The 230686-nt window shown below is 42.8% G+C and carries 215 protein-coding genes, 15 tRNA genes, 2 rRNA genes, 3 pseudogenes and 3 riboswitches (1 of these 238 cut by a window edge); of the genes and pseudogenes, 72 read left to right on the top strand and 163 right to left on the bottom strand.

Annotation, left to right across the window (positions count from 1 at the left end; genetic code table 11):
• Positions 1–4, bottom strand: the beginning of a protein-coding gene (locus tag M3204_RS01165; protein WP_251477332.1) for a prolyl oligopeptidase family serine peptidase. It extends 764 nt beyond the left edge of the window; only the first 4 of its 768 coding nucleotides appear in the window; its start codon is at positions 2–4; its stop codon lies beyond the left edge, outside the window.
• Positions 5–213: 209 nt separating this feature from the next.
• Between M3204_RS01165 and M3204_RS01160 the strand changes: the two genes are divergently transcribed.
• The 3 genes from M3204_RS01160 to M3204_RS01150 all read left to right on the top strand — a co-directional run bounded on the left by M3204_RS01160 (position 214) and on the right by M3204_RS01150 (position 1947).
• Complete coding sequence (locus M3204_RS01160; protein ID WP_251477330.1) at positions 214–1032, top strand: Cof-type HAD-IIB family hydrolase; 819 nt, start codon at positions 214–216, stop codon at positions 1030–1032.
• Positions 1033–1601: 569 nt separating this feature from the next.
• Positions 1602–1754 carry a hypothetical protein gene (locus M3204_RS01155; protein WP_251477327.1) on the top strand — a complete coding sequence of 51 codons (153 nt, stop codon included), beginning with the start codon at positions 1602–1604 and terminating at the stop codon, positions 1752–1754.
• A gap of 1 nt (position 1755) precedes the next feature.
• Entirely contained in the window at positions 1756–1947 is a 192-nt protein-coding gene (locus M3204_RS01150; RefSeq protein WP_251477325.1) for a DUF3813 domain-containing protein, read from the top strand.
• A 60-nt stretch (positions 1948–2007) separates the two neighbouring features.
• Here M3204_RS01150 and M3204_RS01145 read toward each other — a convergent pair whose 3' ends face one another.
• Both M3204_RS01145 and M3204_RS01140 read right to left on the bottom strand, forming a co-directional pair.
• Positions 2008–2793 carry a BsuPI-related putative proteinase inhibitor gene (locus M3204_RS01145; RefSeq protein WP_251477323.1) on the bottom strand — a complete coding sequence of 262 codons (786 nt, stop codon included), beginning with the start codon at positions 2791–2793 and terminating at the stop codon, positions 2008–2010.
• Positions 2794–2816: 23 nt separating this feature from the next.
• Positions 2817–3659, bottom strand: a complete 843-nt coding sequence (locus M3204_RS01140; RefSeq protein ID WP_251477320.1) for a YitT family protein — start codon at positions 3657–3659, stop codon at positions 2817–2819.
• 129 nt (positions 3660–3788) lie between these two features.
• Between M3204_RS01140 and M3204_RS01135 the strand changes: the two genes are divergently transcribed.
• Both M3204_RS01135 and M3204_RS01130 read left to right on the top strand, forming a co-directional pair.
• Positions 3789–4649 (top strand): DegV family protein, encoded by an 861-nt coding sequence (locus M3204_RS01135; protein WP_251477317.1) that lies wholly within the window; start codon positions 3789–3791, stop codon positions 4647–4649.
• A 67-nt stretch (positions 4650–4716) separates the two neighbouring features.
• Positions 4717–4848: a DUF3941 domain-containing protein gene (locus tag M3204_RS01130; RefSeq protein ID WP_207498922.1), complete on the top strand. Its 132-nt coding sequence runs from the start codon at positions 4717–4719 to the stop codon at positions 4846–4848.
• Positions 4849–4879: 31 nt separating this feature from the next.
• Here the strand turns inward: M3204_RS01130 and M3204_RS01125 are convergent, their stop codons facing one another.
• Positions 4880–5743, bottom strand: a complete 864-nt coding sequence (locus M3204_RS01125; protein ID WP_251477314.1) for a CvfB family protein — start codon at positions 5741–5743, stop codon at positions 4880–4882.
• A gap of 229 nt (positions 5744–5972) precedes the next feature.
• On the opposite strand from M3204_RS01125, the gene M3204_RS01120 reads away from it, so the two are divergent.
• From M3204_RS01120 to M3204_RS01110, 3 genes are all read left to right on the top strand, one after another.
• Positions 5973–6464, top strand: a complete 492-nt coding sequence (locus M3204_RS01120) for a YajQ family cyclic di-GMP-binding protein (RefSeq protein ID WP_251477311.1) — start codon at positions 5973–5975, stop codon at positions 6462–6464.
• Positions 6465–6757: 293 nt separating this feature from the next.
• Complete coding sequence (locus M3204_RS01115) at positions 6758–8410, top strand: CoA-disulfide reductase (RefSeq protein ID WP_251477308.1); 1653 nt, start codon at positions 6758–6760, stop codon at positions 8408–8410.
• A gap of 473 nt (positions 8411–8883) precedes the next feature.
• Positions 8884–9750 carry an SDR family oxidoreductase gene (locus tag M3204_RS01110; RefSeq protein WP_251477305.1) on the top strand — a complete coding sequence of 289 codons (867 nt, stop codon included), beginning with the start codon at positions 8884–8886 and terminating at the stop codon, positions 9748–9750.
• A gap of 46 nt (positions 9751–9796) precedes the next feature.
• Here the strand turns inward: M3204_RS01110 and M3204_RS01105 are convergent, their stop codons facing one another.
• The 6 genes from M3204_RS01105 to M3204_RS01080 form a co-directional block, all read right to left on the bottom strand.
• Complete coding sequence (locus M3204_RS01105) at positions 9797–10840, bottom strand: LacI family DNA-binding transcriptional regulator (RefSeq protein ID WP_251477301.1); 1044 nt, start codon at positions 10838–10840, stop codon at positions 9797–9799.
• Between the two features lie 41 nt (positions 10841–10881).
• The gene (locus tag M3204_RS01100) at positions 10882–13242 is read right to left on the bottom strand and encodes a glycoside hydrolase family 31 protein (RefSeq protein ID WP_251477298.1); all 2361 of its coding nucleotides are present in this window, start codon (positions 13240–13242) and stop codon (positions 10882–10884) included.
• Positions 13243–13262: 20 nt separating this feature from the next.
• Complete coding sequence (locus M3204_RS01095) at positions 13263–14798, bottom strand: alpha-amylase family glycosyl hydrolase (protein WP_251477295.1); 1536 nt, start codon at positions 14796–14798, stop codon at positions 13263–13265.
• Between the two features lie 69 nt (positions 14799–14867).
• Positions 14868–15710 (bottom strand): sugar ABC transporter permease, encoded by an 843-nt coding sequence (locus M3204_RS01090; RefSeq protein ID WP_251477292.1) that lies wholly within the window; start codon positions 15708–15710, stop codon positions 14868–14870.
• Between the two features lies 1 nt (position 15711).
• On the bottom strand, positions 15712–16995 hold the full coding sequence (locus tag M3204_RS01085; protein WP_251477289.1) for a carbohydrate ABC transporter permease: 1284 nt from the start codon (positions 16993–16995) through the stop codon (positions 15712–15714).
• Between the two features lie 324 nt (positions 16996–17319).
• Positions 17320–18597 (bottom strand): sugar ABC transporter substrate-binding protein, encoded by a 1278-nt coding sequence (locus M3204_RS01080; protein ID WP_251477286.1) that lies wholly within the window; start codon positions 18595–18597, stop codon positions 17320–17322.
• A gap of 288 nt (positions 18598–18885) precedes the next feature.
• Between M3204_RS01080 and M3204_RS01075 the strand changes: the two genes are divergently transcribed.
• A complete protein-coding gene (locus M3204_RS01075) occupies positions 18886–20646 on the top strand; it encodes an alpha-glycosidase (RefSeq protein ID WP_251477284.1) in 1761 nt (586 codons plus the stop codon).
• Positions 20647–21021: 375 nt separating this feature from the next.
• Positions 21022–22380: an MATE family efflux transporter gene (locus M3204_RS01070; RefSeq protein WP_251477281.1), complete on the top strand. Its 1359-nt coding sequence runs from the start codon at positions 21022–21024 to the stop codon at positions 22378–22380.
• A 143-nt stretch (positions 22381–22523) separates the two neighbouring features.
• Here the strand turns inward: M3204_RS01070 and asnB are convergent, their stop codons facing one another.
• Positions 22524–24371: an asparagine synthase (glutamine-hydrolyzing) gene (gene asnB / locus M3204_RS01065; protein ID WP_251477278.1), complete on the bottom strand. Its 1848-nt coding sequence runs from the start codon at positions 24369–24371 to the stop codon at positions 22524–22526.
• A 192-nt stretch (positions 24372–24563) separates the two neighbouring features.
• Between asnB and M3204_RS01060 the strand changes: the two genes are divergently transcribed.
• Entirely contained in the window at positions 24564–25124 is a 561-nt protein-coding gene (locus tag M3204_RS01060; protein WP_251477274.1) for a DUF2777 domain-containing protein, read from the top strand.
• Positions 25125–25200: 76 nt separating this feature from the next.
• Here the strand turns inward: M3204_RS01060 and M3204_RS01055 are convergent, their stop codons facing one another.
• The 6 genes from M3204_RS01055 to M3204_RS01030 all read right to left on the bottom strand — a co-directional run bounded on the left by M3204_RS01055 (position 25201) and on the right by M3204_RS01030 (position 32471).
• Positions 25201–27240 (bottom strand): sensor domain-containing protein, encoded by a 2040-nt coding sequence (locus tag M3204_RS01055; protein ID WP_251477271.1) that lies wholly within the window; start codon positions 27238–27240, stop codon positions 25201–25203.
• 132 nt (positions 27241–27372) lie between these two features.
• Positions 27373–27729: a YisL family protein gene (locus M3204_RS01050; RefSeq protein ID WP_251477268.1), complete on the bottom strand. Its 357-nt coding sequence runs from the start codon at positions 27727–27729 to the stop codon at positions 27373–27375.
• Positions 27730–27822: 93 nt separating this feature from the next.
• A complete protein-coding gene (locus M3204_RS01045) occupies positions 27823–28731 on the bottom strand; it encodes a fumarylacetoacetate hydrolase family protein (protein ID WP_251477265.1) in 909 nt (302 codons plus the stop codon).
• Positions 28732–29054: 323 nt separating this feature from the next.
• A complete protein-coding gene (locus tag M3204_RS01040; protein ID WP_251477262.1) occupies positions 29055–29579 on the bottom strand; it encodes a DNA topology modulation protein in 525 nt (174 codons plus the stop codon).
• Positions 29576–30760 (bottom strand): DUF418 domain-containing protein, encoded by a 1185-nt coding sequence (locus M3204_RS01035; protein WP_251477259.1) that lies wholly within the window; start codon positions 30758–30760, stop codon positions 29576–29578. The genes M3204_RS01040 and M3204_RS01035 overlap by 4 nt, the downstream gene beginning before the upstream one ends.
• Positions 30761–30878: 118 nt before the next feature.
• Complete coding sequence (locus M3204_RS01030; RefSeq protein WP_251477256.1) at positions 30879–32471, bottom strand: long-chain-fatty-acid--CoA ligase; 1593 nt, start codon at positions 32469–32471, stop codon at positions 30879–30881.
• Positions 32472–32651: 180 nt separating this feature from the next.
• Between M3204_RS01030 and M3204_RS01025 the strand changes: the two genes are divergently transcribed.
• The 6 genes from M3204_RS01025 to M3204_RS01000 all read left to right on the top strand — a co-directional run bounded on the left by M3204_RS01025 (position 32652) and on the right by M3204_RS01000 (position 34672).
• On the top strand, positions 32652–32873 hold the full coding sequence (locus tag M3204_RS01025; protein WP_251477253.1) for a spore germination protein: 222 nt from the start codon (positions 32652–32654) through the stop codon (positions 32871–32873).
• A gap of 15 nt (positions 32874–32888) precedes the next feature.
• Positions 32889–33134: a spore germination protein GerPB gene (locus M3204_RS01020; protein WP_251477250.1), complete on the top strand. Its 246-nt coding sequence runs from the start codon at positions 32889–32891 to the stop codon at positions 33132–33134.
• Between the two features lie 45 nt (positions 33135–33179).
• Positions 33180–33797 carry a spore germination protein GerPC gene (gene gerPC, locus M3204_RS01015; protein WP_251477247.1) on the top strand — a complete coding sequence of 206 codons (618 nt, stop codon included), beginning with the start codon at positions 33180–33182 and terminating at the stop codon, positions 33795–33797.
• Positions 33794–33973: a spore gernimation protein GerPD gene (locus M3204_RS01010; RefSeq protein ID WP_251477243.1), complete on the top strand. Its 180-nt coding sequence runs from the start codon at positions 33794–33796 to the stop codon at positions 33971–33973. Before gerPC ends, M3204_RS01010 begins: the two co-directional genes overlap by 4 nt.
• 5 nt (positions 33974–33978) lie before the next feature.
• Complete coding sequence (locus M3204_RS01005) at positions 33979–34362, top strand: spore germination protein GerPE (RefSeq protein WP_251477241.1); 384 nt, start codon at positions 33979–33981, stop codon at positions 34360–34362.
• A gap of 91 nt (positions 34363–34453) precedes the next feature.
• Complete coding sequence (locus tag M3204_RS01000) at positions 34454–34672, top strand: spore germination protein (protein ID WP_251477238.1); 219 nt, start codon at positions 34454–34456, stop codon at positions 34670–34672.
• On the opposite strand, the gene M3204_RS00995 is transcribed toward M3204_RS01000, so the two are convergent.
• From M3204_RS00995 to addB, 3 genes are all read right to left on the bottom strand, one after another.
• Positions 34669–34905 (bottom strand): HNH endonuclease, encoded by a 237-nt coding sequence (locus tag M3204_RS00995; RefSeq protein ID WP_251478097.1) that lies wholly within the window; start codon positions 34903–34905, stop codon positions 34669–34671. The genes M3204_RS01000 and M3204_RS00995 overlap by 4 nt on opposite strands.
• Positions 34906–35095: 190 nt before the next feature.
• Positions 35096–38887, bottom strand: a complete 3792-nt coding sequence (gene addA, locus M3204_RS00990) for a helicase-exonuclease AddAB subunit AddA (RefSeq protein ID WP_251478094.1) — start codon at positions 38885–38887, stop codon at positions 35096–35098.
• A 1-nt stretch (position 38888) separates the two neighbouring features.
• Complete coding sequence (gene addB, locus M3204_RS00985) at positions 38889–42464, bottom strand: helicase-exonuclease AddAB subunit AddB (RefSeq protein ID WP_251477235.1); 3576 nt, start codon at positions 42462–42464, stop codon at positions 38889–38891.
• 254 nt (positions 42465–42718) lie between these two features.
• Here addB and M3204_RS00980 point away from each other — a divergent pair, with 254 nt between their 5' ends.
• Positions 42719–43879, top strand: a complete 1161-nt coding sequence (locus M3204_RS00980) for an MFS transporter (protein WP_435367713.1) — start codon at positions 42719–42721, stop codon at positions 43877–43879.
• Between the two features lie 106 nt (positions 43880–43985).
• On the opposite strand, the gene M3204_RS00975 is transcribed toward M3204_RS00980, so the two are convergent.
• From M3204_RS00975 to M3204_RS00925, 11 genes are all read right to left on the bottom strand, one after another.
• Positions 43986–45506, bottom strand: coding sequence for a class I adenylate-forming enzyme family protein (locus M3204_RS00975; protein ID WP_251477232.1), 1521 nt, complete (start codon positions 45504–45506; stop codon positions 43986–43988).
• Between the two features lie 150 nt (positions 45507–45656).
• Positions 45657–45986 carry a hydrolase gene (locus M3204_RS00970; RefSeq protein WP_251477229.1) on the bottom strand — a complete coding sequence of 110 codons (330 nt, stop codon included), beginning with the start codon at positions 45984–45986 and terminating at the stop codon, positions 45657–45659.
• Between the two features lie 273 nt (positions 45987–46259).
• Complete coding sequence (gene fabG, locus M3204_RS00965; protein ID WP_251477227.1) at positions 46260–47000, bottom strand: 3-oxoacyl-ACP reductase FabG; 741 nt, start codon at positions 46998–47000, stop codon at positions 46260–46262.
• Between the two features lie 12 nt (positions 47001–47012).
• Positions 47013–47915 carry an intracellular short-chain-length polyhydroxyalkanoate depolymerase gene (gene phaZ / locus M3204_RS00960; RefSeq protein ID WP_251477224.1) on the bottom strand — a complete coding sequence of 301 codons (903 nt, stop codon included), beginning with the start codon at positions 47913–47915 and terminating at the stop codon, positions 47013–47015.
• On the bottom strand, positions 47915–48931 hold the full coding sequence (locus M3204_RS00955; RefSeq protein WP_251477221.1) for a 3-oxoacyl-ACP synthase: 1017 nt from the start codon (positions 48929–48931) through the stop codon (positions 47915–47917). The genes phaZ and M3204_RS00955 overlap by 1 nt, the downstream gene beginning before the upstream one ends.
• An 82-nt stretch (positions 48932–49013) precedes the next feature.
• The gene (locus M3204_RS00950) at positions 49014–49196 is read right to left on the bottom strand and encodes a hypothetical protein (protein WP_251477219.1); all 183 of its coding nucleotides are present in this window, start codon (positions 49194–49196) and stop codon (positions 49014–49016) included.
• The gene (locus M3204_RS00945; protein WP_251477217.1) at positions 49193–50206 is read right to left on the bottom strand and encodes a branched-chain amino acid ABC transporter permease; all 1014 of its coding nucleotides are present in this window, start codon (positions 50204–50206) and stop codon (positions 49193–49195) included. The genes M3204_RS00950 and M3204_RS00945 overlap by 4 nt, the downstream gene beginning before the upstream one ends.
• A 7-nt stretch (positions 50207–50213) precedes the next feature.
• Positions 50214–51074 (bottom strand): branched-chain amino acid ABC transporter permease, encoded by an 861-nt coding sequence (locus M3204_RS00940; protein WP_251477215.1) that lies wholly within the window; start codon positions 51072–51074, stop codon positions 50214–50216.
• Positions 51075–51091: 17 nt separating this feature from the next.
• Positions 51092–51799: an ABC transporter ATP-binding protein gene (locus M3204_RS00935; RefSeq protein ID WP_251477213.1), complete on the bottom strand. Its 708-nt coding sequence runs from the start codon at positions 51797–51799 to the stop codon at positions 51092–51094.
• Positions 51777–52550 carry an ABC transporter ATP-binding protein gene (locus tag M3204_RS00930; protein WP_251477211.1) on the bottom strand — a complete coding sequence of 258 codons (774 nt, stop codon included), beginning with the start codon at positions 52548–52550 and terminating at the stop codon, positions 51777–51779. Before M3204_RS00930 ends, M3204_RS00935 begins: the two co-directional genes overlap by 23 nt.
• 115 nt (positions 52551–52665) lie before the next feature.
• Positions 52666–53910 carry a substrate-binding domain-containing protein gene (locus M3204_RS00925; protein ID WP_251477210.1) on the bottom strand — a complete coding sequence of 415 codons (1245 nt, stop codon included), beginning with the start codon at positions 53908–53910 and terminating at the stop codon, positions 52666–52668.
• A gap of 259 nt (positions 53911–54169) precedes the next feature.
• Here M3204_RS00925 and M3204_RS00920 point away from each other — a divergent pair, with 259 nt between their 5' ends.
• Together M3204_RS00920 and M3204_RS00915 are read left to right on the top strand one after the other, a co-directional pair.
• Positions 54170–54427 (top strand): DUF3949 domain-containing protein, encoded by a 258-nt coding sequence (locus M3204_RS00920; RefSeq protein ID WP_251477209.1) that lies wholly within the window; start codon positions 54170–54172, stop codon positions 54425–54427.
• Positions 54428–54966: 539 nt separating this feature from the next.
• Positions 54967–55284 (top strand): hypothetical protein, encoded by a 318-nt coding sequence (locus tag M3204_RS00915; RefSeq protein ID WP_251477208.1) that lies wholly within the window; start codon positions 54967–54969, stop codon positions 55282–55284.
• Positions 55285–55301: 17 nt separating this feature from the next.
• Here the strand turns inward: M3204_RS00915 and M3204_RS00910 are convergent, their stop codons facing one another.
• The 6 genes from M3204_RS00910 to M3204_RS00885 all read right to left on the bottom strand — a co-directional run bounded on the left by M3204_RS00910 (position 55302) and on the right by M3204_RS00885 (position 63630).
• Complete coding sequence (locus tag M3204_RS00910) at positions 55302–55703, bottom strand: VOC family protein (protein WP_251477207.1); 402 nt, start codon at positions 55701–55703, stop codon at positions 55302–55304.
• Positions 55704–55741: 38 nt separating this feature from the next.
• A complete protein-coding gene (locus tag M3204_RS00905; protein WP_251477206.1) occupies positions 55742–58984 on the bottom strand; it encodes a BTAD domain-containing putative transcriptional regulator in 3243 nt (1080 codons plus the stop codon).
• A 103-nt stretch (positions 58985–59087) separates the two neighbouring features.
• Positions 59088–59642 (bottom strand): signal peptidase I, encoded by a 555-nt coding sequence (gene lepB / locus M3204_RS00900; protein WP_251477205.1) that lies wholly within the window; start codon positions 59640–59642, stop codon positions 59088–59090.
• A gap of 27 nt (positions 59643–59669) precedes the next feature.
• The gene (locus M3204_RS00895; RefSeq protein ID WP_251477203.1) at positions 59670–60287 is read right to left on the bottom strand and encodes a TVP38/TMEM64 family protein; all 618 of its coding nucleotides are present in this window, start codon (positions 60285–60287) and stop codon (positions 59670–59672) included.
• A gap of 164 nt (positions 60288–60451) precedes the next feature.
• Positions 60452–61387, bottom strand: a complete 936-nt coding sequence (locus tag M3204_RS00890; RefSeq protein ID WP_251477201.1) for an LCP family protein — start codon at positions 61385–61387, stop codon at positions 60452–60454.
• A 257-nt stretch (positions 61388–61644) separates the two neighbouring features.
• On the bottom strand, positions 61645–63630 hold the full coding sequence (locus M3204_RS00885) for a S9 family peptidase (protein ID WP_251477200.1): 1986 nt from the start codon (positions 63628–63630) through the stop codon (positions 61645–61647).
• Between the two features lie 239 nt (positions 63631–63869).
• Between M3204_RS00885 and M3204_RS00880 the strand changes: the two genes are divergently transcribed.
• The gene (locus M3204_RS00880; RefSeq protein ID WP_251477198.1) at positions 63870–64271 is read left to right on the top strand and encodes a hypothetical protein; all 402 of its coding nucleotides are present in this window, start codon (positions 63870–63872) and stop codon (positions 64269–64271) included.
• Positions 64272–64335: 64 nt separating this feature from the next.
• Here M3204_RS00880 and M3204_RS00875 read toward each other — a convergent pair whose 3' ends face one another.
• On the bottom strand, positions 64336–64914 hold the full coding sequence (locus tag M3204_RS00875) for a competence protein ComK (RefSeq protein ID WP_251477196.1): 579 nt from the start codon (positions 64912–64914) through the stop codon (positions 64336–64338).
• A gap of 190 nt (positions 64915–65104) precedes the next feature.
• Between M3204_RS00875 and M3204_RS00870 the strand changes: the two genes are divergently transcribed.
• A complete protein-coding gene (locus tag M3204_RS00870) occupies positions 65105–65341 on the top strand; it encodes an IDEAL domain-containing protein (RefSeq protein ID WP_251477194.1) in 237 nt (78 codons plus the stop codon).
• Positions 65342–66130: 789 nt separating this feature from the next.
• Here the strand turns inward: M3204_RS00870 and M3204_RS00865 are convergent.
• The 10 genes from M3204_RS00865 to M3204_RS00820 form a co-directional block, all read right to left on the bottom strand.
• Entirely contained in the window at positions 66131–67408 is a 1278-nt protein-coding gene (locus M3204_RS00865) for a M48 family metallopeptidase (RefSeq protein ID WP_251477191.1), read from the bottom strand.
• A gap of 146 nt (positions 67409–67554) precedes the next feature.
• Positions 67555–68553, bottom strand: a complete 999-nt coding sequence (locus tag M3204_RS00860; RefSeq protein ID WP_251477189.1) for an aliphatic sulfonate ABC transporter substrate-binding protein — start codon at positions 68551–68553, stop codon at positions 67555–67557.
• 19 nt (positions 68554–68572) lie between these two features.
• Positions 68573–69328, bottom strand: coding sequence for an ABC transporter permease (locus M3204_RS00855; protein ID WP_251477187.1), 756 nt, complete (start codon positions 69326–69328; stop codon positions 68573–68575).
• Positions 69312–70100: an ABC transporter ATP-binding protein gene (locus M3204_RS00850; RefSeq protein WP_251477185.1), complete on the bottom strand. Its 789-nt coding sequence runs from the start codon at positions 70098–70100 to the stop codon at positions 69312–69314. Before M3204_RS00850 ends, M3204_RS00855 begins: the two co-directional genes overlap by 17 nt.
• Before the next feature lie 367 nt (positions 70101–70467).
• On the bottom strand, positions 70468–70773 hold the full coding sequence (locus tag M3204_RS00845) for an AzlD domain-containing protein (protein WP_251477184.1): 306 nt from the start codon (positions 70771–70773) through the stop codon (positions 70468–70470).
• On the bottom strand, positions 70766–71494 hold the full coding sequence (locus tag M3204_RS00840) for an AzlC family ABC transporter permease (protein WP_251477183.1): 729 nt from the start codon (positions 71492–71494) through the stop codon (positions 70766–70768). Before M3204_RS00840 ends, M3204_RS00845 begins: the two co-directional genes overlap by 8 nt.
• A 317-nt stretch (positions 71495–71811) precedes the next feature.
• The gene (locus M3204_RS00835; protein ID WP_251477181.1) at positions 71812–72588 is read right to left on the bottom strand and encodes an enoyl-CoA hydratase-related protein; all 777 of its coding nucleotides are present in this window, start codon (positions 72586–72588) and stop codon (positions 71812–71814) included.
• Positions 72589–72694: 106 nt separating this feature from the next.
• Positions 72695–74254 (bottom strand): fatty acid--CoA ligase family protein, encoded by a 1560-nt coding sequence (locus M3204_RS00830; RefSeq protein WP_251477178.1) that lies wholly within the window; start codon positions 74252–74254, stop codon positions 72695–72697.
• Positions 74255–74424: 170 nt separating this feature from the next.
• Positions 74425–75414, bottom strand: a complete 990-nt coding sequence (locus M3204_RS00825) for a lipoate--protein ligase (RefSeq protein WP_251477176.1) — start codon at positions 75412–75414, stop codon at positions 74425–74427.
• A 16-nt stretch (positions 75415–75430) separates the two neighbouring features.
• Positions 75431–76165 (bottom strand): MBL fold metallo-hydrolase, encoded by a 735-nt coding sequence (locus tag M3204_RS00820; RefSeq protein ID WP_251477173.1) that lies wholly within the window; start codon positions 76163–76165, stop codon positions 75431–75433.
• Between the two features lie 170 nt (positions 76166–76335).
• On the opposite strand from M3204_RS00820, the gene yhfH reads away from it, so the two are divergent.
• Positions 76336–76470: a protein YhfH gene (gene yhfH, locus M3204_RS00815; protein WP_251477169.1), complete on the top strand. Its 135-nt coding sequence runs from the start codon at positions 76336–76338 to the stop codon at positions 76468–76470.
• Between the two features lie 121 nt (positions 76471–76591).
• On the opposite strand, the gene M3204_RS00810 is transcribed toward yhfH, so the two are convergent.
• The 5 genes from M3204_RS00810 to hemE form a co-directional block, all read right to left on the bottom strand.
• Positions 76592–78793, bottom strand: coding sequence for a YhgE/Pip domain-containing protein (locus tag M3204_RS00810; protein WP_251477166.1), 2202 nt, complete (start codon positions 78791–78793; stop codon positions 76592–76594).
• 74 nt (positions 78794–78867) lie between these two features.
• Positions 78868–79440, bottom strand: a complete 573-nt coding sequence (locus M3204_RS00805) for a TetR/AcrR family transcriptional regulator (RefSeq protein WP_251477163.1) — start codon at positions 79438–79440, stop codon at positions 78868–78870.
• A gap of 173 nt (positions 79441–79613) precedes the next feature.
• Positions 79614–81041, bottom strand: coding sequence for a protoporphyrinogen oxidase (gene hemY, locus M3204_RS00800; RefSeq protein WP_251477160.1), 1428 nt, complete (start codon positions 81039–81041; stop codon positions 79614–79616).
• A 25-nt stretch (positions 81042–81066) separates the two neighbouring features.
• Entirely contained in the window at positions 81067–82005 is a 939-nt protein-coding gene (gene hemH, locus M3204_RS00795; protein ID WP_251477157.1) for a ferrochelatase, read from the bottom strand.
• Between the two features lie 91 nt (positions 82006–82096).
• On the bottom strand, positions 82097–83143 hold the full coding sequence (gene hemE, locus M3204_RS00790; RefSeq protein WP_251477154.1) for a uroporphyrinogen decarboxylase: 1047 nt from the start codon (positions 83141–83143) through the stop codon (positions 82097–82099).
• Positions 83144–83402: 259 nt separating this feature from the next.
• Between hemE and M3204_RS00785 the strand changes: the two genes are divergently transcribed.
• A complete protein-coding gene (locus M3204_RS00785) occupies positions 83403–83909 on the top strand; it encodes an antibiotic biosynthesis monooxygenase family protein (protein ID WP_251477150.1) in 507 nt (168 codons plus the stop codon).
• A gap of 79 nt (positions 83910–83988) precedes the next feature.
• Here the strand turns inward: M3204_RS00785 and M3204_RS00780 are convergent, their stop codons facing one another.
• Genes M3204_RS00780 through liaF form a run of 3 tightly spaced genes read right to left on the bottom strand, consistent with a single transcriptional unit; the run spans position 83989 to position 86454 of the window.
• Positions 83989–84630: a response regulator transcription factor gene (locus tag M3204_RS00780; RefSeq protein WP_353056020.1), complete on the bottom strand. Its 642-nt coding sequence runs from the start codon at positions 84628–84630 to the stop codon at positions 83989–83991.
• A complete protein-coding gene (locus tag M3204_RS00775; protein WP_251477148.1) occupies positions 84630–85673 on the bottom strand; it encodes a sensor histidine kinase in 1044 nt (347 codons plus the stop codon). The genes M3204_RS00780 and M3204_RS00775 overlap by 1 nt, the downstream gene beginning before the upstream one ends.
• 10 nt (positions 85674–85683) lie before the next feature.
• Positions 85684–86454: a cell wall-active antibiotics response protein LiaF gene (liaF, locus tag M3204_RS00770; protein ID WP_251477145.1), complete on the bottom strand. Its 771-nt coding sequence runs from the start codon at positions 86452–86454 to the stop codon at positions 85684–85686.
• A 265-nt stretch (positions 86455–86719) separates the two neighbouring features.
• Between liaF and M3204_RS00765 the strand changes: the two genes are divergently transcribed.
• Both M3204_RS00765 and M3204_RS00760 read left to right on the top strand, forming a co-directional pair.
• On the top strand, positions 86720–88111 hold the full coding sequence (locus M3204_RS00765) for a hypothetical protein (RefSeq protein WP_251477142.1): 1392 nt from the start codon (positions 86720–86722) through the stop codon (positions 88109–88111).
• A 336-nt stretch (positions 88112–88447) separates the two neighbouring features.
• Positions 88448–89656 (top strand): M20 family metallopeptidase, encoded by a 1209-nt coding sequence (locus M3204_RS00760; RefSeq protein ID WP_285856864.1) that lies wholly within the window; start codon positions 88448–88450, stop codon positions 89654–89656.
• 377 nt (positions 89657–90033) lie between these two features.
• Here M3204_RS00760 and M3204_RS00755 read toward each other — a convergent pair whose 3' ends face one another.
• From M3204_RS00755 to M3204_RS00745, 3 genes are all read right to left on the bottom strand, one after another.
• On the bottom strand, positions 90034–90756 hold the full coding sequence (locus tag M3204_RS00755; protein WP_251477137.1) for an EcsC family protein: 723 nt from the start codon (positions 90754–90756) through the stop codon (positions 90034–90036).
• 103 nt (positions 90757–90859) lie between these two features.
• The gene (locus tag M3204_RS00750) at positions 90860–92071 is read right to left on the bottom strand and encodes an ABC transporter permease (protein ID WP_251477134.1); all 1212 of its coding nucleotides are present in this window, start codon (positions 92069–92071) and stop codon (positions 90860–90862) included.
• The gene (locus tag M3204_RS00745) at positions 92064–92804 is read right to left on the bottom strand and encodes an ABC transporter ATP-binding protein (RefSeq protein WP_251477131.1); all 741 of its coding nucleotides are present in this window, start codon (positions 92802–92804) and stop codon (positions 92064–92066) included. Before M3204_RS00745 ends, M3204_RS00750 begins: the two co-directional genes overlap by 8 nt.
• A 578-nt stretch (positions 92805–93382) precedes the next feature.
• Here M3204_RS00745 and M3204_RS00740 point away from each other — a divergent pair.
• The 5 genes from M3204_RS00740 to M3204_RS00720 all read left to right on the top strand — a co-directional run bounded on the left by M3204_RS00740 (position 93383) and on the right by M3204_RS00720 (position 97971).
• On the top strand, positions 93383–93802 hold the full coding sequence (locus M3204_RS00740) for an HIT family protein (RefSeq protein ID WP_251477128.1): 420 nt from the start codon (positions 93383–93385) through the stop codon (positions 93800–93802).
• A gap of 528 nt (positions 93803–94330) precedes the next feature.
• Positions 94331–95413, top strand: a complete 1083-nt coding sequence (serC, locus tag M3204_RS00735; protein ID WP_251477123.1) for a 3-phosphoserine/phosphohydroxythreonine transaminase — start codon at positions 94331–94333, stop codon at positions 95411–95413.
• Between the two features lie 123 nt (positions 95414–95536).
• Positions 95537–96055 (top strand): tryptophan transporter, encoded by a 519-nt coding sequence (locus M3204_RS00730; RefSeq protein ID WP_251477119.1) that lies wholly within the window; start codon positions 95537–95539, stop codon positions 96053–96055.
• Positions 96056–96647: 592 nt separating this feature from the next.
• Positions 96648–97013, top strand: coding sequence for a YtxH domain-containing protein (locus M3204_RS00725; protein WP_251477116.1), 366 nt, complete (start codon positions 96648–96650; stop codon positions 97011–97013).
• A 382-nt stretch (positions 97014–97395) separates the two neighbouring features.
• Positions 97396–97971 carry an HTH-type transcriptional regulator Hpr gene (locus M3204_RS00720; RefSeq protein WP_251477113.1) on the top strand — a complete coding sequence of 192 codons (576 nt, stop codon included), beginning with the start codon at positions 97396–97398 and terminating at the stop codon, positions 97969–97971.
• Here M3204_RS00720 and M3204_RS23835 read toward each other — a convergent pair.
• Positions 97934–98110: pseudogene (locus M3204_RS23835) on the bottom strand (DUF1878 family protein); the annotation flags it as partial. The gene M3204_RS00720 and the pseudogene M3204_RS23835 overlap by 38 nt on opposite strands.
• A gap of 345 nt (positions 98111–98455) precedes the next feature.
• Between M3204_RS23835 and M3204_RS00715 the strand changes: the two are divergent.
• Positions 98456–98644 carry a hypothetical protein gene (locus tag M3204_RS00715; protein WP_285856865.1) on the top strand — a complete coding sequence of 63 codons (189 nt, stop codon included), beginning with the start codon at positions 98456–98458 and terminating at the stop codon, positions 98642–98644.
• Between the two features lie 121 nt (positions 98645–98765).
• On the opposite strand, the gene M3204_RS00710 is transcribed toward M3204_RS00715, so the two are convergent.
• From M3204_RS00710 to M3204_RS00700, 3 genes are all read right to left on the bottom strand, one after another.
• Positions 98766–98858 (bottom strand): YjcZ family sporulation protein, encoded by a 93-nt coding sequence (locus M3204_RS00710; RefSeq protein ID WP_251477109.1) that lies wholly within the window; start codon positions 98856–98858, stop codon positions 98766–98768.
• 90 nt (positions 98859–98948) lie between these two features.
• Positions 98949–99032, bottom strand: coding sequence for a YjcZ family sporulation protein (locus M3204_RS00705; protein ID WP_064503397.1), 84 nt, complete (start codon positions 99030–99032; stop codon positions 98949–98951).
• A 92-nt stretch (positions 99033–99124) separates the two neighbouring features.
• Positions 99125–99205 (bottom strand): YjcZ family sporulation protein, encoded by an 81-nt coding sequence (locus M3204_RS00700; RefSeq protein WP_251478083.1) that lies wholly within the window; start codon positions 99203–99205, stop codon positions 99125–99127.
• A gap of 192 nt (positions 99206–99397) precedes the next feature.
• Here M3204_RS00700 and M3204_RS00695 point away from each other — a divergent pair, with 192 nt between their 5' ends.
• The gene (locus M3204_RS00695; RefSeq protein ID WP_251477106.1) at positions 99398–100279 is read left to right on the top strand and encodes a peptidylprolyl isomerase; all 882 of its coding nucleotides are present in this window, start codon (positions 99398–99400) and stop codon (positions 100277–100279) included.
• A 91-nt stretch (positions 100280–100370) separates the two neighbouring features.
• Here the strand turns inward: M3204_RS00695 and M3204_RS00690 are convergent, their stop codons facing one another.
• The 7 genes from M3204_RS00690 to M3204_RS00660 all read right to left on the bottom strand — a co-directional run bounded on the left by M3204_RS00690 (position 100371) and on the right by M3204_RS00660 (position 109022).
• Positions 100371–100553, bottom strand: a complete 183-nt coding sequence (locus M3204_RS00690; protein ID WP_251477103.1) for a sporulation YhaL family protein — start codon at positions 100551–100553, stop codon at positions 100371–100373.
• 142 nt (positions 100554–100695) lie between these two features.
• Positions 100696–101640 (bottom strand): 3'-5' exoribonuclease YhaM, encoded by a 945-nt coding sequence (gene yhaM / locus M3204_RS00685; RefSeq protein ID WP_251477100.1) that lies wholly within the window; start codon positions 101638–101640, stop codon positions 100696–100698.
• 76 nt (positions 101641–101716) lie between these two features.
• Complete coding sequence (locus M3204_RS00680; protein ID WP_251477097.1) at positions 101717–104716, bottom strand: ATP-binding protein; 3000 nt, start codon at positions 104714–104716, stop codon at positions 101717–101719.
• Between the two features lie 18 nt (positions 104717–104734).
• Entirely contained in the window at positions 104735–105958 is a 1224-nt protein-coding gene (locus tag M3204_RS00675; RefSeq protein WP_251477095.1) for a metallophosphoesterase family protein, read from the bottom strand.
• A 117-nt stretch (positions 105959–106075) separates the two neighbouring features.
• Positions 106076–106771, bottom strand: a complete 696-nt coding sequence (locus M3204_RS00670; protein WP_251477091.1) for a Type 1 glutamine amidotransferase-like domain-containing protein — start codon at positions 106769–106771, stop codon at positions 106076–106078.
• A 105-nt stretch (positions 106772–106876) separates the two neighbouring features.
• Positions 106877–108130, bottom strand: a complete 1254-nt coding sequence (locus M3204_RS00665; RefSeq protein ID WP_251477088.1) for an ABC transporter permease — start codon at positions 108128–108130, stop codon at positions 106877–106879.
• Entirely contained in the window at positions 108123–109022 is a 900-nt protein-coding gene (locus M3204_RS00660) for an ABC transporter ATP-binding protein (RefSeq protein ID WP_251477086.1), read from the bottom strand. Before M3204_RS00660 ends, M3204_RS00665 begins: the two co-directional genes overlap by 8 nt.
• Positions 109023–109170: 148 nt before the next feature.
• Here M3204_RS00660 and M3204_RS00655 point away from each other — a divergent pair, with 148 nt between their 5' ends.
• Positions 109171–109356, top strand: a complete 186-nt coding sequence (locus M3204_RS00655; protein WP_251477083.1) for a YhzD family protein — start codon at positions 109171–109173, stop codon at positions 109354–109356.
• Positions 109357–109395: 39 nt separating this feature from the next.
• Here M3204_RS00655 and M3204_RS00650 read toward each other — a convergent pair whose 3' ends face one another.
• The 4 genes from M3204_RS00650 to M3204_RS00635 all read right to left on the bottom strand — a co-directional run bounded on the left by M3204_RS00650 (position 109396) and on the right by M3204_RS00635 (position 113629).
• A complete protein-coding gene (locus M3204_RS00650) occupies positions 109396–110187 on the bottom strand; it encodes an enoyl-CoA hydratase (RefSeq protein WP_251477080.1) in 792 nt (263 codons plus the stop codon).
• 310 nt (positions 110188–110497) lie between these two features.
• Positions 110498–112006, bottom strand: coding sequence for a coproporphyrinogen III oxidase (locus tag M3204_RS00645; protein ID WP_251477077.1), 1509 nt, complete (start codon positions 112004–112006; stop codon positions 110498–110500).
• Positions 112007–112245: 239 nt separating this feature from the next.
• The gene (locus M3204_RS00640; protein WP_251477074.1) at positions 112246–113118 is read right to left on the bottom strand and encodes a Cof-type HAD-IIB family hydrolase; all 873 of its coding nucleotides are present in this window, start codon (positions 113116–113118) and stop codon (positions 112246–112248) included.
• A gap of 151 nt (positions 113119–113269) precedes the next feature.
• Entirely contained in the window at positions 113270–113629 is a 360-nt protein-coding gene (locus M3204_RS00635; protein ID WP_251477071.1) for a YlbF family regulator, read from the bottom strand.
• A 246-nt stretch (positions 113630–113875) separates the two neighbouring features.
• Between M3204_RS00635 and M3204_RS00630 the strand changes: the two genes are divergently transcribed.
• The 6 genes from M3204_RS00630 (at position 113876) to M3204_RS00605 (ending at position 119381) form a co-directional block, all read left to right on the top strand.
• Positions 113876–114973: a YheC/YheD family protein gene (locus M3204_RS00630; protein WP_251477068.1), complete on the top strand. Its 1098-nt coding sequence runs from the start codon at positions 113876–113878 to the stop codon at positions 114971–114973.
• A 20-nt stretch (positions 114974–114993) separates the two neighbouring features.
• On the top strand, positions 114994–116079 hold the full coding sequence (locus M3204_RS00625) for a YheC/YheD family protein (RefSeq protein WP_251477065.1): 1086 nt from the start codon (positions 114994–114996) through the stop codon (positions 116077–116079).
• A complete protein-coding gene (locus M3204_RS00620) occupies positions 116076–117443 on the top strand; it encodes a YheC/YheD family protein (RefSeq protein ID WP_251477062.1) in 1368 nt (455 codons plus the stop codon). The genes M3204_RS00625 and M3204_RS00620 overlap by 4 nt, the downstream gene beginning before the upstream one ends.
• A complete protein-coding gene (locus M3204_RS00615; protein WP_251477059.1) occupies positions 117440–118627 on the top strand; it encodes a YheC/YheD family protein in 1188 nt (395 codons plus the stop codon). The genes M3204_RS00620 and M3204_RS00615 overlap by 4 nt, the downstream gene beginning before the upstream one ends.
• A 281-nt stretch (positions 118628–118908) precedes the next feature.
• On the top strand, positions 118909–119121 hold the full coding sequence (locus M3204_RS00610; RefSeq protein ID WP_251477057.1) for a YheE family protein: 213 nt from the start codon (positions 118909–118911) through the stop codon (positions 119119–119121).
• Between the two features lie 74 nt (positions 119122–119195).
• Entirely contained in the window at positions 119196–119381 is a 186-nt protein-coding gene (locus M3204_RS00605) for a hypothetical protein (protein WP_251477054.1), read from the top strand.
• Positions 119382–119420: 39 nt separating this feature from the next.
• Here the strand turns inward: M3204_RS00605 and M3204_RS00600 are convergent, their stop codons facing one another.
• A complete protein-coding gene (locus M3204_RS00600; protein ID WP_251477052.1) occupies positions 119421–119681 on the bottom strand; it encodes a metal-sensitive transcriptional regulator in 261 nt (86 codons plus the stop codon).
• A gap of 168 nt (positions 119682–119849) precedes the next feature.
• Between M3204_RS00600 and M3204_RS00595 the strand changes: the two genes are divergently transcribed.
• Positions 119850–120749: a PucR family transcriptional regulator gene (locus M3204_RS00595; protein WP_251477049.1), complete on the top strand. Its 900-nt coding sequence runs from the start codon at positions 119850–119852 to the stop codon at positions 120747–120749.
• Positions 120750–120950: 201 nt separating this feature from the next.
• Positions 120951–122051 carry an ABC transporter ATP-binding protein gene (locus M3204_RS00590; protein WP_251477046.1) on the top strand — a complete coding sequence of 367 codons (1101 nt, stop codon included), beginning with the start codon at positions 120951–120953 and terminating at the stop codon, positions 122049–122051.
• 102 nt (positions 122052–122153) lie between these two features.
• Here the strand turns inward: M3204_RS00590 and M3204_RS00585 are convergent, their stop codons facing one another.
• Positions 122154–122396, bottom strand: coding sequence for a hypothetical protein (locus tag M3204_RS00585; protein ID WP_251477043.1), 243 nt, complete (start codon positions 122394–122396; stop codon positions 122154–122156).
• 362 nt (positions 122397–122758) lie between these two features.
• Between M3204_RS00585 and M3204_RS00580 the strand changes: the two genes are divergently transcribed.
• Complete coding sequence (locus M3204_RS00580) at positions 122759–122962, top strand: alpha/beta-type small acid-soluble spore protein (protein WP_251477040.1); 204 nt, start codon at positions 122759–122761, stop codon at positions 122960–122962.
• Between the two features lie 71 nt (positions 122963–123033).
• On the opposite strand, the gene fumC is transcribed toward M3204_RS00580, so the two are convergent.
• The 9 genes from fumC to iadA form a co-directional block, all read right to left on the bottom strand.
• Complete coding sequence (gene fumC, locus M3204_RS00575) at positions 123034–124413, bottom strand: class II fumarate hydratase (protein ID WP_251477037.1); 1380 nt, start codon at positions 124411–124413, stop codon at positions 123034–123036.
• Between the two features lie 210 nt (positions 124414–124623).
• Entirely contained in the window at positions 124624–124728 is a 105-nt protein-coding gene (locus M3204_RS23830) for a prepilin-type N-terminal cleavage/methylation domain-containing protein (protein WP_353056022.1), read from the bottom strand.
• Between the two features lie 162 nt (positions 124729–124890).
• Positions 124891–126894 (bottom strand): ABC transporter ATP-binding protein, encoded by a 2004-nt coding sequence (locus tag M3204_RS00570; protein ID WP_251477034.1) that lies wholly within the window; start codon positions 126892–126894, stop codon positions 124891–124893.
• Positions 126891–128648, bottom strand: coding sequence for an ABC transporter ATP-binding protein (locus tag M3204_RS00565; RefSeq protein WP_251477031.1), 1758 nt, complete (start codon positions 128646–128648; stop codon positions 126891–126893). Before M3204_RS00565 ends, M3204_RS00570 begins: the two co-directional genes overlap by 4 nt.
• Before the next feature lie 459 nt (positions 128649–129107).
• On the bottom strand, positions 129108–129305 hold the full coding sequence (locus tag M3204_RS00560; protein WP_251477027.1) for a sigma-Y antisigma factor component: 198 nt from the start codon (positions 129303–129305) through the stop codon (positions 129108–129110).
• Complete coding sequence (locus M3204_RS00555) at positions 129302–129649, bottom strand: YxlC family protein (protein ID WP_251477024.1); 348 nt, start codon at positions 129647–129649, stop codon at positions 129302–129304. Before M3204_RS00555 ends, M3204_RS00560 begins: the two co-directional genes overlap by 4 nt.
• Positions 129615–130166 (bottom strand): RNA polymerase sigma factor SigY, encoded by a 552-nt coding sequence (sigY, locus tag M3204_RS00550; protein WP_251477021.1) that lies wholly within the window; start codon positions 130164–130166, stop codon positions 129615–129617. The genes M3204_RS00555 and sigY overlap by 35 nt, the downstream gene beginning before the upstream one ends.
• 130 nt (positions 130167–130296) lie before the next feature.
• The gene (locus M3204_RS00545; RefSeq protein ID WP_251477018.1) at positions 130297–131577 is read right to left on the bottom strand and encodes an MFS transporter; all 1281 of its coding nucleotides are present in this window, start codon (positions 131575–131577) and stop codon (positions 130297–130299) included.
• Positions 131578–131702: 125 nt separating this feature from the next.
• Positions 131703–132878, bottom strand: coding sequence for a beta-aspartyl-peptidase (iadA, locus tag M3204_RS00540; RefSeq protein ID WP_251477014.1), 1176 nt, complete (start codon positions 132876–132878; stop codon positions 131703–131705).
• A gap of 205 nt (positions 132879–133083) precedes the next feature.
• Here iadA and M3204_RS00535 point away from each other — a divergent pair, with 205 nt between their 5' ends.
• Complete coding sequence (locus M3204_RS00535) at positions 133084–133407, top strand: HPr family phosphocarrier protein (RefSeq protein WP_251477011.1); 324 nt, start codon at positions 133084–133086, stop codon at positions 133405–133407.
• A gap of 262 nt (positions 133408–133669) precedes the next feature.
• Here M3204_RS00535 and M3204_RS00530 read toward each other — a convergent pair whose 3' ends face one another.
• On the bottom strand, positions 133670–136006 hold the full coding sequence (locus M3204_RS00530; protein ID WP_285856878.1) for a transglycosylase domain-containing protein: 2337 nt from the start codon (positions 136004–136006) through the stop codon (positions 133670–133672).
• 1043 nt (positions 136007–137049) lie between these two features.
• Between M3204_RS00530 and M3204_RS00525 the strand changes: the two genes are divergently transcribed.
• Complete coding sequence (locus M3204_RS00525; protein ID WP_251477005.1) at positions 137050–137568, top strand: universal stress protein; 519 nt, start codon at positions 137050–137052, stop codon at positions 137566–137568.
• A 37-nt stretch (positions 137569–137605) separates the two neighbouring features.
• On the opposite strand, the gene M3204_RS00520 is transcribed toward M3204_RS00525, so the two are convergent.
• The 5 genes from M3204_RS00520 to thiT form a co-directional block, all read right to left on the bottom strand.
• Complete coding sequence (locus M3204_RS00520; protein WP_251477003.1) at positions 137606–138076, bottom strand: helix-turn-helix transcriptional regulator; 471 nt, start codon at positions 138074–138076, stop codon at positions 137606–137608.
• Positions 138077–138237: 161 nt separating this feature from the next.
• Entirely contained in the window at positions 138238–138399 is a 162-nt protein-coding gene (locus M3204_RS00515; protein ID WP_251477000.1) for a FeoB-associated Cys-rich membrane protein, read from the bottom strand.
• 22 nt (positions 138400–138421) lie between these two features.
• Positions 138422–140431, bottom strand: a complete 2010-nt coding sequence (gene feoB, locus M3204_RS00510; RefSeq protein ID WP_251478080.1) for a ferrous iron transport protein B — start codon at positions 140429–140431, stop codon at positions 138422–138424.
• Positions 140431–140655 carry a FeoA family protein gene (locus M3204_RS00505; RefSeq protein ID WP_251476997.1) on the bottom strand — a complete coding sequence of 75 codons (225 nt, stop codon included), beginning with the start codon at positions 140653–140655 and terminating at the stop codon, positions 140431–140433. The genes feoB and M3204_RS00505 overlap by 1 nt, the downstream gene beginning before the upstream one ends.
• A 304-nt stretch (positions 140656–140959) precedes the next feature.
• The gene (gene thiT, locus M3204_RS00500) at positions 140960–141559 is read right to left on the bottom strand and encodes an energy-coupled thiamine transporter ThiT (RefSeq protein WP_251476995.1); all 600 of its coding nucleotides are present in this window, start codon (positions 141557–141559) and stop codon (positions 140960–140962) included.
• Between the two features lie 106 nt (positions 141560–141665).
• A riboswitch (TPP riboswitch) is annotated at positions 141666–141773 on the bottom strand.
• A gap of 458 nt (positions 141774–142231) precedes the next feature.
• Between thiT and M3204_RS00495 the strand changes: the two genes are divergently transcribed.
• Entirely contained in the window at positions 142232–143362 is a 1131-nt protein-coding gene (locus M3204_RS00495) for a histidine kinase N-terminal domain-containing protein (RefSeq protein ID WP_251476992.1), read from the top strand.
• Positions 143363–143534: 172 nt separating this feature from the next.
• Here M3204_RS00495 and M3204_RS00490 read toward each other — a convergent pair whose 3' ends face one another.
• Positions 143535–144809 (bottom strand): dicarboxylate/amino acid:cation symporter, encoded by a 1275-nt coding sequence (locus M3204_RS00490; RefSeq protein ID WP_251476990.1) that lies wholly within the window; start codon positions 144807–144809, stop codon positions 143535–143537.
• A gap of 121 nt (positions 144810–144930) precedes the next feature.
• On the opposite strand from M3204_RS00490, the gene M3204_RS00485 reads away from it, so the two are divergent.
• Complete coding sequence (locus M3204_RS00485; protein WP_251476988.1) at positions 144931–145494, top strand: GNAT family N-acetyltransferase; 564 nt, start codon at positions 144931–144933, stop codon at positions 145492–145494.
• A 20-nt stretch (positions 145495–145514) separates the two neighbouring features.
• On the opposite strand, the gene M3204_RS00480 is transcribed toward M3204_RS00485, so the two are convergent.
• Positions 145515–146582, bottom strand: a complete 1068-nt coding sequence (locus tag M3204_RS00480) for an ATP-binding protein (RefSeq protein ID WP_251476986.1) — start codon at positions 146580–146582, stop codon at positions 145515–145517.
• 502 nt (positions 146583–147084) lie between these two features.
• On the opposite strand from M3204_RS00480, the gene M3204_RS00475 reads away from it, so the two are divergent.
• Positions 147085–148434 carry a hemolysin family protein gene (locus tag M3204_RS00475; protein ID WP_251476984.1) on the top strand — a complete coding sequence of 450 codons (1350 nt, stop codon included), beginning with the start codon at positions 147085–147087 and terminating at the stop codon, positions 148432–148434.
• A gap of 54 nt (positions 148435–148488) precedes the next feature.
• Here the strand turns inward: M3204_RS00475 and M3204_RS00470 are convergent, their stop codons facing one another.
• The 8 genes from M3204_RS00470 to M3204_RS00435 form a co-directional block, all read right to left on the bottom strand.
• A complete protein-coding gene (locus M3204_RS00470; RefSeq protein ID WP_251476981.1) occupies positions 148489–149451 on the bottom strand; it encodes a cation diffusion facilitator family transporter in 963 nt (320 codons plus the stop codon).
• A gap of 137 nt (positions 149452–149588) precedes the next feature.
• Positions 149589–151385 (bottom strand): TIGR04190 family B12-binding domain/radical SAM domain protein, encoded by a 1797-nt coding sequence (locus M3204_RS00465; protein WP_251476979.1) that lies wholly within the window; start codon positions 151383–151385, stop codon positions 149589–149591.
• A gap of 805 nt (positions 151386–152190) precedes the next feature.
• Entirely contained in the window at positions 152191–152553 is a 363-nt protein-coding gene (locus M3204_RS00460; protein WP_251476976.1) for a hypothetical protein, read from the bottom strand.
• Between the two features lie 118 nt (positions 152554–152671).
• On the bottom strand, positions 152672–153943 hold the full coding sequence (locus M3204_RS00455; protein ID WP_251476973.1) for a DUF4153 domain-containing protein: 1272 nt from the start codon (positions 153941–153943) through the stop codon (positions 152672–152674).
• 323 nt (positions 153944–154266) lie between these two features.
• Positions 154267–154908 carry a DUF1700 domain-containing protein gene (locus M3204_RS00450; RefSeq protein ID WP_251476971.1) on the bottom strand — a complete coding sequence of 214 codons (642 nt, stop codon included), beginning with the start codon at positions 154906–154908 and terminating at the stop codon, positions 154267–154269.
• The gene (locus M3204_RS00445) at positions 154895–155236 is read right to left on the bottom strand and encodes a PadR family transcriptional regulator (protein WP_251476969.1); all 342 of its coding nucleotides are present in this window, start codon (positions 155234–155236) and stop codon (positions 154895–154897) included. Before M3204_RS00445 ends, M3204_RS00450 begins: the two co-directional genes overlap by 14 nt.
• Positions 155237–155410: 174 nt before the next feature.
• Positions 155411–155734: a quaternary ammonium compound efflux SMR transporter SugE gene (sugE, locus tag M3204_RS00440; RefSeq protein WP_251476967.1), complete on the bottom strand. Its 324-nt coding sequence runs from the start codon at positions 155732–155734 to the stop codon at positions 155411–155413.
• 49 nt (positions 155735–155783) lie between these two features.
• Positions 155784–155879, bottom strand: a riboswitch (guanidine-I (ykkC/yxkD leader).
• A gap of 45 nt (positions 155880–155924) precedes the next feature.
• The gene (locus M3204_RS00435) at positions 155925–158285 is read right to left on the bottom strand and encodes an EAL domain-containing protein (RefSeq protein ID WP_251476965.1); all 2361 of its coding nucleotides are present in this window, start codon (positions 158283–158285) and stop codon (positions 155925–155927) included.
• 405 nt (positions 158286–158690) lie between these two features.
• On the opposite strand from M3204_RS00435, the gene M3204_RS00430 reads away from it, so the two are divergent.
• A complete protein-coding gene (locus M3204_RS00430) occupies positions 158691–159398 on the top strand; it encodes a DUF3939 domain-containing protein (RefSeq protein WP_251476963.1) in 708 nt (235 codons plus the stop codon).
• A 104-nt stretch (positions 159399–159502) separates the two neighbouring features.
• On the opposite strand, the gene M3204_RS00425 is transcribed toward M3204_RS00430, so the two are convergent.
• Positions 159503–159871, bottom strand: coding sequence for a YidH family protein (locus M3204_RS00425; protein WP_251476961.1), 369 nt, complete (start codon positions 159869–159871; stop codon positions 159503–159505).
• A gap of 415 nt (positions 159872–160286) precedes the next feature.
• On the opposite strand from M3204_RS00425, the gene M3204_RS00420 reads away from it, so the two are divergent.
• Complete coding sequence (locus tag M3204_RS00420) at positions 160287–160550, top strand: ArsR/SmtB family transcription factor (protein ID WP_251478077.1); 264 nt, start codon at positions 160287–160289, stop codon at positions 160548–160550.
• Between the two features lie 20 nt (positions 160551–160570).
• Here M3204_RS00420 and M3204_RS00415 read toward each other — a convergent pair whose 3' ends face one another.
• The 3 genes from M3204_RS00415 to M3204_RS00405 all read right to left on the bottom strand — a co-directional run bounded on the left by M3204_RS00415 (position 160571) and on the right by M3204_RS00405 (position 163609).
• Positions 160571–161506: a cation diffusion facilitator family transporter gene (locus M3204_RS00415; protein WP_251476958.1), complete on the bottom strand. Its 936-nt coding sequence runs from the start codon at positions 161504–161506 to the stop codon at positions 160571–160573.
• A 289-nt stretch (positions 161507–161795) separates the two neighbouring features.
• Positions 161796–163205, bottom strand: coding sequence for a SpoVR family protein (locus M3204_RS00410; RefSeq protein ID WP_251476955.1), 1410 nt, complete (start codon positions 163203–163205; stop codon positions 161796–161798).
• Positions 163206–163285: 80 nt separating this feature from the next.
• A complete protein-coding gene (locus M3204_RS00405) occupies positions 163286–163609 on the bottom strand; it encodes a DUF3889 domain-containing protein (RefSeq protein WP_251476952.1) in 324 nt (107 codons plus the stop codon).
• 226 nt (positions 163610–163835) lie between these two features.
• Here M3204_RS00405 and M3204_RS00400 point away from each other — a divergent pair, with 226 nt between their 5' ends.
• On the top strand, positions 163836–164090 hold the full coding sequence (locus M3204_RS00400; RefSeq protein ID WP_251476949.1) for a YhdB family protein: 255 nt from the start codon (positions 163836–163838) through the stop codon (positions 164088–164090).
• Between the two features lie 254 nt (positions 164091–164344).
• Here the strand turns inward: M3204_RS00400 and M3204_RS00395 are convergent, their stop codons facing one another.
• A complete protein-coding gene (locus tag M3204_RS00395; protein WP_251476945.1) occupies positions 164345–165004 on the bottom strand; it encodes a response regulator in 660 nt (219 codons plus the stop codon).
• Between the two features lie 20 nt (positions 165005–165024).
• Entirely contained in the window at positions 165025–166143 is a 1119-nt protein-coding gene (locus M3204_RS00390; protein WP_251476941.1) for a GAF domain-containing sensor histidine kinase, read from the bottom strand.
• A gap of 140 nt (positions 166144–166283) precedes the next feature.
• Here M3204_RS00390 and M3204_RS00385 point away from each other — a divergent pair, with 140 nt between their 5' ends.
• Positions 166284–166463 carry a hypothetical protein gene (locus M3204_RS00385; protein WP_251476937.1) on the top strand — a complete coding sequence of 60 codons (180 nt, stop codon included), beginning with the start codon at positions 166284–166286 and terminating at the stop codon, positions 166461–166463.
• 86 nt (positions 166464–166549) lie between these two features.
• On the opposite strand, the gene M3204_RS00380 is transcribed toward M3204_RS00385, so the two are convergent.
• From M3204_RS00380 to M3204_RS00370, 3 genes are all read right to left on the bottom strand, one after another.
• Positions 166550–167272: an SDR family oxidoreductase gene (locus M3204_RS00380; RefSeq protein WP_251476935.1), complete on the bottom strand. Its 723-nt coding sequence runs from the start codon at positions 167270–167272 to the stop codon at positions 166550–166552.
• A gap of 39 nt (positions 167273–167311) precedes the next feature.
• Positions 167312–169057, bottom strand: a complete 1746-nt coding sequence (locus M3204_RS00375) for a phospho-sugar mutase (protein WP_251476932.1) — start codon at positions 169055–169057, stop codon at positions 167312–167314.
• Positions 169058–169233: 176 nt separating this feature from the next.
• Positions 169234–170772 (bottom strand): bifunctional GNAT family N-acetyltransferase/carbon-nitrogen hydrolase family protein, encoded by a 1539-nt coding sequence (locus tag M3204_RS00370; protein WP_251476930.1) that lies wholly within the window; start codon positions 170770–170772, stop codon positions 169234–169236.
• A gap of 265 nt (positions 170773–171037) precedes the next feature.
• On the opposite strand from M3204_RS00370, the gene M3204_RS00365 reads away from it, so the two are divergent.
• Complete coding sequence (locus tag M3204_RS00365) at positions 171038–171475, top strand: disulfide oxidoreductase (protein ID WP_251476927.1); 438 nt, start codon at positions 171038–171040, stop codon at positions 171473–171475.
• 1 nt (position 171476) lies between these two features.
• Positions 171477–171947: a thioredoxin family protein gene (locus M3204_RS00360; protein ID WP_251476924.1), complete on the top strand. Its 471-nt coding sequence runs from the start codon at positions 171477–171479 to the stop codon at positions 171945–171947.
• 78 nt (positions 171948–172025) lie between these two features.
• On the opposite strand, the gene M3204_RS00355 is transcribed toward M3204_RS00360, so the two are convergent.
• Entirely contained in the window at positions 172026–172424 is a 399-nt protein-coding gene (locus tag M3204_RS00355; protein WP_251476923.1) for a YhcU family protein, read from the bottom strand.
• 180 nt (positions 172425–172604) lie between these two features.
• Between M3204_RS00355 and M3204_RS00350 the strand changes: the two genes are divergently transcribed.
• A complete protein-coding gene (locus M3204_RS00350; protein ID WP_251476921.1) occupies positions 172605–173525 on the top strand; it encodes an RluA family pseudouridine synthase in 921 nt (306 codons plus the stop codon).
• Positions 173526–173941: 416 nt separating this feature from the next.
• Here the strand turns inward: M3204_RS00350 and M3204_RS00345 are convergent, their stop codons facing one another.
• Positions 173942–174202, bottom strand: a complete 261-nt coding sequence (locus tag M3204_RS00345; RefSeq protein WP_251476919.1) for a GlsB/YeaQ/YmgE family stress response membrane protein — start codon at positions 174200–174202, stop codon at positions 173942–173944.
• Positions 174203–174769: 567 nt separating this feature from the next.
• Positions 174770–175597, bottom strand: a complete 828-nt coding sequence (locus M3204_RS00340; RefSeq protein ID WP_251476917.1) for an aldo/keto reductase — start codon at positions 175595–175597, stop codon at positions 174770–174772.
• Between the two features lie 505 nt (positions 175598–176102).
• Between M3204_RS00340 and M3204_RS00335 the strand changes: the two genes are divergently transcribed.
• Together M3204_RS00335 and M3204_RS00330 are read left to right on the top strand one after the other, a co-directional pair.
• Entirely contained in the window at positions 176103–176720 is a 618-nt protein-coding gene (locus M3204_RS00335) for a DUF47 domain-containing protein (RefSeq protein ID WP_251476915.1), read from the top strand.
• Positions 176721–176732: 12 nt separating this feature from the next.
• A complete protein-coding gene (locus M3204_RS00330) occupies positions 176733–177731 on the top strand; it encodes an inorganic phosphate transporter (RefSeq protein WP_251476913.1) in 999 nt (332 codons plus the stop codon).
• Positions 177732–177783: 52 nt separating this feature from the next.
• Here the strand turns inward: M3204_RS00330 and M3204_RS00325 are convergent, their stop codons facing one another.
• Both M3204_RS00325 and M3204_RS00320 read right to left on the bottom strand, forming a co-directional pair.
• Positions 177784–178167 (bottom strand): DUF302 domain-containing protein, encoded by a 384-nt coding sequence (locus tag M3204_RS00325; RefSeq protein ID WP_251476911.1) that lies wholly within the window; start codon positions 178165–178167, stop codon positions 177784–177786.
• Between the two features lie 139 nt (positions 178168–178306).
• Positions 178307–178486, bottom strand: coding sequence for an H-type small acid-soluble spore protein (locus M3204_RS00320; protein WP_251476909.1), 180 nt, complete (start codon positions 178484–178486; stop codon positions 178307–178309).
• 205 nt (positions 178487–178691) lie between these two features.
• On the opposite strand from M3204_RS00320, the gene M3204_RS00315 reads away from it, so the two are divergent.
• The 3 genes from M3204_RS00315 to M3204_RS00305 all read left to right on the top strand — a co-directional run bounded on the left by M3204_RS00315 (position 178692) and on the right by M3204_RS00305 (position 182748).
• Positions 178692–180524 (top strand): dihydroorotate dehydrogenase, encoded by a 1833-nt coding sequence (locus M3204_RS00315; RefSeq protein WP_251476906.1) that lies wholly within the window; start codon positions 178692–178694, stop codon positions 180522–180524.
• 193 nt (positions 180525–180717) lie between these two features.
• Positions 180718–182019, top strand: coding sequence for an NCS2 family permease (locus tag M3204_RS00310; protein WP_251476904.1), 1302 nt, complete (start codon positions 180718–180720; stop codon positions 182017–182019).
• Positions 182020–182172: 153 nt separating this feature from the next.
• Entirely contained in the window at positions 182173–182748 is a 576-nt protein-coding gene (locus M3204_RS00305) for a YitT family protein (RefSeq protein ID WP_251478074.1), read from the top strand.
• Between the two features lie 107 nt (positions 182749–182855).
• Here M3204_RS00305 and M3204_RS00300 read toward each other — a convergent pair whose 3' ends face one another.
• Positions 182856–184208, bottom strand: coding sequence for an L-cystine transporter (locus M3204_RS00300; RefSeq protein ID WP_285856879.1), 1353 nt, complete (start codon positions 184206–184208; stop codon positions 182856–182858).
• Between the two features lie 289 nt (positions 184209–184497).
• Between M3204_RS00300 and M3204_RS00295 the strand changes: the two genes are divergently transcribed.
• A complete protein-coding gene (locus M3204_RS00295) occupies positions 184498–185676 on the top strand; it encodes a polysaccharide deacetylase family protein (RefSeq protein ID WP_251476898.1) in 1179 nt (392 codons plus the stop codon).
• A gap of 36 nt (positions 185677–185712) precedes the next feature.
• On the opposite strand, the pseudogene M3204_RS00290 reads toward M3204_RS00295, so the two are convergent.
• The 8 genes and pseudogenes from M3204_RS00290 to M3204_RS00255 form a co-directional block, all read right to left on the bottom strand.
• Positions 185713–185859, bottom strand: a pseudogene (locus M3204_RS00290) (IS5/IS1182 family transposase); the annotation flags it as partial.
• A 364-nt stretch (positions 185860–186223) separates the two neighbouring features.
• Positions 186224–186448 (bottom strand): annotated as a pseudogene (locus tag M3204_RS23615) (glutaredoxin family protein); the annotation flags it as partial.
• Positions 186449–186690: 242 nt separating this feature from the next.
• Positions 186691–189144, bottom strand: coding sequence for an ATP-binding protein (locus tag M3204_RS00280; RefSeq protein WP_251476894.1), 2454 nt, complete (start codon positions 189142–189144; stop codon positions 186691–186693).
• Positions 189122–189502 (bottom strand): response regulator transcription factor, encoded by a 381-nt coding sequence (locus M3204_RS00275; protein ID WP_251476892.1) that lies wholly within the window; start codon positions 189500–189502, stop codon positions 189122–189124. Before M3204_RS00275 ends, M3204_RS00280 begins: the two co-directional genes overlap by 23 nt.
• A 214-nt stretch (positions 189503–189716) precedes the next feature.
• The gene (locus M3204_RS00270; RefSeq protein WP_251476890.1) at positions 189717–190832 is read right to left on the bottom strand and encodes a hypothetical protein; all 1116 of its coding nucleotides are present in this window, start codon (positions 190830–190832) and stop codon (positions 189717–189719) included.
• The gene (locus M3204_RS00265) at positions 190829–192232 is read right to left on the bottom strand and encodes a glycosyltransferase family 2 protein (protein ID WP_251476888.1); all 1404 of its coding nucleotides are present in this window, start codon (positions 192230–192232) and stop codon (positions 190829–190831) included. Before M3204_RS00265 ends, M3204_RS00270 begins: the two co-directional genes overlap by 4 nt.
• On the bottom strand, positions 192229–193275 hold the full coding sequence (locus M3204_RS00260) for a HEAT repeat domain-containing protein (protein WP_251476886.1): 1047 nt from the start codon (positions 193273–193275) through the stop codon (positions 192229–192231). Before M3204_RS00260 ends, M3204_RS00265 begins: the two co-directional genes overlap by 4 nt.
• The gene (locus M3204_RS00255) at positions 193276–194892 is read right to left on the bottom strand and encodes a GGDEF domain-containing response regulator (RefSeq protein ID WP_251476884.1); all 1617 of its coding nucleotides are present in this window, start codon (positions 194890–194892) and stop codon (positions 193276–193278) included.
• Positions 194893–195263: 371 nt separating this feature from the next.
• Between M3204_RS00255 and M3204_RS00250 the strand changes: the two genes are divergently transcribed.
• Positions 195264–196523, top strand: coding sequence for an ATP-binding protein (locus M3204_RS00250; protein WP_251476882.1), 1260 nt, complete (start codon positions 195264–195266; stop codon positions 196521–196523).
• Positions 196524–196561: 38 nt separating this feature from the next.
• Here M3204_RS00250 and M3204_RS00245 read toward each other — a convergent pair whose 3' ends face one another.
• The gene (locus tag M3204_RS00245; RefSeq protein WP_251476879.1) at positions 196562–196741 is read right to left on the bottom strand and encodes an H-type small acid-soluble spore protein; all 180 of its coding nucleotides are present in this window, start codon (positions 196739–196741) and stop codon (positions 196562–196564) included.
• A gap of 77 nt (positions 196742–196818) precedes the next feature.
• The gene (gene ytvI, locus M3204_RS00240) at positions 196819–197850 is read right to left on the bottom strand and encodes a sporulation integral membrane protein YtvI (protein ID WP_251476876.1); all 1032 of its coding nucleotides are present in this window, start codon (positions 197848–197850) and stop codon (positions 196819–196821) included.
• Between the two features lie 189 nt (positions 197851–198039).
• Here ytvI and M3204_RS00235 point away from each other — a divergent pair, with 189 nt between their 5' ends.
• Positions 198040–198678, top strand: coding sequence for a DNA-3-methyladenine glycosylase (locus tag M3204_RS00235; RefSeq protein WP_251476873.1), 639 nt, complete (start codon positions 198040–198042; stop codon positions 198676–198678).
• Between the two features lie 15 nt (positions 198679–198693).
• Positions 198694–199221: a D-glycero-alpha-D-manno-heptose-1,7-bisphosphate 7-phosphatase gene (locus tag M3204_RS00230; RefSeq protein WP_251476871.1), complete on the top strand. Its 528-nt coding sequence runs from the start codon at positions 198694–198696 to the stop codon at positions 199219–199221.
• A 74-nt stretch (positions 199222–199295) separates the two neighbouring features.
• Here the strand turns inward: M3204_RS00230 and M3204_RS00225 are convergent, their stop codons facing one another.
• The 6 genes from M3204_RS00225 to M3204_RS00200 form a co-directional block, all read right to left on the bottom strand.
• Positions 199296–199838: a 2-oxoacid:acceptor oxidoreductase family protein gene (locus M3204_RS00225; RefSeq protein ID WP_251478071.1), complete on the bottom strand. Its 543-nt coding sequence runs from the start codon at positions 199836–199838 to the stop codon at positions 199296–199298.
• Complete coding sequence (locus M3204_RS00220) at positions 199838–200590, bottom strand: thiamine pyrophosphate-dependent enzyme (RefSeq protein WP_251476868.1); 753 nt, start codon at positions 200588–200590, stop codon at positions 199838–199840. The genes M3204_RS00225 and M3204_RS00220 overlap by 1 nt, the downstream gene beginning before the upstream one ends.
• A 2-nt stretch (positions 200591–200592) precedes the next feature.
• Complete coding sequence (locus M3204_RS00215) at positions 200593–201657, bottom strand: 3-methyl-2-oxobutanoate dehydrogenase subunit VorB (protein WP_251476865.1); 1065 nt, start codon at positions 201655–201657, stop codon at positions 200593–200595.
• A gap of 16 nt (positions 201658–201673) precedes the next feature.
• Positions 201674–201904: a 4Fe-4S binding protein gene (locus M3204_RS00210; protein WP_251476862.1), complete on the bottom strand. Its 231-nt coding sequence runs from the start codon at positions 201902–201904 to the stop codon at positions 201674–201676.
• 13 nt (positions 201905–201917) lie between these two features.
• Positions 201918–202595 carry a hypothetical protein gene (locus M3204_RS00205; RefSeq protein ID WP_251476860.1) on the bottom strand — a complete coding sequence of 226 codons (678 nt, stop codon included), beginning with the start codon at positions 202593–202595 and terminating at the stop codon, positions 201918–201920.
• A 154-nt stretch (positions 202596–202749) separates the two neighbouring features.
• Entirely contained in the window at positions 202750–203070 is a 321-nt protein-coding gene (locus tag M3204_RS00200; RefSeq protein ID WP_251476858.1) for a hypothetical protein, read from the bottom strand.
• A 354-nt stretch (positions 203071–203424) separates the two neighbouring features.
• A riboswitch (purine riboswitch) is annotated at positions 203425–203526 on the top strand.
• Between the two features lie 103 nt (positions 203527–203629).
• On the opposite strand from M3204_RS00200, the gene M3204_RS00195 reads away from it, so the two are divergent.
• Complete coding sequence (locus M3204_RS00195) at positions 203630–204922, top strand: NCS2 family permease (protein WP_251476856.1); 1293 nt, start codon at positions 203630–203632, stop codon at positions 204920–204922.
• A gap of 44 nt (positions 204923–204966) precedes the next feature.
• Here M3204_RS00195 and M3204_RS00190 read toward each other — a convergent pair whose 3' ends face one another.
• Positions 204967–205875, bottom strand: coding sequence for a Gfo/Idh/MocA family protein (locus M3204_RS00190; protein ID WP_251476854.1), 909 nt, complete (start codon positions 205873–205875; stop codon positions 204967–204969).
• Positions 205876–206004: 129 nt separating this feature from the next.
• The gene (locus M3204_RS00185; protein WP_251476852.1) at positions 206005–206850 is read right to left on the bottom strand and encodes a DegV family protein; all 846 of its coding nucleotides are present in this window, start codon (positions 206848–206850) and stop codon (positions 206005–206007) included.
• 409 nt (positions 206851–207259) lie between these two features.
• Between M3204_RS00185 and M3204_RS00180 the strand changes: the two genes are divergently transcribed.
• The 3 genes from M3204_RS00180 to M3204_RS00170 all read left to right on the top strand — a co-directional run bounded on the left by M3204_RS00180 (position 207260) and on the right by M3204_RS00170 (position 210004).
• Positions 207260–207730: a hypothetical protein gene (locus tag M3204_RS00180; RefSeq protein ID WP_251476850.1), complete on the top strand. Its 471-nt coding sequence runs from the start codon at positions 207260–207262 to the stop codon at positions 207728–207730.
• 309 nt (positions 207731–208039) lie between these two features.
• Positions 208040–208870 carry an aldo/keto reductase gene (locus tag M3204_RS00175; protein ID WP_251476848.1) on the top strand — a complete coding sequence of 277 codons (831 nt, stop codon included), beginning with the start codon at positions 208040–208042 and terminating at the stop codon, positions 208868–208870.
• 165 nt (positions 208871–209035) lie between these two features.
• Positions 209036–210004, top strand: coding sequence for an NAD(P)H-dependent flavin oxidoreductase (locus M3204_RS00170; RefSeq protein ID WP_251476846.1), 969 nt, complete (start codon positions 209036–209038; stop codon positions 210002–210004).
• Between the two features lie 42 nt (positions 210005–210046).
• Here M3204_RS00170 and M3204_RS00165 read toward each other — a convergent pair whose 3' ends face one another.
• The 5 genes from M3204_RS00165 to M3204_RS00145 all read right to left on the bottom strand — a co-directional run bounded on the left by M3204_RS00165 (position 210047) and on the right by M3204_RS00145 (position 217166).
• Positions 210047–210802 (bottom strand): NRDE family protein, encoded by a 756-nt coding sequence (locus M3204_RS00165; protein ID WP_251478067.1) that lies wholly within the window; start codon positions 210800–210802, stop codon positions 210047–210049.
• 203 nt (positions 210803–211005) lie between these two features.
• Positions 211006–212181, bottom strand: coding sequence for a glucose-1-phosphate adenylyltransferase (locus M3204_RS00160; RefSeq protein WP_251476844.1), 1176 nt, complete (start codon positions 212179–212181; stop codon positions 211006–211008).
• A 519-nt stretch (positions 212182–212700) separates the two neighbouring features.
• Positions 212701–213915, bottom strand: coding sequence for a NupC/NupG family nucleoside CNT transporter (locus M3204_RS00155; protein WP_251476843.1), 1215 nt, complete (start codon positions 213913–213915; stop codon positions 212701–212703).
• A 254-nt stretch (positions 213916–214169) separates the two neighbouring features.
• Positions 214170–215108, bottom strand: a complete 939-nt coding sequence (locus M3204_RS00150; protein WP_251476842.1) for a sugar-binding transcriptional regulator — start codon at positions 215106–215108, stop codon at positions 214170–214172.
• Positions 215109–215648: 540 nt separating this feature from the next.
• Positions 215649–217166 carry a glycine betaine uptake BCCT transporter gene (locus tag M3204_RS00145; protein ID WP_251476840.1) on the bottom strand — a complete coding sequence of 506 codons (1518 nt, stop codon included), beginning with the start codon at positions 217164–217166 and terminating at the stop codon, positions 215649–215651.
• A gap of 322 nt (positions 217167–217488) precedes the next feature.
• Here M3204_RS00145 and M3204_RS00140 point away from each other — a divergent pair, with 322 nt between their 5' ends.
• The 3 genes from M3204_RS00140 (at position 217489) to M3204_RS00130 (ending at position 219872) form a co-directional block, all read left to right on the top strand.
• Entirely contained in the window at positions 217489–218316 is an 828-nt protein-coding gene (locus M3204_RS00140; RefSeq protein WP_435367714.1) for a C39 family peptidase, read from the top strand.
• Between the two features lie 285 nt (positions 218317–218601).
• Complete coding sequence (locus tag M3204_RS00135) at positions 218602–218811, top strand: YgaP family membrane protein (RefSeq protein WP_353056021.1); 210 nt, start codon at positions 218602–218604, stop codon at positions 218809–218811.
• Positions 218812–218954: 143 nt separating this feature from the next.
• Complete coding sequence (locus tag M3204_RS00130; RefSeq protein WP_251476838.1) at positions 218955–219872, top strand: diacylglycerol/lipid kinase family protein; 918 nt, start codon at positions 218955–218957, stop codon at positions 219870–219872.
• Between the two features lie 58 nt (positions 219873–219930).
• Here M3204_RS00130 and yhbH read toward each other — a convergent pair whose 3' ends face one another.
• From yhbH to queG, 7 genes are all read right to left on the bottom strand, one after another.
• Positions 219931–221097, bottom strand: a complete 1167-nt coding sequence (gene yhbH / locus M3204_RS00125; RefSeq protein WP_251476835.1) for a sporulation protein YhbH — start codon at positions 221095–221097, stop codon at positions 219931–219933.
• A 271-nt stretch (positions 221098–221368) separates the two neighbouring features.
• The gene (locus M3204_RS00120; RefSeq protein ID WP_251476833.1) at positions 221369–221545 is read right to left on the bottom strand and encodes a hypothetical protein; all 177 of its coding nucleotides are present in this window, start codon (positions 221543–221545) and stop codon (positions 221369–221371) included.
• An 87-nt stretch (positions 221546–221632) separates the two neighbouring features.
• Entirely contained in the window at positions 221633–223528 is a 1896-nt protein-coding gene (locus M3204_RS00115; RefSeq protein WP_251476830.1) for a PrkA family serine protein kinase, read from the bottom strand.
• 336 nt (positions 223529–223864) lie between these two features.
• Positions 223865–224614, bottom strand: a complete 750-nt coding sequence (gene nfsA / locus M3204_RS00110; protein WP_251476827.1) for an oxygen-insensitive NADPH nitroreductase — start codon at positions 224612–224614, stop codon at positions 223865–223867.
• 244 nt (positions 224615–224858) lie between these two features.
• On the bottom strand, positions 224859–225338 hold the full coding sequence (gene trmL / locus M3204_RS00105; RefSeq protein WP_251476825.1) for a tRNA (uridine(34)/cytosine(34)/5-carboxymethylaminomethyluridine(34)-2'-O)-methyltransferase TrmL: 480 nt from the start codon (positions 225336–225338) through the stop codon (positions 224859–224861).
• A gap of 141 nt (positions 225339–225479) precedes the next feature.
• Complete coding sequence (locus M3204_RS00100) at positions 225480–226367, bottom strand: amidase domain-containing protein (protein ID WP_251476822.1); 888 nt, start codon at positions 226365–226367, stop codon at positions 225480–225482.
• Between the two features lie 90 nt (positions 226368–226457).
• Positions 226458–227615, bottom strand: coding sequence for a tRNA epoxyqueuosine(34) reductase QueG (queG, locus tag M3204_RS00095; RefSeq protein WP_251476819.1), 1158 nt, complete (start codon positions 227613–227615; stop codon positions 226458–226460).
• 100 nt (positions 227616–227715) lie between these two features.
• Between queG and M3204_RS00090 the strand changes: the two genes are divergently transcribed.
• A complete protein-coding gene (locus M3204_RS00090) occupies positions 227716–228384 on the top strand; it encodes a B3/B4 domain-containing protein (RefSeq protein WP_251476816.1) in 669 nt (222 codons plus the stop codon).
• Positions 228385–228585: 201 nt separating this feature from the next.
• Here the strand turns inward: M3204_RS00090 and M3204_RS00085 are convergent.
• The 17 genes from M3204_RS00085 to M3204_RS00005 all read right to left on the bottom strand — a co-directional run.
• A tRNA-Gly gene (locus tag M3204_RS00085) sits at positions 228586–228659 on the bottom strand.
• A gap of 52 nt (positions 228660–228711) precedes the next feature.
• Positions 228712–228796: transfer RNA gene (locus M3204_RS00080), tRNA-Leu, on the bottom strand.
• A 43-nt stretch (positions 228797–228839) separates the two neighbouring features.
• Positions 228840–228914: transfer RNA gene (locus M3204_RS00075), tRNA-Cys, on the bottom strand.
• A gap of 9 nt (positions 228915–228923) precedes the next feature.
• Positions 228924–228998: transfer RNA gene (locus tag M3204_RS00070), tRNA-Gly, on the bottom strand.
• Positions 228999–229004: 6 nt separating this feature from the next.
• Positions 229005–229079 (bottom strand) — tRNA-Gln (locus M3204_RS00065).
• Positions 229080–229118: 39 nt separating this feature from the next.
• Positions 229119–229194 (bottom strand) — tRNA-His (locus M3204_RS00060).
• An 11-nt stretch (positions 229195–229205) separates the two neighbouring features.
• Positions 229206–229279 (bottom strand) — tRNA-Trp (locus tag M3204_RS00055).
• Positions 229280–229287: 8 nt separating this feature from the next.
• Positions 229288–229372, bottom strand: a tRNA-Tyr gene (locus M3204_RS00050).
• Positions 229373–229443: 71 nt separating this feature from the next.
• A tRNA-Phe gene (locus M3204_RS00045) sits at positions 229444–229519 on the bottom strand.
• A 6-nt stretch (positions 229520–229525) separates the two neighbouring features.
• Positions 229526–229601, bottom strand: a tRNA-Asp gene (locus tag M3204_RS00040).
• Between the two features lie 38 nt (positions 229602–229639).
• Positions 229640–229713 (bottom strand) — tRNA-Met (locus M3204_RS00035).
• 170 nt (positions 229714–229883) lie between these two features.
• Positions 229884–229959, bottom strand: a tRNA-Val gene (locus M3204_RS00030).
• 23 nt (positions 229960–229982) lie between these two features.
• Positions 229983–230057: transfer RNA gene (locus M3204_RS00025), tRNA-Glu, on the bottom strand.
• Positions 230058–230073: 16 nt separating this feature from the next.
• Positions 230074–230165: transfer RNA gene (locus M3204_RS00020), tRNA-Ser, on the bottom strand.
• A gap of 3 nt (positions 230166–230168) precedes the next feature.
• Positions 230169–230243: transfer RNA gene (locus tag M3204_RS00015), tRNA-Asn, on the bottom strand.
• A 75-nt stretch (positions 230244–230318) separates the two neighbouring features.
• Positions 230319–230434: ribosomal RNA gene (rrf, locus tag M3204_RS00010) — 5S ribosomal RNA — on the bottom strand.
• 143 nt (positions 230435–230577) lie between these two features.
• Positions 230578–230686: ribosomal RNA gene (locus tag M3204_RS00005) — 23S ribosomal RNA — on the bottom strand; the annotation flags it as partial.

The raw sequence follows: 230686 nt of genomic DNA, 5'->3' as shown, positions 1-230686 counted from the left end.
TCAACTTTTTACCTCCTGAATCATTGCGCAGATGAAAAATTAACCCACCTTTAAGTTAGAAAAATGATTTTTTTACATTTTATATGTAAAATGGTTACCATAGTGGTTATGAGACCTATTAACCAGCATCTAATATATGTATTGTAGAACTCTTATAAAAAAAGAGCCAATCATACGCATATCATTCAAAAAAATTGTTTAAAAGGAGTATTTATGGCTGAAAAACATTTAATCGCATTAGACCTTGATGGAACCTTACTTACAGATGATAAAAGAATATCCGAAAATAATAAGCGCGTGATCCAGAAAGCTCGTGAAGAGGGCCATGTTGTGATGATTGCTACAGGGAGACCATTCCGTTCAAGCGAAATGTACTATCATGAGCTAAAGTTGGACACTCCGATTGTGAATTTTAACGGCGCGTTCGTCCATCATCCTCTGGACACAAGCTGGGGAGTCCATCATTCTCCTCTTTCGATCGATGTTGCGAAGGATATTGTCGAGGCACTCGATGATTTCAAATACCATAACATTATCGCCGAAGTAATTGACGATGTGTATGTACACTATCATGACGAGAAATTGATGGATATCTTCAACCTGGGCAACCCCAACATCACGACCGGAGACCTTAGAAGATACCTGAAGACGTCACCAACGAGCATGCTTATCCATTCTGATGAGGAGGATGTAAAAAAAATACGTGCCCACCTGTCAGAAGTCCATGCAGAAGTTATCGACCACAGAAGCTGGGCGGCTCCATTCCATGTCGTTGAAATTGTAAAATATGGGTTAAACAAAGCTGTCGGCTTAAAGAAGGCATCTGACTATTTCCAGATCCCGCCTGAAAGAATCATTGCCTTCGGCGACGAAGACAATGATTTGGATATGCTTGAGTACGCAGGACGCGGCATCGCAATGGGCAATGCCATTGAAGTTGTAAAGAACATCGCTAATGATATCACCTTGTCCAATGAAGAAGATGGAATCGGCGTTTACTTGAATGATTTGCTGAATTTAAAGGCCCTTTAAATTGAATACTGTTTGATGACCGAGTTTAAAACGTCCGAAAGCTCAAGCTCTATCGGACGTTTTTGCGGTATTTCTTGCCGAAAATGTCCTTCTTGTATATTTCATTGCTTCTTCATCTTCAAAATGTCATTTAACTTGGCTTTCTTAGACATTTCATTGCTTCTTCAACTTTAAAATGTCCTTTAACATGGCTTTCTTGGACATTTTATTGCTTCTTCATCTTCAAAATGTCCTTTAACATGGCTTTCTTGGACATTTCATTGTTTCTTCATCTTTAAAATGTCCTTTAACATGACTTTCTTGGACATTTCATTGTTTCTTCATCATCAAAATGTCCTTTAACATGGCTTTCTTAGACATTTCATTGTTTCTTCATCATCAAAATGTCCTTTAACATGGCTTTCTTGGACATTTCCTTGCTTCTTCTTCATCCAAATGTCCATTAATCTTCATTATCTTGCCAAATACAACCTGTTCCTGTACCGGTTGATTTTACACCGAAAGAGCATACTATCAGTGAAGCGGCTTTTAGCCTGTTTCAAATTCGCTCGCAGATGGAGGGGTAAACGATGGGTAAAAGCAATAAATCCAAGCGTTTTGTACAGCAAGGTGTAGATACTGTCGCCAAGCATAGTCAACGAATCCCTTACCACACCACATATGCCGAAGCTGAAGCTCAGAAGATGGCCAATGTCAGAGAATCCTCTTTAGGAGGAATTTAAAATGGGAAACAGGCTTTTTCAGGAAGCAAGGAAAGCTGTACAATTAGCTAAGACTGCGGAGCCTGCGGAACAGACTGCAGCCATGTATACTGCTAAAAATGCTCTGTCATCAGCGTACGCGAATACGACAATGGCTGAAAAAGAGCAGCTTCGGTCATTTCAAGACGAGCTGAATTCAATTGAAAACAAGTAAAAGCAAAAAGCTGGCGGTTCGTCCGTCAGCTTTTGCTTTTACTTTTACTTTTACTTTTACTTAGTTGTTATTGAACCTTTCAAGCAACACAGGATAAGTATGAATAATTTCTCCATCCTTGCTTCGCTCATACAGATTCAGGATGACGGACCCGTTTTGCGGAAGCTTGTTTTCAGGTATGGCGATATTGAGAGTAAACGGCTTCCATTGCGGGTACTTTGAATCTAAAACAACTTCTGTTTCGTTGACCAGCTGATTATGGCCATCCTCGACCGAATAAAAAAACTTTCCATTGAGGGGCCTTACTTGCCCAATCACTTTATATTTACCTTTGCTGCCTTCTGTCTTTATTCCCATAAAGACTGGATTCTGCCCGGGAACATACATTGTCTTCGCATCTGTCAGCAAACTTTGGTCTGCAATGGGTTTTCCATTCACATTAATGGCTTTTAGCTTTGCAGTTACCTGGTACTCGCCTTCTTTAACCCTCTCACCCGCTGCTGTGACATAATTCCAGCTTTCCTTCCATTTAACACTTTCCTGCGGTTTTATTGTGAGAGTTTCAAACGCCTGGGCAAATGCCTTTCCCTCAGAGTATTGGTACACTTTTTTCTTTTTTGAATCGAGCACGGTTATGTCATATTTCTGTGATGTCGGAAACTCGAACGAAAGTGGCATATCACTGTTGTTCCGGAGGACAAGTTCAAATTCTGCTAGTTCCGGTCCTGCAACAGGGTCAACAAAAAAACTAAAATCCATTTGCCTTGATGGTTTTTCCTCTCCAATGGCCAGTACAGGCGCCACGGCCATCAACAGTAAAATAATTAATAAGCTGACTTTCTTCACTTTCTTACCTCCATTCTTGAACTTTACTCCCTTCTGAAGAACCCGAATATTCCTGCCGTCTCAACAATATTCGTGAAGGCGTGTGGATCGACTTCCTTTATGATTCTTTCCAGGTCATACAATTCATACCTCGTAATGACAATGACCAGCATTTCCTTTGGTTCGCCGGAGAAGGCTCCCTTGGCAGGCAGAAGCGTGATCCCTCGTACCAATTTATCGTGAATGGCATTCTTTAATTCATCTGATTTTTTGGTCACGATCATGGCAGTCAATTTTTCATGACGTGTATGGATGGCATCAATTACCCTTGTTGATACATATAAAGACACTAAGGTATAAAGGGCATTTTCCCAGCCGAAAATATAACCCGCTGTCAATATAATGATGCCATTTAACGTGAAGAAATATGTACCAACCGGCCGATCGTTCATCCGCGAAAGCACCATCGCGATGATATCCATACCTCCAGTGGACGCCCCCCATTTCAATGTCAGTCCTACTCCGAGTGCAGCGATGACTCCACCAAACACAGCATTCAGCAATATGTCAGTCGATACTTCTTTTACCGGCAGGATTTCAAGGAAAAGAGATGAAAGCGCAACAGAGATAAAACTATAAAGAGTGAATGATTTTCCTACCTTCATCCAGCCGAGGATCGTCACCGGGATATTCAAAAGCAAAAGCAGGATCCCTGTAGAAATATTAAACGGCGCAAATTCGCCAAGTATGCTTGACACGAGCTGCGCTATACCTGTAAACCCGCTGGCGTAGACATTTGCAGGAATTAAAAAGAAGTTTAATGACATCGCATTTAAAAATGCACCAATCACCACGATGATGATTTTTTTCGTTTCCAACCAGACCATGTAAATCCCCCTTACTTTTTCTATTCTTCCTCTACCCCTATTTTGCCGAAAATCACTACATTTAATTGTCTTTTTGCGATATTACCGATAAACTATTCTTATATAAGGTTGAAAGCAGGTGAAAGTTCTATGTCAGTAAAAATCATGGCTGACAGTGCATGTGATTTGCCATTGAGTTTTTATGAAGAAAATGATGCAATACTATTCCCGTTGAAGGTCCATATTAATGACACTGAATACGAGGATTTACGAACAATCCAGCCAAAACAAGTGTACGATCAAATCCGCGCTGGCAACCTTCCAAAAACCTCACAGGCTTCTCCTGCTGGTTTTAAAGAAGTTTTTACGGAATTGGCCGAGAATAAGCAGGATGGAATATACATAGCTTTCTCTTCACAATTATCAGGAACATATCAGACAGCCGTCATGATTGCCGGGCAAGTTAAGGAGGAATATCCTGACTTCAACTTGTCGATCATTGATACAAAATGTGCATCCCTTGGATACGGCCTAGTTGTTTTGGAAGCAGCACAGAAGGCGAAAGAGAATTTTTCAAAAGAAGAAATCGTTGAAGCTGTCCAGTTCCACAGCCAGCATATGGAGCATTTATTCACTGTAGATGACCTGGACCATCTTGCCAAAGGTGGACGCGTGTCAAAAGCTTCTGCATTCGTAGGCGGCCTGTTGAATATTAAGCCGCTGCTTAATGTAGAGGATGGGAAGTTGGTGCCGCTTGAAAAAATCCGCGGAAAGAAAAAGCTTCTTCGCAGGATTGTAGAAGTAATGAAAGAACGCGGTGAATCATTTGAAAACCAGGTTGTCGGCATCAGCCATGCAGATGATTTTGAGACAGCCACAGAGATGAAGAATATGATCATGGAGGAGCTCCATGCAAAGGATGTTTTCATCACTTCTATTGGTGCCGCGGTCGGCTCCCATACCGGACCTGGTACGATTGCAATTTTCTTCTTAAATAAACTGCCATCATAATTTACATACTCCTCTCAGGTTTTAGGGAAAATAAAATGTATCCTATCCTGAAAGGAGTTTTTATATTATGCCGCATACTTCTGATAACGATAAAAAAGCGAAGGACAACAATGCCCTCCGCCACGAAAAAAACATGATGCGCGAGAAAAACCGTAAAGCAGGCAAGAATGAATATTCAAAGAAGACCGACCATATCTAAGAAGACCATAAAAAATAGAGCCAAAACGGCTCTATTTTTCTTTTTTATATGTCCAGTTATTTTCTTGATAAATCTTGCCATCCTTCATAAGCCTGCCTAATGCCCGTTTGAAAGAGCCTTTGCTCATGTCGAAGCGTTCCTGGATGTCCTCTGCCATGCTCTTGTCATGGTAAGGCATCGCGCCATTCCTCAACTCTAAATAGCTCATGATTTTTTCTGCGTCTTCATCAAGTGCTTCCTGTTTACGCGGCATTAATGAAATATTCACTGATCCATCTTCTTTTACATCGATGATACGTCCTTCTACCTTTTCACCAATTCGGGGCTCTGTCCTGCGCTGTGATTCGTGGATGAAGCCTTTGAAACCCTCCGCAGTGATGATCCAGCTGCCAACCCTTGCCGTCCGGTAAATATAGCCATGAACGTTTTTGTTGAAATCGCTCCTTGTAGCCTTTATAGAAATTTCCTGGATGACTGGGTCTGTTGCCATACGCGCATAGATCATGTTATTGCGATTCACACGGAGAGTGATATAAAGCAAGTCCCCTTTTTGAGGCCAAACCGATTTAACAACCGGTAAATCTTCCTCACCTAGCAAAATATCCTTGCTGATGCCGATATCAAGAAAAACACCGATTCCATCCTTCACATCTGCAACTGGTACCCAATCATATATTCCAACTGAGACTTTGGGTATTACCGTAGTCGCTGTCAGCCTGCCCCGTGAGTCAACAAATAGAAAGACTTCTACCGTATCGCCTTCTTCAAATGTCTGGTCAGTATCATTGGAGTGAAGAAGAACATCCTCCTCCCCGTCAGTTAAAAAGTAACCATAATCCGCAATTCTCGCGACGGTCAGCTCCACTGTCTGGCCTGTATATTCGTTCAAGGACATAATATCCCTCCTGCCTATATTTTTGACAATGATCATTTTTTTAATCTAAACTCATGATCACTGCTGTTTTACTTTAACGTCGAAGAAATAAACTTCGTATAAGGTTTATAAATCCCAAAAAATACACCTATAAAAAGAGCATGGTATCCTAAATTACGTAAAGTTGTTTGAACTGCTATATTTTACTATAATAAAGCCATAAATAAAATGTTTTTCTGGAGGTAGCCTTATGTCTAAAGAGAGTTCATTTGATATTGTATCCAAAGTTGAAATGACGGAAGTCACAAATGCGATCAGCATTGCAATGAAAGAAATCCAGACCCGCTATGATTTTAAAGGCAGCAAAAGTGAAATTTCGCTTGATAAGGAAGAGCTTGTTCTTGTTTCGGATGATGAATTTAAGCTTGACCAGTTGAAGGATGTTCTATTCAGCAAAATGATCAAGCGTGGAATACCCGTGAAAAATCTTGATTATGGTAAGGTCGAGCGCGCTTCTGGGGGAACAGTTCGCCAGAGAGCAAAGCTGGTTCAGGGTATCGATAAAGAAAATGCAAAGAAAATCAATACAATCATTAAAAACAGCGGCGTGAAGGTGAAGAGCCAGGTACAGGATGACCAGGTACGTGTAACTGGGAAAAACCGCGACGACTTGCAGAAAATCATTGCCGCGGTAAGAGAAGCGGATCTGACTGTTGATGTGCAATTTGTGAATTATCGTTAATAGAAGTGATAAAACTATATATGAAGGACAAAAGCGGACTATGGAATCATTGTCCGCTTTTGTTATATAAACATAAATGTTCATGAATGATTCACAAACCACCCAAGGTATTCTTCAATTTACAAGTTAAAATTATTGTATTGAACCAGTGTGATATTTGTCCCTGTTGAAGAGAATTTAGATTAAAACATTCACAAATCCTTCACAAAGCTCTATTGGTTTCCCCCTATTTTCGCGTTAATATACCAGTAGGGGTATAAAAAATAATCTTTAACCGAAAGGATGACTATAAAATGGGTAAAAAAATCGTAATCGTCGGCGGCGTAGCAGGCGGAGCAACTACAGCAACTAAACTTAGAAGATTAGATGAGAAGGCTGAAATCGTATTGTTCGAAAGAGGAGAATTCATTTCTTTTGCAAACTGCGGTCTGCCATATCACATCAGCGGTGTAATCGAAGACAGAAATAAATTGCTTCTCCAGACAGTTGAAGGTATGAACGCACGTTACAATCTGGATATCCGTAATTTTTCTGAAGTAACGGCTATCAACCGGGAAGAAAAAACAGTGTCCGTGAAGCATGTACAATCTGGTGAAGAGTATACAGAAAGCTATGACGTCCTGGTATTATCCCCAGGTGCAAAACCAATCGTTCCTCCAATCGAAGGTTTAAAGAGTGCAAATGTATTCACGCTGAGAAATATTCCTGATATGGATAAAATCAAAGCATACCTAGAAGACAATAAGCCAAATAACGCAGTCGTTATTGGCGGCGGCTTCATCGGCTTGGAGATGGCAGAGAACCTTGTCCACGCTGGCGTGAATGTTACTCTTGTTGAAAAATTGCCTCAGGTAATGGGACCAGTCGATCCAGAAATGGCTGCGATTGTCGAGGATGAATTAAGAAAGAACGGCGTTGAATTGATTCTTGGCGATGGAATCACGGATGTACAAGAAAACGGCACGAAGGTTGTCCTTGAAAGCGGCAAAGTGCTTGATGCTGAATTAATCATCCTTTCAATCGGTGTACGTCCGGAGAACAAGCTTGCAATTGATGCTGGCCTCGAGCTTGGCGAACGCGGCGGCATCAAGGTCAACGAATATCTTCAGACTTCTGATGAGGCAATTTACGGTATGGGCGACGCAATCGAAGTCACTGACTATATCAACGGACAGCCAACAATGATCCCGCTTGCTTGGCCAGCAAACCGCCAGGCTCACATTGTAGGACACCATATCAATGGCCGTAAAATTGCATATCCAGGTACTCTTGGTACTTCCATTGTTAAAGTATTCGAGTTAACTGCGGCAACTACAGGAAACAGTGAAAAATTGCTGAGAAGACTTGGGATTCCATATGAAGTAGTTCACATCCACCCTATGTCACATGCAGGCTACTACCCTGGCGCTGAGCAAATGTCTCTAAAAGTTATTTTTGATAAAGAGACAGGCAAGATTTATGGTGCTCAGGCAGTAGGTAAAGACGGTGTCGACAAACGCATCGATGTAATCGCAACAGCTATTAAAGGCCGATTGAGCGTCTATGACCTTCAAGAGCTTGAGCTTGCTTACGCACCGCCGTTCTCATCTGCCAAGGACCCAGTGAACATGGCTGGTTATGTAGCTTCGAATATCGTTGACGGAACGATCGAAACAGTGCAGCACTATGAAGTAGACCATTTAATCAAGGAAGGCGCGTACATGATTGACGTACGTACTGAGAAAGAACATGATCAGGGCAAAATTGAAGGCTCAAAGAACATTCCGCTGGATGACCTTCGCAGCCGTCTCGAAGAACTTCCAAAGGACGAAACAATCCTGATCACTTGCCAGGTCGGTTTGCGAGGCTACCTTGCATCTCGAATCCTCCAGCAAAATGGTTTCAAAGTCAAGAACCTGACAGGTGGTTACAAAACTTACTCCATCTTCAAAAATAAATTGAATTAACACATCAGCGGCTTCCATATGGAGGCCGCTTTTTTCTATGGATTATAAAAGGATTTCATCGAATGCATTTCGGGTTGCAGGATACTTCCTTTTACCGTTTCGCGGCTCTCGAATGCATTTCGGGCAATGCAGGCCCTTTCCTTTTACCGTTTCGCGGCTTTCGAACACATTTCGGGCAATGCAGACCTTTTCCTTTTACCGTTTCGCGGCTTTCGAACACATTTCGGGCAATGCAGACCTTTTCCTTTTACCGTTTCGCGGCTCTCGATCGCATTTCGGGCAATGCAGGCCCTTTCCTTTTACCGTTTCGCGGCTCTCGATCGCATTTCGGGCAATGCAATGCTCATTACCGTTTCTATTTTTCACTTGATAAATAGCCTTTTTAATCAAATGAAGGATTTTCCATGTTTTTTCTATGGTTTTTAAAGGAATTTAATAAATGTCGAATCAAAATATCAGGAGTGAATTAAAACATGCCAAATGAAAATAAAAAACAGGGCTTTCCGCCCCAGCATCAGGACCACCAGCCAGGAACTGAACCAGAAATGAAACCTGAACCTAAATCGGTTGATGAAAACTATAAAGGGTCTGGAAAATTAGACGGAAAAGTTGCTTTAATTACCGGTGGCGACAGCGGTATCGGGAAGTCTGCCGCAATTTATTTCGCAAAAGAAGGCGCTGACGTAGCCATCGTATATCTCGAAGAGAACAGCGATGCTCAAACGACAAAAGAGCTGATTGAAGCGGAAGGCCGGAAATGTCTTTTGATTGCCGGAGATGTTGGCAGTGAAGAATTCTGCGCGGAGGCTGCAAAGAAAACGCTAGATGAATTTGGGAAGATTGATATCCTGGTCAATAATGCTGCAGAGCAGCATCCTCAGAAGAGCTTGCTCGACATTTCTGCAGACCAGCTTGAGAAAACATTCCGCACAAATATTTTCTCGATGTTCCATTTAACGAAGGCAGTCCTTCCATATCTTAAGAAAGGAAGCTCGATCATCAATACGTCCTCCATTACGGCATATAAGGGCCATGAGACATTGATTGACTACTCGGCTACCAAAGGAGCAATTGTCACGTTTACGCGTTCCCTTGCCATGTCACTGGCATCACAGGGCATTCGAGTGAATAGCGTCGCTCCGGGGCCTATCTGGACACCGCTCATTCCTTCCACCTTCTCTGCTGAGGAGGTAGCGAAGTTTGGTACGAACGCGCCAATGGGACGTGCAGGGCAACCTTTCGAACTTGCACCTGCATATGTCTATCTCGCAAGTGACGATTCAACCTACGTCAGCGGTCAGACAATCCATGTCAACGGCGGCACAATCGTTAATGGGTAAATTCCAATCAAAAAAGCAAAGCATCGCTGCTTTGCTTTTTTCGTATTTATACTAGAGCGTGTTTATGGTCCTTCGGTTCACCGCACGAAAATCTTGGAACGATCTTGAATGGAACGATGATTCTTTTGATCGGTTCCTCAGGATTTTCGATCTTTTGAATCAGGCTTTTGGCAGCCTGGAATCCAAGCTCAAAGATATTGATATCAACTGATGTCAGCGGCGGCCTTGCCATCTCAGCGATTAAGACATTATTGAAACTGACAATGGAAATATCGTCAGGAACAGAGATTCCCATTTCATCTAGTTTATTCAAAACACCGAGAGCCATAAGGTCATCGGCAACTACCATCGCGGTCGGAGGCCTCTCAAGAGAGAGCAATTCCTTTACTGCATCCTGCCCGCTCTCACGGAGGAATTCGTCATTGACAATATAATCATCCACAAGCTTGATTCCTGAATTCCGCAATGCTTTTTCATAACCAAGCAGACGTTCTACTGTCACGACCAAATCCAGGTTTCCACCAATGAATCCGATTCTATCATGGCCCAGCTGAATTAGATGCTCAGTTACTTCTTTACCAGCCTTAAAATTGTCGTTATCGACATAGCTTGTATTTTCATCATCTTTGAAAGGCTTGCCAATTACCACAAATGGAAAATCTCTTTCCTTCAGGTAGGCAATGACCCTGTCTTCTACCTTTGAATACAAAAGGATCACGCCATCCACTCTTCCGCCCTGGACCATTGCGACAACGCCGTCGAAGATTTCATCTTCGGTCTTGCCGGTTGTCATATGGAGTGCATACTGCTTAGCATGGGCTCCTTCGCTCAAGCCCGTCAATACTGTTGGAAAGAACGGGTTTTGGAAAACTACATCGGTGGAACTTGGCATAACAAGCCCAATTGCCCGTGTAGATTGGCTTGCAAGGCTTCTGGCAATAAAGTTTGGGTGATACCCAAGCTGGTCCATAACCTCCCTGACTCTTTCTTTCGTTTTTTCGCTGATTCTAGGACTGTTGGCGATTACACGCGAGACAGTTGAAGGCGCGACATTTGCTACCTTTGCAACATCTTTGATTGTGACAGCCATAAGTTCCCCTCCCTCTTGCCAGAAAAAATTCCTTATCTATATTATAAATGAATTGTACAGGTTTTTTCCGTATTTTTTTCTGCCTTCTTTATTTCCCCATTGACAACAACGTTGGTAAGTTCTGGTGCTCCATGAATGACGACATCGATTTCCCGCCAGGCTGGTTTGAAGTCCCCCTCAACAGTAACTGCTATTGAAACTTCGCCGTTGGCAACTTCAATATCGAAGCTTTTCTGGCAGTATTCCCCGATTTCATAACCAAACGTTTTTCCATCATCATCATACATTTTAAAGTTCGTTTTGCTGTTTTCTTTGTAGTAAACATGCAAATACCGCTTGTTGTCTGCTGCTTCAGAAGAATGTCTAACTTCAGAAAGTGAAACCGCTGTGCCTTGTTTTATAAAAACAGGCAAAACTTCAAGCGGAGCTTTTACCAGATGGTGCATGCCGCCAGCAAAGACCTCATCTGTCCAGTAATCGACCCAGTCGCCTTCCGGAAGGTAAACCACGCGGTGTTCAACTGAAGGCTGCATAATAGGTGCGACAATAACATTATCACCGATCATGAACTGGTCATTAAGGTTTTGCGTGTTTTTATCATTCGGATACTCAAGCATCAACGGCCTCAATACAGGCGTTCCGGATTGATATGCTTCTGCAAATAAAGTATATAACTGTGGCAGCCACTGGTAACGCAGCTCAATATACTTTTTAATAATTTCTTCATATTTTTTGCCGAATGACCATGGCTCCTGTCGTAAAGTGCCAATTGCACTGTGGTTTCGGAAATATGGAGTGAAAGCACCCACCTGAGTCCATCTAGCCAGCAGCTCGCCGTTCGCATCGTGGGCAAAGCCTCCAACATCAGGGCCGGCAAAAGGAATACCTGACAAACCAAGATTCATCACCATTGGCAGCGATAATTGAAGGTGTTCCCAGAAACTGCGATTATCTCCAGTCCAAACTGCAGCATACTTCTGTACACCTGCAAAACCGGACCTTGTCAGCAAAAATGGCCTTTTTCCGTTAAGCTGCTTTTTCATGCCATTATAAGTGGCATCCCCCATCAGCAAGCCGTACACGTTGTGGAGCTCCCGATGGGTTTTGGGTTGTCCGTCATTCCGATGCATGACCTTCAAGTCCATCGTTTTCGACTCATTAAAAACAGCCGGTTCATTCATGTCATTCCAAATACCTTCAATTCCAAGGTCAGAATAATATTGGTGTTTTTCTCCCCACCACTCACGGACCTTTTTATCAGTAAAGTCAGGAAATGCACTATTTCCTGGCCAGACATCCCCAAAGTAAATATTCCCTTCAATGTATTTACAGAAATGATCACCTTGGATGCCTTCCTGATAAATTGAATAATCGGGATCCTCTTTCACACCTGGATCGACAATTGGAATGAGACGAATGCCCTGTTCCTTCAAATCTCTGACCAATTTTTCCGGATCGGGAAATCCATCACGATCGAAGGTGAAAACCCTGTACTCGTCCATATAATGAATATCCAGGTAAATGGCATCAAGCGGGATATTCTTTTCTTTGAATATCGCTGCCAACTCTCTGACTTCTTGTTCAGATTCATAGCTGTAGCGCGACTGATGGTAACCAATTGCCCACTTTGGCGGAATAGGAGCCCTTCCCGTCAACGCTGTGTACTGTTCAAGCACTTCTTTAGGCCCAGGTCCCGCCATTACGTAAAAATCAACCTGACCGCCTTCAGCACCAAATGAATAAGTATCTGGTTCCGTCCGGAAGTCAAAGCTCGATTTAAAGGTATTATCGAAATAGACTCCGTGCGCTTCCCCATTCCTCAATACCATAAAATAGGGAACCGATTGATAGAGGGCATCCGTTTCAGGATTATGGGGAGCATAAACGTCCGTATTCCACATCGTCATTTTTTCGCCGCGCTTATCCAGATAGCCTGTTTTTTCGCCAAAGCCATAAAAGTGGTCATCTGTTTCCATAGTGTTATGACAAATCACTTCACCATTATACTTAAACCCGATACCCTTGACTCCTTGATTTAGCAGCTCACGGCCATGAGCATCGGCAACTGAAATCCTGATTGGTGTTTTAGCAATCTTAATAGATAAAGCGTGAGTCTCAGCCAGGATCGAATCGCCATCTTCACTAACCTTCATTTCTACTTTTTCCGGAGTCAACTCCAGGGCCGGACTGCTGCCAATGCTTACCTTTTTAAATGGATTATAAACAAAGCGAACAATATCTTTTCGGTAAAATCGCACTGCGAGCTCCCCAGAATCGGTGGAAACAAAGATTTCATTATCCGTATGCCTTATAGTATGGGCATTGCCGATATCATGGAACTCGTCATTTCGATCATCCTTTTTTTGCCCAGGGTGGATCGCAAAGCTAGTATCTTCCAACATAATACATGAACCTCCTTGCTCTAGGAGTTCTTTCTCTTTTTCGCTTTTCTTACAAGAATAAAGATGAAACCAAAGAAAGCAGCATATACAGCAGTCATTGCGAGTAGGTACGGAATATTCAATCCAGTCTTATCTGCAAGGACATAGATCTCCGATTCCTCACGATCAATCGCAAGGTTGTATTCGCCATTGCTGCTTCTGACAAGGTCATTGGCAAGCAAGCCTCTTAATTCTTTATCCTCTTCAAGCTGCTCTGAAGTTAATGTGATATTTTGTGTGTTGGATGTATTATTGATTGCAATGACCGCTGTTTCATCCTTATAAGTTCGTTTGAACACGGCCATGCCTTCCTTTTCGTAAAGGACTTCCAGGTCTCCACGAGTCAAAGACGGCAGGTCATTGCGAAGCTCGCCAATTTTCGTGATATAATCGATCAATTCTTTGTCTGCCCGGAAACTCATCTGCCTGCGATTATCGGGGTCCTCCCCGCCATCCATGGCAATTTCGCTGCCATAATATACGATTGGAATCCCAGGTGCAGTATATAAATAAGTCAGGGCAAGCTTCCATCTCGTTCCCGGGTGCTGACGATTCTGGACCGCATCCCTTGTGAAACGGACAGTATCATGATTGTCCATGAAGTTCCCCATCAGTTCAGGATCTTCATAGATCGCTTCGTTTCTTTTAGCTGTCGTAAAAAGCCAGTCCAAAGTCTGGTCAGGCTTGGCAAAAGCTGTGCGTAAATGGTCATTCAGCGGATAGTCGACGAAACCGTCTATTCCAGCCTTGTCATACTCCGCGATATAATTCGGATCATTTGACCACACCTCGCCGATCAAATAAAAATCCTTTTTGACGGTTTTCACTTCTTTGGAAAACTCCGACCAAAAATCAACAGGTACATGCCGGACTGTATCGAGCCTGTAGCCGTCAATATCTGTCTCTTCTATCCACCATTTAGCATTATCAAGAAGATATTTTCTCGTTTCAGGATTTTCCTGGGCGAGATCTGGCAAGCCATACAGCCAGTTGTTCTCAAGCTGATCCTGATTATTCCAGTCGATAATGTCCTGCTTCTCATGGAACCAATCCTTTTTAGCAGGATCATTAACCCATTCATTTTCTGGGGCAACATGGTTGACGACAAAATCCAGGATAATCTTGATGTCACGCTTATGTGCTTCCTTCACAAGCTCTTTGAATTTGTCAACGCTTCCAAAATGCTCTTCGGTATTATAGAAATCATTGATCCAATAGCCATGATAGCCTTTCTCTACATTATCAAAAATAGGAGTAAGCCAGATTGCGGTAAACCCCATATCCTTAATATAGTCCAGTTCATCGATGATCCCCTGGAAATCTCCGCCATGGTAAGCCTTCGGATCATTCACATCCACCTTGAAATCATTGCTATTATCACCGTTGTTAAAACGGTCCACCATTAAAAAATAGATTGTTTCATCCTGCCAATTGCGTCCTTCTTTTTCAACAGCTCCTACAGGGAGGGCGTAAAAAAGAAGAAACGGAATCAAGATGAAGATGAGTCTTTTTTTCATCTCCGCTCCTCCTCATAATTTAAGCAAAGGCCAATATGGCCTTTGCTTAAAAGTGTTTGCCCTAATAGATTATCCTTTTGTTCCACCAGCCGTCAAACCAGATACAAAGTATTTTTGGAATGACAGGAACAAGATCGCGATAGGAACTGCAATGAGAACAGCACCTGCAGCGAATGTTGTAAATTCTGCTCCAAATTGTTTTGCTACCATATCATATAATCCAACCGCTAAAGTATATTTACTTTCAGTCCTTAACAGCACAGTTGCCAAGATAAAGTCTCCAAATGGAGCAATGAAAGAGAACAATGCGATTACGGCAATGATTGGTGTCGCAAGCGGCATAACGATTTGGAAGAAGATCCTCAGGTGCCCCGCACCGTCCATTTTAGCTGATTCATCAAGCTCTTTCGGAATTGTATCCAGATATCCCTTCATCAGCCAGGTATTCATCGGTATAGCTCCTCCAACATATACAAGGATCAAACCAAAATGAGAATCCAATAAACCTGTAAGCAAGGCAAGAATGAATATTGCAATCAATGCTGCAAAGTTTGGAATCATCTGCAGGATCAAGAAAGTCATCAAGCTATTTTTTCGTCCAACAAAACGGTAGCGGGAAAATGAGTAAGCAGTCAAGCTGACAAGGATGACTGTGAAGATCATTGTCAGCACACTTACCTTAAGTGAGTTCCAGTACCAGTATAAATAGTTGCTTCTATCTAAATCGAAGAGCTCCTTATAGTGTGCCAGAGTCGCATTTTTAGGGATGATGTTCGACCCGGAAAGACTCTGCCCTGGATTGAAAGAAGAACCAACAATCCATAGGAGCGGATAGATAATGATCGCAAACATTGCCAAAATCACAAGATAAGTCAGTGTCAGTCTGATATACTTCTGTCTTTTTATACTCATATCACATCATATCCTCTTCTTGGAATGATTTCGTTCTCTTGAACTGCCATAAAGCTACACCAATTACGATCAGTGATAACAGCATTGTGATAGCAGCAGCTTTAGAATATTGTGCAGATGTCATGGTGAGGCTGTAAATCCAGGAAATCAGGATATCTGTTCCACCAGCGTTAGCACCTGGAACTGCAGGTCCTCCGCCATTAAATAGATAAATGATATTAAAGTTGTTGAAGTTGAAAGTATATTGCGTAATCAAAATTGGCGCTGTTGCAAAAAGCACGAGCGGCAAAGTGATATTCTTGAACTTTTGGAAATTAGTTGCGCCGTCCACAGTGGCTGCTTCATACAATTCTTCCGGAATGGATTGCAGGACACCAGTAGTCATCGCGAAAATGAATGGGAATCCAAGCCAAGTCTGAATTAAAATCAACGCAATTTTCGTATACATAGCTTCTGTCATCCAAGGAATCGGATCAATGCCGAAAAAGCCAAGGATGTCACGATTGATCGCACCAAATGATTCATTGAACATACCAGCGAAAACCAGGATTGAAACGAATGCCGGGACAGCCCAAGGAAGAATGAACACTGTACGGATGAGTGCTTTTCCTTTTACATCCTTCTGGTTCACGAGGATTGCCAGGAACATTCCAAGCGCAACCTGGAAAGTAGTAGCAACGAAAGTCCAGATAATTGTCCATGATAAGACCGAGAAGAATGTTTGACGCCAAGATTCCAATTGGAACAGGTCGAAGAAGTTTTTAAGGCCCACCCAGTCTACCAGCTTCGCAGGAGGAGAATGGTAAAGGTCGTAGTTCGTAAATGCGAGCAAGACTACAAATATGATTGGAAACACTACAACGAAAATAAGCAAGAGGAAACCCGGTGACATGATCAAATATGGGAATCCATTGTCGATCAGGTTATTGTATTGCTCCTTAACGGTGCTGATGCGTTCTCCTGAATCTCTCTTTAAGCCGTTCTTGTATGCATCATTTAGGTTGAAGAGATAGAAACCGATTCCAAAAATCAAGACGATGACTGCAAGGATTCCTTCAACCAGCAAGAAGATCGAGTGGTCTCTGGGTGTTTGTTCTCCCAAAGTGAACAGACCCCATAATCCCATGTTTAGCAAGTCGGCAAACACACCGAAAAATGCACCTGTTAAAATGAGAAAAGCGATTCCTTTTAAATATTGTTTGTTGTATAGCTGTCCAAGCCCTGGAATGATCGAAAGGGCTGTTGCTATTCTGCGGTGGTTGGTTTGATAGGATTTCTCTTTCATCCTATATTCCCCTTTCTCTTTCTATGATTGATAAAACCAAAAGCATCAGATGCTTTATGAGAACGAATACATTAAATCTCTACCAGAGGTAAGCTCCTGGCAGCATCCTGCAATATTAACAAACTCTTGTTTTCACTCTCATGAAGCATCTGATCGTCATAAGTCTATTCTAGCGCAAACGTTTGCCCAATGAAAGACTTTTTTACTCCACTTTTTATAAACTTTATGACTTTCCGCTTACTAGTATGGCAGGAAACATATATTGGGATTTTCTCTTGTAAAATACAGCAGTACCCCCCGTGGGAGGTACTGCTGCATCTGATATTATTTAGAGTGGTTTTGCTTAATGTTTTGCTCGATTTGCTTAACAGCTCCATCAAGAGCTTCTTTAGGTTGAGCTTTACCAGTTACAACAGTTTGCAATGCGCTTGCCATTGGTCCCCAAACTTCACCCATTTCTGGGATGTTTGGCATTGGAACAGCGTCTTGAGTTTGAAGAGCTACAGCTTTAGCGCCTTGATCTTCAGCGATTGCTGGGTCATCAACCAATGCTACGTTAGTAGGAACTTCTTTTGTTTGTTCGAAACGGTATTTCGCATTTTCGTCGTTCGTGATGTACTCAAGGAATTTAGTAGCCCATTCTTGGTTCTTAGAGTAAGAAGAAACGTGCCATCCTTTAACACCCATGAAAGTTTTCATAGGAGTTCCATCTGCGAATTTAGGGAATGGAGCAACACCGAAATCAATGCCAGCATCTTTCATGCCGCCGAATGCCCATGGTCCATTCATTACAGATGCAACATTACCTTCGTTGAATAGTCCGTCCATAGCAGAACCGCCGCTTTCGCCAACGATACCGTTAGGGAATAACTTTTCAGCATACCACTTCTGGATGTACTCAGTACCTTTTACAGCACCTTCGTTGTTCAAGCCAAGATCTTGTGGGTTAAGAGCTCCGTCTTTTTCTCCGAATACATAACCGCCGTTGCCGCCGATTGGAGCGTGTGCGAAGTAGAAGTTATCCCAAAGTGCAAGGAAACCGTACTTGCCATCTTTAGTGTTAGCTTTAGCAAATTCGTATAAATCTTCCATTGTAGCAGGAACTTCAGTCATAAGAGCTTTGTTGTAGATGAATACTGGAGTTTCAGCAGACTTTGGAAGTCCGTATAATTTTCCATCGAAAGATTGTGCAGAGATTGAAGACTCAGAGAAAGTCTTCTTAACATCGTCGCTTACATTAAGTTCAGCAATGTGGCCTTGAACTGCAAGCTCACCGATTTGATCATGTGGAAGAGTGATGATGTCTGGGCCAGTTCCCGCAGGACCGTCTAGACGTAATTGCTCTTTCATTTTTGTAGCCATTTCTACTTCTTTGAACTCGATTTTGATACCGTTTTCTTTTTCGAAGTCAGCTGCTACTTTTTTAAGCCAGACAGACTTTTCTTTATCTTCCCAAACTACTAGCTTCTCTGGTTTTGAAGCATCTTCTGTTTTCTCGCCGTTGTCTTTTGAACCTGTGTTTTCTTCTTCTTTAGGTCCACAAGCAGCAAGAGCGCCAATCATCAAGATCAGCATCATGAAAATCGACAATGCCTTTTTCATGTGTATACCCCTCCTAAAAATGTGTTTATACTTTTTTATTGCGCAGAACGCTTACTGCCTGTGCAAACGTTTGTAATGTTGTTTGCAAGTCTATGAAAACGATTGCACAACCTACTTCTTATTATAAACCCTTAAATCAGTTTGACAACTAGTTTTTTAAAAAATTTTTTACTATCAGATATATTTCGTTAAATTTCTGTGAAGCAGCTTTTTTATAATTGACAATTTAAAATCAGTGGTCTACCCTTGTTTTAACCTTGATTTATTAATGAAAGGAATGGTTCCCTCTTGTTAAAAGAAGCGATTTATCACCGTCCCAAAGACAATTATGCATACGCTTGCACGAATGAAGAGCTACATATTCGCATCCGCACCAAAAAGGATGATATAAAAGAGGTTTCTCTGTTAAATGGCGATCCTTATGATTGGACCGATGGCAAATGGAATATAAATACTGTTCCAATGATCAAAAGCGGCACAGACCAGTTATACGATTATTGGTTTGTTTCTATTAAGCCGCCGTACAGAAGGATGCGCTATGGCTTTATCCTGAATGATGGCACTGAATCAGCATGTTTGACAGAAAAGGGTTTCTATCAAGAACCTCCAACGGATGACACTGGCTATTATTTTGCCTTCCCATATCTTAATAACATTGATGTATTCCGTGCACCTTCCTGGGTAAAAAACACGGTTTGGTATCAAATCTTTCCTGAGCGCTTCGGAAATGGTAATCCTTCCATTGATCCCGAAGGAGCTTTGCCCTGGGGCAGTGCACCGCCCGAAAAGGACAATTTCTTCGGCGGTGACCTTGAAGGTGTAATCCAAAATATCGACTATCTGGCCAATCTGGGCATCACCGGTATTTATTTTACGCCGATTTTCAAAGCTTATTCAAATCATAAATACGATACGATTGATTATATGGAAATCGACCCGCAATTCGGCGACAAAGAAACATTGAAACGGCTCATCCAGGTTTGCCACGAACACGGTATCAAGGTTATGCTCGATGCAGTTTTCAACCATAGTGGTTTCTACTTCCCTCAGTTCCAGGATGTACTTGAAAAGGGCGGAGAATCCCGATATAAGGATTGGTTCCATACTCGTGAATTCCCGTTAGTGACTGAGCCAAGGCCGAATTATGATACATTCGCTTTTGAGAAAGCAATGCCGAAGCTTAATACTGAAAACCCTGAAGTCATTGAATATTTACTGGAAGTAGGCCGCTATTGGGTGCGTGAATTCGATATCGATGGCTGGAGGCTAGACGTGGCGAATGAAGTCGACCACTCATTCTGGAGGAAATTCCGCTCCGAAGTGAAGGCCATCAAACCTGAGCTTTATATTCTCGGCGAAATCTGGCATGACTCGATGCCATGGCTTCGCGGCGACCAATTCGATGCAGTCATGAATTACCCATTCACAACTAATATTTTGAACCTGTTTGCCCGCAAAACAATCACCGTTAAAGAATTTATTGAAAACATGACGACCGTAAACCATATGTATCCGAAAAATGTCAATGAAGTTGCTTTCAACCTGATTGACAGCCATGATACTCCAAGGATTTTGACGGAATGTGGCGGAGACCTAGATAAGGTTAAACAGATCTTTACAGTTTTGCTGTCTTACATCGGTACTCCATGTATCTATTATGGCGATGAAATTGGAATGAGCGGTGAACAGGATCCAGGCTGCCGCGAGTGCATGAAGTGGAATGAAGAGGAACAGAACAAGGACATGTTCAGCCACGTCCAGAAGATGATCCAGCTGCGCAAGGAATATCCGCTATTGGCAAATGAAGGCGAACTGCATTTTATCCCTTCCGATTACCATGAAAGCTGTTTCGCATACACGAAATCAAACGGAACAACAACAATCCTGGTTGTCGTTAACATGAGCAGTGAAGAAGCAAGCTACCCTCTTCCTTTTAACTTAAAAGGCAAGAAAATAACTAACATCTATACAGGTGAAGAATACGCAGCCGAGGCTGATGACTTAACAGCGAAGATTACCGCAAACGGATTTGCGCTGTTCAAATTTTAAATTTTAATCACCCCTTTCACAAATTTTCGAGAAAGGGGTTTTTTTATTGGATGGAAACTTTCCTGAATAGCATTTGTCGTGAGAATTGCAGTAGTCTTGCCCTGATTTTCTCATAAAGCTGTTTTCGCAGTGAATTTTAGTTTTTCGTACAAAGTTTTCAACCCGTATTTCTCTTGATATTAGAGCACTTTTCGCTAAGATTTCTGAACAAGGAATGGAGTTTGACCCGTAAAATTCCAAAAGCCGATTTTTACTTTTGGTTGGAGAAGCAACAAAGTTTACGAAAGAGCCACTCATAAAAAAATATCATTTCACTTCAAATTCCTCGTTTAGTCTGTATAATTAAGGAATTACAACTTGGAGATGCATATCATTATGAAAAAAACTGCTAAATTATCATTATTTGCTATAACATGGCCTCTATTTATTGAAATCCTGCTTTATATGCTTATGGGGAATGCCGATACACTAATGCTTTCCCAGTATTCAGATAATTCGGTTGCTGCTGTCGGGGTCTCCAACCAGATTCTTTCGATGGTCATCGTCATGTTTGGTTTTATCGCTACGGGTACTGCCATTTTGGTTGCACAGAACCTTGGTGCCAAAAGAGATGACCAAGCCCGCGAAGTATCTGTTGTCTCGATTGGGGCGAACCTTGTGTTCGGATTGATTCTTAGTGCTGGTGTTTTTATCTTCAGCGAGCAATTGCTTGGAGTGATGGACCTTCCGCCTGAATTATTTGATGAAGCGAATGCCTACTTGAAAATTGTCGGTGGATTTTCATTTATCCAATCCCTGATCATGACGGTCGGCAGCATTGTCCGCAGCTATGGTTTTACAAGAGATATTATGTATGTCACGATTGGCATGAACGTGCTCAATGTGATTGGAAACTATTTATTCATTTTCGGGCCATTCGGGATTCCTGTCCTCGGTGTTGAAGGTGTGGCGATTTCCACTTCGGTCAGCAGGATTCTTGGTTTACTTGCGGCCTTATATGTCATGATGAAACGTATACCGGGTTCACTGCCTATGTCCATGCTCTTCCGGTTCCCGAAAAACCATCTTAAAAACTTGCTCAATATCGGAATTCCTTCTGCTGGGGAACACCTTAGCTATAATGGCTCACAGATGCTGATTACGTATTTTATTGCAACGCTTGGCACCCAGGCTTTGACCGCAAAGGTGTATACACAAAATGTGATGATGTTCGTATTCCTCTTCAGCATCGCCATCAGCCAGGGAACCCAGATCATTATTGGCCATATGGTTGGTGCCAAAGAAATCGACAATGCCTATAAACGTGCTTTGAAAAGCTTGAAACTGGCGATCATCATTTCAATTGCCGCCGCTGCGTTTGTTTCATTCTTTGCCAAGGACCTGCTCGGAATTTTCACGGACAATTTGAGCATCATAGAGCTCGGCAGCACTCTCATTCTATTAACAATTATTTTAGAACCAGGCAGATCCTTCAATCTCGTGCTCATCAGCTCACTCCGTGCCGCCGGGGATGTGAAATTCCCTGTTTATATGGGGATCCTGTCGATGTGGGGAGTCAGCGTAACGTTATCATACTTTCTGGGAATCTATCTCGAGCTTGGGCTCGTTGGCATCTGGATTGCCTTTATAGCTGACGAATGGCTGCGCGGACTTCTCATGCTATGGCGCTGGCGGTCTAAAGTTTGGGTCAAAAAGTCTTTTGTTACTGAACCAGAATCTGTCCAGGCGGAATAACGCAAGAAGCAAGCCCCTGAAACTGGCTTGCTTTTTTAGAACATAAAGTTATATAATTTCCACTCCGAGAATTGTCGAGCCCCAGCTCCTTGGTCAGCCCCTCGAGACGCTTGTCGGGGCTGACCAAGGAGCTTACGCTTTTCTTAGTCTGCAATATTAATATTGTAGTCCCGGAACCAAATATGGATCTGCGCTAGCTGTGCCAAGAGCTGCGGGCCTGTCATCAACTGGCCGAACCATGGGACCTTGAATGATGCTCCTTCGGTTTCTATCATTTTTTGCAGGGTGCTCCTGTCGAAGAATTCATGCAATGCACTGTTTGAATCAGCCATGAATTCGGACAGCATGCTTTGGACTGCCTGGGTATAGGCCGGATGATGTGTCTTCGGATAAGGACTCTTTTTCCGGTATAAAACTTCTTCTGGCAGTACTCCTTCCAGCGCTTTCCGCAAAATGCCTTTTTCCCTGTTGCCGTGCATTTTCATTTCCCAAGGAATGTTCCAAACATATTCAACGAGGCGGTGATCGGCAAACGGAACCCTCACTTCAAGGCTCGCTCCCATGCTCATCCGATCCTTCCTGTCAAGGAGCGTAGTCATGAACCAAATGATATTCAAATAGAATAATTGTCTGCGCTTCGCATCCTCAGGTCTTTCACCATCAAGCACCGGCACCTCGGCAATCGTGTCGGTGAATTTACCCATCATATAGTCTTCTAGATTCAATTTTTTACGCCAGTGGTCTCGCAGCATGTTTTGCCGTTCATTAATCGAACGCATCCATGGAAAACCCGGCCGGTTTAAATCCTCCTTCCTATGGAACCATGGGTAGCCGCCGAAAATTTCATCAGCACATTCCCCTGATAGACTCACGGTAAAATCCTGTTTGATTTCCCGGCAAAACCAGAGGAGCGATGAATCAATATCTGCCATGCCTGGCAGGTCACGTACATGGACGGCTTCAGTTAAGTATCCAGCCAAATCGTGCTGGGAAATGATGCTGCTATGGTGCACTGTCCCGAAGGTTTCAGACATTTTATTGATCCAGAATGCATCTGCATTTGGCTGGAATTCATTCTCTTTAAAATACTGGTCGTTTCCTTCGTAATCGATCGAATAAGTATGAAGGCTGCCCTTGCCCCCCTCCTTATAATGGTTAGCAGCGATGGCAGTAATTGCGCTCGAATCCAATCCGCCAGAAAGGAACGTGCAAAGCGGCACATCGGACACAAGCTGACGCGTCACAGCATCAGTAAACAATTCCCGTACCTTTTCAGACGTTTCATCAAGGCTATCTGTATGGGTTTCACTTTTCACATTCCAGTATCTCCAGGTCTTCAGCCCATTTTTCGAAAAAACAAGTCCGTGGCCAGGCCGCAGCTCCTTCATATTTTTAAAGATGCCTGCCCCGGGGGAACGGGATGGACCAAGCCCAAACACCTCACAAAGCCCTTCCCGGTCTACTTCGGCCTTGACATCGTGATGTGCGAGCAGAGCCTTTTGCTCAGAAGCAAACAAAAGTCCAGATGCGGTTTCAAGGAAAAACAACGGCTTGACTCCGAGCCGGTCTCGGCCAATAAAAAGCTTTTCCTCCTGCTGGTCCCACACAGCAAAGGCGAAAATACCATTTAAATGTTCAAGGCAATTTTCCTCCCATTCTATGAAAGAAATGAGCAAAACCTCTGTATCAGAATGGCCATTAAAGGAATATCCTTTTAATAGCAGTGCTTTTCTGAGGTCCTCAGTATTATAGAGCTCTCCGTTATAACAAATGGTATACCGATTATCTCCCTTAGTTCTTGTCATTGGCTGCTTTCCGCCCTCAGGATCTACAACCACCAGCCTTTTATGTCCGAGTGCTGCATGTTTTGAAGTCCATACATTTGTATCGTCGGGACCTCTTTTGCTTAAAGTTTCCGCCATTTTTGCCATGGTCTCACGTTCATGGTCCAAATTTTTTCTGAAGTCTACCCAACCGGTTATTCCACACATTTATAATCATCCTTTCAGCGGAATCTTTCTCAATAGTGATAAAGCATATCCCGAAACTTAGATCGCTTAAGCATTACTCATCTTATGCAGCAGCATCCAAACTGGTTAATTCACCTATCTTTTTAAATCATGTTATAAATTCGCCAAAATCTGTCTACAAAGAAGGTGAGCGATAATTAACGGAGGAACCAGATGAACCGACAGCAACGAAGCAATCTTATCGAATTCCAGCCCAGGGCTTTTAATGCCGGGACAGTAGAATACATTAATTCACAGTGGGTTTTTTTTGATGAAGAAACTGAAGAAGCTGCACTTGTCGATGAATTTATCCATCAGGAAGTGGAAGTGCTGCGGAACAATAAATGGTGCAAGGGATTTTTATTAGACAATGGCTGTATCCAAACTGGCAATGAGAAATTTTTTTTGCAGGACCAGGAATTGGTCAGGATCAGAAAACAGCTGATTTATTCATTTGAGCGGCTGCTCGATGAGCTGAATGATGAAGCATTTGTCCAATTCCTCAACACATTGAATTCGCTCAATTTTTCAATTTATGATTGCATTTATTGTTATAACCACCTGACCTTCCTTGATAATGAAAACGGAGTTTCAGGAGTGAATTTCTTAGTCCTCGACAATGAAGAAATGATTTGCAATGTCCAGCATCACTTTGATTACCATGAAAAACAAAATGACAGATTTGAAATTACAATGAGCACTGGCAAACGAGCGGTCATTGAAAGAATTTCCTAAGAAAAGCAGGAAAGTTGGATAAACGAAACGTAAAGAAGAGCCTGCACATCAAGTGCAGGCTCTTCTTTCATCAATTTTAGGCATATTCAGCTTTTTCAAAAGTACGGAATCCTCTTTCGAAAGCTTTAGATTCAAGTGGTTTTTGGATATAGTATCCCTGTGCGTAGTGGCAATCCAAATCTCTTAATATATTGATTTGTTCGTGCGTTTCAACACCCTCCGCGACAATTTTGATGGCAAGGCCCTGGCCCATTGTAATGATCGCCTTGACGATGGCGATATCAGAGGGGTCATCATGGAGGTTGTTGATGAAGGACTGGTCAATCTTAAGCGTATCGATCGGCAGGTTCCGCAAATAGCTTAGCGAAGAATAGCCAGTCCCAAAGTCATCAATCGAGACCTTCACCCCTATATCCTGTAAAGCTCTCATGACGGAAATGCTATAGGCAATATCTTTCAGCATCGCACTTTCTGTCAGCTCCAGCGACAAGTATTCAGGCTCGAGCTTAGAGAACTCGAGCGCATTGATAACCTGCCCAATAAAAGCATGCTGCTGGAATTGATGTGCCGAGACATTAACCGAGATACCCAGATTCGGAAATCCTTTTGACTGCCATTCTTTAGTCTGGATACAGGCAGTTGTCAGCACCCACGCGCCAATTTCCTCAATCAAGCCAGTTTCCTCAGCCAGCGGTATGAATTGAGCCGGTGATACAAGACCAAGGTGAGGATGCTGCCAGCGGATCAGCGCTTCCGTACAGGTAATCTCGCCGGATTTCAAGTCCATAAGAGGCTGATAACAAAGATAAAACTCTTCCTTCTGAAGCGCCTTTCGCAAATAACTTTCCAGTTCAAGGCGGATCATTGCCTGGTCGTTCATTCCGTTTGAGAAATAAGTAATTTTATTTCCACCTTGATTTTTGGAACGATTCATCGCGATGTCTGCATTCTTCAGTAAAACATGTTCCTCAAGTCCGTCTGCCGGAAAAGAACTGATGCCTATGCTTGCAGTCACAATGAATTCTTGATTCTGGTAATATAGTGGCTTCGAGATGAGATTCTGCAACTCCCTTGCGGTTCTCGTCGTCCGCTCGATGCTGACGTCTTTTGACAGCAGAAGGGTGAATTTATCGCCGCTGAATCTTCCCAGGTACGCACCTTTAGGAAGATGCTTCTGGATCCTTTCAGCAAGCTCCTTCAAGACGATGTCACCAGCATAATGCCCGAGGCTGTCGTTGATAATTTTGAAGCGATCGATATCAATGACCAGTACCGCGAGTACCTCTTTCTTTTTCCTGGCACTGCGGATCATTTCTTCTAGCTGTTCTGTGAATCTCATCCTGTTCGGCAAACCTGTATCATGGTCATAGTACGCAAGCTGGATGATCTTTTCTTCCGTTTTTTTCTGGCGGGTTATATTCCGCCCAATTCCATACGTGCCCACGCATTTTCCGTTTACAGTAATGGGAATATTCTTTATCTGAAAAATCTGCGACTCGCCGCTCTTGACCTGGATTTCGATTGTATAAATCTGGTCTCTGCCTCTAAGGGCCTGGATAAAATGCATTTTTGCTCGCGGCACATCTTCTTGGTTGATAAAATCCAGCGCTGATTTGCCTATGACCTCCTGCTCACTGAACCTGAAGGTTTTTAAAAACGATTGATTCACACTTGTAAAATTACCTTGTAAATCAGTTGAATAGACAAAGTCGCCATTGTTGTCGAACAGCGAACGGTAGTATTGCTCGGAAATCTTTAAGCTTTCATTCAAATGGAGGATGTCTTGTTGGGAGGTTTCTACTAAGTAGGTTAGAGTGTTTATTGTATACTGATTTTGTTTTTGCAGAATGGTTTCAAGTTCTGGCTTGCTGAATTCTGTAAAAGTAATGATAACCTGTTTTTCGGCAGCCAGATGGCCCGCTGACTCACAGCTCATCATCGCAGCATGCGGCAACTGATTTTTAATAGATTGCTGCAGACAATGAAGGTCAGGCTCATCTTCCTGCCTGAAAAAAATTTGCACCAAAAGATTGGGGCAAGTTGGGAATGAATTGCTCTCTATAAAGCTATTAAGTTGTCCGTCATTTTCGTAAACGCAGCTTTTTGTCGTAGCCATTGCAATCTCCAATATTATTCATATTTCTCCAATATCCCTACCTCTTAAAATACCATATTTCCATGGACGATGATATGACAAAAAAAGAAAAAGCTGGCATCTAAAAGCCAGCTTTTTTCGACAAATCCAATATTAAAACATGTCTGTTCCTAGTGGAAGCGAGAATCCTAAATATAGTACTAGCAGCACTGCAACGATGAATTGAATCCATAAAACAGAAGCTTTTTCGTTCTTCTTCGTGCGGATTAAAATCATTTCCAGCATGGAAATAACCCATAATCCTACTGCTGCTTTCAATACATACATCATGCTAATAGTTGAAATACCGAACAGAAGCATGAAGCCAGTCACTAGAATCAGCAGATAAAACAGTCTTAAAACCATATGTACGATTTTAGAACCTTTTTCCTTGCCGCTCTTATGTAATCCAAGTGAAACGAAAAATAAAATAAGCGCCAAAAACCACGCAGTCATATGTGCATGTATCATTTACCCGTCCTCCTAACATCAAATTCTAAAATATCATACCACATTGGCGTGGAAAATCCTAAATATAAGGTGAGGATATACGTAAAAGAAAGCCTAGCCTTTGACGGTATTCTTCAACGTCCCGATTCCCTCTACTGTTATCTCAATTACATCCCCGCCCTTTAAGAATCTTGGCGGTTTAAAGCCTTTTCCAACACCAGCGGGCGTGCCGGTTGCGATAATATCACCAGGTTCCAATGTCATTCCCTGCGAGAGGACTGAAATGATTTCCTCAATGGGGAAAATGAATTTCTCTGTGTTTGAATCTTGTCTGACCTCGTCATTCACAGTCGTCTGGATATTTAAATTGTTAGGATTTTCGATTGCAGACTTGTGCACGATCCATGGGCCCATAGGACATGTCGTATCAAGGCTTTTTCCAATAAAAAACTGCTTGTGCTTAGCTTGGAGGTCGCGGGCGGTTACATCATTCACGATTGTATAGCCAAACACGTGATCCAAAACTTTCTCTCTCTCAATGGCTTTTCCTTCCTTGCCAATAACTACTGCAAGTTCTCCTTCATAATCCAATTGCTCTGTCACATTCTTATGCTCAAGGATTTTCTCACCGTCGCCAATGACGGAAGTAGGTGCCTTCGTGAACACCATGATGTGTTCAGGAATGTCATCCTTGCTTCCCATTTCAATGGCATGGTCCGCATAATTTTTGCCAACACAGAAAATATTCTTGGATGGCTTCGGAATTGGTGCCATCAATGTCACCGTCTCCAGCGGGAGATAGAGGTCTTCATCTAGGGGCTGTTCTTTTGCCCATTGAACTATCTTCTGCGCTTCCTGAATAAATTGTTCACCTAATGCGATCGCATCAATCATTGCCGCTGGTATTGCGAATTCTCCATTCATTTTTTCAGAAGCTGACACCAGCGAAAGAACATGGGTTCCATCTTCATTGACAATCCCGATAAAGATACCAGACTCATTTTTAAAAGTACCAAATTTCATTATTTTATACCTCCTGGAAATTTATTTTTTTGGCTCTGTTAAACTAGGCTGTTGATTTTCGTTTCAGGCGCTTCGCTTTCCGCGGGGGAAGAATTATGAAAAAGTTCAAAAACCAACTTTTTCAAAGAACAAATTCTTCTTTGCTGGCGCTGAGCCTCCTCGTCGCTTCGCTCCTGCGGGGTCTCATCTGACCAGCTAAGCCCGCAGGACATTGATTAAGCTTCCTCGAACCTGCCCACGCACGATGAAAATGCGTTAGCATTTTCGGAGGAGTCTACGCGCCTTCCACTACAATCAACAGGTATTAAATACAACATTGGGCTTTAACAGACCCATTTTTTTGATAACTTTGCAATGAATTCTTCTGTTTCGAGAGGAGTTGTAAAATGATAAATTTCTTTGCCTTCTAGCCTGTACTGTTCTAATTTTTCAATGATGGCAGGAGCCTTTTTGCGTTTATATTCTGCAACCCATTTTATGAACTGCCAATCTAGCTTTTCTGGACAGCCTTCATTCATATCGGGCCTGGTACGGCCGTGATACATTATCCTTCTTTTAATGATTCCATAGAGGCATCTCGTGGTGGAATAATCAAGAAAGATAACAGTGTCAGCAGCCTGTGCTCTTATATCCATCGTGCCTCCAAAGTTCCCATCGATAATCCACGTTTCTTCCTTAATGATTTTGAGGACAATTTCTTCCCATTCATCTTTCCCTGTCATTTTCCAGCCCGGTTTCCAGTACAGTGCGTCAAGATGGTGTACCTTGATGCCAATCACTTCTCCAAGCTTCCTTGCAAGTGTGGATTTGCCCGCGCCGCCGCTGCCGATAATTATTACTTTCTTCACGATGCTTCTCCCTTTTTGAAACGCTGCTTTTTCATGTATGTACCGCTTCTCCAAAGCCATTCTACCGGGCCATAGTAATATCTTTTAACCCACCAGCTGCTTACCGCAAGCTGAAAAGCATAGATAATCAACGCAAGCATCGTTCCAGCAAAAATAGAAATTTTTCCATAGTATCCGAGTCCATAGCTATAAAAAATCAGGGTTGAGAATACAGATTGAAATAAGTAATTGCTGATGGAAAGCCTGCCAGCTGCTGCCAGCGGGGAAAGCACTCTATCAAACTTTCTGTTCTCTGAGAAAAGGGCAATGAATAACGCATAAGCCATCGCAAGCATTGCTCCGCCGAAAACATCCTGGGCATAATCTGTCATCAAATTTCTCCCACCCAAGTAAGGAAGAGCTTTTATCAGCAACCCTATAAGAGCGAAGGCAGCAGCATAATAAGCGATCTTCCGACTATTCGCTTCCACATTTTCAAACAGCCTCATTTTCGCCGCGCCAGCTCCGATCAAAAATAACGGAAGAATCGTGATAAAGTAAAAGATCAACCCCATAAGATTATTGTTTTCGTACCATTCTGATGTCCTTTGCTTAGTTACCTCAGCAAAACTGCCAGTTTGATAGACTTGAATTGCCTGATCCGCAGCTAGCTTGTCATACATTGAGAACTCCGCACCGCCACCGAGTGTGGCAGTCGCTCCCAGCATAAGCAGCAACAGCAAATTCGGAACTATGTATAAAGTCATTCCAGCTATAAGCAGCCGTTTTGCACTCCAGCCAATAAAAAGGAGGAATGCGAAGCCACAGACTGAATAGGTAATCAATATATCTCCTTCCCAGACGAGGAAGGTGTGCATAATGCCGATTACTAACAGAATGGAAAGTCGCCTTAATGCTAACGCGTTAAACTTCAATCCCTTCTCGAGACTGCGTTCTCTTAAAATAACAAGTCCATATCCGAACAGCATCGCAAACAGCGGATAAAAACTGGCCTGGACAAATAGATCAATGAATCTGTATGTAACTAAGTTAAGTCTTCCATCCCACCATGTTTCTGGATCGATATTGAAATAAGGGGAATGAAATGAAATCATGTTCACTAGAAAAATCCCTAATAAAGAAAATCCCCGCATCCTGTCAATCGATACTATCCTTTTCCCATCTGAAACTTTTAAATCCATATTCCCCCTCATTTCATCGAATAGTCTACATCTACTCTATGTATATCACACAAATCCCTTCAAGCCAAAAATATATGAAGAAGGACCGCTCTGGAAGTTGAGCAGTCCACGTCATCTCTTAATTTACGAATTTCCCTGACTTGCCTTTCGCTTCCCAATACTCATTCCTCAAGTGAACCTTTTGGATTTTTCCAGAAGCCGTTTTCGGCAATTCTTTTACAAACGAAACTCCCGTAATCGCTTTGAAATGGGCCAGCTTTTCCCTTGAAAAAGCAATCAAATCATGTTCTGAGACCTGTTCATTTTCACGCAGCACAACATATGCATGAGGTGTTTCTCCCCATTTTTCATGAGGGAGGGCAATTACTGCCGCCTCCAGGACGGCCGGATGGTCATAAAGGACACCCTCTACTTCTATAGAAGAAATGTTCTCGCCTCCGCTTATAATGACATCCTTCTTACGGTCTACGATATCAATATTACCGTATTCGTCTACTGTGGCCATGTCCCCTGTATGGAGCCAGCCATTGCGGATTGCTTCCATCGTTGCCTCTTCATTTTTCCAGTAGCCTTTCATGACGCCATTGCTTCTGGTGATGACTTCCCCAATCTCCATACCGTCATGGGCCACTTCTTCGCCATAATCATTCACCACTTTTACCTGGCAGCCAATCATCGAGATTCCTGCCTTGGCTTTCATCCGATATTGTTCATTCAAAGGAAGCTGTTTCAAGTGCGACCTTACAGTGGAAATGGTACTTAGCGGCGACGATTCTGTCATGCCGTACACCTGGATGAATTCCCATCCAAGTTCTTTTTCCACCCGTGTCACGAAGGCCGGAGGTGGTGCGGAGCCGGCAATGACTACCCTGACCTGCTGATCAATGGCCGGGACATTCTTTTCATAAAATTGGAGCAATGAATTCAATACAGTTGGAGCCATATGCATGACGCTTACTTTATGCTTTTCCAATGCCTTAAAAATGGTCTCAGGAGTCGTTTTGCGCAGGCATACCTGCGAAGATCCATTGGCTGTGTAATAAAATGGCGATCCCCAGCCATTCACATGGAACATTGGCAGAACATGGAGCAATACATCCTCATCGCTGACCCGCAAATGATGCATCGTGCTCAGAGCATGGAGATAATTGTTCCGGTGTGTGAGCATGACGCCTTTGGGATTGCCTGTCGTACCGCTCGTATACAAGAGACTGCAGATATCATTTTCGTCAAGCTGTTCGCGGTCGAAGGCTTCGGGAGAATACTGAAGAAGCCATTCGTCATAACCCATTTCATTGAGACTTTCTTCTTTATAGTGGACAATGATTTGCTGAACCGTTTCCAGCTGGTCTCGAATCGGTGCGATGAGATGGTACAAATCCTGATCAACAAACAAAAATTTCGATTCACTATGGTTCAGGATGAACAAATAATCATCTGGCTTCAAGCGGATGTTAAGAGGCACCATCACGCACCCCAGCTGGAATACGCCATAAAAACCTTCGAGCATTTCAATCGAATTCGGCGCAAGGTACGCAATCCGATCACCCTTTCCGGCTCCAAACTTTTGCAATCCATCAGAAAGCCTGTTCACCCTCTCATTCAGTTCAGAATATGTAAGCGCCTTGTCCTCAGAAAAAATAGCTTTCTTGTCTCCATATAATGACACCGCACGATCAAGAAACTGGTTCAACAGCAATGGAACGTTCATGATTCTGCCTCCCGTATGAAAATTCAAAATATATAAATATTTTACCATATTTCCATAACTGTTATATATTTTTTTATCTGTTATATAACATTCTTTGTTGATTCGATATAGGCATATTAATCACATTCTCTGGGTGGGCACATAGACTAATAAAGAAATCCAAGTAAAAGGGTGTTGCTTATGCCAGCAATTGTTGGGGTCGCTCAGGTCATTTCGCTCGGTAACAGTTCTGTCTTCCATATTGGCGACGTATACAGTATCAGCCCGGTTTCCAACGCTAAAACCTTTTCAGGAGCTGGTTCATTCAATACCGGGGACGGATTGACTGTGTACAATAACCAAAGCTCGACAAACACCTATGACCCGGATGCAGTCGATCAAGGAAATTATTTAAATGTATAATGCGGGTGATTCAATATGAATTTCTATATACAGCAATCCATTCATATTAATATGTTAAAGATTAATGGAATTACAAACTCTTCTGTTCTGCAAATTGGCAGCGCTGGAATGATCAAGCCTGTATCTTATCTATACAATACCGGAGGATTTACAGGACCTGCACCTCAAGCTATGCATCCCAGCCAAGCCTCAAGTGGGTTTACAGGAGTTTCCAACACACTTGAGTCACCAGCTGTTCCATTGCAGGCTCCGGTCCTTTAATCGTCAGAGAGTTCAAAATAACTGGTTGAAGACGAGGTGATTCGTTTGGATGCGGAATTCTATCAGTATATAAAAAGGCTGCACTTGTATGTGGAACACCAGAGCAAAAAAACAGCCAGATTGGAGAAGCTGGTCCAGGAGCTGCAGCAGGAAATTGCTGTCTTGAAGGAACGGCCACCGGTTCAAATCGGAAATATCGAGTATAAATTCGACCAGTTGAAGGTAGAAACGCTTGAAGGCACATTGAATATTGGCTTGAATCCAACTGAACTGGATGGAATCGAGGACTTCACCGTTGATCAGAAAGCTGTGAATGTCCCTGTCCCGCCGAAGCAATTGTTCAAAAGAACCATCGAAATCGAAACGGCTCTTAACCACTATCTCGAAACAGATTTAGAGGGTATTTACCGGGATGCCCAAAAGAAGCTCGGCATCAATGTTGATGATTCATATTTTACTTTCATAAAAGAAGATATAAAAAAACAACTGTCAGGCAGGGTGGCCGCACATATAAAAGAACAATCCACCAATCATCGAGGTACTGAATTCAGCCCTGAACTAAATGAACAAGTGATAGGCCTCCTTATGCAAGAAATCCAGAATGGTGTATTCCTGTTCCTGAAAAACCTGCCAGACAAAGTGAAGGAAGGAAGCTCAGAATGAATTTCCAAGTTTATAACCGTGATATTTGTGTCGGCGACATCAGGGTCATCGGGGTATCCAGTTCCTCACTGCTGATGGTTGGGGATGCTGAGACGATCCAGCTGGCAGCGACCTTCGATACACCAGCAGAATCACTGATTATCGGACCGTTTGTTCCGCTGTCACCGGATGCGTGATCGCTATGCTCCAGAGAATAGCGTGTGTGGACCATATAAAAGTGGACTCCGTATCTTTCTCCTCCATCTTCCAAATTGGAGATTCAGAACAGATTTGCGGGATCTCAAGAGCGATTGCCGTTCAGCGCGAAGCCGAAATCTTTTATACAAACGAAGGCAGTTTTGGCGCTTATCCCATTTTTTCTGAAGCGATTCCTTTTGAACCGATGACTGAAAGTCTCAACGGCTCAACCCAGAACCTCAATCCAGTTTTAAAGGTAAGGAATATTGGCATCATGGGTGCCTCCTCCTCATCGGTCGTCCACATTGGGAACAGTCGCCATATTTCCATGGAAGCGCGGGTTAAGCACATACGCCAGCTCCTGCCGCGAAGGAATCATGTTGATTAGCATATGGCCATGTGTCGATAAAAAAAAAGCGGTAGCGGTAGCCGTAACCGCAATTGAAAAATAAATAAAGGCAGAAAAGGATGTTTTCAAAATGCCAGCAATTATTGGTCCTGTACAAATAGTGAATGTTGGCGGCGGGACAGTGCAGTTTGGTGACACGCTGTTCATCTCGCCAAAAAGCAATTCAAAAACAGTAGCTGGCCAGGGTGGCTTCAATACAGGCGGATTCATCATCACCAATAATGGATTCAGTGCCAGCAATGTGCTTGATGCCAATCTGATTGACCAGCCGACAGTCGGAAATAACTAACGCTTCTTTTGTTTCCGATCATTAGATTTTGAAATCCTCGGCAGCCTTGTAGAAGGCTGTTTTTTTATCCACTTCAAAAATTTTTGTATGTCCGGATGCTGTTTCAACATCTCCACCGTGCTCAAATTCATTGCGAGTTCCTCATTGGTGAACAGAGCATGAATTTGTTTATGGCAAGGGATACAGAGGTCTGCCGTTGGCATGAAGGTGCCTCCCATTTCCTTTGGAGTCAGATGGTGAACGGTTACTTCTACCTCTTCCCTTCAGCATAATTCACACGTTCCAATTTGTTTTTTCTTCGCCATTGGGTGATTCCCTCCCCACTGGATCAAGTTCCAAGTCATCTTTACTCTCTTCATGCATATATAAAAAAACCGGTCAGGAATATTGTTCACATCTGACCGGTTTTTTTATTTCATAATATTATAGTACTTCCAGCTCCAAAAGGTGGCCTCCATCGAAGAAGTACAGATACTTCTCATCTACCGGCTGCTTCCAGACTTGTTCGATCGCTTTAGCATACAAACTGAGCTGGATTCGGTAGCGTTCTTCCAGGATGGGACTTGCCTGTTCAAAACCGCCTTTGTAGCGGTCATGGATACCATCTGTCTTAAAGTCGAGCAAGACTGTTCCTTTTTCATCCTGGAAGATGCAGTCGACAACCCCCTGGATGAAAATGGGTTCATTTTCACCCTGCCAGTCTGGATACACTTCCCTCGCTGGCAAGGCAAGGTAAAATGGAACTTCACGACGGACCTTCTGGGCATTCATGAGCCGTTTTCCGATTTCGGTTTCAAAAAAGGCAAGAATCCACTTTTTCTCGATCGCGTCTCTCTGCTCTGGGAAAAGCAGTTCCTTCTTGACCATTTGTTCAAGCTGGAGTTCAAGTGAGGCTTCAGTTACAGACTCAGTAAGATCGATGTGCTGCATGACCATGTGCATGGCCGTACCTCGTTCCGCTGGTGTCAGTTTCTTTTCCTGCATAAATCTTGGCCTGTTGAGGATTGGTTTTGTAAAACGGCGGACGATCTGCGTGCCGCTTTCCTCATCCCTTGCTTCATGGTTCCTTTTTAGTTCAGTCACCGATTGCTTGGAGCGGTGGTGCGCCGCTTCCTTGTAAAGATAGCTCCAAGAAAGCTGATTGTACACAGCTTCTGCCATATCGGATTCCATATTCACCGGTTTTCCAGCAGCGACAAGGTCCAACAAGCTTTCATGTTCTTCTGTTTTCTCCTCTGCATACGAAGCGACTTCCTCAGCTGTGATCGTTTTGATTCTCCAGCTCGACGGGTGTCTGCTGATTTCCTCACCAAGTGCTGGATGAAGACTGGATTCGCCTCCCCTTATTGATTCGCAATCATTATGGCGGATGACTGCAGGGCCAATCCAATCAATAAACCCTGTGGCTGACGCTCTTAAGTACTCATCAAGCAGCCATTCCGGACGGCTTGCTTCGTCCTGCCACTTGCTGATCATTTTTTCAGCATCCTTAACAGAACCAATCAAGTAGAGCTTTTCCTTTGCCCTCGTCAGGGCAACATACAGCACCCTCATTTCCTCGGCGAGCATTTCCATCTTATGCTTCCGTCTGAAGGCAAGCTGAGGGAGCGAAGGATAGGAAATGCGTTTTTCAGGATTGATATATTTAGCAGCAAAGCCAAATTCTTTATCCAGCATATAAAACTTCTTCAGATCCATCGTGTTGAAATGCCTTGCGAGACCAGCTGTGAATACAACTGGGAACTCAAGACCTTTGCTGCTGTGGATTGTCATGATCCTGACAACATCCTCCTGCTCTCCAAGTGCCCTTGCTGCGCCAAGATCATCGCCGCGTTCACGCATCCGTTCGATGAAGCGCAAAAAGCGGAACAGTCCACGGAAGGTGGTTGCCTCATATTGCCTGGCTCGGTCATAAAGAGCACGCAGGTTTGCTTGGCGCTGCTTGCCGCCAGGCATTCCCCCGGCAAAATCAAAGAAACGAGTCTCCCTGTAGAGCTGCCAGATCAAATCGGAAACAGAGCCCTGCCTTGCAGCTGTTCTCCATGACTTCAAGCGATCAAAGAACTGGCTTGTCTTCTCATACAATTCTTCATTATCCGCTGTTGGCTTTTGCATGCAAAAAGTGGTCAGCGCTTCATAGAAGGCGCCTCGTTTCTGGCTGATTCTGATTACTGCCAAGTCCTCTTCGTTCAAGCCGACAATCGGCGATCTGAGGACAGCAGCAAGCGGGATATCCTGATATGGATTGTCAATCACCTTCAGCAATGAAAGCATGACCGCCACTTCTGTTGCCTGGAAATAACCAGTCGACAGATTCGCATAGATCGGGATGCCCTGCTGCTTGAATTCTTCCATGATTTGCGGCGCCCATGTCATCGAGCGGAGCAGGATGACAATATCCCGATAATTGACAGGCTTCGAGGTTTTCGTTTTTGGATTATAGACTCCCCGGCGCTCCTCAACCATATCTTTAATATGCTTCGCCATCAGCCTTGCTTCAAGCTGCGATTGCTCGAGGTCATCAGCATCGAATTCACTGGCTGCTGTTTCACTCTCCTCAGCCGACTCTGTTTCTGATGAACTTCCTTCGCCCCTATCAATGAGCAAAAGCTCGACAGGGAATTGTTCATCCTCTGGATATGGGGCTCCTTTTTTCAGCTCAGCGTTTTCATCATAATGAATCTCACCGACCTTGACGCCCATGATCTGTTTGAATAGATAATTCGTCCCGTCAAGTACTTCGCTGCGGCTCCTGAAGTTCTTCGCGAGGTCGACTTTTAAGCCAGACTGCTCGCCATCAGCGGTGAATCTGTTGTATTTGCCTAAAAACAGTTTAGGTTCGGCAAGACGGAAGCGGTAGATCGACTGTTTCACATCGCCAACCATGAACAGGTTCCCGGTTGCTTCACCATCCGCCGTTACAAGCTGAAGAATCGCTTCCTGGACCAAATTCGTATCCTGGTATTCATCTACAAGCACTTCCTTGAATTTCTTCCGGTAAGCACGCGCTGCTTCTGAAGGTGTTGCTTCAGCTGACGGTAATTCGCCTTCAATGCCAGATTGGGCAGCCAGGATTTCAAGCGTGTAGTGCTCGAGGTCAGAGAAATCAACAAGCCCGCGCTCCTGCTTCACTTCTTCAAAACGGCGAGAGAATTCCTTTACAAGGTCGATCAGGACTGCAATCAAAGGTTTCATCTCTTGCATATCCTTCAGGAAACTCTCCGACCTTCTGGAAAACAATTCGCTCCTTAAATCCTGAACGATTTTCTTTGCCCTGTCCCTAAGCTTGGAAGCCTTATCGACAAGATCTTTATTATAATCGTCGCCTTTACACATCTTTGCACGGCCGAAATTTGCAAGCTGGATGGCATCATAAAGCTCAGACCAAGATTGTTCTTTGGCATTTAACAAGGTAACAACAACATGGAGGTCCTCTGTAAAATTCACTGCCCTCGGCGCAGGGCCTCCAGGCATTTTTGCAATCTCCAAGCCTTGTGCGAGAAGCAGCTTTGCTCCCTGGAGCTGAAGCTCTATATCTGCCATCAGCACCTTCATAAAAGGTAGTTCCTCAATGGTCGTGCTGCCTGCCGCATCATACATGGATACAATCGAATCGAGATATACATCCGGTGATGGGTTTGACCTTGCAAAATCAAACAGGTCAACGATGATATCCTTCAATCCTTCGTCGCTGCGGTCATTGGTAAAAGCATCGACAAGGTTGAAAAATGGCTGGTTTCCATCCTTCCCATACTCTTCTTCAAAAAGATCCTCAATGACTTCGTCCCTTAATAGCTGACCCTCAGTTTCATCGGCAATCCTGAAACCGGGATCGACATCTATTAGATAATAGTACTTCCTGATCACATCAAGGCAAAAGGAGTGGAGAGTAGAAATGGATGCCCTGTTCAACAGGCTGAGCTGCTTTTTTAAATGGACTGAACTCGTGTTGCTGTCAATCGCTTTCTCCAGTGCCTCCCCAATCCTGTGGCGCATTTCCGCAGCCGAGGCATTGGTGAACGTCACTACGAGCAGCTCATCGACATCAATCGGATTGTTCTCTGAAGTAATTTTCTTTATGATTCTTTCCACCAGCACCGCTGTCTTCCCAGAGCCGGCCGCTGCCGCGACAAGTATGTCCTGCCCCGATGCCATGATCGCCTTCCATTGATCCTCCGTCCAGGTTGCCCCTTCCGGTACAGGCGGTATATTCATTTTAGCCAAGATCCTCTTCCTCCTCTCCGATTGATGCCAGGATATCGAGCTTCTTTATTTCCTCTAATCTATCAGAACTTACAGGCAAACCATCATCTGCCTTAAGGCTTTCATCATGGCGAAGCACTTCAAGCAAATCGTCCTTCTTGATGACCGGCAGCTTCCTGAAGTCATTCGATTCCACTGCCTGGTCAAACTGGCATACTGGCTTGAAGGAACAGAATGTACATGGTGCGCGGTCTTTGAGTTTATAAGGTGAAACATCCACGATCCCGCTGACAATGCCGTTTCCAGTTTCCACATACTTTTGCCGCACGAATTGTCTCAGATTATCAAAGTCTTCCTTGCTGGCAACCTTCGAGCTTTTAAGGAGGTTTCCATCCTTCTTAAAACCAGCGGAAATGATTTGTGAGCTTCCTGTGTCCATACTCTTGTCCATTAGCCTGATGACATTCTCATCGTTAAGAAGCAGTCCATTCATTTTGAAGCGTTTGAGAATTTCCTCTTCTATTTCTTCAATCGTAAGCATTTTGGAAGCATTGACAATCGGGTTATGGACATGGAAGTACAGGACTCCAGCAGGATCTGCCTGCCTTCCTACCAATAATGGAGAATGGGTGATGATGATGTCCAGATAGGTGAGCATCTGCAGCGCTACTCCATGATAAACCTCTGTCAAATTGACATCCTTCACACTAGATTTATAGTCGACAACCCTTAGGTAAACACCATGGTCATCCTCTGCTTTATCGACTCGGTCGATACGGCCCATCAATTCCATCCTCGTGCCATTTTTCAGTGAAAACGCTAGCGGCGGCAGCTTTCCCTGGCGGCCAAAGCCGAGCTCAAGACCAACGGGGGAGAACCCGCTGACCTTCGCATGTTCACTTAACATCAGTGATGCACGGCTGATAATACTTTGCAGTTTCTGCTTGATATAATGGTGCCTGTTCGAACTGAGCAAAATTTCATTCTGCAATTTCGGTGCTAGTTTTTGCACCGCATCACGGGCTAGCTCCTCAGCCTGGGCTCTCGTCAGCTTGGCCCAGCTCAGGTTTTGTTCCATTACCGTTTCGGCGATTTCTTTTAATGCCGCATGGAATAAGTCTCCGATGTCCGGTGCCTCCAGTCGGAATATCTGCCTGTCTCGCAGCTTCAATCCATGCTGGACATAATGTGAGAACGGACAGCTGTTGAAAAGCTCCATCCGCGATACGCTTGCTTCGATTTGCTCTCCGTAGAGCTCCTTTGTGACTGCTTCTGATAGCTGCTTTGCCCGATTTTCGTAAAAAAGGCTGGAAAGTACCTTGCGGGCAGTATCCGCCCAGCGATGGTTCTTCATATAGTAATCGTACACATCCCACCACAAATCATAGACAGGGTAGTTGCGTTTTTTCAGCTGAAGCTGGGAAGTCAAATAGGATAAGGCGACATTTTCACCTGCAGCGTATTCCAGCTGTTCCTGCTCGGGCAATTCCGACGGATCTGGCAGGAAGAAATGGCGTTGATGCTCTGGGAAAAGATCTGACATCCTCTTGATGAAAGAAGAAGGCATCAATGCCTTTCCTTCCTCATTGGCGATTGGATAGCTGATATAAAGCTGCTCAGAAGGCGTAACAAAAGCCTTATAGGCAATGAAATTTTCATCAAGCAGCTTCGTTTTGCTTCCCGGCGCAAGCTTTACTCCTTTTGATTGTAAAAGCTCCCGGTCGTCATCCCCGAAAATTCCATCCTCGGTCATCTTCGCAGGAAGGACTCCCTCATTGACCCCAATGATAAATGCTACTTTGATGTCGGCGAGCCTGGTCTTTTCAAGGTCAGCGACGAGCACCTGATCAATCGCCGGCGGAATTAGCGAAAACTTCAGCGATTCGAAACCGGCATCAAGAATCGAAACGAATTGCTTAGGAGCTACCTTGCTATCTCCAAGCATCTCAACAAACTGGTCGAGCAGGTCAATAACGGCGTTCCAAGCCTGTTCATGCTCTCTCGCTTCAACAAGTCTTCCTTCCTGTTCAGCAGCCAGTCTCCAGAGCTCAAGCTTAGCTGGAATGTCCAGCTCCTCCATGAATAAATAAACAGCCTCGGAAAGCTTTCTCCCATTATCTGCCCTCTTCAGGCGGCGCGCCATTCGCAGAAGCGGTGCGGTAATCAAGAGTCTCAGGTCATTCAATTCCTTTTCAATCTGTTTTTCGGCATCTGTCTGGACAGCGCCGTCATATTCAAGGCCTCTGATTCTTCTATATTTCCAGCGTTCCTTTTTCGTCCATTTTTCGCCTTGGATACCATACGCGAGAACATAGTTTTCAAGAACATCCATCTGTTCACGCTTTTTATTTATATTTGATCCCTCAGGAAACAGCAGGTCCGTTTTTACTGCCCTGAAAATCGGTTCATAACGCCAATTGCCCAATACCGTTTCCAGGCTTGAACGGACAAGCTCGATCAACGGATGGTTCAGCATGTTCCTCTTCTTATCGATAAAGTAAGGGAGTCCATAATCATCGAAGATCGTCTCAAGCACTTCACGATATTCGCTTCCTCTCATGAATACAGCAATATCACGGTACCGATAGCCCTCCTCCCTTGCAAGTCCGCGGATTTTCCGGGCAACCCCTTCCAATTCGGCCCTTCTGTTTGCAGCTTGTGTAATATGGATTGCAGCATCTCCTTGAAATCTGACTGCCGGCCTCGAATCAAACTCTCTTTCAAGATGCCTAAGCGATTCATCCTGCCAGCGTCTCTGGCCAGTCAAAACGACTTCTTCCTCCAGCTCATACCCCTTTGTCTTAATCATCTCATGGATGGTTTGACACGTTTCACCCGTGACCCGGAACAAATGCAGTTCATCAGGCTGTTCATCATTAAAATTCTTATCAACTGGCAGCGCGATCGTTACTCTTTTGCATGTGCCGATCAATTGGTCAATGATCATCAACTCTAGAGGTGTGAAGTTGTAAAATCCATCAATATACACTTCCGCGTTTTTTAAATACTGGGAAGCAGGCACTTTTTCGGCAAGCAGCCTGAAGTAATCTTCTGAGTCGATGTATTTGCCATACAACTCATCTTCAAATTGACGGTAAACAAGCTCCAGGTCGTGGATTTTATCCTTAAGAGCCTTATTACCCTCGGTGCTGCCGTCCATCTTTCCGCCGATTTCCTCAGGTGTAATGGCATACCGCTTGAATTCAATCAGCATCTGTTCCATTTGCTGGACAAAGCCATTTTTATCAGCGGCCTTTTGGAAAATTTTCAAATTATCCTTTTTATCCTCGATAATCTTGCGGATCATCATGCTGATCCCGACGCTGTCCAAATGATGGCGCGTGAATCCCCCGGTTTCCTGAAGCACTCTCCATGCCAGACGCGGGAAGCTGTATACCTGGGCCCGAATCATTCCGCCTAACTCAGGGTCAGTGGATAATCTGTATTCGGATAAGAACGACATTTGTTCAGGAACCAGATAAATGACCGGATCGCCCTGCGGGTCAGCGATTAGCCTGTCCTTTATTTCTTTAATGATCAGCTCGGTTTTCCCGCTCCCCGAGCGTCCTAGTACCATACGCACAGACATCTGACTTCCCCTTTCTCCCTGTTAAAATATTAATCTCTTATGTTGATGATAGCATACTAATTTTTATAAAATAAAAGTCGAAAAGGCGCCAGCTTTTTTGCGCCTTTGAATAGTCTTCTTTTCGCCAAACAATTGTTCTGTATAATAATAATTATACCTTTTTTGCCTCCCTTTTTGGAAGCAATGCGCCCGTTAATTTTTCCCAAACAACCTGCAAAATGATAGGCGGAAGCATATGTTATTGTTGGCAGGTGATGAACGTGAAATCAATGACATTTTTTCATAAAGTGGCAATCTTGCTTACAATTAGCGCGATCATGGTCGCAAGCAATATTTATACGTTGATTCCCATCTATTCCTTGTTAGCAGAAGATCTGGCAATTACTGAATCCCATGTTGTCATGGCTGGCGGGCTGTTCACCCTATTCTATGCCTGCGGACTGTTGTCGTTTGGACCTATATCAGACTATACAGGGCGGAGGAAAATCCTTGTCTTCGGTCTTTTAGCATCGGCTCTGACTACGCTTGCTGTCGGCTTTTCAGCCGGTTCAATCAGCCTGTGGATTACCCGATCGCTGCAAGGGATGACTCTTGCGACCTTCGCCTCAGTCGCATTCGCTTATTCTTACGATTTATTTACTTTCCGTCAAAGAACGATTCTAGTGGTTTTAATCAATACTGGCTTTTTGATCGCCGGAATCTTTGGCCAGGTCGCCAGTGACTTCCTAGCCAATCTTTTTTCCTGGAACAGCGTCTATATTTTTTTCTCCGCGGTCTATTTCATTCTATTTGTCACTGCTTTTATTGTCCTTTCAGAATCACCCGCTCAAGCCGTGGACAGAAAACCTTTATCGCGAATCTTTTTTGAATTACTGAATGATCCTCGCTTGAGAAAGTGCTATATGATCACTTTTTCTCTTCTCTTTGCGATCATTGCCTTTTATGATGCCATCGGCCGATTTTTCTCCGGGCCTGCGTCCGATTTGCTGATGATTCGCCTTGTTGGATTGATTGGAGCTACCTTATCTCTTTTCACAGGAAAATTGATCGAAAAATGGGGAGAGCTAAAGACATTGATTTTCGGATTGGCCATCGGTTCTTCAAGCGCTGCCTTGCTGCTTTTTTTTCACACAACAGAAGCTTTGGTAGTGTTTTCTATTTTATTTGTCTCATCCATCTCGCTGGTCATCCCGACCGTGATTACGTTGATAGGCTTTTTCGGCGTCAGCCAGCGGGCCAAAGCACTTTCGCTCTATTCATTCATTCTTTTAATCGGCGCCAGTCTTGCTCCGCCTGCAGCAGCACTGTTGCCGTTTAATGGGGTTCTGCTGCTTTTATCCTTGCTGTTTATGTTTAATATTGTTTTGTGCTTATTTATAAAAGAAAAGGCATTCCGGTCGGCAGATGCCGGCTGAAATGCCTTTTCTTCAGATGCTGTTTGAAGTGGATATTCCCTATATATATTCCGAAATCAAGTACGGATATTCCTGAAAATACTCATATATTCCAAAATCCTGTTTATTAGCTAACTGGTTTCTGCTTTTTAACCAGTGCGTCTTCCTTCAGCTGCTTCTTGTCGATTTTCCCGATGTGAGTTTTGGGCATCCGGTTAATGAAATATATTTGTTTTGGAACTTTATAGCCTCCAAGCTTCTGCCTGCAATAAGCTTTGGCGTCATCCTCAGAAAGGGAGAGCCCCTCCTCCAAAACCACATAAGCGGTAACTACTTCACCCCACTTCTCATCCGGTACCCCAATCACGGCTGCTTCCTGAATCGAAGGGTGCGAATAAAGCCAGTGCTCGATTTCAAGAGGGTAGACATTTTCTCCGCCCGTGATGATCATTTCTTTTTTCCTGCCGACAATGTAGTAATAGCCATCTTCGTCTCTTTTGGCGAGGTCACCTGTAATCAGCCATCCATCCTTTAACGTGTCATCAGTCGCACCAGTATTTTTCCAGTAGTACGAGAATGAGTGATTTCCTTGAATCGCAAGCTCTCCAACCTCTCCTGGTCCAGTTTCATTGCCGTCCTCATTTAATATTTTTACCGAATTAAACAGCATCGGCTTGCCGACAGACCCTCTTTTCACATCCGCTTCAGAAGGGTCAATATAAAAATTATTCGGGCCCGCTTCCGTAAGTCCGTATCCCTCTTTGAACGCCATTCCTTTCTGCTTGAACGCTTCGTAGATTTCGAGCGGGCAAGGCGCGCCTCCTGATAAAAATATTTTCATATCCCTGAATTCTGCTTTGTGGAAGAGTTTCGATTTTACAAGCATATGATGCATCGTCGGGACGAACAGGACGATTGTACATTTAAACTTTATTAAATTCTCAATAGCCTTCTCCGGGATAAAGTCCCTCGCAAGCACAACCGTTCCGCCAGCCATCAGGATCGGGATCGAAAGAGCATTCAATCCGCCTGTATGGAACAGCGGCAAATATGTCACCGTCCTGTCTTCATGCGTCAGGTTCCAGCTCACAATCGTTGAGATACCATTCCAGATGATCGCACGGTGGGACAGGACCGCCCCTTTCGGGTTTCCGGTCGTCCCCCCTGTATAAATCATCGCAAGCGGGTCTTCTTCAACCACTGTTTCATTTTTGAATTGCAGGCCGGCACATTGGTCAATCAGCATTTTATAACGTGACCCATCAATGGGAATGCAGTGCTCCTCCTGCTCCCAGATCATTGTTACTTCCTTTGCAAAATTAGAATGAAAGGCCAAAATACTTGGCTCACTATCTTTTATAATATAGGCTATTTCATCAACGGACAGCCTCCAGTTAAGCGGAACAAAAATAGCGCCAATCTTACCGCATGCAAACAGCAAATCAAAATAACTAATCCCGTTCGGCGCCAGCAGAGCGACCCTGTCTCCCTTATTAACCCCTTCTTCCTGCAGCCAAATCGCGATTGCTTTAGCCCGATCGTTGACTTCCTTATAAGTCCAGGCTTGATTCGACTCGGCATCAGCAATTGCTGCAGCCTCCGGTGTCAATCTCGCTCTTGATTCCAGCCAATCGAGCTCACACCTCACCGCAATCTCTCCCTCTCTCGTTCTTGATAAATCCATTTTAGAAAATGAGAGTTACAGGATAGTTACAGTTTTCTTTGTTCGAAAAACAACATTTTATGCCGGAAACAGCCATAAAGAAACACCACAGCCTCTGGCTATGATGTCCTCCATTTAATATCTATTGAACTCGTCCTCTGTTAAAATTCCCATGTTTTTCACATGATTCTTTGCTTCGGCATCGCCAAGCTTATAGACCATCGCGTAAATTCCTTTCATCGTATTGTCATATTCAGCATGTTCCCGATCCGGTTCGTTGAAAGGAAGATGCGCATTGCCAAAAGTCGCCCAATCCGCTTTATAGTTTTCTCTAAGGTATTCGCGGAAATCCTTGATTTCCTCTCCGGTGGCGAATAGGGTAAAATGGCCCTCAGGCTCAGCAGGCTTGTCCAATACCTCGCCGCTTTCTATGTTAAAGTAGTATTTTTGCTTTGCTTCTTCCATGTACAGCACCTCGTTCATTTTTTAATTACTGTTTACCACTTTTGCGGGCGATTTAACCTTTTATTGTTTGGTAATTAAACGAGGTGGTGTGTAAGTCCTGAAAGTAAAGCTAATTTGCAATGCTCTCCCTCCAAACCAGTGATTATTTCTGCTCTTCTGAGATTGACCCAAGTAATCAAGCAGCTTTAATCCCGGTTTAATAGTTATAATAAATTTTCTTAAGCCCACTCTCAATCCCAAATAAAAAAAGCGCAACGAGTGCACTTTTTTAAATTACATCATGATACCGCCATCTACATGGAGGGTGGTGCCGTTTACATAATTGGATTCGTCTGACGCCAGGAATAGGTAGGCGTTTGCGATGTCTTGGGGCAATCCGAGTCTTCCAAGCGGGACGAGCATCTTCATTTGCTCTAGTACTTTCTCAGGTACTTTGGCAGTCATGCCAGTTTCGATGAAGCCTGGTGCTACTGCATTGACGTTGATCCCTTTGCGGCCCAGTTCTTTTGCCCAGGTCTTTGTCATCCCGACGACGCCTGCTTTTGTGGCAGCATAGTTGGTCTGCCCGACATTTCCATACACCCCGGATACAGAGGAAGTATTGATAATCTTCCCGGAACCTTGCTGGACCATGGCTGGCACTACAGCCTGGGCGCAATTGAACACACCAGTCAGGTTGACGTCAACGACCTTTTGGAAGTCCTCAACTGCAAGCTTGTGGAGCATCCCGTCCCTGGTGATGCCAGCATTGTTTATTAAAATATCAATCTTGCCAAAGTTGCCCAGAACGCTTTGGACCATTGTATCGACGCTGCTTCGGTCAGCGACGTTCACCTGAAAAAAGGCGACCTCAAAGCCTTCTTCCGTTAATTCTGCGGCACGCTGGGAACCTGTTGCCTCGTCAAAATCAGCCATCGCCACCTTTGCGCCTTCAACCGCAAAAGTCTTGGCCGCCGCGAGTCCGATTCCGTTCGCGGCTCCTGTAATAATTGCTACTTTATCTTTCAATCTCATAAAAGCACCTTCCTATTCAGCTAAAAATCCTTCAATTTCCTTTTGCAGCTGCTCTAAGTCATCCACTAACGGCGAATGTCCGCAATCCTTCAATTCCACAAATCTAGCGCGGCCCTCAAAATCTTCGACAATCTCAGCTGTCATTCGCTCTGTGACAACTAGGTCTCGATCGCCACGGAGCACGAGTACGGGAATTCTTATGTCTTTCACCTGGTCAGTGCCTTCCTTCAATCCATTATTGACAGCACTGATATTAAATGTGTTAAGAGAATAATAGACTTCTGCCAGATTGCGCTGGGTAAGCATATCATCGACATACTCATCATAATGGCTTTCTACGGGCTGGCGATGGGTATAGATAAGCATATTCCACATTGCCTTTAAAAACCCTCGATTTTCCTGGTCGTAAGCTGTTTGGACGGCGATTGTTTTTCCCGGATCCGCTTTTACATCCTCATAAGTCACAAGCCTGTTGTTCACATCCGGCAAACCTTCAGGGCTTGTTCCAAAGAATGGATATCCTCGTGTGGAGGCTGACGCGAGCAGAACAAGCTTGTCGCATAATCCAGGGTTATCCGCGACAAACTGCATTCCAACTGCCCCGCCTGTGGACCAGCCAATGACTGAAAAATCCTTCAGGCCAATCTCATCCACGAACCGTTTTACATCGTCAGAAAAATCCTTGATCGACATGATTGGCTTATGGTAGCTTGATTCACCAAACCCTCTCAAATCGAGAGCAACAATCTTATACTCAGGGTTCATTTCATCAATCAGCAAATCCCAATGCTTGGATGATGTCATGTTGCCGTGGATCAAAAGCACGTTTTTGACGCCGCCAGCCCGTTCCCGGTAAGCGATTGTCTCCCCGTTGGGCAAATCAATTTTTTTAATCTCAACTACCGTTGTTTCCATTACAACTCACCCTTCCCCCAGCGTATGGTTGTTGCTCCCCAGGCATAGCCGATCCCAGCACTGACGAGCACGGCTATATCGCCATCCTTCAGCTTCCCTGACTTTTCAGCCAGTTCCAGTGATAGAATCTGATCTATCTGGCCGATGTGCCCGTAATCTTCCAGATAAATTGAATTTGTGTCTTTCAGACCAAGCTCCCGCAAAACATAATCATGAGCGGACCTCTTCATATGAAGCATGCCGACGTAGGATATGTCTCGTTCTTTATAACCGCTTCTCTCAACTGAGTTCCTGATTACATCAAGGAAATTACCCATCGACTTTTTCTCGAGTCGTTCCTTCATTCCCTTAGGGTCAAGGACATCGAGCTGGTACAGTCCGCGCTCGAGATTCTCCCGAGACATTGGATTTTTCGTACCGCCTGCCACGACTACGACATCCTCGGAAAAAGAACCATCAGTAATCATTTCTGTTTCAAGCAGAAGATTCCCATCATGGCCTTTTTTCAATAAAATCGCACCGCCGCCCGCTCCAAGATTGTACATGAACCTCGTCCTCGGATTCTGATAATCTATGAAATCACCGTTGCGGTATCCGCCCGCAAGCAGGACTGTATTGATACATGAATCTGATAGCATCATTCCTTTTGCAAGCTTCAAGGCCATGACCGTCGTGCCGCATCTTAATGCGGCATCAAAAGCCCATGCGTTCCTGGCGCCGATTTCTTCCTGCAGTTTAATACCTGCGGTCCATAATGGATATTCCTTGTATTCCTCGCCTATGTAGATGACGAGGTCGATTCCCATCGGATCAATGCCTGCTTTGTCAATTGCAATACGGGCAGCCTTGATTCCCATCTCGCATGTATGGTCACCTGGTCCCGGCACCGGCTTTTTCTTGATTCCCATCTTTTCTTCCACAACTGCTTCAGGAATTCCTGCCAATCTCGCAATTTCCGCACCTGTAATATAGGTTTCAGGAAGATAAATCCCCGTACTGACAATTCCAATTTGCACCTGTACTTCCCTCCTTGAAAACCGCGACACTGCTTTTAACAGCAGTGCCTTGAGGATTTCGCAGTTATTGTAAACAGCAAAACTACGACTCTCCCACAATTTCCTTGATGAATTCCATCGCAGATTCGACGGAATCAAATAATGCTTCTTTTTCCTCCTGTACATGGGTGACCTTGACACGCCAGCATTTTGTGCCGCTGTCCGTTTCAATATCGGCGAGCTGGAAGCGAAGCACGAATGATGTGACTTGCTTCGTTACCATCATGAATCACCCTGGCTTACCGCTTCTGATTTAACCGGAGCGGACGTCTTTTTTTTCCTGCCGAATTTCAGCTTCTGCAAGGAACCGACGATGCCCATCGGGAAAAACATGACGGCCAGGATATAAATGATACCGAAAAAGATGATCCATCTTTCGAAAATCCAGTGGACTTTTGCCAGCTCTGTCAGCCAGTGATGTGAAAACTCGATGATCCCCGCACCGATGATGGCTCCGACAAGCGTTCCGACTCCTCCGATGATCGTCATCAGCAAAGCATCGAGCGTGATATCCATCGTGAACACACTCGTGTTTACAAATCGCAATGAAACAGCATATAAAATCCCAGCTATGCCGGCCAGTACTCCTGACACGACACTGGCAATGACCTTATACTGTAAAACGCTGTATCCAAGTGATTCCGTACGCTGCTCATTTTCCCTGATTGCCTGGAGCACCTTTCCGAGCGGGGAATTCGTGAACCTTTTTAACAAAATGAAAACAATCACCATTGAAGCAAGGCATATCAAGTAAAAGTCTGTCCGATCCCGCAAAAACTCTGGCACCCTGAACGTAAAACCGTCATTCCCATAAGTGACTGTCCGCCATTTTTCAGCGAGGACCAGGAACAGCCCGGCAAACGCCATTGTAAGCATTGCATAGAAATGGCTCTTCAGCCGCAGTGTCAGCAGGCCGACAATATAGCTGACAACCGCCGTCAATAAAATTGTTACCAATACAGCGAGCAGGAAGTAGCTTGTTTCGGGCTCAAATCGTTTCATGAATACGCCTACCGTGTAGGCACCAATTCCAAAAAACATCGCATGGCCAAATGAGACGATACCTGTATAGCCAAGCAGTATATCGTAGCTCATCGCCAGCACAGCAAAGATGAATACCTGAGAAAGCAGGATCAGCGTGCTTCTTGAATCATAGACAAACGGAAGCACAGCTAAAAACAATGCCACTATCATATAAAAAATATTCATCCGGTTGTTTGAAAAAACTTTTGTCATTGCCCGCTCACCCCTTTGCCCCGAACAAGCCCTGAGGCCTGAAAATTAACACGACGGCCATCAGCAGCATATTTGCCGCCAGCGCAAGGTCAGGGACATAATAGGCCATGAAAGACCCTGACAGACCGACTAAAATCGCAGCCATAACCGATCCAGAAAAGCTTCCCATTCCCCCGATAACAACTACGATGAACGCCAGGATCGCGAATTCCATGCCCATATCGGCATAAATGACGCCTGAATATGGTCCGAGAAGCATTCCGCCAAGGGCTGCCATGCCTGCCCCAATCATGAACACAAACATGAAGACCTTCTGGATGTTGATGCCCAGCGACTGGACCATTTCCTTGTTCATGACACCAGCACGGACCACGAGGCCGATTTTTGTCTTTTTAAGCAGGAATTGAACGAGCAGGAACACCGTAAATCCTACTGCGATAATGAATGCGCGGTATTTAATGATGATGACGTTGCCAACCTCCCAGCTTCCTGACAGGTAGTCTGGCGTTGTTGCCGAAATCTGGTTCGGTCCCCAAACCACTTTTAACATTTCAGATAAAACGAGCATCAAACCAAGGGTGATCAAAATTTGCTGGACGTGGTTCCCGTAAACAGGCTTAATGATCCAGCGCTCGGTAACGATACCAAGGATCATCCCAGCAATTATTGCTCCGATAATCCCGATTAGAAAACTGCCTGTGGAAGTATAAATCCAGATGCCGCTGTAGGCACCCCAGGCAAATAATCCGCCGTGGGCAAAATTAAGCACATCCATCAAGCCAAAGATCAAAGTCAGTCCGGCGGCCAGAAGGAAGATCAGCATTCCAGTGGCAAGGCCATTCAGGCTCAGGCTAATTAACACATCCATTCTTTCTTCCTCCTTCCCTATGCAATGCCGAGATATTTCCTGCGCATTTCTTCGTCATCCCTAAGGATATTCATTGAACCGTTTGAAACAGTCCGGCCGTCATCGATGATATAAAAGCTGTCGCCAATCGTGCTGGCCATCATGAAGTTTTGCTCGACAAGAATGATCGTTGTTTTTTCTTTCATTTGCTGGATCGATTCCATTACTTTCTCGACAACGATCGGTGCAAGGCCCTTGCTTGGCTCGTCAATCAGCAGAAGTTCATTGTCGTTGACATACGCCCGCGCAATCGCAAGCATCTGTTTTTGTCCGCCACTTAGAAGTCCGCCAGGCTTTTTCCAAAACTTCTTCAAGTCAGGGAAGAGATTAAGGATCCAATCCAGCCGCTGGCGTGTCTCATCATTTTCTTTTTTAACGGCCACCTTTATATTTTCTTCGACTGTAAGATCCGCAAAAATCCCCTGGTCTTCAGGAACGTAGCCTATCCCTTGATTTGCGATTGAGTAGGTCGCCAATCCCTTGATCTCTCCCCCTTTATATTGAATCGAGCCTTTTGAAGCCTGGTTCAAGCCCATGATCGTCCTTAAGGTAGTCGTTTTGCCTGCGCCGTTCCGGCCCAGCAGGACGGTTACTTCTCCCTTCGGCACTTCAAATGAAACACCCTGAAGGATATGGTACTGGCCGATGAACGTTTCGACCTGGTCAAGCTTTAGCAGTGTGCTCACTATGCAAACCTCCCAAATATGCAGACTGGACCATTTCATTTTTCATTATTTCTTCAGGTGTTCCATCGGCCAGAAGGGCACCGTTGAACAACACCATGATTGAATCGGAAAGGTCCATGATCATATCCATTTTGTGCTCGATCAAGATGATTGTCCGATCGCCCCGTTGTTTAATTTTTCGGATTACATCAAGGATCGCTGGCACCTCCTCGAGCGACATGCCCGCGGTCGGTTCATCTAGCAAGAGCACCTCGGTATTCAGGGCAAGCAGCATCGCGATCTCAAGCTTCCTTTTTTCACCGTGCGCAAGATTCCGTGCGAGCGCATCCTTTTTGTCATCTAGCAGAACGAGCTTCAGCCACTCTTCTGCCTCCTGTTCGAATTTATCGAAAGACCGGAAGTGCTTCAGCATTTGATAGCGGACACCTGCATGTGACTGGACAGCAAGCCGGACATTTTCCATTACGGTCAGATTCGGGAATACGTTGGTAATCTGGAAGGACCTGCCGATCCCTGCCCTCGTCCTTTTAGTTGGAGAGAGCTTTGTGATTTCGCTTCCTTTATACAAGACCTGTCCTTTTGACGGCATAAGCTGGCCGCTCAGGAGGTTAAAGAATGTCGTTTTCCCTGCCCCGTTCGGTCCGATGATCGATTTAAAATGGTTATGTGGGACCGCAATGCTGACAGAATCCACTGCCGTATGGCCTCCAAAAGTAATGCTCAAGTCTTTTGTCTCTAAAATTGCCGTCATCTGGTTCACCACCCTGGATTTGATTAAAATGAGTCCAATGAGATTGCGGAAAATCAGCCATTTGAAAAAACATAATGAACTCCGGCTGGTTTACCGAAGTTCATTATGATTGCTGTTAGTTGCGGACAGGAGGAGCAGTTTCTTCAGGAGAAAGTTCACGGATCAGGACCGGAACTGGATAATCTACTCCATCCTTTTTCTCAAGCTTGATTGCGTATAGTGCCTGAAGCGCCTGATGGTCTTCTTCACGGAAAGTCATCTTGCCTTTTGGCGTATCAAAGCTCATCCCTTCCATCGTTTTGATTAATTTCTTGGAGTCGGTATCTCCCTCTGTTTTCTTCAGTGCTTCTACAATGGCCATTGCGGCGCTCATTCCGCCTGGAGTAAATAAGTCTGGAAGCTCACCGTTAAAACGCTTTTTATGTTCTTCGACGAGCCATTTGTTAATATCATTTTGCGGAAGATCATGGTAGTAAACAGTGAAGCCTTCCATGCCAACCAGCGGCTGCATAGTAGCAAGGGCAGCAATATCAGGAGCACCCGTTGAGATTTTAATTCCTTTTTCCTGGACCTTCATGTCTGCAATCTGGTTCCATGGAGAATTAGCGCCGGCCCATACTACAAATAAGTAATCTGGCTTTTTATCAACAATCTTTTGAATATTAGATGTGAAATCAGTTGCAGCTGGATCTGCGTATTCTTCATGAATGATCTCTGCACCCAATTTTTCGGCAGCCTCTTTAAATGCCGCAACACCATCACGTCCAAAAGCGTAATCAGGAGCAAGAGTTGCAATCTTTACGCCTTTCTTTGCAATCGCCGCAGCTCCTGCCACTGCATCCTGCGAGGAGTTACGTGCCGTACGGAAAATATATTCATTGAATTCAGATCCTGTAATGCTGTCTGCAACCGCTGGTTCAACAACCATGATCTTTTCATATTCCTCGGCTAATGGCAGTACAGCCAGAGTGTCACCTGAACTTGATGACCCGACAAGGAAGTCAACTTTATCTTCTTCAAGAAGCTTAGTCGCTTTCTGGACAGCCACTTCCGGTTTCGTTTCCGTATCTTCTACGATGAATTCAATTTTACGGCCGGCTACTTCGTTTGTTCCGTCAGTCGCATATTCCAGCCCAAGTTCGAATCCGCGGAGCGTTTGCTTGCCATAAGCCTCAAGTCCGCCAGTTTGAGATGCAAGGACACCAATCTTGATCGGTTCGCTATTCTTTGGTTCGTCTTTTCCATCTTTCCCTGCAGTACCTCCCGATTTCTCTGTTCCCGATCCACTGCAGGCACTTGCAAACAACAAGACAAAAATTAGGATAAAAGATAAAGCAATATTCCGTTTTGCAGCTTTCATTTCCTTTCCCCCTTCAATATGATTACAAAGCTCACGAAGCTTTGACATCATCTTAAGTAACTGCAGTTACAAATGAGTTACACGGGCAAGAGAGCTTTTGCCAATCCTGAAAAGGCAGGGGAACTTGAAGACCTTTGAGCTTAAACCAGTGAAAAGTTCAATTGAATCATGTGGAAAATTCAGTAGAGTATAGGTTTATATGAAACTTACTGGGACATTATTCCGTATTCATATAAGAAGCACAAAGGAGGCAGCGGCCATGGATTCTGTATTCGTCATACTAGGGAGCATTTTCGCGTTCTTGTTTATTGTGTCAACTGCAATCATGACACCCATCCAGTATAGGTATATAAAAGAAATGAAGAAATTGAAGGAAGAACAGAAGTTGTCACAAAATGAAGTGTTTGAAAAAATGCCTGTCCAGGAAGAGGTCCTGCATATGAACCTCCAGTCGAATGTATTATTCATTCCAGCTAGTATTCTGGCAGGGTTGATTTATAAATATCGCTATCGTTAATGAGGCTGTTTTCGCATAGATTGTTGTTTTTCGACCTTTGTTTCCATCACACATTCTTCTTAACTTCGAGCTTTTTTCGAAGAGGTTGCTGAACAGGGAATACAAGATTAAAACTCATAAAAATCCATATACCAATTTTTACTTTTGGTTGTAAAAGAAACAAGTTTACGAAAAGAGCCTTAAAAAAACAATAAAAATGAGGTATGAGATGTGATTCTTCATTTACCACAGAGTATAAACAAATTTTTCTGGACTTTGTTTCCTTTTATATTTATCATCCATAGTTGCTATAAATTCTTCTTTTCTTTAGAACTTCAGATGTATGGGTTGAACGAACTTGAGGATTTAGGGAGACTGCTGTTCGAACTCGGCGTAAGTGCCTGTGAAAGTGCCTTGATGGTCATTTTTATTTGGACTTTATTTAAGGTATCGAAGAAAGTTAAGGACCATAACGGCGGAGCTCGATAAAAAAAGTATCCCCTCATATTTTTATGGCAATAATTAGACTGAATTGCCTAAAAATATGGAGGGGATTTTCTATGAAAGGTATCTATTTTATCAATGAACAGATTCATATAAACGATCTTTCACGTGATGAGAGTATTGAAATTCAAAAACAGGCTTTGCTGAATTATATCCAGGAAAAAGGTATGGAGCCAATAAAGTTGAATCCATATCAACTGAACCCACATTATTCGATCCCGCACGCCCTTCTCTATGACTTAAGACGGCATAAAAGGCAGGTCGATTGCCTGCTGATGTATTCAAATGAATCAATAGAGGACTTTGTCGTCACCTATCCTGCGAGGTGGCTGATACTCAAAAGTTATTTCGACCGGATTTTGACTGCAGTTTAGAGTCTAATAGGGAAACTTCAATAACCATCTGTGCCACCAAAAGCAATGCAGTATCCGTCCACGTCCTTAACTGCAAATTCCTTCCATGGACCATTATTTTCATCAACCCATGGCTCAATTGCGATGGCAGCGCCCTTTTCCTTGAATTCAAGATAAAGCTCATCAAGTGACTGCCAATCCTCTACATAGCAATAAACGTCGAAACCATGCTCCACACCTTTTGCAGGAGGATTTGGCTTGACATCCTTGGGATCATTTGCCTGAAGCAGCTTTATTGCCAGCCCGGTAAAATCATCCCGGATTACCCACCAATCCGTAACTTCGCAGCCTAAAACATCCGAATAGAACACCTTTGCTCTTTCAATATCTGTAACAAGTAAAACTTTCAATGAACTATGAATCTGACTTTTTTTCTCCATTAAGCGTCCTCCTGTATTTCATTCCTGGCCGCAGAGATTTACTGATTATTTCCCTCGAGGATCATCTCATACATATGCCTTGTTGGCTCAAGTGGACTAACGCCAAGCTCCTGCTCAAGCACTTCGCAGCACTTTTTGTACCATTTGATTGCCTGTGGCCGATTGTTTTTCCGGTAATAGCAAAACATTAATAATCGATAGGCTTCTTCCCATGTCCTGTCTTTCTGGAGGATTTTCTGGCACCAGTGAATACCAGAATCATAGTTTTCCCTTCTTACGCTAAGCTGTGCCAGCTTCTCGGCGCTGCGCAAAAAGTAGACGAGCAGCCGTTCCCGTTCATTGATACACCAATCTTCATATCTTCGATCCGGCAAGAAGTCACCGTTATACAAAAACAAGGCTTTTTCAAGGTCCTCAATTGATTTCTCCACAGTTCTTTCTTCTAATCCAGCTTCTGCCCACTCTTCGAACAATTGTGAATCTACATCGAGCGCTGCCTGTGGATTGATTCCGTACCCGGTCCCTTCCCTAATGATGAAGAATGGTGTCGACCTTGCCTTACGGGCTGGTTCAAGTACATTATTCAATGCATTCAAAGCCACTTTGAAATCCCTGTCAGCATTTTTTCCTTCGTGTTCCGGCCAGAGGATCTGGAAAATGTCCTCTTTCATGAGGAACTGGTTTCTTTTTGTCAAAAATAGCTGAAAAAGCTCTTTTGCCTTCCCTCTTTGCCAATCCCTTTCCTCTACTTCCCTGTCGCCAAGCCAAATCCTGAATTGTCCGAGCGTCTGGACCTTCAAGGTATAGCCTGGATGCGCACTTAGACGTGGTAGCTTCATATCCTCTAATAGTTTTTCAGCATACGAGGGTACAATCGATTTCTTTACTGCTTCAATCAGCATTGGCGCGAACACCTGCAAATCTCTTGGCCCAAAAGTAGTCCGCTTCTTCAGGAAGAATTCATATCCTCCAGATTTCATCAATTTTAAAAAGCTGGTGAACGCAGCTTTGAATTCCTGCTCATCATTGATAGTGAAAAGGAAAAATGACTTCCAAAACGAAAGCAGCATTTTCCCATATTCATCACCGCACTGGCGGAAAAGCTCCTCTGCATTCCGAAGATCCTCAACGGCTTCCTGGAACTTATTGTTATGGATCGCGGCTATCGCCATGCAAAGCGTAATCCATGCCGAAAGCCAGATATCCTTCACCTGTTCAGTCTCCAGCAGCGCTTTTCTTCCCGCTTCCGCGGCCCGTTCATACTCACGCCTGCTTCCATAAAGGATGCAGAGCCCCATGAGCGGTTCTGCTTTCCCTCTTTCCATATTGAGGCGACCCATGATATCGAGCGCCGTTTCATAACACTTTTCAGCGAGCTGGAGGTCATACTGGTCAATCAATTGTACAGCATGCCCCATTCTGATCCATCCACAGGCTTCTACAAATGGAGCCTGAACTTTGATTCCTTGCTGGATTCCAGATTGAGACAATGCCTTTGCATGAACGCCATTTCCTGTAAAAGCTTCAATAAGCGCGAGGAGTAAATCTGTCTCTCTATGCGATTGGGGCAAGAGCTGCTTATCAACCGATTCATGGACATCCTTTACAGAGGTTAAAATCCTCCTGGACTCTTCAAAACGGCCTGTCCTCAGGTAAAGCCTTGCTTCAAGATGGCCATCAATTATTGGAACTCCCATTGCCCTTGCCCGTTCGATCCATTTTTCCGCCTTCAATGCCTGCCCCGAATTGATCAGGTTTTCAGCAAGCAGTCGATAGAGCCTTCCCGTTTCCTCCGCCGAACCTTCAACGAGCGCCTTTTCACGAAGTTCTATCGCCTGCGCAAGAATCCGTTCCGCTTTGAGAGGTTGAATTGTATCGAGGTAGATTTTCGCTTTCCCTTCGAGCGCCTTCGATTTCCACTCCATGTCACCCAGCCTGTCAGCTGTTTGGATGGCAAGGTCATAGCTAGCTTCTGCCTGCTTATATAATGAACGGTACCGGTACACTTCTCCTTCCAGGAACAAAAGCGTACAGTAGCGAACTTTTTCCTGCAAAGGAATATTGGAGAGGCGCTCATTCAGATTCTCAAGTTTTCCTCGCTCGAGCAGTTCCATCCCCTGTTCATTCATGATTGCCGCTGCTGCGTCGTATTGACCGTTTTTTTCATAGCAATATAAAGCTTCTTCCCAAAGTCCCTTTCTTTCGAAGTAGCGGGCACTGTTCAGCATCAGATGCTTGTATTGCTCTGGCTGGTTGATGATCAGCCTGTCCTCCAAAAATTCACGGAACAATGCATGATACCTGAACTGATGGTCTCCAACCTGATGAATGAACAAATTTTTCGCAGTCAGCTGCTGAAGCATCTGAATTGATCCGTTCATGCCGAGGACGTTATCACATACATCTGTGCTTATTTCTTCGAAAATGCTTGTTTGCTCAAGGAATTGCTGGATCATCGGCGGCTGTTTTGAAAACACTTCAAAAACAAGGTACTGGAATAAATCATCCAGCGATTTTGAAGGCTCTGCTAATAGTTCGTCAAGACTCTGTAAATGCGGAATTTGCTGGGCGATCATTCCAATCGCAATAACCCAGCCTTCCGTTATATCATAAAGCTGGTCGATCTGTTCCTCAGTGATTTCAAGCTGATAATAGTCGGACAGCAATAATTCGATTTCTTCTTTGCCAAAAATCAGATCCACTTTTGAAAGCTCGTTCAGCTCATTTTTTACTTTCATTTTCGCAAGGATTCTCCACCCCGGTCTCGTCCTGGTTGAGAGGACTAGATGGAGGTTGCCTGGCATATGCTCCAGCAATTTTTCAACCCATACATTGATATGATAGGAATGTTCGATTGCATGGAAGTCGTCCAGGATGATGGTAATCGGTGTTTGTATTTGGAGGATTTCATTGATGAAAATTGAACAAAGCATGCTTAGTTCTTCTTCTCTTATGTAACGGTCCATCTTTTTCGTATAAGATGACAATTCATGCCCAAAGTCGGGGAACACGGTTTGAATCGAGGCAGTCAAGTAAGACAGGAATGGAAGGATATCATCATCCGATGAGGTGATTGTATACCAGCAGCACGTCTGGTTCTCATCTTTGACAAACATTGCTAGCGCAGTGCTTTTGCCGTAACCTGCACCGGCCTGGATAATTGTCAGCGGTTTTTCGGTAATCGCTTTCATTTTTTTCGAAAATTTGGCACGACGAATCCATTGATCCTGCAAGTTAGGAACAATTAATTTTGTTTTGATTAACGGCAATGTTCCCTGCATAAAATCTCCGCCCTGTTTTCGTAATATTGATACTATTCTAACATAAGAGAAATAAAAAAAGACTCGAAATCTGCCGAGTCCTTCCATTTCTTTCCCTTCTCCATTAAAATGATATATCCACTTCCTCGAGCGGCCAGTAACGGAGATTGACCTTGCCTACGACCTGGTCAGCATTAATGAATCCAAATTGCCGGCTGTCCCAGCTGCCGAGCCTGTTATCTCCGAGGACAAACAGCTTTCCTTCCGGCACCCTTTCCACACCTGTCAAATCCTCAAGGGTAAAGTCACCAGTCAGGTAGCCTCCAAGCGATTTTTCCCGGTACTGCTTCAAAAAAGGTTCGTAAACTTTCTTATCATTAACAAACAGCCGATCCTCCCGATACTCGATTTTATCACCTGGCAGCCCGATGACCCTTTTCACAAAGTCTTCTTTTTCATTGGCGTGGAAAACAATTACGTCAAATCTCTCTAAATCACTCGTGTCATACCCTAGTTTATTGACGACGACTTTATTTCCTTCTTCAAGAGTCGGAAGCATCGACTCCCCTTCAACTACATAATTTGAAAAAAAGAAAATCCTTATAAAGACAAAAATAATCATGCCCATGGCAAAAGCTTTGATCCATTCGATTCCTTCCTTTTTAACCGTTTCACTCATCGATTTCCGTCACCACCTATAATCCCTTTAACGACCATTATTGTCTTTTCCTACACTCATATTCATTTTTACTTCAATTCTTTTGCCGATATACCAAAGAATGGCGATTATCAAGAGCACAATGACAGTACGTACAGGATTAGTGATTAACGAACGCAGGTCATAGCCAACAAAACTAATCGTAAAAATCATCACCATCTTGCCTGTGATGACAGCAAGCATATATTGCGCCATACTTATGTTCGAAAGCCCAGCGACAATGTTTACTAGGGCTGATGGTGTAAAAGGGAAGCACAGCATCAAGAAGATTGGGCCAAATCCATGGCGTTCAATCCAGTTCATTCCCTTTCGGACCTTCGAATGCCTTTGTAAAAACCGCAGCGCTCGCCCTTGTCCATAATTCCGGAATATCAAAAAGACTAGCAATGCACCAAGGACAGCACCAATCCAGGAAAAAAGAAAACCGAGCCAGAGACCAAACGCGTTTGCATTTGCCATAACAAATAAAAACAGCGGCAAAAATGGCAAAAACGCTTCAAGCATTGGCAGCAATATTCCTGGAATCGGCCCAAATGACCGGTATTGCTTGAGCAAGTCCATAATATTTTCGATTGTAAACCAATCTTTCAATAATTCAAAATCCATCGAAATCTCCTTGTCCACAGCACTAAAAGCTATTCAGAAACTCTGCTTCACAGCTTTTTTTCACTTAGCTCACAAAGCTTTGCAAAACATCCTTTTTTCATATATACCTCATTGAAAATATTGTACACCCTCCATACATTATTGAGAATTGATTAGCTATTTGTCTATTTCGTTAAAAAGTCTTGCAGTGCCTGCCGGTTTTCTTCAAGATCGATGGCAAGGATTGCACCTGCACCACTCACCCTCTGATTCTCAAATGAGCCTTCAACCGGGATCCTCATCGTTTCAATATTGCGATTTTCTTTTGAAAGGAATCCTTTTCCCATGAACAGGATATCTCCTGTGTCCATATTGGTGTTGACAAATGGCATTAAGACCCCGACCAACTTCGGCAGTTTTGGCAACGTTTGAAAACTCGCGAATTGCTTGCCGACTTCCTTTATGACATTTTGCTGGCGCTCAACTCGGCCAAAATCACCGACCGCATCCTGGCGGAACCGCACATAACCCAGCAAATGCTTGCCATCAAGTCTCTGGACCCCCGGCTCGAGAGTGACTCCAATTCCCTCTGACATTCTCTTCTCTACATTGACCTCCACACCCTCTGGGAAGGCCTCATCAACCAAACGCACAAATCCTTGAAAATCCACTATGGAATAATACTGCATGCTTACATCGAAGTTATCCTTAATCGTCTGCCTTAACAATTCAGGCCCTCCAAGCGCAAGCGCAGAATTAATCTTATTTTTACCGTGTCCGGGGATTTCCACATACGTATCCCTCATGATTGAGGCAAGTTTATAGGTTCCTTTATCAGGGTTGTAGCTGGCAATCATAATCGTATCCGCACGCGATTTTTCTTTGCCTCTAGCATCACTGCCAAGTAAAAGTATATTTGTGAGTCCGTTGCGGTCTCTTTCGCCATTAAAGGTATATTCCTGCTTATCCTGGTCTGCTACCTTGGCAGAATCATTCACGCCTGACCGATATTGAAAATAAGAATAAACCGCCACCGCTCCAATAACCAGGAACAGCAAAAGAAAAACGCTCGACCATCTGATTCTTTTCTTCTTTTTGTGCTGATGCCGCTCATATCTCATATGAAAATCCCTTCCGATAATAGATATTTTTAAAAAGGCTATTTATAGTATTTTCCTTCTTTATCTATAACCTTAAACTTCTCCAGAGAAATTTTCAAAAATATGATGTTCCAGTCATGATTTAGGTCCTGTGTATTTATGCTCGCAAATGCTGCATCCAATTTGGTTTCCAGTTCTTCTCCTCAGCATAAAAATAAACCCGCGGCTCGAAACCGCGGGTGTTAATTTCACTTATCTTGCTATGGCCGTACCCAGATTTAAAGATGACTGTTGAACCAATCTACGATGTAACCCAGACGGTTTAAGCGCAGATTCGGTTTTCCGCTTCTTGAAAGCTCATGGTTTGACTCAGGAAAACGGATGAACTTCGTTTCTTTCCCCTGTCTTTTCAATGCGATAAATAGCTGTTCAGCCTGCTCGATCGGGCAGCGGTAATCCTTTTCGCTGTGGAGAATGAGCAATGGTGTCTTGATTTTATCTGCATAAGCAAGCGGTGAATGCTTCCACAATGTTTCGAGATTATTAAGGTCGGCTTTTATTTGCCATTCAGTGAAATAATAGCCAATATCGCTGACTCCATAAAAACTGATCCAATTCGAAATCGAACGCTGGGTGACGGCTGCCTTGAATCTGTCGGTATGGCCGACGATCCAGTTTGTCATGAAGCCGCCATAGCTTCCGCCCGTCACTCCAAGCCGATCCTTGTCAATATAATCGTAATGTTCAAGAGCATAATCAACAGCGTCCATGACATCCTGGTAGTCTCCGCCCCCATAATCTCCGCGGACTGCATTTACAAACTGCTGTCCGTATCCATGACTGCCCCGAGGATTAATATAAAGCACCGCATATCCCTCGGAAGCGAGAACCTGGAACTCGTTAAAATACGTATTCGCATACATCGCGTGCGGTCCTCCATGGATTTCAAGAACAAGCGGGTATTTTCCTCCTTCTTTAAATCCGGCCGGCTTCATGATCCAGCCGTGGAGCGGTGTACCGTCACTTGCCGGGAATGAAATCTGCTCCGGCTGGGATAGGGTAATTGACGAAAGGAACTTTTCATTCACTGAGGTCAGCTGTTTCAGTTCACCTGTCGTCACTTCCAGCTGGAACAGCTCGCCAGGAAGGATCGGATTGCTGATCGCTGCCACAATTCTCTGGTTTTTACGGTCCAATGTGTAGCCATATACATGCTGTTGGTCGAGCAATGCCGGATATACTTCTCCTGATAGATTTCCGAAATAAAGGACAGTATTTCCCTGGTCGCTCGCAAGGAAATAAAAGCTCTCACTATCTTCGCCCCATAATAATCCCGGACTATTTGCTCCCTGCTGGAAGTCACCGGCAACAGCATCACCGACAAGGATGTCCATATTCTCGGTTATGCATTGAACATTCCCTGTCTCCAGTTCATGGATCCAAAGCTGAGGTAAGGTAGCATTTTCATACTCCCTCTCATGGCCTGTATAACCGAGGTATTTTCCATTTGGAGAAAATGCGGCATTGCCATAATATCCTTTACCATTCGTAATTTTTGTTTTATTTCCTGACTCAATGTCGATAAGCAGTATATCGCTTTTGAATGAAAAATCCCTCTCTGGCGTTTCATCCGCTGACAATACAATCGTTTTTCCATCAGGTGACCAGCATTGCAGATGATAATCTGCTTCACCCTTTTCCAAGAGTTCCGCCTTGCCATCAGCAAGATTGATGATGGCTGTCTGCTTATACTTGCCGTCCCAGAAACCGGCGGCATCAGACTTATATTTCATTTCCACCGCCACAAATGGCTCCAGCTTTTTTTCGTCTTTCTTCTCTTCTTCCTTTTCAAGCAAATCCTCATCTGGTTTCAACCATACGGAACAGGCAATCTTGGCACCATCCGGAGACCACACAGGCCCGCTTGCGCTATTCCTGAAGCTGGCAGCCTGCTGTGCCTCTCCTCCATTGGCATCCATGACAAAAATTTGATTTTTTCCAGTTCGGTTTGAAACGAATGCCATTTTTGTCCCATCCGGTGACCATCTAGGCGAATGGTTCCGATTCTCCCCGTATGTCCACTGCTTGGGCTCACCGCCCTTTTCCAAGTCGATTATGTATAGGTTGGAAGCATAGTCATTCTTTTTCTCCAGCATTTCCGTCTGTACAAATACGCACTTCTTCCCATCCGGTGAAAACTGAGGGTCCGTCACCGATTTTAATTCATATAAATCTTCTGCTTTGAGAAACCTTTTTTCTCCCATCTTGGCAGCCACCCTTTAAAAAAATAGTTATCTTCTTTATTTCGATAGCAGAAATAATTTTCCTTCTTCGAATCTAATTTCTTTTTACCAAGCTGTATCAGGACTTTGAAAGTTTTATCGTTCGTTTGGAAATTATGATACAGAAGAAAAATTTTTTATCCTCTTGAAATTCGCTTCAGATTTCAGTACTATAATTACGAACAAACGTTCTTATTTCATTATAAAAGGGGCAGAGCAAGATGACGAGGATTCCTGAAAATGACCGCGATATAATGGAACAGGCCATTTATTTGCCGTTGGTGTTGATCGTGCTGAATCGGGATCTTTCTGTCGTTGAGAAAAGTCCGTTCAAACTGAAGAAGCCTTATTTGGAGCTAATCGAAGAAACAATGAAAGCAGTCCAGAAAGAGCTCGCGAATGTAAAAAGCTATCTGAAAAAGAATAATCTAAAAGTAGAACAAGTTAAACGGGATGACGCATTCACAATGTTCCTCTTCGTCTACCAAGGCTACGAAGAACACCATAATTATTTCAATCCCCGCATCCGCAACAAGGTACAGGAATTAATGCTATATTACCTGTTCAAGCGCTTCAAACCAACCGACTCCCCACTAGGGAAAACAGAAAAGGAATCCGGTTAACAAATCGGATTCCCTGGCATTTTTGTTCTGCTTGTCTTTTTTACACAGATGAATAAAAAGAGTCTTAATCTTTATAAACCTCACTGACCAGGTTTGCATGGGAATACCCCTGTGATTCACTGAATTTCGGACCGTGCAGCAAGTATAGGGCCTTGCGTTCGGTTTCTTTCATCCGCTGCATGAATTTCGTGCGCAGCAAGGAAGTTCGCAGCAGCTGGTTTTCAAATGAATGGTGGGATACTGGAAGGATGATGTTTTTTTTATTCCGGAATGTAACCTGTGTGCTATGGGCATCAACCTTCTTATGAAATAATACATGTTCATGTGAAACCCATATGCAGTCTGGTTTTGTAGGTGAACTCGTAGGCATGAAGTAAATGGAGCTTATGGGGTCGACTATAATGGGGATTTTATGGGTAATCCCTGTAAGCTGTTTCGTTCCTTCTTTTCTGCCCTCATAGCTAGAGCCGAAATATTTGCAGCTTTTTTTCACAACATCAATTGGCCTGAATGGGGATAAATACTCTTCTTCCAACTCGATTGCCTTAGAGTAAACCCTGCTTCCGTACACTTCAGGAAGAATGATCATTGTAAAAGGATTTATTTCATACTCTTCGACTAAATTCTTTTGGTTCACTGTCATTCCTTCATCTCCTAAAATACCATATACCCTATTTTATCATAATTGCAAAAATTTTCTTTAATCATGCAAAAAATTCTCATTTTTGCCACAATTAATATGCTGATAAAAATTTTCTAAAAATTATAAAAATTTAGTTGATTATCTTTTCCTTCCTCCATATAATATAAAAAAGGTCTAAGAGGTGAGGTCAGTGAAGGAAAAATCGTATTCTGAAATCATGAAGGCCAGTGTGATGAAACGCATAAAAGCCAAGGAATCTTTTGTTCTGGACCTGTATGTTGACATGCTAATTTCTGAAATCCAGCTAAACAACAAAAAAGAGAAACTGCTGTCGAAAATTGATAAAGCAATTGATGATCGTGACAAACTTTTATTTTTATCCCTGACAGATGAATTAAAAGATTTGAACAAACAATTCGGAACTTAGATGAGTGAAATCCCCTATAAAGGGGATTTTTCATTATTTCACCATAAAAAAGGAAGTCCGCGACCATTTCTAACGGGTTCTCTTTTGGGGTGCAATATCATAAATAACAGTACAAATAACTTAGTGAATAGTATGGTGATTAGCAAATAAATCATCACGCTTTTTCGATTCCCGATACAATCCGAGAGAATTCATATCTGTTATGAACAGTGGCACGATTCTTTACAACAGTTCTTGAGCAACCTACGATAGTAAAATAAGCGGAGGTTTTCCGGTTAAATGCTGAATAGAGCTTGTTTCGGGGTATATAAGCGGAGGTTTTCCGGTTATGTACAGTAAAGTCCTCATTTTAAGCAGTTTTCGAGCGAATAGGCGGAATTTCTCCGTCTAAATAAGCTATTTTCATTTCAATTTACCAATTAAGAGGAATTTTTCCGGCTATTTATCAGGCTGGATGCTAAGTTGATCCCCCGGCAGATAAGATATGGCATAAATACTTTTATACCAACAAAAAACAGCATGCTAAACCATATGCGATTTAGCATGCTGTTTGTGTTTTTTTTCACGTTTTGCACTTTAAAAGAGAACCCGTTACGTCATTTCGAGGACTTCCTTTTTTTATGGCTCTTTTCGTAAACATTGTTGCTTTAACAACCCGAAGTAACAATCGGCACGAGTTTTAATGCAGCCCTTGATCAGAAACACCCTCGAAAAGAGTATCAAAGTCAAGAGATATGCGGGATGAAAACTTGGTTCAAAAAACAACACTCTAAGGCAAAACAGTCTTTTTTATTCTTGTTCATTCCGCTTTTGGATTTCATAATCCTCAAGCCTTGAAATCCTCTCAAGCATGGTCGGATGGCCATACCTGAATATCTTTACCAGCAGTGGAGGATTGACCTGGCTGAGTCCTGTCTTTGTCAGCTCTTGAAAAGCAGAAATAGCAGCATTGGTATTATCCGTCATTTCAATCGCATATTTATCTGCCCTGGTCTCCTGGTAACGGGACACCATGTTTGAAACCGGGCTCGCCGCAAACATGATCATCGACAAGAACATCAGGAATAGCGGCAGTGATTTCAAATCTGCGGGATCCTTGACTTTGAATTCCTTACCCCAGCGAGCAATCGCCCAATTCATCAATCTGGAGACAAAATACAGCCCAAAAAGGGAAAGCAGCAGGTAGCCGGCAATTCCTATATACAAATGTTTTTCTACATAGTGAGCCATTTCATGGGCCATGATGAACAGGATTTGGTCATCATTCAGGCTGTTCAGCGTCGTATCCCAGAGGACGATGCGGGAATTAGAGCCGATTCCAGTAACATACGCATTAAGCGCATTTGTTTTCTCGGCCATATCCACTTCGAACACGTTCTGTGCTGGAATATTCGCCTGTCCTGCAAGGTCAAGAATCTTGGATTCTAGTTCTTTATTTTTTAGCGGATAAAAATCATTGTAAAGCGGGTCGATCACGACAGGCTGGAGGAACATGATGAATAGCGTGAACGGAACTGAAAGCATCCAGGCGAACAGCCACCAGAACCTTTTGCTTTTGTTCATCAGCCAGTACAGGACTGCGACAATCACGAACATCATCGCGTAATTGACCCAAAACTCAATGAGTTCGTCCTTCATCCATGAAGCGAATGTCTGGGTTGAAATATTATAGGTCTTCGACAGAGTGTAGCTGATATAGCTTAGCGGGAAAGTAGCAACGAAGGCAAAGAACGAAAGCCAGATCAAATAAATCGCTGTTTGGCCGTATTTATTCTTCGCTGTTTGTTCTCCCCATTTTTTAAAGGCCCTGGAAAGACCCAATAGCAGGATTAGAAAGTAAAACAGCCATTCAAATGGTGTGGACAGGAAAAATAATAAGTTCCTGATTTTCGAGTATTCCTCGCTGAGCATCAATTCCCTGCCATTCAGAAAAGTCGCAGGGTCCGCCCTCGAGCCTTGAAATTCAAACGGAAGATTCGTATCAGCAAAATAAAATAAATACCAGTAAACCGCAAACCCATAGAGCACATAGGCGATTACTCCATAAAAACCCATTTTTCTCGCCATAGCTTTTCCCCCTTTACGTACAACCCTCTCTATAACTATTTTAATCCTTCGTCCCAAAAATAGAACAAGTTATTATTGTAGCGAACAAGCTCAAGCTATAAATAAAAAAGGGTGCCAGAAACCTTACTCCCTGGCACCCTTCATTATTAGTTGATAAAGCTATAATCAATCAATGTTTTGAAGTCTGGCTTATCCTTAAGGAATTTCAAGGCATAGGATGAATCCGAGAATGCCTGGATTGCCTCTGCATCTACTTCATGTGTAAAGCCGATGCGCTCCCATGCAAGCTCTACTACATCCTTTTCAAGTTCCTGGCCAGTTGTTTCTTTAATGTCTTTGATTGTGATCTGCTGGGCTTCCTCTGGATTTTCATTAATAAATTTAACAGCTTCCTTATGGGCACTGATAATTTTTTCAACAGTATCCGGGTTTTCCTTGATCATTTTGCCTGAAGTAACCATAACAGATGCGGGAAGCGTTTCGCCAAAGGATACTTCATCCCATCCGATCACAACCTCAGCACCGGTTTCTTTTTCAATTACTGCTGCCCAAGGTTCAGGTGCAACTGCGATGTCTACCTTGCCTGATTTCAGCATCGCAGCGTACTGTGCCGGCTGACCTGTGAGGTGCTTCATTGTACCGCCGATCCGCTGTGATGTGATCCCTTCTGCTTCGAGATAAGTTTCATACTGGACATCGTGTGTGCAGCCTACACCAGGAGTGATGAACGTCTTACCTGCAAAGTCTTCGGCAGAGTTAATTTCTACTCCTTTTCTAGCTAAAACGACGGTTCCGCCTGTCGATGCACCGGCGATGATTTTGACGTCTGCACCTGTCGTATAGTTGTTCATTGCCGGTCCTGGACCGACAAGTCCCGCATCAATTTCGCCTGTTTTCAGCGCCGTCATGAATGAACCGCCTTCAGCGAAGGTTTTATACTCCACGGTAGTTCCGTCGCCAAGCTGCTGCTCGAAGTAGCCCTTATCCTTTGCTACCATTGCTGGAACATGGTTGATGTTCGGGAAATAGCCGATGATGATTTTATCTTTTTTTCCTGCAGTCTTGGATGTCCCGCCTGAACCGCATCCAGCGAGCAGCACCGCAAATGTGAATAGAAACGTTAAAACAAAAATTGCCCTTTTCATTTAATCTCCTCCTAAGTTTTTAAGATTCTAGTCCCCAGCGTTGCAGCACTGATTTTTCAATTCGCTGGAAGATCAGCTGGTCAACAATTGTGCCAATGACACCAATGATGATCATAACGCCAATAACGAGAGCCATATTACCGAAATCAGAAGCATAACGGAGTGTGTAGCCAAGCCCCGGCCCAGTGCTTAAAAGCTCGCCTGCCATAAGCGCACGCCAGGCAAAGGCCCACGCTAGTCTCGCACCGGTGACTGCATAAGGAATCGATGCCGGGAAAATCACTCTGCGGAATAGATCCCATCCGGTCGATCCCATAGTCCTTGCTGCTTTTATATATAATGGAGAAACATTTTTGATGCCCATTCTGAGATTGAGTGTCATCACGAATGTTCCGCCAAGTACGACCACGAAAATGACTGCTTTTTCATTCATCCCGAACCACATGATCGCCAGCGGGAGCCAAACGATGCTCGGCACACTCTGGAGGGCCAGCACGACAGTTCCCAGCGTCTCATCCGCCGTTTTCGATTTTGCGAGCAGGACACCAAGCGCCGAGCCAATGACCAGGGAGATTCCAAGTCCCACGGCAAGACGTTTAAAGCTTGCGATCAGGTCGTAGATCAATGTTTTGTCCTCGAAGCCAATTACTAGTGCCTCAAGAACTTTTTCCGGCGAAGGAAGAATGATCGGCAGCCACCATTCAAGCTTGGAGCCTGTATACCAAAAGGTGATGAGGACCGCGAAGAATATGATTCTTTTAATTGTTGGATTCATGCGCAAGCTCCTCCCTGACCACTTTGTCGATCTCCTTCTTCAGGAATCCCATGATGTACTCTTCAAGCTCGACCATCGCTTTTTTATGCTGCTGGCGCGGCCTTGGTATATCCACCTTGATGTCCTTAAGGATGATGCCTGGCTTCGTTCCCATGACGATGATCCGGTCTGATAGCTTGATTGATTCAGAGATGCTGTGAGTAACGAATAAAATCGTTTTCTGTGTTTCTGTCCAGATCGTCTCAAGCTGGTCATGAAGGCGCGAACGCGTCTGCTCATCCAATGCGCCAAATGGTTCATCCATCAAGAGGATATCAGGATTCATCGCAAGTGCTCTGGCAATCGCCACCCGCTGCTGCATTCCCCCTGAAAGTTCGTGAGGATAATGAGATATATAGTTTCCAAGCTGTACCATTTGCAGATATTTTTTCGCTTCAGCTTCAGCCTGCTTCTTTGTCATTTCTTTTTTTAACGGGAAAATTACATTTTCCAGTACCGTAAGCCATGGAAACAGAGCTGCCTGCTGGAACACCATTCCCCTGTCCTTCCCCGGCTTCTCAATTCGTTTTCCATCTGCAATAATTTCCCCGCCTGTTGCCGGGGTGAGACCTGCAACAATTGAAAGAAGTGTAGATTTCCCGCATCCGGATGGACCAAGGATCGATACAAACTCCCCTTTATTCACTCCAAGATTAATATCTTTTAAAATATCAACCTGGTGATTATTTTTATCTGCGTACTGTTTATGCACATTATTGATTTCAATAAACAATTTTTAACCACCCTATTCTCATAAAACATATTAGTTTAGTCGGAATTAATAAAGTTAATTATAATGTATTCCATCATCTTGTCAACATTTCATGATTATTTCCTTTTTGCTGCCTGTTTTTCGCTTTGGAGAATTGGAAGTTCCAGAGTATAATTTCCAGTTTGCAAGATTATCGCTACTTTTCGCAAAATTCCTTATTACTTTCGCAAAATAAATGGGATTTTCGCAAAAATCCGCCTCACTTCCGCAAGATTTTATAAAAAAAAACATTTGTATGAAACATTTCAAGCATTTCTACTGAAATACAAAGACTCCCTCTGCAGATTTATCTTTTATTCCGTAAAAAAAGACCTGCACGGCTCCAGATCTAGAAAAAATATGAATATAAAGTCAATACTGATATCGATCCAATTACAACGACAATTACGTTTGCTCCCAGGAAAGCTGCAATGAATGCTGCGGCTGCGCCGATGATCCCATACCAGATATCTTCTTGGATAAAAAGAATAGCTGGGAAAATCAATGCACCAAGCGTGGCATAAGGAACATTTTTGAGGATTCCCTGCAGGAATGGAGGAAGCTCTTTGCCTTTGAACATGACAAACGGCAGCATCCTCGGCAGATAGGTTACAACAGCCATGCCAATAATCATAATGACGATTTCTTTATTCATCTGCCTCTGCCCTCCTGCCATTTTTAAAAGTTTCAACCGCTTCTACAAGAATGGCAGACAGCAGTGTTGCAAGCACTATTGCCCAGCCTGTGGACATTAGTTCAGCCAAGGTAAAAATAGAATTGAAGGCCGCGGCGAGAACAGCAAGAAATACAACCTTGACATTATTTTTCATTGAGGGCACCAGCAGGCCGACGAACATCGCATAAAGAGCGACCGACATACTTTCCTGAAGTGTTTGCGGCAATCCAGCACCAATGAGGAAGCCCAAGCCTGAAAAAATAACCCAGCTTGAATAAGCTGTGAGGTTCAAGCCGAACATATACCCAGCATTGACTGTTCCTTCACGAGTCGCCGCAACCGAGAAGGTCTCATCGGTGATACCAAATGAGTATGCCATCCTGGCACCAATACTGTCTTCCTCTGCTTTTTCATTTAATGATGCAGACATCAAGAAATGGCGGATATTTACGATAAAAGTGGTCAGGACAATCTCAAATATCCCGATTCCCTGCGCCAGCAGGCTTAATGATATGTATTGAGCCGCACCCGCAAAAACGAACAAGCTCATCATAACCGTTTCTCCAAGCGCAAGCCCGGTCGTTTTCGCAATCAATCCGAAGGTAAGCGCAATCGGCATATAGCCTATCGCAATGCTGATGCCTGACTGGATCCCTTTCTTAAAATCTGTTGCCTGCTTTACTGCCAATGTACTTTCCACACGCCTACCGCCTTTCTATAACTATGTATCTATCAAAAATCAATTAAAATATATTATACATACTTCCAGGCACATGGAAAAGTATTTCTTTTATCGAAATAAAGTGGGTTCGACGATATAACTTTAATGTGGTCGATATATCCTTTAATGTGGACGATATATCCTTAAATTTGGTCGGTATATCTTGAAAGGTGGTCGATATATCTTGAAATGTGGACAATATATCTTTAAATGGAGTCGATAAAATAAATTTCTGGGGCCAATCCTATTTCAATCTACTTTTATTCAGCAAAAAACACGGCCGTGGCCGTGTTCGGTTACTTTCCTTTAAAAACAGGCTTCCTCTTCTCGTTGAATGCGGCTAATGCTTCCAGGCGGTCTTCAGTCGGAATCGTCACTTCATATGCTTTTCGCTCAATCTGCAGTCCTGTCTGCAGGTCAACGTTCATACCTTGTTTGACGGCGAATTTTGCCTGCTGCAATGCCACCGGACCATTCGCGAGCATCATATCCGCTAATTTAAAGCATTCATCTAGCAGGCTCTCTTTTTTGACTACTGCTGTGACCAGGCCATACTCCAGAGCTTCCTCTGACTTGAGCCTCCGTGCTGTGAGGATCAGTTCCAGTGCTTTTGCCTGCCCAATCAGTCTTGGCAGCCTTTGAGTCCCTCCAGCGCCCGGAATGATTGCAAGACTTGTTTCTGTCAAGCCCATCTGGGTCCCGGCTGCAGCAACGCGGAAATCGCAGGCCAGAGCCAGCTCCATTCCACCGCCAAAAGCAAATCCATTAATGGCGGCGACTGTTGGCTGCGGAAGCTGGTCAATCATTGAGAATACTTCACCGATCTTATAAATATTCCGCTTCACGTCCTCATCAGATAGTGTCCTTCGTTCCTTAAGGTCAGCCCCCACACTGAACGCTTTCTCTCCAGCACCTGTAAAAATAACGACTCTGACTTCTCGGTTTGTCCTTATTTTTTCAATTGTCTTCTGTAATTCATCAAGTGTGTCATAATTAAATGCATTGAGTGCGTCAGGCCGATTGAGCGTGACCATCGCGGTGTGCCCTTTTAATTCAAACTGGATGCTTTCCAAATGAATCAGCTCCCTTCTTTATTCACATTCTCTATCACTATAGTAATCTCCTTTTGCAATTGCTGAAAAAAGAGGCAGGCACTGGCGCCTGCCTCCTCATTCGATATTACTTTTGACCTTGTAAAACCTGGTTTTTCAAGGCTCTTCTTAGAATTTTTCCGGTTGTATTTTTCGGAAGCTCTTCCAGGAACTCGATTGCACTTGGCACCTTGTATTTTGCCAGATGCTCGTGACAGTACCCAAGCACCTGCTCTTCGGTCAAGTCCGGATTCTTGCTGACTACATAGCACCTTACAGCTTCGCCGAGATTTGGATCAGGAACGCCAAGAACTGCTACTTCGACAACATCAGGATGGTTATATAGAACTTCTTCCACTTCACGCGGGTATACATTATAACCGCCAACAATGATCATATCTTTCTTGCGGTCGACAATATAAAAATACCCTTCATCGTCCATACGGGCCAAATCCCCTGTATACAGCCAGCCATCCTTGATCGTTGCAGCCGTTTCCTCAGGCAATTTGTAGTAGCCTGCCATTACATTCGGCCCGCGGACAATCAATTCGCCTACTTCCCCAGGAGCCACATCTTCACCAAGTTCATTCACCACTTTGTTTTCGACATTGATGATCGAAGTGCCGATTGAACCAGCTTTTCGCGGGCGGTCAAGCGGATTGAAGCATGTTACTGGTGAAGCCTCAGACAACCCGTACCCTTCTGAAATCATAACATTGAACTTTCTTTCAAAATTCTGCAGCAAAGCTACAGGAAGCGATGCGCCGCCGGAAATGCAAAGACGCAATGATTTCAGGTCTTCAGAGTCTCCCTCTGGATATTGGAAAAGGAAGTTATACATCGTTGGTACACCAGCAAATACAGTCGCCTCATACTTCTTGGCAATCCTGAAAACCTCTGCCGGGCTGAATTTAGGGACAATAAGAAGTGTGCCTCCGTTCATAAGCGGTGCATTGAGTGCTACCGTCAAACAAAACACATGGAACATAGGAAGCGCTGTGATTACTTTATCGTCTTCATTCATTCTTAAATAATCACTTACATCCTTAGCATTGCTGTATAGATTCTGGTGTGTAAGCATCGCACCTTTAGGTTTCCCTGTCGTTCCGGAAGTATAAAGGATGATAGCTACATCGGCATCATTAAGTTCAGGTTCTTCAAAATCAATGTCTCCGGAACCAACCACCTGTGTAAACGGTTTCATTTTTGATCCTAAAGTAAGCTTGGAAATTTCGTCTTCAGACACCTGGCTCTGGCCAGTTTCGCAAATGATGAAGTGCTCCACCTTCGGCAGGTGCTGATGCATTTTTTCGGCAAGCGGCAGCATAAGGTCGAGACCAACGACAGCTTTTACATCGCCATTGTTCAAGATATACCCTATTTCATCTGCCGTGTAGATCGGATTAATGGGAATGACTGTTGCACCGAGCCTTAGAGCTCCGTACATACTGATGACAAAATGTGGAGAGTTTCCTAGCAACAATGCGATATGATCGCCTTTTTTTACCCCTAATTTCTCAAGTCCAGAAGCAAACTTCGTTACAGTAGCATCGAGCTCTGCATATGTGCTTGCTTTGTCCATGAAAAAATATGCCGGCTTATCGCCAAGCATCGAGGCAGTGTGATGAAGCTGTGATGAAAGATTCATTAACTCCCTTCCCCCTTTGCGGTGATAAATCATCACCAAACTCGTAAAAAGTTTTCTAAATATATTATATTGAAAGAAAATTATGTATTCAAGAAAAATGTCTGATTTTTAACTATTTAACAATAGTTAAATAAAAAACGCGATGCCACAGACATCGCGCTTCACCATGATTAGTAAATTAAATTTATGAAATCTTCCTTTGAAATATTTCCGAAATAATGTTTAATGTCTATCTCTTTTAAAGCTGACGCAATATGAGACTTCTCGTATTTGATGCCCGTCAGCTTGTCTTCAAATTCCCTCACATCGCCAACCCCAAAGAAATCTCCGTAAATTTTGCAGTTCTCAATTATTCCTTTGTTCACCTCAAATCGGACATCAATCTGCCCAACCGGGAAACGGTGTGAATGCTGCAGATTGAATTTCGGCGATTTTCCATAGTTCCAATCCCAATTCTGGTATCTCTCTTTAGAAAGCTCGTGAATCTTTTCCCAATCCTTTTCAGTTAGCACATACTCCGGAATCTCCTCCATCCCGTCAAAGATATTTTTTAACAGAAGGCTTCGAAATTCCTCGATTGTCACTTTTTCTGATAAAAACTCGGAAATATTCGCAACGCGGCTGCGAATAGATTTGATTCCCTTTGATTCGATTTTATCTTTTTTCACGTTGAGTGCAGACACTACACTCTCGATTTCTGAATCGAACAATAAGGTTCCATGGCTGAACATCCGTCCTTTTGTAGAGAACTGTGCATTCCCGGAAATCTTTCTTCCTTCTGCTAAAAGATCGTTCCGGCCGCTTAGTTCTGCGTTCACCCCCAATTTTTTCAGGGCAGTAACGACAGGTTCAGTAAATTTCCTGAAATTGTGGAAGCTCTCACCGTCATCCTTCGTGATGAAACTGAAATTCAAATTGCCCAAATCATGGTAGACAGCGCCTCCCCCGGATAATCGGCGGACGACATGGATTCCGTTTTTCTCCACATATTCAGTATTGATTTCTTCGATAGTGTTCTGGTTTTTTCCAATGATGATCGAAGGTTCATTTATATAAAATAAAAGATAGGTTTCATTGATATCAAGATTCTTCAGGGCATACTCTTCTATTGCAAGGTTTATCCGCGGATCGGTAATTCCTTTATTATCAATAAATAACATGATTGTGTCTCTCCCTTTATAATGTTAGTTCGAGTCCTTCCTTAGCAAGTGAAACAGGGCCTTCGAACTCGGATGATGCCTCTGATACAAGCTGATCCAGTTCGCCATAATGAGGAAGGTGTGTTAAGACGAGTTGTTTCACCCCAGCGTTTTTAGCGAGCTTCCCGTTATCGTAGCTGTTCATATGTCCTGCACCCCTGCCATCCTGGTTTCCATAAAAATTGCACTCGGACAACAGCAAGTCCGCCCCGACAGCAAAGGAAATGAATTCTTCCTTAAATGAGGTGTCAGCAGTATAAACAAGCGCTTTTCCGCCCGCTTCTACTCGCATCGCATAGCATGGAACCGGATGGACAGCAGACATGAATGAAATCGTAAAAGGTCCAACTTCAAGCACTTTCTGCGGATCATATGCTACGCCCCTAGTGATGTTTTTATATGTAAGCTTCGCAAACTCCTGCTTGTCCTGTGCATGGCCATAAATAGGGAGCTGTGGAGACTTTTTGCCCAAAAATCCCTGTATGAGCCTTGCATGCTGCAGTACACCAATATCTGCAACATGATCTGGATGGTAATGCGACAGCACCAATGCGTCCAAATCCTCCGGCTGAACAAAATTCTGCAATTTTGCCAGGACTCCGCTGCCAAAATCAATCATTAGTCTAAATCCTTCATGCTCCAGCAAATAACCAGTGCTTGCCTCATTGGCCTTAGGATATCCGCCCCAGCATCCTACTATTGTCAGCTTCAATGACCTTCCTCCTTCGATACGCTTTTGCTTTCACTATACTTCATTTTACCCATTTTTTCACTTTAAGGGTTTTTTTCAGAAAATTATGATTGACGATTTTCAACTGTTATAATACAATTTAATTAATGTTAAATCTGTATCAAAACACTTTGAGATTTGGAGGGAACAGCATGATCGAAAATATCGTCGAATTCTTTCGCAATTTACCTCAAAAACAATGCATGGAGTGTGGAGAACCAATCAAGGAACAGCACGAATGTTATGGAAACAAGTGCGATGGATGCATGGATCCAGGTAAACTGTAAAGTCTAAATTGTTTTCCTTCCCCGGTTTTCCGGGTGCAATACAATCCCTTTCCCGCAGAGATATTCTGCACATTAAAAGCCAGCTCGTTCAGTTGAACGGCTGGCACTTTTTTGTCTATCATTATTTCTCAGCTAAAACGGCGAATCTTCTTTTATACATCATTTGGAAATAAACTAAAGTTCCAATTGACAACAGTACAATATAAGCAGCTAAAATACCCGCATTTTGCCACATGAAGCCAATATCACCGCTTGAAATGATCGCCTTGAATCCTTGTACAGAATAAGTCATTGGCAAATACGCATTAAATTTCTGCAAGAAACCAGGAATTAATTCTAATGGGAACGTTCCCGCACTTGTTGTAAGCTGCAAAATCAAGATGACAATGGCAACAAAACGTCCAGGGTCTCCTAACAAAGTAACGAGGAACTGAATCAAAGCAATAAAGGTTAGACTCGTAAAAATAGAAAATATTAAAAACAGCGGAATATTTTCTACTTGTAAGCCTAGTCCCCCGATCACAATGGCATCAGCAACGAGTGCTTGTATGATTCCAATACCCGCTAAAATACCAAATTTACTTAAAAACCAGCTTACCCCGTTTTTCGGTACACCTGCAGGTTCCCTTAAAGGAAACACAATTGATAGCAACAATGCGCCTACAAACAAACCTAATGATAAAAAGTAAGGCGCAAAACCTGTTCCATAATTTGGGACTTCATTTATTTTTTCACTATCCAGTCTGACAGGAGCTGCAAGCATCTTGAAGGTCCGTTTGTCAGGATTAATCTCAGCTTCTTCAGCACCGGTTTTGAGTTTTTCGGCAAGCTCTGATGTTCCATCTGCTACTTTACTATTTCCTTCTGATAGTTTTTCTGCACCAGAAGCAAGCTGGCCGGTACCATTTGACATGGCTGAGGAACCTGCTGCAAGCTGATCCATTCCGCCAGTAAGTTTTGAAGTTCCTTGAGACAGCTTGACAGAGCCTGCTTTTGCTTCTCCGAGTTTATCACCGAAAAGTTCCATACCAGAGTGGAATTGTTCCTGCCCAGTTGATAGCTTGTTAGCTCCCGCTTCAAGTTGGGTACTTCCTTCTGTAAGAGCAGCCATTCCATGCTGCAATTGGCCCTGTCCTTGAACTAATTCATCCAAGCCTCCAGAAATTCGTTGAGCACCGCCAGCTAAATCCACCGCTGAGCCTGATAGAGTTTCAGTTCCCTGAGCAAGTTTTGCACTGCCCGCTTCCAGCTCCTGCAATGCTTTTCCCAATTGTTCCTGCTTATCAGGATAAGCACTTAATAGCGGCTTCATCATTTCCACTTGCTTTTGCAGCTCTTGTATACCAGCATGAAGGTCTGCCGCTCCTGCTGCAGCGCTATCAGACCCATTTTTCCAGGCTGAAAGGTTTTGCGCAAGCTGCTCGGAGCCTTGTTTAAGCTTTGTTGTGCCCTCTACCATCGCAGGAACTTTCCTGTTTGCTTCTTCTAACCCTGTTTTTACTTTAAATGCCCCTGTCTTCAATTCGTTTTGACCTGCAAGAAGTTCACTTGAAGCATTCTCAAGCTTTGCGTGACCTTCTTCCAACTGCCCGAGTCCAACGTTCAAAGCATCTGCTCCTTTAGCTAATTCTTTTATGCCTGAATTTGCTATATTCAATCCTTGATTGAACTCGATAGACTTGCTTGCCAGAACTGATAGATTTTGATAAAGCTCCTGGCTTCCACCCTTTAGTTTCCCAGCACCATCATTAAGCTCTGCTGCGCCATCACTTGCTTTATTTAGGCCATTCGCAAGCTCGCCGATTTTATCAAACATAGTCTCAGCATAGGTTTCAGACACCTTCTCAGATACAGAGGCCTTAATTCTTTCGGCAGCTGTTTCACCAATCTGAGCAGATAGGAAGTTAAAGCTTTCATTTGGCATATATACAAGCTCCAGTTTTTTAGGCTGTTCATCCATTAAGGTTGTCGCATTTTCTGAAAAATCCTTTGGAATTTTGATCAGCATGTAATATTTTTGCTGTTCCAAACCTTTTTTCCCTTCCGCTTCAGATACAAATTCATATCCGAAGTCTTTACTTTCCTTTAGTTTTTCGACTAAACCATCGCCTAATTCCAGTTCTTTCCCATCAATAGATGAACCTGAATCCTCGTTCGCGACCGCAACAGGAAGCTCAGAAAGATGTTCATATGGATCCCAGAATGCCCACAAGAACATTCCGCTGTACAAGACCGGAATAAATAAAACTGCGATAATCGGAATCAGCAGCTTCTTATTTCGGAAAATGGCAAGTAATTCTTGAATGAATAGTTTGTTTTTCATAGTTGTCCTCCTGGTTTAAACAAATGACCGTTTTGTTCATTTAGTCATTCCTGCTTTTAAAAATAAGGATCATCCTAAGTAGACAATCCTTTGAAAATATAGAATTCAAACAGCTGTGAGAGTTCGGCTTTTCCGAGTGGCTTGTGCTTTTTCTCCCAGTCAAATATAAGTGCGATATAAAGCTTCATCATGATGAAAGCAGTTATTTCCGGATCGCATTCCTTAATTTCACCTTTTTTGATCGCTAGAACAACCTTGTCTTTTATGAAATTAAGAATCGCCAGTTCTAATTTTTCCATAACCTCTACAACGGCTGGAGTCCCAATATCCCTTGCTTCCTGGGAAAGTTTGATTGTGAGCTGATGTTGTTTACGGAACTCTAGAAGTCTATACAATGCCCTGTGGACATTTTCATAAAAAGAGTCTGAATGACTTACAGCTTCATTGGCCACTGCTTTCATTTCAATGATCAGCCCGTTAATAATTTCATCGAAAAGTTCTTCTTTATTCTTGAAAAAAGTATAAATGGTACCTTTTCCGACATTAGCCAGCTTTGCTACCTGATCAATCGTTGTTGCCTTGTAGCCATAAAGGGAAAAGGAACTCGTTGCCGCTTCAATAATCTGTTTCCTTCGGTCAATTGCCATCTTATCACCTCTTATTAAATGACCAAATGAGAAAAACGGTCAGTTAGTACGAAATATAATTTATCACATTTGTTTCAAAATCACAAGCTTCTAAAAAATAAAAAACCCTTAAAGGGTTTTTTAAGAATTAGAAATTATACTGTTGATTTCCGCTCCGGTTCAATCAACTGGTGCTAAGAATTAAGCTTTAAGAACGTTAATATTTTTTCTACGGCGGCTTCGCCCTGATCGATGCAATCTGGAAGACCGACTCCTTCATAGGAGCTGCCTGCAACAAATACACCAGGCAATTCGTCAGCAAGGTCGGTTTTCAGGTTTTCAACGCGTTGCTTATGCCCGACTGTGTACTGCGGCATCGCCTCTTTCCAGCGGGATACAACCGCGAAATCGGGCTGTGCCTGGATGTCCATCGTTTTATTCAAGTCTTCAAGTGCGATTTTAATGATTTCATCATCAGAAAGGTCGACGATCGCCTCGTCGCCTGGTCTGCCGACATAAAGACGAAGCAGCACTTTGCCTTCCGGTGTTGTATGCGGCCACTTCTTATGAGTCCATGTACAAGCAGTGATCGTATAATCACTGTTCCTCGAAACAACAAATCCAGTGCCATCGATGTCTTCTTTTATGACACTCTCCGGAAACGCCATTGCCACTGTTGCCACAGATGTAGAAGGCATATCGCGAAATGGTTCAAATAGATGGTCATGATCAGAAAACATATGCAATGCTGCTTCGTGCGGAGCGGATACAAGAATGCTGTCAGCGTCAAGTGTCTCCCCGCTGCTCAATCTCATCCGGTAGCCGTTTTCTTGCTTGCTCACTTTGTCTACTCTGATTCCCTTAAGGACAGAGCCTGGCTCGAGTTTGGCTTCGATCGCATCCACGAAGGATTGCAAGCCTGTCGTCACTGTAAGGAACATCCCTTTTTTCTTTTCCGGTCCGGAGTCAGCAGGTTTGCTCTTTGGAGCAGGGGTGGTTTTTTTCGTGCCAAGAATCAGACTCCCATACTTTTGCTCAACCTTGTAGAATTGCGGAAATGTTGACAGCAGACTCATATTGTCAATGTCTCCTGCATAAATACCTGAGAGCAACGGCTCAATCAAATTCTCGACGACTTCATCTCCTAGCCTGCGGCGGAAAAACTCGCCCAAAGACTGGTCACCTTTTACCTTGGAAGGAGACATGAAAAAGTCACCTGCAGCTCTGAACTTTCCTGGCCATGAAAATAAACCAGTTGTGATGAATGGGCCGATTTGAGTCGGGATGCCCATAACTGCTCCGCCAGGCATTGGATGAAGCTTATCTTTAACAAGTACATATGATTTCCCTGTGCTGTTGTTGACCAGCTTATCGCCAAGACCTACTTCACGTGCAAGGCGCCCTGCGCTTTCCTTCCTTTCCAGGAAGGAATCCGGGCCTCTTTCAATCACATAGCCATCTTTTACATATGTCTGCATTTTCCCGCCAACACGGTGGGAGGCTTCGACTAGCTTCACCTCAAGTGGCAGCTGGCTTTCCCTGGCATGCTTCTGCAGATAGTACGCTGTCGCCAGACCAGTGATGCCCCCGCCTACGATTACAACTTTTTTCTTTTCTGTCACGGTAAATCGCCTTCTTTATATAGTTTTAGCGTGAAGTAGACAGCTTCTTTAAAATCACATCTGCCATCGCGTCAATAAATTCCGGCTCAGCATTCGGCATAGGAGGCCTGTGATAGCTCGCCCCGATTTCATCCGTGACTTTCTTGCATTCATAATCATTGTCATAAAGGACTTCCAGATGGTCAGATACAAAACCCGCAGGCACATACACAAATGCTTTATATCCATGAGCTTCGAACAAGTCGCGTGTCAAGTCCTGTACATCAGGCCCAAGCCAAGGTTCAGGTGTGTTTCCAGCGCTTTGCCAGCCTACCTCGTACTTCTTCACATTCGCATTTCCAGCGATCAAATCCGCTGTTTCTCTTAATTGGTCTGGATATGGGTCTCCCATTTGGAGGATTTTCTCCGGAAGACTATGGGCAGAGACAATCAATACAGCATTCTCTCTCTCATCAGCAGGCATGTCAGAGAATGTCTTTGCAACACGGTCAGACCAGTACTTAACGAATTTCGGCTCATCATACCAGCTCTCAACCGATACAATTTCAGGTCCGCCAAGCTTTGCTGCCTCTTCCTTGGCACGGCCATTATAGGATTTTACGCTGAATGTTGAAAAGTGCGGCGCCAGCACGATACTAACAGCCTCTTCAATGCCATCGTCATGCATTTGCTTTACCGCATCTTCAATAAACGGCTCGATATGCTTAAGGCCAAGATAAAGTTTAAATTCGATTTCTGACTGGATGCTGTTTAAATGCTGCTCGAGTTTTTCGCCTTGTTCAATCGTGATTTTTGCTAGCGGAGAAATGCCTCCGATCGCTTCATAACGCTGTCTTAAGTCCTCAAGCATTTCTGGTGACGGTGTCCGTCCATGTCGGATATGTGTATAGTATCGTTCAATATCTTCTTCTTTGTAAGGTGTGCCGTATGCCATCACCAGTAAACCCATCTTTTTCTTTGTCATGATTGCACCTCTTTTTTCCGGTTTCTAAGCTTTTATTCTGCCAAAAACCAGACTAATTTACCAATTGTAATGCTCGGAAGCAAAAAAGAGACTATCTGCCTAGCTTTGAAGCAGAATACTCATGGACAAAAGCTGTCAGTTTCTTTAATGTCTCAGGGTTTACCGACGGGAATACCCCATGTCCAAGATTGAAAATATAGCCCGGCTGTGCCATGCCCTGGTCGAGGATCGCTTTTGCCTTCTCCTCAATTACTTCCCAAGGTGCAAGCAAAATGGCAGGATCAAGATTGCCCTGGACAGTTTTTTGAATGCCAAGCGCTCGGGCTTCACTTATTTGGAGGCGCCAGTCTAACCCTACAACATCAAGCGGAAGATCGTTCCACTCAAGCGCCAGATGGCTTGCGCCAACGCCAAACATAATTAATGGTACATTTTCTTCCTTTAATGCTGAAAAAATCCTGTTCATGACAGGTTTGATGAAAGTACGGTAATCATGGACATTCAGTGCGCCAACCCATGAATCAAAAATCTGAATTGCTTTCACGCCTGCTTTGATTTGTGATTTTACGTATGTAATCACCATATCGCCCAGCTTATCCATAAGGGCGAACCATGCTTCTGGCTGTGCGTACATGAATGCTTTCGTCTTGTTATAGTTCTTTGAAGGTCCTCCTTCAATCATATAGCTTGCCAATGTGAACGGAGCACCGGAGAACCCAATCAAAGGTACAGACAGTTGTTCTTGAGTAAGGAGCTTAATTGTATCCAGTACGTATGGTATATCAGCTTCAGGATTGATTGAGCCCAGTTTTTCTACATCTGCCAGTGTTTTGACAGGATTGGCAATGACAGGTCCAATACCCGTTTTAATTTCGACATCGACGCCCATAGCCGGCAGCGGTGTCATGATATCCTTATAGAGAATCGCTGCGTCCACGCCGTATTGTTCAACAGGCAGCCTAGTAACATAAGCACATAGCTCAGGCTGATGAGTGATTTCAAATAATGAATATTTTTCCTTGATTGCTCTATATTCAGGCTGTGACCGTCCAGCCTGCCTCATATACCAGACCGGAACGTGATCTGTTTTCTCTCCTCTGGCTGCTTTTAAGAATGTTTCGTTGATTATTTTGCTCATTAGGGGAAATCCACCTTTCAGTAATGTCTGTATTCCATTGTAATATAAATAGATTAAAATAAAAAACACCTATTTTGCGCTATATACACTATATCCTTTTTAATGGCTATTTTCATATAACGTGCTTGAAAATGTCAAAAAATTGACGTTTTCTTGTTTTCAACTTCTCCATAAATGGGAAAATAGACATTATGCTTATGTTTACGCATACTTGATTAGTATAATAGAAGCAACGAAATTATTAAAATGAGGTGAAAAGATGAATGTGTATATAACTTCTGGAACAGCAGACTATCTGCTGAGATTCAAGGAAAAGCATCCCGGAGAAACCTTAGTCCTGATGAACAACAATGATTCGGCCATCCTCGTCCATGAGACAGATGGGAATAGTTTGTTCAATGAACCTAGAAGATACGAAGTCATTGATTCTGCAGGTTCCCTTGATCATGCTGGCTTTGCGGTTTTGAACAATATCCCTGTTACGGATGAAGGACGGCCGCTATTTGAAGACCGATTTTTAAACAGGCCGCGAATGATAGAAAACGAACCTGGCTTTGTGGCTATCCGCGTACTTCGCCCATTGTCTTCGAATACTTATACTATTTTGACTGTGTGGAAAAATGAAGGCGCCTTCGAAAATTGGCAAAAATCAAAAGCATACGAACATGCCCATAAAAAACGAGGAACCGAAGCTGGAATAGACAGTGCAAAACCTAATATTTTTGAAAGTGCTTCGTATGTAACGAAGTATTATATTGGAGAATAAGAAAAACGGCAGAGCCTTGAGACGGACATTTTTAATTTGATACTTTTTAAAAAGGGAGTGCGCTTTTGCGCCCTCCCTTTTATGGTTTCTTTATTAACCCGTTCCTGTTCGCGTAAACAGCTGCCTGGGTCCTGTCGGATATCCCCAGTTTGCCAAGGATATTGGAGACATGAGTTTTTACGGTCTTGACTCCTATATATAATTCTTCACTGATTTGCTGATTTGTCATCCCTTCGCCAATACATTTTAATACTTCAAGTTCGCGTTCTGTCAGTTCGTCATGCAGCTTTCGTTCTTGGCCCCGAAGTCTGTCCATCATCCTGTTCGCTACTTTTGGTTCAATGACGGCTTCTCCCCTGGCAGCTTTTTCGATAGCCTTGATGATTTCCGATGCAGTCGCTGTTTTCAGCATATAGCTGAATGCCCCGGCTTCGATGGCCGGAAAAACTTGTTCGTCATCATAGAAGCTTGTGATGATGATGATTTTGCATTCAGGATAGAAGCTCAATATTTCCCTGGTTGCTTCAATCCCAGTGCCATTTTCCATAAGAAGATCCATTAGAACCACATCAGGCCTCGTATCTTTTACTAGGGAAACAGCTTTTTTCCCGCTGTCAGCCTCACCAACAATCACGATTTTAGTTTCTGTTTCCAAATAGGAAATGATCCCTTTTCGAACCATATCGTGGTCGTCTACTACCGCAACACTTATTTTCTCCACTACTCTTCCCTCCTCATAGCCGGTATCCGTATATCAATATATGTTCCTTCTTGCGTTTTTGAACGGATGTTATATGTACCGCCAATTTGTTCACAGCGTTCCCGCATTGTCTTGAGGCCGTAAGATGCCATTCTTTCTTCATGGATGTCAAAGCCTTTCCCGTTGTCCCCGATGTACAGTTGAATATAGCCGCTCTCCTCGGCAAGCAATAATTTCACCTTTGTCGCATCGGCATGTCGGAGGATATTCGAGAGTGCCTCCTGGACAATGCGGAAAATATGCTCTTCCGCTGCATTTGAAAGATTTTCTATTTCATCTACACTCGCTTCGAATGTGAGGCTTGTTTTGTGCTTTAACTCTTGAATCAGTTTTACAATACCTTCACACAAACTCTCGCCGCTTAATTGAACTGGCCGAAGGTGGAGGAGCAGCGCTCTCATTTCACCCTGTGCCTTACCGGCAATCTCCGAAATTTGTTCCAACTGCTTCCTGGCCTTCTCGGGGTCTTGATCGAATAATCTAAGCGAAGCAGAAGACATCATGCTGAGCGCAAACAGCTGCTGGCTGACGACATCATGAAGGTCCCTTGCCAGCCGCTGCCTTTCCTCCATCGTCGCAGCGGCCATCGCTGTTTTAGAAAGCTCTGTCTTTTCTTCCGCAAGCCGCTGAAGTGAATAGACCTGCTCCTGAAGGTATTCCGCAAGCTGGTTCAGCTCCTCAGAAATCAGCCCTATCTCATCTTTTTCATAGGTTGTGATTCTCTCAGTAAATTTGCCTCTGCGTAATGTGGTGATAAACAATAATATGTCGCTAAGACGCCCTTTAATTAAGGAGCTTCCTCTTAAACTGAAATAAATTCCTGCGACAGCGAGGACAATAAAGCAATATAGCCAAAGCCAGAAAGTAAGCGTCGTCGTCAGTCCGCTATCAGGTTCAAGATATAGGTAAATCTGAAGGCCAATAAAGAGAATAAGCGAAGAAATGAAAGACATCATCAAAAATGTTTGCATAAACCATATCCTGATACTGGTCATTTGCTTCATCTTCTCCCCCCTAAACCCTGTCAATCCGGACCGAACCGATTTTAAGCTCAATTGTAATATTTAGTTTCCTGACTGCTTCATCATAATCGTCCGATTTATACGCTATAACGTGTTTGATCTGCTCAGGTGCATAATCGAACAGCTTTACTTCACCAACACTCACCACAGCATTGACCTTAACAGGCACATCTTCCGGAATGAGCATTTTCACCTCACCGACCCAGCCTCTTACCCTGATTGGAGTTTCCCTCTCTGGAATGAAGCCTTTACTGAAATCAATATAGTAGTCGCCAACCATATTGTATAAATCCATCGGTTCAACCGCCCAGTTTTGCTTCTTGAATGCCACCGTCCCTACCGATACTCCCCTGATTTTCTTCAGGGAGTTATGAGCAGAGGCGGGATGGTCATCATTATGTGTCGCAGAAGGAAAATCTGTTTGATAGATCACTTTTATTTTACTTTTCCTGAACAGCATGCTGATTCCAAAATAAATCAAAAGCAAGGGCCATAGCTTCCATATGTCCAGAAAATGAAAAGAGAGCATTCCTAACCGGTCCGTAATCAGCAATGAAGAAAAAATTAAGATGAAAGATCCCCATCCATACTGCCGCTTCAATATTTCCACCAATCCGTACAAAAACAATCCAAAAGGATAGGTTACGACAAAAAGCTCTTTTATTTCCAAGGAAATGACACCAAGGTTGACGAGTAAAAGAATAATACCGAGACCTGATAATAAGACAGCCAAAGCCACCTGATTCATTGAACGATTTCGCAAGAGCTTTCCCTTCTTTCTTCCCACTCTTATCTCTATTTCTTTTTCGGATGAAAAAAACCTCTTTTTACTTATTTTAACGGATTAATAACTTCCATTCGACCCGCTGGAGTAGCTTTTCTGCTCCGTCTCAAGACGGAGAAAAATAATATTCTGTACCTCTCACAACTTTCCGTGTTCATCATATCCTGTAGTACTCAATTAGGAAATTTGCCTATAATCCGCAAAAATGGCAAGAAGGCTGGAGTTTAAGAAAGGAGAAATTTTTATGGCAATAGAGTTAACGGCACTTCATTGGATATATGTATTATTTATTTTTTTGATCATCGGCTTCATGGTCATGAAAAGAGATACAACTTTTATATCCATCATCGGTATATTTTTATTGGCCGTGGTTGCTACTGGATCGTTGAGCGGATCGGTCAGCAGCATATTTAATAGCTTCATTTACGCGATTACTGAGCTTTTGCCTACTATTCTCGTTATTTCAATCATTGTGGCGATGAGCCGGACATTGACGGTAACCGGAATAAACGATGCGATGATCTCGCCTTTCGCAAAACTGATCAGGACACCAGCATTGGCTTATTGGACGATCGGAATTCTTATGATGGTGATCTCCTGGTTTTTCTGGCCTTCTCCGGCAGTTGCATTAATGGGAGCTGTACTTTTGCCTGTAGCCGTACGTGTCGGCCTGCCGGCGTTAGGGGTAGCAGTTGCGATGAACCTCTTCGGGCACGGAATCGCACTCTCAGGTGACTTCGTCATCCAGGCTGCGCCAAAATTGACTGCAGATGCTGCTGGCATTCCTGTCAGTTCTGTCGTGCAGGCAAGTATCCCGCTTGTCATTGTGATGGGGGCAGTAACAACGGTGACCGCTTTTTATTTGTTAAAAAGAGATATGAAAAACGGCAAGCTTAAAGCCGGAGATTCTATCGTAACTGAAATCGCAAAAACTAGTGATCCTGGCTTGCTGTCTGATGGAGCAAAAAAGTTTTTCGCCCTGCTGATCCCTATCTTGTTTGCCGCAGATGTAGCAGCCATGTCAATCCTCAATTTACAGGGCGGTGACGCTACAGCTCTTGTTGGCGGAACATCGGTTTTCATCCTATTGCTCATTTCGCTTGCCGCACATAAAGGAAAAGGACTTGAAAAAACGACCAGTTACCTTATTGAAGGATTCCAGTTTGGGTTCAAGGTTTTCGGCCCCGTCATCCCGATTGCTGCGTTCTTCTATCTTGGCGATTCCGGTTTCACTAAGATCATTGGGGAGTTTCTGCCTAAAACCTCAGCAGGTATTGTCAATGACCTAGGTGTTGCGTTAGCTTCTGTTGTGCCGCTAAGCGCTGAAGTCGGTGCTGTTACGCTGACAGCAGTCGGAGCAATTACCGGGCTTGACGGATCTGGTTTTTCAGGAATCTCCCTCGCCGGATCGGTCGCAACCATCTTTTCAACTGCGATAGGTGCCGGGGCGGCTACCTTGACTGCCCTCGGGCAGATAGCTGCCATTTGGGTTGGCGGCGGAACCCTCGTTCCATGGGCACTGATACCTGCAGCTGCGATTTGCGGTGTCGATCCATTTGAACTTGCCAGGAGGAACTTGCTTCCTGTCACAATCGGCCTTGCAGTGACTACGATTGTCGCGATGTTCCTCATATAGAGGATGACAAACTTTCTTTAAAAATGGCTCTATTCGTAAACTTCGTTGCATTCACAGCCAAAAGTAAAGATCGGCATTTGGATTTTAACGAGTTTTAAAGAATCCTCCACGAAAAGAGCTCGAAGTCAAAAAAATACGAGATGAATATTTGGCTCAACAATCTATGCGAAAACATCCTTAAAAAAATACTGGGGTTCTCTCAGACTCCATTTATATATGAAGCTTCCAATCCGGGGGCTTCTTTTTGCTGTCTAAGAAATATTTTTAACCTATCAATATATCAATGTTATAATTATTAAAATTATCAAATTACTTTTACGCGAGGAGATGAATCATTTGCAGGATCAGCTTTTTAGAAAAATAGAGAACCTTTATCATGAAATGGTCGAAATCCGCAGATTTATGCACCAACATCCAGAATTGTCTTTCCAGGAAGTAAACACGGCAAATTATATCCAGTCCTTTTATGAAAAGCTGGGAGTAGAAGTACGGGGAAATGTTGGCGGCAATGGTGTAGTTGCAAAGATTTATGGCTCCAAGCCGGGAAAAACGGTCGCCCTCAGAGCTGACTTTGACGCCCTGCCGATCCAAGACGAAAAAGATGTACCATATAAATCACTTGTTCCAGGTGTGATGCATGCCTGTGGCCATGATGGACATACAGCTACATTATTGGTGCTTGTGAAAGTTCTCTATGAGGCAAGGGAGAATCTCAATGGGACGTACGTGATGATTCACCAGCATGCCGAGGAGTATGCTCCTGGCGGGGCCATCTCCATGATTGAAGATGGCTGTCTCGATGGTGTGGACGTAATTTTCGGAACCCATTTATGGGCCACTGAGTCGACAGGAACCATCCAATACCGGATTGGACCAATCATGGCGGCGGCAGATCGTTTTGAGGTTGCCATCCAGGGCAAAGGCGGCCATGGAGCCCAGCCGCATAAAACAAAGGATGCAATTGTTGCCGGGGCGCAGCTAGTGACCAACCTTCAGCAAATTGTCAGCAGGCGCGTGAATCCTGTTGATTCGGCTGTTGTGACCGTTGGCTCTTTCGTTGCGGAAAATGCTTTTAACGTAATTGCTGATAAGGCAAAGCTAATCGGGACAGTCAGGACCTTCAACGAAACAACCAGGGATTTCATCGCATCCGAAATCGAAAAAGTTGTCCAAGGTACATGCCTTGCTACAGATTGCTCCTATGAATATCTTTATGAAAAAGGCTATCCAGCCGTTGTGAACCATGCAGCAGAAACCGAATTCCTGATTGATTGCGCCTCTAAAGTGCCAGAAGTGAAAAAGGTTGAAGAAAGCGAGCCGCAAATGGGGGGCGAAGACTTTGCCTATTACCTGCAGCATGTGAAAGGAACCTTTTTCTTCACGGGAGCAAAACCGGAAATGTCAGGTTCATATCCACACCATCACCCTAAGTTCGACTTTAATGAAAAAGCAATGGTGATCGCAGCGAAAACTCTGTGTGCAGCAGCGATTCATTATCAATCACAAGAGCACCCTAGCTACGAAAAACGGGAGACACTGGCTTAACTGAAATATACAAAATGCAAGCCTTCGATAATTTGTTTGCTGTAAGCCCCTCTTCTCCCGGGGCTTACTTTTTTTCGGGCTACACCCAAGAGAGCGATAAAAAGTATGCCTGACTTCAATACAGATCAGCTTCCCTTTTACCCAAATCACCGAAATACGCGAAAATGGGGCAATGCAACGGCTTTCCTTTTACCCAAATCCACAAAACATGCGAAAATGGGGGCAATGCAACAGTTTTCCTTTTACCCAAATTCACGTAACATGCGAAAATGAGGCAATGCAGCGGCTTTCCTTTTACCCAAATTCACGAAACATGCGAAAATGGGGCAATGCAACGGCTTTCCTTTTACCCAAATCGCAAAAAACACCCCTGCACATCAAATCTGCGGGGGTGTTTGCAATATTCTCAGCCTGTAGGCATTCATGGCGGTTTCCCCTAGCTGGTCGAGGAGATTGTAATTGGCATAGGCTCCAACAACCGCTCCGATCCCAGGCATAAGCTGCAGCATTTTAACAAAATCAATATAATCCCTGTACTCCTGCTGGAACTCCTGCCAATCCAATTCCATCAGTCTGGCCTTCTGTTCCTCCCAATTTTCAATCACATCCAAAGTTTCCTTTCGTTTCTCATCACTTGAGAAAGCAAGCTGGAAAACATAAAGAATGAACAGCCTTTCTTCGTATTTTGAAGGGTCGTAGCCATAAACCGAAGCAGCCTCAAAGAGAAACTTCATTTTTATTGATAAAAGCAGCGGAAAGTCGGCCATTCCTAGCAAGAAGCCTCCTGCTCCCGTACCTGCACCTTCTACAGCAGCCGTTTTCCTGAATCCGGCAAGCTTCTTTTGAAGGAGCTCATCTTTTTCGGCCAAGGTCAGCCCTGTCCCTTGATGTTTTTTCGTTGCAAGATTCGAACCTGCTAGTGTGGCCTTGACCATATTCTTAATGCTTTCCGTAAGTATTTGATGGACCTTTTCCGGAATCAGCTGATTGACTTTCGTCTGTGCTTTCTTGGAGGCACGCGCCAAAATGCCGGACCGTTTTTTTAACTTGCGCTTCCATTCAAGAACTTCTTCATATACCTTAAGCTCGTAGTCCTTCAATGCATCTCACTCCTTGTTGATACTATTACGGTGCAAACGGAAAAATAGATTCAAAAAAATCCTTTTCATGAAAGCAAAATGGCTTTACGAAAAGGATTCCAGATTACGACTTAAGCTTATTCTGGCTGTAAAAATAAACAAAGAACAATGAAAAGGCTATACCAGCAGCAAGCAATATTGCTCCAAGCAGCCAATCTCCTTTTAACAGGACGATTGCCGCATAAATGACCGACTGGAATATCAATATCCTCGAAAGCAGGCTAGTGAACGATTGTCTTCTATCTTTTTCAGGTATAGGATACAAATCGATCCAAAGTTTATGCTGGTGATGGTTCCATAACGGCAGCAATTGGAAACCTGTCAAATATAGGAACAACAGTGCGGTCAAAATCTGGCCAGGGCCATAGGTGAAAAAGTAGAGCGCCGCACCGCCGATCAAAGTCAGCCTCACAAGCAAACCAAAGTAGTCCCCAGCCCTTGCAAAAGTACGCATATAAAGGTGGCTGTATACGCGGTCCTGCTTGTAGGGAATTGACTTGAACAGCCAGTCAAGCCACCTTCTCCTTTTCGTGCGGTCCCGCAATTTCGGAACATCCGTGAACATATTCGCTACGCGGTAAAATGAATTCATCCGCCTTTCCTCATCTTCAATCAACTGCTCCCACTTAAGCCCTTTGTCCTTTATCTGCTTTTTATAATAAACATGAAGCAGTAAGAGAATAGCTGCTGAAATCACCGTAAAAAACAGCTGGGCCCCAGCAAAAAGGAAGTACAGAAGGACCGCATTGATAGAGAAGCGAATCAACATATCGGTTATTTTCACGCTTGTCTCAATAAAATATTGAACGTTCCATCTAATCAATATATTCAGCCATTTTAAAAGAACGAGTGTGACAAGCAGAACGAAAAATGATTTAAAATCTGCTCCATGCACCTTTACATGAAGCGGCATCAGGACAGCCAATACCATGAGCAATAAATATGACTGTAGGCTTAGACTAAATATTATCGATTTCCTGAAATACTCCGCAAGCCTTGTTTCAAGCGGCAGCAGGAAAATTTTATCTGCCTCTGTCAAAAACGTCTGGATTGGGCTATAAGTCAGCACGGCGGCAAGCACCAGCGCCATAATCCAGGCAGCTGGAAAATCCGGCTGCAGCGTTTTGATCCACTCTTGATAGTAAAAAGCGGCCGTACCAATCAAGAAAAGCACGACAATCACTAAATGACCATTGAAGATATACCGTAAATAGCTTCCCGTTTCCTTTGCAAAAATACCGAAACGTTCTTTCCATAAGTCCTGAGGATTAAACATAGTCTTCTTCCTTTGTCAGCTGGATATACAAATCGTCCAGTGTAGCTCCTGGCATCGAGAACTGTTCACGCAGCTCTTCAAGCGTGCCTTGTGCCCTTACCTCTCCATTATGCAGAATGACAAAACGGTCGCAATATCTTTCGGCAGTGGCAAGGATGTGGGTCGACATCAAGATGCCTGCCCCGCTTTCCTTCATCTTGTTCATCAAATCAAGCAATGATTGGATACCAAGCGGATCGAGGCCTACAAAAGGTTCATCAACAATATAGAGGGACGGTTGTACAAGGAATGCACACATAATCATCACCTTTTGTTTCATACCTTTTGAAAAATGAGCGGGAAACCATTTTAGCCTCTTGCTCATCCGGAACTCTTTTAACAATGCTTCTATCCTTAGCCTGTACTCTTTTTCCTCAAGGCCATAAGCCATCGCAGTTATTCTAAGGTGTTCCTCAAGCGTCAATTCATCGTAAAGAATAGGCGTCTCTGGGACAAACGTGAATTGCTTCCTGTATTCTTCCCTGTCTTCGATGAAGGTCTTGCCATTAATCTTAATTTCACCTTGATGAGGCTCCATTAGTCCAATGACATGCTTGATCGTCGTACTTTTACCCGCCCCATTCAGCCCAATCAATCCTACAATTTCGTTTGGATTGACGGTAAAGCTAACATTTTTCAAAACCGGATTTCTTGTATATCCTCCGGTCACTTGATTAATTTCCAATAATGACATAGCCAACGCCCTTCCGATACAAATTTCCTGTATAGTTATTTTAACAAAACCACATCGTTTAGGAAAATCAGCAACTTTTCTTGAAATCTTTTTGCATATTACTTGCTTATCCGGGCATCATAATCTTTGAAGGGGAACAAGCATTAATTCGAAATGAGGTGTCTGTAAAAGACATATTATTCGATTTATAAACACACTGATTTCATCGTTCAAATAAGGGGATGGTTGCATTGCGCTACGTAAATGTTAACCCAGCCGTTCAGTAACATCACTCCACATTTTGAAATGAGGTGTGTGTCGCAGATCACTTCTCCGCTTTATAAGTTGTGAAACCGACTAAAGCAGACAGGGGATGGTCCGATTGAACCAGGTATTGAATAACCCATCATTTATCTAAATTCAAATGAATTTAAAATGAGGTGTTTATCAAAGGTATACCTGCTGAGAACGCAAATGAACAGTAGTTAGTTCCCCCTTCAGGGACAGGATTCCATGCGGATCCTGTCCTTTCTTTCTTTATGTTTATTGGCAAAATGTGATAAAATACCAGAAACATAATCCATGAAAGGGTGAAATAAATGAGTGATTGTATTTTTTGTAAAATAATCAATGGAGAGATTCCTTCAGCAAAGGTATATGAGGATGAGCATGTTCTTGCTTTCCTGGATATCAGCCAGGTAACGAAGGGGCATACACTTGTCATTCCTAAGGTACATAAAGAGAACGTTTATGAATTAACTGATGAGATAGCCGCCAACGTATTCACAGCTGTTCCTAAAATTGCCCAGGCAATCAAGTCATCGTATGACCCGATTGGCTTGAATGTATTGCAAAACAATGGCGAAGCAGCCGGCCAGTCTGTCTTCCACTTCCACATGCATTTAATTCCACGCTACGGACAAGGCGATGGGTTTGGAGCAGTATGGAAAACACACCAGGATGAATACACACATGACGATTACAAGAAAATCGCAGCAGAAATCCATAGCAAGATCTAAACTTCCGCATTGCGGAAGTTTTTTTATTTGCGCAAAGATTGGAAAGCCCTATCTGGACATTGTCACGGCTTTAGTTTTTTTTGAAATATCTAATAAAAGTCTTCTTTTGGACATTTTGGCAAGCTCGTCTCCTCGAAATGTCTAATAATCCCTTCTTCTTGGACATTTTGGGCTGCTCGTCCCCTCAAAATGTCTAATAAACCCTTCTTCTTGGACATTTTGGCAAGCTCGTCCCCTCACAATGTCTAATAAACCCTTCTTCTTGGACATTTTGGCAAGCTCGTCTCCTCAATATGTCCAATAACACCCTTCTTCTTGGACACTTTGGCAAGCTCGTCTCCTCAATATGTCTAATAACACCTGCTCACTGGACATATTTACAGCTACATAATCAACAAAGCCAGTAGAAATTCGCTACTAAAATTTAATTTTTCTGAAAACATTAGAATTCACTTTGTTTTTCTGTTAGCATGATTATAACTTTAGTTCATTAATGAATGACCGTATTTTGATTTCGGGGGGATGAAGATGAAACGAGCCTATAATTTTAACGCTGGTCCTGCCTCTTTACCTGTGGCAGTGCTCGAAAAAGCAAAAAAAGAGATGATGAATTATCAAGGAAGCGGCATGGCTGTAATGGAATTAAGCCATCGCAGCAAGGAGTTCGAAGAGATTAATGAGCGGACAAAAAAATTATTGAGTAAACTTCTCAGCATTCCTGATGATTATGAAATTTTGTTTTTACAGGGAGGAGCCAGCCTGCAGTTTTCGATGGTACCGATGAATCTGCTCGAGAACAGCACCACTGCTAGCTATGTCCTTACCGGCACATGGTCAGAAAAGGCTTTAAAGGAGGCAAAGAAAATCGGAAATGCAATTGAAGCAGCTTCCACAAAACATAACAATTACAAATCAATTCCCAGCCTGACTGAAATCGACGTAAAAGAAGATGTTGCCTACCTCCACATCACAACGAATAATACAATCTTCGGGACACAGTGGCATTCTCTTCCTGAAGGGATGCCAGTTCCTCTGGTAGCAGACATGTCCAGTGATATCCTGAGCAGGCCGCTGAACATATCTTCGTACGGTTTAATCTATGCTGGTGCCCAGAAAAATCTCGGTCCTTCCGGTGTTACTGTAGTCATAATTCAGAAGGACTTGCTTAAACGTTCAAGGAAGGACCTCCCTTCGATGCTTAATTACCAGGTCCATGCTTCTTCACAGTCTCTTTATAACACCCCGCCAACTTTATCTGTATATTTCCTGATGCTGGTCCTTGAATGGGCAGAGGCGTTGGGAGGCGTTGAAGAGCTCGAAAGAATGAACAAGGAAAAAGCAGCATTATTATACGATACAATCGACCAAAGTGGAGGTTTCTATACCGGCCATGCTGAAAAAGATAGCCGTTCCCTCATGAATGTTACGTTCACTTTAGGAAGTGATGAGCTAACAGCTTCATTCCTCCAGGAAGCTGAGGAATTAGGTTTTATCGGCCTTGCTGGCCATAGATCGGTTGGTGGCTGCAGAGCTTCAATTTATAATGCCGTCCCACTGGAGCATGTTGAAAAACTGGTTAAATTCATGAGTGATTTCAGGCTCAGAAATTAACAGAATATAATCCTTTACTGGATTATGATATATGTTATAATTGTACCAAGCTTTTCGCTGCAGGCACAGAGAGCACTGCAGGAGGAGTACTAGTTTGCTAGAATAGCAGAGGAGAGATGAGAAATGAATACGAAGAATCTTGTAGCCTTATCACTTTTAGTGGGGATGGGAGCAGTCTTGCATGCCGTTGTGCCAGGTTTTTTCCTTGGAATGAAGCCCGATATGATGCTTGTCATGATGTTTCTAGGGATAATTCTTTTTCCTGACAAGAAGAGTGTTTTTTTAGTTGGAGCCGTAACTGGATTGATTTCTGGATTAACTACTACTTTTCCAGGAGGATTGGTTCCAAATATCATCGATAAACCTGTAACAGCGTTTGTCTTTTTTGGAATCCTGCTTGCGTTGAAAAAATTCAATTTTTCCATTTATACCGCAGCTGGCCTGACAGCACTCGGAACAATCGTGTCCGGGATCGTATTCCTGGGTTCAGCTTACTTCATTGTTGGCCTGCCTGGACCGTTCACTGCCTTGTTCGCAGCAGTTGTTCTTCCTGCAGCAGCATTCAATACAGTATTTATGGCTATCCTATATCCAGTGGCAGCCAATATTTTCAAAAGAGCAAAACTTGCAGAAGTTAATTAGATAGTAAAAGCCCCTGTTCTATAGAGAACAGGGGCTTTATTTTTCTTTAGGAAATTAAAAAATTATTTAGTTGTGAATAACCTCATGTAGTATTCTTAATCCAGCTCCAGCGCCTAGCCCCTCGAGTCGCTTCGGTCCGCCCAATGAAGTCAAAGAACGACTTCACCGGTCGGCCCTCCAGCGCTTGTCGGGGCTGAACGAGGCGCTTGCGCTTTTTGTTCTTTCCCATTACTGAAACGTGAAAAAAATAATTCCAATCAATAAAAATATCGCTCCTCCTCCCGCAAGCGATCCCGCCCTTTTTCGCAGAAGCGCCTTTGGTGGATACATACCCGGTTTATTTAACGCAAGGAGATTATGGACCGCCCCAACAAAGAAAGCAATGCTTAAAAGGAATATAATGCTTGTAAAAATCCCCATTCCCCTCCTCTCCTTCCTGAACACTATTCCTTACATTATCTTTATGCTGTAAATTTAAGGCTATGAAGCTTAAAACGTTTAATTGCCCGAGAATAGGAAATTAAATATAGAAGGAAAGAGGAATTTAAATCCTTTTGGAGAACATATACAGAAAATGATGAGGTGGTCAAATATGAAGTCAAAATCATTATTGATGGGATTCTTGGTTGGCGGAGTTGCTGCTGGAGTAGCTACCCTTTTAACAGCCCCTAATCCCGGATATCAAACAAGAGGCATCCTGAAGGCAAACAAAGATGAATTCATTGGATCGATAAAAGACGTAAAAGAAGCTGCTGTGGAACTGAAGGATTCAGTAGCCTACGCATCAAAGGAAGGAAAAGCAGTGATTCAATCCTTCGTTACTGATGTAAAAACCGCAATCTATAAATGGCAGCTTCACACGGAAGGTAACAAAAACGAACTTCAGAAAGATGTAAAAGAGCTTGAGGAATCCATCAAGGAACTTGAAACAGAGCTTGCCGCTTCCAGTTCAAAGTAAAAACAAAGGCGCAAGCGCCTGCAGCCCCTAAAAAACGCTGCAGGTTCCACGGCAGCTGCATCGGCTGAAATGCAGCTGCCGTGATGGGTAAAACACCGAAGCTGGATTAGATTAAATAACACCACTTATTAAGACATTCCATTGATTATTGAATCCTTCCTCAACAGTAATTTTTTTCACTGGGAAGGATTTTCCTTTTTTATCAAGAAAGATATATTATGCAAATGCCATTTTTATTATGACAATTAAATATTTACATAATTTCAACCCGACTTTAGATGGAATTTTACAAATTCAAAAAATTTTGTAAATTTATATCTTTATTAATTTTTGTTTTATTGGCATAATGAAAATAGAAACAATAAAGTAGGTGAATTTGAGAATGGGAGATAAAAATTATTCTATGAAAGAAGCAATGATGTTTAGCCAGAGAGTTGCCCAGTTAAGCAAGGCCCTTTGGAAGTCGGTCGAAAAAGATTGGCAGCAGTGGATTAAACCATTCGACCTTAATATCAATGAACACCATATTTTGTGGATTGCTTATCATTTGAATGGAGCTTCTATTTCCGATGTAGCAAAATTCGGGGTTATGCACGTTTCCACTGCTTTCAACTTTTCAAAAAAGCTTGAGGAAAGGGGCTATTTGAAGTTTTCGAAGAAGGAAAGCGACAAAAGGAATACTTACATCAAGCTTACTGAAGAGGGCGAGGGTATTTTACTGGCTTTGATGGAAAGCTATGAACCTGATAAAAATGCTGTCTTTTCAGGTGCGATGCCATTGAAGGAGCTTTATGGAAAATTCCCGGATATTATTGAAATCATGGCGATTGTCCGTAATATTTACGGCGATGATTTCATGGAAATCTTTGAAAAGTCTTTTTCAAATATAGACAACAAGTTTACTGATGAAGACGGTACGCTCAAAAAAATAGATCCAGTCGAAAAGGAGTATGCTTAATCAGCCATCTACTTTTAAACTCCGTCATATGAGGAAGGAATAACCCCTGGGACTCACAAGCATTGATCACTTCCTCTGGCTGCAGTTTAGGCTGGACTACAGCTGAAAACTTCTTAAAAGCGGATGTAAATACATATACCCTTCCGCTTTTGTTCTTTCATTATCATGCTCATTTCCTCACAAGTTTTGAGAATTCTCCCTGCCTCTTCCTATACTCAGCCGCTAAAACAGGCCCTTAGTTCCTGAAACTATTTTTAAAAGCAATTTTTGGTGAAATTCCATCAGGTTAATTTTAACCAGAGGTTATTCTTAATTCACTTAATCTACCCCAATGAGCATAGATCTGCAAAGTACAGCTTACAATTCTGCTGAATTATGTACAATCATTAGGCAGCGACTTTTGAGGGTTATAAAAAACTATCTTTTTCTTAAAATATTTGTTATTGTATTTAAGATAAAAAGATTGATTAGGAGGGATTCTTCGATGATCTCCATTTTATTCGTGTTTGTACTTTTTGCTGTCTTTATTCTTTTCTTTATAAATAAGCTTACTGATACCCTCTGTATCCAGAAAGAGATACCAGAAGACAAACATGCTAAAATTTTCAGGACGATCAATATTTTGGTTACAATCTTGCTTATTTCTTCTTTCATTGAAATTTTGTATACGTGACTACATAAATTAAGCGGTGAGGCTAACCTCACCGCTTTTTATATTTGTTCTGCTTCCCGCTTCCGGTCGCAGAGCCCATTATCCACTAAAGGATTACATCGAGTAATGCAGCATCTACTGCTTACAGCCAAGATGCACCGATGATAATCAAAAGAATGAACAAGACGACAACTAAAGCAAAGCCGCTGCCAAAACCAGAGTGTCCTCCAGACATATGGAATCCTCCTTTCTTTTTACATTTCTATTCTTGGCCGTTTTTTTAAAAATACAGGGGGCCGACTGTCCCCCTATATATGTCAGTTAATTAAAGCCAAGCTGCACCCACAATGATTAACAGAATGAATAACACGACAATTAATGCGAAGCCGCCGCCGTATCCTGCACCCATATTAACACCTCCTTCCAAAGTGGTAAGATATCTTATTCAACTACGTTCATTTACGCATAGGCATTTATCCTGCTTTATATCCTTTTTGTGGATCAGCAGAATGAAGCTCCCACGATAATCAGCAAAATGAACAAGACAACAATTAAAGCAAATCCGGAATTATATTGGCTCATAATAAATTACCTCCTTTTTTCTCTTCCCTACATCCTATGCACAAGAGCGGAGACGGTATAGATATATGCCCATATCAAGGCACACCCAAAAAAATCCAGTATATAATTTTTGTAGAAAATTGAAATTATGTTATAGTAGACTTTGTGGATTAAAAAAGACCACTAGAATTTTCTGTTTAGGAGATGTTCACCATGAAAAAAATGATTATATCCCTCTCGATTGCTGCCGGAGTTATCGGGTTAAGCGCATGCAGTGGAGATAATGGCGATTCATCAGAAGTAATTGTTGAATCCAAAGCCGGTAATATCACTAAAGAAGAACTTTATGAATCAATGAAGGAAAAATACGGAGAGCAGGCACTTCAGGAAATGTTGTACCAGAAGGTCCTTGCCAAGAACTATAAAGTGACTGACGAAGAAGTTGACAAAAAAGTTGCTGAGCTTAAAGCAGAACTTGGAGATAACTTCGAACTAGTTCTACAGCAGAACCAGCTCAAAGATGAGAATGAATTGAAGAAAGTCCTTAAAGACCAGCTTCTAATGGAAAAAGCTGCACTTAAAGATGTAAAAGTATCCGAAGAAGAAGTCAAGAAGCGCTACGAGGAGTACAAGCCTGAAATCAAGGCAAGCCATATTCTTGTAGAAGATGAAAAGACTGCGCAGGAAGTCAAGAAAAAGCTTGACGCTGGAGCAAAGTTTGAAGACTTAGCGAAAGAATATTCAAAAGATCCTGGTTCAGCCGCACAGGGCGGAGACCTTGGTTTCTTCGGACCTGGCAAAATGGTTCCTGAATTCGAAGAAGCTGCTTACGCGCTGGAAGTGAACAAAATCAGTGAACCTGTTAAATCACAGCATGGCTTCCACATTATCAAGGTGACTGAGAAGAAAGAAAAAGAGTCATACGATAAGATGAAAGACGAATTAGAGTATGAATTAAAGCTTGCACAGCTTGACGCTACTAAGATCCAAGAGGTTCTTGAGCGTGAACTAAAAGCAGCTGGCGTTGAAATTAAAGATAAAGACCTTAAAGGGGCAACAGAGTTCCCAGAAGCACAAGCACCTACACAGCCTTAATAAGAAAAGCGCATGCGCCTTGGTCATGGGATTATAGGCGTCACACCATAAACGAAAAAAACACTGACTCCATTCCGGAGCCAGTGTTTTTTTATGCTTCCATCGACCGTTCACGCTGTTCTTTTTCCCTTTCGAGCCTCTTCATATAAAGCTCACCCTCACGTTCAATGCTTTCCATTTCTTGTTCCCTTTCTTCTTTTCCTGTTTTCACTGCCATGAAAGCACTGAATACGATTCCTGCTGCGACTGCTATTACCCAGATTGGAATTGACATTGTTTTATACCCTCCAGTTAAAGGTTGTCCAAATTGAACTCTTACAAGTATTAATATGAATCAAGCTGGAGATTATTCCCCTGCAGGAAAAAAAGTTAAAAAGCAAAGAAGCCATCCACAATGGAACGGCTTCTGTATAGCATTATTTATGGAAAACCGGTTTGTAAAAAGAACGGTTATCGAGAGCAAAAACTCTTTCGGAAAACTCTCCAGGCTTTACGCGTGCCAGCGCACGGTCAAGCATGTTCATTTTTGCATCGAGATTATCGATATAATGGAGAATTTCCGCTTCTTTGATCAGCGGTGGTTTCGGGCTGCCCCATTCAGCTTTGCCATGGTGGGACAGTACCATATGCTGAAGGATCACTACCTCCTCGCCACCGATGCCCAATTCCTCGGCAGCTTTGCCAATTTCATTCACCATGATGGATATATGGCCAAGCAAATTGCCCTCAACTGTATAGGTTGTTGAGATCGGACCGGAAAGTTCAAAGACTTTGCCAAGGTCATGCAGGATGACTCCGGCATACAAAAGATCTTTATCAAGGCTCGGATAAAGTGAAGCAATTGATTTTGCCAGGTCAAGCATCGAGACAACATGATAAGCAAGGCCGGACACAAATTCATGGTGATTTTTTGTTGCGGCAGGATATTCCATGAATGCCTGCTGATGCTTCTTTAAAAGATGCCTTGTAATTCGCTGGATATTAGGATTTTTCATATCAAAGATATATTGTGTAAGCTTGCTGCTCATTTCGTCCTGGCTGACCGGGGCCGTCTCCAGGAAATCAGCAAGTTTTACAGAGTCAGCTGCGGAAGCAGGCCGGATTTGCCTTATTTTCAATTGGTTACGCCCGCGGTAGTTCTGGATATCTCCCAGGATCTTTACGATATTTTCAGCAGAGTAGATGCTTTCATCCCCCTCGGAAACATCCCAAAGCTTTGCTTCTATCTCACCGCTCTGGTCTTGAAGGATTAATGTCAAAAACGGTTTACCATTGCTGGCAATACCTTTTGATGAGTGCTTGATCAGCAAAAACAATTCTACCTGGTCACCTGTTTCGTGATTTAATATTCCTTTATTCATCTCTAACCGACCTCTCCTCTCTGCATCAGTATAACATACAGAGTCTATATTCTCTGATACTCAAAACATGGCATTTTTAAACTATGTTTGTGCTTTTTTCTTCCAGATTAACAATTTCTTCTTCAGAAAAATATTCGAGCAGGTGGCGATGGCATGTAAAAATCAAAATCTGGTTATTGGTCATTTCACGGAGCAATCTAATAATCCGTGCTGTCCTGTTATGATCGAAATTCACAAAGCTGTCATCGATAATGACCGGAAATGGGTAGCGGTCGTAATGCGCTGCAGCAAGAGCAAGCCTGATGGAAACATAAACTTGTTCCGCTGTCGCCTGGCTAAGTTCATTCGCTTCAAATAGCAGGTGGTCGTTTCTTTCAATAAGAAAACCGCTTCCTGAAACTTGGGGAATGATCCTCACATAACTGCCATCCGTCAGAATGGAGAGGAAGCTTTCAGCCTTTGCAAGCATTCTTGGCATTCTCTCATCCTTATAGCGTTCGATCGTCCTGGAAAGCAAGTCCTTGGCAATCGCATACTTTGCCCAATCTTTCGCATCTTCTGCAAATTCATGCTGCAGCTGTTTATATTTATGAAGCAATTCACTGAAAAGACCGCCTTCTTCAAGAACCACCATATTGTGCTTTACACTCGCAAGTCGTTCAAACTGGTCGGACAGTTCCTTTTTCCGCTGCTCGATGGCCACTGCCATTTCATTGATTGCGTCTTCTAGGTTCGGCCCATTTAAAATATGCTCCCTGTCGATGGAAGTAATTCCTGAAACAGCCAGCTGGTGATTCATATCGGCAAGCCTTGAAGCCCAGCCTTTTACCTTCTCATCGTTCGTTGCCTGAAGGCGGAATTCATCCTCATCTTTCGCTTTAGCCTGAGCTAACAAACTCTCGATTTCCTCAGTGAGGATCAGCTCTTCCTTCTCGAGTGAAGCATATTCCTCTTCAAGTTCTTTCATCTTGACCGTTATTTCATTGTATCTCGCTTTTTGGTCAATCGCTTCCCTTAATTTTCTCTTCAACAAGGAGGCAGTTTCCACAGGGGCAAGATACTTGTTTTGAAGGAAACGTTCCGCGAGCAAATCAAGGCTGGATTGCATATCGGTTAATGCCGCTTTAACGTCTACGAGCCTTTCTTGTTTCCTTTTTCTTTCCCGGAAAAATTGCTTTTGCTTATCGACTAACAGGAAAGCATCAAATAGCTTTATAGGGCCGGTGTTTTCTTTTATACCTAATTGCTCCATCAATGCAGTCTTTTTCTGTTTAAGCTCCGCTTCATCGGATTCCCATTTTTCAAATTGCCGTAATACCTTCTCGTACCTTGCGTGTTGCTGCTCAATCCTCACAAGTAATTCCCGATGGCGCTGCTTTAGGTCGTCATCCTTGACCAGCTGGCTTTTTATCGAAAATAAATTTCCGGAGGGCTGCTTGGTCACTAGCTCTGACAAAGCTCTCTCTCGATTCAATAGCTCTGTAAGTACTTCATCCGGGAGCATCTTATTTTCAGGCACCGAAGTTTTAAAATGAAGCGCCAAAAGGATGAGCATTCCCGCTAAACCGACCGCAGACAAAAACCAGTTGCTGTTGGCGATCCCCCAAACAGATACGACCAGGAAAATCCCGACAAGCAGAAGGAGTTGATATACGTCTTTTTTCCTTTGGCTCTTCCTTCTTGATTCCTCGTTTTTCATCCGTGCTTTTTGGGCGATGATCTGGTCTTTGATATTATTTAATTCGGACTGGATTTGCTCTTTGTTTTCGAGCACCTCCAATTCCTTCGTTAGTTGAATTCGCCTATCTTCAGCCAGCATTTCTTTTTTTATCGAAGCAGCAGTGGCCTCCAATTCAACGAGAGCAGACTTTTCCTCATCAAAGCTCGACTCCAGTTCGAGTTTTTTCTCAAATAATCTTTGCTGGCCATGCTGGATGGTTTCTGCCTGCTCTTTTAAAAAGACACTTGTATTTATTTCCTGGATATTTTCCTCATTGAAATCGATGTGCAGATTATCATTGATCTGGCTTATTTCTTCGGTAATTTCGTCAATCTTCGATTCAAGAAGTCGTTTTTCCTGCATCAATTGATCATACAAAGGCAGATTTTCGAGCCTTGATTCGATTTCTGTTTCCATCTCCAGCAAATCAGTATTGGGTTTGGAAGATTCAGCTTCCTTAATGAGAGAGTATTGTCTATCTTTAATCCATAACATCCTAGCCTGGATTGGCTTAAGATGCTGCCTGATTTTCTCGAAGCGATTCAGCCCGTCCTGAGGGAAGAATACCGGTCCATGCTCTCCAAGCCTACTTTGGAGGCCAGCCTCCTCAATAACGAGCTGCTCATACCGTTTATACTCCCGAAGTTTTGCCGCTCTTTGCTCTAATTCTCCTATTTCAGTCTCAAGCTGTGTAACTTTATTTATCAATGCATCCTTCTCTCCAAGCAGTATCGAATACCGTTCATTCTGCTGTTCTGCACTTTTAAAAGAGGCTTGGACATCCTTCAGTTCTTTCAGCTTCTCGTTCAGTGAAGGTTTCTTTCCACTAGGCTTGAAACGCTGCTCCATTTCCTTAACCAATGTGCTTTCCGTATTGAATAGCGTATCGGTACCCAGTGTTCCAGCGGAAAACAAGTACTTGCCGAGTTCTTCTCCCTTCATGGCCTGGATATTTTGCAGTCCATGGACATTAAAAGAAAAAATCGCCTGGAAAATACTCTTATCCATCCTTTGCAGCAGATCCTTCAGCAATTCTTCTCCGCCAATTGTCCCATCCTCAAGAGAGACTGTTACGTCCCCTGATGCTTTGCCCTTTACCCTCTCGATGACAGCATTGCCGATATTCGGAAAGAAGGCTTTTATTTTGCCGCCATATTTGGAATTGTTTTTTGGTTCATAGCGCAATTCTGCACTCTGTTTTGCGGGAAATCCAAACAGGATGCTGTGGATAAAAGACATGATTGTTGATTTGCCTGCTTCATTTTCCCCGTAGAAAACCTGCAATTTATTCAATGAGCCAATATGATAGTTTTCAAGCTTGCCATACCCATATATATGTAATTCGATGATTTTCATCTTGCTGCCTCCTTTCCGCTAATTTTTTAGCAGCAGCTGAAACAGAACATTTTCTGCATCACGAACAAGCTGCTCCTTTTCATTTTCAGCTAACTCTCCAAGATGCCTTCTCGCCTGGCTGTGCTGGTATAACTGGGACAGAGCAGCATTTAAGTCATCATACGTTTCAATCGTATTGAATAGTTCCTCGTAAAAATCGCTTTGCTTAATAAGGCTGGCGCGATCAAAACTTATATTCTCTGTATAAGCTAGCCTGTGGACCCAAACAAAGGATTCTTCCTCTTTTTCCCCATCCTGGAGAAGCTCAAGCAGTTCGCCATTATCTATTTTTTCTTTTACTTCCGTCAAACTTGAATTCAGCTGGTCGATACGGATAGACAGGAGAAGGCCCTTGCCCTTTCTTCTTTTTTCATCGATGGCGGCCAGGCAACTCTCATAAACCTCATTAAAGCTGGAAGCATTTTTTCCATCGATGATCATATCTTCCCAGATGACATCCGCTGTTTCAAAAAACGTAATTTCAGAGCCTGCTTCTGTAAGACTGACAATGTACGCACCCTTGTCACCCTGCTCTTTCCTGTTGCGGCCCTGCGGGTTTCCAGGATAGACAACATGGGGCTCCTGTGATAACAATATTCTTTTATGTATATGGCCCAGTGCCCAATAATGGTACCCCTTGTCCAAAAGTTCGGATAACCGGAACGGGGCGTACTTTCCATGATCGCTTGCGCCTTCAAAATGGCCATGAAGCAGTCCAATATGAAAGTCTGCACCATCTCTTCTTTCATATTTCTCAATCCACCGCTCCGTCACATGTCGTTTCGGGTAACTGAAGCCATACAGATGGACAAGTGTGCCATCGTTCTTCCGGTAGGCTGCAATTTCAAGCTGGTCCTTAAAAAAGTAGACATTCTCAGGAAAGTCGAACTGGATGGAATTGCCGCCAAGATGGTCATGGTTCCCATGGATGGCAAACACTTTTATCCCTTTTTCCGCCAGCCTTTTCATTTCGTTGCGGAGAACAGCCTGGGCACGAATGCTCCTATCCTCTCCATCATAAAGATCTCCGGCAATCACGACAAAATCCACTTCATGTTTGATCGCGGCATCCGTAATATTTTTCAGGGCTTTAAAAGTGCTTTCCTGCAGCCGATGAAAGATTGCTTTTGGCAGATGCCTCAGTCCCACCATCGGGCTATCAAGATGAAGATCGGCCGTATGTAAAAACTTCACCTGTTTCATATAAAATTCCTTTCCTGTCTGTTTTCTTTATTTTAACACTCAAAAAATACGAATGCACGTTCTTGTCTTCTTGATTCCAAAAAAAAGCTGCAGCCCACTTGGAACTGCAGCTTGAGGTTATCCTAGATATAAAGTTTGCAAGGCATCCTCTTTTAATTGTCCATCTGCCAAATGTACTTGATATGCCTTTGCTGCTGGCCTTGAACTGATTGCTATAGGCAGTTCTCCATCAATAAAATGCAAAGCTGCTCCATCATCCGCTGCAAGTCCGCCTTGAATTACACCGGTTGATACGAGCCTCTCGTAAGCCGGCCGTCTCTCTGCTTCTCCATCATAATGCGGGCAATGGCTTCCTTTTAAAAAACCAAGGCTCTTAAGGGGTTCTAGTCCATCGCCAAAGGAATCGGTAACACCTTCTTCGAACCAGCAAATCGAGCCGGCGCTTACTCCGGCCATTACGGTCCCTTCTTGCCATGCCTTTCTCAGAATGGCATCAAGTCCCCATTCCTTCCATAATGTGAGCAGGTTTTTCGTATTGCCTCCACCCACATAAATGATATCTTTATCCATTACATAGGCTTCTAAATCCCTTGTGGGGGGCCTGAATAAAGAAAGATGTGATGGTTCGCATTCGTGGGATTCAAAAGACTTGTAGAATCTTGAAATATAATCTTCCGAATCGCCGCTAGCTGTCGGTACAAAGCAAACCTTTGGCTTCTGTTTTTTTACCTGGTCTAATATATATAAATCCAGCAGCGGATTATCTGGTTCCATCGAAAAGCCTCCGCCTCCCATAGCAATGATCTGACGCATAGCTATCACTCTCCCTCAATCATCTTAATCCTTTACATTCCACATTTTCATCAAGTTTCCTTCTATTATAAAACCGCAATTCAAAGAATTGCGGCTTCCATGTAATCATTCATTTTTCGTTAACTGTAATGCTTTTTTGATGTCTTTGAAGGAATTTGATTTTCCATACATTAGTACTCCGCCACGGTAGACCCTCGCACCGAAAACGGCTAGTAAGACGATTGTCGCGACAAGAATTCCAATCGACAAAGCGATTTCCCAGAACGGGATATTGAGCATCCCTACGCGCAGGAACATTAGCATCGGTGTAAAAAACGGAATGAAGGAAGTGTATTTAATAAAGGGAGCATCTGGCTGGCCCAAACCGAACATAGCCATCATGAATCCTGCAACTACCAGCATTGTCATAGGCGTGATCATTTGCTGGACATCTTCAATCCTGCTGACCAGTGACCCAAGGAACGCGGCAATGGTCGCATACAGGAAATATCCCAGAATAAAGAAGACCACTGCGTATACGATTGTGCTGGCAGCTACATTTCCAAACCCGAAGAATTCGAAGAATCCGCCTTCCATAGTTTCAAGATTCCGTTTAATTGACACATATCCTACTGACAAAAGGACGGCCAGTTGGGTCAAGCTTAAAAGACCGATTCCGAGTATCTTCGCAAACATTTGCTTTACAGGTGAAACACTCGATATGAGAATCTCCATTACCCTTGATGATTTTTCAGTAGCAACTTCCATTGCAATCATATTTCCATACATGATTACCGCAAAGTAGATGATGAACAGCAAGACATAGACGAGCCCTCTCGCCTGGTTTAGCTCCTCTTCCGTCTTCGCATCTTTTTCCAGAGCTGTTTTTTCAAATTCAACTGGCGCATACAATTTTTCCAGCTCTTCCGGCGCGATGTTACTCTGGGTTGATGCCATCACCATCTTCAGCTGCTGCAGCGCGGCCTGCAGGTCGGCCGGAATGGTTGAATCCGCAATGGTCATCGCTTTATACGAGGCGGCAGGCAGTTTTTCGCTATTTAGTGATAGTTCAAGTATTCCTTTATATTCGCCTTCCTCAACATCTTTTATTGCTTCTTCTGCATTCCCATCATATTTTTCAACAAAAAGCTCTTCGTTTATCGCTTTCATTTGCTCTTTCAACGGTGCAAAAAGCTGACCTGTTTCATCAACGACGGCGATTTTGTCAGCCTCGCTGTCTTTATTGAAGAAGTAGATGATGTTCGTCATATTCGTCAAAGCAAGCATGAGTACAACCGTAATGATGGTCGTTACCAGAAAGGATTTCGTTTTTAACTTACTCAAGTAAGTATGGAATAGGATGATGAAGAAATTATTCATATGAATCACCCACTTTTTCTATAAAAATATCATTCAAGCTCGGTTCTTCTAAAACAAACTTGCGGATGAAGCCCTTTCCGACAATCTGCATTAGAATATCTTCCGCAATATGCTCTCCGACAATCTGCAAATGGATTCCCTCAGTTGTCTGCTTCGCTCTCGTTACTCCAGGATAATCCTTGAGAAACGCTGTATCGAAGTCGGCATGAATCACTAAATTCTTTTTCCCGAATGACCGTTTGATTTCCTTCAAGGAACCATGTACGACAGGGCTTCCTTTATGCATGATGCAGATGTGCTCACACATTTCCTCAACATGCTCCATCCGATGGCTGGCAAATACTATTGTTGTTCCTGCATTCTTTAGGTCGATGACCGCTTCTTTTAGTTGTTCTACATTCACAGGGTCAAGTCCGCTGAATGGTTCATCAAGAATTAACAGCTTTGGTTTATGTAGGACTGCGGCAATGAATTGGATTTTTTGCTGGTTCCCTTTTGAAAGTTCTTCAACCTTTTTATCCGCATACTCAGGCACCTTGAAGCGGCTCAGCCAGTAGTCAAGCTCTTTAATGGCAGCTTGCTTTTGCATCCCTCTTAATCTCGCAAGATAGACAATCTGGTCGCGCACTTTAAGTTTCGGATAAAGTCCCCGTTCTTCCGGCAAATAACCTATGATGCTGCTTGTATCATAATTGATCGGCTTGCCGTCCCAAGTCACCTTGCCTTCAGATGCATCAAGCAGGCCAAGGATCATCCGGAATGTCGTCGTTTTTCCTGCCCCGTTCGCACCAAGGAATCCGAACATTTCTTTTTCAGGTATATTAAGTGAAAGTCGGTCCACCGCTGTAAATTCACCGAACCGCTTTGTAACATTGTCGAGTTTCAAAGCCATTTTATCTCTCCTCCTTTTCCATTAACTTACTACGAATGATTATTGGAAATGGTTTCATATTTTCGGATATAATATGTTTTGCATAATTAAAAAAACTATGCAAAAATAATAGTAATCATCAGAATTTTATAACAAAGGGGATTTTGTTATGGAAACTTACAAGCTGACAGCCTTTGAACCAAATGGCGAAAAACTGATCGACGAATCCTTCAAGGCAGGGAACGATGACGAAGCAAAAGAAATCGGCGCAAGAATGCTCGAAGAAAAAAACCTTAGCGATAAGACGCACCGCTGTACATCTCCTCGAGGAAAATTGATACTTTTCCATCCATAAGAAAAGCAAAGAGGCCAGCCTCTTTGCTTATTTCTTTGCTTATTTTCCTTTGTATTCAGGTTTTCTTTTCTCAAGGAATGCCTTGATCCCTTCCTGATGGTCTTCTGTCTGGCGCATTTTAAACTGGCCGTATTTTTCAAGCTCAAGAATTTTCAATAGAGATGGCCTGTTCTTCTCGGCTAGGATTTTCTTCGTCTTAATCATCGCCTGGACAGGTTTGGCAAGCCATTCTTGTACCCTTGCCTCTACCGACTCAGCAAAATCTCCTTCCGGAACCTGGTCCACAAGTCCAAGTGTCAAGGCTTCATTGGCTGACAGTGTTTTCCCTTCCCAAATCAGCTGCTTTGCTTTTGTTTCGCCAAGACGCTCCTCCATGAAGAAGTGTCCACCGCCATCGGGAATCAAACCGATCCCAATGAAATTCATCGCAATCTTGCTCGATGGCTCGGCGATTATGTAATCCGTTGCAAGTGCCAGACTGAAGCCCAGCCCTGCTGCAGCGCCAGTTACAGCGCTGATTGTCACTTTTGGCATGCTGTATAATGTCACGATCATGTCGTGGATATAATCCATTACATGATAGAAATCGCTTTCATTTGTATTCGAAAGCATCGTTTTAATATCCCCGCCAGCAGAAAACGCGCGTCCGGCACCTTTTATCACAACGATGTCAACATCATCCGATTTGCATATTTCCTTCAAATTCATCGTGATTCCCTTAATCATCTCAACATCAAGCGCGTTCAATGCTTCCGGCCTATTCAGCTCCAGAACCGCAATACGGCCATCGATCGCCAGCTTGACTGTTTCTGTTGAAGATTCAATGGTCACTTAAAATCCCCTCCTAAATGTCCTTTTATATACATTATATAGGGTAAAGTTATATTTAAAAACTTTTTTCTTACTATTTTGATTTTTTAAGAATTGGGTAAGTTCTTTCGGAATTGGAAAAAAACCGTGATATTTTCCAGTTCGCGTGATTTCGACAAATAATCGCGGAATCTAGGCGTAATTTCACAGAATGAAGCCTAATCTTCGCAAGGGAGTTATACTTTTCCCCGTTTTCATAGAATATTAGTCATGGCAGACGGTAACTAAATAAAAAAGCTCCCGAAAAATAAAATTCGGGAGCTTTTCGCGACTATATTTTTGCCTTATTAAACAAAGAATCGAGGATTTCAATCTTTTTATCTGCGTATTCGGCGAAGCTGTCATTATATGACTTTGGATCCTTTGGATTCGAGAATTGCGTGATTACGCCCGTGTCTGGGTCGATGAATTTGCTTGATGCGCCGCAGCCCAAACCGATGATTGTCTGCTGCTCTTCCATGATAATGATATTATACAAACTCTCTTGCTCTGGCAGGGCATAACCCACGTTTTCCAGGTTGCCGAGGATATTCTTTTGCCGGTAAAGATAGTATGGCACATAGTTGTTCTGCTTCGTCCAGTCTTCAGCCATTCCCATCATTTTTTCGATTTCGCCGCGGTCTGCGACTTTATATTTGGCTTTATTCCTGGTCATTTCGGAAGCCCTTTTGAATGAAAGCGTATGGACGGTCAATGATTCTGGCATTAACTTTTCCGTTTCAGCCAGGGTGTGGGCGAATTCCTTCGTTCCTTCACCAGGAAGTCCGATGATTAAATCCATATTGATATTATTCATGCCCATTTCACGAGCAAGGTGGAATTTTTCAACCGTTTCTTCCACTGTGTGATGGCGGCCGATCGCCTTCAACGTTTCCTGGATATATGACTGCGGATTGATGCTGATCCGGTCGATATTCCACTTTTTCAGCACTTCCAATTTTTCTGGCGTGATCGTGTCAGGCCTTCCCGCTTCGACTGTTACTTCCCGGATATTCTCCACATCCGGGAAAGACTGCTGGACTTCTTCATACAGCATATCCATTTCCTCGGCGGTAATCGATGTCGGTGTGCCGCCTCCATAATAAACAGTCGTTATTTTTATATCATTCTTCTTCAGCCAGTCGCCAATTTGCCTGATTTCATAATGAAGTCCTCCAAGGAAGGAGTCCACCGAACCTTGTCGGCCGTTGATCGCGTATGCCGGGAAAGTGCAATATGCGCATTTCGTCGGGCAAAATGGGATTCCGATATAAATGCTGACGCCATTTTTCAAATCGTACAGGTCAGGTAATACTGCCAGCTGACGGTCGACAATTTGCTGCATTAGCTGGATTTTTTCGTCTGAAATCAGGTATTGTCCCTTTAGCTCTTTATGGGCTGCTTCCTGTTCCATGCCTTCGCGGAGCTTTTTATGCAAAAGCTTTGTCGGCCTGACGCCGGTGAGAATACCCCACTTCTGGATGATTCCGGTCCAGTCCTGGAGTACGGTCAAATAAGCTCTTGAGACAACCGTCTTCAGCAGCGTGAATTCTTCTTTTTCGCTCAAGCCCGCAGGAACTTCTTTATTCGCCTCCGCTGTAACAACTGCCCCGTCTTTTGCCAACAACACCGCTTTTACAAAAATGGTCTCTTCAGCCTTAATATCGAAATCAATAATCGAATCGGCTTCTGAAGCAGATTCACCTAATACCACTTCTGATTCTTCAAAAAACAAATTCGCGATCAATCCCAAAGGCCGCTGGAATCTGTCATTCTCTATCCCTTTTATATGAATTCTCATGAAATATCACCTTTTCAATTAAACATGCTTCAATTAGTGTAATAGATGTTGGTTTCATAGGTCAAGACAGTGCAAAAGCTACCAGTTTTTTAAAACTACAGTCTTGTTGCTGGATTTGCTCCTGACTCCAATGTATTTTTTAATATTTTCCTATATCTTCAGGACATATTCCTTAATGATATGATTTATTCCTAAATACATAAAGCATGCCTGCGATGATCACAGGCATGCTTTGAAATCTACATTTTAATAATATTCATTTTACGCAGGAATTCAATCGGCTGTTGCTTGCGGAAATGTTCTTTGACCATATAGCTGACCCCATGCTGGTTATTGGAGCGGGTTACCCAGTCGGCAGCCTTTTTCACTTCTGCAGGAGCGTTGCCCATTGCGACCCCAAGACCGCATGCTTCAATCATTTCAATATCGTCCTCGGCATCGCCGATTGCGACCATTTCCTTAAGCGGTATGCCTAGATGCTCGCCAAGGTGAATCAGGCCGCTTAATTTCGAGACACCCTCCGGCATCACATCGAGCCTGTAGTCGTTCAATTTGGAAAGCGACACTTCGGAGAACATCCCCTTAATCGCCTGCTGGGCATCTTTCAGGTCTTCCTCGTATTCGAAATAGATTTCAATTTTAGGAGGGGCGATTGGCTCATTAACTAGTGTTTCACTGATTGAATCCGTGAATTGCTGGGAGTAAAATATCGGGTCTCCTGTAGTGAATACTGTCTTCGCCAGCAAGTTGTGATTCAATTTATATTTGTTGGCCAGCGAGAATTTTTCATGGACGATGCGAATTTGGCAAGGAAAGCTTTCCAGGAACCTGACCAGCTGGAAGGTTACATCCTCCGGAATCCTTTTTTCCAATAGAGGATCCGTTCGGAGGTCTGTAGAAATATAGGATCCCAGGTGCGTAACTAACAGGGAATTAATTTTCAGCGCTTTGGCCACTTTCTTGGCCGATGGGAAACTTCTGGAGGTTACTAGAGTCACATAAACTCCTTTTTGCTGAACGTATTCGATTGCATCTCTTGTTGATTTATGGAGCCTTCCATTTGATTGAATAATCGTGCCATCTACATTAAGTGCAAGAAGACGGTAAATCATTTTTATGCCCCCATTTCTTCGGTGTTTTTGTCCTTATTTAACTTGTATGATAGAAATCGAAAGAATAGAACAAGGGTCGTATCAATGATTGGACTCCGCCTAATAAACGCAAAAACTCCCGGCACTTCTGCCGGGAGTTCGATCACACTTATTATTGCTGCTGGTTTGGGGTTCCGTAAAGCTCTTCAAGAGGCTTCATGATGATCTGGTTAAGCTCGGCGATAACCATGCTCATTCTTTGCTCTGCTTCCATCAGCTGCGAAATTTTTTCATGCTGCTGCACCAGGGCAACAGTCTTTTGAGCCTGCTCTACTTCTTCTTGCGTAATTTCCTGGCCCATCATTTGTTTTTCCTGAAGCTGCATTTGGATGTTGCGGAAGCTTTCGAACATTTTTCTTGCTGATTCATCGCTGTTCACAGCATCATAAAGATTTTTCAAGTTCGTGTATTCCGAACTGTTCCTGATTGCCTTTTCAAGATCATACGCTGCATCGTAAGTATTGACTGCCATGTAAATCACTCCTTCTACGTTAAACGCTCCACTCCACTATAACAAACTATGCACCCAATTGCCAAAAGTTCGATATGGCGATATTCTGGCGCCTTTTTCTTAAAAATCACCAATAACTGACCATATTCATAAGATGCAATATGTGTGTATGCCTATTTTAGAAGAGGCTGTTTCGCGATGATTGTGTTATCGAGCTTACAGGACCGATGCCTCGCCAAAGAGCCTCATAGAAAATGAGGAGAAGCTATGACGCCAGCAAAAACACAAGGCCATTATATCAACCCGGTCATCGCTTTGCTGACTGAAATAAAAGAAGATAACGGACCAGACTTCGGCAAAGTCCACTCCTTTTGCGAAGAGCTTCACCAGGGGATTTCAGAGCTTGGCGGAACCTTTTATGTCTTTTCGCTAAAAGGCTTTTCTGACGAAGGAGTCGAGGGGTTTTACTACGATGACGATGAATGGAAAAAAGGATCCCTGCCTTTCCCTAATGTAATCTACAATCGGGTTTCGTCGCGCCGCACCGAATATAGCAAAGGATTTAAGGGATTTTTAAATAAATTGGATTCTCTAGGAATAAAGATATTTAATCACCGGTTTCTTTCAAAATGGGATATCCATGAATTTTTAATGAAGGAAGAGCATTTGCACCCGTTTATACCCGAAACGCATTTATACACCGAGCAGCTGCTCGCAAGTATGATCGCCCAGCATGAGGAGCTATATATTAAACCGGTCCATGGAAGCCAGGGCAGGAATATTATCCAGCTTTCCCGTGAGAACAGCTTGTTCCATGCATCTTTGTCTTCCTTGCCTGCCAAAGACCTCCCAGCATTCAGCAGCATAGCTGAATTAACCAGAGCCATTTCACCAATAGTGAAAAAACAGTTATGCATCATCCAGAAAGGGATACAGCTGTCTGAACTTAATGGTAGAAGAATGGACTTCCGGGTACTCTGCCATAAAAATGCACAACATTTCTGGAAGGTCACATCGATTGTGGCAAGAGTATCCGCCGAGCAGTATTTTGTTTCAAACATCGCTCGCGGCGGTGAGGTCATGAAGCCAATTCAAACCCTTTCATTAATCTTTGGCAAAGAGCAGGCAAGACAGCAGCTCGCGCTGATGAAGGAGTTGGCGCTTGAGACAGCTGAAGCAATTGGCCAGCATGCTGAGGGACTGACCGCGGAGCTGGGAATTGATATTGGAATCGACATTAAAGGAAACCTGTGGCTGATCGAAGCCAATTCCAAGCCCTCCAAGAATTTTGAAGAGCGCGGGACGAAAATAAGGCCGTCGACAAAAGCCATCATCGAACATTGCTATGGACTTTGCCAGCCGTAAAGTCCTGAAGGAGAATGTATATGATTTCATTTGGAATGATGTCACTTAATTTAAACAGTGAGCTTCCCTATTTCACTGAAATTGCACGGCGAGCAAATCCGCAGGTTTTCACCTGTTTCAGATTCGCACCCTCAACAATCCACCCATTAACACAAATAGCCATGGGTGAACGGTTTGACCATGAGAAAGATAGGTGGGTAAAGGAGGAATTCCCTATACCCGAAATCTTATATGACCGCTGTTTTTATACGGATGACCTTGCCTCAAAACAAACAATGGCAATTGTTAAATGGCTTAAGAGCAGGTCGGACATCACCTTCCTCGGAAACGGCCTCCCAAACAAATGGGCCATTTACGAAGTATTGTCTCTTTCCCCCCTCGCACCTTACATTCCGAAAACTCTGAGGGCAACTGGCGGGAAAATGGTGACGGCCCAGCTAAAAAAATTAAAAAAGGCAATCCTTAAGCCTGCCTTCGGATCAGGCGGTGCCGGTATATACAGTATCGAAAAACAAGGCATGAACTACGTAGTCTCCGCTGACCAAGGAGTTAAGCTGACAGGAAAAACTTTTCATTCAACAAGTGAAACAGAGGAATGGCTGGATCGCCTTTTCAGCAAAAAGGATTATCTTATCCAGCCATACCTTGAACTGGCCGATTCGCAAAACTGCCCTTTTGATATAAGAGTTCTTCTGCAAAAAGACGATACCGGCAATTGGGCGTTACGAGGAAAAGGAATACGCCGCGGAACCAAGGATGGGATCCTTTCCAACTTACATGCTGGCGGAGAGATTTTACCTTTCGAAGAATACGTTAATTCTCTTAATTTCAAATCAAAAAAATTCATTTTGCATGAATTAGAAGAAATTCTTTCGAGGCTTCCAAGAATTCTTGAAGAATCTTTTCCAAGGCTTTTCGAGCTTGGCGTAGATATCGGCGTCTCCAAGGACAATGCCCTATGGGTACTGGACACAAATTCAAAGCCAGGCAGGAAAGTAATTGCCGCCACGAATCCTGAAATGAAAGATACTCTCTATAAAGCTCCACTTGATTATGCCAGCCTGCTTGCAAAAAATCTGTCAGAAAGAGAGGAACAGCACTCATGAGAAAAAGATATCCGATCGAAATCATCCACCACTCCAAGCAAATCGTTTTTATTCCTGATGATCTTCCAAATGGCAAGGACATCAGCAAAATCGCGTTCGGAAATAAGGTGATTGATGTTACGTGCGCTCCTCACCCTAAAGGCCGCAAAGTGATCGTTCTGAGCGATGATGTGCAAAAGGAATTATCGATGCCAAACCTGTCGGGTTCGCTCCATGTATTTACCGACCAGCAAACGCTATTCATTGGGCCCTTGATCGGTATCCTTACATCAGGTTTTACTCCGTATCCTTTAAGGCCTATCGGTGAAAGGTCGATGTTTTTTGCCAAGCTTCTTTCAGTCAACAAAATGGTCGGCGCCATTCCTTTTGTTTTTGGCGAAGAACATATTGATTGGGATACCGGCTTGATCAGAGGATACTTCTTTGTGGATGATGGCTGGAATACGATGGATGTCCCATTCCCGAATGTTGTATATGACCGGCTGCCGAACAGGCGGACAGAACGGAAGTCAGAGCTCCTTAGCCTGAAATCGAGGATGCAGACAGATTATCTGATTCCCTGGTATAACCCTGGATTCTTCAGCAAGCTGGACGTTTTCGAACGGCTGCAGCAGGATGAACGTGCCGCCGAATACTTGCCTGAAACCCATCAATTTTCATCTTTTTCCGTCATTGAAAGGATGCTTTCAAACTATGGAAACATTTATGTAAAGCCGGCAAATGGCAGCCTCGGTCTTGGAATCCACCAAATCCTGTTTGATAAGCATAAAGGCGACTATTATTGCCGTTATCGCGATCAGGATGGCATAAATAAATTGACGAAATTTGACAGTCTTGAAAAACTGATGAGGAAGATTTTTCATAAGCGTAATCTTGCGCACATGATCGTCCAGCAAGGAATCAGCCTGCTGAGATCTGAAAAAAGGCTGATCGATTTCCGCGTGCATACAAATAAAGATGAATACGGTCAGTGGCAGGTGGCGGCCATCGCTGCAAAGATTGCCGGCCAAGGAAGCGTCACGACCCATGTTAACAATGGCGGTGTCGTAAAATCACTGGATGAATTATTTGAGGATAAACAAGAACGAGATATGTATGAAAAAAAATTATCTGACGTATCACTGCTGCTTAGTTCAATATTGGAAAAAAACATGGAAGGAATCATCGGGGAGATTGGCTTTGACCTGGGCATTGATAAAACCGGCAGAGTATGGCTTTTTGAGGCAAATTCCAAACCTGGCAGATCGATTTTCAAGCATCCTAAGCTGAAGAACTTCGATTTGCTCACGCGCAAGCTGTCTCTTTCATTCGGCATCTTTTTAGCTGAAAAAGCTATAACGGCACCTGAGGATATCTTCAAATGATTCTCCGGTACAATACTGATGCAAAAGAATGGACACATGAAGCCAAAGCTGAGGAAGACATCAGCTTTGGCTTTAATAAAATCAGCATGCCTGCAGCATCGGCTTCCTCCCTGCCAGAAAACAGCCACCGGTTCATGATGAAAACAAAAAGTGGAAACACCGGCCCCTTGATTGGCATCATGACTTCAATGAGTAAAAAGATGGCCCTGGCAGGCAATGGCCCACTGTTTCAAGCACTTCAGGCCGAGGCGTTGAACCGGGATGGAATCGTTGTTGTATTCCCTCCAGAAACACTCGTGAAGGATGGCCTCACAGGAGTTGCCTATTTGCCTGATGCGCAAAAATGGATTCCAATAAAGACGCCGCTGCCCCATCTTGTTTTTAACCGTGTACCTTTCCGCAAAGCAGAGCAGCTGCCCGCTTTTAACGATGCAGTGAAATTTTTGTCCGCATTGGGAATCCCTTTTTTCAATCCTGCGTTTATTAATAAAAACAAATTGTATTCCCTTTTCACGAGGCATTCATCATTGCGGAAACTAATGCCTGAAAGCATAGCGGTGAAGTCGATGATCCAATTAGCAACTTTCCTTGAAGAACACCGCGGCATTTACTTGAAGCCGGCTTCTTCCTCTAAAGGAATCGGCATCTTCCGCCTCCGGGAAAAGGATGGACATATCGAATTTTTCAGCCATTCCCACCACCATGTTTATCCGAGCATGAAAGAATTCTGGAAAGTGAAGTCCAGGCAGCTGTTGAAGCATGAGTACATTGCCCAGAAGGAAATCATTCCAGAAGCTATTGACGGAAAGAGGTTCGATTTCAGGGTACATGCTCACGACGGTCGCAATGGCTATGAAGTAACCGGAATTGGCATCCGCCAGTCGCAAAAGCAGGACCTGACCACCCACCTTCCAAATGGCGGAGTAATGCTGCCTTATGTTCAGATAAAGAACGAGCAACACGATCAATTCTTTGCCTATACTGTCAAAGAAATAGGAAAATTGCTTACAGAGGAATTAGGCTACTTTGGAGAATTCTCCATTGATGCTGGAATATCTGATAGTGGAGAATATGTAATTTATGAAGTGAATTCCAAGCCAATGAGCTTCGATGAGCCCCATATCGAAGAAAAACGCATATCTGCACTGTGTGATTTATTTTTCAGAAAAGCAGGGTTTAAATAGTGAATGTCTCCATCATTACATGCGCCGCTTTTCATCGCGGCGCTTTATTTAGGTTAGGCTGTTTTTGCATTGATTGTTGCTTTGGTACATAACCTCTTTCGCGCATTCAGATAAGTTGTGTGGTTCTTTTCTTGTTACTCCTTAACCCACTTTGCCATATGACTCGTAAAAATCAGAGGCGATTTTAACTTTGTTTGAGAAAGCATCAAAGTTTAGCAGTCTCCTGGCTGCCTCATGTATTATATAATAGAAAATATAAGTATTAATCAGGAGGAAGCATATTGATTACTCATTTTCAGTACAAGCCATTATTCGAAAATAAAGATATGCCTGGGTGGCATTTTTCATTTTACTTTAAGAAATTGAAATATGCAGGGATCTATCATCAAAATGGAGATATTGATTGGACATCAGACCATCCATCAGCGGAGTATATCGAACAATTAAAAGCACAAATCCATGAACTCATGCTATTTCACGTTTACGATAAATAAGTATTGAATCATATGTATGTTTATTCTCCTTTTCCGGAATTCTAAGCATAAACGCCTGGAAGGAGAACCTCATCATGAAAGAAAAACATGAAAAACAATTCGCTGAAGACCTGCAGCACGAAGGGCGGGACAAGGTGTATGTGGATGTTGACCGTATGATCAATGAAGGTATGGCAGGCGGTACTGTACACAGAATTGACAGTACACCGAATATTGAGGAAAGCCGTGACTTTTATCCTGAAGATCCGCCAAATAAATAAATTTCGAGCCAAAAAAAAGACACCAAATCTTATGGTGTCTTATCTGCTTTTTACGATCATGTTTACCGCTTCTTTTATAGCTTCATCGGCGTCTTTGCCTTCTTGGGCTGCCTCTGTGATACATGATTCAAGATTCTTTGCCACAATGAAACCAATTGCACGGTCAACTGCAGAGCGGACTGCCGACAACTGGGTAACAACATCCTTGCAATGGTTTTCTTCCTCCATCATGCGGATGACACCACGAACTTGGCCCTCTAACCGCTTCAAACGATTTTTCATTTCTGCTGTGTATTCCATTTCCCTACACCTCTTCCTCTTACGGTACCCCGTATTGTATCTATTATACCAATATTTTTTCCTTTTTTCTACCAGTAATAGCCCTTGGGCGATTTAACAATTATGAGCTACACCTGTTATAATAAAAGATATGTCAGCTTTTATCAAATTAAATCTGAGGATACTTATATGATTAATAAAATATTAGCTTATTATCCTGGTTCTGTCACGCAGGAATTTGCTCCCACTGCTGCTGCTTCAGCATATTATTGGTTCCAGGAGAACCCGGAAATCCCATTGTGGGCAGGCATTCCAAAACATAGTTTATCTGATAGCCAGCTTGAACTTTTAAAAGCTTTGTTTCATTTTGTCGAACAGGAAACTACATCCACTATATCAGGCATAGCCAGAGCCTGGAACCAATTCCTGTTTCATGAAGGCGACGTACCTGACGTAGATTGTGATGAAGTCCGGTTCATCCAGTTCCAGCTTCATGCAAAAGAAGTTGAACCTGAGGAAATGACGGAAGCATTGCAAGGTTTTTTCCCAGACCATACAGTCATTTGGCTGAAAGATTCATATGGACTGCTCGTTGAAGAAAGAAAGGAAGTATCAGAAACTGCTGAGGAACTGGAGTCCATTTCTTCCACTTTCGAAAGTGACTTTTATACTAAAATGACCTTTTATATGGGTAAGTTTCAAAAAATAACTCCACAGCTGCCTGAGTTTTTTAACAAAGAAAGACAGATGTTCCAGCAAGCAGTGAAACATCCAACGCGCAGTAATGTATATACATTCGAAAAAACTTTCCCAGTCGTTTTAGCTACAAGTCTTCCTGCCCAACTTAAGGATATTCTCACGTCATCTGTCCTTGAAGCCTTCAAAGAAGATAAGGAATTGATGGCGACCATCAAGATATTCCTTGAAAACAATTCCAATGCCTCCCTTGCCGCCAAAAAGCTTTACGTCCATCGGAATACGCTGCAATATCGGCTGGACAAGTTCATGGAAAAGACAGGCATTCATTTAAAAGACTTTGATACAGCGGTAATGGTGTATCTTGCATGCCTGTATGAAGAGATGAGGTAATCTTAGTAACACTTTTATAAAAGCAGTGGATATTTGGCTATCTGCACATAACATTTCGGAACAACTCACATAAAGCCAATCCGCCGATTGAACAACTTGCATAAAAGGGCTTACATTTTTTTGTGCATCCTGCCGATGATTAAATCCATTGCTTTCCGGTAAACTGTTTTTGTAGACAAACATTCAGGGAGGCTTAAAAAAATGGCCGAGTTAAAATTAGACAATATTTATAAAATTTATGACAATAAAGTAACAGCAGTAGAGGATTTCAACCTTCATATCCAGGATAAAGAATTCATCGTATTTGTTGGCCCATCTGGCTGCGGAAAATCTACTACACTTCGTATGATCGCCGGCCTTGAAGAAATCTCTAAAGGCGATTTCTACATCGATGGAAAGCGCGTTAACGACGTTCCTCCAAAAGACCGTGATATTGCGATGGTTTTCCAGAACTATGCACTTTATCCGCATATGACAGTTTACGATAACATGGCATTTGGATTGAAGCTTCGCAAATTCCCTAAGGATGAAATCGATCGCCGCGTTCAAGAAGCTGCCAAGATCCTAGGTCTTGAACCTTACTTGGACCGCAAGCCAAAGGCTCTATCTGGCGGTCAGCGCCAGCGTGTTGCTTTGGGACGTGCAATTGTCCGTGACGCTAAGGTATTCTTGATGGATGAACCATTATCCAACCTTGACGCCAAGCTTCGTGTACAGATGCGTGCTGAAATCGCAAAGCTTCACCGTCGTCTGGATACAACAACTATTTATGTAACGCATGACCAGACTGAAGCGATGACAATGGCGACCCGCCTTGTAGTCATGAAGGATGGTATCATCCAACAGGTTGGAGCTCCAAAGGAAGTATATGAAAATCCAGAAAACGTCTTCGTGGGCGGCTTCATCGGCTCACCTTCCATGAACTTCTTCACTGGAAAACTTGAAGAAGGCAAATTCACAAACAACAATTCTTCAATCGCTATTCCTGAAGGAAAAATGAAAGTCCTTCGCGCACAAGGTTATGTAGGTAAAGACATCATCCTTGGCGTAAGACCTGAAGACCTTCACGACGAGCCAGTATTCATCGATGCTTCACAAGGTGCGACTGTAAAAGCAACTGTAGAAGTGTCAGAGCTTACCGGTGCTGAAACGATGATTTACTCTCAATTCGAAGGCCAGGACTTCGTGGCACGTGTTGACTCTCGCACTGATGTTACTCCAGGTCAGGTAATTGAACTTGCATTTGACATGAACAAAGTCCACTTCTTTGATGCAGAAACAGAAATGAGAATCCGTCCATAATAGCCATAATAGCCATAATAGCGATTATAGAAAAGCAACCTTAGCTTGTGCCGGGGTTGCTTTTTTTGCGTTTAAAAATTAAGTCTGCAAATCAGATCGACCTTATTCCTTAATTAAATACACCTTACTGGCTCCGCAGTCCGGGCAATTAAAAAGATGCGGGCACTCCTCATTCGCTAAATCTGCAGGATAGCCATCCTCGAGCTTCAACTGGTCAATCGGCATATAGGGGCTGTAATCATCATAAAAATCTGCTTCTCTGCCCTTATTCTCCATACTGCCGCTGCAATTTGGACAGGCTGGAGCAATCGTGCTGAATCCGTTGCAAAGCGGACACATTCCCATTTTCTTCAGTCCTTTCTGCCTTCTGCTAATAATAGTAGTTTGTGTTGTTTAAAAACAGATATGTAGCATGTTTCTTTTGGTATTAATTACCTGTAATTTGCAGCGCATAAACTTTTTCAAACAAAACATACTAGTTATTAATAAAACAGCAACAAAACAACAACGCAGCAACAAACAAGGTGCAAAAATATTGGGTTAAGCCTTAGAAGGCAGCAAATCGTGCGCGCCGGTGCAATTCCGGCTAGCCCAGCCAAAAAATTCTATCATCATGGGTTAAACCAGGCGGCATGGCAGCAGCCATGATTGGTTCAATTCCAAACTAACCCAAAACAACTATGAAAAACACAAAGGAGGAAATATTAATGGCTAGCAGTAACAACTCTAATCAATTATTAGTTCCTGGTGTTCAACAAGCTCTTGATCAAATGAAGTACGAAATCGCAACAGAATTTGGTGTACAGCTTGGTGGAGAAACAACTTCTCGTGCTAACGGATCTGTTGGTGGAGAAATCACTAAGCGTCTTGTGCAAATGGCTGAGCAACAACTTGGCGGTTTCCAGCGCTAAATTGCAGTAAACAATAAAATAGAATGGCTTAGGCCCCCTTTCAATAGGGGGCCTTTTAATTTGTCGCAGGGCTATATCATTTTTTCAGGCTTTACCCATTCGTCGTATTGCTCTGAAGTTAAATAGCCAGTTTGAATCGCCGCTTCTTTCAAAGTCGAGTTTTCTTTGAAGGCAAGCTTGGCTATTTGTGCTGCCTTTTCGTAGCCGATATGCGGATTCAGTGCGGTAACAAGCATTAATGAACGCTCAACATGACCAGAGATGACTTCGTGATTTGCCTCAATCCCGACAGCGCAGTTATCGTTGAATGATCTCATTCCGTCCGCTAAAATCCTCGCGCTTTGCAGGAAATTATAAATGATTACTGGTTTAAATACATTTAATTCGAAATTCCCCTGGCTTGCCGCAAATCCAATAGTTGCATCATTTCCGAACACCTGGGTCGCAACCATTGTCAGCGCTTCACTCTGTGTTGGATTGACTTTCCCTGGCATTATTGAACTTCCCGGCTCGTTTGCAGGAATCGAGAGTTCCCCGATGCCGCTCCTTGGGCCGCTTGCCAGCCAGCGTACGTCATTGGCGATCTTCATTATATCTGCAGCGAGTGCTTTAAGAGCTCCATGAAGGAACACGATTTCATCATGCGAGGTCAACGCCTGGAACTTATTAGGGGCGGAATGGAATGTTCCACCCGTTTGTTCAGACAGCTGCTTTGCCATTTGGACGCCAAAGTTTTTTGATGCATTAATTCCTGTACCTACAGCTGTTCCGCCGATTGCTAAATCCTGAGCATATTTAAGCCCATCAGAAATCATCCGTTCATTTTTCTCGAGCATCGCTCTCCAGCCGCTGATTTCCTGACCCAGTGTCAATGGCGTTGCATCCTGAAGATGGGTTCGGCCAATTTTAATGATATCGTTAAATTCATGTTCTTTTTTCTTAAGTGTTTCCTTGAATAGTTCGAGTGCAGGCAGGACTTCTCCTGTCACTTTTCTAAAAGCTGCGATATGCATCGCGGTTGGGAATGTGTCGTTTGAGCTCTGGGACATGTTTACATCATCATTCGGATGGACCTTTTCATCTAAACCTTGCTCTGCAAGCAGTTCATTCGCCCTTCTAGCTACTACCTCATTAACATTCATATTTGATTGAGTCCCGCTTCCTGTCTGCCAGACAACTAATGGGAAATGTGTATCGAATAGCCCATCAAGAATTTCGTCGCATGCAGCCTCGATTGCTTTCGCTTTTGTCTCAGATAATTTTCCTGAAGCTGTGTTCACCCTGGCTGCGGCCTTCTTTATTTCTGCAAAAGCATAAATAACTTCAATTGGCATTTTTTCAGTGCCGATTCTGAAATTCTCCTTGCTCCTCTGGGTTTGTGCCCCCCAGTATTTATCCGAGGGCACCTTGATTTCTCCTATAGTATCCTTTTCAATTCGATAATCTGACAAAACGATCCCTCCTCAATCTCATTATTAACTTATCAAAAGATTTAAAACATTTTCGCCTTTAGGATATCTTTTTTTATAAAGATTTCCCAGAAATGTGCATCTAAAAAACAAAGGAAACCGATTCCTCAGGTATGCACTGTTTTTTTGAAACGCAAAAAAAGCGGAAGCAGTCATTAAAACCGCTTCCGCTTTTCATTATGGTATTGCTGGTTATGCCTTATAAATTGCATAACCAATATAATATCCCAGAATCATGATGCTCGCGATGCTCAATGTTACTGTTAACTCCGCCATCGTAAAACCTCCTGATTTTATCGTTCAATTATTTTTAAAATAACACAAGAAGCCAGGAACAAATGGGAGGAATTCGTAACATTCTGTGACAAAAAGATTAATCTAGGTGAGCTTTATCATAGGCAATTAATTCTGCCTATTTATGTAAACTAAATAGCCGCACCAAAGGGTGCGGCTATCATTTTAACCAGCTTTAACCTTGTTGCCAAGCTGAAGCTGATACATTTGAAAGTACTTTCCTTTTAACTCCATCAATTCTTCGTGATTTCCTTTTTCCACAATCCGTCCGCGGTCGAGGACAAGGATTTGGTCGGCATTGCGGATGGTCGACAGCCTGTGGGCAATGATAAAGGTTGTTCTCCCTTCTTTAAGGACATCCATCGCTTCCTGGATGATTGTTTCTGTTTCGGTATCGATGCTTGAAGTCGCCTCATCAAGGATCAGGATGGCCGGATCGAATGCTAATGCTCTAGCAAACGAAATCAGCTGGCGTTGACCGCTTGATAAAGTGCTGCCCTTCTCAATAACCGGCTCATCGAAGCCTTTTTCAAGATTCTTCAACACTCGGTCCGCCCCAACACTGGCAAGAGCTTTCTCAACTGTCTCTCTTGTAATATCAGGATTATCCAGACTGACGTTGGAAGCGATGGTACCTGTGAACAAGAACGGGTCCTGGAGAACTATCCCCATATGCTTACGAAGCGTTTGTCTCGGGATTTCCGCAATGTTCATACCATCAATGATAATTTTGCCTTTCTGTGGATCATAAAACCTGAACAGCAGGTTCATGATTGAGCTTTTTCCGGAGCCTGTATGGCCGACCAATGCTACTGTCTCACCCTGCTTTGCTTCAAAACAAAGGTCCTTAAGGACATACTCTCCTTCCTTATAACCGAAGGAAACATGGTCAAAGACAACATTTCCTTTATAGCGCGAAATTTCTTTTTCACTGACATCTATTCCATCCTCATCCATCAGCTTAAACACTCTTTCACCGGCAACAAGCGCCTGTTCGAGGTTTGCCAGCTGGTTGACGATTCCCTGTACAGGATTGAATAAACGGTTAATATAATCAACAAATGCATATAGCACACCTAGCGAGATGACCGAACCAGGCTGCAGGGCCTCTCCCCCGAAATACCATATGAAAGCAACAAAGACAAGGTTCCTTAACACCTGTACCAAGTTATGAGATGTTGATGAATTTAGGTTCAGCAATTTATTTTGAAAGGTGTAGTGCTCTTTGTTAAGCGTTTCGAACTCCTGGTGCGTTTCCTTTTCCCGGCTGAATGCCTGGATGATGCTCATGCCCTGGATTGATTCATTAATTATTCCATTTATATCACTTACACGTGAACGAATGACATGATTGTACTTTGAAGCATATTTGCGATAAAGTTTCGCCCATACGAAAAGAATTGGCAGCAGCAGCAAACAGATTGCCGCAAGCTTTGCATTCAAAATAAACAAAGCGATGTAAATCCCGGTGATATAGATAAAACTCGTGAAGAACGTGGACAGGACGGTTACGTACAATTCACGTATTGCCTCGGTATCATTCGTAATCCTCGCAACGACCTTTCCAGCAGGTAGATTATCAAAATACTGGATCGGAAGCCGCTGGATTTGCCTGAACACATCCTCACGAAGCTTCTGGATGATCCGGTTAGCTGACTTTTGCAGAAAAAACCGCTGTCCATACTGGAAGATGGACGCAACGATCAGCAAGCCAAAGTAAAATGCCAGCAGGTCAATGATTTTAGGAATTTCCGGCTTGTAGAAATTCAGCAACTCATCTCCTGATAGGATTTCCGCTTCATATTGCGCGGCCTTAGAACCTTTACTGATGGTTAATAGCCCATCCTCAAAGCTGCGGTTTCCATCGAACTCAATCGCGTTATCCACGAAGACAAAATTCCGGCCTACCTGTAGAATCCGGGCTGTATCACCAGTTGTTTGCTCGCCAGCTTTAGTGTAAAAGCTGCCGCTATATTCAACCGCCCCCGAACTCTTTTCGGTTTTATGCCATTCTGATTCGATCCCAAGAATATGGTCATCGATCAGTTTTTTTGCGATGAACGGCCCTGCCAGATCCGCGACGACGGCAACCGTCAGCATTGCGAGGGCGATGATGATTATTCTTTTATAATTTAAAGCATATCGAAACAATCTTTTTCCTGTACTCATATGGAGTGCACCTCCTCTTCGACTGTTTCTGCCTGCTGTTTGATATATTGCTCGCTATACCAGCCTTGCAAAGCCATCAATTGTTCATGGGTGCCTTCCTCGATGATTTTCCCGTCTTCAAGGACGACAATATGGTCAGCATGCTCAACTGCAGACATCCTGTGAGTTGTGATAATTGTTGTTTTCGCATTCCGCTCCCTGCGGATATTATCTATGATTTTTTTCTCTGTTTTAGCATCGACGGCCGAAAGCGAGTCATCAAGGATTAAAATTTCCGGATCCTTAATCAAAGCGCGCGCAATGGAAATACGCTGCTTTTGCCCACCTGAAAGTGCAACGCCTTTTTCGCCGACAAGTGTTTCAAGACCTTCAGGAAGCATCTCCAAATCCTTGCGAAAAGCCGCAAGGTCAATGATTTCCTGCAATTCTTTTTCCGAAGCCACTGGGTTCCCGAACAAGATATTCTCCTTGACCGACCGGGAGAAAAGGATATTTTCCTGGGGGACATACCCCATCCAATTCCGGGTTTGTCTCAGGCTGTGCTCCTGGATCGGTACACCTGATACAAGCAAGTTCCCGCTGCCCTCAGGATATTCTCTGAGCAGCTGTTTGATCAATGTCGTCTTGCCGCTTCCCGTCTTGCCGACAACCCCCAGCGTTTCACCGCGATTTAAGTGCAGCTTAATATTCTCCAGATTGTTAACATTGGACGTTGGATACTTGAACGTTAACTCGGACATCTGCACATGCTCAGGTTCATTTCCTTCTACCGGTTTTTCGGGATCGGCAACATCCTCTTTATAAGATAATGTTTCATTCAGGCGGTCAAGCGACGCATTGCCACGCTGCATGACATTGATCAACTCGCCAATCGCGAACATCGGCCAAATCAGCATCCCAAGATACACGTTAAAGCTGACCAGTTCCCCCAGCGTCAGCTTCTGCTGGAACACCAAGTAAGCACCATATCCCAAACCGATAAGATAGCTTAACCCAACAAGGATCTTAATCGTCGGTTCAAACAATGAATCAATTTTTGCTACTTCGATATTTTTCTTATATACATCCTCAGTAAGCTCATGGAATTGTCCCTCATCCGCTTTTTCCTGAACATAAGCCCGGATGACACGTACTCCTGAAACCGATTCGAGCACCCTGTCATTCAATTCGCCGAACGCATCCTGCGCAGCCGTAAATTTGGAGTGAATCCTCTTTCCATATATATTGATCAGCACCGCCATGATCGGCAGTGGAATAATAGAAACAAGCGTAAGCTCCCAACTGATGAAAAAGCCCATTGTGAATAAAATCGTCAGCATGAAAATACTGGAATCTACTAAGGTCAGAACTCCAAAACCAGCAGTAACCGAAATCGCCTTTAAATCGTTCGTCGCCCTGGCCATCAAGTCCCCCGTCCGGTTTTTCTCAAAAAATGTCGGGGTCATTTTTAACAAATGCTTCATAAAGCGGGTCCTGAGCTTCCGTTCAATCAGGAATGCTCCGCCAAATAACTGGTACATCCATATATATGTGATGAAATAGGAGACAACCGTAACGAGCAAAAGGCTGCCTACATACTTTAAAATCACAGTTTGCGTCATCGAACCGATCTGCATCGAGTCAATTGCCATCCCAACGATTTTCGGCGGCAGCACATCCAGTACGCCTGCAATTATCAGCAGGCCGACCGCAAGGCTGTATCGCTTCCAATTTTCTTTAAAAAACCAGCTTAACTTTGATAAAACTGATAACATCCAAATCACTCCTCTCTCTGTTGTAAATCTGACTAGCCGCTTTCCAGATTATCCTTTATTACTACTTTCTTAACAATTGCATTGACCATCTCGTTTCCTCCTTAGAATTAATTGTGAATGGAATAGATTTTCAGCTGTTTCGTTCTGAAGACGAAAAAAAACATACCGCGGCATGCGATATGTCTTGATTCAAACGATAAAGACAGAAAAAGGCACACGTCACGTGAATACGCAACCCATGCCTTTAATCAACAGAGCAAAATTTTTTAAAATTACTCAGTTATAGTAAAAGGACAGGTTACGGTTATTAAGTTGTGCGTATCTTGCGATTTTCACAATGTTCATGTTCGTAACCCTCCTTTTTAGCTTATTTTTCCATTCCCTTTTGTAAGGTTATCACCTTAACTGCCATAATGTCAATTCTAATTTTTCTAAAAAATTCATCATTTTTAAACATCATCAAATTTTTCTCTGCCATATTTTCCGGACAAAAAGTAAATAAAAAAGCAGCGGCATTGGAGCCTGAATCAATCCGAGAATTCCCCATAGCCAATAATTATGTCCATGCTTCCGTGCATTTGTGAATAGAAAAATGCTTTGTGACAAAAGGATTAAGGCAATTAAAGCCAGCATTGCAGGTGTCAGTTCTCCATTCATCGGCCATCCACCTGCTTTTGCACTCCTTTATAGCTGAAGAACACTGTCACTGCAACTGCGGCAGCCTGGAGAATAAAGAAAATCTGAGGAAGCTCCAACAGAGTGAACAATACTGCACTCAGGATCAACAGAGCGCTTAAGAAGAACCATCCGAATTCCCTTCTGTATTTCTTTTTTTGAATCTCCTGTTGATTGAGCACCATTTGTTCAAACCATTTTACATCGGGTGTGTACGCATCTATAGAATCCAGTTTTTCCAGTCCATTATTGATTGCGCTGATAGTTTCAAGAAAATCTTTGTCCAATTGTTCATGTGCTGGCGAGACCCCTTTTTGATTTTTCATCTACTTTCAGCTCCTTTCTTACTGCTAAAAGTCCATGATGGACTCTAGACTTTGCCGTACCCGTAGCGATATTCAGGATTTCTCCAATTTCATCATAGGAATAGCCATAATAATGTTTCAGGATCAAGGGAATACGCATTTCCTCGGTCAGCTTTGACAGGGCTGCAAGTGCGTCTGTCCATTCTTCATTTCTAGACTCCACATGCCATTGCAGCTTGCGTGACGCAGCTTCCCCTTCATTCCACTCTCGTTCCCGCTTTTTCTTCCGGTGATGGTCAATATACAAATTTGTAGCTACACTGATCAGCCACGATGAAAATTTGGAATTCCCATTGAACAAATGAATTTTTTCTACGCATTTGGCCATCGTTGCTTGTGCTAATTCTTCTGCGGTATCAGGATTCAATGTTACTTTCATCAGGTATTTTACCAGCAGGGGGTAATGATCCCGAAAAAGAACAGCAAACGACCGATGGTCACCTTTTTTAGCGCTACTAATTAACTCTTTTTCATCCATAAAAGCATGCCTCGCTTTCCCCGCCACCCCGAAATTCTCTCTCTATTTGATTATTTATTAATAAGACGGCTGAAGTATAGAATCGTTCAAAAATTTTCAAAAAAAGAAAGTCCATAAAGTGGACTTCCTGTTAAATTCCTTGCTCAACTGCAGACTCTTCAACTGCGATTTCGTTTTCCTCGGCAAGCTTAGGCAAAACAATCATATAAAACACGCCCACTATCGCCAGGCAGCCGCCAACGATCCAATACAGCATTTCTATCGAAAGAATTGCTGGGAAGCTGTACGCGATAAAAACAAGCGTCAACGTATGCGACAGCATATTAAGCGGGCTGATCAATCCCTGTACCCTGCCCATCATTTTCGGGTCAATGATGCTTGGCAGCCAGCCGCCGATGCCTACATTAATGAGTGGCAGTGCAAGCGCTGAAACAAACAAGAGCGCAAGAAAGATAATAATATTGTTTGGCAGTGAAGCCAGGGCTGTGAAGCTGCCGGCGATAATCAGTCCTATCGAAATCAAATGATAGAGCTTCATTTTTTGCGCCAGCAGTGAGGCTATGAAGCTGCCGATCAACACGCCAATGCCAAATACGAAGCCGATGACAATTGAATATTCCTCATACGTATCGGGGGCAAGTTTATATTTCAGGATGAAAATCGGCATAACAGAGAAACCGCCATTGACGATCCCAAATAGGAAAAATCCGATAATCAAAGTAAATAACAATTTGCTGCTGAGTACATAGCTAAAGCCCTTTTTGAAATCCTTTAATACCATCCTGATATTTAAGTCATTCAGTTCATGCGGCCCGTTTGGCAGGCGGGCTTCCTTCGGAACATTTGTTGTTTGAATCAGCAGCGCGCTAATAATGAACGATATGGTGTCCACTACAATCGCCCCGTATATTCCGATTGACCAATAAGCCAGAACGCCTAGCCCGTTTCCGAACAGCATGAACAGGCTCATCACCAGCTGGTTCAAGCCGGCGGCAGTTGTGTAATCATCCTTTTTCAGAATTCCCTGGACCATCCCGTGCTCCGCTGGAAAGAAGAATTTTTGGATCGCGCTCCTTAGGAAAAGGGTGCCAAACACAAACGGCATCCAGCCAATATAAATCGCCGCAATCAGCATGATCGATAAACCCGCGCTGATCCAATCACAATAAACAGCAATTTTTTGACGGTCCAATCGGTCAGCAAATACACCGATCAGGAAAAATACCGCAAGCATGGGAAGTGAGTACATCAACTCCGTAATCGTTGCGTATACTGGCTGGGAGCTGAAACGGTCAAGGAGGTAAAACATGAATGCGGTCAATCCGATTGTACTTCCCATTTGGGAGGTGAAATTGGCCAAGAATAATTTAGTGAAACTCCGGTTCCGGAAAATCTCTGCGAATTTTTTCATTTTATATACCCCTTGTTACTCATTTGTTATCTCAAGAATAAAGAGATTTCCTGGAAAAAATAAGCATCTCCTGACCGTTTTATTCTCCACCCTGAGACGGAGTGATTTTTCCCTCTGGACTTATCTTAATCTTCAAAAGTCCCTTTCACTACAGCAACCCCGTCCTCGACCATGAGCTTTCCCAGAGCGATCACTGTTTTGATCGTTAAATCGTCTTTATTAAGCAAAACAAGATCGGCATCCTTCCCCGCCTCTATTCTTCCTTTTTGATGGAGCTTAAGTATTGCCGCAGGATTTTGGGTGATGACTCTTAAAGCTTTGCTAATAGAGACGCCTTCTTGCTGGATGGCGTCTCGAACTTCCTTAAAAAGCGATGACACTTTTCCTATTTTAAGCCCGATTAATTCTCCTTCATTATTAAAGTCAGGGAGACTTGCCTGGCCGTCAGAAGTAAAGGTAATTTGTGAGATATCGACTCCCTGGTCAAGCATTTTTCTCAACCCAAGGCTGCATTTCACTTCTCCTTCTTCTAAAAATTTCGGTATCGAGCTCGTTGTAAAGTCTACATAGCCGCCCTTTTTAGCATATTCAATCCCTTTTTCGAATAAGTGCGGGTTGCGGTTAATATGGGTTGGATGAAATTGCCGTATTGGAATGTCCGTCTTTTCGACGACCTCCTCGATTACCTTAAGATGGTCATAGCTGTCACCTACATGGACATTGACGACACCTGCTTTTCCCGACAGCATTCCGCCAACCCTGGCCGCAGATGCGATCTTTGCCATTTCCTCATAAGTTGGCTGTGAAGAGCGATGGTCAGCAATCGCGATCTCCCCAACTCCGATAATTTTATCGATTAAGATTAAGTCATCCTCTATTTTGCCCGTCAGCGTCTTGACGGGGACTTGATAGGATCCAGTGTGGACGTAACATGTAATACCCTCTTCTTCAAGGGCACGGGCTTTTGCAATCAGGCTTGGCATCGTCCGTGTTGTTCCGTCCGTGCCGATGACGCCTACAAGTGTGGTGATTCCAGCAAGCGTAGCATCGGTCAGCTGAAGTTCAGGCGTCCTCGTCTTGTAGCTGCCTTCTCCACCTCCACCCATAATATGTACATGTGAATCGATGAACCCTGGCACTACATACATGCCGCTCGCATCGATCACCTTCATTTCCACGAATTGTTCAGGAACCTTTATTTCATCATCAATGAAACCTATTTTATTATTAAGGATTAATACATCCTTCTTGCCTAAGTATTCCGGCGCTAAAACTTCGCCATTTTTTATAAGGGTCAGCATTCCTGTCACACCTCTCAAACAAATAAATTCTATGTGTTTTCCATCATAATACATAAGGGATATTCTGCAAATCACTTCTCCTAATTTTCAAGCTAGCTGCCAACTTAGCCCAATCTGCTATTAATAGGTTTCCATATCAGTTTAACGGGGTAATATTCTATTAACCTAATAAAAATAAATAACGCATCCAAAAGGAGATTTATATATGAAAGAAATCATGTCTTCAAATGTTATGGTACAAAAAAGGTTTACAATGAAAAAAATGCTTGAGATTTATCAGGCAGCAAAAAAATTAAATGGCACTACCTATTTATACAGCCGCCAAAAAGCAGTAGAGGCAACATCTCTTTCCAAGCTTGTTTCCTTCCTGTTGACAGTTGAACCAAACACAACTTTAAAAATTATTTTGGAAGGCACAGATGTAGAACCACAATTGGAGCAGCTGACTAAATTGCTTACAAACGAAGCTTCTGTTTTGGGTGTGAACCGCAAACGACTTCTTGAGACATCTGAATCATTCCAAATCTAATCACAGCACAATCCAGAATTCATAGATATAGAGGTGAAGTATCGTGGTAAGAACTATCCTAATGATCGTAGGCGCTATCGTCGTAATTGGTTTCCTATTAAGAATGATTTAATTTATGTCCAGTTAAGGTCTGCTTTCGAGCAGGTCTTTTTTGTTTGCTGTGAAATAGGATGCTTAATATCAACAATCTCCATATCAAACTATAAATCATATATACAACAGAAGGCACTGGGGAATCCCAGTGCCTTCTCTAACAATATGTTTAGTTGCCGCCATCCTCTTCTGTATCTCCGTCGTCAGATCCGCCGGTGTCGCCACCAGTATCTCCTCCGCCGGTATCTCCATCTGACCCTCCTGTATCACCTTCTCCAGATCCACCATCATTACCGCCAGCATCTCCACCACCTGTGTCACCAGTTCCACCGGTATCACCAGTGTCTCCTTCAGACCCGCCAGTACCGCCTGATGTATCTCCAGTATCTCCAGTATCTCCAGTATCTCCAGAATTCTCACCATCTTCACCATCATCACTGCCTCCATTGCTGTTGCCTGCCTGGGTTGTGTCAGTGTTGGTTTCAGTGGTTGTTTCCTTTTTTTCTTCCTTTGCCTCATCTTTTGGCTTTTCTTCTTTCTTGGTCTTAGCTTTCTCTTTTACTTTTTCCCATTGTTTCTTAAGCTTTTCAGCTTCTTTCTTTACCCTGCCTTCAAGTTCTTTTACTGATTTCGCGCGTTGTGATTTCTTATGTTCCTCAACATACTTTGAGATTGGAGGAACGTTGAATGATTCTGCCTTTGTATCCTTAAGTGCCTCTGCCATAAAGTCCTTGAATACTAGCGCTGCACCTTCACTGCTCGTAGTGGTCAAATAATGGTCTTTATCGGTTTTATCATAACCAACCCAGACAGCGCCAACGAGCTGTGGTGTATAGCCAACGAACCATTGATCTTTTGTACCTTTGATGCCTTCAATCGGGACTTGGGTAGAGCCTGTTTTCCCTGCCAATTCTCTTCCGGGGATTTGAGCACCTTTACCCGTGCCTTCCTGAACAACTCCGAGCAGCATAGTCGTCATTTTCTCTGCTGTTTCTTTAGATATTGCCTGGCTTTTCTCACCTTTGTATTCGGCGATTGTATTGCCTTCTTTATCAACGATTTTCGTGATGGCATGGGATTCTTGTCGTTCTCCTTCATTTGCAAACGCAGAGTAAGCTTCTGCCATAGTAACAGGGGAGACTCCAGTTGAAAGCCCGCCGAGCGCTAAGCCCAGATTCCGATCCTGCTGCGGGTCCAGATCAATGCCAAATTTCTTAACAGAATCCATTCCCTTGACGATGCCAATTTCATTCAAAAGCCAAACAGATGGAACGTTCAATGAATCTTTCAATGCTTCATACATTGGGACTTCGCCTTTATATTTCCCATTATAGTTTTCAGGTTTATAATCCTTGAAATCTAATTCCTCGTCCTTCAGCATATCCGTTACTTCCCAGCCTTCTTCAATTGCCGGGGCAAAAACGGCAAGAGGTTTCATCGTTGAACCCGGCTGCGCTTTTAACTGGGTCGCACGGTTGTATCCACGGAATACATGTTCACCGCGTCCGCCAACAAGGGCACGGATGCCGCCAGTCTTCGGATCGATCAGTGCAGCGCCGCTTTGGACGATTTGTTTGTCCGTTCCTTTTGGGAAAATCTCATCTTTTGCGTATGTTGCTTCTACTGCTGACTGCATTGTCACATCAAGCTCTGTATATATTTGCAGGCCGCCTGTTAAAATTTCTTCCTGAGTAAGCCCGTATTTTTTGATCGCCTCTTCAATAACATGGTCTAAGTAATATGGATATTGGCCGCGCAGAGGATCTCCGCCATTTTCATTAAGCGCCACCTTCTCGGCCACTGCTTTCTTGTATTCTTTTTCCTTAATGAATCCATGAGTCTTCATCATAAGAAGTACGACATCTCTTCTTTCTGCCGCTTTTTCATAATTTTTATACGGATCCAGTGAAGATGGTGCCTTGATCAATCCTGCCAGCATAGCTGCTTCACTGATTGTAAGGTCTTTTACGTCTTTGCCAAAGTACCCCATGGCCGCACGTTTAATTCCCCATGAACCGTTTCCAAAATAAATACGGTTTAAGTACATTTGCATGATTTCATCTTTGGAATATTGTTTTTCGATCTCTCTTGCAAGGAAGAATTCTTCGAGCTTTCTTTTGTATGTCTTTTCTGACGACAGTAAGGCATTCTTTGTTAATTGCTGTGTAAGCGTGCTTCCGCCCTCAACAATACTTCCCGCCTTGACATTTTGGACAAACGCTCTCGAAATACCAACGAGATCGACACCATCATGCTCATAAAAACGGTGATCCTCGATAGCAATGACGGCATTCTTCACATGGTCTGGTACCTCATCAATTTTGACGCCTTCATTTTTCAGCGCCGATATCTTGCTGGCCACTTCTCCATTTGAATCGTAAATGACGGTGGACTGAGCCAAATCATCATTCAAGGCGCTAATGTCAGCCCCCTCTGAATAAACGTGAAAAAAGCTTAAGAAAGCCAATACAGCTGTTGAAACGGATAAAACCAGCACCTGGTTCATATGGAGCCGTTTCCAGCCTCTAAGAAAACGAGTTGCTATTGAATTTTTGCTCACTGAGCACCCCAACCTTTAAAAATAGTTTATAAATATGACACTTTCTTTTACCCATTTTTTAAAGGGATTAACACAAATTGCCTGATAACAAGGAAAAAAGACATAAAAAACATTTTTCGATTTCTTTATCGCGGTGCCGGGGTGACTATTTGGAGTAAAGTGCCACTTATTAATAGTTAAATATGCCCCAATTAAAAGGGGTAAGGTCGGCACATATCGGTTGGGAAATCAGGTTAAACACCCGATCTGATAAATAGACGGAAAAATTCCGCTTAAATAGTAATTATTATTAAAAAAAACTAAAATAAACGGAGAGATTCCGCCTATTGACTCAACAAATTCAAAAATGGGCGATTTTGCTTTGCATAACCGGAAAATCTCCCCTTATTTCCCTCGAAACGAGCTCCATTCTGCATTTAGCCGGAAAATCTCCGTTAATTTTCCTTTTGCTGGTTACTCAATTAAGGACAAGAGACATCATATTTAAAGATCCAAGAGAACCTCATTTTGATGCATTAAGGCGAAACACTATCACAAGTAAGTGAGGTTTAGTATAAATAAGGTTTTTGTATTCCTAATGAAGAAACTCGCCAATTACTATAGCGAGTTTTACTTATATATAAATCATTAGTGATGACAATACGACTGTCATTTCGGCACGTATTTTAAGAATAGCACCTCAAAACGGAACCCTTTATACTTTTAGCCGATTGGTCATTTATTGATTATGGAAATTGGCATTCCTCTTTATTCTGCTGCTGTATGGTCAATGCCATGTCCCTCGAGGAGGAGTATTTCCATATACATACTTTTGGTTGTGAAAGCAACAATGTTTACGAATAGAGCTGAATTGAGAAATTTCATCACTAAATCCGCTAAAATCTGTGAACTCTTTAAGGGTATTGCTGGCATTTTTCAGTGCAATGATTTTATTAGTCGAAAAAGGGTATTAAATAGGAAGAAGTTCATTATCTTGGAGGGTGATTCATATGCCAGAAATTAAAAAAGTGGTCCTTGCTTACGACGATTCTGAAGGCAGCAAAAAAGCATTGCAATTAGCAAAGGAGCTGACAAGAGACCTCGGTGGGGTTCAGTTGTACGTGGCGCATGTATATGATGAAAAGGTGAGAAATGAGACGGTTGAATCCAATGAACATTCAATTGCCCCTCTGCCAATCAACAACTTTCCAGCAGACGGAATCCAGGTTCCTCCTCTGGCATTTGAACAAGGTTCGATCGATAAATCCGAACATGCTATTATTACCAATAGTTCTGAACAGGCTTTTAACAATGCAAAAGCTGAGTTGGAATCCCTTAACATAGACACTGACTTTTCAATTCTGGAGGGGAATCCAGCTGATAGCATCTGTGAATATGCAAGAGATGTAAGTGCCGATATGATCATTATCGGCCAATCTGGCAATGAAGGCATTAAACGCAAGTTGCTTGGCGGCGTCAGCCAAAAGGTTGTCAATAATGCCCCATGTCATGTCCTGATTGCTAAATAACATAAACTTAAAGCCGGGTTTCCACCCGGCTTTTGCTTTATTGCCTTAACATCCGCTGTTCAGCAGCGAGTTCCTTAAGGCGTTCCTTCGTTTCCTTTTCCTCAAAACTGCTGAAAATGCGGAAATCATCCTCATCAAGAATTCTGAAATGCTGGCTCAAAATATTTTGCTGCATAATGAAACCTTCAGCCCTTTCAACTTCGCGCCACCAGACTTTACCGCCCAATGTTTTTTCCTTACGGTAATCTGTACCTTCATGTGCGATCGTTTCCAGGACCTCCAAAGGTTCATTGCCGAATAGAAACTGGATTGTCTCGGTTTCACGGAACAAAGCGCAAATGGTCACAACTGTTGACCATCCAGCCTGTGCCCTGCCCTTTTCAATCTGCACAAGCGTCTTCTTTGAAATGCCGATGATATCAGCCATCTTGTCCTGAGTATAGCCAACTTCTGCACGGAGCACCCTTACTTTTTCCGAAACCCTGTTGATGATTTCATCCCTTGTCATCAGCTTCATCCCTTTAAGTTCTTTTAGTGTAATTTTACACATATATTGATGGAATTCAAAATATTATTTACTTTTATATGAAAAGTATTTTAGTTACTAGCATTTCCGGGAACTATTTCAAACCAAATAAAGAGGAATGCTCGATCGCATTCCCAGTTGATTCATTTTAAATTTTCATCCTGATTCACGCTGCAATTGCTTGAGCATGAACTTTGAATTGAGCAGGCAGCACATTTTCCCTCTTTTGATTTCTTGATAAATCGGTAAAATGCCCAGCCAGCATATCCAAAAATGGCTCCGCCGATGATAAGGTTTGCTAACATTTAAGTTTCCCCCTTCCCTGATTCAGCTAAGCCCAAAGAGTTTGCCACCTTGATATATGGCTAATGACAATAGATAAGCAATCAAAAGCGCATAGCCAATGGAAAAGGCTGTCCACCGCTTGGAACCTGTTTCCTTGTATATCGTAGCGGTTGTCGCCAGACATGGGATGTACAGCAGGATGAATACCATGAAGCTGTACGCTGCCAGTGGGGTATAATGGACTGCCATCAGACCCTGCAAGCTTGCTTCATCTGGAACATAGTAGATGATGTTCATAGTTGAGATAATGGATTCTTTTGCAAGGAAGCCGGTAAATAAGGAAGCACTGGCTTGCCACGTTCCAAAGCCGATTGGTGCGAACAAAGGAGCGAAAATCCCTCCCAGTGCAGCCAGATAGCTGTCATCCATGCTGATGTTTGCACCTTCCGGACCAGCGTATGCGAGCAGCCAAATGAGTACAGAGCCGGCAAAAATGAATGTTCCCGCTTTTTTCACGAATCCTTTCCCTTTATCCCATGTGCTTCTCCAAAGAGCTCGTGCCTGAGGCATCCTATATGGCGGCAGCTCGATCACAAACAATGATGTTTCACCTTTCAATAGTGTTTTTGAGAACACTTTGGCCAGAATGAGCGCGACAACAACACCTAAAACGTACAAGCTTAATACGACAAGTGCCTTATGCTGGATAAAAAATGCTCCAACGAATAAGGCATATACCGGAAGACGTGCCGAGCATGACATCAAAGGGGTCAGAAGGATGGTCATAAGCCTTTCCTTTGGTGTCTCAATCGTCCTCGCCGCCATGATGCCTGGGACATTGCATCCAAAGCCGATCATCATCGGGATAAATGCTTTACCATTCAAGCCAACCGCTTCCATCAGGCGGTCCATGACTAAGGCAACCCTGGCCATATATCCAGAGTCTTCCAACAATGAAATAAAGAAAAATAAGATGAAGATTTGCGGAACAAATACGAGTACTCCGCCTACTCCGGCAATAATGCCATCAAGGATCAGGTCGTTGATAAATTGCGAACTACCTGCAGCAGCAAGTGCTGCAGTAATCCCTGCGGTTACCGGCCCGGATAAAAATGCATCGAGTGCGTCGGACAATGGAAATCCCAGCCAATCAAAGGTAAGCATGAACATAAAATACATCATCAACAAAAATATCGGGATCCCGAGAAACTTATTCGTCACAATCATGTCTACCTTCTCAGTTAACGGCACCTTTTTGTTGTCTTTCCTTGAGGCAGAAGCAGCAACTATCTTATCGATTGTTTCACTGCGTTTCCGATAAATGACCTGCTCCAGTGTTTGTTTGTCCCCTGAAAGCTGAAAATGGGAATCAGCAACTGATAGAATCAATGATTCAATTTCTTCGATAGCCACATATTTTACCAGATAATCTTTAACATATGAGTTTCCTTCGAATAACTGGAGGGCCAGCCAGCGGATAGGCAGCTTTACACGTCCATCCAGCATATTAGCAAGCCTAAGGATGCCATCCTCAATCGCTTTTCCGTAGTATACAAGATTTGTCTTCCCCATTCCGACAAAATCGCCTGTCACCAATTCTGCAAGTTCATCACAGCCTTTTCCTGACCTCGCAACCACCGGAGCGACGGTAACTCCCAATGCTTCTGAAAGTTTTCCAATATCAATCTGAATGCCCCTGTTCTTAGCAACGTCGAGCATGTTTAACCCGATGATGACAGGGGCGCCATATTCCATTAGCTGTAACGTAAGGTGCAGGTTGCGCCTTAACTGGGAGGCGTCCAGGATATTAAGCAATTTCTCGAAAGGTTCATTCAGGAAAAAGTTCGTGACGACGCCTTCATCCTTCGAAAGAGGATTGAGTGTGTAAACGCCGGGAAGATCAATCAGCTGGTCTTCTCCATTCTTGAATACACCAACCTTCTTCTCGACGGTTACACCGCTCCAGTTGCCGACATATTCATATGAACCTGTTAAATTATTAAACAACGAAGTTTTTCCGGTATTTGGGTTCCCGATTAGCGCAATATTCATCATGCTCGCTCCACTTCGATTCGGAGTGCTTCCTTACGGCGGATGCCGATGCATTGCCCGCAGGATTCAATCATTACTGGACCTCCAAATGGCAGGATGCACTTCACGCACACCTCAGATCCTTCTGCGATGCCTAAGTCAAGCAATCTCCTTCTGACAAATTTATCAGCCCCTGAAATATTCATGATCCGGCCTTTTTCACCAGCCTTTAATTTTCCCAGCATAGCCATCACCTTTTTATGATTAGTAGTTTTGCACTGTGATTAATAATTGAAATGTTTTGCTTCTAAATGAGAATGATTATCTTTATTTAACCAATAATCCGCGACTTCTACTGTGACATAAATCACAAAACATACTTCAAAAGCATCGAATTAGTGCAAACTCCATATAAATGACAATATTTTTTAGGATGGCATAATCCGGTTTTTTGTGCCGGTACTTTTACATTTCACCTTACTTCGGGCACAGAATTCCCTTTAAAGGTGGGGTATAAAAAAAGAAGAGCTTTTCAGCTCTTCTCCTGATTCACACTGTTTTTTTACTTACATTAGTGGATTGAACCATTCTGGATGGCGCATAGCTAATGACAAGAATAACGATAATCGCACTTAAAATCATGCTTGGAAGCATATAGGTGCCATTATAAAGAAAAGAATACAATGCAACTGGCTGACCTGGAGGTGCATAGCTTCCGAAGAATACCCAGCCTGAGATAAAATGGGCGATGAAACGAAGCACACTGCCGATGAATGTCCCGGCAATAACATAGGCAATCCATGTTTTCCTGCTGTCTTTTTTCATGTTTTCTTTTATCTGTACTGCAAATAACCCGGCCGTTCCCAACAATGCAAACGCTACAAGGTAATCAAGAATCCCTTGTATCGGATGATAAATTTGAGACATTCCAAGGATGAATTGCAATAGCCCGAACAGGAAGCCGGTAAGCATCCCGCCTTTTACTCCCCAGCGGAAAGCCATAAGGAAAACTGGTACCATCGCGATGGACACCGAACCGCCCTGTGGCCAGATACGTGAAAATAAAAATCCTGAAAATAAGTCCAGCAAATAAGCCAGAGCGGAAAATACCGCAACTTCCACTAAAAATAGAGTCCTTTTTTGTTTCATTATTGTTCCTCCTTCTTTCCAGAATGAGGTCCGTTTCCAACACGCCTTTTCTGCTTCAGAAACAAAAAAAGCAATCTGGGATCGATGCAGGATTCCCAAGATTGCTTTCCTATCGCATCCACATTCCTACGCTAGCATTAACTAACAGGTTCAAAGGGTAAGAACTCGGCCGCTCACTCTCAGCTGCCTTTATGCAGCTCCCCTTGTGGTCATATTTAATTTCTCAACTATGAATATACTACTTCTCACTATTAATAACAAGCAAAACATTGTTGTCATCATCAGTATTTCTCTTTCGCTGTATCCCACATAAATCATTGTTGTTTTATCAATTCAGCTCATTCCTTCACTGTCAGATAGAGCACTTATTTCTTACCTTTCAAGCTCTATCTGTTTGGTCAGATAAACCCTTTTCATCTTATCATTCGAGCTCCTTCACAAATTGTTCAGTCAGATAAATACCTTATATTTCACCCTTCGAGTTCTTTCATTCCCTTTAATGTCAGATAGACCATTTTTATATTCCCTTATAACTGCAAGAAATCTCAGACTTTAGTCATATTTTTAGCTATTCGACGTGTTTCCGCGAATCTTCTTAAGATTCGACAAAGGGTTTTCGTATTTTCCCCCGAATCTTTAATACGGAAAAGTAAAACTGGGGGACTCAATAAAATGCTGCCAATTACCGACAATCGATTGCTTAGCTTCCTGACTAGTGAAAAAGAAAATCTGATCGCCGACTGGACTGAAAATATATTAGTATCTGAGGATGACCCATATAAAGTAAAAGTAAGCAAAAATGCTGAAGAAATGTATGGAATCATAATTTCTGTGTTCTCAAAGTCAAATGAGGAGCTAGATGAGCATTTGCAGAAGCTCGCTTTTATCGTAGGAGAAGAACGGGTGCGTGCGGAAATCAATATTGGAGATTTTGTTTATAACGTAAATTCCGGCCGCTCCATCGTCTATAAGCATCTCCATAAGCTCAACATGGAATGGGAAGATCTTCAGGATGCCATCAACCGAATCAATTACTGTTTCGATACTTTCCTGTATTACGCTGTTTCTTATTATAATGAACAAAAAAATAAGATCATCGAGGAAAAAGACGAGTTCATCGATTCGACCCATAAAGACAGATTGACTCTGCTGGGGCAAATGACATCAAGCTTTATCCATGAATTCCGAAATCCACTCACTTCAATCCAGGGTTTTATCCAGCTATTAAAATCTGATCATGAGGATATGAAGTATCTAGATATTATCTCGAGCGAATTGGAGCAGTTAAATTTCCGCATTTCGCAATTTTTGCTACTATCCAAGAAAGAGCTGATTGGAAAAGAAAAAAGTCAGTTCTCCTTGAATAAAATGATTGATGAAGTATTGAATTTCCTTTATCCCAGCATACTCGATACGAATGTAAGGATCACCAAGAATGTCGCAGATGATATGGAACTGTATGGGTATGCCGATGAAATCAGACAGGTGCTCATCAATATCATCTTTAATGCAATCGATGTATTAAGCCAATACCGCGATGATCCTAAAATTGAAATTAAGGGATTTTTCGTCAATGACACTCATATTAAAGTAGAAATCTCAAATAACGGTCCAGTCATTCCAGATAATTTGCTCAAGACGATTTTCGAACCTTTTGTTACGACAAAGACACTCGGGACCGGGCTCGGCTTATTCGTCTGCCGGGAAATCATCGAAAAGCATAAAGGAATCCTGGCATGTTCTTCAGAACCGGAGAAAACATCGTTTATCATGTTGCTGCCGCTTACGGGAATTGAAAACTAATGCATGAATGAATATTATACAAACCCTTATCGAGAAGATTTCTGAACAGGGAATGCAGTAAAACTCTTCAAAATCCAAATTCGATTTTCACTTTGGGTGTAATAGCAACAAAGTTCACGAGAAGATAAGCAAACAAAAAGACCCAGCTGGCAACCGCTGGGTCTCTTGCTTTTTATTCTGAATACTCAAGTGAACGGTTATCTTTCATACTGTTCACTTTCTTTTTTTCGGTTCTTACAACATGCTTCTTCTCAGATTCAGTGACAATTACAGCACAAGCTGCATCGCCTGTAATATTGACAGCAGTACGAGCCATGTCCAGAAGACGGTCAATACCTAAAATCAATCCAATTCCTTCAACAGGCAATCCGACAGATTGCAAAACCATCGCGAGCATGATCAAACCTACTCCCGGTACACCCGCTGTACCAATGCTAGCGAGCACTGCAGTTAGTACAACTGTCCCAAGTTCTGCAAGTGTCAGGTCAGCACCGTATACCTGGGCTATGAAAATAGTCGCAACCCCTTGCATGATTGCTGTTCCATCCATATTGATTGTTGCTCCCAGGGGCTGTACAAAGCTGCTGACTGATTCAGGAACACGAAGGTTCTTCTGCGCTGTTTCCATTGATACAGGAAGTGTAGCATTACTGCTTGAAGTACTAAACGCGACTCCCATGGCAGGAGAGAATCCTTTGAAAAACGCAAATGGGTTCATTTTTCCAAGAAAATACACGCTGGATCCGTAAGTGAAAAGAGCATGGATCACCAGAGCTAATACAACGACAATCATATATACTCCCATCGCCTTGATCGCATCGATTCCCTGGCTGCCGATCGCAGTCGCAATCAAGCCAAAAGTTCCGTATGGCGCAAACTTCATTACAAGACCGACTAAATACATCATGATGTCATTTCCTTGTTCGATTAAGTTCAGGACACCTTTTGTTTTCTCTCCAAGTGCAGTTAAAGCAATCCCGATAAATAGAGCAAAGACAATGACTTGCAACATGTTTCCAGAAGTCAGTGCTTCAAATGGATTCGCTGGAATAAGATTTAAGAAGGTTTCACTTACCGGTGGAGCTTTTTCGGCTTTGAATTCAGCTCCGCTTGTATCAAACTCTCCCATTAAGCCCGGCTTAATAATGTAAGCCAATGAAATGCCAATGATTATCGCAATGGCTGTTGTCGCTAAGAAGTAACTTACCGTCTTAAATCCGATCCTGCCGAGTTTTTTCGGATCACCCAGTCCGGCAGTTCCGAGAATAATAGAAAACAAGACAATCGGCACAACGAGCATGCTGATTAAATTAATGAAAATCTTGCCCAGGGGCGTAAATAAAAATTTATCTAAAACAGTGAATAATTCGGGTGAAAAGATGTTAAGGATCAATCCTGTCATGGCACCAAGCCCAAGACCAATCAATATCTTTGTAGTTAATTTCATATTCTTCCTCCCAGATAAAAAAGTGTAAAAAACAATGTAAGGTTTTATTCCCTCATTCAAAAGGAATAAACCCCATTGATTAAATTGGATGATAATACCAGAGGAACTTCAGGAGGCTAAAATGTTTTATTTAAAAGTGGATTCTGACCTTGAACTCCGTCAATTCGAGCAGCATGAAGCTGGGGAGCTTTTCTGGCTGGTTGATTCCAACCGGTTCTATTTGCGCAAATGGCTGCCGTGGGTTGACGGCATGCACTCCGCGGGACAATTTTATACAGTTATCCAAATGTGGCATAGGCAATTCTATGAAAAGGACAGCTATCATTTAGGGATGAGGTACAGAGGGATTCTGGCAGGCAGCATCAGCCTTCATGGGATTGATTGGAACAATTCCCAGGCAAGCATTGGATATTACTTATCTGAAAATATGCAGGGAAAGGGAATCACGAGCAAGGCTGTAAAAGCAGTAATCAATCATGCCTTTCATGACCTTGGTCTTAACCGCATTGAGATTCGTTGCGGTAATGACAACTATAAAAGCCAGGGAATCCCCGAACGCCTGGGGTTTTATCGAGAGGGCATCATTCGTGATGGGGAAAATTTAAACGGAAGATTTCATGATTTAATCGTATATGGTCTCCTTTCAAGAGAATGGGCAAAGGAAAAACGCTCTTTTTCATTATAGACTCATCTACATCTATTTACTTACCGGACTGGGAGAAAGATGGTGAACGTCGTCCCTTCTGGACTGGAACTCAACGCAATTTTGCCCCCATGCTCTTCAATGATTTTATAGCAGATCATCAATCCCAGACCGTTCCCGTTTTCTTTTGTTGTGAAAAATGGCTTGCCGACTTTGTCTAGACATTCTGGCGGGATCCCTTTGCCTGTATCGATGATCGAGATGATGAAATTATTCTCGGATTTTGATAAAGCAACAGTTATTTTACCAGGAAGATCCATGGCATCAATTGCATTCATCAATAAGTTGATTAAAACTTGTTTGACCTTATTGCCATCACAAAAAAAACTTCCATCATCAAGACTGGAGTGCTTTATAATCTCGACACATTTCTTTGCTGCTTCTGCCATTAGCAGGGTAATAGCATGATCCACCAAATTATTGATATCAAAGGATTTGAAATCTGATTTATGCGGCTTTGCCATCAGCATCAATTCCTGGGAAACAGCTTCCATTCGTTTTATTTCCTCATCCATGATCGCTAAATAGTTATGGTTCAGTTCTTGCCCCGCTTTCATCAGCTGAATGAAGCCCTTCAAGCTCGTCAAAGGGTTCTTGATTTCATGAGCGATGCCGGCTGCAAGCTGTCCAACGACGTTGAGTTTTTCATATTCAAGGATAAAATGTTCCGACTTAATCCTTGCCGAGACATCGCTTGTAAAAGAAACCAATTCCAGTGGTTGATTCGTCTCAGGATGACGGCTCAAAGAGATTTGTGAACGGACCCATATAAACACACCGTCTTTCCGCTTTATACGGTAAGTCACGCTGCATAATTCCTCACCTTCAGGCATGGCTAGACAAGCGATTCTTTTGTAATCCTCAGTATGGACGAATAAAGTATATAGTCTGCCGATCAACTCAGAAGGCTCGTATCCGAGCATGGCGGTTACAGACTGAGACACATACTTAATAAGACCTTCAGGGGTGCGCTTGCAAACGAAGTCCATCACTGTCTCAACCCATATATTTTCGTTTGGTTTCGCAAGTTCATTCAATTTCTCTTCCAAGCTGGACGTAAAAATACTCATAGACAGCCTCCTTTTTTAAAATTTTACAGAATATTTCAATTTGTTTCAAACATTAAATGTTAATTTACAGTTAAAAGAGGATGATTTTCCCATTGGGAAATTTTTCAGTGAGACAGATTAATGTATATTTGTTAAAATCAGAATTTTCCAATATAATTAATCATAAACTTCATACTTTATGTGTAAGTTTCATACATTATTATCAAACCGTATTTAATCTCACCTTAACTTCTCACAATATGGTATAATTAATTTTAAATTAAAAAAGCTGAGGTGGTATGATGGGGCAATCTATCGTATCAAGAATGTAACAGCCATAGCTGCGGATGCAACAGCATAACAGGATTTTGGCCCTGGCTGCCATAGCCGCACGGGAACGGGCCGTTTTAATTTCTTGGTTTATCAAATTTATTCAAAAAATCGAGCCTTTGTTTCAGGCTTAATTTACAGTTTATCGGGAGGTGACTCCTTACCCGTATAGTTACGGGCTAAGGGAATTTATTTGGACATATTTAACTTGGTTATGATAGCCATTTTAATTGCTTTAACGGCATTTTTCGTCGTATCAGAATTTGCGATTGTTAAAGTGAGAAGTTCCAGAATTGATCAATTAATAGAAGAAGGCAACAAAAAGGCCATAGCTGCAAAAAGGGTAATTTCAAATCTGGATGAGTATTTATCCGCTTGCCAGCTTGGAATTACAGTTACCGCTCTAGGAATAGGCTGGCTTGGTGAACCGACGATTGCTTCAATGCTTCGCCCAGTGTTTCACAGTCTGGATATTCCAGAATCATTTAGCCACGTTTTGGCAGTAGGAATATCGTTTGCCATTATCACATTTCTGCATGTGGTGGTCGGAGAATTGGCCCCGAAAACGTTAGCGATTCAAAAAGCAGAGTGGGTTTCACTTAACACAGCTCGTCCACTGATCTTGTTCTACAAAATAATGTACCCTTTCATCTGGGCATTGAACGGATCTGCACGACTGGCTACAGGCCTTGTTGGATTAAAGCCCGCTTCTGAGCATGAATTGGCACATTCTGAAGAGGAACTTCGCATCATCCTTTCTGAGAGCTTTAAAAGTGGTGAAATCAACCAGTCAGAGTTTAAGTATGTAAACAAAATCTTCGAATTCGACAACCGGATCGCCAAAGAAATCATGGTGCCCCGGACAGAGATCATTTCTCTTTCGAAGGAAGATACACTGGAGACATTCCTCCAGGTTGTAAAAGAAGAGAAATTCACACGCTACCCGATCATTGATGGCGACAAGGATCACATCGTCGGGTTAGTCAATATAAAAGAAGTCATGACAGATCTAATAGATGAGCAAGGCCGCAGCGAAAAAACGCTAGAATCATATATTCGTCCAATCATCAGGGTTATCGACAGCATTGCGATTCATGATTTGCTTGTCAAAATGCAAAAGGAACGTATTCATATGGCCATTTTGATGGATGAATATGGCGGTACTTCCGGGCTTGTAACCGTTGAAGATATTCTTGAAGAAATCGTCGGCGAAATTCGCGATGAGTTTGATATGGATGAGATTCCAATGATCCGCAAGATTAAAGACACCCAATATATCATTGATGCGAAGGTGCTTATAAGTGAAGTCAATGACCTTCTTGGCCTTGATATAAATGATGAAGATGTCGATACACTCGGTGGATGGATGCTAACCGAAAATTATGAAGTAAAGCAGGGCGACATTATCAGCTGCAGTCCTTTCCTTTTCAAAATTCTTGAGATGGAAGATCACCATATCAAATATATCGAAGTAACAAAACAACTCGAATCAGAAAAACCAGTGGAAAATTTTTTGCTGAATAAGACTGAAGTATTGTCATAAAATTTCATTGATAAACCCGGCCAGGATTATATCTGGCCGGGTTTTTTGATCCATCTAATTTTCAAGCTTCCATGTTTGGATGTCGTCGGCTTCTATAATCCCCATTACTACGTCGTCAACATCAGGATCAGTGAGCACTTTATCCCTTACCCTGTACTTTATGTCGTCTGCATCTGCCAGAGTCAGTCCTTTACGGAGTTCCAGATAGCTTTCAACGTGATAATGTCTTCCTTCCTGAATAATCCTTAGTTTATTGATATCGACTACATCAGGATCTGAAAGGATGGTTTGGGCAATTCTGTCCTCGAGTTCCTTCGGGGCAGCAACTCCAATCAGTCCAACCGTGTTCTCATAGCCAATTTTTAGAGCGATGCCAATCAGCAGCACTCCAATAAGAAGAGTCCCTATTCCATCAAGGAAATAATAACCTGTTAAATCAGCCAACACGATGGTGACTAAAGCGAGCAATGCCCCAAAAGTTGCAATCAAATCTTCATAAAATACCAGCCTGGTAGGCGGTGCGGCCCGGCTGACATTTTTGAAGGCATTAGCGATAAGCCCGGCGCCTTTGGCCTCTGTTCTTGTTTCATGTGCGATTTCTTTCATAGCCTTAAAAAGGATAGCTCCATCTACCAGCAGTGCCAAACCCATTATGGCTATGTTAAGCCAGAGGTTCGTTGACGCCTTTGGATGTTGGATTAATTCCCAACCTTTTATTATGGTTTCATAGGCCATAATCGAAATAATGATGACCGCAACCAGGACGAACAAGTTTACAACTCGTCCAAATCCCATCGGAAAACGTTTTGTAGCCTCTTTTTCAGAAATCGAACTTCCAATAAAAACAAAGAATTGATTCAATGCATCTGCAACAGAGTGCAGGGTGGTTGCCAGCATCGTACCGCTTCCGCTAGTGGCCGCAGCAACTCCTTTAACTACAGCAAGAAACGTATTCCCGATTGCCGCAATCCCGGAAGACTTATTGCCTCTCTTAAAAAATTTTATTACGGATGACATTCCTTCACCTGCTTTACTGTTTTCTAATTTAATTTTCTCTTACATTTTTCACAATAATGAGGTCTTTAAACATTTAATTTTTCCGAACCCAAAATGCCCATTAGGAATTTACCTAATGGGCATTACTTTACCTGCGTTTATGTCCTGCCTTTTGTCGCCTCAGCAACCCTTCTATTATATTCATGAAAGCGCTGCTTCACATTTACAAAAATATCTTCAATCAGCAATTCAACACCTATTGCAGTAAGCGAGAATATGTTTGCGTAATGTTTTTTCACTTCCCATTTCAATTCATGCTTTCCGCAAATGCTGTATTTATTCACCTCTTCCATTTCTTTGCTTAGCAAGGCAAGGTGATGTTGTTTTTCCTGTTCAGGGAGGGCGATGATCTCATCAATTTTTTCGATATATTCAAGGGACTTATTTATTTTTTCGTTTACTTCATCATGTGTCTTCTGGTCAACGAGTGCGTATTTTAGCTTGAATGCATTCAAATTCTTAGCGGACTCATATGTTGATTTCACGATGTCATCCCTGGTCATATAATCAGTTTCGAAGCTGAGCATATACTTCCATGAAGGCTGGGTAATTGCTCTTCGATGATCCTCAATCGTGTGGCAGAATTTTTTATACCCGTGCTTTTCGGGATTTTCGAAAGCAGGGCTGGCTGGGTCAAGGAACGGTGCAAGCGGTGCGACAAAATACGAAAGTCGTTTATCCTCTCCGCAAGCAATGTGAATATCTTCGCAAAAACCAACATTATCAAGAGCACTCTGATAGTCCTGATGCGGAATACCGACCATAAAGAAAATATCAATCTTTTTGCAGCTATGCTTCAATGCAGACTGCAGCGTTTCGATTACTTTTACGTTCGTACAATTGAATTTGCCATTGTAGCGGCGAATTTTTTCATCATGGGTTTCCAGAGTCAGCTCAATACTATACTTAGGGACAACCCTTTCAATTTTCTCGAAAAATTCCTCATTCGCATACTGGAACAATTCGAAAACAAGTTCATTTTTAAGCTTGATTTTTCCGAGACGATCAAAGAATTCGTCAACATACTCTTTGCCTGCCTGACGAATATCATGCAGGATAAAAATTGGTGCCCTGCTGAAGCGCTGGATGAAAACTATATCTTCAACGAGCTTTTCTGGCGACCGTTTCGCCAGCACTTTCCGATTGCAATTATCCTTATAAGATTGCTTTGATCCGCCGCAAATCAAGCAGCCCTGTGTACATCCCTTCGCTGTCAAAATCGCTGTATTGGGGTACTGAAGCCAGCCGTTATAGGGAAGCGGATCCAGAAAGTTTTTATATTTAAACACCGATTTTATCGTGTATCGATACCCCGGAATATCAAACTCGTCCAGGCTGTCAGGGACATGGCTTAACGGATTATATACAGGCTTGCCGTCTTCCTTCCATGTCAGGTTCGGGATTCCGCCGAGCTGGTGCGTCCCGTTCCTGAGATGATTGATCAGAAGGAGCATTAATTTTTCGGTTGAATCACCCCTCATGACAAAATCAATGAACGGGTACTCAATCAGATCTTTATGGTAATAGGTGGCGGATAGACCGCCAAAAATCATCGGGATATCAGGATGGAGATTTTTGACAATCTTAGCAAGTTCAATGCTTCCGTGTGCATGTGGCAGCCAGTGCAAATCGATGCCAAAAGCCCTTGTCTTGATTCTTTTCAGTTTCTTTTCCACATCAAACTTTTCATCCATCAGCATACGGTTCGCGATGTTGATGATTTTCACACGCAGCCCTTGCCGCTCAAGATATTCAGCTATACTCGTCAAACCAATTGGATACATTTCAAACACTGGTGAGGATGGTACAACATCACTGATCGGACCAGCAAGCAGCGCATTTTTCCTGAAATCGTAAACACTTGGAGCATGGAGCAGGACTAAGTCGTATTTCAAAGGAATCACCTCGAATGATATTACTCTATTAATCTGCCTAATTAAGGCAATGAATGATTACACCTTAATCATAACTCTAGAAGACTTTGTCCAACTGTATGAATGGCAACTTTTTTGTGAACAACTGAACATGAATCGTCAAAAAAATGCACGCAATGCATATATTTAAAGGTTTAGAGGATTTTTTGTATATTTTGTGATAGCGTTGCAGCGGAAACGACTCATGCGGTGCTTTTCAATTATATATATATCTATTTGTCATGGCTTTGATAGTTAGTCCTGAAACCTATAAAACTTTAAAATTCGCAGAAGTCCATAAGCCTTTTTTTACTATCGACAAATTTTTAAGTTCGCTGCATTGCCCCTATGCGGGAAAGAACCGAAAACGGTAAAAGCAGGTCCTCTGCATTGCCCGAAAATGTAGGAAAGAACCAAAAACGGTAAAAGCAGGCCCTCTGCATTGCCCGAAAATGCGAGAAAGAACTCAAAACGGTAAAAGCAGGTCCTCTGCATTGCCCGAAAATGTAGGAAAGAACCAAAAACGGTAAAAGCAGGCCCTCTGCATTGCCCGAAAATGCGGGAAAGAACTCAAAACGGTAAAAGCAGGTCCTCTGCATTGCCCCTAAATGTAGGAAAGAACCAAAAACGGTAAAAGCAGGTCCTCTGCATTGCCCGAAAATGCGGATAAGAACTCAAAACGGTAAAAGGAGAGCTATCGACAGATGGAAATCCTAGTGAGAATCTTTATCCAAAAACAAAAAGGTTCGGAATGACCATTTCCGAACCTTTTTGACTCCCAAGTCAATTATTTTTCTTGCTGTACCATCAGGATTTCTTCTTCGACTCGGCCCAGTTTCAGCAAATGTGAATCGAGGCGTTTATGAATGGTGCTGAATTCTGAATTGTTCTTCACTTCGGCCTTTGCCAATAACTCCTGAAGTGCATTTTCAATCTTGGCACTTTGCATTTCTTCCATGCGCTCAAGTGCTTCTTTTATATCTGTTATATCAATCTGGTTAGAAGTTACTCGATGTTCGATGCTATCTACTTTCTCAAGGCGTTCGAGCCTTTTTTCTATTCCCTCTGCCCTTTTATGCAATGAATCAATTGAATTTTCAATCCCCTTCAAGAGACTGATTATTTCAGAAAAATTCCCTTCCATCATCATTGTTCTTGCTCCCCTTTATATGACTTAATGATATTTTATCATCATTAAATATATTGATATGTTACAAAACTGGGAACAAACGCAGCTTTTGTCTACATTTTCGTCATAAATGCTTAGATTAATTTATCTCCAAATTCAACAATAACTTTTCTGCATTTCTTTTGGATAGATTAATCGAATTCCATTTATCTTCTGAAATTAAGGCTTCTTGCTTCCGCCTCTGTAAAAGCTCCTTTAACCCCGGATGGTCGGGATTCAGCTCATACAGATCCACGAGCCCCTCAACTCCGTCATATGAAAGTGAATCCAAATAATAGATATCTATCTTTCCGGTTTCCTTGTAGCGCTGCAAATTTTGCTCCACGACAAAGCGATCGAGTTGTACTGTGTTGACCAATGTGTAAAAAATGATTGATGAAATAATGTAGAATCGCAAAAGTGATAGCTTTTCCAGCCAAATTCGCATACATGAATAGATGAGGATCACCAGCAGGAAAATCATGAAGGAATGGGCCAACACCCTTGCGAATGTAAATCCATACGCCTCTTCATAAATGAACAATCTTATAAAGGCAGAATATAGCATGACTCCACTGAAGAATACGAGCAGTGTCAGCAAACTGCGGACCAACAGCTTAATTGTTTTTGAACCCATATCGACAAATGACACGAAGGTAGAAATTATCAATAAATTTAACATCGTTACAAAAAGCAATTCAAAGAATCCTCTGCGCGCAAACTCAGCATACGTATAACCACCCTGCAATGTCTGGCTGAAAAAATACTTGAATTGGACGACCACAAAGAGAAGGTAAACGATATTCAATAGAATAAGAACGGTTAAACTGACTACACTGTCCCAGGACATTTTAGCCTTTTCCTCGGCAGAAGCTTCAGGAATGGGCTGCTTTTTCTTCAGCACCTGCAACAAGCCGAAAATCGCAAGGGCATAAAATATGATTGCAGCCGTTCTTAAAATTTCCTCTTCGATCCTCAATCCCGTTAGCCAGCGCGGGAGAGTTCCCAGTATCTCGCCAAACTGCTGATCAGCTGAAACGAGGAGGTTAATGATGACAAACAACAACGGAAATGAAATAGCCACACCAATTAATATCTTCTTAAGGATCGCGCTTGTCTTTTCATTGAGTCCCCTGCTGGCCAGCTTAGGCCCATGCATCAAAAATCGTGCAACATACATAAATGCAGCTCCTGCTGACAAAAAGAGCTTCTGGACGAACGGCCATTTATGCCATTGGTTATGCAGCGGGTAAGTAACAAGGACTAGCTGGACTAAAACCAATACCGGGATCACAAGGATGTTAAGCATATAAAAAATCATGTTAGACCTTAACAAAAAGCTTGAAGACAGCATCCAAATAGAAGCGATCATTAATATTCCCAGCTTTTTGTTCGTGAATGGGAATGATCTGAACCTCCAAAAAAACACACTATAAAAACAACTAATGAACACAAGATAAGACAATCCAATTTTTCCATGCAAAAAAGATCTTTCTGCTACAACCCCCAGCCCCAAACAGACTATGAAAAAAATCCAATCCCCTTTTTTCAATCTGAATTCCATAATGACACTCCTCTTCTTTTTATTACCTAGTAATACTAGGTATACTTATAAAAAAAGTCACTAAAAAATGACTTTCTTATTACTTTATTTGTCTATATACATAGAAATTCTATGTAACCGAACAAAAAAAACTAAATCGATGCTTTCTTGCCCCATTTGTAGCCAATCCAGCAAATCGGGTACAGCAGAGCTGTAAATAAAATGCAGATAACAATAAATGACGGATTCAGCAATGGCTGGAACCATCCATGCGGGATGACCTTAAATAATGTAAGGTTCATTAAGAGGATGTTAGGCAGGATGGAGAGGACGAATGTCTTCTTCATCAGGCGTCTTCCTTTATGGCCGAAGCCTTTGCCGATTTCATATCCCAACAAAGCCCAGAACACAAGATAAAGAAGGATGATAACAGATGGGATAGATGTCAGGCTTCTCCATGCCAAATCCACCAATGGGAAGTCAAACAGGTTATGGACCAAGGTCAGCACAGAGCCTCCGACAAAGAATACAAGATTCGCAATGATGAAAAGCCATTGTGTTTTCCTGGGTGTCACTGATAATTCTTCGCGCCAGCTTGCCGCAATTTCTTCTGGGGTGCCAAGCCTGTTATAAATCTCAGCTATTAGATCCTGCACTTCTTCGTCACTGCCAGATAATTCATCAAGCATTTCTGTTATATGGTTGTCGTATTCAGATAGAATCTGCTCTTTTTCAGGATGTTTCCCCAATAGCCTATCAAGCTCGCTAAGAAATTCTGATTTAAACTGGATCATTTTCCGATCTCCTGATCACTTTGTTCATGACGCTGACAAATTGCTGCCATTCCTCTGTTTTCTCTATAAGGACAGATTTGCCTTCATCGGTAATCCGATAATACTTCCTTGCCGGACCCTTTTCCTGCTCCTGCCAGTAAAACTCGATGTATTCTTGCTTTTCTAACTTATGAAGCGCTGGATACAATGTACCTTCTTTGACTTGGAGACTATGCTCACTGCGTTTATCAAGCTCTTTAACAAGTTCGTAGCCATACATATCCCGTTCATTCAACAGCTGTAGCAGCACCAGCGACGTACTGCCTTTCAACAGTTCCCGATTAAACATTTTTTCACCTACCTAGAATTAAAAGGTATCTATTCGAATCATATAACAATTAGCAAATATATGCAAATAAAAGTTAAAGAGCAGGCCTGTGCCTGCAGCCAATTTGTTAGAGAAAAATCTAACAGAGGTACAGTCGCGGTGCCTGCTCTTTTTTATCAAGGGTCTTTTCGGATTTTAGTTATTACCAGATGTAGCCTTCAAACCCATGATTCCAACTAATATGAATGCCACAAACATTAATCTTAAAAGGTTTCTTGGCTCTCCAAACAGAACCATACCGAGAATGACAGCTCCAGCAGCCCCAATGCCAGTCCAGACTGCGTAGGCTGTACCGATTGGCAATGTTTTCACTGCCATAGATAAAAAATAAAAGCTTATTGCCATTCCAATTACAGTTATCATGGAAGGATACAACTTAGTGAAACCCTCTGTATATTTCAAACCGATCGCCCATACGACCTCAAAAATGCCTGCAATGAATAAAAAGATCCAAGCCATTTTAACAGCACTCCTTTTTCATGCAAAAACCCGGGAGATATCTATGGATATCTCCCGGGTTTTTGTCCCTCCGTGTACACAGGTGTTCCTGTGCGTCCTCTCTCGGACCAGACCAGCATGCTGCGGAACCCTAGAGGACTTTTCATAATAGGAATAGTACCATAATCAGAAAGTGCAGTCAAAACAACTCTTATGGTGAGGCTTGGAGCTCTCTGTTCATCTTTGCTTCATATTCTTCAGATGGCAAAGGCGGTGAGTAGAAATACCCCTGGACTTCAAGACAGCCAAGTGATTTCAGCAAGTCGATCTGTGACTCTGTTTCGACTCCCTCAGCGATGACCTTTAGCTTCAAGTTATTCGCCATTGTAACAATAGTTGATATGATTTCCCGATTCTCCTGCGAATGGGAAATGAAGCTTTGATCAATCTTCAAGCGATCGACAGAGAGTTTGCTTAGATAGCTCAATGAGCTGTAGCCTGTTCCAAAATCATCAATGCTGACTTCTATTCCAATCTCCCTCAATGCCTGAAGCTGAGTATTGATGCTGTCTTCCTTCTTTATCATGATGCTTTCTGTCACTTCAATTTCGATCAGTTCACCATACAGATTAAATTCTTTTATCGTTTGCTTCATGAATTTAACGAAATCTTCCTGGTAAAAATGGATAATTGATATGTTAATAGAAGTGCGCGGTACATCAAAACCAAGTTTCTTCCACTCGCTCAGCTGCTTAAATACTTGCCTGATAATCAACCTTTCAAGCGGAACAATCAGATTGGCTTCTTCCGCAATCGGGATGAATATTCCTGGCGGAATCATGCCGTGGCGAGGATGCTTCCATCTCGCCAATGCTTCTGCCCCGGTGATTTCATTGGTATTTGCATTATATTTTGGCTGATAAAAAACGCTCAGCACTTGATTATTGATCGCAATCCGCAAATCGTTCTCAAGTTCGAACTTGTTCAAGTTTTGGTCCACCATGCTCTGATCGAAAAATTGAAAATGGTTCGAGCCATTTCCCTTTGCTTTATACATTGCCATATCAGCATATTTCAAAAGCAACTCCAGATCATTTGTATCCTCTGGGAATTTTGATATACCGATGCTGGCAGTAATAAGGAACTCCATTCCTTCCGTATATATCGGTGTTTGGAATGCCTTCACGATATCGTGAGCGATTTTCTCAGGCTTGCAATTTCCGGGAGCAAGGATGGCAAATTCATCTCCGCCAATTCTGGCTACCAGGAAGTTTTCAGGAACGACTTCAGCCAGTTTTTTCCCTATTTGCACCAAAATTTTATCACCAAATGAATGGCCGAATGTATCATTGATTCTTTTAAAACGGTCAAAATCGAGATAAATCAAGGAGAAATTCTTTTCCTCGATAAACATTCGCTCCATCATCTTTTCTAAATTCCGCCTGTTTGGCAAATTAGTAAGCTCGTCATGGTAGGCAAGATACTCGATCAGTTTATCCGCTTTTTTCTTTTCAGTAATATCTCTTACAATTCCAAAAACCCCAACAGTTGTGCCCTTAACAATTATTCTTACAGCAGTGATCCGTACTTCAGCTGTGCTTAAGTCTTCCCTCTTCAATGAAGTTTCGATTACTTTTGTTTCACCGCTCAACACTCTTAAAAAGTAGTCTCGAATCTTCTTTTCCTCTTCGCTGCCGCCAATCAACTGGATAAAGTGGAGTCCTGCCAATTCATTCACAGAGTACCCTGTTAGCTCTGTAGCTTCTTTATTGACATTTAAAATAAACCCTTTAAGATCAACTCTGAAGACAGCATCCGGGTTATGGCTGAATAACGATAAATGCGACTGGACATTTTTCATAATCAATTTTTCACCGAGTAAATCGGGAACGAGCATGAACAACAAATTAGCAGCTGCCATAAAAATGAATGGAGCCAGATAGGAGTATTGCCCTGCCCCCTCAGGCAATGCCACCATCGAGGTGAGAATGATGTACGGAACACCTGCCATTGCCATGCCGCCTAATACACAGCCAGCATATTTATACTTTTTCAAAAACTCATATATATCTTCATTCGTTATCTGCATTAAAAATCTCATTACAGAAAAAGAGGTACCTATTATTAAAAGAACCGAAAAAGCAAAAATGACAGTGTGGACATCGATTGCCTCTTTAAAAATAATCGAGAATACAATGAAATCTGCGACTACGATACATGCGGCTAGCAAAATGCTCGTCATGGCATATTGAAGGGTATTCGCTATTTCCCTTTGCGCCAAGCTTAATGCAGCATAGGATCCTCCGGCACAAATGCCAAAAAATAATAAGGAATGCACATAAAAATTAGTGGTCGAAAAGGGGATCCCCGCCGATATGATCACAAATAAATGAGTAAGCCAGACTGTTAAACCTAGAAGAATGGAATATATCGCCATATTTCGTCTCTTTCGGTATGACTGCTTTTTTACTTGCCGGCTGAATTCAGTCGCCATAATAGATGTGATGATTGAAAACACGATTGTCAGGGCAACACTATTAAAATCAAATATGTATATACGGGGAATATCCATCCTGCCCCTCGTTTCTGTCTGATATTTTCTTGATTAATTCCTTATTATTATACAATATTCGCCACAGAGTATTGGCTTGTTTCTGAATATCATTCCAAAAATTCTAATATTTTTGTAATTTTGCAACATTTTATATGCCGTCAAATGGAAATTTGATTATAATTAGAGTAGAAGTTCCTTATTTTCACTGCCCGGTTACATCCCCACTTACCAAACACTTCCAATTTAACAGTGATTTCTCCATTCATGACCCTATAAAACTTCCCGGCTTCCCATACTCTTTTATCGACAAAAATCTCTGCAGGTTTAAGAGCTTTTAGCAAGTTCATGATATCGCTGGACTTACTAAGGAAACTTTTGCAAATTAACAACATATTTGGAGATTATCTGAAGGGAGAGATGATCATGAAGTCAAAAACAGAACGCCATCAAAACACATACCATTCCTGGAGTTTATTTGTAAGAAGAACAGGTTTCAAGCTATTTTTAGTAATCGCTTTTATTATTGTGCTTCTTATTAGTTATAAGCTCGGTACCTCACTGGCCAATCTTCTCGTCCTTACTCAATGGGTTACGACAATTGGTGTACTAACGGTTCCTGCGGGGATTCTCTTCATATACAATCTTGTACGATCGAAAAAAAACAATAGAAAAGTCTCTTTAAAGGATGAGCATGCCTGGCCTGTCATTGAGCCGTCGATTGAGGATGTAAGGAAAGCTGTTCGTGCTTATTCAGAAAAACTGCCAAAAGGTGTGTACCGCACCATTCTTGTAAGGGAGGATAACAGCATCAATTTTGAACAATTGGCACCAATAATGAAGGGCATTCCATCGAGGAAATTTTATATGTCAAAAGAAACATACGATATTTTTAATGAGGATGAAAAAGAGATAGCAATCACAATTGATACAGTTCAAAAAGCTGTTGACCTCTATGTAAAGGAAAATAAGCAATATCCTAAGCTCCAGTATGACCCGCTCAACAGGGTCAACTATTATCAGCTGATGCAAGCTCACTGCCTTAACTTCACCCCTGAAATCGAGCTTTATATCACGGATTATGACGGTCTGGTAACCCACATAAGGCCAAAGAAAAACAGCACCGGAGATTGATGCTGCACGTATCAGTCTAGCAGAAGCAATATAAGGTTTGCCTAACCGCGTCAGGATATCTGGCGCATTTTTCCTTCGCCATGGTACTTTTCACAGACCAATCGTCAAAATAAAATATTCATCAAATAGAAACCAAGCAATATGAAAATAAGAAAAATGATGATTGTTGAAATCTTGATTAAATTATTTGCTGAGGCAAAGGTCTGGCTGTTAATATTTTTTCTCACAGCAAAATAATGGACGGTCGCAAAAGACAGTATGATCAATCCTATCAGCAAAGAGAAGATGCTTACAAATACTGCCACTGTATCGGCTGCATGGCTCACGGTCCGGATATTATTGAAATGAAGGCTTGATGCCAGAAAGCCAATCCCTATTATCGCAATCGATGTCCTGACCCAGGCAAGATAGGTCCGTTCATTCGCAAGATGCTGCTGGATGTATTTCGATTCAAGGCTTTTATCCTCTTCCAAGCTCTCCACTCTCCTAAAATGTTTAGTTACTTTGAGAATCTGTTTTTTCAGTATCCAGTTTATCATTATAAGTTTATATTTTACTTCTCTAATGCTCACTTCCAACTGCCTGTTTTATCTTATCTCCTCTTTGTAACTAGTTATTCATCCTTATTTATGAGAGGTGAATGTATTGGTTTAACCCATTAATGACAAGAAATACTTTAATGGACTGGTCATCCTGATCGTAGTTATTATCAGAGGCGTTTTAATTTTATATTCTGCTTCTTAAAATAATTAGTCATAAAAAATCACGGCTGCAAAAGCATACCGTGATTTCTTCCTGATAAGTTATAATTACAATAGGAGGCTGATTCTGTTGGATAACGAGAAAAAAGATATCCCCGAACTTGAACTGGATGAAGAAACACTATTTATGGTTTCACAGACCTTTAAGGCCCTTTCTGACCCAACACGCCTTAGGATTCTACACCTGCTGTTCCAAGGTGAGCATTCAGTGAATGATATTGCCGATAAGCTTTCTTTACTGCAATCGACTGTTTCACATCAGCTAAGATTTTTAAAAAACCTGAGGCTGGTCAAATTCAGGAGAGAAGGTACCACATTATTTTATACGCATGACGACGAGCATGTCATTGACCTTTTAAAACAGAGCATAGAACATGCCAGCCATCATTGATTGGCTGGCATTTTTCTTCTTTAATTGCAAGGTCCATGCGCACATGGACAGCCATTTTCTTCTCCTTCAACCTGTAAAGTGCTGTGATCAATTCCAAAGTTATCGTGTAACAATTGCTGCGCTTGATGAAGGACACGATCGTGAAGTCCTTCTCCGGCCACGGCAATATGTCCGCTTAGCATGAAAACACCCGATGTAATTGACCAAACGTGGACATCATGGACGTCAGTTACATGAGGGATTTTCATTAGCTCATCTTTCACGTCATCCAATTTAATTTGTTCAGGCGTACCTTCCATCAAGACATGAAAAGATTCCTTTGTAACCCTCCAGCCACTGATGATAATAAGGATTGCGACAGCGACACTGGCGATTGGATCAGCAATCCCCCAATCGAAGAAGTAAATCAGTAACGCGGCCGTGATAGCACCGACGGAACCAAGCATATCCCCAAGCACATGGAGAAAGGCACTCCTTACATTCAAGTTGTCATCTTTGTCTCCGCGCATCAATATCCATGCCGCAATGATGTTGACCAGCAATCCAATGACTGAAATGGTCAGCATCCCCATGCTCTGGACTTCTGGCGGATTGATGAATCGATGAAAAGCTTCATAAAAAATATAGATTGAGATGACAATCAATGTCAGACCGTTTAAAGCGGCCGCGATAATTTCAAACCGTTTATATCCGTAGGTTTTAGAATGAGTTGCTTGCCGTTCCCCGAGCTTCATCGCGAACAAACTCAGGCCTAATGCAGCCGCATCGCTAAGCATGTGCCCTGCATCTGAGAGCAGCGCAAGGCTGTTTGTTAAGATTCCACCGACGACTTCCACAACCATGAATATTGCTATTAAAAGGAAAGACCAGAACAACGCTTTTTTGTTATTAGTATGACTATGGCTATGTCCATGACCGTGGCTATGTCCGTGGCCGTGTGAATGATGATGGCCCATTTTAAATCGCCTCACTTTCTCTCTTTATATGAATATATGCTCATATATATTATTATGACTTAACAGTGAAAATGGTTCAATCTTTATTTATGTAAACTTCCACTTCTTTTATAATTAATACCTTAAAATCATTGGTTTTACACTTTAAAAATATTCTCCCTTACTTGATTTGGCAATCCAGTTATTCATCCAAACTGGCCCATATGGAACAAAAGGACGTTATTCCAAATAAAAAGATCAAAATAAGACAAATTAAAAAACCGCTGAAATCAGCGGTTTGTTTACTATGCTATAAATATTTTCGATGGATTCCCTTACCATCGTATGTGTACAGCATCGCCCTGCCTTCGACGATTGTCTCGATATGGCATTTCCGGCCCCATAACTGGTGAATATAGGGGAGTACCTTTTCAAGGTATTTTATATCCAGCTCAATCCCTTCAAAGCCATGCTGGATATATACCTCTCCATTTTTGAGATAGTCGCCATCAATCACATTCAAGTATGGGAAACCGCCATTCACCCTCATGCTGACAAGCTGATCACGAACCTGCTCCCATGCTTTGTCGACCACTTTATATTCCCGGCCCTGCTTCTGGAAAAGATACATATCCTCGCGCATCACGAGATCTTTATTTAGGTAATTGCGCAGAAATGAGATATCCGACTCAACTTCACGGACCTCAAACATTTTTTCACGGCCTGAGCCAGGCTTTACACCACGCCTCTTCATTTCCTCTGTAGGATTGTTGTAGCGCTCCTCTATATCTTCAAAAATTTTGATTCCTAAATAATATGGATTAATTCCGGTTTTTGACGGCTGAACGACGCCAGCATTTAACTTCGCAAATTCAATCGCTTCGCCGCTTGTAAGATCCATTTCACGCAAAATTCTTTGATGCCAGTAGGATGCCCAGCCTTCGTTCATGATTTTCGTTTCAAGCTGTGGCCAGAAATAAAGCATTTCTTCACGCATCATAGTCAGGATATCCCGCTGCCAGTCAGTCAGGTCTCGGCTGTAGCTTTCAATGAACAGTAGTAAATCTTTCTCTGGCCGCGGCGGAAACTTCTTTTTCTTCTTAGTCTCGCTTGTTTCAGTCTTCTTTGCATCAAGTCCCCATAAATCATCATATGGTGATGTTGCAGGAGGGTCTTCATCATCCACTTCATCATCCATTGACCATGCGAGCTTAGGCCTCATAAGCGATGGATCAATATGCTCTTCAATCGCCAATACGGCATCAAGGAAGGATTCTACTGCCTGCTTCCCATGCTCGATTTCGTATTTGCGGATTCGCTCTGCGGTGGCTGCCATGCTCTCGACCATATCACGCTTCGTATTCTGAAACCGGACATTATTTTTGAAAAAATCGCAGTGTGCCAGGACATGGGCTACAATGAGCTTGTTTTGTATCAATGAGTTGGAATCAAGCAAAAAGGCATAACATGGATTTGAATTGATAACAAGTTCATAAATTTTTGAAAGGCCAAGATCATAATGAAGCTTCATTTTATGAAATTGCTTCCCGAAGCTCCAGTGCGAAAATCTTGTCGGCATTCCATAAGCACCAAATGTATATATAATTTCGGCAGGGCATATTTCATACCGCATCGGATAAAAATCCAGCCCGAATCCTTTGGCTATTTCGGTAATCTCAGAAATGGCATATTCCAGTGACTTTTGATCTTCCGACACCATCTCTCCCCCTTTCACTTCTTACCACAATGTATGAGCAAAAAGGAAGAAAGATGAACGGGTTATAGCCTTTCCGAAAAACTTTACTGCTGTCTCTGTTCTGTAACTGTAAGGTTCAAGAGCTTATTGTTCTTTAAATCATGAGTAATTTGAACGGTTGCGAGCACTGGTTTCCCCTGATCGGTCAGCTTGAATTGGAAGGAATCCAGGACTTGGCCATCACTCAATTGCTTCCTGCCCATATATTGATAATCCTTGACTGGTTCCCCAGGAAAATCTTCCTTGATGACAGCAGTGGCAATCCGTCCGTATTTTTCATAATCTGGTCTTTGCGCGTTTGCATAGGTTCCATTGAGACTCACCAGCAAAATCAGTAAGGCAGCCACAGGGGCAATCATTTTCTTCATAAAAAAACCTCCTTTTATTTTTTCTTTAGTTTCCTTCGCTTCCATTTTGAATATGTATCAATAACATTGCGGAAAAAATATCCTGTTTATAATGCCTGTAACGGGGATTAGATTTATACAGGTAAATGTTGAAAAACCCTGTAAACAGGGACGTCCAACATTTTCTGAGAAAGTTCGCGTCTCAACTCCATATAATATAATCAACTCCTTACAAGGAGGAACGGATATGACCAAATCGGATTATGATCGTGCTTTATATTACACGCACAGATCGCAATGGGATAACTTGCTCATCCTGATGGTCAGGACAGAGGACCAGTTCCTGGCTAAAAAGATTGAACATTTTCTCCACGCTTACAACTTTGAAAAAGACTATTCCGTCATTGAAAAACACCTGTATTCCCTGTTAAGATACATCGACTACGCAAACGAAGCCGCCGGCGAGGACTTCCTGGAAACCGCTGTAAACGGCTTGATTTAACAAGAGAATTCCACCAAAAAACACGGCCACCTTTATTAAGGTGCCGTGTTTGCTGTTTTTTATGCCAGGTTTGCTTATGAAGATATTGGTATTTAGGTGCTCACATGGCTCCTGTTGAAGCCTGGCTGGATGGCGTTATAAAGTCTTTATTTCCTGTTTACGCTTCTTGACTCGTTTGGGCATTACACAGTCTTTTTCTTTCCTTTTCAATCTTCTTTTCAGGAAACTCAACTGACCGTGTGACATCCATACCGTTAAGCAGATGGCGGTTCCTGCTCTACCAGCCGATTCCGAACGGCATACAGGGCTGCCTGTGTCCGGTCTGCGAGCTCTAGCTTTGCAAGTACATTGGATACATGGGTTTTAACCGTCTTCTCTGTGATGTATAGCGTAGCGGCAATTTCTTTATTGCTCTTTCCGCTTGCGATTTCCTTCAATACTTCGAGTTCCCGTTTTGTCAGGTCATCAATTGCTTTCCGTTCTTGCCTGTTATTGCTTGATAAATGCTTTAAAACTAAGGAAGTGGCCTTGGGATGGAGCTGATTTTCTCCTGCCATGATTCTTTTGATTGATTTTACCAGTTCATCTGGCTGGATGTCTTTCAGCTGGTAGCCGGATGCTCCTGCCTCGATCGCAGGGATGACATGCTCCTGATCAGAAAAACTCGTCAGCATCATGATTTTTATTTCTGGTTGTGCTCCTTTGATAAGCTTCGTGGCTTGAATCCCGTCCATTTCTGGCATGATCAAGTCCATTAGGATGAGATCTGGATTCAATTTCCGGGCTAGTTCCACTGCTTCTTTTCCGTTGCTTGCCTCTCCGATTATTTCAATCGATTCCTGTGTTCTTAAGAAAAAAACTAATCCTCTTCTGACTACGTGGTGGTCATCAGCAATCAGGATTTTTATGGTCATCCCCTGTTCCTCCCCTGTTTTCATATTGGAATTTTCACTATAATCAAGGTTCCTTCACCAGGTTTACTATGCAGGTCAAGCTTGCCTCCAAGTGAGGAAGCCCGTGTTTGCATACTTTTTAATCCAAGAGACGGAAGCTCCTTCCCTGGATCAAAGTTAAAGCCGCAGCCATCATCTTGGATTCTCAGTTCAATCATTTCACTTGTCGTATCAAGCGTAAGTTTCACTTTTTCAGCCTGAGAATGCTTTTTGCAGTTTGCAAGTGCCTCTTGCCCAATCCGCCAAAGCGCTTCTTCTACTTTTCCGGGCAGGCTGGAAACACCTTTTATATTTGTTTCGAGGCGTACCCCCAGCATTTCTGCATAGCCTGCAAGCGCGCAAATGATGCCATTTTCCAGACCTCTCGGGCGAAGCTGCCAAATCAACGCCCGCATTTCTCCCTGTGCTTCCTGCGCCAGATCTTGAATGTATGCAAAGGTCTCCTTCATTTCAGGGGTCGCTGCCATTTCGGCGCCTGCCCTGGCCGTCAAGCTTAGCGAAAATAAAAGCTGGTTAACCGAATCATGAAGATCCCTGGCAAGACGGTTTCTCTCGGCAGCTAAAGCAAGCTCATTTTCCTGTTGTGTTAGCTTAATTCTTTTGATTGCTGTTCCACTCTGGAATGCGACTGCCTCAAGCAGAGCAAGTTCTTCTGCTTTAAAATGGGTCTTGTTAGGCGACCCTACATTCAGCACGCCAAATTTCTCCTCACCCGCCCTCAATGGAACCGTAGCATGATGTGTTAACCCATTTGTAGCGCCTGTATTGTTGGTGATTGCATCTTCAATTCTTTTACATTCAAATATATTAGTCGCCTTATTCAATCTTCCGTCATTATAACGGTCTACACACCAGCACCCACCCCGGCACATTGGAGAAAAATCATTCAATGAAAGCGCTGGCGGCAGTTCCGACTTCGCAGCAAGCTGATAATTCCCGTGTTCATCAATGAGAAAAATCCATCCGGTCTCAAGTCCCGTTATATGTAAAAGCCTGGTTAAAACCTCAGTCAAAATAGGATTCAGTTCAGTTCCTTCATTCAATAATTCGGCTATTTCCTTTAAGATGCCGACCTCAGAATTTGTGTTCTCACTCGCCATCCAAATCCCCCCATTTTATTCATTATATCTTTATTGGAAAAATTCCGCCTTCAAAAAAAGTATGAAAGTAATTCAGCCTAAAGTCTCAAGAAAAGCGCAAGCGCCTTGGTCAGCCCCGACAAGCGCTGGAGGGCATGACAGTGAAGTCGTTCTTTGACTTCATTGGCAGGACCGAAATAGAAATGTATAGCCGACTGCCCAGAAACGCAGAAACTGGAGACTCCGACAAAGAAGCGCTTTTTGCTTCTGCCGGCGGAGTTGAAGTTTCGGAGTTTCTAGGAGGCGAAACTAGACAAGCGTCTCGAGGGGCTAGGCGCTGAAGCTGGACATTTCTCGAAGTTAAAGACATATAAATTCTGATACTATAAAAAAATCCGAAGAGAAATGTTCTCTTCGGATTTTTAAGTTAAGCAATCGGATAATTTTGAACAAGAGGATGAATAACGATTTCATCTATCAGCATATGCTTAGGCGCAGATGCCATATATACTACTGCGTTAGCGATATCCTCCACCTTCAGCCAGTCATGCTTTTCAGGCAGACCTTGCTCGGAGTCCGCAAAATACGTATCAACCATACCTGGATTTATTGTCCCAACGCGGATGCCAAACTCTCTGACTTCCTGGGCTAGAGAACCACAGAATCCCTGTACGGCGTATTTCGTAGCTGTATACGCACTTCCGTTTGGAATCGTGTATCGACCTACATCTGAAGAAATTGTGATGATCGTGCCAGACTTACGTTCTTTCATGTGTGGCAGCACGGCTGTCGCACCAAGGAACACACCTTGTACATTCACCTCGAACAGCTTCTTCCACTCATCGACCGTCACTTCTTCGGCAAGCTTGAAGAAGCCGATGCCTGCATTATTCACAAGTATGTCGATCTGACCGAATGCATCAAGCGTTTTTGCTACTAGATTTTTTACCTGCTGTTCTTCACTAACATCTGTTTGGACGGCGATTACATCCTGGAAACCTTTCTGTTTCAACTCTTCAGCTGTTTGGTTGATTTCTTTTGAGCTGCCTGCAAGAGCAAGCTTCATCCCCTGCTCAGCCAGTTTGACGGCGATTTCCTTGCCAATGCCCCTTGATGCACCAGTTACGATTGCAACTTGATTTTTTAACATGTAGTTAGTTCCTTTCTATCTGCTAAAACATAGTTGTTATTATAATTTTTTCGCAGCTTCCATTTTCTTATCCACTAATTGCATGAAATCCTGCTCAAGCTTTTGGAGCTTTTGCTTGCTATCTGCAAGGCTCTTGTCATTCACGCCAAAATAGAACTTGATTTTCGGTTCCGTTCCAGATGGGCGAAGGCACATCCATGAGCCATCCTCAAGAAAATATTTAATGACATTTGATGGCGGAAGCTCAATCTTTTCTTCCTCATTATTATCGTTCAGCCTTACTCCTGTTAAATAATCTTCTACAGCAGCCACTTTCAATTCACCGAGATTTTTGATTGGCTCCGAACGGAATACTCCCAGTGTTTTTTGGATCAGCTCCGCGCCTTCCTTACCTTTTAAAGTGAGTGAACGCAGTCCTTCCTGGTAATAGCCATATTCTTCAAAGATACTTTGAAGAGCTTCGTACAATGACATGCCCTTCTTTTTATAGTACGCGCACACTTCAACAGCAAGCATGGCGGCCTGCACTGCATCTTTATCTCGCGCAAAGTCGCCGATCAAATAACCGTAACTTTCTTCATAGCCGAAAAGGAACTTGTACTCTCCTGATTCTTCATACGCTTTAATTTTTTCAGCGATGAATTTGAAGCCTGTCAGCACATCGATTGTATTGATGCCGAAAGAGGCAGCAATATTACGGCCAAGCTCAGATGTAACAATCGTCTTCAATACAACACCATTTGCCGGAAGTGTGGCTTTTTCTTTCTTTTGTGTGAGGATATAGTGAAGCAGAAGCGAGCCAGTTTGGTTCCCCGTCAGCACAATATATTCTCCGTCTGGATCCTTCACGGCAATACCAAGGCGGTCAGCATCCGGATCTGTTGCGATCAATACATCCGCATCGATTTTCTTTCCTTCACGGATTGCCAGCTCAAATGCAGCATGCTCTTCCGGATTCGGGCTTTTCACAGTTGAAAATTCCGGATCAGGAAGCTCCTGTTCCTTAACTACCGTGACACTCTGGTATTTAAGATTCGTCAAGATATTGCGAACCGGCATGTTCGCAGTACCATGCAACGGCGTAAATACTACTTTTACATCCGTTTCGTCTGACAAGGTAGGATTCTCTGATATCGTCATTAACTTCTCAAGATATGCGCGGTCCACTTCAGGTCCAATCATCTTGATCAAGCCTTTTTCCTTTAGCGCCTGCTCATCCATAACCTCGATCGACAATTCATTTTCTATTTCGTCTACCTTTGCGATGACCTCATCCGCACTGTCAGGCGGCAGCTGGCCTCCGTCTGAGCCATATACTTTATAACCGTTGTATTCGGGCGGATTGTGGCTCGCCGTGATCACGATACCAGCGTATGCGTGCAGATGACGCACCGCAAATGATAATTCCGGTGTTGGTCGTAACTCTTCGAAAACATATGTCTGGATACCGCGAGTTGCTAGAGTTTTTGCAGCCTCCATCGCAAATTCAGGTGATTTGTGGCGAGAATCATAAGCGATTGCCACTCCGCGCTGCTTTGCCTCATTTCCGTGTTGTTCTATGTATGCAGCCAAGCCGGCAGACGCTTTGCGGACAGTATATAAATTCATCCGGTTTGTACCTGCGCCAATTTCCCCGCGCATTCCGCCAGTTCCAAATTCAAGATTTTTATAAAATACTTCCTCTAAATGTTTTTCATTTTCTTTAAATGTTTGCAGCTCAGCTTTCAGCTCAGAATCCAAGCCGGCAAACCCTAGCCATCTTTCGGCTTTCATTTTCCAATCCATTGAATGCCCTCCTGAAATTAAGATTTCAATCTTACAGCTAATTATAAAACAATATTGGCCAGTGTTCATAATTTTTCTTGATTTTCATCAGTTATTAAGTAAATTATCTCTCCAGAGCATTTAAAGGTTTCACAAAGTCTCAACAAAAGCCTGCCAAAACTGGCAGGCCTTCGGGTCTATTTTTTATACTGTATCCGATAAATATCGTGGCGGCGGTCTTTTAATTGGCGGACTGTGCCGTCCTGACGCTGGCGTCTCAATACTTCAAGGTCGACATCGCCGATCATGACCATTTCGATATTCGGATTCGTTTCACCGACGATTCCGTCCCTGGCGAATTCAAAATCGGATGGTGCAAAGATGCCGGACTGGGCATATTGGATATCCATATTTTCTGTTTGCGGAAGGTTTCCGACTGTTCCAGAGATTACGGTGTATATCTGGTTCTCAACTGCTCTTGCCTGTGCACAATAACGGACTCGTAAATATCCCTGGCGATCCTCGGTACAGAACGGAGTGAAGATTATTTTCGCTCCCATGTCTGTTGCGATCCTTGCAAGCTCAGGAAATTCAATATCATAGCAAATTTGAATTGCGATTTTGCCGCAATCTGTATCGAATACCTGAAGCTCGTCGCCGCGGCTGATGCCCCACCATCTTCTTTCGTTAGGTGTGATATGAAGCTTGTATTGTTTTTCTATTGTTCCATCACGGCGGAAGAGATATGAAATATTGTAGATTTCCTCATCATCTTCCTTTACAAAATGTGATCCTCCAATGATATTCACGTTATAGCGGACGGCAAGGTCGGTGAATAGTTCAATATATTGCTCGGTGTATTCTGTCAGCTTGCGGACCGCAAGCGAGGGTGTCTTCTCATCCAGGAAAGACATAAGCTGTGCTGTGAAAAGCTCTGGAAAGACCGCGAAATCTGAACCGGCGTCCGACGCGACATCAGTAAAATATTCAACTTGGTGCGCCAGATCATCAAATGACTGAATTTGCCTCATCATATATTGGACGACACAAATACGGACTGGATTACTTGTCTTAAAGAACCGCTTGGACATTGGCTGGTAGTCGACATTATTCCATTCCATCAACGTTGCGTATTTATTTGACTGCAGATCATCCGGCAGATAGTTCGGATTAATCCGCATCAGTGTGAAGTCATTCCTCAGCTGGAAAGAAAGAACAGGATCGTAGATTTTATGTGAAGCTACCTGCCTTACATATTCGCGCGGCGACATTTCCTCGGCATGAAGGTGGTAGTTCGGAATCCTGCCGCCGATGATGATACTCTTTAAATTCAATTGCCTTGCAAGATCCTTTCTTGCTTCGTATAAACGGTAGCCAACCTTCATCCTCCTGAACTCGGGATGGGTCATGACTTCGATTCCATAAAGATTATAGCCATCGGGATTATGGTTTGTGATATAACCGCTATCCGTGACATCATCCCAGCTGTGGCGGTCGTCATATTCATCGAAATTTATGATCAGGCTCGAACATGAGCCAATAACTTTGCCGTCATACTCGGCTACGAATTGCCCCTCAGGAAAAATTTCGAGATGGCTTTCCAATTGCTCGCGCTCCCATGGCAGCATACCAGGGAAGCAGCTATTCTGCATTTTTATGATTCCATCAATATCTTCCTGCTTTGTATTGCGGATGATCATTTTCTTCTCAAATTTGGACAAATCCAATTCAGTCATACGGTCTTACACACCTTTCATTCACTAAAAAGATAAATACCATATTTCCTATACCCTTAATCGTCTCAATATATTACTGTGTAATTAGCTTCCCCTTTTGCTAATTTAAAAATCTGTGAATTATTAATTTAACCTGTAGGATAATTCACATAATGTTAATTGAAATATTTCTCTTTATTCCTTAAGATGTAATCAGAGATAGGCTATTTCTGTTATATGAAATGTTTGAACAGAGAATACATTGTTTTTAGGGGAGAGATTGTACATGGTTCAAAAGAAAAAGGATACTAGGGAGACGTTTTTATTTGCGGCTTGGGCTACATCCATCCTTGCCATGTTTGGAAGTCTGTATTTTTCAGAAATTCGCCAGTATGAACCATGTATGCTGTGCTGGTACCAGCGGATCTTGATGTATCCATTCGCATTGATCCTTGGAATCGCCGTTGTCAAAAAGGATTACAGGATTTCCTTTTATACCATGGTTATGTCAGCGGTCGGCGGATTAATATCGCTGTACCATTACTCCCTGCAGAAAGTGCCGTTCATGGCTGACAATGCGGATACTTGCGGGAGAGTGCCATGTTCAGGCCAATACATAAACTGGCTTGGTTTTATCACCATTCCATTCCTGGCGCTGACAGCATTTATCATCATCTTTTCGCTAAGCTTTATTATTTGGAAAAAAACTAAGGAGGAAGCGTGAGTTGAAAAAAGTAATCATATTTCTATTAATTATCGTTGGTTTATTCTCGGCATTATTTTTCATTAATAAGGCTCAAAATGAAGAAAAAGCAGAGGGCAACCCATATGGAAAAGAGACTTTGCATCCTGAGACCGTAAAGCAGCTTGAGGATCCAAATTATCAAAACATCATCACTCCAGATGATCTCGACAAAATAATAAAAAATGGGGAAGATGCTACAGTATATTTCTACAGTCCAACATGCCCGCACTGTGTCCGTACAACCCCTGTTTTAGCTCCGCTCGCTAAAGAAATGAATGTAAATATGCTTCAATTTAATCTTTTAGAGTATGAAAACGGATGGAATGATTACGGAATCGAATCAACTCCAACACTAGTCCAATATAAGGATGGCAAAGAAGTAAACCGAATTGTCGGCTATCAGGAAGAGCCAACTTTTGAGGAATGGCTTAATGAAAACAGTCTTAAATAAAGTCTCTTTTAAAAACCAACAGAAAAAACGCCTGCTGACCGCAGGCGTTCATTTTTTTTCATCATTGGTTTCATGTCCTTATAAAAGAAGGCTGTTAGCTGCTTTCGTGTAAGTACTGATATAATTTAAATGGACATGCTTTGAGTCTGAAAATTGGCTGTAGTTGAATGGAAAACAAATACCGTAATCTGTTAATGTCTGTACATTCCTGCGGAACATTGACTGATATTTTTCAGGAATATGGCCAGACTCCAAAATAGAGATCAAAGTTTGCATACTTGTAATGACCTGGAATGCATCCCCCAGCGTGCTGAACCTCTCGAATTGCTCGGGTCTAGTATGTAATACTTCAAGCCTCTCAAATTCCTGTATGTCTTCATCACTAAAATACAATGGAAAAACATCAGTATAAAAATACCTGGCCAGCTCCAAAATTTTCTCTTCTTGTCCGGGTGTAGACGCAAAAACAATTTTCAATGATGGACCCACCTTTTTTAACCCTTTGTAATCTGTTCGTAATATATACACTTAGAATAACATATCCCTTCCTTGCAAAAGGGTGGTAATTTTGCCCATGCATGCGGTAAAAGTTGACAAAAACTCATAGTGATGGAAACACATTTTTAAAATTAAATATACACATGACAGGAGAAAAATATGATTCAATCTACCAAAAAAGGCGACTGGTTTGAACTGCTGATTCCCGAAGAGTGGCAAACGCATACTCTTGAAACACTTTTTAAAGAAATATGGCAGGCACCTAAAAAGTTGGTCCACAATTTCCGCATGGAAAAGAAAGTCTTCATTAATGGCAAAAATCCGGATTGGACACTTCCTTTAACCAAGGGAGAACGCGTGCAGCTGAAGCTTTTCTCTGAAGAAGAAATCAATGTCGTTCCCGAATACCAAAACGTTGATCCTATTTATGAAGATGACCATCTGATTGTCTTCAATAAGCCAGCCGGGATGGATACACATCCAAATGTCCCCGGACAGACAGGCACACTCGCGAATGCGGCTGCTTTCCATATGCAGTCGAACGGTGAAGTTACCGGCCCTCGCCATGTTCACAGGCTCGACCGGGATACTACAGGCGCAGTCCTATTCGCCAAAAACGCGCTAACTGGAGCGATACTGGATAAGATGCTTGAGGAGCGCGCTATTAAAAGAACTTATTTGGCAATTACTGACGGGATGATCAGACAGAAAAAAGGAACTATCAATAAACCGATTGGACGCGACCGTCATCATGCAACACGAAGAAGGGTATCAGAGACAGGCCAGCCAGCAATCACTCACTTCAAAGTGCTCGAAAGAATAAGAGAAGATAATCTTACTCTTGTCCAATGTTCCCTTGATACTGGAAGAACTCATCAAATCCGCGTGCATTTCAGTGATTTTGGCCATCCGCTCGCAGGCGATTCGCTGTATGGAGGCAGCGATGCTTTTCATAGGCAGGCGTTGCATGCCGTAAAACTTGAATTCACCCATCCCTTTACACAGGAAAAAATAATCTGCCATGCACCTTTTATCGACCATCCGCCGATATTTTTAAATATCGACCCATATGAAATTTAAACTTTTTTTGCCAGAACAAAAAGCGCAAGCGCCTCGTTCAGCCCCGACAAGCGCTGGAGGGCCGACCGGTGAAGTCGTTCTTTGACTTCATTGGGCGGACCGAAATCGAAATGTGTAGCCGACTGTTCAACTCCGACAAGCGCTGAAGGGCCTGACAGTGAAGTCGTTCTTTGACTTCATTGGCAGGACCGAAGCGTCTCGAGGAGTTAGGAGGCGCAGCTAGACAAGCGACTCGAGCTGCTCAAAGCTAACGCTTATCGCAAGATACTCGAAGAAGTACTCTCGGGGTTGAAAACTGGCTAGGCGCTGGAGCTGGATTTAGAATACTACATGTAGTTATCCACAACTAAATAATGTTATAATTTTTTAAAGAACAAAAAAAATCCTTCCGAATCGGAAGGATTTTTCATTCATTATTAATGACGGTCAGCTTTACGCATGCTCTTCATCACAAGGCTTACGATGAATACCAATGCAATCGCACCGATCAATGCTGGAAGGATAGCAAAGCCACCTACAACTGGACCCCAATCTCCTAAGATTGCTTGTCCAATCCAAGCACCAACGAAACCTGCGATGATGTTACCAATGACTCCGCCTGGAATATCTCTACCTAGAATTAGACCTGCTAACCATCCGATAATACCACCAATAATTAATGCCCATAAGAAACTCATAATTTACGTCCTCCTTAAATTTTAGATGTAATGTTATCAAGTAGTAGAAGTGCAAAGGGGTTTTACACCCTTTTTAAAGAGATCAACTGCAGTAATTTTTTAAAATTAGGCTGCACTGAATTTGATAGCTTCCCGGGAGCTGTTCAGCTTGCTCTAATCTTAACTTACCTCTTATTTGGTATTCTTAAACCATCTTTTTTCTGCAGCCTTACAAGCAGCCTTTCTTGGTGTGAACTTCTAGTTGCTGCCGCTTGTACACCTACATTACCACTTATCTAGATAGTTAAAACATGAGGAGGGAAATTTTCATTTACAACCTCTTTTACTCGCAGTTTACAACTCTTATTGTTAATGTATCCATTTTTATAAATAAAAAACGGATTGAATTAAATTCAGTCCGTTTTTACATTATTTTTTTATTCCAACCACTGCTTTACCCACGCAGCTGACTGAATCGTACGTTGCGCCTGAAGCTTAATATGCTTCCTATCGGACATTTTACTTGGTTCAGATCATCGTTTTGTCCGATTAGGCTAGGGTGCGCTTGCATCTTATGCATGTGGCCCGTCAAAAATCTATGTGATCTGGGTCTGCACCAAAACGTTGGTTCTTGTTTAATCCGTTTATAACCTTCATCTCTTCCTGGCTCAATTCAAAATCGAAAAGCTCGGCATTTTCCTTCAATCTCGATGGGGTCACGGATTTTGGTATTGGAATGATATGATTTTGCAGATGCCAACGCAATATGACCTGTGCTGATGTTTTTCCGTGGCTCGCTGCTATCTGTCTCAGGAGAGGCTCATCGAGGAACCTTCCCCTAGAAAGCGGCGACCATGCCTCCACCCTGATGTTATGCTTCTGACAATAATCCCGCAATTCTTGCTGGGATAACAACGGATGCAGCTCCACCTGGTTGACAGCTGGTTTTTCACTGCATTGACCAAGCAGATCCTGCAAATGATGGACTTTAAAATTGCTCACACCAATTGCCCTTACTTTGCCTTCACTGTACAGCTTTTCCAAAGCACGCCACGTTTCAATATATTTTCCTTTTACAGGCCAATGGACAAGATACAGGTCAAGATATTCTATGCCTAGCTTTTCGATGCTGTCCTCAAATGCCTTTAAGGTAGATTCATAACCTTGCTCAGAGTTCCATACCTTTGTGGTAATGAATAAGTCTTCCCTCGGGATTCCGCTGCTGGAGATAGCTCTGCCAACTCCTTCTTCATTCTTGTAAAAAGAGGCGGTATCGATCAGCCTGTAACCTAGATTAAGTGCGGTGTTGATTGTTTCTTCGATTTGACTGCCTTCCTCCACCTTATAAACACCAAGCCCAAAAGCCGGCATCTCTACTCCATTATGTAAATTCACCTTGTCAAAAATGCTTCCCATTACCTCACCCCTTTTATTCATTTTACCGGTCAAGAAGAGCTAAGACAAATTCAAAACGGCTGCCATAGTTGGCAGCCGCTGATCTATATAAACGGCTTAATGCCGAAATTTTCTGTCTGGTTTCTCAAGAACCCTATTGTTGATGAAATACTCTTTTTCTCCAATAGAGATTCATCCGATTGGTGACCTGGAAAGCAGTTTCTTTCCAATAGACAGCAGTTAGAACCCTTCTGACTTGTTAATTAATTTCTAAGTTCCCGGCAAAATTTTGTCCTAAACAGCGGGACAAATCATTTTTTAAAAATGGGCTTATCCTATTTGAGCAGTTGTTTTACGAGTGAAAAAGAAACTTATATTAACAACATGTAAAAGTGTTAATTTCGCAACCCCTGTTTTATTAAGTTTTTGTAAATTTTTCAACAAACATCTTCTTATTTCGACATTTTTAAGCTAAAATAATTCTCGCTCTAATATTTTTAATTTGGATAATCGTGGGGGTAACATTATGGTGTTCAGGAAGAAAGACAAGTTTGCAGGATTACTTACAGACATCTCAGTAAACTTAAAGGAAAGCAGTGAATATTTCGCAGATTATAAACTCAACAATGCCAGCGATTTAAAGATTTTCACTGAAAAAATGAAGAATATGGAAACAGCAGGGGATTCTTTAATCCACGAAGTCATCATGCAACTGAATGATGCTTTCATTACTCCTATTGAAAGAGAAGATATACTTGCCCTTTCCATGAGTATGGATGATGTTCTTGATGGCATGGAGCATTGTGCCAACCTTTTTGATATGTATTCCATCACTAAAGCGGATGACTTCATGATGCAATTCGTTGCTGCTATTAAAAGCGCATCTTTCGAAATCGAACAAGCAGTACAGCTGTTAACGACAAAAAAATTAAAGCAGATCAGGGAACACGCAATACGAATCAAGGATCTTGAATCGAAATGTGATGGCATTCTTCGCCAATCAATTAAGCATCTATTTTCAGTTGAAAAAGACCCAATAAGAATCATTCAATACAAAGAAATATACGAAGGTCTTGAAGAAATCGCTGACAGCTGCCAGGATGTTGCAAACACCCTTGAAAGCATCGTCATGAAAAACGCGTAAGGAGCCTGAAAAATGGATGTAGTATTTATCGTAACAGCGTTAATCGTTATCGGTGCGCTGGCATTTGACTTTATCAATGGTTTTCACGATACAGCAAACGCCATCGCCACTTCCGTATCTACGAAAGCCCTGAAACCCCGTCACGCCATTCTGTTGGCCGCAGTCATGAACTTTGTTGGTGCAATGACCTTCACAGGGGTAGCTAAAACAATCACAAAGGATATTGTCGATCCATTCACACTTGAAAATGGCTCTATCGTAATCCTGGCAGCATTAGTCGCTGCGATTTTCTGGAATCTTTTAACTTGGTATTACGGAATTCCAAGCAGCTCATCACATGCAATTATTGGGTCAATTGCCGGCGCAGCCATTGCAGCAGCTGGACTTGATGCTCTTAACTACACTGGATTTTTGAAAATTCTTCAGGCTTTGATTTTCTCACCTTTGCTTGCTTTTGGACTAGGTTATATTGTATACAGCATTTTTAAAGTGATTTTTAAAAACAACAATCTTACAAAAACAAATAGAAATTTCCGTTATTTCCAAGTGGCAACAGCTGCGTTACAGTCGTTTACACACGGAACAAACGATGCACAGAAAGCTATGGGTATAATCACTATGGCGCTAATCGCCAACGGTTTTCATTCAACTGATGATATCCCATTCTGGGTTCAATTGTCATGTGCGATTGCAATGGGTCTTGGTACATCTGTAGGCGGCTGGAAAATCATTAAGACTGTCGGCGGGAACATTATGAAAATCCGTCCAGTAAATGGGGTCGCAGCAGACTTAACTGGAGCGATGGTTATTTTCGGAGCCACTTTCATTCATTTGCCGGTAAGTACGACTCACGTAATTTCTTCGGGAATCCTTGGGGTAGGTACTGCACACAGAGTAAAGGGTGTTAAATGGACTACTGCTCAGCGTATGCTGATCACTTGGGTGATCACGCTGCCAATTTCAGCAACTGTGGCTGCAATTTCATACTTCATCTTAAATGCAATTTTCTAATAGACATTAAAGAAGCCCGAGGAATAAAATCCTTGGGCTCTTTTAAAGTGGCTTATTTAAGGCTGTCAATGCTGCCAATCAATCTTTTTTCGATATCTGCGGCAATTGACTGAAGCTCTTCATCTTCAACAAGTTTAATCAGTTCCGTTGGCTTTGGAAGGCCGACTTTTGTAGCACCGTTCTCTTTATATACAACAATTTTACAAGGAAGGAAGTAGCTGACGAGCGGGCTCTTTTCTAGCACTCTTTTCGCTTCATGAGGATTGCAGACTTCAAGTATGATGTAATCCCCATCAAGTTCTACACCTTTTCCGGCAAGGGTTTCCTTCATATTAAGAGACCAAAGAACACCAAACTTCTCGTTTTTCAAACTTGCTTCAAGTGCCGATACAGCCTCATTTAATGACTTGTCCACTTCAACAGTATAATGAAACATGTTCATCTCCCCTTTCACTTTTAAAGAATACCTCTATTAAATGGATAATAAACCACTATAGGTATTATAAACATTGTGCCATAGTAAAAAACCGCCGTACACTAATTTGCATCCCGGCGGCATAAAGATTCCCATTCAATTATCTTTCCAGCAGTTCCGAGATTTCAACAGTCGACCTTTCTTCCAATGGTCCACGCAAATGGACAGTTGCAGTCCGGCCATCTTCGTTTAACTGGTCAATCCACACTGACGCACCATTGTAGACCACATCAATTTCAGCAGTTGAAGAGAGTATTTGTTTCACTCGTTTAGCATCCATATTGTCTAAACCTCCACAGTCAATTTCCCCTCTATTTTTTCTATAAGTATTTCTTTTTATTCAAGGCGTTTTTTTTGCAGCTAACATGATTTTTCAATTCAACTTATAGCTCACTACAAAAAGTCCCTTAACAACTGGAAATTTTATACGTTAAAATAGAAGAAGAACTACTTCACGAAAAAACGCAAAATCTTGGGAGGAAATTATGCCTGATTGGTCATATTATCCATTGTTCAAACCATGGCTGTCACGTCTTCCCGGCAATGCTGGCCGTGAATTCATCCATCGAGGGATGTCCACTGTTGCCAAAATTCCTGGAGGCAAGCCATTTATAGAGTTTCTGGGGCATCTGTCTGCCTCTGAGAAATTGTCGCGAAACCTGTTCGGTCTGGAATTTGAAAGTCCAGTAGGTTTGAGTGGGAAAATCGATCCCCAGCTATCGGGAATCCATGCATTTCCCCAGCTGGGATTTGGTGTGATTGAAATCGGGCCAGTCACAGCAACATCCTGTCGGCCCGAAACCACAGCATTCCATTCGGAATCAGATGCTGCCCTTTTTTTACCGGAAAAAGCGGAGTCGATCGGACTGGATGCAACGATCGGCAAGCTAAAAAAACTTAAAAATCATCGTACTCCGCTGATGGTCAGGCTTGGTGAACCCGCCAAAATCACTGATGATTTGAAGGATTATGGCGATGTATTTGTAGTAGACTTTAACTCAATCCATGGAATTCAGGAGCTATCATCGATTAAAGCCATTTTACAAAAAAAGCCTATCCTCTTAGCGGTAAAGCATACCGAGGTTGCTGAAAATCTGTCTGAAATTACTACATTAAGTGAAATTGCAGACGGAATCGTAATTGATGAGGATTCAATATACGCGGAAGGAAAATTGAAGATCCCCTTAAGGCAAACGGAAGGGATGCTTCAGGCCCTTAATCTTTTAAAAGAAGAAACCAATGTGCCTTTGATTACATCGGGCGGGATTGTTGAACCAGCAGATGCCCTAGCCCTTATTTCAGCAGGAGCAGAGCTAGTTCTTTTATCAGGTGGCTATGTGGCTTCAGGGCCTGGCCTGCCAAAAAGAATACATGAGGCACTGCTCGATACGATGACAGATTTGCCGGAAAATATCCCTGGCTGGAGATGGTATTGGCTGTTCGGATTATTGATCCTGCTTGGCGGAGCGATTATATTGTTTTTCAGTTTTACAAAGGTCATCCTTTTCTATGATGAAGCTTTTATGCAGATGACCAGATTGGAATTGATCGCCAGCAGTCCTAGCCTTTACAAATTCATGTCACATGATCGGATGACGCTTGCCGGCACGATGATTTCAGGTGGTTTTATTTATATGCAGCTTGCGAGGCACGGAATCAGATATGGCATTCATTGGACAAGAAAAGCATTCAACATAGCTGCAATTGCTGGATTCCTGGGAATACTGCTCTTCCTCGGCTTCGGTTATTTTGACTGGCTCCATGGTTTATTCTGGCTTATCTTGCTGCCTTTTTACATTTTGGGGTACAGGAAAACACGAACTGCTAATCAATCTCCTGCTTCGAAAAATCGCACAAACCATGCCGCATGGAAAAAAGCAGTATATGGACAGCTCTTGTTCGTCATTCTTGGCTTCTCTTTCGTCCTTGGCGGTGTAGTGATCTCAACAATCGGTGCAACGCAAGTTTTTGTTGAAACTGATCTTCAATATATTTGCATGACCCCGGATCAAATGTATGAGCTGAACGAAAAGCTTATTCCCGTCATTGCACACGACAGGGCGGGCTTTGGAAGTGCTCTATTCAGTGTAGGGCTATTAGTGCTGATGCTCGCATTGTGGGGCTTCCAGGAAGGAGCTGCATGGATATGGAGAACCTTCCTATTTGGCGGAATCCCTGCATTTTCTACTGGCATATTTACGCATCTATATATCGGATATACCGACTTTATACACCTGTTGCCGGCTTATTTTGCTTTTGCGCTATATATAGGCGGATTGTTGCTAACCAAAGATTTTTTTATAAAGAGAACTTTTTAAGGACTCAATCGAGTCCTTTTTTGTTTTATAAGCGAATTATTTCATCTAAAAAGAACAAAGTAAATGATAACAGGCTTGTTAAACTTTCCATCTTATCTAAGCGTTTTTTTTTATATTCTACTTGTAATATGAGTTAAAAACGAATATTATATTATTTGTGTTTAAAATCGTTCGTATTTTTGGAGGAACTTTAATGTTTAAATTGAAAGAGAACAACACGAATGTAAAAACAGAAATGATGGCTGGTATTACGACGTTTTTCACTATGGTCTATATCGTTGTCGTCAACCCGATCATCCTGGCTGATGCCGGTGTCCCTTTTGACCAGGTTTTTACAGCGACAATCATTGCTGCTGTAATCGGTACATTATGGATGGCCTTGTTTGCTAATTATCCGATAGCCATTGCACCCGGAATGGGGCTGAATGCTTACTTTGCTTATTCAGTTGTCGGCAATCATCAGAACATAACGTATGAAACAGCATTCGCCGCCGTATTCATCGCGGGTTTAATATTTGTTATCCTTTCCCTGACTCCGTTCCGTGAAAAATTGATTGAAGCTATTCCAGTTAATTTAAAGCATGGAATCACCGCCGGAATTGGTCTTTTCATTGCGTTTATCGGTTTGCGCTTAACAGGAATCATAACTGATCATCCAACGAACCTTGTTGGGCTCGGCAACCTGCACTCACCTTCTGCATTGCTTGCTTTGACAGGTCTTGCAATTACACTTGTGCTTTTAATGCTGAAAGTAAATGGTGCATTGTTCTTCGGAATGGTCATTACCGGGTTCATTGCCTTTTTTACCGGCCAATTGGATTTTAAAGAAGGTTTCATGTCTATGCCTTCACTTCCAGAAGGCATGATTGTCCTCAACCCTTGGACAGCATTGATGGATGTCGTTCAAAACAGTTTATATGCTGTTGTCTTTTCTTTCATTCTTGTTACGATATTTGATACAACTGGTACGATGATCGGTGTGGCTCACCAGGCTGGACTAATGAAGGGCGATAAGATGCCCAGGGCACGAGAAGCCTTGCTTTCTGATTCAATTGCCACTGCTGCTGGCGCAATGTTCGGTACAAGTCCGACGACGGCTTACATCGAATCGTCTTCTGGAGTTGCAGCTGGCGGACGTACAGGTCTTACCTCACTTACTGTAGCGGTTCTTTTCATTGTTGCAGCATTCTTTGGTCCACTTGTCGGAGCTGTTTCCGGATTAGCAGCGATTACCGCACCAGCACTGATCATAGTCGGCAGCTTGATGATGGGGAGCATATCAAAAATCAGCTGGGACGAACTTGACGAAGCATTCCCAGCATTCCTGATTATTTTGAGCATGCCGTTAACGTCAAGCATCGCGACTGGAATAGCACTTGGCTTCATATCATATCCTTTGCTGAAAGTAGTTAAAGGAAGATGGCGCGATGTCCATCCATTACTTTATATTTTCGCGGTGCTGTTCTTCTATCAGCTTGCATTCCTGCCGCATTAATTGAGAACCCGCATAATTGCGGGTTTTTTTATGTCCAAATATGAAAGCAGTATAATTTTGAATCCGGACACTAGGGTTCTTTTTACATGGAATGTTCTAATGCTTGTCTTTTTTCATAAAAATAATGAGAGAAGGACAAGGTTGGTGATCATTATGTTAGGTAAGGTTCTCGCTGTTTTGATAGGCAGTTTGTTATTGGGCATTGGAGTCAACGGATTTTTAGTCCCCCATCATTTGCTCGATGGCGGAATGATTGGGCTCGGTTTGATCATGCACTATTTTTATGGCTGGCCGACTGGTTTGACCATTATCTTCTTAAGCATCCCTCTCTATATTTTAGCGTGGTTTCTTGAGCGTAAATACTTTTTCCACAGCCTTCACGGCTTGATGGTTTCAAGCTTATTCATTGATTTGTTCGCACCTGCAGAAAAAGGACTCGATCTTGGCATCTTGCCAAGCGCGATATTAGGCGGCATACTCGTCGGCTGCGGAATCGGCTTGATGCTCCGCCATGAAACAAGCACCGGCGGAACCGATTTGCTTGCACAGCTCATTAATAAATTCATGTCAGTAAATGTTGGCATCCTGATATTTGTGATCGATGGCCTTGTGATCATTTCAGGATTGAAAGTCATTGGCATGGAGAAGTTCGCTTACTCCCTATTGACAATTACATGCGTCGGCTTGATGACTTCTTTATGCGTGATTAAACGGGAGCAGATTATTTAGTGGGCTTATTGTAGAGGATTTAATTTTAATGCACTCGCTTTTTATCTATACAATTATTAAAAGCCAGCCAAATTCTCTTGGCTGGCTTTCTTCTTTGCTTCTATTTTTTAAGCTTCTGCTTCTATTTTCGCATTCATGTCAGTATAGACGGCAGGATCAATTTCCTTAGTAATCCGGCTGGTAAGAATCCCGGAAGTCATCGATCCGCTGACGTTAACTGCAGTGCGGCCCATGTCAATCAGTGGTTCGATTGAGATCAGCAATCCTGCAAGAGCTATTGGAAGATTTAATGCTGATAGGACGAGCAATGCCGCAAAGGTTGCTCCGCCTCCTACCCCAGCGACTCCAAATGAGCTGATTGCTACAATTGCAATTACAGTTGCAATGAATGAAGGACTAAGTGGATCTATACCGACTGTCGGTGCAATCATGACTGCAAGCATCGCCGGATAAATTCCGGCACAGCCGTTTTGGCCGATTGACAATCCGAATGATCCAGCAAAGTTCGCTATGCCTTCTGGTACGCCTAGAGAACGTTGAGTTTTGATGTTCAGCGGCAATGCTCCTGCGCTTGTTCTGGATGTAAAGGCGAATGCAAGTACAGGGAATGCCTTTTTAACATACGTTACCGGATTCAGCCCGGCAATCGTCAACAACAGCAAGTGAATGATGAACATAATTGCTAGTGCTACATATGAAGCAGCGACGAATTTCCCGAGTTTTAGAATCGCATCGAAATCACTTAAAGCGACCGTCTTAGTCATGATCGCAAGGACGCCATATGGTGTCAGGCGCAGGATCAGAGTTACAACTCTCATAATGATTGCGTAGAAAGCATCGACGATTTTAGCAAAAAGCTCTGCCTGGTCAGGTGATTTCCTTCTTACTCCAAGATAAGCGATTCCTAAAAATGCCGCGAAGATTACGACGGAAATTGTAGAAGTCGGGCGTGCACCAGTGAAATCAAGGAATGGATTTGCTGGCAGCAAGTCTAGGATTTGCTGCGGCATAGTGCGCCCTTCTATTCCTCCATATGTCTGCTCGAGCTGCTCAGCACGTGCCTGTTCAGCATCGCCCTGTGTGATTTGCACAGCTTCCAGGTCAAATCCAACGGCAGTTGCAATGCCGACTGCTGCAGCAACAGCTGTTGTACCAACAAGCAATCCAAGGATCAGGGTGCTGATTTTACCGATATTATTGGTCAGCTTTAATTTTGTAAAAGCAGCCAGTATAGATATGAATACAAGCGGCATGACGACCATTTGCAGGAATTTTACATATCCGCTTCCCAGGAGGCTGAACCAGTCAGCACTCTTTGAGATGACTTCAGATCCAGCTCCGTAAACTAGTTGTAAAGCAAAGCCGAAAACAATACCGATTCCAAGTGCAAGGAATACACGTTTAGAAAAGGATATATGCTTCTTTTGCATGTAAAAAAGTCCGGCTACTAAGCCTAGCATAATAGCAATATTTAAAATAACAAGTCCAGTTGTCACTTGTTTTCCCTCCTAAAATTATCTTTCTGGAAATAATATATTACATGTATTCCAATAAGTCAACTCGGAATTAAAACGGGCTCTCTCCTCCCAAATGGATTTATATATTATAATTTATGTAGAATACAAAAGTTCCATGACATTTAAATATTTGCTGGCATGTACATGCAGGCTGACAAGCAACCATCATAAGCTATAAATCATACGATAATAACAGGGCAAAAAGATGATACGAAAAAGGGGGCCTACCCACATGGCTGCAATTTTCATCCTGGTCACTTTATTATTTTTGATTATTTTTCTTATGATGGGCTTTACATCACGAGCCAAAAAAGCCAGGCATACTTTTCTTTATTTTGCTTTGGCGGCAGTCAGTTTATTAATTTTGATTACCGTAATGTTTTTCAGCGCTGGATTAAGTACCCACGCGGTCACCGCTTTTCATTCAGGAAAACAGACAGCTTCTTCTTTTGGTAGAGTCATACCCGCCAAGCCAAAACCAGTAGAAAAACTCCCAGCATCAGAAGATAAAGAAGCCGAAACACCACCAGAGAATGAGAGCCCTAATGACGGTAAGCCGGATTCCTCCGATAAAGAACCACATCGCGGTAAAATCGAAGTTCCTTCAGATAAAATCGTTGAATATACGGTGGTAAAAGGAGATGGCCTCTGGTCCATTTCAAGTCGTGCGGGAGTTTCTTCAGAGGCTTTGAAACAATGGAACGGCCTTTCATCTGACACAATATATATCGGGCAAATTTTAAAAATCTATGGAAAGGACATTGCCCCTCCCCCTGCATCACCTGTCCAAGATTCACCACCGGCGACAGGCACACCATCGGTTCTTGTATCCCATGGCAGCCAGCAGAAACAGCAAATCGCATTGACATTTGATGCAGGCAGCGATTCAGTTGGGATTTCCATTCTCGATGTCCTGAAAAAACATAATGTAAAAGCGACCTTCTTTTTAACAGGAAAATGGGTAGAAAAGTTCCCTGACTATGCAAAAAGAATCGTGAATGATGGCCACAGTCTTGGTAATCACACTTATTCTCATCCAGACTCATTAGCAGTAAGCAGCCAGGTGTTCAAAGAGGATATCTTGAAAGCAGAACAGGCCATCCTGGCCGCTACCGGCCAATCACCACGCCCATACTTCCGTTTTCCTTATGGTTCATATGATGATAAGGCACTGGAAACCGCGGGGGAAGCTGGCTATAAATATAGCTTTCACTGGACGATAGACACAATTGACTGGAAACAGCCTTCCGCTGAATACATCGTTAACAGAATCATAAATGGCGCAAGCAATGGTGACATCATTCTCATGCATATTGGCGGTATCAATACTCCAGCTGCGATCGATGAGGCCATCCCAATTCTAAAAGCAGATGGATTCGAGCTCGTCACATTGGATGTAATGATGAAATAGCAGGTTCTGTCATCCTCCACCAAGGCGCCCTACTTCCGAATACACATCCTTCAACAAGTCATAAATGAGAGTAAAATCAATGGCTGCTTCCATCTTACGGACTAAATGTTCCTGAGGAACCAGTTGGTCTAAAGCAACCATTTCTAATTGATCTCGTTGGATTGGATTGTTCTTCGAAAGCATCTTTATCACCTCAAGTGTTATATGTATCTATTTCAAATAGACTTATGTTTAGTTCCACGCTAAGTTTAGAAATCCTGTTGATTGGAGTGGAAGGCGCGTAGACTCCTCCGAAAATGCTAACGCATTTCCATCGTGCGTGGGCAGGTTCGAGGAAGCTCAATCAATGTCCTGCGGGATCAGACGGACAGGTGAGACCCCGCAGGCGCCAGCGGCGACGAGGAGGCTCAGCGCCGGCCCCGCGGAAAGCGAAGCGCCTGGAACGGAAATCAACAGCCACATTCCAGCACAAACCCAAAAAAAGACTGTAAACAAACACGATTTTCATCGAGTTTGTCTACAGTCTGAGCCATCATAACGATGGCTTTTACTTTTTAATGCTTTTTACAAGCTTTTCAATTTCACTTCTGTTATTTTCGAAACCAATCAGGACTTTTTTCTGCTTCATGAACACAAGCTTTGCGGTTGTGAAAATAAACGCAGGAACAATGATGGTTCCGCTCAATTCCTTAAGCTGTTTTTCTTTTTCCGGTTCACCCTGTACATTGATTTCCTCATAAAGAACATTATGTTGCGAAAGAAACTCCTTCGCTTCCTGGCAGTCTGTTCACATTGGCCTCGTAAAAAGAGTTAGCGTATTTTTTCCCATGTCTGTGCCTCCTCATTTGTATACTGTTAAAGGTATTATACCTCCACAAAGGACAGACCATCCAGAAATGCGCCTGCGAGCCGCTTAACAATATATTTGAAAGCTTTTGGACAATTCCTCTCGTTCGACTCCATTGGTCCGGCTGAGGCTTTCTAACATATTTGTCTGCTATGAACCAGACCTTATTATTCCCTCATAGCAAGCGATGCTGCCTGCAATGGCAATGATATGATGAATGTGCTCCCTTTCCCATATTGTGACTCTACGCTAATTTCACCGTTGTGTACATTGATAATTTCTTTGACAATGGCAAGGCCTAGTCCTGTGCCGCCAATGGACCTGCGGTCTGAATTATCGACTCGGTAAAACTTTTCAAACACTTTGTCAATCGCTTCAGGCGGGATGCCCAGGCCTTCATCCTTAACTTCGATGTTTACCATTTGATCTTTTTCAAACAGTGAAATCCTGACTTCTCCGCCATCTGGTGAGTATTTTATCGCATTATGGACCAGGTTTGTAAATGCCTGTTCCAATTTTTCTCTGTCTCCGATTATCGTGTTGCTTCCTCCGACAACTTCGAGGATGAGTTTGTGTTTATCGGAATGCACTTTCTGTAATTCAATGACCTTTTGTATGGTAGGCAGCAGCTCAACCTGCTTGCTTTCATAGCATTGATTTCCAGCCTCCATGCGCTGGATATCTAGAAAATCATTGATTAATGCAGTAAGCCGCCCTGCCTCACTATAAATCGTGGATAAATATTTTTTCTGGCGATCTGGCTTCAGTTCTCTTGTCATAATCAGCTCGGTAAAGCCGAGAATGCTCGCAAGCGGCGTCCGCAGTTCATGGCTGACCGTGCTGACGAATTCAGACTTGATCCTGTCCACCTCGAACTCCTTCGTAATATTGCGGTGGACAAAGATCGTGCCAAGCTTCGTGTTGCCATCGTATAGCCCTTCACAGTAAACCTTAAACACCTGTCCACTGCTGCCTTTATAAATATATTGGCGGTCTGAGGAATTGAGGGGTTCAAGGCTGGATATCTCTTCCCTAAGGAAATCAATGAATTCTCCAGGGTTTGAAATATGCCTGGCAAGCAGGCCAGTCCACTCATCCCAAGAACAGCCTCCCATTTGCCGAATCTTGTCTGGACAACCAAACAATTCGCAAAACTTCTTGTTAACTTGAATGATTTCCCCTTCGGCATTAACGAGCTGAACACCTTCCTGGATTGTATTCAGAATATCCTGGTTAAGTCTCCTTGATTCTTCAGATTTCTGGTATAGATTGATTTTATCAAGGGCAATGCCAATATTTTTCGCAAGTGCTTCGTACTCATCCATTTTCTTCGAATCAAAAGGTGAATTCGATCGGCTGAATGCCATGACTGCCACCAATTTTTTTCCTGATAAAAAAATCGGTAGAAACAGATCATATGAAAACAGTTGTTTCGTATGAAACCCTTTCTCATTATCCGCTGCTTCTCGTTTTACCAATAATGGTTTTCGTTCCACCATCAGACTTTCTGTTATGTCGCTGAACCACAAATTACTCCTGAATTGCTTTACCCCATCAGGCGATATTCCGTATGATGCATAGGAATCATCATTGATGAAGGCAATGATGCCTTTTTCAGCACCAATGATCGGGCACATATTCATGACGACACTTTCGAGCACTTCTTGTTTATCCAGCGAATTGGCAATTTTGTTAATAAGTTCATTCCGGCTGTTAAGTTTCTCCTCATTGCCCTTTACAATTTCGAGCGCTTCCTGAAGCTCTAGCTGCTGTGCGTGAAGCTCATCCTGCTGGGCCATCAGTTCTTCATTTTGTGCCAGAAGATCTTGCTCATTTTCCTGGATGCTCGCAACCATTCTATTGAAAGCAACTGAGAGGACACCCAGTTCATCATTGCGCTCGTCATCCACTTCAATGACCGCCTCCTTGCCACTGGCAATTTCATCCGCGGCTGAGGCAAAGCTTGCAAGCGGTTTGGCTATTTCGCTGAACATCATTCTTGTAATCCGGAGCAAAACAATTAAAAAGACAAGAATGAAGGATACAAAAGCAATCTGGACGTAGGTCTGCATTTTAGTCAATTCCTGAAAATTCGCATCAATCTGCTTGTTTAATTCCCTGTTATACCCGTTGATTTCTGTCTTGATGCTGTTGATCCTATATGTCGCGCCACCATTTGCTGTTTCTTTGACAGCTTCTAAGTTGTCATTCTCATAATTCGCAAGAGATTTTGGCAATGTAGAAACGAAATAATAGTCAGTGAAAATTTCAATATGGTTAAGAAATTCCTGATCCTGATAGTCAGAAGCCGTTTCGGCAAACTGCCTGGACAGCTCACGTATTTCAGGTTCCTTTTTAAGGGCCTTTTCTTTTAATTCCTTATTCCCATAAGCGATGTATCCCCGGACATCCATAAAAGCCTGATCGAAGGCTTCACTGATTTCCTGTACAATACGCTCCTTCTTCTCCAGCTCCTCGTTTTTTGAAGTATAGTCCTGATTCAAATCATAAAAGGAATACAACAAGATAGCAGCCAGAAACAGGAATGCTGCGATGAAGAGGCTCATTAAGTAAATGTAGCGCCGTGCAAGGCTGTTTTTATTGAATTTTATTTTTTTCATCAAGTATGTCTCTCACTTTATCCAAAAGTTCCAGCGGGCTGAATGGCTTGGCGATAAAATAATCTGCCCCCGCCCCAATCGCTTTTTCTTGCTCGGACAGCTGGCTCTTAGCCGACAGCATCAAAATCGCAACATTTGTGTTGATGCCCTCCTGGCGCACTTGTTCAATCACTTCTAATCCTGAATAGGCTGGCATCATATAATCGATTATGACTAGATCATATTGCCCTTCCTGTAAAAGTCCTAGCGCCTCAAGGCCATCCACTGCTTCATCAACTTGGCAGTCTTCATCCTCAAGAGTATCAACGATCAGCATCCTTAAAATTTCATCATCCTCTGCCAGCAAAATCCTTTTCACTGGTTTTCCCCCTTGCTCCCGAGATCACAGAAAGTTGCTCTCATTAAAAATCCTGTCAGACTTCATCGCTCGTTAATAATAGTACGGTTTACTCCACTCATACTTATATCGGCCAGAGATTCGAATTTTTCATCAGCAGGATTGAGAGTACCAGATTTTCAATAGGCATTTACCATAGGTTAAAAAAGAGTTTCTTGTTGCTTTTAAAATATAATCATAGACCTTCATAGAGAATTCTCTTCATCATCGGAACGTAGGTTGACCAGTAAAATGAATCATCACCTTCCGTTTTCTTTCTCCATAAAGTTAGTCCGACTGTCTGATATATTCCCGGCACTTCTGCCTCATCAGCATAATCTCCCGCAAAATAATAGGAGGAGTAATGCTTATTCTCGTAGTGAACCACCGCAGGGAACTGAATGGGTATTCCATAACCAGCTAATTTTCCAAATGCCTTCTTACTGACCGGCAATTTGTACTCTGCCAAAACCTCATCGTCATTCAGCGGCTGAATAATATCAAACCAATACCTATATTTTGAACCAAGATTTTCTTTAAAAAAATTATTGCCTTGCTTCGTGAGTACAAAATTAAGTCCTTTGCCTGTAAGCTCCTGCTCACCTAGTACAACAATTTCGTTTTCCACATTAACGAAAACAAAGCCAGCACCTTGAAAATCCCATTTACCCGTTTGAAGGTTGTATTGATCAATAATCCATTCAGGGACTTCTTGTCCATCCATTTCGGAAAAATAACGACCTGTCCAGCCCGTCCAGTGTATATTCAGCAGATTAGTCATCTGCTTACGAACAGCCTTCTCAGTTGGACTGCCAAAAGTGTTGAATTCTGCGATCAATGTTTTTTTTCCATGTACCAGTGCATTCTCGAGCTTATCTACATCTTCCTGCAGAAGCCCGCCATATATTAGTCCGGAATTACTTCCAGCACTATTTCGGATACTGCCGTAAATTTCCTCTTCATACACTCCGTACAAGTCGGCAAGGTATATGACTTTATATTGGTCTAATTTTTCAGGGAGTCTTCCTTCTGAATAAGAATGTGCAGTTTCATGCTTAAAGCCAATGTAATCTTCCTTTGCGGAATACGGCTCACCGTTTCCCTTCGTATATTTCTCGTTATTTAAAACCCATGTAAGTCCCTTGTGTTCCCGATAGCTTTGGTCAGGAACAGTTTTATCGACTATCAATATATCGAGTGTTCGTTCTGGTTTGAACTGCCACAGCCAAAACGGGCTTAAAATGAAGGCAACCACCAAAAATACGAATAGAAGGACGGCCACCTGAGGTTTATTTTCAAAAAATGACTTCATTCGGATACACCTTTTCTTTTCATTTCTCCCCAGCCTGTTTCGCCCCTGAGCATTTGCCAGATGCCCTGACAGCGCCAGAATACAGTAAGCGGCCGGTACCAGATGGTTTCTGTCAGCGAATAGAAGAACAGCTTCAGCAAATCAGAAATTCTGGGGTATTTTCTCAGGCTCCATTCCTCCAGCAAGATTGCAAACGCTGAAAAAAGCGAGCCGTACAAACAAGACAATAAAAATATCAATATCGCAAACTCTAAATAGATTCCACCTGCAAACAGCGAGATCACAATATAAAAATAGCCTGAAAGCTCGACGATTGGTCCTAAGAATTCAACGATCCAAAAGTAAGGAAAGGAGATAAAGCCGATGGGTCCATACTTTGGGTTGAACGTCAGCTTCCGGTGAATCCATAAGCTCTCGAATAATCCCCGATGCCAGCGGCGCCTTTGCCTTCTCAAATACTTCATGCTCTCCGGAACCTCTGTCCAGCACACTGGATCAGGGACATAGACAATCCGTTTTTTCGTCCGGGTTTCTTTTAACAGCCGATGGATGCGGACAACAAGCTCCATGTCTTCACCGACCGTATCCCTTCTGTAGCCGCCTGCCTGAACGACCCATTGCTTGGAAAAAACACCGAAAGCGCCGGAAATGATCAGCAGCAAATTATGTCTGCTCAGACCGATCCGGCCCATTAGAAAGGCCCGTAAATACTCGATAACCTGCATGATGACCAGCGGGTTCTTGGCTAACCCTATTTTCAGTACCTCGCCATTCCTGATTTCACATCCATTCGCGATCCTGATGCTTCCACCTGAAGCAATGACCTCTTCATTTGAATCGATGATTGGCTTCATTACCTTTAAAAATGCATCTCTTTCAAGTACAGAGTCACCATCCAATGAACAAACATAAGGATAATGGGAAAAATTCAGACCGGCATTTAGCGCATCAGCTTTGCCTCCATTATCTTTATCGATCAAAAAAAGTGAAGGGAGCACCTGCGACTGATAGACCTTTTTAATAGGATTCGATTCTACTTGTTTGCGGATCACCTTTTGAATTTCTTTCATATCATAATGTTCAATCAATCTTTCCATCGTTCGATCTGATGAGCCATCATTCACGACAACAATCTCGAATACAGGATAATTGATGCTAAGCAGAGAACGGATGCTATGAACGATTCCTGCCTCCTCATTAAAAGCCGGAACTATGATTGAGACGGGTTTTGTATAGATATCTTCCGTATAGTCGTTGTAGGACTTTTCCCTGTCAAGCTTATATTCTTTTCTTAGCTGGATGACCGAAATCAGCATGACTACCGAATAAAAAGATATGACGATGATCATATAAACCATGATAAACCAGGCGAAAAAGATGCTTATGTCTTGCAGATTCATGACTGATTTACTCCTTTGTTGATCCATTCCCAGGCCATGTCCCTAGCAAAAGTATCACTGGTTTCATCCATTACACCCTGAAGAATATTTTTCCCTTGAGGAAACATCGTGATCGCTTGTCCTGCCTGTGACCGAACCCACCAGGATGGATCCTGTAACAACTTTACAAGGTTCGGCAGTACCGCTTCTGCCTTCATGGCCCCAGCCAATCTGGCAGTCAGCATTCGTTCTTGCCAGTTGCCTGATTCAAATAAAGGCAAATATCGCTCAAGCTTTCGTACATGCCCTATTGACGAGAGTGCTTTTAATGCCCGTACTCTTTCCTCTCCTGAACTAGCTGAAAATACACTCTCAGCAAAGGATAAATACTTCAAATCCTTTTTCATCCCGACAAGGTCCAATATCGCAAACTTTAACTCAAGCGGGCATGAATGATAACCGAGCACGAAAAGATCAAATCCTCCACTATCAAGCCTGGACAGTATATTTCTAAACTCCAGATAGGATAGACCACAGTATTTTACCGTCAATAATTCAAACATCTCCCGAGATTGAAACTGGGATAAAATTGTCAGCGTCCTTAATTTTTCTTCTTTTGTCACTCTTCGTCGCTCTAACATTCTGAACACTTCATCCTTGAGGCCATCCATCCGAAAGGCTTCAATATGGAAGAGAGCATTCATTCTCGTGCTCCATTTGAGGCTGCGCAAATTCTTGCGGTAATGGCTGCCCAGCCGGCTTTCGGCCAGCCTGTTTAAATTCACCTTTTCCTCGGTTCCTTCCAGAAGTTCTGCATAATGACTGAGCAGTTCTTCCATAGCCAGCTTTTTTACTTTTGTATCCGTCTGTAAAGACCGCAAGAAATCACCAGTAAGAATGGAATGAAGCATTTTTTCATTCATTGACCGTTTAAGGCCCTCAACTCTCTTCCGGAGTCTGTTTTCTGCTGCTTTCCTGCCAATTAAATAAAAAAGCATCACAATCAGGATTGCTGACAGCACAGTGAAAGCTGTAACAAGAAATTGGATCTCGTCCCTTATCATTTAAAACATCCTTTGGATCAATCGCTGGATCCTCGCCTGCAGTTCGGTGATGCTGAATGGCTTTGTGACATAATCATCCGCTCCAAGCTTAAGTGCACGGGCAATATCATATTCAGTCTTTCTGCCAGTTAACATCAGCACATGTACTTGCCCCCAATTAACGTTGTTCTTCACCTTGGTGAGTACCTCTATTCCATCCATCACAGGCATTACACCATCCAGGACCAGAAAATGCTTGCCCTTTTGTTCGAGACGCCCAGATCCAAGAAATTTCTCTCCATTTTCATACGATTCAATATCCAGTACTACCTTGCCAGTATCAATGGTTTTCAGAACCCTTACAAGCAAGGTCCGGATAATGGCATCATCATCGATGACCGAAACATTCAGGATATTATTTACAGGCTGAATTGCTTCGTTCGCGCTTTCTACGCGAGCCCGTCCATTTTCCTTTGCTTCATACAGGGCCTGATCTGCCATTTTGAGTATATCAAGGCTGCCTTCCTCAGGTTTGCTGACCATATATATACCTGCGGAAAAGCTGATATTGAATGACTGGTCATGTTCTTGAAAAGCTATCTTTGAAAATTGATCGAGAATCCGGTTGACTACTGCCATAGCTTCTTCATCATTCGTCCTTGGAAACAGGACAACAAACTCTTCTCCTCCATACCTGAAGACGATGTCTGTACTCCTGAGATTTTCTTTTAAGAATGAGGCGAAAATTTCAAGTACCTTGTCGCCTGTCAGATGCCCGTATGTATCGTTGACATTCTTAAAATAATCCAGGTCAAGTAGCGCTACTGAAAACGGAATTTCTGACCGTTCGAAATCTTTCAGATACCGTTCCAGCAAATCAAACAAAAACCGACGGTTGTACACCTGTGTCAATTCATCGATCAGCACTGATTGATCAAAGATTTGTTTTCTTTGTAACTGGCGGTTGATCCTGACTATGAACTCTTCGATATCGATTGGTTTTTCAATGAAATCGTCAGCACCCATTTCATAGGCATTGATTCTTGTCTTGCGGTCATTTTGGATACTGGTGATCACTTTAGGAATGAATTGTTTATGGTTATGCTGCTGTATGTCCTCCAGTAATTGAAATCCGTTTTTCGCTGGCAAATCGACATCTATTACGAGGCAATCAGGCTGGAGATCGTAATATTGAGAAACTGCTTTTTCTGGCTCAGTGTTCGTTATGACCATCCAGCCCTTTTCCTCCAGAGCTTCTTTCAAAAGAATCAGCATCGACACATCGTCATCGATAATTTGCACCAAAGGGATATCCCCACAGCAAGGCTCTTCTTTTTTCAATTCCGTTTCCTTGAAATGCTCATATTCATAGCTTAGACTGATCAGTTCAAACAGGAATTCCCTAAGTTCGAATTCCCTCCATTGGCCCTCCCCGATCGCTTCAAGCTGGGCAAGCAGTTTGGATGATACTAGAAACAAGCCGCCAAGCTGGACTGTTCCAGATGTGCCTTTTATGGAATGTAAAAAGCGGTAAACGTCATCGTATTCGACAAAATCATGTGAATCATCCTCGAACCATTGCGATATTTGCTTTTTAATTTTTTGAAATAATAAATTTTGATATTTTTCTAATGCCACGATTATTTACCCCTCATTAATAAGTTCCACGCAACTATCCACTATGAGTGTAGGCATGGCACGAAAAACTCCAATTGAGCACATCTTAAAAACGGTCTTACCAGCAGTCATATTGCAAAAAGTATATTGTAGTTTTTATTTTGATTATATATCAACAATAGCCAGGCTAGTAAACAATTTCAGCTAATCTCATTTCCTCTTTATTCCAATAAATTCAAGGCGAATTTGTGTTAATAAAGCTAAAAAACACATATTGTCTACCATTCTGTGTTAAAGTGAAGGAAATAAATCCGAATAATTTGTCAATTATTGAAGTTCCTTATGCATCAGACCGGCATTAGGAATCCTAAATATGACTGGAGATTTTGAATATGGACCTACTTACCGTTCTCGTATTGAATCTTATTTTTATTCTGATCACTACGTTTGCATTCCAATTTATCATCGTCAACCGACATACGAGCATGTATCGGAAATACGCAAAAGCATTAATCATTATTTTATCGGCAATGCAGATCCTGTTCTGTATGTCCTTTACTCTTATAGGGAATGAGAACTTCATTTTTGACCTTCGGTTGATCCCGGTGGTATTAGGAGGATTATATGGAGGTCCGATTGTCAGCATCATCCTGTTCATCATCGTTGCTGCGGCAAGGTTCCCATTGGGCGGCAATGGGATATGGGTGAACTTCTTCAATATGCTTACGATTACTGTTTTTATTTCCTACATATCAATAAGATTCAGAGAGTATCCACTAGTTAAAAAGCTGTATACGGTTGTGGGAATTGCCATTTCCTATACAATCTTGATTTTCCTGATGAAAACTGCCATCTTCAGAGATCCCTCAGAATTAAAGTTCGTTATCATCTATGGATCGACTCTCACTGCCGGCATCTTTTTAGTTACTTACTTTATTGAAATTACAAAACAAAATCATTTCTTGCATAACGCAATGATTAATTCAGAGAAAATCGAGGTGGTTTCACACCTTGCAGCGAGTGTCAGCCATGAGGTGCGCAATCCGCTGACTGTAACCCGGGGCTTTCTGCAAATGCTAAAGGACCCATCTATCCCCGAAGAAAAAAGGCTGTATTATCTTAATACCGCGATAGACGAACTTGACCGCGCAGAAACAATCATCAAAGATTATCTCGCTTTCGCTAAGCCACAGTCGGAAATTACATCTTCCATCTCCGTTAATGATGAAATTGAAAAAGCGCTCGAATTAATCATTCCATACGCGAATCACTTTTCGGTCAACATTAAAAAGGATTTGATGTCAGGCCTGCACGTTACTGGGGAAGCTCCAAAATTCCATCAATGCATCCTCAATATCATCAAGAATGGAATTGAAGCAATGCCAGAGGGCGGCGACCTAATGATCAGTTCACGGGAAAAAGAAAATGGCTTTGCCTCCATTGTGATCAAAGATACAGGCTGCGGCATGTCTGCCAGGCAATTGGCTAAGCTTGGGGAGCCTTACTTTTCTACAAAAGCTGAAAAAGGTACAGGGCTCGGCATGATGGTCGTATATAAAATCATCCATGAAATGGGCGGAACAATCGAAGTGAAGAGCAAGCTTAATGACGGAAGCCAGTTCACAATCACGCTTCCGCTTTATAATCCATAAAGACGTAAAAACGGGAGACATATTTATCTCCCGTTTTCTTATTCTTCTATTAGATTCAACACTGGAACATCTCTTTCCAAGTCTGGCTCAGTCCTGGAATAAATCCTTGCCATCTTCGTTTGCTCATCAACATGCTGGATAATGACTGGCGTCCCTTCATAAGTCACTTTGATGCTATCTGCAGATTCTGTGATTTCCTTTGCGCGGCCTACGTTCATCAAGACCTTCCTCCTTCTTGTTAACAATCATAATTTACACTTATTAATGACTCGCTATCCAAAAAAGGTGTGAAAAATTATATCTTAAAATTCATTTGTATGACATTCGCTTTTCTTAAAGTATCAAAGATAATGACAAGGATCGGACCGACAAAAATTCCGGCAAGCCCGAGCAGCTTAAGGCCGATATACATGCTGATTAGCGAGGCAAGCGGCGATATCCCGAGATTTGAAGAATATATTTTAGGCTCGATGACCCTCCGGACGATCGTAATGACGAAAAACAGGATAATCAGGCCTATTCCAAGGAAGCTGTTATCCTGCAAAATAGCGATAACAGCCCAGGGGACAAGTACCGAACCTGTTCCGAGGATCGGCAAGATATCAACAATTACAATCAGCAAAGACAGCAATCCAGTATATTTTACGCCCAGGATACTCAAACCCACCATAGCCATGATAAAGGTGACTAAACTCAAGATGACCTGAGCTTTTAGGAACCCTAATCCCGCTTTATTCAGCTGGCTCCCGACAAGGAATACCTTTTGCCGAGTCTGCTCCTTTAAATGGGATTCCAGCTTTACCTTTAGCTTCGGTAATTCAAGACTGAAGAGGAATAGAGCAATTAAATAAACGAGGAACTCTATTAAGAATCCTGGTATTGCCGTCAATAGATTTATTGTGCCAGCAATCAGCTGCTGGAGGAAGGAGTCGAGAGTATTGACATTTTTTTCGATCGTACCTTCGATTTGTGTGATCACTTCGAGCGGGAAATTTTTAGAGTAAAATTCCCACTTTCCCATTAATGGCAGAATCGATGTCCGATAAAAATCCTTCATGAATGTGGGCGTCCGCTGAGATAACGAGACTGCCTGATGGGCAATGATTGAAACTAGATTATAACCTATCACTCCAAGCAGCACTACATAACCTATGAATACGCCAATAACCGCTTGAAGCCGTTTAAAAGAAAACCGTCTGATGATCCATTGAACCATCCCTTCGAGCATAACTGCTGTTAAAAAAGCAAAAATTAGCGGAAGGCTGTATGGTACAAGGAAAAGAACCAACGCAGCAATCACTGCTGTCCATACCCATTTTTTCCACATGAGATTCGTTACTCTCCTTATATATGTAAAGTTTTTTTGTTTGCAGAACTCTAAAAATAACTATAAACTATCTTGATTTTTATAGCTATTTATTTAACAAGGTTCTTTAATTATATGGCTTTGCAAAGTTTACGGATGTCTCATGCATCCTGCGGGTATAAGAGTATAAAAGGTATTCGAGGAGGCTATATGGAAGTGAACATCAATCTTATCAGTGCTCTAAATGAAGATTTTCTACTTCAGCCGACACTCCAGCTTGCACCCTCCCTGCTGGGCTGCCTGCTTGTAAAAGAAACCGAAGAAGGAACAGCTGCCGGAATCATCGTTGAAACGGAAGCCTATATCGGTCCGATGGATAAGGCGGCGCATAGCTATAATAATCGAAGGACGAAACGGACTGAAATTATGTTCCACCATCCAGGGGTGGCTTATACTTATGTCATGCATACACACACCCTCTTCAATGTTGTCAGCGGAGAAGAAGGGAAACCAGAGGCTGTGTTAGTCAGGGCGGTCGAGCCTGTGGCTGGCATTGATTTAATGATCAATCGGAGAAGCATGTCCGATTCAGTGAATCTCACGAATGGTCCTGGCAAGTTAACTAAAGCACTTGGCATAAATATGGAGGATTACGGGCATCCCTTAACAAAGAAGCCGTTATTTATCGCAAAAGGCACCTCCCCGGAAAGCATCTCCTCTGGAAAAAGAATTGGAATTGACAATTCCGGCGAAGCAAGAGATTATCCGTGGCGCTTTTGGATTACAGGCAACCGCTATGTATCCAGGCACCAAATCGCGGACAGCGTAAAGTTATTGAACAAATCCTAAAAAATGGAGGACAAAATGAAAAAAGCTATTTTCCTGGACAGGGACGGTGTCCTGAATGAAGTGTTATCAGATCGTGTAAAATTCGTTAACCGTCCGGAAGAGCTCTATCTTCTCGAAGGAGCAGCTGAAGCTGTAGCAGAATTAAGCAATGCCGGCCATGAAATTTTCGTCGTCACCAACCAGGGCGGCGTCGGCCTTGGGTTCCTGAAGGAAAAACGTCTTCATGAAATACATGACCGCATGGCAGAAATGATTAAAGAGCATGGAGGCCATATTAAAGAGGTTGCCTATTGCCCGCATAAACCGAAGGCAGGCTGTGAGTGCCGGAAACCGAATGCCGGTATGCTGCTTGACCTTGCAGGCAGGCATGGCATCGACCTTACTAGCAGTGTTATGGTCGGCGATCATGAGCGCGATATCGAAGCGGGCAAAAAAGCAGGCTGTAAGACTGTCTTCATCGGTGAAGATGACACAAGTGCGGATGAAAAAGCGCCTACCCTTCAGACTGCTGTTCCATTGATCCTTGAACTGATTGAATCCTAAAAAACGCTGCCTTGACTCCGGCAGCGTTCTTTCAGGCTCTTGGTATCCATGCACCAAAGCCCGATTAGCATTATTCAAATTCCCACTTTGGTTGATAATCTGCCAAGCTCAAGCGCCCGCTTATTGATTTCAAGCAATGAATGCTTTTCGGGAGAAAGAACTTTTTTCAATGCTTCCAGGATTGACTCGTCTGAAAGGATGCCCGTTATCTCCAGGAATGCGCCAAGCAGGATCATGTTGGCAATCTTGGGATTGCCTAACTCATTGGCGAGTTCAGTTGCTTTTAAATTCATTACCTTTATATCCGTTCTCTCCGATGTTTTGGAGATGAGCGATGCATTGACAATCAACAGCCCCCCAGGCCGGACTGTTGGTTCGAATTTATAATAAGACGGATTGTTCAGGACAATCGCAGTAGTAGGCTGGGAAACAAGCGGCGATCCTACTTGTTCTCCGCTTACAACGACTGCACAATTCGCTGTTCCGCCACGCTGCTCGGGTCCATAAGAAGGCAGCCACGATACATATTTCCCTTCTTTCATTCCGGCATAGGCGATCAGCTGCCCCATCGACATGACTCCCTGGCCGCCAAAGCCTGCTATCAAGATTTCCTCCATCACTTCTCAGCCTCCTTGTGGACATTTTTGTAAATGCCAAGAGGATATGCTGGAACCATATTGTCCTTGATCCAGTCGAGCGATTCATGAGGATCGAGCCCCCAGTTTGTCGGGCAGCTTGACAATACCTCGACCATCGAGAATCCAAATCCCTGCTTCTGGGTCTCGAAAGCTTTCCGGATCGCTTTCTTCGCTTTAAGAATATTCGGCACGTCATGTGTTGATACCCTTTCAATATAAGCTGTTCCATCAAGAGTCGACAGCATTTCACTCACACGGATTGGGAGCCCTTGAAGGCTGGCGTTCCTGCCAAAGGGGCTTGTTGCTGTTTTCTGGCCTATCAAAGTTGTCGGAGCCATCTGGCCTCCGGTCATGCCGTAAATGGCGTTGTTAACGAAGATAACAGTGATGTTCTCACCCCTCGCCGCTGCATGGACAGCCTCGGCAATCCCAATGGACGCAAGATCACCATCCCCCTGATATGTGAATACAAACCTGTCCGGCAGGACGCGCTTGATGCCCGTTGCGACTGCCGGGGCACGGCCATGTGCAGCCTGCGTCATATCACAGTTGAAATATTCATATGACAGGACGGAACAGCCTACAGAAGCAACACCCACTGTATCCTCGAGAATGCCCATCTCTTCAAGCACTTCCCCAACCATTCTGTGGATTATCCCATGTGTACAGCCGGGACAGTAATGTGTCTGGGTATCTGTCAGGCCAGTCGTTTTCTCAAACACAGTTTTCATTGTCATACCTCCACACCCCCGGCAACTTTCATGATATATTCGTAAATCTCCTCTTGAGTAGGCACGACACCGCCAGTCCGGCCGAAGAAGGTTACAGGTGCCTTGCCATTGACAGCCAGCCTTACATCTTCCACCATTTGGCCTGCACTCATTTCGACAGAGATATATCCCTTCACCTTGTCACGCGTCTCGATAAACGGCTGCTCGGGGAATGGCCATAAAGTAATCGGCCGGATCATCCCAATTTTCAGTCCATCCGCGCGGGCATTATTAATTGCGTTCATCGCGATTCTTGCAGCTGTTCCGTACGCGGTGACGATATAATCCGCGTCCTCAATCTCGTACGTTTCATAACGGACTTCATTCTGTTTGATCAATGCGAATTTATGTTGAAGCTTTTCATTCCGCTTTTCCAGGGCATCCGCATTTAATTCAAGCGATGTAATGATTCTTGGCTTTCCGTCTCCTCGTGTACCTGTCGTTGTCCAATCCTTCTCCCCTGGCTGTCTTTCAGTGAGGTTCTTGAATTCAACCGGCTCCATCATCTGGCCAAGCATACCATCACCGAGCAGGATGACAGGAGTACGGTATCGATCGGCAATGTCAAATGCTGCCTCTGTAAGTTCAATGATCTCTTGCAGTGTGGACGGCGCTAGCACCGGGGTATGGTAATCTCCATGCCCGCCGCCTTTCGTAACCTGGAAATAGTCCGACTGCGCCGGCTGGATATTGCCGAGTCCCGGGCCGCCGCGAACAACATTCACAATTAGTGCTGGCAACTCTGCCCCGACTAAGTACGAAATTCCTTCCTGCTTTAAGCTGAAGCCGGGGCTTGAGGATGAAGTCATCACACGCACACCGGTTCCTGCTGCTCCATACACCATATTGATTGCCGCAACTTCACTTTCCGCTTGTAAGAACAATCCGCCAACCTCAGGCAGCCTTCTCGCCATATATGCAACAAGCTCACTTTGAGGAGTTATCGGGTATCCGAAAAAATACTTGCAGCCCGCATGGACTGCTGCTTCCGCGATAACCTCGTTCCCCTTCATCAGTACTTTCCCCATTGTCATGTCTCCTTTGCTATACAGTTTTTCTTATCTTTTCAGGCCTGTAGACAGTGATTACAGAATCAGGGCACATTTGTGCACACTTACCGCAGCTGATGCAGCTTTCCTGGTCAGTCACAACTGCTGGCCGATACCCTTTTTCATTCAAATAATCTGCCAGATAAATCACATTTGTCGGACATGCTTTCACACACAGCTGACATGATTTGCACGTCTCCTCATTAAAAACAACTCTCTGCTCCACAGTTTTTCCTCCTTTACCTTTCCCATGGCAATTTTATATATCTAGAAATCACTTTCACTTGGGACACAGGCAGAAATGAATCCGCATCTGCTGATAAGTGTTGTGATAAGGTAGTGCTCAAAAGAGGGATGTCCAGTTTTTCTGATAAAGCCCTGCTTAAATCAAGCCCCTTTTCTACATCTGCAAGCGTTGTCTCATTTCCTACATTGGAATTGTTGATAATGCCAGTGATTTTTAGCCTCGAAGCTTTTTCAATTTTAAGCAATGTATCCACCGCGCCATCCAGTGTGCTCACATAAGGTCTGTTGGCATTCAATATGAACAGAACTTCAGGGTCCATGTCTTTCCAGTCGTTGTAAAATTGCCCTAAGGCCGTTGCCCCGTCCTTATCCCCGCCTGCATCGACAATAACCTTGTATGCTGGATCATAGATCACCCGGTAAATATCACCTGAAACAATCGGCAAATCAGAAGCTGCAAGCCTTTCGGCGGGTGCAATCAGCTCGATTCCATTTTCTGCAAAAATAGCCCTTGCATCTCTCGCCCTGTAATAGGGGTTAACGATATCAAGATCCGCAACAGCGACTTTTTCATTAGTTCTTCTCGCTTCAAGGGCAAGATTGACCGACATTTCGGTTTTGCCGCTGCCAAAATGGCCAGTGATAATGGTAATGTCCGCACCCTTTTTCAAAGCATCTCCACCTCTCCAATGAAAGCGTTTTCAATTTATGTCAGTTTCATTATATAAATTTCTTGCGGCTGTCTCTTTGATAAAAGTCACGTTTTGAACTAATAATGGTAAAAAAAAGAAGTTCATTATAGAACTCCTTTATATTTCTCCACTATTATAAGACGAAGCTTAGGATTACTTTTTGCGGCATGTCCTGCTCTTCGTAAACATCTTTTCTCAATCTCCCGCATGATGGCATTTCATATGAAAAATCTTCTACTGCTTCAGGAATAAGGCCCTCTTCTTTCAGTGTGATAAAGACTTTCTGCATCGCCTCGTCTGTTTCAAGGCATTCTTCTGAACCTTCATATTTAAAACAATCAACGCAAGTCTCCACGATATTTGTATCGATCTGTTCCTGGGTAAATACTAATTTTGCGCCAGCCATCTTCTCCACTTCACGATTTTCCAATTCAATAATCGTTGTCACGTTCATTATCGGCACCTCCGTTTGTATTACACTATCATTATAGTAATTTAGATTCCAAACAGGGGTGTTTTGCCATTTAGTTCATTTATTCTTCACATATTTCCGTCAAAAATTTGTCAAAAACTCGATAACAAAGGGATTACGAATACTCCATAAGGCATTTGGATACAGGAGATTGACTACCAGGATTTCGAAAAAAAAATTGGCGGAATAAAAATGAATTATTGCGGATGTGGAAAACGGTGTATAACTATAACAATCATCAACCGATTCTCCAATAGACTGAAAAAATCAAATAGATAAACATTAACGAATCCAATTGACCTTGCTGAAAAATGCTGATACTATCACTAGTATTATTTAATTCTATATATTTTTCCTTGTATATGTTCAAGAATATGGCTTGAACGTTTCTACCATGCTTCCGTAAAACGCGTGACTACAAGGGACTGGATATTTGCTATTTTTTTGGCTTAGCATCTATTTGTCCTTTGTGGTACTCCGGCAGCATGACCTGCCGGAGTTTTTTTATTTCCCCAAAACATCAACCAGGAGGACAGCACATATGAAAAACTTTTTCCAGTTCGCAGAACGAAACACAAATTATAAACAAGAGTCTCTTGCCGGGATTACGACGTTCTTATCAATGGCATATATCCTTGTCGTCAACCCAATGATCCTGAGCCAGGCCGGAATGGATAAAGGAGCTGTATTTACAGCTACTGCACTTTCGGCAATCATTGGCTCTCTGTTGATTGGACTCCTCGCAAACTTTCCGGTCGGGATTGCACCAAGCATGGGCTTAAATTCATTCTTCACCTTCACGGTCAGCATCGGGATGGGTGTTAAATGGGAAATTGCCCTGACTGGTGTCTTTATCGCAGGCGTTTTATTCGTCATTCTTAGCCTTCTTAAAATCCGGGAGAAAATCATCAATGTCATCCCTCAGGACCTTAAGCATGCAATAGCTGCTGGGATTGGTTTTTTCGTGGCATTTATCGGCTTGAAAAATGCGGGCATTATCATCGGAAGTGAAGCGACATTTGTTTCAATTGGCAATCTGACATCCGGCCCTGTTCTTCTTGCCCTGTTCGGATTTGTCGTCAGCGTAATCTTGATGGTACGTGGTGTAAGCGGCGGAATTTTTTATGGTATGGTGATATCTACTGTTGCAGGAATCCTGACAGGATTAATCGATAAACCGACCGCAATCATCGGTCATGTTCCCGATATCTCCCCTACCTTTGGCGTCGTCTTCAATCATCTGGGGGATATTTTCACGCCTGATGTGCTAGCCGTTATTTTCACGTTCCTGTTTGTGGCTTTCTTTGACACTGCAGGTGCATTGATTGCTGTAGCCAGCCAGGCTGGGCTGATGAAGGACAATAAAATCCCAAATGCTGGCCGGGCTCTCCTTGCTGATGCAGCATCAACTGTAGCCGGCTCGGTACTGGGAACTTCAACAACAGCTTCATTCGTTGAATCCTCTGCTGGTGTCGCTGTCGGCGGGCGGACAGGATTCACTTCCGTCATTATCTCGGCTTGTTTTGCAATTGCTCTATTTTTCTCGCCGATCTTATCGGTAATAACGCCTGAAGTGACCGCTCCAGCACTGATTATCGTGGGAGCCCTGATGGCATCGGAAATCAGCAAAATCAACTGGAGCAATCTTGCTGTCATAATACCTTCATTCGTGACGATCATCATGATGCCGCTCACCTTCAGTGTCGCAACAGGAATAGCGCTTGGATTCATACTGTATCCATTGATGATGCTGGGAATGGGCAAGGTGAAAGATGTCCACCCAATCATGTATGTTCTCGGCGTCTTGTTTGTTGGTTACTTTATTTATGTATAGAGAAAAGCCCCGCTTCTCATAATTTGAGAGCGGGGCTTCTATTTTTATAATTCTTCTATTTCCCTGACAATCTGCTCACAAATTTTATGAGTTGCAAGACTATCCCCGGCTGATATTAAAGTTGAAGAGTTATTGCTGACAGCCTGAAGGAAATCAAAAATAATTTGTTCGAAGCCACGCTTGTGAAGTGTTGGCTCCCAATCACTGCTGCCTTGTTTTGATTCATTTCGATTCTCTTGAAACACCAATTCCGAAACGTTCAATGCTGTTCTTTTTTCATCGGAATGGAACACCTCGACCTTTTCCTCAACAACGCCGCTGTCCCGATTCATAATGCCGACCGCTATTCCCTCATTTGCGATGAGCTGGATCACGACATGATTCAAAAATGGTCCGTGTTTCTTTCCAGTCACATTCAATTGCTTGATGGGATAAGGAAATAAGAATCTAAGTGTATCAACAACATGGATAAAGTCATCGAATATAAAATTGCGTATTTCTCCTGGCAGGGATCGCCTGTTTTTTTGCATGATGACCATATCCGGTTCTTTCAGCTCTGCCAATCGCTTATAGACAGGTGCGTACCTCCGGTTGAAGCCGGTCATTAAAATTAAACCTTTCTCTTCAGCAAGTTCCGTCAATTCCTTCGCCATTTCATATTCATAGGCAATCGGCTTGTCCACATATACATGGATCCCGGAAAGAAGCAGCTTCTTGACAATTCCGTAATGCGATTCGGTCGCGCTGTGCACGAACGCGCCTGTTATTCCGCTTGCTATGACATCTTCAAGGGTTGAATGTATCTTTGGAAATCGATATTTTTTAGCAATCGCTTCAAGCTTTGAAAGATCGCGGGTAAAAAGATGGAATTCTATGTCTCCCTTTTCTGCAAAAACTGGCAGGTATGCCTTTTGTGCGATATCTCCTAAACCGATTATGCCTATTTTCAACATTCCGCTTCCCCCTTTTTAATAGTCCTTCTTGTTATATTAAGTTTACACATGGTCTTTGACAAAAAAAAGAAATCAGCGCTGTTTATGCTGACTTCCTTGTTTATCGATGCAAAGTTTTCGAAAAGTGCCTTATTCACTGATCCAGGCGAGGCCAATCGTTCCCTGTCCTGTATGTGTACCTGGTACCGGACTGAAAATAGTCGTGGAAAAAGAAATTTGCGGGAATCGCTGCTGTAATTCTTCGCGCCACTCTTCTGCTATTGAACCTACATTGCCATGAATGACACTTGCTTCCTTTATATTGGAAGAAGCTTCTTCAAGAATCTGGAACAGTCTTTCCTTTACCTTTTTTTCCGTCCTGATTTTATCAAAAAGAACGACTTTGCCATCTTCGAACCTGACAATCAACTTTAACTTGATTAAGCTGCCGATAATAACTTGTGTCGTTGATAGGCGTCCGCCCTTATGAAGCTGCTCAAGACTGCCCGGGGCCATATAAAGATTCGCCTTATCAGGAAGTGTTCTCAAAAGGGAGACAATCTCCTCATATGACTTCCCTGCTTTTTGCATCTCGATTCCTTTTTCAATCATCCGGCCTAAGGGATAGGAACCGATTTTAGAGTCAATCACTTCCACCTTATAATCCACCATGCTTGAAGCTGCAACTGACGATTGATATGTACCAGTGAGCGCGCTGGAAGCATGGATTGCAATCGCATGCTTGTATTCTGCTTTTAACTTCTGGTAAAGCTCGACAAATTCCCCAATCGCAGGCTGGGAAGTTTTAGGCAGCACCTTGGAAGCAGCAAGCTTCGGATAGAAATCCTCTGCAGTAATATCCACGCCTTCCAAATAGGATTCTTCGCCGAAAATAATGCTCAATGGGACTACATATATATTGTTGTTCCTAATAAAATCATCTGAAAGTGATGCTGTACTGTCTGTTATCCATGCAATATCTTTTTGTGTAGTCATAATTTCTCCTGTTCTTCGTCAAAATATGGCTGTATATGCTTACATTTCTCATCATATATGATGAAGGCTTATAAAACTATCTATAATTTTTAAGAATACAATTTATTTGATATCAATAATGAAAATGTTAAAAACATAGACACATGTTTTTGATCTTGAAGCGAGGGAACAATTGTATATAGAGATCAAGTCAGGAGGACAATTTTGTATGGACCCTTTTATCTACGCTTTATATTCCCTCTCCTATTTGTTTTTATTCCTTTTGGGAATGAAATTGTCCACGCGCATAGGATTTTTTACGCTTAAAAATATTCTGATGCTTGTTACATTCGGCTTAGTGTATGACAACAGTGTACTGGCACTGGGAAGCATCATAGGGGAAGGGAGTTTTCTTAGGGGACTGAATCTTATGCGGTACTGGATTCACGCTTTAGTCACACCTGCTCTGATTTTGTTTTCGTTGGCATCAGTAAGCGAGACAGGTATCAATTGGTTAAAGGGCAGAGTCGCTTTCATTTCAGCTAATTTGCTTACTGTTGCAATGATTATTACAGAGATGCTCCAAAACACAGTAGGCATTGCCATCGAGCCCGCGCAAAAATATGGAGTACTGAGCTATGAGCCTGCTGTTTCAAAAGATCCGCCGATTATGATCATTGGCGTATCAATTGTCATGCTTCTCGCCGGTCTCATATTGTGGAAGAAGCTGAAGTGGAAATGGATGGCAATAGGAGTTCTCGTCATGGGCATTGGGAGCGCTGTGCCCCTTCCGTTAAAAAGCGAAGCAGCAACCAATGGATTTGAGCTAGTCCTCCTTATTTCGCTTTGGGCCACAAAAGCGTTCCTTGATAAGAAAAGCGCAAGCGACTCAAGGGGCTAGGCGCTGGAGCGGGACATTTCTCGAACTGATTTCTTATCTTGTAAGGAAAGTGCAAGCGCCTTGGTCAGCCCTGACAAGCGCTGCCCGGATTAAAACGCTACGTCCTGGGGCTGGCGGGACTAGCAAATCGTGTGCCACGGAGGGCCGGCCGATGAAGTTGTTCTTTGATTTCATCGGCCGGCAGAGAAATCCCTTCAATCCTCAATCAGTTTTAGAACTGTAAAATTTGTATTAACAAACCAATTTCTTTGTCTCACGGAAGAATTATGAGAAAATATTAAAGCAGTAAAACATAAGGGAGGATTCAGTATGCCAAATAGTCTACAGGATACTACTACATTACATAATGGCGTCAAAATGCCTTGGTTTGGCCTTGGGGTGTTCAAGGTTAAGGAAGGTTCAGAAGTTGTTGAGTCTGTAAAGGCAGCGATTAAGAATGGCTACAAGAGCATCGATACCGCAGCCGTTTATAAGAATGAAGATGGCGTCGGACAGGCTCTTAAGGAAGCAGACGTTCCTCGTGAAGAATTATTCATCACGACAAAGGTATGGAACTCTGATCAAGGTTATGAGTCCACTCTCCAGGCATTCGAAACCAGCCTGGAAAAACTTAGACTTGATTACCTTGATCTTTATCTGATCCACTGGCCAGTGGCAGGAAAGTACAAAGAAACATGGAAAGCACTCGAAAAACTTTATAAGGATGGACGCGTTCGCGCTATCGGCGTCAGCAACTTCCATGTTCATCATCTAAAGGATCTAATGACTGATGCCGAAATCAAGCCTATGGTCAACCAGGTGGAATACCACCCGCATCTTGCCCAGACAGAACTTCTGGAGTTCTGCAAGGCAGAAGGCATCCAGATGGAAGCTTGGTCACCTTTGAAGCAGGGCGAGCTTCTTTCCGAGCCTACAATCGTTGAGATTGCCGAAAAGCATAAGAAATCGCCAGCACAGGTCATCCTGCGCTGGGATCTGCAAAACGGAGTAGTAACAATCCCGAAATCCATTAAAGAGCATCGCATCATCGAAAATGCGGATATCTTTGATTTCGAACTTTCTGCTGAAGATATGGATGGTTTGAACAGCTTAAACAAGAACGAACGTGTCGGTCCAGACCCTGACAATTTTGATTTTTAATTAATAATCTAAAGAACGTGGAGCTCAACTCTGCGTTCTTTTTTGTTGTTCAGCATACGCACCAAATTATTATACCTACTTTTATTACTTGGTGCTAAAAATCACATCTTTTATTTAGCACTCATGTTACACTTCAATCGAATAACAATCGAAAGGGGTTATAATATGGTGTTTCCTCAGCTGAAAATTGGTCATATGGTTCCAAAGGTTCCAATCATGCAAGGAGGAATGGGCGTAGGAATTTCACTCAGCAAATTATCTTCTGCTGTAGCAAACGCAGGTGGTATAGGGATAATTTCTGGTACTGGAATCTCTGTAGAAGAGCTGCGTTCCCATATCAGAATAGCTAGGAAGATGATTAACGGTAATGGCTACATTGGGGTAAATGTCTTGTTCGCTATGAATGATTTTGCCGAGAAAATGAAGACGGCATTGGAGGAAAAAGTAGATTTCATTATTTCTGGCGCAGGGATTTCACGGGATATGTATTCCTGGGGAAAGCAAGCCGGGATACCGGTCATTTCCATTGTTTCTTCGGCTAAATTGGCTAAGATCTCTGAACGCCTCGGTGCCGCGGCAGTTGTTGTTGAAGGCTTCGAAGCGGGCGGGCACCTGGGGACTGACAAGCCCCTTTTCGATATCCTGCCTGAAATCGTTGACTCTGTCTCGATCCCTGTCATAGCTGCTGGGGGAATCATGACTGGCGAGGATATAGCAAAGGCGATCTCAATGGGTGCATCAGGGGTCCAGATGGGAACACGATTTGTTGCCAGTGAAGAGTGTGATGCTCCTTTATCATTTAAAGAAAAATATGTTCAGGCAACTGCTGAAGATACCTTGCTGGTCAAAACAACAGTTGGTCTGCATGGCAGGGCAATTGCCAATAAGTTTACCGAGTTAATAACCACTTCGGATAAACTTAGGATCAAGAAGTGCAGGGACTGCCTGAAAAATTGCTCTTACCGCTTTTGCACACTCGACTCTCTTCTTACCTCTGTTGCCGGTGATGTTGAAAATGGATTGGTGTTTGCAGGTGCAAGAGTAAGTGAAATCAAAGAGATATTGCCAGTCCAGAAGATTATTGATAATTTAACAGCGGAATATAAAGCAGCCAGCAATCAAAGATTGGCTTAAAAACTTTTAAAGACAACCTTTAACGGGTTGTCTTTTATAGATTTACAAACTTATTAAAAATTCCTTGTCAGCCCTTTTTTCACCAGCGTAAACCCGTTCCTTGAAGAAGATCTCCTTATCATTCATGAGGATGACAGTCGAACTTCTCGTCCCATACCCCTCACTCTTGATAAACATCGGTGACAATAACCTCTCCCATTCAAGGCTGACTCCAGTTGATGGCAGCAAGTGGTCCGGAGCTGGGTCCACATTTTCCATATGGAAAAATAACTGGTCCACCATCGTTTTTTGATCCTCCGCTATGACCCTGGCAAGTCCTTCTTTTCCATGCTCTACCTTGGGCCAATTTGTGTTCAGTAAATGATTGCTGACTCCGTGAATGCCTGGCTCGACCTTCTTCAAGGTATCACCTACATTGGAATAGTAGAACAGCTCATCAAGATTCCCAGCCAAAAGATTGTATCCCGGGTATTCTGCGCGTGTCTCGCTCTTTTTTTTCAGGTATGTATGTGGATGGTCTATCCCTTTTAAAAAGTCTGCAACTAGCTCTCCTCGTGTCCGTTTGCCAGCTGTAATTTCACTCGGATTACGGTAATTGGTCAGTGCTGCAAACCTCCCCGAACGTGTCACTCCCATCCATGTCCCCATTTTTTCCAGGTCCCGCCCCGCAAGCAGTCCAGGTTCATCCTCCCAAAAGTCTGCAGGCGCAGTCGCTCGGCCATATGCTTCATCACGATTTGCGGCAACAATCAGCTTATATTTTGGATGGGCTTTGTAAGCTAATAAAATTAAACACATCAAAATCACGGCCTTCACAAAGATTTCTTATAAGTTCTTTTCGTATCCTTTTACACACTTTCTAACGCTTTCTTGGTTCAGGAAAAACTCGAAAATAGCTTATGTATATGGGAAAGTCTTCGATATACGAAAACAGCCTTCTTTTATTATAACTTACAAATGAAAAAATAAATGGCACCCTGCTTTGGCAGAGTGCCTTAAAGTTAAATTGCGTTCAGCTTAATTTTTGTTTCAATATCTTTATGAATTCTTTTGTTATCACCAATCAAAGTGATTTCGCCAAAAGAATGCGCTGTACCAATTTTTACCCCATGCTCAACGACCGTGTCGCTTCCGATAACAGCTCTGTTGATTAAAGCATTATCTTCTATCACTGTATTTGGCAAAATCACAGAATCTTTGATAACAGCTCCTTTGCCTACCTTTACCCCATAAAATAACACCGAGTTTTCTACCCGGCCATTAATCGCACAGCCCTCGCTTACCAGTGATTGTTGAAGCTCTCCACCTTCGTCCAGATACATGGGAGGCTGCAGAGAATCTGCCGTGTATACCGGCCAATCCGGATGCTGGAGGATTGGGTTCGTCTCCGTTGAAAGCAGGTCCATATTTGCTTCCCAATAGCTTTGAATTGTCCCGACATCCTTCCAATATCCGTTAAAATGGTAAGCGAAAAGTTTCCGGCCCTCTTCTAGCATCGCAGGGATGATGTCCTTGCCAAAATCCTTTGAGGAGTGGATATTTTTTTCTTCTTTCTCCAAATACCTTTTTAATTCTCGCCAGTTGAATATATAAATACCCATTGAGGCAAGGTTGGATTTTGGTGTTCTCGGCTTCTCCTCAAACTCAATAATCCTTTTTGTGCCATCCTCCACATTCATGATCCCAAATCTGTTTGCCTCGCTCCACGGTACGTTTATCACTGAAATCGTTGCATCTGCTCCTGTAGCTATATGCTGGTCTAGCATTATCTTGTAATCCATTTTATAAATATGATCGCCGGAAATAACCAGCACATATTCTGGATCGCAGCTATCAATGTATCTCATATTTTGAAAAATCGCATGTGCAGTACCTTCGTACCAGCGCTCCCCAAGTTCGCATTGATACGGAGGCAAGAGCGTTACACCGCCATTTTTATGGTCCAAATCCCAATGCTTGCCGTCCCCGATGTAATTTTGCAAAACATGAGGATGATATTGAGTCAGGATTCCAACTGTATCAATACCCGAATTGCGGCAATTGCTTAATGTAAAATCAACGATCCGATATTTCCCGCCATATGGAACCGCCGGCTTGGCAATATACTGTGTTAACTCCCCTAGCCGCGATCCCCTTCCACCCGCTAAAAGCATGGCAATACATTGTTTCTTTGTCATAGCTGCCTCCTCAAACATGTAGGTATTAATATAGTTTCGTTAAGGTTTTATCTTCAGCGTGAAGATTTTTGAAAAACCAATAACGTAAATTAATTACGGTCATCTTCCCATAGCTTGTAATATAGCTCTTCCTGCTCACATTCTTCCCTTTCATCTATGTAGGAAAGCACTTGCTTTTCGATCTTCTTTTCAATGGTTTTTTGCTCCATCTGATCCGCTCCTATGCTGGTTTTAGTGTTATTGAACAACGTTTTCTCATTTTAACAAAACAATCCAGCGGCTAAAATCAGAATCGTTCGCCCTTTATCGCAGCATTTGACATAATGAGCGCGTCTTATAAAGTAAACGGGAAAGTACTTATGATTTTTTGGAGGACTCTTTCGATTCTCCTATAATCATGTCGAAAGTATTTTTATGGTATTTCAAACAAATGTGACTGTTGTTGGAAAATAAAAAATCTTCAATTAAATTATACGCAAAAAAGGAGAAGGACTAATGTCCCTCTCCTTATTCCTTAACTTATAGAAGCATTCCGGCCATTGCAGCGCTTAATAATGATGCTAACATACCCGCAATAACTGATTTAACCCCTAGTTTCGCAATGTCGCCGCGTCGGTTAGGAGCCAGGCTGCCAAGGCCGCCAAGCAGGATTCCCATTGAAGATACGTTAGCGAATCCGCAAAGTGCGAAACTGATGATTGCAACAGTTTTTGCTGACAGTTGATCGATTTGTGGTGCAAACGATGAGTAAGCAACAAACTCATTCAGGATTAACTTCTGGCCGATAAAACCGCCTGCCTTTACCGCTTCTTCCCACGGTACGCCGATTGCAAAAGCAAGAGGTGCAAAAACAAAGCCTAGAATTGTTTCTAAAGTCAATCCTTCAATATTGAACAAACCGCCGATACCGCCAAGAATACCATTGATTAAAGCAATCAAAGCGATGAAGGCCAAGAGCATTGCACCGATATTTAAAGCTAGTTGAAGACCAGTGCTTGCTCCACGTGCAGCAGCATCAATCACATTAACTGATTCAGTATCTTTTTCCATTTGCAGATCATCTGATGTCTCAGATTTTTCCGTTTCAGGTACCATGATTTTAGCTAGAACCAAACCTGCAGGAGCAGCCATGAAGCTTGCTGCAAGCAAGTATTCTAAAGGTACACCCAATAAAGAATATCCAATCAAAACAGAACCAGCAACAGAAGCCAATCCTCCAACCATAACAGCAAAAAGTTCTGACTGAGTCATTTTTGCAAGATATGGTTTTACTACAAGCGGTGCCTCTGTTTGACCAACGAAAATATTTGCCGCTGCGGATAAAGATTCTGCTTTGCTTGTCCCAAGCAGCTTAGCAAGTCCGCCACCTAAAAACTTAATAACGATTTGCATGATTCCCAGGTAATAAAGTACAGAAATAAGTGAAGAAAAGAAAATAACGACTGTCAATACTTGAAAGGCGAAGACGAAACCGATATTTTCAGCTTGGAATAATCCACCGAACAAGAATTGTACACCGGTATCTGCGTAATTTACGATTTCATTTACACCTAGTGACAGCTGCTTCAATGCAAGCTTTCCAGTCTCCCATTTTAAAACTGCGAAAGCGAAGATAAACTGGATTGCCATCCCGCCAAGAATTGTCCGTAAATTGATTGACTTACGGTTATTAGAGAAAAGCAAGGCAATTCCCAATACAACCAAAATCCCCATTAAACCCCACAAAATATTCATTGATGATCCACCTCTTGTTGTTAATTTGTTGAAAAAAGTGTTAACGTTTACAATTATACTGAAAAAAATTTCAATAAAACGTTTACATTTGTTTAACTTGTAATTTCTATAGCTAATATATCAAAATCCCAGAACCTTTGTAAATACGTTTTTGAACAAATGTAAAATGAAATTTATCCCTTTTCACTATTTCGACAAAAAAACCCTTAAGGCTGGGGACCTATAGGGGATTTGCTTGTTTTTAAAATAAATTGTTATTTATCCACTAAGAATTTTGCTGTGAATTGATCGGTTACTAGTACGTTTGTATACTTCCCTTTCAAAGCTCCATAAATACCTTCGATTTTCTGAGCACCGCCGGCTACCAGGATTGAATACTTTTTCTTTTTTAATTCTTCTAGTTCAATGCCCAGTGTTCTGGCGTTAAGGTTTTCATTGCAAACATTTCCGTCTTTATCAAAAAACCTGGAGCAAATATCACCGACGGCCTTTGAATAGATTACTTGAAGGTCTTCTTCTGTAAAGTAACCTAACTGGAACAATAGGGATTCAGATTTAATTGGTCCGATCGTATAGACAGCGATGTTTGCCTGCTTACCCATTTCGAGGATTCTTTTAATATGCCTGTCCGCCTCCATGGCCTGCTTAACGACGACATGGTCTACAATTGCAGGGAGCGGCAAATGGTGCGGTGCACTATTGAATGCTTTACCGAACAAATATAGGATTTCGTTAGCGTACGTATTCGTTTCTGAATGGCTTACTCCGCCCTTCAATTGGACTACCTTAACATTTTTCAACGCTTTCTGCTTCAATTCAAGGGCAACATGATAAAGTGTTGTTCCCCAGGTGACCCCAATGATATCGTCATGTTCGACCACTTCATTCAGGAAGGCTGCTGCTTTCTCCCCCAGGTACGTTTTGATTACACTGTCTTCGTATTGGGGAATATGCGTGACGATGGCCTTTTTCAACCCAAACTTTTGCTCAAGCTGGGCAGATAAATTCTCCACATCCTCGGTCGGGTCCATGATTTTGATATCAACAATGCCCTCCTGCTTTGCAAGCTGCAGGAATCTTGATACAGTCGGCCTTGATACACCAAGCTCCTTGGCAATATCATTTTGATTATAATCAAGTAAATAGTACAGCTTTGCAGCTTCGATAACCTTTAATAACTTTTCTTTTTCCATTCATGATCACCTTCGGAAACGACATAATTAATAATTCCATTTTAGCAAAAAAAACGAATGAAAACATTTACATTTAAAAAAAGAACAAAATGTTCATAAAACACCATATCTTTACATTTGTTAAATAGTTATTATGACATTAGTCAAACACATTAAATTCAAGCAGGTCTAAAGCCGCTATCTCTAATTGATCTCGTTGGATCGGATTATTTTTCGAAAGCATCTTTATCACCTCAAGCGTTATATGTATCTATTTTAAAATAGACTTTAGTTTAGTTCCACGTTAAGTTCGTAAGTCCTGTTGATTGGAGTGGAAGGCGCGTAGACTCCTGCGGGATCAGACGGACAGGTGAGACCCCGCAGGCGCCAGCGGCGACGAGGAGGCTCAGCGCCGGCCCCGCGGAAAGCGAAGCGCCTGGAACGGAAATCAACAGCCCCGTTCCAGCACCAACCAAAAAAAGACTGTAAACAAACACGATTTTCATCGAGTTTGTCTACAGTCTGAGGCATCTTCTATTGAAGATGCCTTCTCCGTCTAAATCATTGAGGCTTTCGCTTAGGGATTTTCCCTATACCAAGTTCCTTCGCCTCCTGGTTTAAAGCTTTGATCAAGCTGGTCGCCATCAATGCCATAATGATCGAGAATGGCAAAGCAGCCACAATCATTGTGTTTTGCAATGCCTGCAAGCCACCCGAATAGAGCAATACAAGTGAAATTACTGCAAGCATGATTCCCCAGATGAATTTTATTTTATTGCCTGGCGTCAAGGACCCATTTGTAGTCATCATTCCTAAAACAAACGTACCAGAATCAGCTGAGGTAATGAAGAATGTCCCTACGAGAATCATTGCCAGAACGGATAAGAATGAGCCTAGTGGATAATTAGCAAAAACACCAAACAGTGATTCCTCTGTTGCCAGTTCAGAAATTTTCGCGATTCCTTCATGCTCCATCATTATTGCTGAACCGCCAAAGGCTGAAAACCATAGGAAACCAATCAAGGACGGGACGAGCAATACGCCAAATACAAACTCCCTGATCGTTCTCCCTTTAGAAACTCGAGCTATAAAAATCCCTACAAAAGGCGCCCAGGCAATCCACCATGCCCAGTAAAAAATTGTCCAGCCGTTAATCCATGTACGAATCTCCTCATTCAAAGGAGAAATCCGGAAGCTCATGGCCGGTAAATTTTGCAGGTATGAACCAATGGTATTGGTAAACAAATTCAAGATGAATTGTGTCGGGCCTAGAATTAACATGAATAAAAGCAATAATCCAGCTAGCAACATATTCACATTACTTAAAATTTTGATTCCTTTCCCCAATCCTGTCCACGCTGAAATCATAAATAATACAGTTACGATCAGGACAATCAGCAATTGAGTCATAAAACCTGTAGGTATTCCAAATAGGTAAGATAGTCCCCCATTTATTTGTACAGCTCCAAATCCTAAAGTAGTTGCTACACCAATTACAGTTGCGACAACTGAAATGATGTCGACCACTTTCCCTGTAGTCCCATTTATCCTGTCACCCAAAACAGGTTCAAGGGTCGCACTGATCAAACCTGGCTTTCCATGTCTAAAATTGAAATAGGCTAATACTAACGCTACAATCCCATAGATTGCCCATGCATGGACGCCCCAATGGAAAAATGTGTATCTCATCGAATCACGGATTGCCTGGTTTGTGCCTGGCTCAACCCCGGTTGGCGTGGATATCATGTAGTGGCTGATAGGCTCCGCAGTTCCCCAGAAAACAAGCCCGATACCCATGCCGGCGCTGAACAGCATGGCATACCATGTCAGTGTCGAAAATTCAGGACGGTCATCCTGTCTGCCCAGCCTGATTCTTCCTAAAGGACTGATCAAGAAATAAAGACAAACAAGAACAATAAGCGATACAAGTATTAGATAATACCAACCAAAAGAATTAGTTATGAATGCTTGTACATTAGCAGTGACAGTTTCCAGCGTCTCAGGAACAAATACGCCAAACAGGACCATCAACAGCAGAATCCCGGTCGATATGTAAAATACTGATGAATCTTTCTTCATCTAAAAACTCCCTTCTATTTATTTCTAACTGATTTAACACTTTAATACCCTAACATAAATACATCGCTTTTAAAAAAAGAAAGTACTTATAACAGATGTAGTATTCCCATTTTCCTGCAAAATAATGTTCTATGACGTCGCAAACTTTGTAGTCCCAAAAGAAAGACAGGGGCAATTTCATGTCTAAAACAGTATTTTCCCAATAGATTCCTAGAATGTTGCTATTAGTCTATTGAATTCATGTCGAATCTTGTTTAAAATTGTTAAAAAGCATACCAGCTGAGGTACATAAGCAATTCGCGCTATGTTAGGAGCAGATACTTTGAATAAAAAGATTCTTATCAGAACATTATCATTTGCCTCAATATTCCTGATCACCTTTCTGGGAGCCGAGAAAATTCGATCAATTGAAAATCCAACAGCTGAGACTCAGGCTGCAGAAGCACCGAAAATTACACGGACAGAAGCTGAGATTGTTACGAAGGAACCTATGGACGAAGGAAGCCTCGGAAAAACTCCAATTTCTTCAAAAACTGACGAAAAAGCAAACGACGGCGATAAGAAAATAATTGATGGTGTCCCTCACATAAGTCAGCTGCCTGAATTACAACGCGGCTGTGAAGTAACAAGCTTAGCGATGCTTCTTCAATATGAAGGAATAGCAGCCGATAAAATGACATTGGCAAAGCAAATACATAAGGTTCCTTTCCGCGACGCAAATTATGTTCGCGGCAACCCATATGATGGGTTCGTCGGCGATATCTATACATTCAGCAAATCGGGATACGGGGTTTACCATGGCCCAATAGCGAAGCTTGCGGAGAATTACCTGCCCGGCAAAATCAAAGATATAACAGGCCAGACGGTGGATGCTGTATACAGTATGATTGACAGCGGCTCACCTGCTTGGGTCATAACAAACTCAACATTCGCGCCGCTTCCAGAATCCGAGTTAACCGTTTGGGATACAAACACCGGAAAAGTCAAAATCACTTACAAAGAGCATAGTGTTCTAATTGTAGGTTACGATGAACAATCCATTTATATTAACGATCCGCTTGCAAACGGCCCGTATATAGCAGTTCCCCGAAAAGCATTTGAACAGGCATGGGTACAGATGGGCAGCCAGGCGATCGGGATTGTAAAATGATAGATTAATAATACGTAAGACTTGCGGAGTGCCATTTATAACGGTACTCCTTTTGGTATTCAAATTTCATTATGGGTAAAGTTTATTTTTAGGTTCGAATGGAGGATCACGTGGATTTACATAATGGCAACCTGCTTTTGGAAATAGCTGAAGATGAATGATCACGCTGAGATTGTGAATCTGGATCGCTGAGTATACTCAGCTCCCTGAGGGAAAGAGTGTGAAAAGTCACAGGTGATTATGACATTAAGAGCTATATTTAACTTATAGAATAAGTTAAATGGGGTGTTTTTATTGAATAACAATATTGGAAAAATCGATCAAATCATTCGTATCATTCTGGGATTAGCGCTTTTATCATCCTTCTTTCTGTTAGACGGTGGAATGAAATATATAGGTATTGTTGGAATTATCCTTGTTCTGACTTCCGTTATTAAATTCTGTCCGCTATACACGTTACTAGGCTTCAATACAAATAAAGCAAAAAATTCATGATAGAAACCAGCCGAGCAACGGCTGGCTTTTTTTATTTTTTTAATATCTGATTTCTAAAATTCGCAAATTCTAATAACAAGCGTCACAAATAAAAAAGGAGTGAAAAATATAAATTAAGGGTATAAAAATAGGATATTGATATCATGTCTAGGAAGTGGTCAAGGGTGAGGTATAAAAGTGCACTGTTAATCTATAACGGCAATGCTGGCCAAAAGGATATTGAACATTTAATCGGGGCTTCAGTCCCAATTCTTTTATCAGGCATTCAAAACCTTTCGATACATAAAACTAATAGACCAGGGCACGCACGGGAGCTTTGTAAGATTCATGGGCCTCATGTCGACTTAGTCATTATTCTCGGAGGCGACGGTACCGTTCATGAATGTATCAACGGGCTCGCCAACTTGGACAAACGTCCGGTAATCGGCATTCTCCCTGGTGGAACATGTAATGATTTTACCAGGACCTTGCAGATTAATCAGGATATTAGAAGGGCCTCAGAAGAAATCATCAATGGAGAAGAAGTGCCAGTAGATGTATTGAAAGTTGATGACCAATTCAGCTTGAATTTCTGGGGAGTCGGCTTAATCGCAGAAGCATCTCTTAATATCGAACAGACTGAAAAAGATCGGTTCGGAAAAATCAGCTACCTTCTAAGTGCATTTAGAACGCTAAGAGAAATGGATCTGTTTGAATATGAGTTGGATATTGACGGAGAAAAAATTACCGGCGAGGCACTGATGATCCTTGTTTCAAATGGAGAATTCATTGGAACTAATTCATTGCCATTCCAGTCTGTAAAATATGATGATGGTTTAGCCGAAATCCTGATCGTTAATAACATCAACCTGTCGCTGCTTAAGGAAATCTCAACATTGAATCTTACCCAGGATATTCAATCATGCAAGGAAATTGACCATTACAGGGGCAGGTCCATTACAGTCTTAACTCCAAAAGATATGGACGCGGATATGGATGGAGAAGTATATATGAAAACTCCCAGTCAAATTACTGTTCTTAAACATCATTTTTCAATATTAAGACCCCAGTACCAAAACTAAAAAAACTTTAACATGAGAAAAATTAAAATCGGCAGGTCCTGACCTGCCGATTTTTTGGTTATGCATACATCTTATTTTCTTCTTGTTTGAAAAAGCTCTTCATCGCATGGAATACGTCGGCTTTCTGCTTGAGGATAAAGTAACGGAAGTTTTCATCTTTAATGTTTTTATACGCGGACATTAGGGTCGAGTGGCGGTTGTACTGATTAACTTCTCCATAGCCAAACATATTGGAGACCTTCATCAGCTCTTCAACTAATTTCACACAGCGGGCATTATCGGAGGTCAGGTTATCACCATCGGAAAAATGGAATGGATAAATATTGAACTTGCTTGGATTGTACTTGTCATCAATGAGTTCTAATGCTTTTCGGTATGCGGATGAACAAATCGTTCCGCCGCTCTCGCCTTTGGAGAAAAAGTCTTCCTCAGATACTACCTTTGCTTCAGTATGGTGGGCAATGAATTCAATTTCGACAGTTTCATATTTCGATCGAAGGAAACGAGTCATCCAGAAGAAAAAACTTCTGGCCATGTATTTTTCCCATAATCCCATCGAGCCGCTTGTATCCATCATTGCCAGGACTACAGCTTTGGAATCCGGCTTTACGACTTCATTCCACGTCTTAAACTTAAGATCTTCCTTGTAAATCGGATGGAATGCTGGTTTTCCGGTCATTGCATTCCGCTTATAAGCAGTCATCATCGTCCGTTTTTTATCAATATTGCCCATTAAGCCTGTTTTCCTGATATCATTGAATTCGATATTTTCCACGAGGTGTTCCTGCTGCTCTTTCTTCTTAAGGTTTGGCAGCTCCAATTGTTTAAACAACGCTTCTTCAATCTCCATCATCGAAACTTCTGCTTCATAGTAATCTTCACCGGCCTGGTCTCCAGCGCCCTGCCCTTTTCCTGGGCCCTGCTGCCCGGATCCATCACGTGCAACGACATCTCCCACTTTACTGTCGCCGTTCCCCTGGCCAACATGTTTGTTCTTATCATAGTTATAACGGATTTTGTACTCATCCAGTGACCTTATCGGAATCTTTACGACATCCCTGCCGTTGGACATGATAATGTTTTCTTCTGTGATCAAATCAGGCAGATTGTTGCGGATTGCTTCCTGCACCTTTTCCTGATGGCGCTGCTGGTCATCATGTCCTTTGCGGTGGAGGGACCAATCTTCCTGGGAAATCACAAACTGGTGACTACTCTCATCGGTCATTTTTAACCCCTCCTTTTAATTGTCAATTGACTGTAACACAATAGAATTTTCTGTCATACAATATCCCGATGGCTTTTGGCCAATAGGGAATTGTAATTACTCTATCTTATGCAGCAAGCCGGAATAATTTACAAATAATTTTGACAATTATCTATTCTAAACCGGCTGGACAAGCCTATTTTATGCAAATCTCTTGGAAACTCTGTTGTCCGTTAACATTATTATGTAACAGATCCTTTTGAAAAAAATAGCCTCCGCTTTTCAGCGAAGGCTATTCTTTATCCTTTTCAAATTGAACCGGATCCTGTACTTTATCATATTCTTCCTTAAGAACTTCACCAGTACGGCGGTGCTCCATCTGTTTACCTAAATTCTCCATCTCTTCCTCATTACGGGCCATGGAACTATTTTTAGGGACATAGTTTTTCGGCAATTCTTTATTACTCATTCTTATCACCTCATGCCTGTACTATTCCCTCAAAACTCCATTAATAAACCAGAAAAGGCCTGCATCACTGATACAGGCCTTCTGGTTTTACCTATTCAACAAGCTTCCAACATAGCGCAGCAACTCGTTTGCTGAAGTGGAGTTGTATCCATGCTCATCGATCAGCCTAGCAACGACATTGTTAATCTTCTTCAACTGCAATTCATCAGGAGTCTTTGCAGAAGTTGTAATTTTAACAATATCCTTAAGATCGGCGAACAGCTTTTTCTGGATGGCTTCGCGCAGGCGGTCGTGAGAGTTATAATCAAATCTCTTTCCTTTTCGCGCATAAGCGGAAATCCTGATAAGAATCTCTTCACGGAATGCTTTTTTCGCATTCTCGGAGATTCCAATTTGCTCCTCAATAGAACGCATCAGCTTCTCATCCGGATTAATTTCCTCACCTGTGAGCGGATCACGCATTTTGGCTTTATTAGCGTAGGCTTCAACGTTATCCAGATAATTATCCATAAGTGTCTTTGCAGATTCCTCGTACGAATATACAAATGCTTTTTGAACTTCTTTCTTCGCAATATCATCATACTCTTTACGCGCAAGTGAAATATAGTTCAGATAGCGTTCTCTTGTCTCTGAAGTAATCGATGGATGCTGGTCAAGACCTTCTTTAAGCGACCTTAAGACATCCAGCGCATTAATTGTCTTTATTTCTTTCCTGATAATAGTAGAAGATATCCTATTGATGACATAACGTGGATCGATTCCGCTCATGCCTTCGTCCTGATGTTCTTTCTTCAGCTCTTCAACATCGGCATTGTTATAGCCTTCAACGTTCTCGCCGTCATACAGCCTCATTTTCTTGATCAGGTCGATATCGCCTTTCTTCGGATCCTTAAGGCGGGTAAGAATCGTGAACATCGCAGCTACTCTTAATGTATGCGGAGCGATATGGACGTCATTTACATCACTTTCACGAATCATTTTGTCATAGATCTTTTCTTCTTCGGACACCTTTAAGTTATATGGGATCGGCATGACGATAATACGTGAATGCAGGGCTTCATTCTTTTTATTTGAGATAAATGAACGGTATTCCGTTTCATTTGTGTGCGCGACAATAAGCTCGTCGGCACTAATTAACGCAAACCTTCCCGCTTTAAAATTGCCTTCCTGCGTCAAGCTCAGCAAATGCCAGAGGAATTTTTCATCACACTTCAGCATTTCCTGGAACTCCATCATACCGCGATTGGCTTTATTTAATTCACCATCAAAACGGTAGGCCCGTGGATCGGATTCAGATCCAAATTCCGCAATCGTGGAGAAGTCGATACTTCCAGTCAAATCCGCAATATCCTGCGATTTCGGATCAGAAGGACTGAATGTCCCGATTCCCGTTCTCTTATCCTCTGAGAAGAAAATCCGTTCAACGATCACATCCTCAATTCTTCCTCCATACTCCTGTTCAAGCCTCATCATATTAAGCGGCGACAGATTGCCTTCAATGCGGATACCGTATTCGTCATAAAAATCCTTACGAAGATGGTGCGGAATCATATGGAGCGGATCTTCATGCATTGGGCATCCTTTAATGGCAAAAATCGCTCCTCTGTCTGTATGGGAATACGCCTCAAGTCCCCTTTTCAGCATTGTTACCAGAGTAGACTTCCCGCCGCTAACGGGTCCCATCAAAAGCAGGATCCGCTTCCTGACGTCAAGCCTTTTTGCCGCTGGATGGAAATACTCTTCTACAAGCCTCTCCAACGGTTCCTCAAGCCCAAACAGCTGGGCATTAAAGAAGGAATAGCGTTTCTTGCCTTTTTCGCTTTCAATTCCAGCATCTTTGATCATATTATACACACGCGAATGTGCCGATTGAGCAACCCATGGCTGTTCCTTCACAATTTCAAGGTACTCCCTGAACGTCCCTTCCCACTTCAGCTTCTCTTCATCCTGGCGATACAACTCAATCTTTTTTAAAATATCCATATGGACCTCCCCATGTCGCGTTATCAAGAGACGATTAATAAATTCTATGCAGCAAACAATTTGAACATGCGTAAACGTTCAGTCCCGATGATTGTCCTTTTTTATTTCTCCTCACAAAAAATGAGGCCATTCCTTCACAGTTGTCACTTAATAGGCTATAATAAGTCCTATATGGACAAAATCGATTAAAAGGGAGGCTTACATACATGAAATTGCTATTAATTCTGGGTGTAACTGCTGCTTTCTTATCTGCAATATTCACTGCAGGTTACGATGATAAGCCGGGAATCACGAAAAAATAAAAAGCTGCCAATGGCAGCTTTTTATTTTTGAAGCTTATTTTTTATTTAAGTTCTGTTTTTCGACAAACTCCCTCATATACAACCTTGATTTACGCCCAAGCATCTTGGCCATTTGCCCAGTCCATGTATCTTCCCGTTTGCCTTCTGTTCTCGCGCGATAATAATCAGAAGTGGTTTTGTTATAATCCCTAAGCTGATCCTCAAATACATTCCGGTTCTGCTCATATTGATTTTCCATATATACATGTTCAAGCGGCAGACGCGGCTTTATATCTGTTTCCTGGTCGGGATAGCCTACGGCAAGTCCAAAAAGCGGCACTACGTACTCCGGAGTTTTCAGAACCTCTTTCACTGCACCCAGATCGTTTCTGATTCCGCCAATGTAGCAAATGCCAAGTCCCATCGATTCGGCTGCTACCGCTGCATTCTGGGCAGCCAGTGCTGCATCGATCAATGCCACCATAAACTTCTCTGTGCTTTCGATCGATTCATTCAGATTGGCATTTTCTATATTGCCTATTATTTTATGCCGATGAAGATCTGCACAAAAAACAAAGAAATGGCCATTTTCCGCTACATAGGGCTGGTTGCCGGCAATTTCGGCCAGCCTCTCCTTCTTTTGCTGGTCAGTGATGCCAATAATGGAATATGCCTGAATGAAGCTTGAAGTAGAAGCAGCCTGCGCGCTTTTTACAATCGTTTCAATTTGCTCCCGCTCTAGAAGCTTGTCTTTAAATTTGCGGACAGAATGATGCTCGAGAATCGTTTCGATAACCTGATTCATAATATCTACTCCTTTAAGGATTATGTATTGCGTAATACCACTGCAACCTCCTGCAATTCTTTTTTTCCAACTTGAGTGGTTTAACAAATAATACTCATCATAACCTTCTGGCTTTGCTTTTTACCACTCCAATAACGTGAATAGAACCTTCCAGTTATGGTTGATATCCCTTAGGTGGTTTCAAAATGGAAGGTAATTGGGCCATTTGACTAATGCCAAAAAGGAGACCGGCAATATGGCCTCCTCAATATTTCCGCAAATCCCGATAGTCCTGCTGGCGCAGCGCTTCATATATCAATATCGCTGCTGTATTAGATAAGTTCAATGAGCGAATGTTCTCATTCATCGGCAGCCTCAGGCATCTCTCGATATTCTCATCAATCACTTCTTTAGGAAGCCCTGTTGTTTCACGGCCAAAAATAAAGAAGTAGTCCTTTACATTAGCACTGTAATCAAAATCAGAGTGAGCCTTCTTGCCAAATTTCGTTACATAGAAAAACTCCCCACCCTGATTCTGACCATAAAAATCCTCGAGCGAATCGTAATAATGGATCTTTACGTGCTCCCAATAATCCAGACCTGCGCGCTTCAACATTTTATCGTCAGTCGAAAAACCTAATGGCCTGATCAAATGGAGTTCGGTATCCGTACCCGCACATGTACGTGCGATATTTCCTGTGTTTGCTGGAATGAGCGGCTGGTATAATACAACATGCAATGCCATGAATTTCACCTCTAATAAAAACTCTAAAGGCTATTATACCACTACAAACAGACACTACAAAAGAAAAGCGGACGAGCTATGTTCAAACTCAGTCCGCTAATGAAAGTACTTTTCCCTTTAGGATTGGAAAAGACAAATGTTTTATTGATCATCAGTAATCGTAAAGTATTTATATTTAATATTCGGAGTATAAGCTGTTGAATCCTCATAAGCCCAATACCTCATCCGGCTGTTATACGTGTGGGCATTGACGAGTGGCATTCCGCTGGCATCATGACCTGTAACAATAGTCGTATGATCGAAACGTCCATCTCCCTGAAAATCATAGCAAATAACATCTCCCAGCTTTAGCTTCTCTGCACTGTCCACCTCTCTTGCCTTTAACCCAAATTTTGAGGCGGGGAGATACCAGCGCATCGCGTTGGCTACTGTCCAGCTGAAGCTCCAATTATCGTTTTGCATCCACCAGCCATTGCTTCTGTTTGGAAATCCGCGCATCGGAGCTCCCCCGGTATGGAGACATTGTGAAATATAGTTCGTACAATCAACTTCAAACTTTTTATATGCAGGGTTGAATTCATTCCACCATCTTTCAGCATATTGAACGGCCTTTAGCCTATCATATCGAAATCCCTTCCTATGATGATGCTCATTTTCTTGGTCCGCAAACGCAGGGATGCCTGCTCCATGCTCTTTGGCAGGCGATATTTCGTTAAGTTTCTGATCTTTAACAAGAATTCCCTTATAAAATTCGGCCTGCCTCTTTTCCACTTCCTCTTCCAAGTAAAATAAGCCACGCTGCTTGATCAAGTATTGAAAGTGTACAGAATACAAAACAGTTGCATTATCCTTATTTTCAATTTTCTTTTCAATATTTCCTTTTGCTTTCGCTTTTACTATTTCAGCAGATCTATTAGCGCAGCTCTGCTTCTTCTTCTCGATTTCAGGACATTCATGCAGTAAATTGCGGGGCATAGAAACACATTGAAGGACACGCTGTTCAAGTAAATCCTGCAATTGTTCACGCATGCTCATCTCTCCCTTCACCATACATATTTATGAAATGACTTGGGATTTAAGGCATAAAAAAAAGAATGGATTTTTTTAATCCATCCTTTCTTAAACAGTAATGTTGGTTTCACTGTCATCCCTGAAGAACTTGAGCCCTTTGCTTATTTCGTTAAGCACTTCTCCATCTTTTTCAGTATCTGCTGCTCTATTCAATGCAGCCAAAGCTTCAGGTCCGCCTATCTTGCCAAGTGCCCAGGCAGCTGTTCCCCTTAATACCGGACGAGGGTCTTCCTTCATTACGCTGATTAACTCAGGGATAGCAGTATTATCCTTGTAATGTGCCAGTGCAATAATCGCATTGCGTTGGATTGGCTTCTTGCCTCTCCAAGAGCCAGATACATGGCCAAACTTTTCTTTGAAGTCACGGTTGCTGATCGTCAGCAAAGGTTTCAGTTGCGGCTTGGCAATCTCAGGATCAGGCTCCATTTCTGGATGAAAGTGAAAATCCTTCCCTTTGTTTTCTGGGCATACCGTCTGACAAGTATCGCAGCCGTATAAACGGTTGCCAAGCTTCTCTCGGAACTCCTCAGCAAGGAAGCCCTTTGTCTGGGTCACAAAGGCAATGCATCGTTGAGCGTCAAGCTGACCTCCCTGCACAAGCGCGCCTGTTGGACATACCTCCACACACTTATTGCAGCTCCCACAGCGGTCTTCCATTGGAGTATCTGGTTCAAATGTGATATTGGTAACCATTTCACCAAGATAAACATACGATCCGAATTCAGGCGTAATAATTGAACAGTTCTTTCCGCTCCAGCCGATTCCCGCTCTCTCTGCCACAGCCCGGTCAACCAGTTCCCCAGTATCAACCATCGACTTGAATTTCGCACCCGGGACTTTCTCAGCAATGTACGTTTCAAGCCTTTTCAACCTGTCCCTGAGAACAGTATGATAATCTGTGCCCCAAGAGGCCCTGCAGAAAATCCCCCTTCTATCACCCTTCTTGCTGAGAACCGTCGTTTTCATTTTGGAAGGATAAGCGAGCGCAATTGAAATAATTGACTTGGGCTCGTCAAAAATCAATGAAGGCTCCGTCCTCTTTTCAATATCCTTTTCTTCGAAGCCTGATTGATATTGAAGCTCCTGCTGCTTATATAACCGAATTTTCATTTCCTCAAAGGTCGAAGGTGCAGCAAAACCAATTTTATCAATTCCGATCGTCTTGCTATAGGCAATGATGTCTTGCTTCAGGTTAATAGTATTCACGTGGTACCTCCTTTCTCATTGATATATATAAATCCATAAATTTTAAAAGCAAATTACTTTTATGATAAACTATTTTAAAGCAGTTTTGGAGGTGGAATCAATGGAAATTCAAATATCAAGCAATATATGCAAGCTCGTCCCAGCATTTTCAGTCGGCATCATCGAATATAAGGACATTCAGGTTGGTGCCTCGCCGCAAATGTTAAAAGGCAGACTCCAGCTTTTCCAGGAGTCCATATATTTCGATCTTTTAGAAAAAAATGTCACAGATCTCGATGGCATCAAAGAATGGCGAAGCATCTTCAAGACTACCGGAAAAGATCCCAACCGGTACAGACACTCAGCCGAAGCCCTCTATCGCAGAATCGCAAAGCAAAATTACCTTCAGTCCGTAAATAGCGCAATTGATTTAAATAATTTCTTCTCGCTTGAATACCAGATTCCCATTGGAGTGTATGATTGGGATAAACTTAATGGTAATGTCGAATTAAGACTAGGCAATGACAACGAAGAGTATGCAGGCCTGAATGGCAGACCTAATAACTTAGAAAAATTGATTGTTTCAGCTGATGACCTCGGCCCCTTCGGCAGCCCATTCGTTGATTCAGAAAGGACCGCTGTAACCGAAGAAACATCAAACGCGTTGCAAATCATCTATCTGCGTCCATCATCTACTCAAGAAAGCAAACAAAAAATGACCGAATCATTGATGAAGATGTTCACCCAAATCCATGGAGGTTCTGGCTCATATAAAATTGTGGGATGCTGATGCATCCTTTTTCTTTTGGCATAATAGTGATTTTTCATGCTGCAATTCAAATAATCCGATCAATTGGCGACCAAAATCTCGTTGTCCTCAATATTAAGTATCCAAAAGAAGATATCGATTACGTCTTAGACTGATTTATATAAATAAAAAACGCAACACTTCGTTTTCGAGAAACGAAATGCTGCGTTAGTCACGTATGTATGGAGCGGGTGAAGGGAATCGAACCCTCATCATCAGCTTGGAAGGCTGAGGTTTTACCACTAAACTACACCCGCATACATATCTATTTGAAATAAAGAAAACAGGAAACCCTGTTTATAATAAAAGTGGTACCGGTGGTCGGGGTCGAACCGACACTCCAGAAGGAACACGATTTTGAGTCGTGCGCGTCTGCCAATTCCGCCACACCGGCATATTAAGATGTTCTTGCTTTTTTGCTGCCACTAATAATCTAGTGGAGGCGGCAACCGGATTTGAACCGGTGAATAAAGGTTTTGCAGACCTTTGCCTTACCACTTGGCTATGCCGCCATATATTTTTGGAGCGGAAGACGGGATTCGAACCCGCGACCCCAACCTTGGCAAGGTTGTATTCTACCACTGAACTACTTCCGCAAAAAATGGCTGGGCTAGCTGGATTCGAACCAACGCATGTCGCAGTCAAAGTGCGATGCCTTACCGCTTGGCTATAGCCCAATATATAGTATTCAATTACTACTGAATATGTGATTATAATGGGGCGACTGATGGGAATCGAACCCACGAATGCCTGAACCACAATCAGGTGCGTTAACCACTTCGCCACAATCGCCATTATAAAATTGGCAGGGGTAGTAGGAATCGAACCCACACCAAAGGTTTTGGAGACCTTCGTTCTACCTTTAAACTATACCCCTAAAGAAAATGGTGGAGGGGGACGGATTCGAACCGCCGAACCCTGAGGGAGCGGATTTACAGTCCGCCGCGTTTAGCCACTTCGCTACCCCTCCATTATAACATGATTCTAATTCAAGAAAAACCCATTTAATCATGTTTCCTGAATAACCAGGGATTATATAAATGGTGGCTCAGGACGGAATCGAACCGCCGACACAAGGATTTTCAGTCCTTTGCTCTACCGACTGAGCTACTGAGCCACAAACTGGCGGTCCCGACCGGGATCGAACCGGCGATCTCCTGCGTGACAGGCAGGCATGTTAACCGCTACACCACGGGACCAAAGATATTTCCAAGTGTATTACTTGAAAATAACTTAATTGCGGGGGCAGGATTTGAACCTGCGACCTTCGGGTTATGAGCCCGACGAGCTACCGGGCTGCTCCACCCCGCGACGGTAATAAATAATATCGTTTTGTTTATGCTCCTTGAGAGCAATTGCTGTCCCGATCTCATGAAGCATATTCAAGCTGCTGCTCGATCGGTACAACTCGCAGTTCATACAGTGAAGTAACGCTCGTTGCTCCACCCCGCGACAATAATATTTTAACCATTAAGTTGTAATGGTGGAGGATGACGGGATCGAACCGCCGACCCTCTGCTTGTAAGGCAGATGCTCTCCCAGCTGAGCTAATCCTCCATTTATATAACATTTTGTAATAGTGGTGACCCCTACGGGATTCGAACCCGTGTTACCGCCGTGAAAGGGCGGTGTCTTAACCGCTTGACCAAGGGGCCAGATATAAAATTGCTATGGCGGAGAGCAAGGGATTCGAACCCTTGAGACAGCGGTAACCGTCTACACGATTTCCAATCGTGCTCCTTCGACCTCTCGGACAGCTCTCCAAATGGCTCCGCAGGTAGGATTCGAACCTACGACCGCTCGGTTAACAGCCGAGTGCTCTACCACTGAGCTACTGCGGAATAATAATGATTTCTCCGACTTGGATTCACGATCCGTATCTAAGAAAATGTTACATAGGATGTAAAATGCATCCTGCCCGGCGGCGTCCTACTCTCACAGGGGGAAACCCCCAACTACCATCGGCGCTGAGAAGCTTAACTTCCGTGTTCGGTATGGGAACGGGTGTGACCTTCTCGCTATCGTCACCAGACATTTTTTAAAGACAATATCTATTATACTGCCTTTTATGCATTTTGCAAGAGAAATTTTAGTTATTTTGCTTGTGCAAAAAACTTTATTCCCTCAAAACTAGATAATGTGTAAGAAGAATTCAGAAGAAACGAGTAATCTATTTTGGTTAAGTCCTCGAACGATTAGTATCAGTCAGCTCCACACGTCACCGCGCTTCCACCTCTGACCTATCAACCTGATCATCTTTCAGGGTTCTTACTAGCTTGCGCTA

Origin of the sequence: Mesobacillus subterraneus, from assembly GCF_023715485.1 — a bacterium.
GTDB lineage: Bacteria > Bacillota > Bacilli > Bacillales > Cytobacillaceae > Mesobacillus > Mesobacillus subterraneus_B.
This window is presented reverse-complemented; position numbering and strand designations above follow the sequence as displayed.

Coding starts and splice junctions, on each gene's coding strand:
- M3204_RS00380 (WP_251476935.1), bottom strand. CDS start 167,272: ATGTTAAAAAATCAAGTTGCAATCGTAACTGGTGCATCAAGGGGCATT.
- M3204_RS00435 (WP_251476965.1), bottom strand. CDS start 158,285: ATGGATATTCCCCGTATATACATATTTGATTTTAATAGTGTTGCCCTG.
- feoB (WP_251478080.1), bottom strand. CDS start 140,431: ATGAATATTGCGCTAATCGGGAACCCAAATACCGGAAAAACTTCGTTG.
- M3204_RS00895 (WP_251477203.1), bottom strand. CDS start 60,287: ATGGATTTTGAATTATTGAAAGATTGGTTTACAATCGAAAATATTATG.
- M3204_RS01055 (WP_251477271.1), bottom strand. CDS start 27,240: ATGGCTACGACAAAAAGCTGCGTTTACGAAAATGACGGACAACTTAAT.
- M3204_RS00330 (WP_251476913.1), top strand. CDS start 176,733: ATGGATGTAGTATTTATCGTAACAGCGTTAATCGTTATCGGTGCGCTG.
- sigY (WP_251477021.1), bottom strand. CDS start 130,166: ATGGATGAAAAAGAGTTAATTAGTAGCGCTAAAAAAGGTGACCATCGG.
- M3204_RS00675 (WP_251477095.1), bottom strand. CDS start 105,958: ATGAAACAGGTGAAGTTTTTACATACGGCCGATCTTCATCTTGATAGC.
- ytvI (WP_251476876.1), bottom strand. CDS start 197,850: ATGTGGAAAAAATGGGTATGGACAGCAGTGATTGCTGCGTTGGTTCTT.
- iadA (WP_251477014.1), bottom strand. CDS start 132,878: ATGCTGACCCTTATAAAAAATGGCGAAGTTTTAGCGCCGGAATACTTA.
- M3204_RS00220 (WP_251476868.1), bottom strand. CDS start 200,590: ATGAAAACTGTGTTTGAGAAAACGACTGGCCTGACAGATACCCAGACA.
- M3204_RS00845 (WP_251477184.1), bottom strand. CDS start 70,773: ATGAATAAAGAAATCGTCATTATGATTATTGGCATGGCTGTTGTAACC.
- M3204_RS00245 (WP_251476879.1), bottom strand. CDS start 196,741: ATGAACGTAGGCCGCGCAAAGGAAATCACAGAATCTGCAGATAGCATC.
- addB (WP_251477235.1), bottom strand. CDS start 42,464: ATGTCTGTGCGTATGGTACTAGGACGCTCGGGGAGCGGGAAAACCGAG.
- M3204_RS00395 (WP_251476945.1), bottom strand. CDS start 165,004: ATGACCATAAAAATCCTGATTGCTGATGACCACCACGTAGTCAGAAGA.
- M3204_RS00570 (WP_251477034.1), bottom strand. CDS start 126,894: ATGAGTACAGGAAAAAGATTGTTTCGATATGCTTTAAATTATAAAAGA.
- M3204_RS00830 (WP_251477178.1), bottom strand. CDS start 74,254: ATGAATCTTTCATCACAGCTTCATCACACTGCCTCGATGCTTGGCGAT.
- M3204_RS00280 (WP_251476894.1), bottom strand. CDS start 189,144: ATGAAAAAAATAAAATTCAATAAAAACAGCCTTGCACGGCGCTACATT.
- M3204_RS00215 (WP_251476865.1), bottom strand. CDS start 201,657: ATGGGGAAAGTACTGATGAAGGGGAACGAGGTTATCGCGGAAGCAGCA.
- M3204_RS00605 (WP_251477054.1), top strand. CDS start 119,196: ATGAAAGAAAAACATGAAAAACAATTCGCTGAAGACCTGCAGCACGAA.
- M3204_RS00890 (WP_251477201.1), bottom strand. CDS start 61,387: ATGAGATATGAGCGGCATCAGCACAAAAAGAAGAAAAGAATCAGATGG.
- M3204_RS01080 (WP_251477286.1), bottom strand. CDS start 18,597: ATGAAAAAGGCATTGTCGATTTTCATGATGCTGATCTTGATGATTGGC.
- M3204_RS00160 (WP_251476844.1), bottom strand. CDS start 212,181: ATGACAAAGAAACAATGTATTGCCATGCTTTTAGCGGGTGGAAGGGGA.
- M3204_RS00515 (WP_251477000.1), bottom strand. CDS start 138,399: ATGTTAGCAAACCTTATCATCGGCGGAGCCATTTTTGGATATGCTGGC.
- M3204_RS00260 (WP_251476886.1), bottom strand. CDS start 193,275: ATGATAAGGGACGAGATCCAATTTCTTGTTACAGCTTTCACTGTGCTG.
- M3204_RS01070 (WP_251477281.1), top strand. CDS start 21,022: ATGAAAAAAACTGCTAAATTATCATTATTTGCTATAACATGGCCTCTA.
- sugE (WP_251476967.1), bottom strand. CDS start 155,734: ATGGCTTGGATCTTTTTATTCATTGCAGGCATTTTTGAGGTCGTATGG.
- M3204_RS00495 (WP_251476992.1), top strand. CDS start 142,232: ATGCTGCCAATTACCGACAATCGATTGCTTAGCTTCCTGACTAGTGAA.
- M3204_RS00620 (WP_251477062.1), top strand. CDS start 116,076: ATGAGAAAAAGATATCCGATCGAAATCATCCACCACTCCAAGCAAATC.
- M3204_RS00170 (WP_251476846.1), top strand. CDS start 209,036: ATGGTGTTTCCTCAGCTGAAAATTGGTCATATGGTTCCAAAGGTTCCA.
- M3204_RS00370 (WP_251476930.1), bottom strand. CDS start 170,772: ATGACTGAATTGGATTTGTCCAAATTTGAGAAGAAAATGATCATCCGC.
- M3204_RS00410 (WP_251476955.1), bottom strand. CDS start 163,205: ATGGTGTCGGAAGATCAAAAGTCACTGGAATATGCCATTTCTGAGATT.
- M3204_RS00910 (WP_251477207.1), bottom strand. CDS start 55,703: ATGGAGAAAAAAAGTCAGATTCATAGTTCATTGAAAGTTTTACTTGTT.
- M3204_RS00430 (WP_251476963.1), top strand. CDS start 158,691: ATGAAGTCAAAAACAGAACGCCATCAAAACACATACCATTCCTGGAGT.
- M3204_RS00520 (WP_251477003.1), bottom strand. CDS start 138,076: ATGACAAGGGATGAAATCATCAACAGGGTTTCGGAAAAAGTAAGGGTG.
- M3204_RS00765 (WP_251477142.1), top strand. CDS start 86,720: ATGGCAATAGAGTTAACGGCACTTCATTGGATATATGTATTATTTATT.
- M3204_RS01150 (WP_251477325.1), top strand. CDS start 1,756: ATGGGAAACAGGCTTTTTCAGGAAGCAAGGAAAGCTGTACAATTAGCT.
- M3204_RS00565 (WP_251477031.1), bottom strand. CDS start 128,648: ATGTTATCAGTTTTATCAAAGTTAAGCTGGTTTTTTAAAGAAAATTGG.
- M3204_RS00295 (WP_251476898.1), top strand. CDS start 184,498: ATGGCTGCAATTTTCATCCTGGTCACTTTATTATTTTTGATTATTTTT.
- M3204_RS00480 (WP_251476986.1), bottom strand. CDS start 146,582: ATGAGTATTTTTACGTCCAGCTTGGAAGAGAAATTGAATGAACTTGCG.
- M3204_RS00375 (WP_251476932.1), bottom strand. CDS start 169,057: ATGGATTGGAAAATGAAAGCCGAAAGATGGCTAGGGTTTGCCGGCTTG.
- M3204_RS00445 (WP_251476969.1), bottom strand. CDS start 155,236: ATGTTTAATCGGGAACTGTTGAAAGGCAGTACGTCGCTGGTGCTGCTA.
- M3204_RS00590 (WP_251477046.1), top strand. CDS start 120,951: ATGGCCGAGTTAAAATTAGACAATATTTATAAAATTTATGACAATAAA.
- M3204_RS01035 (WP_251477259.1), bottom strand. CDS start 30,760: ATGGATTTAAAAGTTTCAGATGGGAAAAGGATAGTATCGATTGACAGG.
- M3204_RS00980 (WP_435367713.1), top strand. CDS start 42,719: ATGAACGTGAAATCAATGACATTTTTTCATAAAGTGGCAATCTTGCTT.
- M3204_RS00350 (WP_251476921.1), top strand. CDS start 172,605: ATGATTCAATCTACCAAAAAAGGCGACTGGTTTGAACTGCTGATTCCC.
- M3204_RS00180 (WP_251476850.1), top strand. CDS start 207,260: ATGCGGTACTGGATTCACGCTTTAGTCACACCTGCTCTGATTTTGTTT.
- M3204_RS01045 (WP_251477265.1), bottom strand. CDS start 28,731: ATGAAATTTGGTACTTTTAAAAATGAGTCTGGTATCTTTATCGGGATT.
- M3204_RS01060 (WP_251477274.1), top strand. CDS start 24,564: ATGAACCGACAGCAACGAAGCAATCTTATCGAATTCCAGCCCAGGGCT.
- hemE (WP_251477154.1), bottom strand. CDS start 83,143: ATGAGCAAAATAATCAACGAAACATTCTTAAAAGCAGCCAGAGGAGAG.
- M3204_RS01160 (WP_251477330.1), top strand. CDS start 214: ATGGCTGAAAAACATTTAATCGCATTAGACCTTGATGGAACCTTACTT.
- M3204_RS01085 (WP_251477289.1), bottom strand. CDS start 16,995: ATGAAAGAGAAATCCTATCAAACCAACCACCGCAGAATAGCAACAGCC.
- M3204_RS00585 (WP_251477043.1), bottom strand. CDS start 122,396: ATGGGAATGTGTCCGCTTTGCAACGGATTCAGCACGATTGCTCCAGCC.
- M3204_RS00600 (WP_251477052.1), bottom strand. CDS start 119,681: ATGGAATACACAGCAGAAATGAAAAATCGTTTGAAGCGGTTAGAGGGC.
- nfsA (WP_251476827.1), bottom strand. CDS start 224,614: ATGAATCAGGTTATCGAAACGATTCTCGAGCATCATTCTGTCCGCAAA.
- M3204_RS00865 (WP_251477191.1), bottom strand. CDS start 67,408: ATGGCGAGAAAAATGGGTTTTTATGGAGTAATCGCCTATGTGCTCTAT.
- M3204_RS00200 (WP_251476858.1), bottom strand. CDS start 203,070: ATGAACGTGACAACGATTATTGAATTGGAAAATCGTGAAGTGGAGAAG.
- M3204_RS00730 (WP_251477119.1), top strand. CDS start 95,537: ATGAATACGAAGAATCTTGTAGCCTTATCACTTTTAGTGGGGATGGGA.
- M3204_RS00460 (WP_251476976.1), bottom strand. CDS start 152,553: ATGATGATGGAAGGGAATTTTTCTGAAATAATCAGTCTCTTGAAGGGG.
- M3204_RS00625 (WP_251477065.1), top strand. CDS start 114,994: ATGATTTCATTTGGAATGATGTCACTTAATTTAAACAGTGAGCTTCCC.
- M3204_RS01125 (WP_251477314.1), bottom strand. CDS start 5,743: ATGTCCTTGAACGAATATACAGGCCAGACAGTGGAGCTGACCGTCGCG.
- M3204_RS00635 (WP_251477071.1), bottom strand. CDS start 113,629: ATGGCAGTCAATACTTACGATGCAGCGTATGATCTTGAAAAGGCAATC.
- M3204_RS01025 (WP_251477253.1), top strand. CDS start 32,652: ATGCCAGCAATTGTTGGGGTCGCTCAGGTCATTTCGCTCGGTAACAGT.
- M3204_RS01050 (WP_251477268.1), bottom strand. CDS start 27,729: ATGATACATGCACATATGACTGCGTGGTTTTTGGCGCTTATTTTATTT.
- M3204_RS01095 (WP_251477295.1), bottom strand. CDS start 14,798: ATGAAAAAAAGACTCATCTTCATCTTGATTCCGTTTCTTCTTTTTTAC.
- M3204_RS00915 (WP_251477208.1), top strand. CDS start 54,967: ATGAAAGGTATCTATTTTATCAATGAACAGATTCATATAAACGATCTT.
- hemH (WP_251477157.1), bottom strand. CDS start 82,005: ATGACAAAGAAAAAGATGGGTTTACTGGTGATGGCATACGGCACACCT.
- M3204_RS00100 (WP_251476822.1), bottom strand. CDS start 226,367: ATGCGTGAACAATTGCAGGATTTACTTGAACAGCGTGTCCTTCAATGT.
- M3204_RS01090 (WP_251477292.1), bottom strand. CDS start 15,710: ATGAGTATAAAAAGACAGAAGTATATCAGACTGACACTGACTTATCTT.
- M3204_RS00525 (WP_251477005.1), top strand. CDS start 137,050: ATGCCAGAAATTAAAAAAGTGGTCCTTGCTTACGACGATTCTGAAGGC.
- M3204_RS00315 (WP_251476906.1), top strand. CDS start 178,692: ATGCCTGATTGGTCATATTATCCATTGTTCAAACCATGGCTGTCACGT.
- M3204_RS00630 (WP_251477068.1), top strand. CDS start 113,876: ATGACGCCAGCAAAAACACAAGGCCATTATATCAACCCGGTCATCGCT.
- M3204_RS00345 (WP_251476919.1), bottom strand. CDS start 174,202: ATGAGTTTCTTATGGGCATTAATTATTGGTGGTATTATCGGATGGTTA.
- addA (WP_251478094.1), bottom strand. CDS start 38,887: ATGAATATACCGCCTGTACCGGAAGGGGCAACCTGGACGGAGGATCAA.
- M3204_RS00400 (WP_251476949.1), top strand. CDS start 163,836: ATGACCAAATCGGATTATGATCGTGCTTTATATTACACGCACAGATCG.
- M3204_RS00930 (WP_251477211.1), bottom strand. CDS start 52,550: ATGACGGCAATTTTAGAGACAAAAGACTTGAGCATTACTTTTGGAGGC.
- M3204_RS01005 (WP_251477241.1), top strand. CDS start 33,979: ATGCTCCAGAGAATAGCGTGTGTGGACCATATAAAAGTGGACTCCGTA.
- M3204_RS00640 (WP_251477074.1), bottom strand. CDS start 113,118: ATGATTTACCGTCTTCTTGCACTTAATGTAGATGGCACGATTATTCAA.
- M3204_RS00310 (WP_251476904.1), top strand. CDS start 180,718: ATGTTTAAATTGAAAGAGAACAACACGAATGTAAAAACAGAAATGATG.
- M3204_RS01115 (WP_251477308.1), top strand. CDS start 6,758: ATGGGTAAAAAAATCGTAATCGTCGGCGGCGTAGCAGGCGGAGCAACT.
- M3204_RS00190 (WP_251476854.1), bottom strand. CDS start 205,875: ATGTTGAAAATAGGCATAATCGGTTTAGGAGATATCGCACAAAAGGCA.
- M3204_RS00535 (WP_251477011.1), top strand. CDS start 133,084: ATGAAAGAAATCATGTCTTCAAATGTTATGGTACAAAAAAGGTTTACA.
- M3204_RS00420 (WP_251478077.1), top strand. CDS start 160,287: ATGGTTTCACAGACCTTTAAGGCCCTTTCTGACCCAACACGCCTTAGG.
- M3204_RS00340 (WP_251476917.1), bottom strand. CDS start 175,597: ATGGGAAGCATTTTTGACAAGGTGAATTTACATAATGGAGTAGAGATG.
- M3204_RS00185 (WP_251476852.1), bottom strand. CDS start 206,850: ATGACTACACAAAAAGATATTGCATGGATAACAGACAGTACAGCATCA.
- M3204_RS00470 (WP_251476981.1), bottom strand. CDS start 149,451: ATGTCATCCGTAATAAAATTTTTTAAGAGAGGCAATAAGTCTTCCGGG.
- M3204_RS00450 (WP_251476971.1), bottom strand. CDS start 154,908: ATGATCCAGTTTAAATCAGAATTTCTTAGCGAGCTTGATAGGCTATTG.
- M3204_RS00905 (WP_251477206.1), bottom strand. CDS start 58,984: ATGCAGGGAACATTGCCGTTAATCAAAACAAAATTAATTGTTCCTAAC.
- M3204_RS00950 (WP_251477219.1), bottom strand. CDS start 49,196: ATGATGGTAACGAAGCAAGTCACATCATTCGTGCTTCGCTTCCAGCTC.
- M3204_RS00745 (WP_251477131.1), bottom strand. CDS start 92,804: ATGTCATTATTGGAAATTAATCAAGTGACCGGAGGATATACAAGAAAT.
- M3204_RS00750 (WP_251477134.1), bottom strand. CDS start 92,071: ATGTTTAATCCTCAGGACTTATGGAAAGAACGTTTCGGTATTTTTGCA.
- M3204_RS00320 (WP_251476909.1), bottom strand. CDS start 178,486: ATGGATGCTAAACGAGTGAAACAAATACTCTCTTCAACTGCTGAAATT.
- M3204_RS01000 (WP_251477238.1), top strand. CDS start 34,454: ATGCCAGCAATTATTGGTCCTGTACAAATAGTGAATGTTGGCGGCGGG.
- M3204_RS00390 (WP_251476941.1), bottom strand. CDS start 166,143: ATGGCGAGTGAGAACACAAATTCTGAGGTCGGCATCTTAAAGGAAATA.
- M3204_RS00825 (WP_251477176.1), bottom strand. CDS start 75,414: ATGTTATTTATTGATAATAAAGGAATTACCGATCCGCGGATAAACCTT.
- M3204_RS00155 (WP_251476843.1), bottom strand. CDS start 213,915: ATGAATATTTTGTGGGGTTTAATGGGGATTTTGGTTGTATTGGGAATT.
- M3204_RS00720 (WP_251477113.1), top strand. CDS start 97,396: ATGGGAGATAAAAATTATTCTATGAAAGAAGCAATGATGTTTAGCCAG.
- M3204_RS00710 (WP_251477109.1), bottom strand. CDS start 98,858: ATGTCTGGAGGACACTCTGGTTTTGGCAGCGGCTTTGCTTTAGTTGTC.
- M3204_RS00455 (WP_251476973.1), bottom strand. CDS start 153,943: ATGATCGCTTCTATTTGGATGCTGTCTTCAAGCTTTTTGTTAAGGTCT.
- M3204_RS00300 (WP_285856879.1), bottom strand. CDS start 184,208: ATGCTAGGCTTAGTAGCCGGACTTTTTTACATGCAAAAGAAGCATATA.
- M3204_RS00165 (WP_251478067.1), bottom strand. CDS start 210,802: ATGTGTTTAATTTTATTAGCTTACAAAGCCCATCCAAAATATAAGCTG.
- M3204_RS00670 (WP_251477091.1), bottom strand. CDS start 106,771: ATGCGTCAGATCATTGCTATGGGAGGCGGAGGCTTTTCGATGGAACCA.
- M3204_RS00700 (WP_251478083.1), bottom strand. CDS start 99,205: ATGAGCCAATATAATTCCGGATTTGCTTTAATTGTTGTCTTGTTCATT.
- M3204_RS00505 (WP_251476997.1), bottom strand. CDS start 140,655: ATGCTGGGAAAATTAAAGGCTGGTGAAAAAGGCCGGATCATGAATATT.
- M3204_RS00090 (WP_251476816.1), top strand. CDS start 227,716: ATGGAAATTCAAATATCAAGCAATATATGCAAGCTCGTCCCAGCATTT.
- yhfH (WP_251477169.1), top strand. CDS start 76,336: ATGATCGAAAATATCGTCGAATTCTTTCGCAATTTACCTCAAAAACAA.
- M3204_RS00305 (WP_251478074.1), top strand. CDS start 182,173: ATGTTAGGTAAGGTTCTCGCTGTTTTGATAGGCAGTTTGTTATTGGGC.
- fabG (WP_251477227.1), bottom strand. CDS start 47,000: ATGAGATTGAAAGATAAAGTAGCAATTATTACAGGAGCCGCGAACGGA.
- M3204_RS00885 (WP_251477200.1), bottom strand. CDS start 63,630: ATGGGAGAAAAAAGGTTTCTCAAAGCAGAAGATTTATATGAATTAAAA.
- M3204_RS00175 (WP_251476848.1), top strand. CDS start 208,040: ATGCCAAATAGTCTACAGGATACTACTACATTACATAATGGCGTCAAA.
- M3204_RS00660 (WP_251477086.1), bottom strand. CDS start 109,022: ATGGCTTTGAAACTCGACAATGTTACAAAGCGGTTCGGTGAATTTACA.
- M3204_RS00115 (WP_251476830.1), bottom strand. CDS start 223,528: ATGGATATTTTAAAAAAGATTGAGTTGTATCGCCAGGATGAAGAGAAG.
- M3204_RS00875 (WP_251477196.1), bottom strand. CDS start 64,914: ATGACAGTGAACCAAAAGAATTTAGTCGAAGAGTATGAAATAAATCCT.
- phaZ (WP_251477224.1), bottom strand. CDS start 47,915: ATGGAAACAACGGTAGTTGAGATTAAAAAAATTGATTTGCCCAACGGG.
- M3204_RS00120 (WP_251476833.1), bottom strand. CDS start 221,545: ATGAGTAATAAAGAATTGCCGAAAAACTATGTCCCTAAAAATAGTTCC.
- M3204_RS01030 (WP_251477256.1), bottom strand. CDS start 32,471: ATGAACGTTCCATTGCTGTTGAACCAGTTTCTTGATCGTGCGGTGTCA.
- M3204_RS00920 (WP_251477209.1), top strand. CDS start 54,170: ATGGATTCTGTATTCGTCATACTAGGGAGCATTTTCGCGTTCTTGTTT.
- M3204_RS01105 (WP_251477301.1), bottom strand. CDS start 10,840: ATGGCTGTCACAATCAAAGATGTTGCAAAGGTAGCAAATGTCGCGCCT.
- thiT (WP_251476995.1), bottom strand. CDS start 141,559: ATGAAACAAAAAAGGACTCTATTTTTAGTGGAAGTTGCGGTATTTTCC.
- M3204_RS00645 (WP_251477077.1), bottom strand. CDS start 112,006: ATGAGAATTCATATAAAAGGGATAGAGAATGACAGATTCCAGCGGCCT.
- M3204_RS00560 (WP_251477027.1), bottom strand. CDS start 129,305: ATGAATGGAGAACTGACACCTGCAATGCTGGCTTTAATTGCCTTAATC.
- M3204_RS00145 (WP_251476840.1), bottom strand. CDS start 217,166: ATGAAGAAAGATTCATCAGTATTTTACATATCGACCGGGATTCTGCTG.
- M3204_RS00725 (WP_251477116.1), top strand. CDS start 96,648: ATGAAGTCAAAATCATTATTGATGGGATTCTTGGTTGGCGGAGTTGCT.
- lepB (WP_251477205.1), bottom strand. CDS start 59,642: ATGAGTGAAACGGTTAAAAAGGAAGGAATCGAATGGATCAAAGCTTTT.
- M3204_RS00150 (WP_251476842.1), bottom strand. CDS start 215,108: ATGGAAAAAGAAAAGTTATTAAAGGTTATCGAAGCTGCAAAGCTGTAC.
- M3204_RS00805 (WP_251477163.1), bottom strand. CDS start 79,440: ATGGCAATTGACCGAAGGAAACAGATTATTGAAGCGGCAACGAGTTCC.
- M3204_RS00270 (WP_251476890.1), bottom strand. CDS start 190,832: ATGAAGTCATTTTTTGAAAATAAACCTCAGGTGGCCGTCCTTCTATTC.
- M3204_RS00130 (WP_251476838.1), top strand. CDS start 218,955: ATGTCTAGGAAGTGGTCAAGGGTGAGGTATAAAAGTGCACTGTTAATC.
- yhaM (WP_251477100.1), bottom strand. CDS start 101,640: ATGAATAAAGGAATATTAAATCACGAAACAGGTGACCAGGTAGAATTG.
- trmL (WP_251476825.1), bottom strand. CDS start 225,338: ATGGCATTGCATGTTGTATTATACCAGCCGCTCATTCCAGCAAACACA.
- M3204_RS01020 (WP_251477250.1), top strand. CDS start 32,889: ATGAATTTCTATATACAGCAATCCATTCATATTAATATGTTAAAGATT.
- M3204_RS00490 (WP_251476990.1), bottom strand. CDS start 144,809: ATGAAATTAACTACAAAGATATTGATTGGTCTTGGGCTTGGTGCCATG.
- M3204_RS00230 (WP_251476871.1), top strand. CDS start 198,694: ATGAAAAAAGCTATTTTCCTGGACAGGGACGGTGTCCTGAATGAAGTG.
- M3204_RS01130 (WP_207498922.1), top strand. CDS start 4,717: ATGCCGCATACTTCTGATAACGATAAAAAAGCGAAGGACAACAATGCC.
- M3204_RS00775 (WP_251477148.1), bottom strand. CDS start 85,673: ATGAAGCAAATGACCAGTATCAGGATATGGTTTATGCAAACATTTTTG.
- M3204_RS01135 (WP_251477317.1), top strand. CDS start 3,789: ATGTCAGTAAAAATCATGGCTGACAGTGCATGTGATTTGCCATTGAGT.
- M3204_RS00325 (WP_251476911.1), bottom strand. CDS start 178,167: ATGTTTCATTATACTGTTGAAGTGGACAAGTCATTAAATGAGGCTGTA.
- M3204_RS00365 (WP_251476927.1), top strand. CDS start 171,038: ATGGTTCAAAAGAAAAAGGATACTAGGGAGACGTTTTTATTTGCGGCT.
- M3204_RS00555 (WP_251477024.1), bottom strand. CDS start 129,649: ATGAAAAATCAAAAAGGGGTCTCGCCAGCACATGAACAATTGGACAAA.
- M3204_RS00970 (WP_251477229.1), bottom strand. CDS start 45,986: ATGGAAGAAGCAAAGCAAAAATACTACTTTAACATAGAAAGCGGCGAG.
- M3204_RS01110 (WP_251477305.1), top strand. CDS start 8,884: ATGCCAAATGAAAATAAAAAACAGGGCTTTCCGCCCCAGCATCAGGAC.
- M3204_RS00485 (WP_251476988.1), top strand. CDS start 144,931: ATGTTTTATTTAAAAGTGGATTCTGACCTTGAACTCCGTCAATTCGAG.
- M3204_RS00715 (WP_285856865.1), top strand. CDS start 98,456: ATGATCTCCATTTTATTCGTGTTTGTACTTTTTGCTGTCTTTATTCTT.
- M3204_RS00680 (WP_251477097.1), bottom strand. CDS start 104,716: ATGAAAATCATCGAATTACATATATATGGGTATGGCAAGCTTGAAAAC.
- M3204_RS00250 (WP_251476882.1), top strand. CDS start 195,264: ATGGACCTACTTACCGTTCTCGTATTGAATCTTATTTTTATTCTGATC.
- M3204_RS00705 (WP_064503397.1), bottom strand. CDS start 99,032: ATGGGTGCAGGATACGGCGGCGGCTTCGCATTAATTGTCGTGTTATTC.
- M3204_RS00665 (WP_251477088.1), bottom strand. CDS start 108,130: ATGAATAATTTCTTCATCATCCTATTCCATACTTACTTGAGTAAGTTA.
- M3204_RS00810 (WP_251477166.1), bottom strand. CDS start 78,793: ATGAAAAACAAACTATTCATTCAAGAATTACTTGCCATTTTCCGAAAT.
- M3204_RS01120 (WP_251477311.1), top strand. CDS start 5,973: ATGTCTAAAGAGAGTTCATTTGATATTGTATCCAAAGTTGAAATGACG.
- M3204_RS00740 (WP_251477128.1), top strand. CDS start 93,383: ATGAGTGATTGTATTTTTTGTAAAATAATCAATGGAGAGATTCCTTCA.
- M3204_RS00530 (WP_285856878.1), bottom strand. CDS start 136,006: ATGAACCAGGTGCTGGTTTTATCCGTTTCAACAGCTGTATTGGCTTTC.
- M3204_RS00595 (WP_251477049.1), top strand. CDS start 119,850: ATGATTAATAAAATATTAGCTTATTATCCTGGTTCTGTCACGCAGGAA.
- M3204_RS00785 (WP_251477150.1), top strand. CDS start 83,403: ATGAATGTGTATATAACTTCTGGAACAGCAGACTATCTGCTGAGATTC.
- M3204_RS00615 (WP_251477059.1), top strand. CDS start 117,440: ATGATTCTCCGGTACAATACTGATGCAAAAGAATGGACACATGAAGCC.
- M3204_RS00855 (WP_251477187.1), bottom strand. CDS start 69,328: ATGAATCCAACAATTAAAAGAATCATATTCTTCGCGGTCCTCATCACC.
- M3204_RS01155 (WP_251477327.1), top strand. CDS start 1,602: ATGGGTAAAAGCAATAAATCCAAGCGTTTTGTACAGCAAGGTGTAGAT.
- M3204_RS00880 (WP_251477198.1), top strand. CDS start 63,870: ATGACGAGGATTCCTGAAAATGACCGCGATATAATGGAACAGGCCATT.
- M3204_RS00690 (WP_251477103.1), bottom strand. CDS start 100,553: ATGTCAATTCCAATCTGGGTAATAGCAGTCGCAGCAGGAATCGTATTC.
- M3204_RS00225 (WP_251478071.1), bottom strand. CDS start 199,838: ATGGAGGAAATCTTGATAGCAGGCTTTGGCGGCCAGGGAGTCATGTCG.
- M3204_RS00940 (WP_251477215.1), bottom strand. CDS start 51,074: ATGGATGTGTTAATTAGCCTGAGCCTGAATGGCCTTGCCACTGGAATG.
- M3204_RS00405 (WP_251476952.1), bottom strand. CDS start 163,609: ATGAAGAAAATGATTGCCCCTGTGGCTGCCTTACTGATTTTGCTGGTG.
- M3204_RS00945 (WP_251477217.1), bottom strand. CDS start 50,206: ATGACAAAAGTTTTTTCAAACAACCGGATGAATATTTTTTATATGATA.
- M3204_RS01010 (WP_251477243.1), top strand. CDS start 33,794: ATGAATTTCCAAGTTTATAACCGTGATATTTGTGTCGGCGACATCAGG.
- serC (WP_251477123.1), top strand. CDS start 94,331: ATGAAACGAGCCTATAATTTTAACGCTGGTCCTGCCTCTTTACCTGTG.
- M3204_RS00580 (WP_251477040.1), top strand. CDS start 122,759: ATGGCTAGCAGTAACAACTCTAATCAATTATTAGTTCCTGGTGTTCAA.
- M3204_RS00195 (WP_251476856.1), top strand. CDS start 203,630: ATGAAAAACTTTTTCCAGTTCGCAGAACGAAACACAAATTATAAACAA.
- M3204_RS00655 (WP_251477083.1), top strand. CDS start 109,171: ATGGAAACTTACAAGCTGACAGCCTTTGAACCAAATGGCGAAAAACTG.
- M3204_RS00235 (WP_251476873.1), top strand. CDS start 198,040: ATGGAAGTGAACATCAATCTTATCAGTGCTCTAAATGAAGATTTTCTA.
- M3204_RS00265 (WP_251476888.1), bottom strand. CDS start 192,232: ATGAATCTGCAAGACATAAGCATCTTTTTCGCCTGGTTTATCATGGTT.
- M3204_RS00695 (WP_251477106.1), top strand. CDS start 99,398: ATGAAAAAAATGATTATATCCCTCTCGATTGCTGCCGGAGTTATCGGG.
- M3204_RS01100 (WP_251477298.1), bottom strand. CDS start 13,242: ATGTTGGAAGATACTAGCTTTGCGATCCACCCTGGGCAAAAAAAGGAT.
- M3204_RS00545 (WP_251477018.1), bottom strand. CDS start 131,577: ATGAAAAAATTCGCAGAGATTTTCCGGAACCGGAGTTTCACTAAATTA.
- M3204_RS00335 (WP_251476915.1), top strand. CDS start 176,103: ATGGTGTTCAGGAAGAAAGACAAGTTTGCAGGATTACTTACAGACATC.
- yhbH (WP_251476835.1), bottom strand. CDS start 221,097: ATGACCGATGAGAGTAGTCACCAGTTTGTGATTTCCCAGGAAGATTGG.
- M3204_RS00415 (WP_251476958.1), bottom strand. CDS start 161,506: ATGGGCCATCATCATTCACACGGCCACGGACATAGCCACGGTCATGGA.
- asnB (WP_251477278.1), bottom strand. CDS start 24,371: ATGTGTGGAATAACCGGTTGGGTAGACTTCAGAAAAAATTTGGACCAT.
- M3204_RS01140 (WP_251477320.1), bottom strand. CDS start 3,659: ATGGTCTGGTTGGAAACGAAAAAAATCATCATCGTGGTGATTGGTGCA.
- M3204_RS00860 (WP_251477189.1), bottom strand. CDS start 68,553: ATGAAAAGGGCAATTTTTGTTTTAACGTTTCTATTCACATTTGCGGTG.
- M3204_RS00925 (WP_251477210.1), bottom strand. CDS start 53,910: ATGAAAGCTGCAAAACGGAATATTGCTTTATCTTTTATCCTAATTTTT.